This window comes from Halovivax ruber XH-70 (assembly GCF_000328525.1).
GTDB lineage: Archaea > Halobacteriota > Halobacteria > Halobacteriales > Natrialbaceae > Halovivax > Halovivax ruber.
The window spans coordinates 456,213-684,585 of record NC_019964.1; the positions used below are offsets into that span (position 1 = coordinate 456,213).

General features: G+C 64.5%; 207 protein-coding genes, 3 tRNA genes and 9 pseudogenes (1 of these 219 running past the window's edge). 106 read left to right on the forward strand and 113 right to left on the reverse strand.

Annotated features, from left to right (window positions below; genetic code table 11):
• Positions 1-190: 190 nt before the first annotated feature.
• The 6 genes and pseudogenes from HALRU_RS02035 (at position 191) to HALRU_RS02060 (ending at position 6,843) form a co-directional block, all read left to right on the forward strand.
• Positions 191-1,429, forward strand: coding sequence for an eCIS core domain-containing protein (locus tag HALRU_RS02035; RefSeq protein ID WP_015299757.1), 1,239 nt, complete (start codon positions 191-193; stop codon positions 1,427-1,429).
• A 6-nt stretch (positions 1,430-1,435) separates the two neighbouring features.
• Positions 1,436-2,380, forward strand: coding sequence for a hypothetical protein (locus HALRU_RS02040; RefSeq protein WP_015299758.1), 945 nt, complete (start codon positions 1,436-1,438; stop codon positions 2,378-2,380).
• A gap of 161 nt (positions 2,381-2,541) precedes the next feature.
• Positions 2,542-3,744 carry an eCIS core domain-containing protein gene (locus HALRU_RS02045; RefSeq protein ID WP_015299759.1) on the forward strand — a complete coding sequence of 401 codons (1,203 nt, stop codon included), beginning with the start codon at positions 2,542-2,544 and terminating at the stop codon, positions 3,742-3,744.
• A gap of 167 nt (positions 3,745-3,911) precedes the next feature.
• The gene (locus HALRU_RS02050; RefSeq protein ID WP_148680397.1) at positions 3,912-4,586 is read left to right on the forward strand and encodes a hypothetical protein; all 675 of its coding nucleotides are present in this window, start codon (positions 3,912-3,914) and stop codon (positions 4,584-4,586) included.
• 291 nt (positions 4,587-4,877) lie between these two features.
• Positions 4,878-5,884: pseudogene (locus tag HALRU_RS02055) on the forward strand (eCIS core domain-containing protein).
• A 5-nt stretch (positions 5,885-5,889) separates the two neighbouring features.
• Complete coding sequence (locus HALRU_RS02060; protein WP_015299763.1) at positions 5,890-6,843, forward strand: hypothetical protein; 954 nt, start codon at positions 5,890-5,892, stop codon at positions 6,841-6,843.
• A gap of 211 nt (positions 6,844-7,054) precedes the next feature.
• Here the strand turns inward: HALRU_RS02060 and HALRU_RS02065 are convergent, their stop codons facing one another.
• Positions 7,055-7,840: an SDR family oxidoreductase gene (locus HALRU_RS02065; protein WP_015299764.1), complete on the reverse strand. Its 786-nt coding sequence runs from the start codon at positions 7,838-7,840 to the stop codon at positions 7,055-7,057.
• 189 nt (positions 7,841-8,029) lie between these two features.
• On the opposite strand from HALRU_RS02065, the gene HALRU_RS02070 reads away from it, so the two are divergent.
• Entirely contained in the window at positions 8,030-8,425 is a 396-nt protein-coding gene (locus HALRU_RS02070) for a ribbon-helix-helix protein, CopG family (RefSeq protein ID WP_015299765.1), read from the forward strand.
• A gap of 50 nt (positions 8,426-8,475) precedes the next feature.
• Here HALRU_RS02070 and HALRU_RS02075 read toward each other — a convergent pair whose 3' ends face one another.
• The gene (locus HALRU_RS02075; RefSeq protein ID WP_015299766.1) at positions 8,476-8,931 is read right to left on the reverse strand and encodes a DUF5814 domain-containing protein; all 456 of its coding nucleotides are present in this window, start codon (positions 8,929-8,931) and stop codon (positions 8,476-8,478) included.
• Positions 8,932-9,601: 670 nt separating this feature from the next.
• Between HALRU_RS02075 and HALRU_RS02080 the strand changes: the two genes are divergently transcribed.
• On the forward strand, positions 9,602-10,126 hold the full coding sequence (locus HALRU_RS02080) for an HNH endonuclease (protein ID WP_245547767.1): 525 nt from the start codon (positions 9,602-9,604) through the stop codon (positions 10,124-10,126).
• 17 nt (positions 10,127-10,143) lie between these two features.
• Here HALRU_RS02080 and HALRU_RS02085 read toward each other — a convergent pair whose 3' ends face one another.
• From HALRU_RS02085 to HALRU_RS16220, 3 genes and pseudogenes are all read right to left on the reverse strand, one after another.
• On the reverse strand, positions 10,144-11,328 hold the full coding sequence (locus HALRU_RS02085) for a CBS domain-containing protein (RefSeq protein ID WP_148680398.1): 1,185 nt from the start codon (positions 11,326-11,328) through the stop codon (positions 10,144-10,146).
• Positions 11,329-12,455: 1,127 nt separating this feature from the next.
• On the reverse strand, positions 12,456-12,551 hold the full coding sequence (locus HALRU_RS16215; RefSeq protein ID WP_216086554.1) for a winged helix-turn-helix domain-containing protein: 96 nt from the start codon (positions 12,549-12,551) through the stop codon (positions 12,456-12,458).
• 77 nt (positions 12,552-12,628) lie between these two features.
• Positions 12,629-12,802, reverse strand: a pseudogene (locus tag HALRU_RS16220) (helix-turn-helix domain-containing protein); the annotation flags it as partial.
• 959 nt (positions 12,803-13,761) lie between these two features.
• On the opposite strand from HALRU_RS16220, the pseudogene HALRU_RS02095 reads away from it, so the two are divergent.
• The 9 genes and pseudogenes from HALRU_RS02095 to HALRU_RS02135 all read left to right on the forward strand — a co-directional run.
• Positions 13,762-14,001, forward strand: a pseudogene (locus tag HALRU_RS02095) (zinc ribbon domain-containing protein); the annotation flags it as partial.
• Positions 14,002-14,630: 629 nt separating this feature from the next.
• A complete protein-coding gene (locus HALRU_RS02100) occupies positions 14,631-15,050 on the forward strand; it encodes a hypothetical protein (RefSeq protein ID WP_148680399.1) in 420 nt (139 codons plus the stop codon).
• A gap of 76 nt (positions 15,051-15,126) precedes the next feature.
• A complete protein-coding gene (locus HALRU_RS02105; RefSeq protein WP_015299770.1) occupies positions 15,127-16,188 on the forward strand; it encodes a radical SAM protein in 1,062 nt (353 codons plus the stop codon).
• A gap of 172 nt (positions 16,189-16,360) precedes the next feature.
• On the forward strand, positions 16,361-17,797 hold the full coding sequence (locus HALRU_RS02110; protein WP_148680401.1) for a sulfatase: 1,437 nt from the start codon (positions 16,361-16,363) through the stop codon (positions 17,795-17,797).
• Between the two features lie 7 nt (positions 17,798-17,804).
• Positions 17,805-18,602 (forward strand): aldo/keto reductase, encoded by a 798-nt coding sequence (locus HALRU_RS02115; RefSeq protein WP_015299772.1) that lies wholly within the window; start codon positions 17,805-17,807, stop codon positions 18,600-18,602.
• Positions 18,603-18,907: 305 nt separating this feature from the next.
• Positions 18,908-19,210 (forward strand): hypothetical protein, encoded by a 303-nt coding sequence (locus HALRU_RS02120; RefSeq protein WP_148680403.1) that lies wholly within the window; start codon positions 18,908-18,910, stop codon positions 19,208-19,210.
• 127 nt (positions 19,211-19,337) lie between these two features.
• Positions 19,338-19,868, forward strand: a complete 531-nt coding sequence (locus tag HALRU_RS02125; protein ID WP_015299774.1) for a 50S ribosomal protein L16 — start codon at positions 19,338-19,340, stop codon at positions 19,866-19,868.
• A gap of 328 nt (positions 19,869-20,196) precedes the next feature.
• Positions 20,197-20,733 carry an NUDIX hydrolase gene (locus HALRU_RS02130; protein WP_015299775.1) on the forward strand — a complete coding sequence of 179 codons (537 nt, stop codon included), beginning with the start codon at positions 20,197-20,199 and terminating at the stop codon, positions 20,731-20,733.
• A gap of 69 nt (positions 20,734-20,802) precedes the next feature.
• Positions 20,803-21,678, forward strand: coding sequence for an ATP-grasp domain-containing protein (locus HALRU_RS02135; RefSeq protein WP_015299776.1), 876 nt, complete (start codon positions 20,803-20,805; stop codon positions 21,676-21,678).
• A 119-nt stretch (positions 21,679-21,797) separates the two neighbouring features.
• Here HALRU_RS02135 and HALRU_RS02140 read toward each other — a convergent pair whose 3' ends face one another.
• Together HALRU_RS02140 and HALRU_RS02145 are read right to left on the reverse strand one after the other, a co-directional pair.
• Positions 21,798-22,196, reverse strand: coding sequence for an Hsp20/alpha crystallin family protein (locus HALRU_RS02140; RefSeq protein WP_007699187.1), 399 nt, complete (start codon positions 22,194-22,196; stop codon positions 21,798-21,800).
• 113 nt (positions 22,197-22,309) lie between these two features.
• Positions 22,310-23,323, reverse strand: a complete 1,014-nt coding sequence (locus HALRU_RS02145; RefSeq protein ID WP_015299777.1) for a type II glyceraldehyde-3-phosphate dehydrogenase — start codon at positions 23,321-23,323, stop codon at positions 22,310-22,312.
• 177 nt (positions 23,324-23,500) lie between these two features.
• On the opposite strand from HALRU_RS02145, the gene HALRU_RS02150 reads away from it, so the two are divergent.
• The 3 genes from HALRU_RS02150 (at position 23,501) to HALRU_RS02160 (ending at position 26,201) form a co-directional block, all read left to right on the forward strand.
• On the forward strand, positions 23,501-24,469 hold the full coding sequence (locus HALRU_RS02150; RefSeq protein ID WP_015299778.1) for an aminopeptidase: 969 nt from the start codon (positions 23,501-23,503) through the stop codon (positions 24,467-24,469).
• A 122-nt stretch (positions 24,470-24,591) separates the two neighbouring features.
• Positions 24,592-25,245 (forward strand): HVO_0476 family zinc finger protein, encoded by a 654-nt coding sequence (locus HALRU_RS02155; protein WP_015299779.1) that lies wholly within the window; start codon positions 24,592-24,594, stop codon positions 25,243-25,245.
• A 227-nt stretch (positions 25,246-25,472) separates the two neighbouring features.
• Positions 25,473-26,201 carry a protein-L-isoaspartate O-methyltransferase family protein gene (locus HALRU_RS02160; protein WP_015299780.1) on the forward strand — a complete coding sequence of 243 codons (729 nt, stop codon included), beginning with the start codon at positions 25,473-25,475 and terminating at the stop codon, positions 26,199-26,201.
• A 352-nt stretch (positions 26,202-26,553) separates the two neighbouring features.
• Here HALRU_RS02160 and HALRU_RS02165 read toward each other — a convergent pair whose 3' ends face one another.
• On the reverse strand, positions 26,554-28,692 hold the full coding sequence (locus tag HALRU_RS02165) for a bacterio-opsin activator domain-containing protein (protein ID WP_015299781.1): 2,139 nt from the start codon (positions 28,690-28,692) through the stop codon (positions 26,554-26,556).
• A gap of 278 nt (positions 28,693-28,970) precedes the next feature.
• Between HALRU_RS02165 and HALRU_RS02170 the strand changes: the two genes are divergently transcribed.
• Together HALRU_RS02170 and HALRU_RS02175 are read left to right on the forward strand one after the other, a co-directional pair.
• Entirely contained in the window at positions 28,971-30,098 is a 1,128-nt protein-coding gene (locus tag HALRU_RS02170) for a gluconate 2-dehydrogenase subunit 3 family protein (protein ID WP_015299782.1), read from the forward strand.
• Positions 30,098-31,861 carry a GMC family oxidoreductase gene (locus HALRU_RS02175; protein ID WP_015299783.1) on the forward strand — a complete coding sequence of 588 codons (1,764 nt, stop codon included), beginning with the start codon at positions 30,098-30,100 and terminating at the stop codon, positions 31,859-31,861. Before HALRU_RS02170 ends, HALRU_RS02175 begins: the two co-directional genes overlap by 1 nt.
• Before the next feature lie 71 nt (positions 31,862-31,932).
• Here HALRU_RS02175 and HALRU_RS02180 read toward each other — a convergent pair whose 3' ends face one another.
• Positions 31,933-32,352: a DUF4126 domain-containing protein gene (locus HALRU_RS02180; RefSeq protein WP_015299784.1), complete on the reverse strand. Its 420-nt coding sequence runs from the start codon at positions 32,350-32,352 to the stop codon at positions 31,933-31,935.
• An 84-nt stretch (positions 32,353-32,436) separates the two neighbouring features.
• Between HALRU_RS02180 and HALRU_RS02185 the strand changes: the two are divergent.
• From HALRU_RS02185 to HALRU_RS02190, 3 genes and pseudogenes are all read left to right on the forward strand, one after another.
• Positions 32,437-32,622: pseudogene (locus HALRU_RS02185) on the forward strand (formate/nitrite transporter family protein); the annotation flags it as partial.
• A 92-nt stretch (positions 32,623-32,714) separates the two neighbouring features.
• Complete coding sequence (locus HALRU_RS16160; protein WP_342661885.1) at positions 32,715-33,068, forward strand: AI-2E family transporter; 354 nt, start codon at positions 32,715-32,717, stop codon at positions 33,066-33,068.
• A complete protein-coding gene (locus HALRU_RS02190) occupies positions 32,966-33,802 on the forward strand; it encodes an AI-2E family transporter (protein ID WP_342661886.1) in 837 nt (278 codons plus the stop codon). Before HALRU_RS16160 ends, HALRU_RS02190 begins: the two co-directional genes overlap by 103 nt.
• A 118-nt stretch (positions 33,803-33,920) precedes the next feature.
• On the opposite strand, the pseudogene HALRU_RS16225 reads toward HALRU_RS02190, so the two are convergent.
• From HALRU_RS16225 to HALRU_RS02205, 3 genes and pseudogenes are all read right to left on the reverse strand, one after another.
• Positions 33,921-34,944: pseudogene (locus tag HALRU_RS16225) on the reverse strand (PrsW family intramembrane metalloprotease).
• Positions 34,945-35,100: 156 nt separating this feature from the next.
• Positions 35,101-35,526, reverse strand: a complete 426-nt coding sequence (locus HALRU_RS02200) for a group I intron-associated PD-(D/E)XK endonuclease (RefSeq protein WP_015299786.1) — start codon at positions 35,524-35,526, stop codon at positions 35,101-35,103.
• Between the two features lie 270 nt (positions 35,527-35,796).
• A tRNA-Asp gene (locus tag HALRU_RS02205) sits at positions 35,797-35,869 on the reverse strand.
• Positions 35,870-36,233: 364 nt separating this feature from the next.
• Here HALRU_RS02205 and HALRU_RS02210 point away from each other — a divergent pair.
• The 11 genes from HALRU_RS02210 to HALRU_RS02260 all read left to right on the forward strand — a co-directional run bounded on the left by HALRU_RS02210 (position 36,234) and on the right by HALRU_RS02260 (position 49,489).
• Positions 36,234-36,461, forward strand: coding sequence for a DNA-directed RNA polymerase subunit H (locus tag HALRU_RS02210; RefSeq protein WP_007699147.1), 228 nt, complete (start codon positions 36,234-36,236; stop codon positions 36,459-36,461).
• Entirely contained in the window at positions 36,461-38,029 is a 1,569-nt protein-coding gene (locus HALRU_RS02215) for a DNA-directed RNA polymerase subunit B'' (RefSeq protein WP_015299787.1), read from the forward strand. Before HALRU_RS02210 ends, HALRU_RS02215 begins: the two co-directional genes overlap by 1 nt.
• A 1-nt stretch (position 38,030) precedes the next feature.
• Entirely contained in the window at positions 38,031-39,863 is a 1,833-nt protein-coding gene (gene rpoB / locus HALRU_RS02220) for a DNA-directed RNA polymerase subunit B (RefSeq protein WP_015299788.1), read from the forward strand.
• A gap of 2 nt (positions 39,864-39,865) precedes the next feature.
• Entirely contained in the window at positions 39,866-42,826 is a 2,961-nt protein-coding gene (locus tag HALRU_RS02225) for a DNA-directed RNA polymerase subunit A' (RefSeq protein ID WP_015299789.1), read from the forward strand.
• Entirely contained in the window at positions 42,819-44,027 is a 1,209-nt protein-coding gene (rpoA2, locus tag HALRU_RS02230; protein WP_015299790.1) for a DNA-directed RNA polymerase subunit A'', read from the forward strand. Before HALRU_RS02225 ends, rpoA2 begins: the two co-directional genes overlap by 8 nt.
• Complete coding sequence (locus HALRU_RS02235) at positions 44,027-44,446, forward strand: NusA-like transcription termination signal-binding factor (protein ID WP_015299791.1); 420 nt, start codon at positions 44,027-44,029, stop codon at positions 44,444-44,446. The genes rpoA2 and HALRU_RS02235 overlap by 1 nt, the downstream gene beginning before the upstream one ends.
• Before the next feature lie 181 nt (positions 44,447-44,627).
• Entirely contained in the window at positions 44,628-45,488 is an 861-nt protein-coding gene (locus HALRU_RS02240; protein ID WP_015299792.1) for a phosphatase PAP2 family protein, read from the forward strand.
• A gap of 172 nt (positions 45,489-45,660) precedes the next feature.
• The gene (locus tag HALRU_RS02245) at positions 45,661-46,089 is read left to right on the forward strand and encodes a 30S ribosomal protein S12 (protein ID WP_007699135.1); all 429 of its coding nucleotides are present in this window, start codon (positions 45,661-45,663) and stop codon (positions 46,087-46,089) included.
• Between the two features lies 1 nt (position 46,090).
• Entirely contained in the window at positions 46,091-46,708 is a 618-nt protein-coding gene (locus HALRU_RS02250) for a 30S ribosomal protein S7 (RefSeq protein WP_015299793.1), read from the forward strand.
• Between the two features lie 145 nt (positions 46,709-46,853).
• Complete coding sequence (locus HALRU_RS02255) at positions 46,854-48,185, forward strand: MFS transporter (protein ID WP_015299794.1); 1,332 nt, start codon at positions 46,854-46,856, stop codon at positions 48,183-48,185.
• Positions 48,186-48,274: 89 nt separating this feature from the next.
• Entirely contained in the window at positions 48,275-49,489 is a 1,215-nt protein-coding gene (locus HALRU_RS02260; RefSeq protein WP_015299795.1) for an alpha-hydroxy-acid oxidizing protein, read from the forward strand.
• Here HALRU_RS02260 and HALRU_RS02265 read toward each other — a convergent pair.
• Positions 49,486-50,241: a DUF5781 family protein gene (locus HALRU_RS02265; protein WP_015299796.1), complete on the reverse strand. Its 756-nt coding sequence runs from the start codon at positions 50,239-50,241 to the stop codon at positions 49,486-49,488. The genes HALRU_RS02260 and HALRU_RS02265 overlap by 4 nt on opposite strands.
• Before the next feature lie 206 nt (positions 50,242-50,447).
• On the opposite strand from HALRU_RS02265, the gene HALRU_RS02270 reads away from it, so the two are divergent.
• Positions 50,448-52,634 (forward strand): elongation factor EF-2, encoded by a 2,187-nt coding sequence (locus HALRU_RS02270; protein WP_015299797.1) that lies wholly within the window; start codon positions 50,448-50,450, stop codon positions 52,632-52,634.
• Between the two features lie 300 nt (positions 52,635-52,934).
• Here the strand turns inward: HALRU_RS02270 and HALRU_RS02275 are convergent, their stop codons facing one another.
• The 4 genes from HALRU_RS02275 to HALRU_RS02290 form a co-directional block, all read right to left on the reverse strand.
• Positions 52,935-53,684, reverse strand: a complete 750-nt coding sequence (locus tag HALRU_RS02275; RefSeq protein ID WP_148680404.1) for a class I SAM-dependent methyltransferase — start codon at positions 53,682-53,684, stop codon at positions 52,935-52,937.
• 172 nt (positions 53,685-53,856) lie between these two features.
• A complete protein-coding gene (locus HALRU_RS02280) occupies positions 53,857-54,390 on the reverse strand; it encodes a GrpB family protein (protein ID WP_015299799.1) in 534 nt (177 codons plus the stop codon).
• Positions 54,391-54,602: 212 nt separating this feature from the next.
• Positions 54,603-55,745 carry a Fic family protein gene (locus HALRU_RS02285; protein WP_015299800.1) on the reverse strand — a complete coding sequence of 381 codons (1,143 nt, stop codon included), beginning with the start codon at positions 55,743-55,745 and terminating at the stop codon, positions 54,603-54,605.
• A 133-nt stretch (positions 55,746-55,878) separates the two neighbouring features.
• Entirely contained in the window at positions 55,879-56,211 is a 333-nt protein-coding gene (locus tag HALRU_RS02290; protein ID WP_148680405.1) for a DMT family transporter, read from the reverse strand.
• Between the two features lie 123 nt (positions 56,212-56,334).
• On the opposite strand from HALRU_RS02290, the gene HALRU_RS02295 reads away from it, so the two are divergent.
• The 3 genes from HALRU_RS02295 (at position 56,335) to HALRU_RS02305 (ending at position 61,299) form a co-directional block, all read left to right on the forward strand.
• The gene (locus HALRU_RS02295; RefSeq protein WP_015299802.1) at positions 56,335-57,132 is read left to right on the forward strand and encodes a TrmB family transcriptional regulator; all 798 of its coding nucleotides are present in this window, start codon (positions 56,335-56,337) and stop codon (positions 57,130-57,132) included.
• Between the two features lie 190 nt (positions 57,133-57,322).
• Positions 57,323-59,152 (forward strand): S8 family peptidase, encoded by a 1,830-nt coding sequence (locus tag HALRU_RS02300; RefSeq protein ID WP_015299803.1) that lies wholly within the window; start codon positions 57,323-57,325, stop codon positions 59,150-59,152.
• Positions 59,153-59,760: 608 nt separating this feature from the next.
• Positions 59,761-61,299, forward strand: a complete 1,539-nt coding sequence (locus tag HALRU_RS02305; protein WP_015299804.1) for a S8 family peptidase — start codon at positions 59,761-59,763, stop codon at positions 61,297-61,299.
• Between the two features lie 7 nt (positions 61,300-61,306).
• Here the strand turns inward: HALRU_RS02305 and HALRU_RS02310 are convergent, their stop codons facing one another.
• Positions 61,307-61,663 carry a cell division protein SepF gene (locus tag HALRU_RS02310; protein ID WP_007699084.1) on the reverse strand — a complete coding sequence of 119 codons (357 nt, stop codon included), beginning with the start codon at positions 61,661-61,663 and terminating at the stop codon, positions 61,307-61,309.
• A 315-nt stretch (positions 61,664-61,978) separates the two neighbouring features.
• On the opposite strand from HALRU_RS02310, the gene HALRU_RS02315 reads away from it, so the two are divergent.
• The 3 genes from HALRU_RS02315 (at position 61,979) to HALRU_RS02330 (ending at position 65,862) form a co-directional block, all read left to right on the forward strand.
• On the forward strand, positions 61,979-62,569 hold the full coding sequence (locus HALRU_RS02315) for an AsnC family transcriptional regulator (protein WP_015299805.1): 591 nt from the start codon (positions 61,979-61,981) through the stop codon (positions 62,567-62,569).
• A gap of 85 nt (positions 62,570-62,654) precedes the next feature.
• Positions 62,655-65,315, forward strand: a complete 2,661-nt coding sequence (locus HALRU_RS02320) for a heavy metal translocating P-type ATPase (RefSeq protein WP_015299806.1) — start codon at positions 62,655-62,657, stop codon at positions 65,313-65,315.
• A gap of 349 nt (positions 65,316-65,664) precedes the next feature.
• Positions 65,665-65,862: a heavy-metal-associated domain-containing protein gene (locus HALRU_RS02330; RefSeq protein WP_007699075.1), complete on the forward strand. Its 198-nt coding sequence runs from the start codon at positions 65,665-65,667 to the stop codon at positions 65,860-65,862.
• A gap of 99 nt (positions 65,863-65,961) precedes the next feature.
• Here HALRU_RS02330 and HALRU_RS02335 read toward each other — a convergent pair whose 3' ends face one another.
• Complete coding sequence (locus tag HALRU_RS02335) at positions 65,962-66,375, reverse strand: DUF302 domain-containing protein (protein WP_015299807.1); 414 nt, start codon at positions 66,373-66,375, stop codon at positions 65,962-65,964.
• 257 nt (positions 66,376-66,632) lie between these two features.
• Between HALRU_RS02335 and HALRU_RS02340 the strand changes: the two genes are divergently transcribed.
• Complete coding sequence (locus HALRU_RS02340) at positions 66,633-67,352, forward strand: DUF1028 domain-containing protein (protein ID WP_015299808.1); 720 nt, start codon at positions 66,633-66,635, stop codon at positions 67,350-67,352.
• 68 nt (positions 67,353-67,420) lie between these two features.
• On the opposite strand, the gene HALRU_RS02345 is transcribed toward HALRU_RS02340, so the two are convergent.
• Entirely contained in the window at positions 67,421-67,900 is a 480-nt protein-coding gene (locus tag HALRU_RS02345; protein WP_007699066.1) for an RNA-binding protein, read from the reverse strand.
• Positions 67,901-68,013: 113 nt separating this feature from the next.
• Between HALRU_RS02345 and HALRU_RS02350 the strand changes: the two genes are divergently transcribed.
• Both HALRU_RS02350 and HALRU_RS02355 read left to right on the forward strand, forming a co-directional pair.
• Positions 68,014-68,631 (forward strand): TMEM175 family protein, encoded by a 618-nt coding sequence (locus HALRU_RS02350; protein ID WP_015299809.1) that lies wholly within the window; start codon positions 68,014-68,016, stop codon positions 68,629-68,631.
• A gap of 125 nt (positions 68,632-68,756) precedes the next feature.
• Positions 68,757-70,097 carry a metallophosphoesterase gene (locus tag HALRU_RS02355; protein ID WP_015299810.1) on the forward strand — a complete coding sequence of 447 codons (1,341 nt, stop codon included), beginning with the start codon at positions 68,757-68,759 and terminating at the stop codon, positions 70,095-70,097.
• A 190-nt stretch (positions 70,098-70,287) separates the two neighbouring features.
• Here the strand turns inward: HALRU_RS02355 and HALRU_RS02360 are convergent, their stop codons facing one another.
• Both HALRU_RS02360 and HALRU_RS02365 read right to left on the reverse strand, forming a co-directional pair.
• Positions 70,288-71,103, reverse strand: coding sequence for an ABC transporter permease (locus tag HALRU_RS02360; RefSeq protein ID WP_015299811.1), 816 nt, complete (start codon positions 71,101-71,103; stop codon positions 70,288-70,290).
• A complete protein-coding gene (locus HALRU_RS02365; RefSeq protein ID WP_015299812.1) occupies positions 71,100-72,146 on the reverse strand; it encodes an ABC transporter ATP-binding protein in 1,047 nt (348 codons plus the stop codon). Before HALRU_RS02365 ends, HALRU_RS02360 begins: the two co-directional genes overlap by 4 nt.
• Positions 72,147-72,263: 117 nt before the next feature.
• On the opposite strand from HALRU_RS02365, the gene HALRU_RS02370 reads away from it, so the two are divergent.
• On the forward strand, positions 72,264-73,634 hold the full coding sequence (locus HALRU_RS02370; RefSeq protein WP_015299813.1) for an RNB domain-containing ribonuclease: 1,371 nt from the start codon (positions 72,264-72,266) through the stop codon (positions 73,632-73,634).
• Positions 73,635-73,739: 105 nt separating this feature from the next.
• Here the strand turns inward: HALRU_RS02370 and HALRU_RS02375 are convergent, their stop codons facing one another.
• From HALRU_RS02375 to mutL, 10 genes are all read right to left on the reverse strand, one after another.
• The gene (locus HALRU_RS02375) at positions 73,740-74,084 is read right to left on the reverse strand and encodes a HalOD1 output domain-containing protein (protein ID WP_245547770.1); all 345 of its coding nucleotides are present in this window, start codon (positions 74,082-74,084) and stop codon (positions 73,740-73,742) included.
• A 73-nt stretch (positions 74,085-74,157) separates the two neighbouring features.
• Positions 74,158-74,808, reverse strand: a complete 651-nt coding sequence (locus tag HALRU_RS02380) for a helix-turn-helix domain-containing protein (RefSeq protein ID WP_015299815.1) — start codon at positions 74,806-74,808, stop codon at positions 74,158-74,160.
• 160 nt (positions 74,809-74,968) lie between these two features.
• Positions 74,969-75,256 carry a hypothetical protein gene (locus HALRU_RS02385; RefSeq protein ID WP_015299816.1) on the reverse strand — a complete coding sequence of 96 codons (288 nt, stop codon included), beginning with the start codon at positions 75,254-75,256 and terminating at the stop codon, positions 74,969-74,971.
• Positions 75,257-75,429: 173 nt separating this feature from the next.
• Positions 75,430-75,834 carry a type II toxin-antitoxin system VapC family toxin gene (locus tag HALRU_RS02390; protein WP_015299817.1) on the reverse strand — a complete coding sequence of 135 codons (405 nt, stop codon included), beginning with the start codon at positions 75,832-75,834 and terminating at the stop codon, positions 75,430-75,432.
• Positions 75,831-76,088 (reverse strand): AbrB/MazE/SpoVT family DNA-binding domain-containing protein, encoded by a 258-nt coding sequence (locus HALRU_RS02395; RefSeq protein ID WP_015299818.1) that lies wholly within the window; start codon positions 76,086-76,088, stop codon positions 75,831-75,833. Before HALRU_RS02395 ends, HALRU_RS02390 begins: the two co-directional genes overlap by 4 nt.
• 57 nt (positions 76,089-76,145) lie before the next feature.
• Positions 76,146-76,730, reverse strand: a complete 585-nt coding sequence (locus tag HALRU_RS02400) for a GNAT family N-acetyltransferase (protein ID WP_015299819.1) — start codon at positions 76,728-76,730, stop codon at positions 76,146-76,148.
• A 160-nt stretch (positions 76,731-76,890) separates the two neighbouring features.
• Positions 76,891-78,021, reverse strand: coding sequence for a hypothetical protein (locus HALRU_RS02405; RefSeq protein WP_015299820.1), 1,131 nt, complete (start codon positions 78,019-78,021; stop codon positions 76,891-76,893).
• A gap of 113 nt (positions 78,022-78,134) precedes the next feature.
• Complete coding sequence (gene kdgK1 / locus HALRU_RS02410; protein WP_015299821.1) at positions 78,135-79,088, reverse strand: bifunctional 2-dehydro-3-deoxygluconokinase/2-dehydro-3-deoxygalactonokinase; 954 nt, start codon at positions 79,086-79,088, stop codon at positions 78,135-78,137.
• Positions 79,089-79,320: 232 nt separating this feature from the next.
• On the reverse strand, positions 79,321-80,487 hold the full coding sequence (gene rtcA / locus HALRU_RS02415; protein WP_015299822.1) for an RNA 3'-terminal phosphate cyclase: 1,167 nt from the start codon (positions 80,485-80,487) through the stop codon (positions 79,321-79,323).
• A 67-nt stretch (positions 80,488-80,554) separates the two neighbouring features.
• Positions 80,555-82,867: a DNA mismatch repair endonuclease MutL gene (gene mutL, locus HALRU_RS02420; protein ID WP_015299823.1), complete on the reverse strand. Its 2,313-nt coding sequence runs from the start codon at positions 82,865-82,867 to the stop codon at positions 80,555-80,557.
• 177 nt (positions 82,868-83,044) lie between these two features.
• Here mutL and HALRU_RS02425 point away from each other — a divergent pair, with 177 nt between their 5' ends.
• Positions 83,045-83,944 (forward strand): polysaccharide deacetylase family protein, encoded by a 900-nt coding sequence (locus tag HALRU_RS02425; protein ID WP_015299824.1) that lies wholly within the window; start codon positions 83,045-83,047, stop codon positions 83,942-83,944.
• Between the two features lie 13 nt (positions 83,945-83,957).
• Here HALRU_RS02425 and HALRU_RS02430 read toward each other — a convergent pair whose 3' ends face one another.
• The 9 genes and pseudogenes from HALRU_RS02430 to HALRU_RS02470 all read right to left on the reverse strand — a co-directional run bounded on the left by HALRU_RS02430 (position 83,958) and on the right by HALRU_RS02470 (position 96,855).
• On the reverse strand, positions 83,958-85,019 hold the full coding sequence (locus HALRU_RS02430) for an asparaginase (protein ID WP_015299825.1): 1,062 nt from the start codon (positions 85,017-85,019) through the stop codon (positions 83,958-83,960).
• Positions 85,020-85,108: 89 nt separating this feature from the next.
• The gene (locus HALRU_RS02435) at positions 85,109-85,912 is read right to left on the reverse strand and encodes an SDR family NAD(P)-dependent oxidoreductase (RefSeq protein WP_015299826.1); all 804 of its coding nucleotides are present in this window, start codon (positions 85,910-85,912) and stop codon (positions 85,109-85,111) included.
• A gap of 136 nt (positions 85,913-86,048) precedes the next feature.
• Positions 86,049-88,958: a DNA mismatch repair protein MutS gene (gene mutS / locus HALRU_RS02440; protein WP_015299827.1), complete on the reverse strand. Its 2,910-nt coding sequence runs from the start codon at positions 88,956-88,958 to the stop codon at positions 86,049-86,051.
• Positions 88,959-89,049: 91 nt separating this feature from the next.
• On the reverse strand, positions 89,050-91,020 hold the full coding sequence (locus HALRU_RS02445; protein WP_015299828.1) for a histidine kinase N-terminal 7TM domain-containing protein: 1,971 nt from the start codon (positions 91,018-91,020) through the stop codon (positions 89,050-89,052).
• Positions 91,021-91,197: 177 nt separating this feature from the next.
• Positions 91,198-93,009, reverse strand: a complete 1,812-nt coding sequence (locus HALRU_RS02450; protein ID WP_015299829.1) for a histidine kinase N-terminal 7TM domain-containing protein — start codon at positions 93,007-93,009, stop codon at positions 91,198-91,200.
• Positions 93,010-93,194: 185 nt separating this feature from the next.
• Positions 93,195-93,524 carry an EMAP domain-containing protein gene (locus tag HALRU_RS02455; protein ID WP_015299830.1) on the reverse strand — a complete coding sequence of 110 codons (330 nt, stop codon included), beginning with the start codon at positions 93,522-93,524 and terminating at the stop codon, positions 93,195-93,197.
• A 114-nt stretch (positions 93,525-93,638) separates the two neighbouring features.
• Positions 93,639-94,508, reverse strand: a pseudogene (thiD, locus tag HALRU_RS02460) (bifunctional hydroxymethylpyrimidine kinase/phosphomethylpyrimidine kinase); the annotation flags it as partial.
• Between the two features lie 171 nt (positions 94,509-94,679).
• Positions 94,680-95,753, reverse strand: a complete 1,074-nt coding sequence (locus tag HALRU_RS02465) for a pyridoxal-phosphate-dependent aminotransferase family protein (RefSeq protein WP_015299832.1) — start codon at positions 95,751-95,753, stop codon at positions 94,680-94,682.
• A gap of 157 nt (positions 95,754-95,910) precedes the next feature.
• Entirely contained in the window at positions 95,911-96,855 is a 945-nt protein-coding gene (locus tag HALRU_RS02470; RefSeq protein ID WP_245547771.1) for a hypothetical protein, read from the reverse strand.
• Positions 96,856-97,421: 566 nt separating this feature from the next.
• Here HALRU_RS02470 and HALRU_RS02475 point away from each other — a divergent pair.
• Positions 97,422-98,489 carry a hypothetical protein gene (locus HALRU_RS02475; protein WP_245547772.1) on the forward strand — a complete coding sequence of 356 codons (1,068 nt, stop codon included), beginning with the start codon at positions 97,422-97,424 and terminating at the stop codon, positions 98,487-98,489.
• 94 nt (positions 98,490-98,583) lie between these two features.
• Here HALRU_RS02475 and HALRU_RS02480 read toward each other — a convergent pair whose 3' ends face one another.
• On the reverse strand, positions 98,584-99,924 hold the full coding sequence (locus HALRU_RS02480) for a bifunctional metallophosphatase/5'-nucleotidase (RefSeq protein ID WP_015299835.1): 1,341 nt from the start codon (positions 99,922-99,924) through the stop codon (positions 98,584-98,586).
• Positions 99,925-100,043: 119 nt separating this feature from the next.
• Between HALRU_RS02480 and HALRU_RS02485 the strand changes: the two genes are divergently transcribed.
• Positions 100,044-101,354 carry a M28 family peptidase gene (locus HALRU_RS02485; protein WP_015299836.1) on the forward strand — a complete coding sequence of 437 codons (1,311 nt, stop codon included), beginning with the start codon at positions 100,044-100,046 and terminating at the stop codon, positions 101,352-101,354.
• 218 nt (positions 101,355-101,572) lie between these two features.
• Here the strand turns inward: HALRU_RS02485 and HALRU_RS02490 are convergent.
• Positions 101,573-101,644 (reverse strand) — tRNA-Thr (locus tag HALRU_RS02490).
• Positions 101,645-101,757: 113 nt separating this feature from the next.
• Positions 101,758-102,489 carry a DUF7114 family protein gene (locus tag HALRU_RS02495; RefSeq protein WP_015299837.1) on the reverse strand — a complete coding sequence of 244 codons (732 nt, stop codon included), beginning with the start codon at positions 102,487-102,489 and terminating at the stop codon, positions 101,758-101,760.
• A gap of 60 nt (positions 102,490-102,549) precedes the next feature.
• Between HALRU_RS02495 and HALRU_RS02500 the strand changes: the two genes are divergently transcribed.
• Positions 102,550-103,263, forward strand: coding sequence for an enoyl-CoA hydratase/isomerase family protein (locus tag HALRU_RS02500; protein WP_015299838.1), 714 nt, complete (start codon positions 102,550-102,552; stop codon positions 103,261-103,263).
• A 54-nt stretch (positions 103,264-103,317) separates the two neighbouring features.
• Here the strand turns inward: HALRU_RS02500 and HALRU_RS02505 are convergent, their stop codons facing one another.
• Together HALRU_RS02505 and HALRU_RS02510 are read right to left on the reverse strand one after the other, a co-directional pair.
• Entirely contained in the window at positions 103,318-104,112 is a 795-nt protein-coding gene (locus HALRU_RS02505) for an NAD+ synthase (protein WP_015299839.1), read from the reverse strand.
• Positions 104,113-104,425: 313 nt separating this feature from the next.
• Positions 104,426-105,421, reverse strand: coding sequence for a hypothetical protein (locus tag HALRU_RS02510; RefSeq protein ID WP_015299840.1), 996 nt, complete (start codon positions 105,419-105,421; stop codon positions 104,426-104,428).
• Positions 105,422-105,617: 196 nt separating this feature from the next.
• Between HALRU_RS02510 and HALRU_RS02515 the strand changes: the two genes are divergently transcribed.
• Positions 105,618-105,688 (forward strand) — tRNA-Gly (locus HALRU_RS02515).
• Between the two features lie 397 nt (positions 105,689-106,085).
• Here HALRU_RS02515 and HALRU_RS02520 read toward each other — a convergent pair.
• The gene (locus HALRU_RS02520) at positions 106,086-106,646 is read right to left on the reverse strand and encodes a TATA-box-binding protein (RefSeq protein ID WP_007699688.1); all 561 of its coding nucleotides are present in this window, start codon (positions 106,644-106,646) and stop codon (positions 106,086-106,088) included.
• Positions 106,647-106,860: 214 nt separating this feature from the next.
• On the opposite strand from HALRU_RS02520, the gene HALRU_RS02525 reads away from it, so the two are divergent.
• Both HALRU_RS02525 and HALRU_RS02530 read left to right on the forward strand, forming a co-directional pair.
• Positions 106,861-107,982 carry a methyltransferase domain-containing protein gene (locus tag HALRU_RS02525; protein WP_015299841.1) on the forward strand — a complete coding sequence of 374 codons (1,122 nt, stop codon included), beginning with the start codon at positions 106,861-106,863 and terminating at the stop codon, positions 107,980-107,982.
• Between the two features lie 74 nt (positions 107,983-108,056).
• A complete protein-coding gene (locus HALRU_RS02530; protein ID WP_015299842.1) occupies positions 108,057-108,278 on the forward strand; it encodes a hypothetical protein in 222 nt (73 codons plus the stop codon).
• Positions 108,279-108,380: 102 nt separating this feature from the next.
• Here HALRU_RS02530 and HALRU_RS02535 read toward each other — a convergent pair whose 3' ends face one another.
• The 3 genes from HALRU_RS02535 to HALRU_RS02545 form a co-directional block, all read right to left on the reverse strand.
• A complete protein-coding gene (locus HALRU_RS02535; RefSeq protein WP_015299843.1) occupies positions 108,381-108,812 on the reverse strand; it encodes an acyl-CoA thioesterase in 432 nt (143 codons plus the stop codon).
• Between the two features lie 164 nt (positions 108,813-108,976).
• Positions 108,977-109,981 (reverse strand): AAA family ATPase, encoded by a 1,005-nt coding sequence (locus HALRU_RS02540; RefSeq protein WP_015299844.1) that lies wholly within the window; start codon positions 109,979-109,981, stop codon positions 108,977-108,979.
• Positions 109,982-110,080: 99 nt separating this feature from the next.
• Positions 110,081-111,166, reverse strand: coding sequence for a DUF7282 domain-containing protein (locus tag HALRU_RS02545; protein WP_015299845.1), 1,086 nt, complete (start codon positions 111,164-111,166; stop codon positions 110,081-110,083).
• A gap of 169 nt (positions 111,167-111,335) precedes the next feature.
• Between HALRU_RS02545 and rnz the strand changes: the two genes are divergently transcribed.
• Together rnz and HALRU_RS02555 are read left to right on the forward strand one after the other, a co-directional pair.
• Positions 111,336-112,271, forward strand: coding sequence for a ribonuclease Z (rnz, locus tag HALRU_RS02550; protein WP_015299846.1), 936 nt, complete (start codon positions 111,336-111,338; stop codon positions 112,269-112,271).
• A gap of 90 nt (positions 112,272-112,361) precedes the next feature.
• Positions 112,362-114,335: a DUF460 domain-containing protein gene (locus HALRU_RS02555; protein ID WP_015299847.1), complete on the forward strand. Its 1,974-nt coding sequence runs from the start codon at positions 112,362-112,364 to the stop codon at positions 114,333-114,335.
• Positions 114,336-114,381: 46 nt separating this feature from the next.
• On the opposite strand, the gene HALRU_RS02560 is transcribed toward HALRU_RS02555, so the two are convergent.
• Complete coding sequence (locus tag HALRU_RS02560; protein WP_015299848.1) at positions 114,382-114,561, reverse strand: DUF7470 family protein; 180 nt, start codon at positions 114,559-114,561, stop codon at positions 114,382-114,384.
• A 134-nt stretch (positions 114,562-114,695) separates the two neighbouring features.
• On the opposite strand from HALRU_RS02560, the gene eif1A reads away from it, so the two are divergent.
• The 3 genes from eif1A (at position 114,696) to HALRU_RS02575 (ending at position 117,400) form a co-directional block, all read left to right on the forward strand.
• Positions 114,696-114,983, forward strand: coding sequence for a translation initiation factor eIF-1A (eif1A, locus tag HALRU_RS02565; protein ID WP_007699716.1), 288 nt, complete (start codon positions 114,696-114,698; stop codon positions 114,981-114,983).
• A gap of 501 nt (positions 114,984-115,484) precedes the next feature.
• Entirely contained in the window at positions 115,485-117,044 is a 1,560-nt protein-coding gene (locus HALRU_RS02570; protein ID WP_015299849.1) for a Na+/H+ antiporter NhaC family protein, read from the forward strand.
• Positions 117,041-117,400 (forward strand): DUF7513 family protein, encoded by a 360-nt coding sequence (locus HALRU_RS02575; protein ID WP_015299850.1) that lies wholly within the window; start codon positions 117,041-117,043, stop codon positions 117,398-117,400. Before HALRU_RS02570 ends, HALRU_RS02575 begins: the two co-directional genes overlap by 4 nt.
• Positions 117,401-117,422: 22 nt before the next feature.
• Here HALRU_RS02575 and HALRU_RS02580 read toward each other — a convergent pair whose 3' ends face one another.
• The 8 genes from HALRU_RS02580 to HALRU_RS02615 all read right to left on the reverse strand — a co-directional run bounded on the left by HALRU_RS02580 (position 117,423) and on the right by HALRU_RS02615 (position 124,893).
• Complete coding sequence (locus HALRU_RS02580) at positions 117,423-118,535, reverse strand: pyridoxal-phosphate-dependent aminotransferase family protein (protein WP_015299851.1); 1,113 nt, start codon at positions 118,533-118,535, stop codon at positions 117,423-117,425.
• A 228-nt stretch (positions 118,536-118,763) separates the two neighbouring features.
• A complete protein-coding gene (locus tag HALRU_RS02585; RefSeq protein ID WP_015299852.1) occupies positions 118,764-119,237 on the reverse strand; it encodes a plastocyanin/azurin family copper-binding protein in 474 nt (157 codons plus the stop codon).
• 138 nt (positions 119,238-119,375) lie between these two features.
• Entirely contained in the window at positions 119,376-121,148 is a 1,773-nt protein-coding gene (locus HALRU_RS02590) for an MATE family efflux transporter (protein WP_015299853.1), read from the reverse strand.
• A gap of 330 nt (positions 121,149-121,478) precedes the next feature.
• Positions 121,479-122,387: a phosphogluconate dehydrogenase (NAD(+)-dependent, decarboxylating) gene (gene gnd / locus HALRU_RS02595; RefSeq protein WP_015299854.1), complete on the reverse strand. Its 909-nt coding sequence runs from the start codon at positions 122,385-122,387 to the stop codon at positions 121,479-121,481.
• 59 nt (positions 122,388-122,446) lie between these two features.
• Entirely contained in the window at positions 122,447-122,875 is a 429-nt protein-coding gene (locus tag HALRU_RS02600; RefSeq protein WP_015299855.1) for a hypothetical protein, read from the reverse strand.
• A 242-nt stretch (positions 122,876-123,117) separates the two neighbouring features.
• Positions 123,118-123,582: a hypothetical protein gene (locus HALRU_RS02605; RefSeq protein ID WP_015299856.1), complete on the reverse strand. Its 465-nt coding sequence runs from the start codon at positions 123,580-123,582 to the stop codon at positions 123,118-123,120.
• Positions 123,583-123,687: 105 nt separating this feature from the next.
• Positions 123,688-124,233 (reverse strand): hypothetical protein, encoded by a 546-nt coding sequence (locus HALRU_RS02610; protein WP_015299857.1) that lies wholly within the window; start codon positions 124,231-124,233, stop codon positions 123,688-123,690.
• Between the two features lie 180 nt (positions 124,234-124,413).
• Entirely contained in the window at positions 124,414-124,893 is a 480-nt protein-coding gene (locus HALRU_RS02615) for a deoxyuridine 5'-triphosphate nucleotidohydrolase (RefSeq protein ID WP_015299858.1), read from the reverse strand.
• A 308-nt stretch (positions 124,894-125,201) separates the two neighbouring features.
• Between HALRU_RS02615 and HALRU_RS02620 the strand changes: the two genes are divergently transcribed.
• Positions 125,202-127,172 carry an aconitate hydratase gene (locus HALRU_RS02620; RefSeq protein ID WP_015299859.1) on the forward strand — a complete coding sequence of 657 codons (1,971 nt, stop codon included), beginning with the start codon at positions 125,202-125,204 and terminating at the stop codon, positions 127,170-127,172.
• 96 nt (positions 127,173-127,268) lie between these two features.
• Here HALRU_RS02620 and HALRU_RS02625 read toward each other — a convergent pair whose 3' ends face one another.
• Both HALRU_RS02625 and HALRU_RS02630 read right to left on the reverse strand, forming a co-directional pair.
• Complete coding sequence (locus tag HALRU_RS02625; protein ID WP_015299860.1) at positions 127,269-128,207, reverse strand: hypothetical protein; 939 nt, start codon at positions 128,205-128,207, stop codon at positions 127,269-127,271.
• Positions 128,204-128,815 carry a DUF7344 domain-containing protein gene (locus tag HALRU_RS02630; protein WP_015299861.1) on the reverse strand — a complete coding sequence of 204 codons (612 nt, stop codon included), beginning with the start codon at positions 128,813-128,815 and terminating at the stop codon, positions 128,204-128,206. Before HALRU_RS02630 ends, HALRU_RS02625 begins: the two co-directional genes overlap by 4 nt.
• Positions 128,816-129,250: 435 nt before the next feature.
• On the opposite strand from HALRU_RS02630, the gene HALRU_RS02635 reads away from it, so the two are divergent.
• From HALRU_RS02635 to HALRU_RS02650, 5 genes are all read left to right on the forward strand, one after another.
• A complete protein-coding gene (locus HALRU_RS02635; protein WP_245547773.1) occupies positions 129,251-129,766 on the forward strand; it encodes a DUF1102 domain-containing protein in 516 nt (171 codons plus the stop codon).
• A gap of 4 nt (positions 129,767-129,770) precedes the next feature.
• Positions 129,771-130,343 carry a hypothetical protein gene (locus HALRU_RS02640; RefSeq protein ID WP_015299863.1) on the forward strand — a complete coding sequence of 191 codons (573 nt, stop codon included), beginning with the start codon at positions 129,771-129,773 and terminating at the stop codon, positions 130,341-130,343.
• A gap of 2 nt (positions 130,344-130,345) precedes the next feature.
• Positions 130,346-130,468: a hypothetical protein gene (locus tag HALRU_RS16080; protein WP_015299864.1), complete on the forward strand. Its 123-nt coding sequence runs from the start codon at positions 130,346-130,348 to the stop codon at positions 130,466-130,468.
• Between the two features lie 268 nt (positions 130,469-130,736).
• Complete coding sequence (locus HALRU_RS02645; RefSeq protein WP_015299865.1) at positions 130,737-131,888, forward strand: S26 family signal peptidase; 1,152 nt, start codon at positions 130,737-130,739, stop codon at positions 131,886-131,888.
• A gap of 5 nt (positions 131,889-131,893) precedes the next feature.
• Positions 131,894-133,168: a DUF5305 domain-containing protein gene (locus tag HALRU_RS02650; protein ID WP_015299866.1), complete on the forward strand. Its 1,275-nt coding sequence runs from the start codon at positions 131,894-131,896 to the stop codon at positions 133,166-133,168.
• A gap of 107 nt (positions 133,169-133,275) precedes the next feature.
• Here HALRU_RS02650 and HALRU_RS02655 read toward each other — a convergent pair whose 3' ends face one another.
• Together HALRU_RS02655 and HALRU_RS02660 are read right to left on the reverse strand one after the other, a co-directional pair.
• Positions 133,276-134,100: a VOC family protein gene (locus HALRU_RS02655; protein WP_015299867.1), complete on the reverse strand. Its 825-nt coding sequence runs from the start codon at positions 134,098-134,100 to the stop codon at positions 133,276-133,278.
• A 242-nt stretch (positions 134,101-134,342) separates the two neighbouring features.
• A complete protein-coding gene (locus tag HALRU_RS02660; RefSeq protein WP_015299868.1) occupies positions 134,343-135,599 on the reverse strand; it encodes an MBL fold metallo-hydrolase in 1,257 nt (418 codons plus the stop codon).
• A gap of 149 nt (positions 135,600-135,748) precedes the next feature.
• Between HALRU_RS02660 and HALRU_RS02665 the strand changes: the two genes are divergently transcribed.
• Complete coding sequence (locus tag HALRU_RS02665) at positions 135,749-136,840, forward strand: M48 family metalloprotease (protein WP_015299869.1); 1,092 nt, start codon at positions 135,749-135,751, stop codon at positions 136,838-136,840.
• 1 nt (position 136,841) lies between these two features.
• Here the strand turns inward: HALRU_RS02665 and HALRU_RS02670 are convergent, their stop codons facing one another.
• The 12 genes from HALRU_RS02670 to HALRU_RS02725 form a co-directional block, all read right to left on the reverse strand.
• Positions 136,842-137,123: a hypothetical protein gene (locus HALRU_RS02670; protein ID WP_015299870.1), complete on the reverse strand. Its 282-nt coding sequence runs from the start codon at positions 137,121-137,123 to the stop codon at positions 136,842-136,844.
• A gap of 88 nt (positions 137,124-137,211) precedes the next feature.
• Positions 137,212-137,646: a DUF7112 family protein gene (locus HALRU_RS02675; RefSeq protein ID WP_015299871.1), complete on the reverse strand. Its 435-nt coding sequence runs from the start codon at positions 137,644-137,646 to the stop codon at positions 137,212-137,214.
• A 17-nt stretch (positions 137,647-137,663) separates the two neighbouring features.
• Positions 137,664-138,068, reverse strand: a complete 405-nt coding sequence (locus HALRU_RS02680) for a 30S ribosomal protein S6e (protein WP_015299872.1) — start codon at positions 138,066-138,068, stop codon at positions 137,664-137,666.
• A 162-nt stretch (positions 138,069-138,230) separates the two neighbouring features.
• On the reverse strand, positions 138,231-138,734 hold the full coding sequence (locus HALRU_RS02685) for a PadR family transcriptional regulator (protein ID WP_015299873.1): 504 nt from the start codon (positions 138,732-138,734) through the stop codon (positions 138,231-138,233).
• 458 nt (positions 138,735-139,192) lie between these two features.
• Entirely contained in the window at positions 139,193-139,660 is a 468-nt protein-coding gene (locus HALRU_RS02690; RefSeq protein WP_015299874.1) for a FlaD/FlaE family flagellar protein, read from the reverse strand.
• Between the two features lie 117 nt (positions 139,661-139,777).
• Complete coding sequence (gene flaJ, locus HALRU_RS02695; protein ID WP_015299875.1) at positions 139,778-141,499, reverse strand: archaellar assembly protein FlaJ; 1,722 nt, start codon at positions 141,497-141,499, stop codon at positions 139,778-139,780.
• A 2-nt stretch (positions 141,500-141,501) separates the two neighbouring features.
• The gene (locus HALRU_RS02700) at positions 141,502-143,181 is read right to left on the reverse strand and encodes a type II/IV secretion system ATPase subunit (RefSeq protein WP_015299876.1); all 1,680 of its coding nucleotides are present in this window, start codon (positions 143,179-143,181) and stop codon (positions 141,502-141,504) included.
• A 1-nt stretch (position 143,182) separates the two neighbouring features.
• Positions 143,183-143,911 carry an ATPase domain-containing protein gene (locus tag HALRU_RS02705; RefSeq protein WP_015299877.1) on the reverse strand — a complete coding sequence of 243 codons (729 nt, stop codon included), beginning with the start codon at positions 143,909-143,911 and terminating at the stop codon, positions 143,183-143,185.
• Between the two features lie 2 nt (positions 143,912-143,913).
• Positions 143,914-144,381 carry a flagellar protein G gene (locus HALRU_RS02710; protein ID WP_015299878.1) on the reverse strand — a complete coding sequence of 156 codons (468 nt, stop codon included), beginning with the start codon at positions 144,379-144,381 and terminating at the stop codon, positions 143,914-143,916.
• On the reverse strand, positions 144,381-144,821 hold the full coding sequence (locus tag HALRU_RS02715) for a flagellar protein F (protein WP_015299879.1): 441 nt from the start codon (positions 144,819-144,821) through the stop codon (positions 144,381-144,383). Before HALRU_RS02715 ends, HALRU_RS02710 begins: the two co-directional genes overlap by 1 nt.
• A gap of 105 nt (positions 144,822-144,926) precedes the next feature.
• Positions 144,927-146,111, reverse strand: coding sequence for a FlaD/FlaE family flagellar protein (locus tag HALRU_RS02720; RefSeq protein ID WP_015299880.1), 1,185 nt, complete (start codon positions 146,109-146,111; stop codon positions 144,927-144,929).
• Between the two features lie 191 nt (positions 146,112-146,302).
• Positions 146,303-146,527 carry a hypothetical protein gene (locus tag HALRU_RS02725; protein WP_148680408.1) on the reverse strand — a complete coding sequence of 75 codons (225 nt, stop codon included), beginning with the start codon at positions 146,525-146,527 and terminating at the stop codon, positions 146,303-146,305.
• Between the two features lie 16 nt (positions 146,528-146,543).
• Here HALRU_RS02725 and HALRU_RS02730 point away from each other — a divergent pair, with 16 nt between their 5' ends.
• The 6 genes from HALRU_RS02730 (at position 146,544) to HALRU_RS02755 (ending at position 151,711) form a co-directional block, all read left to right on the forward strand.
• A complete protein-coding gene (locus tag HALRU_RS02730) occupies positions 146,544-147,137 on the forward strand; it encodes an archaellin/type IV pilin N-terminal domain-containing protein (protein ID WP_015299881.1) in 594 nt (197 codons plus the stop codon).
• Between the two features lie 180 nt (positions 147,138-147,317).
• A complete protein-coding gene (locus HALRU_RS02735; protein ID WP_015299882.1) occupies positions 147,318-147,743 on the forward strand; it encodes a DUF7500 family protein in 426 nt (141 codons plus the stop codon).
• 86 nt (positions 147,744-147,829) lie between these two features.
• Positions 147,830-148,405, forward strand: a complete 576-nt coding sequence (locus tag HALRU_RS02740; protein ID WP_015299883.1) for a hypothetical protein — start codon at positions 147,830-147,832, stop codon at positions 148,403-148,405.
• 114 nt (positions 148,406-148,519) lie between these two features.
• Positions 148,520-148,960 carry a DUF5807 family protein gene (locus HALRU_RS02745; RefSeq protein ID WP_015299884.1) on the forward strand — a complete coding sequence of 147 codons (441 nt, stop codon included), beginning with the start codon at positions 148,520-148,522 and terminating at the stop codon, positions 148,958-148,960.
• A 164-nt stretch (positions 148,961-149,124) separates the two neighbouring features.
• A complete protein-coding gene (locus HALRU_RS02750; RefSeq protein WP_015299885.1) occupies positions 149,125-149,823 on the forward strand; it encodes a hypothetical protein in 699 nt (232 codons plus the stop codon).
• 49 nt (positions 149,824-149,872) lie between these two features.
• Entirely contained in the window at positions 149,873-151,711 is a 1,839-nt protein-coding gene (locus HALRU_RS02755; RefSeq protein WP_015299886.1) for a S9 family peptidase, read from the forward strand.
• Positions 151,712-151,803: 92 nt separating this feature from the next.
• Here the strand turns inward: HALRU_RS02755 and HALRU_RS02760 are convergent, their stop codons facing one another.
• Together HALRU_RS02760 and HALRU_RS02765 are read right to left on the reverse strand one after the other, a co-directional pair.
• Entirely contained in the window at positions 151,804-153,099 is a 1,296-nt protein-coding gene (locus HALRU_RS02760; protein WP_015299887.1) for a DHH family phosphoesterase, read from the reverse strand.
• Positions 153,100-153,162: 63 nt separating this feature from the next.
• Positions 153,163-153,609: a universal stress protein gene (locus HALRU_RS02765; protein ID WP_015299888.1), complete on the reverse strand. Its 447-nt coding sequence runs from the start codon at positions 153,607-153,609 to the stop codon at positions 153,163-153,165.
• Between the two features lie 167 nt (positions 153,610-153,776).
• Between HALRU_RS02765 and HALRU_RS02770 the strand changes: the two genes are divergently transcribed.
• Entirely contained in the window at positions 153,777-154,232 is a 456-nt protein-coding gene (locus tag HALRU_RS02770; protein ID WP_007699416.1) for a universal stress protein, read from the forward strand.
• A gap of 67 nt (positions 154,233-154,299) precedes the next feature.
• Here HALRU_RS02770 and HALRU_RS02775 read toward each other — a convergent pair whose 3' ends face one another.
• The 4 genes from HALRU_RS02775 to HALRU_RS02785 all read right to left on the reverse strand — a co-directional run bounded on the left by HALRU_RS02775 (position 154,300) and on the right by HALRU_RS02785 (position 156,400).
• Positions 154,300-154,998, reverse strand: coding sequence for a GNAT family N-acetyltransferase (locus HALRU_RS02775; RefSeq protein ID WP_015299889.1), 699 nt, complete (start codon positions 154,996-154,998; stop codon positions 154,300-154,302).
• Positions 154,995-155,363: a universal stress protein gene (locus HALRU_RS02780; protein WP_015299890.1), complete on the reverse strand. Its 369-nt coding sequence runs from the start codon at positions 155,361-155,363 to the stop codon at positions 154,995-154,997. The genes HALRU_RS02775 and HALRU_RS02780 overlap by 4 nt, the downstream gene beginning before the upstream one ends.
• A 151-nt stretch (positions 155,364-155,514) precedes the next feature.
• Entirely contained in the window at positions 155,515-155,679 is a 165-nt protein-coding gene (locus HALRU_RS15550) for a hypothetical protein (protein WP_015299891.1), read from the reverse strand.
• A gap of 67 nt (positions 155,680-155,746) precedes the next feature.
• Positions 155,747-156,400: a hypothetical protein gene (locus HALRU_RS02785; protein WP_245547774.1), complete on the reverse strand. Its 654-nt coding sequence runs from the start codon at positions 156,398-156,400 to the stop codon at positions 155,747-155,749.
• A 168-nt stretch (positions 156,401-156,568) separates the two neighbouring features.
• Between HALRU_RS02785 and HALRU_RS02790 the strand changes: the two genes are divergently transcribed.
• Positions 156,569-157,066 (forward strand): hypothetical protein, encoded by a 498-nt coding sequence (locus HALRU_RS02790; protein WP_015299893.1) that lies wholly within the window; start codon positions 156,569-156,571, stop codon positions 157,064-157,066.
• Between the two features lie 27 nt (positions 157,067-157,093).
• Here the strand turns inward: HALRU_RS02790 and HALRU_RS02795 are convergent, their stop codons facing one another.
• The 4 genes from HALRU_RS02795 to HALRU_RS02810 form a co-directional block, all read right to left on the reverse strand.
• On the reverse strand, positions 157,094-157,594 hold the full coding sequence (locus HALRU_RS02795) for a hypothetical protein (protein WP_015299894.1): 501 nt from the start codon (positions 157,592-157,594) through the stop codon (positions 157,094-157,096).
• Between the two features lie 166 nt (positions 157,595-157,760).
• Positions 157,761-158,075, reverse strand: coding sequence for a YbjQ family protein (locus HALRU_RS02800; protein WP_015299895.1), 315 nt, complete (start codon positions 158,073-158,075; stop codon positions 157,761-157,763).
• Positions 158,076-158,207: 132 nt separating this feature from the next.
• Positions 158,208-158,891 (reverse strand): DJ-1/PfpI family protein, encoded by a 684-nt coding sequence (locus HALRU_RS02805; RefSeq protein WP_148680409.1) that lies wholly within the window; start codon positions 158,889-158,891, stop codon positions 158,208-158,210.
• Positions 158,892-159,009: 118 nt separating this feature from the next.
• Positions 159,010-161,331 (reverse strand): PAS domain S-box protein, encoded by a 2,322-nt coding sequence (locus tag HALRU_RS02810; RefSeq protein ID WP_015299897.1) that lies wholly within the window; start codon positions 161,329-161,331, stop codon positions 159,010-159,012.
• Positions 161,332-161,863: 532 nt separating this feature from the next.
• Between HALRU_RS02810 and HALRU_RS02815 the strand changes: the two genes are divergently transcribed.
• Positions 161,864-162,067: a hypothetical protein gene (locus HALRU_RS02815; protein ID WP_148680410.1), complete on the forward strand. Its 204-nt coding sequence runs from the start codon at positions 161,864-161,866 to the stop codon at positions 162,065-162,067.
• A gap of 63 nt (positions 162,068-162,130) precedes the next feature.
• On the opposite strand, the gene HALRU_RS02820 is transcribed toward HALRU_RS02815, so the two are convergent.
• On the reverse strand, positions 162,131-162,478 hold the full coding sequence (locus HALRU_RS02820) for a hypothetical protein (RefSeq protein ID WP_015299899.1): 348 nt from the start codon (positions 162,476-162,478) through the stop codon (positions 162,131-162,133).
• Between the two features lie 39 nt (positions 162,479-162,517).
• Here HALRU_RS02820 and HALRU_RS02825 point away from each other — a divergent pair, with 39 nt between their 5' ends.
• Positions 162,518-164,152 (forward strand): BCCT family transporter, encoded by a 1,635-nt coding sequence (locus HALRU_RS02825; protein WP_015299900.1) that lies wholly within the window; start codon positions 162,518-162,520, stop codon positions 164,150-164,152.
• Positions 164,153-164,229: 77 nt separating this feature from the next.
• Here the strand turns inward: HALRU_RS02825 and HALRU_RS02830 are convergent, their stop codons facing one another.
• From HALRU_RS02830 to HALRU_RS02840, 3 genes and pseudogenes are all read right to left on the reverse strand, one after another.
• Entirely contained in the window at positions 164,230-164,748 is a 519-nt protein-coding gene (locus HALRU_RS02830; protein ID WP_015299901.1) for a GNAT family N-acetyltransferase, read from the reverse strand.
• 231 nt (positions 164,749-164,979) lie between these two features.
• Positions 164,980-165,783 (reverse strand): annotated as a pseudogene (locus HALRU_RS02835) (DUF6036 family nucleotidyltransferase).
• Positions 165,780-166,706, reverse strand: a complete 927-nt coding sequence (locus HALRU_RS02840) for a MarR family transcriptional regulator (protein WP_015299902.1) — start codon at positions 166,704-166,706, stop codon at positions 165,780-165,782. The pseudogene HALRU_RS02835 and the gene HALRU_RS02840 overlap by 4 nt, the downstream one beginning before the upstream one ends.
• A gap of 384 nt (positions 166,707-167,090) precedes the next feature.
• On the opposite strand from HALRU_RS02840, the gene HALRU_RS02845 reads away from it, so the two are divergent.
• Complete coding sequence (locus HALRU_RS02845) at positions 167,091-168,395, forward strand: eCIS core domain-containing protein (RefSeq protein ID WP_015299903.1); 1,305 nt, start codon at positions 167,091-167,093, stop codon at positions 168,393-168,395.
• On the opposite strand, the gene HALRU_RS15915 is transcribed toward HALRU_RS02845, so the two are convergent.
• On the reverse strand, positions 168,392-168,709 hold the full coding sequence (locus HALRU_RS15915; RefSeq protein ID WP_245547777.1) for a hypothetical protein: 318 nt from the start codon (positions 168,707-168,709) through the stop codon (positions 168,392-168,394). The two genes, HALRU_RS02845 and HALRU_RS15915, sit on opposite strands and share 4 nt — an antisense overlap.
• On the opposite strand from HALRU_RS15915, the gene HALRU_RS02850 reads away from it, so the two are divergent.
• Positions 168,686-169,303, forward strand: coding sequence for a hypothetical protein (locus HALRU_RS02850; protein WP_245547778.1), 618 nt, complete (start codon positions 168,686-168,688; stop codon positions 169,301-169,303). The genes HALRU_RS15915 and HALRU_RS02850 overlap by 24 nt on opposite strands.
• 433 nt (positions 169,304-169,736) lie before the next feature.
• The gene (locus tag HALRU_RS15920; protein ID WP_015299905.1) at positions 169,737-169,985 is read left to right on the forward strand and encodes a hypothetical protein; all 249 of its coding nucleotides are present in this window, start codon (positions 169,737-169,739) and stop codon (positions 169,983-169,985) included.
• A 310-nt stretch (positions 169,986-170,295) separates the two neighbouring features.
• Here the strand turns inward: HALRU_RS15920 and HALRU_RS02860 are convergent, their stop codons facing one another.
• Entirely contained in the window at positions 170,296-171,543 is a 1,248-nt protein-coding gene (locus HALRU_RS02860; protein WP_015299906.1) for a hypothetical protein, read from the reverse strand.
• Positions 171,544-171,710: 167 nt separating this feature from the next.
• On the opposite strand from HALRU_RS02860, the gene HALRU_RS02865 reads away from it, so the two are divergent.
• The 8 genes and pseudogenes from HALRU_RS02865 to HALRU_RS02905 all read left to right on the forward strand — a co-directional run bounded on the left by HALRU_RS02865 (position 171,711) and on the right by HALRU_RS02905 (position 177,499).
• Complete coding sequence (locus HALRU_RS02865) at positions 171,711-172,424, forward strand: hypothetical protein (protein WP_015299907.1); 714 nt, start codon at positions 171,711-171,713, stop codon at positions 172,422-172,424.
• Positions 172,425-172,793: 369 nt separating this feature from the next.
• Positions 172,794-172,880: pseudogene (locus HALRU_RS16230) on the forward strand (7-carboxy-7-deazaguanine synthase QueE); the annotation flags it as partial.
• A gap of 2 nt (positions 172,881-172,882) precedes the next feature.
• Positions 172,883-173,632 carry a 7-cyano-7-deazaguanine synthase QueC gene (gene queC, locus HALRU_RS02875; RefSeq protein WP_015299908.1) on the forward strand — a complete coding sequence of 250 codons (750 nt, stop codon included), beginning with the start codon at positions 172,883-172,885 and terminating at the stop codon, positions 173,630-173,632.
• Between the two features lie 60 nt (positions 173,633-173,692).
• Positions 173,693-174,166, forward strand: coding sequence for a helix-turn-helix domain-containing protein (locus tag HALRU_RS02880; protein ID WP_015299909.1), 474 nt, complete (start codon positions 173,693-173,695; stop codon positions 174,164-174,166).
• A complete protein-coding gene (locus HALRU_RS02885; protein WP_148680412.1) occupies positions 174,163-174,642 on the forward strand; it encodes a PIN domain-containing protein in 480 nt (159 codons plus the stop codon). The genes HALRU_RS02880 and HALRU_RS02885 overlap by 4 nt, the downstream gene beginning before the upstream one ends.
• Before the next feature lie 315 nt (positions 174,643-174,957).
• A complete protein-coding gene (locus HALRU_RS02890) occupies positions 174,958-175,503 on the forward strand; it encodes a DUF7342 family protein (protein WP_015299910.1) in 546 nt (181 codons plus the stop codon).
• Between the two features lie 491 nt (positions 175,504-175,994).
• Positions 175,995-176,081 (forward strand): annotated as a pseudogene (locus tag HALRU_RS02900) (7-cyano-7-deazaguanine synthase); the annotation flags it as partial.
• Between the two features lie 482 nt (positions 176,082-176,563).
• Positions 176,564-177,499 carry a hypothetical protein gene (locus HALRU_RS02905; RefSeq protein WP_148680604.1) on the forward strand — a complete coding sequence of 312 codons (936 nt, stop codon included), beginning with the start codon at positions 176,564-176,566 and terminating at the stop codon, positions 177,497-177,499.
• Between the two features lie 126 nt (positions 177,500-177,625).
• Here HALRU_RS02905 and HALRU_RS02910 read toward each other — a convergent pair whose 3' ends face one another.
• The gene (locus HALRU_RS02910) at positions 177,626-179,473 is read right to left on the reverse strand and encodes a S8 family serine peptidase (RefSeq protein WP_015299912.1); all 1,848 of its coding nucleotides are present in this window, start codon (positions 179,471-179,473) and stop codon (positions 177,626-177,628) included.
• A 546-nt stretch (positions 179,474-180,019) separates the two neighbouring features.
• Positions 180,020-181,867, reverse strand: coding sequence for a S8 family serine peptidase (locus HALRU_RS02915; RefSeq protein WP_015299913.1), 1,848 nt, complete (start codon positions 181,865-181,867; stop codon positions 180,020-180,022).
• A 518-nt stretch (positions 181,868-182,385) separates the two neighbouring features.
• Between HALRU_RS02915 and HALRU_RS02920 the strand changes: the two genes are divergently transcribed.
• Both HALRU_RS02920 and HALRU_RS02925 read left to right on the forward strand, forming a co-directional pair.
• Positions 182,386-183,789, forward strand: a complete 1,404-nt coding sequence (locus tag HALRU_RS02920; protein ID WP_015299914.1) for a metallophosphoesterase family protein — start codon at positions 182,386-182,388, stop codon at positions 183,787-183,789.
• A gap of 29 nt (positions 183,790-183,818) precedes the next feature.
• On the forward strand, positions 183,819-184,712 hold the full coding sequence (locus tag HALRU_RS02925; protein ID WP_015299915.1) for a mechanosensitive ion channel family protein: 894 nt from the start codon (positions 183,819-183,821) through the stop codon (positions 184,710-184,712).
• 48 nt (positions 184,713-184,760) lie between these two features.
• On the opposite strand, the gene HALRU_RS02930 is transcribed toward HALRU_RS02925, so the two are convergent.
• Entirely contained in the window at positions 184,761-185,177 is a 417-nt protein-coding gene (locus tag HALRU_RS02930) for a universal stress protein (protein ID WP_015299916.1), read from the reverse strand.
• A 119-nt stretch (positions 185,178-185,296) separates the two neighbouring features.
• On the opposite strand from HALRU_RS02930, the gene HALRU_RS02935 reads away from it, so the two are divergent.
• Positions 185,297-185,512 (forward strand): hypothetical protein, encoded by a 216-nt coding sequence (locus tag HALRU_RS02935; RefSeq protein ID WP_015299917.1) that lies wholly within the window; start codon positions 185,297-185,299, stop codon positions 185,510-185,512.
• Between the two features lie 36 nt (positions 185,513-185,548).
• Here the strand turns inward: HALRU_RS02935 and HALRU_RS02940 are convergent, their stop codons facing one another.
• From HALRU_RS02940 to HALRU_RS02960, 5 genes are all read right to left on the reverse strand, one after another.
• Entirely contained in the window at positions 185,549-186,322 is a 774-nt protein-coding gene (locus tag HALRU_RS02940; protein ID WP_015299918.1) for a hypothetical protein, read from the reverse strand.
• A 94-nt stretch (positions 186,323-186,416) separates the two neighbouring features.
• Complete coding sequence (locus HALRU_RS02945; RefSeq protein WP_015299919.1) at positions 186,417-186,722, reverse strand: Hsp20/alpha crystallin family protein; 306 nt, start codon at positions 186,720-186,722, stop codon at positions 186,417-186,419.
• A 71-nt stretch (positions 186,723-186,793) separates the two neighbouring features.
• Positions 186,794-187,573: an ATP-binding cassette domain-containing protein gene (locus HALRU_RS02950; RefSeq protein ID WP_148680413.1), complete on the reverse strand. Its 780-nt coding sequence runs from the start codon at positions 187,571-187,573 to the stop codon at positions 186,794-186,796.
• A 1-nt stretch (position 187,574) separates the two neighbouring features.
• Entirely contained in the window at positions 187,575-188,642 is a 1,068-nt protein-coding gene (locus HALRU_RS02955; RefSeq protein ID WP_015299921.1) for an ABC transporter permease, read from the reverse strand.
• A 6-nt stretch (positions 188,643-188,648) separates the two neighbouring features.
• A complete protein-coding gene (locus HALRU_RS02960; RefSeq protein WP_015299922.1) occupies positions 188,649-189,650 on the reverse strand; it encodes a hypothetical protein in 1,002 nt (333 codons plus the stop codon).
• 157 nt (positions 189,651-189,807) lie between these two features.
• On the opposite strand from HALRU_RS02960, the gene HALRU_RS02965 reads away from it, so the two are divergent.
• The 4 genes from HALRU_RS02965 to HALRU_RS02980 all read left to right on the forward strand — a co-directional run bounded on the left by HALRU_RS02965 (position 189,808) and on the right by HALRU_RS02980 (position 194,477).
• Positions 189,808-190,674: a sulfite exporter TauE/SafE family protein gene (locus HALRU_RS02965; RefSeq protein ID WP_015299923.1), complete on the forward strand. Its 867-nt coding sequence runs from the start codon at positions 189,808-189,810 to the stop codon at positions 190,672-190,674.
• Positions 190,675-190,865: 191 nt separating this feature from the next.
• The gene (locus HALRU_RS02970) at positions 190,866-192,047 is read left to right on the forward strand and encodes a glycosyltransferase family 2 protein (protein WP_245547779.1); all 1,182 of its coding nucleotides are present in this window, start codon (positions 190,866-190,868) and stop codon (positions 192,045-192,047) included.
• A gap of 2 nt (positions 192,048-192,049) precedes the next feature.
• Positions 192,050-193,246 carry a non-hydrolyzing UDP-N-acetylglucosamine 2-epimerase gene (gene wecB / locus HALRU_RS02975; RefSeq protein WP_015299925.1) on the forward strand — a complete coding sequence of 399 codons (1,197 nt, stop codon included), beginning with the start codon at positions 192,050-192,052 and terminating at the stop codon, positions 193,244-193,246.
• Positions 193,247-193,388: 142 nt separating this feature from the next.
• Positions 193,389-194,477, forward strand: a complete 1,089-nt coding sequence (locus HALRU_RS02980; RefSeq protein WP_015299926.1) for a polysaccharide deacetylase family protein — start codon at positions 193,389-193,391, stop codon at positions 194,475-194,477.
• An 88-nt stretch (positions 194,478-194,565) separates the two neighbouring features.
• On the opposite strand, the gene HALRU_RS02985 is transcribed toward HALRU_RS02980, so the two are convergent.
• From HALRU_RS02985 to HALRU_RS02995, 3 genes are all read right to left on the reverse strand, one after another.
• Positions 194,566-195,720, reverse strand: coding sequence for a hypothetical protein (locus tag HALRU_RS02985; protein ID WP_015299927.1), 1,155 nt, complete (start codon positions 195,718-195,720; stop codon positions 194,566-194,568).
• Positions 195,721-195,907: 187 nt separating this feature from the next.
• Positions 195,908-197,125, reverse strand: a complete 1,218-nt coding sequence (locus HALRU_RS02990; protein WP_015299928.1) for a polysaccharide deacetylase family protein — start codon at positions 197,123-197,125, stop codon at positions 195,908-195,910.
• Between the two features lie 150 nt (positions 197,126-197,275).
• Positions 197,276-198,748 carry a flippase gene (locus HALRU_RS02995; RefSeq protein ID WP_015299929.1) on the reverse strand — a complete coding sequence of 491 codons (1,473 nt, stop codon included), beginning with the start codon at positions 198,746-198,748 and terminating at the stop codon, positions 197,276-197,278.
• 479 nt (positions 198,749-199,227) lie between these two features.
• Here HALRU_RS02995 and HALRU_RS03000 point away from each other — a divergent pair, with 479 nt between their 5' ends.
• On the forward strand, positions 199,228-201,090 hold the full coding sequence (locus tag HALRU_RS03000; protein WP_015299930.1) for a hypothetical protein: 1,863 nt from the start codon (positions 199,228-199,230) through the stop codon (positions 201,088-201,090).
• A gap of 58 nt (positions 201,091-201,148) precedes the next feature.
• Here the strand turns inward: HALRU_RS03000 and HALRU_RS03005 are convergent, their stop codons facing one another.
• Positions 201,149-202,939 carry a hypothetical protein gene (locus HALRU_RS03005; RefSeq protein ID WP_015299931.1) on the reverse strand — a complete coding sequence of 597 codons (1,791 nt, stop codon included), beginning with the start codon at positions 202,937-202,939 and terminating at the stop codon, positions 201,149-201,151.
• Between the two features lie 371 nt (positions 202,940-203,310).
• Between HALRU_RS03005 and HALRU_RS03010 the strand changes: the two genes are divergently transcribed.
• Both HALRU_RS03010 and HALRU_RS03015 read left to right on the forward strand, forming a co-directional pair.
• Complete coding sequence (locus HALRU_RS03010) at positions 203,311-205,227, forward strand: right-handed parallel beta-helix repeat-containing protein (RefSeq protein WP_015299932.1); 1,917 nt, start codon at positions 203,311-203,313, stop codon at positions 205,225-205,227.
• A gap of 209 nt (positions 205,228-205,436) precedes the next feature.
• Positions 205,437-207,350: a glycosyltransferase family 39 protein gene (locus HALRU_RS03015; RefSeq protein ID WP_015299933.1), complete on the forward strand. Its 1,914-nt coding sequence runs from the start codon at positions 205,437-205,439 to the stop codon at positions 207,348-207,350.
• Between the two features lie 152 nt (positions 207,351-207,502).
• Here HALRU_RS03015 and HALRU_RS03020 read toward each other — a convergent pair whose 3' ends face one another.
• The 4 genes from HALRU_RS03020 to HALRU_RS03035 form a co-directional block, all read right to left on the reverse strand.
• Positions 207,503-208,450 carry a DUF1616 domain-containing protein gene (locus tag HALRU_RS03020; RefSeq protein ID WP_015299934.1) on the reverse strand — a complete coding sequence of 316 codons (948 nt, stop codon included), beginning with the start codon at positions 208,448-208,450 and terminating at the stop codon, positions 207,503-207,505.
• 186 nt (positions 208,451-208,636) lie between these two features.
• Positions 208,637-209,455: a formyltransferase family protein gene (locus tag HALRU_RS03025; protein WP_148680414.1), complete on the reverse strand. Its 819-nt coding sequence runs from the start codon at positions 209,453-209,455 to the stop codon at positions 208,637-208,639.
• 6 nt (positions 209,456-209,461) lie between these two features.
• Entirely contained in the window at positions 209,462-210,454 is a 993-nt protein-coding gene (locus HALRU_RS03030) for a polysaccharide deacetylase family protein (protein ID WP_015299936.1), read from the reverse strand.
• 214 nt (positions 210,455-210,668) lie between these two features.
• Positions 210,669-210,875, reverse strand: coding sequence for a cold-shock protein (locus tag HALRU_RS03035; protein WP_007699538.1), 207 nt, complete (start codon positions 210,873-210,875; stop codon positions 210,669-210,671).
• Positions 210,876-211,099: 224 nt separating this feature from the next.
• On the opposite strand from HALRU_RS03035, the gene HALRU_RS03040 reads away from it, so the two are divergent.
• On the forward strand, positions 211,100-211,369 hold the full coding sequence (locus tag HALRU_RS03040; RefSeq protein WP_015299937.1) for a DUF7571 family protein: 270 nt from the start codon (positions 211,100-211,102) through the stop codon (positions 211,367-211,369).
• A gap of 175 nt (positions 211,370-211,544) precedes the next feature.
• On the opposite strand, the gene HALRU_RS03045 is transcribed toward HALRU_RS03040, so the two are convergent.
• The 4 genes from HALRU_RS03045 to HALRU_RS03060 all read right to left on the reverse strand — a co-directional run bounded on the left by HALRU_RS03045 (position 211,545) and on the right by HALRU_RS03060 (position 214,796).
• Entirely contained in the window at positions 211,545-211,901 is a 357-nt protein-coding gene (locus HALRU_RS03045) for a hypothetical protein (protein ID WP_245547780.1), read from the reverse strand.
• A 179-nt stretch (positions 211,902-212,080) separates the two neighbouring features.
• Complete coding sequence (locus HALRU_RS03050) at positions 212,081-212,620, reverse strand: metalloprotease family protein (RefSeq protein WP_015299939.1); 540 nt, start codon at positions 212,618-212,620, stop codon at positions 212,081-212,083.
• Positions 212,621-212,773: 153 nt separating this feature from the next.
• Positions 212,774-213,571: an alpha/beta fold hydrolase gene (locus tag HALRU_RS03055; RefSeq protein ID WP_015299940.1), complete on the reverse strand. Its 798-nt coding sequence runs from the start codon at positions 213,569-213,571 to the stop codon at positions 212,774-212,776.
• 118 nt (positions 213,572-213,689) lie between these two features.
• On the reverse strand, positions 213,690-214,796 hold the full coding sequence (locus tag HALRU_RS03060) for a CARDB domain-containing protein (protein WP_015299941.1): 1,107 nt from the start codon (positions 214,794-214,796) through the stop codon (positions 213,690-213,692).
• 119 nt (positions 214,797-214,915) lie between these two features.
• Between HALRU_RS03060 and HALRU_RS03065 the strand changes: the two genes are divergently transcribed.
• Positions 214,916-216,007 (forward strand): GNAT family N-acetyltransferase, encoded by a 1,092-nt coding sequence (locus tag HALRU_RS03065; RefSeq protein WP_015299942.1) that lies wholly within the window; start codon positions 214,916-214,918, stop codon positions 216,005-216,007.
• Positions 216,008-216,047: 40 nt separating this feature from the next.
• Positions 216,048-216,962 (forward strand): glycosyltransferase, encoded by a 915-nt coding sequence (locus HALRU_RS03070; RefSeq protein ID WP_015299943.1) that lies wholly within the window; start codon positions 216,048-216,050, stop codon positions 216,960-216,962.
• 134 nt (positions 216,963-217,096) lie between these two features.
• Here HALRU_RS03070 and HALRU_RS03075 read toward each other — a convergent pair whose 3' ends face one another.
• Complete coding sequence (locus HALRU_RS03075; protein WP_015299944.1) at positions 217,097-218,230, reverse strand: hypothetical protein; 1,134 nt, start codon at positions 218,228-218,230, stop codon at positions 217,097-217,099.
• Between the two features lie 228 nt (positions 218,231-218,458).
• Complete coding sequence (locus HALRU_RS03080) at positions 218,459-219,838, reverse strand: DUF1616 domain-containing protein (protein WP_015299945.1); 1,380 nt, start codon at positions 219,836-219,838, stop codon at positions 218,459-218,461.
• A 374-nt stretch (positions 219,839-220,212) separates the two neighbouring features.
• On the opposite strand from HALRU_RS03080, the gene HALRU_RS03085 reads away from it, so the two are divergent.
• The 6 genes from HALRU_RS03085 to HALRU_RS15840 all read left to right on the forward strand — a co-directional run.
• Entirely contained in the window at positions 220,213-221,244 is a 1,032-nt protein-coding gene (locus tag HALRU_RS03085; protein ID WP_015299947.1) for a GNAT family N-acetyltransferase, read from the forward strand.
• A gap of 139 nt (positions 221,245-221,383) precedes the next feature.
• Entirely contained in the window at positions 221,384-223,015 is a 1,632-nt protein-coding gene (locus HALRU_RS03090; protein WP_015299948.1) for an alkaline phosphatase family protein, read from the forward strand.
• 281 nt (positions 223,016-223,296) lie between these two features.
• Entirely contained in the window at positions 223,297-224,160 is an 864-nt protein-coding gene (locus HALRU_RS03095) for a hypothetical protein (RefSeq protein ID WP_015299949.1), read from the forward strand.
• A gap of 42 nt (positions 224,161-224,202) precedes the next feature.
• Positions 224,203-226,935, forward strand: a complete 2,733-nt coding sequence (locus HALRU_RS03100) for a heavy metal translocating P-type ATPase (RefSeq protein ID WP_015299950.1) — start codon at positions 224,203-224,205, stop codon at positions 226,933-226,935.
• 186 nt (positions 226,936-227,121) lie between these two features.
• Positions 227,122-227,895, forward strand: a complete 774-nt coding sequence (locus HALRU_RS03105; RefSeq protein ID WP_015299951.1) for an enoyl-CoA hydratase/isomerase family protein — start codon at positions 227,122-227,124, stop codon at positions 227,893-227,895.
• Positions 227,896-228,062: 167 nt separating this feature from the next.
• Positions 228,063-228,373: the 5' portion of a hypothetical protein gene (locus HALRU_RS15840; protein WP_015299952.1), read on the forward strand. 289 nt of this gene lie beyond the right edge of the window; only the first 311 of its 600 coding nucleotides appear in the window; its start codon is at positions 228,063-228,065; the stop codon falls past the right edge of the window.

The following is a 228,373-nucleotide window of genomic DNA, read 5'->3' on the forward strand; positions in this document are numbered from 1 at the left end:
TTTTCTAATGATTGGGTCCGGATTGGCATCGGCTCTCCCCAGGCACCGTCTCCGATGGGTGAGGCGATAGATGCCGCGAAAACGGAAGCGACGCGGAACGAACGAATCAGGCCGCTCGTCGGAGTCGGTCAAGAAGCGCTCTCGTTCACATGGTCGGGAGGCCGATGTCGACCGGAAGGCGTCGGCCGCGATGGCGAACCCGGTCAGGGCCGGCCACACCACGTATCCGGAGTTCGCCGACGGCGGTGCGCCGTTGGGTTCACCGGGGTGTCCTGTCGAGTCGCCGATTCCGCGGTCGAAACACCGACCGTTCGTCAGTCGCGGCTACGACCGGGAGGACCAGCGCAATATCATGCGGGCGATCGACGGTACCGGCACGCGCACGGACGAGGTACCAGACACCGTCTACGACGTGCTCGCGACCGGCGGCCGGGCGCTCGACACCTCCATCCAGCGCGCGCTGGAGGATCGGATGGACGCCGACTTCTCGGATGTCCGGATACACACGGGTCCGAAGGCGGCGAAGGCTGCGGACGCGATCAACGCGCGGGCGTTCACCTGCGGGAACGCGATCGTGTTCAACGACGGTGAATACGATCCAGAGAGCCCGGAGGGACAGTACCTGCTGGCGCACGAACTCGCACACGTCCGCCAGCAGACGGGCGCGGCGATCTCGATGATGCCCCAGCCGGATGCGGATTTAGAGATCGACCCGGATCCGCAACTGGAACGGGAGGCTGACCAGGCGGCGGAGGAAGCGCTGTCTGGCGAGGAGCCGCTGATCGTGAACCGGCTGGGAACGGACGTCCACATTCAGCGGTCGGCCAAGGGTGAATCGGAGTACGTCACCCGAGACGAAGTCCTCGAAATCGTCGACAACTACTACCGCGGGGCGATCGAGCAAGAGGCGAATCAGGATCCGCTCGCTGCCGGGCCCGAACGGACGACTGCGCAGGGAAGCGTCTCGCAACCAGCCAAAGAAGAATCTGGCGGCTTCCTCGCAACGGTGCAGAACGCGTGGACACAAACCAAAACGGCCGCGAGTAACCTGTCGCAAGTTGCGACGAAGGGTGCGGTTGGATCACTCGCAGCAGCGGGTGGGAAGCTTCTCGGCGGCCTCGGTGGCCGGAGCCTCGGAGGCTGGCTAGGCGGTGCGATCGGCTCACTGGGAGGTCCGATGGGTACAGTCGCCGGCGTTGCCGTCGGGCAGACGATCGGTACGACTGTTGGTGCTGAAGTCGTCGGTGGTGCGGTTGGAGACGTTGCGAAGGAGGTGACCGGTTACGCGTTGTCTCAGGAACACGCAGCGGCGATTGAATCGCTGCAGGAGAAATATCGTGAACTGGAGGAGGAAGTGAACGAACTAAGGAACAGTGCTAGTGTGACTGGCAGTGGAGCCTCACAGGGCGTCGGAACAAGCCGGAGGTAAAATTCTATGGATGGACTCATCACAGGCGAAAATAGCGAGCGTATAGGACTGAGTGTAATCGACAATAACCACGTTGAGCACATTATCGAAATGGAGTTTGATGGTGAGATCAAACACCACGATCAGGATGGTTATCCTGATGATCCCGCTGATCGAACTGAAGAAGGTAACGAGCGGGTAAACCAGGCTCGTCGGTACGCGCGGTACGTCGTGTTCGTAGAGGGGGGCTACGACACCATGCCGGCAGCCGAGAACCCAGTCCGGATCGATGGTGTTCGTCAAGTAATTGATGGTATGGACTCGACCGAGTTCGAGCAACACTTCAGTGATCTCTATCAGCAACTGGCGTACGAGGAGGGAGACGGAACAGAACCGGTTCTCACCGCCCCGGAGGGGGCGACGGACCCGTGTATTTACTGTACGAACCTCTACCTCGGTATCGATCCGCTGGAGACCGATTTCGGACAGCAACTTGCCGTCGAGCACGATCTCGACGTGACGGACTCGGCTGCCGATATCGACTTAACGGATGTCTCTCCCGGGGAACTCGACACGTGGGCCGAGTATGCTGGTGAATTCGCCGCGTATGCTGAGACTTCAATGGTGAATCTCAACGACGCCGCATATCTCGACGCCGTGTCTGCGTTGTACGTGAAGTATCCCGACGGACCGAGTCTGACGGCTGTGGACGATCATCTCGAACCGGCGGCTCGCGAACCGGATACGGTCATCGAATTGCTCCCGATCGATCCGCAGAACATCGAGTACTTTCAGTCGTTCATGGATCACTACCTGCGCTGTCAGATCCGAGACTCGTACGTCGAAATGGGTGTCCATCCGCCTGAAAAGTTCCGCGTGATTGGGATGGGGCGATTCATGTCGTCTTGGAGGTATGACAACATTGATTTCTACCCCGAATTCCACGACCCAAACGCGACGGTCTTCAATTGAGAATGTGTGTGCCTCCATTGCCGGATGTTTGCCGACCCGTCGGAACGGAAGGACGTAATGTCGAAGATGCAACGACGAACCTCGACCCTTGATTGGGCCCGTGGCCTGCTCACGCGCATCGGGCGCGTGTTTCAGAAACGTAGAATTGCGGGGTGTGGTCGATGAGAAACCGGATCGCCCAGCGAACATCCGATCGGTCGTTGTCGGACGAGTCAGAATCGTCCGAGCGGCGAGACGATCGACGGTCACGCCGAGAGACGCAGGCTGCAGCACCGATCGCCGAAGTGGGGATGCCCGTCATGCGTGCGTCGCAGCCGGCGACGACGGAGCCAGTTCCGCTGGGGCCGAAAGCGAGTGAGCGAGCGGGCGAACTCATCGCCGAGTTCCAGAATCGCCCCGAGGAAGTCCCGGACGACATCGAGCGCCAGAACCTGGCATCGCTCCAGCGGAACAAGGATGCCGATCAGGCGATTGGCTCAGCGGGCGACGCCGGCGTGCCCGAGTCCGTCCGCGAGGTGATCTCCTCGTCGGGCCAGTCGCTCGACGCGTCGATTCAGCATGCAGTCGAGGATCGAATGGGCGACTCGTTCGGCGACGTGCGTATTCACACCGGGCCGACGGCCGCGAAGGCTTGCGAGGACATCAACGCCCGCGCGTTCACGGTCGGGAATCACATCGCGTTCAACGCCGGCGAGTACGATCCCGAGAGTCCGCAAGGTCAGCACCTCCTTGCACACGAGCTAGCGCACGTCCGCCAGCAAACCGGCGGTACGATCTCGATGATGCCGCAGGCGAACGTCGACCTGGAGATCGACCCCGATCCACAGCTCGAACGCGAAGCCGAGGAGACCGCCCAGCGCGTGATGGAGGGCGGAGAATTAGGGATTCAGCGGATGGGCAAGACCGAGGTACACGTTCAGCGCTCCGTTCGAGGGACGCTATCGTCGATCACGGGCTCGCTGTTCGGCGGCGAAAACGACGATGACGACGGACTGTCGCTCGAATCGGTCGGCGACAAATCGGGCGTCGAAGAGCGACTCTACGCGCTGACGGAGAATCAGGAGCAGCTAGCGGCCAAAGTGGATGAGTTAACTCAAAAAGTGGAGGGTGGACTCTTTCAGGCAATCGCAGACGCTGGCGCCGGTGAAGCCATCAAGATGGGCGCAACCGAAATCGGGAAGCAGGCAAACGTTCCCTTCGGTGAAACGATCGGCTCACTGACTGGCGCAGCCCTCCAGGCAATCTACAACAATCGCGACAGAGTCCTTGAGATTCTCGGACTCAAGTCGGAGAATATGGATAAACTGGAAGAAAAGACTGGTGAAGGTAGCTCAACTGGTGACGCGAAAAGTAGGAGGTCATGATGATGGACGCAATAATCACCGGAGAGTCTGAACGAGTCGGGCTAAGTATAATTGACGCTAACGACGTTGAGCATCTTATTGAAGTGGAGTTCGATGGTGAGGTCGAATATCATGAACAGGACGGTTACCCAGATGACCCAGCCGAACGAACGGAGAAGGCCAACGAGATGGTGTTACAGGCCCGCGACTACGCCAAGTGGTACGTCACCCAGGAAACGAACTACAACACGGTTCCCTGGTACCTCAACACGGATCAATTGAAGGCAGTTCGAGAAGCCGTCGAAACCTGTTCCGAAGAAGAACTCGACCACCACTTCGGCCAGTTCTACCGACAGATAGCCGGCGAGTACAAAACTCACGTCGAGCCGCCGCTCCAGAATCCAGTTCCGGATGGCGAAGCGATCGACAGATATCGCGAGTACAAGTACGACATCTACCTCACGGCCGACGAGAGCGAAGTAGAGACGACCTCGGGCATCCACGTCATGTACTACGCCGGGAAAGGTGACCCGCGAACCATCGACGGTCACGACCCGTATCCGGATCGGAAACCCGACGGTCGACTCGAACACGTGGCGATCGATCTGGAGCGAGACCAGTTCGATGCGTTCATCGATTACCACCTTCGGTGTCAGATCCGCGATTCGTACCTCTCCCGTGGCGAGGAACCGCCAGAAGAGTATCGCGTTCTCGGCCCTGGCACTGACCACATGATGCGCCGGAGCATGTCGAGAGACTACGTTCCCGATTACCACGACTACAATGCCGATATCGACGGCTATCGGGCGGAAGATACATTCAACGCGGGAATCTTCGCACCGGTACTGGACCTGATTCGCTGAGTGGGGATGCATACGACCATCGCTGATCCGTCCCGGAAGCCGTCGATGGCTAAGCGCGCCCGACGGCGGCGCCCGGACGAAACGTCTTCGAAACGAGCGTCAGCGGAGGCGCGACGCCGCGAGCGGTCCGACTCGAAGCGATCCCAGGCGCGACAGAATCGAGCGCAGCAGGCTTCGGCGCAATTGCAGAATCCGGCGGTGGCCCACAGCACGTATCCGGAGCTAGGGCCGTCGGTGACGAACGCGGATCTGCCGGTCGACTCGGTGGTCCCCCAACCGAAACACGAACCGATGGCGAGTCGGGGCTATGGCGTCGAGGCCCAACACCATATCATGCGATCGGTCGAGGGGACGGGAACGGGCCCACACGACGTGCCCGATCCCGTGCTCGACGTCCTGGGAAGTGGCGGCGGCACCTCACTCGACGGGTCGATTCAGCGCGCGCTGGAGAATCGGATGGACGCCGACTTCTCGAACGTCCGTATTCACACGGGCCCGAAGGCGGCGAAAGCCGCGGACGCCATCGACGCGAAGGCGTTCACCTGCGGCAACGCCATCGTGTTCAATTCCGGCGAGTACGACCCAATACGCCGGAAGGACAGTATCTCTTAGCGCACGAGTTGGCGCACGTCAAACAGCAAACTGGTGCGGCAATCTCGATGATGCCGAAAGCGGATGCAGATCTGGAGATCGATCCGGATCCGCGGCTCGAGCGTGAGGCTGACCAGGCGGCGGAGGAAGCGCTGTTGGGCGAGGAGTCACTGATCGTCAATCGACTCGGCACCGATGTTCACATTCAGCGGATGCCCGAAGGGGAGCAGATCGACCAGGCTCGTCAGGAAGCCGACGAGCGCTTCGGTTCGAGCGTGCCGGCCGACCCGGAGGTTCTGGCGAAGGAAGTCGAACAACTCAAAGCGAACCAGCAGCAGGTGCTCGAAGTCCTGAGCCAGGCGCAACCGGGTGCACCATCCGAGGGCGAGTGGGGAGAGACGGCGACGAAGGGACTCATTGGCTCATTGGCGAGCATGGGAACGGGCGCTGCCGTCGGTGCAGCGGTTGGCTCGATCTTCCCCGGTCTTGGGACCGCAGCCGGCGCGGCTGTCGGAACAGCCGCATCCGGCGTCGTCGGCGATCTCGTGAAACAGGGCATCGGCTGGGCGTCGGACAATCTTGTCGACGAGAAGGCTGCGAGCCTCGAACAGATGTACGAGGAAATCTCGCGGATGTATGAGGAGTTGAAGGACGAACGTTCCACGACTGGATCCGCTCTTGAAGGTCTTGCAGAGAGCCAAAGGTAATTGATATGAATCCAAGAATTACAGGAGAAAATGAAAGCTTGGTCGGTATTAGTGTGATCGACAATAACGACGTTGAGCACCTTATTGAGATGAAGAAGGATGGTGATATATCTGGACATCAACAAGATGGCTACGACGACGATCCGGACAGACGAACCGAAGACGAAAACGAACACGTCAACCAGGCCCGCCGCTTCGCGAGGTACCACATCTACCGCGAACGCGGGTACGACACAGTCGAGCGCGCCGAGAACCCTGCGTACGTGAATGCGGTTAGACTGGCCATCCAACGCCTCTCCGACGCCGAGTTCGAGCGCTACTTCGGCCCGTTGCGCCAGCAGCTTCGCAGTCACCACGAAGACATCGACCGACCTATCGACCTTCCGTCGGGCGTCCGGGCACCCGACGCGGTGGTCTACGAACTCGACGTCTGGCTCGGCGTCGACGTTCCGGAAAGCGGCCTCGAAGGCCGGGCTCGCGACCTTGCAGAGGCCCACGGCCTCGACTACGACGACGGCACAGGAGTCACCAACCCGTCCGACGTGACGGAATCCGACCTGGCGAACTGGGAAGCCTTCGGCGACCATCTCGTCGACCTCGCCGATCCAGACGATCTCGAACTCGACGTCGCAGCGGTCTCGGGCATCCACGTCGGCTACCCGAACGCGCAGGGGAAACACGAGGTGCAGCGGGCCGACCGACCGCCCCTGGACCGCGAACCCAACGCCACACTCGAACTCATGCCTGCCGAACCCGGGCCGCTGGAGGAGTTCCGCGCGTATCTGGACCACCACCTCCGGTGTCAGGTGCGCGATTGCTTCGTCGGCATGGGACTCCTCCCGCCGGAGGCGTTCCGTGTGATCGGCTTTGGAAAATTCATCTACGCCCGCCGGTACGACCACTACGATCTCTACCCGCAACTGCATCTGCGGGACGGCGACCATACCGCCGCCATTTGATTCGCTTCGGCACGTCACACCCCTTCTTGGCTGATTGGCGGCACCATCCCAGACTGCCGCAAGCGAGCACGAAGCTAACCATTGGACTGGATCCTAACTGGACTTGACGGCCGGTCAGGCAGACCAGAAGCGCTGGCCGACGGACGTAACTGCGATACGGCGGTGAATTCCCACGCAGGAGAGTCGGCGTCTCTCGTCCGATCGCTCGCAGTCACCCGCGAATCGTTCCGCCGTCGATCGGGAGCTCGGCACCGTTGACGTAGCTCGCGCGTTCGCTCGAGAGAAACGCCACGACGTCGCCGAGTTCGTCGGGTTCGCCGATCCGTCCGAGTGGGACGTCTGCGGCCATCTCGGCGAGGCCGTCGTCGTAGTCCGCGTACTCGCCGCGTTCGACGCCGGAATCGATCAGGTCGACGACCCGGTCGGTTTCGATCAAGCCCGGCATGACGGCGTTGACGCGGACGGCGGGAGCGAACTCGCGCGAGAGTGTCTGGACGAGTCCGCTGACACCCCGGCGGACCGCGTTCGAGAGCAGGAGGCCATCCACCGCTTCGGTGACCGTTCGCGACGTGATACAGACGATCGAGCCAGTCTCGGCGTCCACCAGGTGCGGGTGGGCGCACTCGATGGTCCAGACGGCGCTCATCACGAGCTGGTCGTAGGCCTGGTACCACTGGCGCTCGGTCGTCTCCAGAAACGTCGTGGCTGGCGGCCCGCCGGCGGAGGTGACGAGGTGATCCAGCCCGCCGAAGGCGTCGACGGTCGCGTCGACGAGTCGCTCGACATCGTCCGGGTCGGTGATGTCGGCAGTGATGGCCAGCACGTCACCGTCGCCGACGGTTTCCAGTTCGGTCGCGGCGTCGTCGAGTCGTGACTCGTCCCGCCCGCAGATCGTGACGTCCGCTCCCTCTCTCGCCAGCGCACGTGCACTCGCGCGACCGAGGCCGGCCGAGCTTGCCGTCACCAGCGCAGCGTCTCCGTCGAGTCCGAAGTCCATACGAACACCGCTATTGCCGAGATGTAAAGTGTTCGGGAGCGATATACTCATGGGCGGGCTTCCAATCGACGTTCTCGTCGACGCGTGTGGCGAGACGCTGGTGACTCCATCTATCCGTCCGCCGCGGGCGCTCGCTCGAGACCTGTCTGACGAAGCGTTAAGTATCGTCACCGCACACTAGGACGCAGGATGGGCAACAAGAACAAGACGATCTCGTTCCGGGTCAACGAGGAGGCGTTCGCGGCGCTTCAGGAGATCGCCGAAGAGCGCGATATCTCGTTGTCCGCCGTCTTCCGGGACTACGTCGATACGCTCATCGAACACGACGGACAGGTCGCGGTCGTGCCGGAGGACGAACTCGAGGGTGACGAGTCGGACGAGAACGCATTCCCTCCGACCGTGGAGGTACCAAAGAGCTTCCTACGGGAACACGAACGACTCGAACTCGAGACCGAGCACCTCCGCGAACAGCTAGAAGAGCACAAGGCCTACGTCACCGACCTTCGCGACCGCGTCGACGACGAGGAAGAGGAAGTGCTCCTGCTCGACGATCTCGACGAAGACGAACCCTACCAGCTCGGCTGACGGCCGGCTCCACCCGTCCCGCCCGAAGTCTATTCCAGTCGCCGACCGCCTTACCGCGCCAGTTCGTCTTTGGCCTCGCGAATTTTGGCCTGTTTCTCCGGATAGCCGTCGACCCCGGCCAGCCCTTCGGCTGCCTCGAGGGTTCGGACGCCGCTGTCGAGAAACGAGAGGACGTCGCCCGCGTAGGCGTAGACCATGTAGTCGTCGCTCATCACGTCGACGATCGCGTCGGGTCCGAGTCCCTGTGCGCGCAACTCCAGCAGATACTGGATGAACTTTCGCTCCGGACAGCCACAGTAGGGGTTGTCCTGGCAGTCACAGTCGAGAAAGTCACTCGCGAAGTCGAGTACCCGTTCGCGCGTCGCATCGTCCAGTTTCTCGAGGCCCTCGCCCTGAAAGAGCAAGTCGAGTGTCGCCCCTTTGAACGCCCCCTTCGGGACGTTCGTCTCGAGCTGCGAGGCGAGCTGGCGGTGGTTCTTGACGTAGATCTTGTCGGTGATGGCCACGCGTTAGTGACCCTAGTGGATGCCCGGCGAAAAATCGTTCGGGTCGAGGCCGATGCACGTACGCTATGACGACTGTTTCCGATACTGTGCGGGGAAATCACACACCTGTGATGAGGCGAAATGTATATCAGGCCCTCAGCGGATAGATATGAACGCAACCGTGTCCGGGTTGGGGTAATGGTTATCCTTCAGCCTTGTGGAGGCTGAGAAGCGGATTCGATTTTCGCACCCGGACTCATAACTTTTCAAACATATGCTCGAGTAGCCTGGGCAGTACGGTAGGCAATTCCGGAAATCGGAAACCACTCCACCACAATTTTCCATGAGGTGGTCGGATAATAAGTCGATGTATCCGTGCCCAACGTGTGAACGATCATTCGCAACCAAGCGGGGGCGGGCTGTTCACCACACAAGTACTCATGACGAGCGCCTTCCGAATCGAACGTGCAATTACTGCGGAACCGAGTTCCACTCTCCCTACGAGAAGGCGTACTGCTCTGACGAATGCCTCTCGAAGGCGAGCCCGTACGCTGGCCAGAACAATCCAAACTTCCGCGGCGGTAAGGAGGAGACCGAATGTGTTCTCTGTGGAAAGTCTTTTTCCTATTACCCATCAGAGAAAGTAGGTCTCTATTGTGCTGAGTGCGTAGATACTGCTGAATGGCGCGAAATGCCTCCGATTACGGGTGAGAATAATCCTCGCTGGTCCGGTGGCAAGCGCGAGTTCGAGTGCGCCGTCTGTGCCGAGCCCGTTGAGCGCTATCCTAGCAATGCGACCGGTGACGCGATTCTCTGTAGCGAAGACTGTCGCCGAGCGTGGCTCTCCGAATCGTTCACCGGAGACGGTCACCCCAACTGGAAGGGTGGCGGTAACGAACCCTACGGCGAGGGCTGGGCCGCGACGCGACGGGCGGCGCTCGAACGCGACGGCTACGCCTGCGTCCGCTGCGGAACCGACGCCGACGCGCTCGGCCGCAACCCAGACGTCCACCACATCGTCCCCGTTCGTCACTACATCGAAGCCGCTGCGTTCGAGAAAACCGACGCTCACACGCTCGAAAACGTCGTCACCCTCTGTCCGCCGTGCCATCGGAAGGCGGACTTCGGCCACATCGCTGCCGAGACCCAGCGCGAACTGATCGACGTCACGCGGCCGACAACCGTCCCTGCCGAACCGGGACCGACTACTGGCTGAACCACGTATTCGACGTCTCAGTCGGCGAGGCGTTTGTCCATCGGGGTTACGGAGCCGCTTTGCTGGACGACGTCGAGGGCGGTCATGACGTCCGAACGGGAGATGATGCCGACGAGCTCGCTGCCGTCTGTATTCCAGCCCGCGTCGGGCGTGACGACGAGCAACTGGCCGACGTTCTCCTCACGCATCTGCTCGATCGCACCCATCACGTCCGCTGCTGGCTCGACCGTCGGCGGCTCGTTCCGCATGATCTCCTCGACCGTGTAAGCTTCGCGCTCGACTGGTTTGACGTTCCGTGCGTCCGAGAGCGTGGCGATCCCGACGAGGCGGCCACCGTCCAGGACGGGGTAGGCAGTGTGGCGTTCCTGGAACATGCGCTGGACGAGTTCCTCGACGGTGGTGTCGATGCCGACGGTTTGCAGTCGGTCCGCCGGTGTCATGATGTCGGCGACGGTGACGTCCTGGAAGGCGGCCTTCATCGTCACCTGCTGGGACTCGCCCGAGGCGGCAATGTAGACGAACAGCGCGATTGCAATGAGCAGAGGATTCCAGGCGAACAGCCCGAACAGCCCCATCAGGACGGCCAAGAGTTTGCCGACCGTCGCGGCCTGACGGGTGGCCTTTGCGTACGGTTGATTGCGCGCAAGGAGGGCTCGCAGTACTCGCCCGCCGTCCATCGGGAACGCCGGAAGCAGGTTGAACGCCGCCATGCCAATGTTCAACACCGCGAGGAAGAGGAAGATGAACCGAAATCCGTCGAGACCCGCGGGCGTGGCGAGAAAGAGCCCGTAGGAGACGAACCCCACGAGCACGGAGACGATGGGGCCGGCGATCGCGATGCCGAACTCCTGGCGCCAGTTCTCGGGCATCTCCGAGAGCGCGGCGATGCCGCCCAGCAGCCAGAGCGTGATCGAGTCGATGGGATAGCCGTAGTGACGAGCGGTCAGCGAATGTCCGAGCTCGTGTAAGACGACGCCGACGAAGAGCCCGATCGCGGCCAGCAGCCCCCAGAGGTACGGCGAGTAACCGCCGGTGAGTACCGCGACGTCGATTCCCGCCCCCATCGCCTCGTTGAAGATCTCGGCCGCCAGACCGATCTGCACCGCGATGAGGTACGCGAAGATCGGCAGGACGAGCAGGAAGGTGACGTCGAGCTTGATCGGGGTCCCGAACAGCGACCCGATCCGGAAACTCTTCCACATGGCTTGCCCTACCCTCGGGAGAGTCTTAAGCCACCCGAAGTGGGTCGTGAACCGGATGTTCGGAGCCGACAACGCGACCGTCAGGAACGACTCCCCTCGACGATGAACCTTCCCTCCGGACAGACTGACGAATCCCTGCGTGCCCATTTTTACGGAAGGGACCAATCAATTATTTTTTTATATTGGGTGTGAGGGATAGATAATGGCACGACTCAAAGAGGTCCCGGTCGAGGATCTCGAAACCGCTCTCCAAGACGTCGATGGAAAACGACAGACGCTGCACTTGCTGTTGCGATCATGTACAAACGTGGTACGTTTGTGTCGATGATTACGGGGTGGCTCGATTTGCGCGAGGGCACGATCTACAACTGTTCGACCGGTTCGAAGACCGTCCGTTCCAGGACGGAATCACCGACGACAACCGCTCGAATCGACCGCCGAAACTGGACCAGGATTAACGGACTTCGCTCGAACGAGAGCAGTGCAGCAACCACCGACCGAGAACGGCTACGACCAGCCCGTGTAGTCGGGTGCGCTCCCGCAACGATTACATTCAAGAGGGGTCGACATCGAGTACAGTCGCCGGGCCGTCCGACGATTGCTCAAGACCGCTGGACTGATAGGTATTAGCAGAGATGCTCATAGATTCTCGGTGAGTTCAGCGTAGAAAGTTTGCTCGTGAGATACGCCTTCAGTTCGGGCAGTGTTCGATAGAGTTTTTTTTTGGACGTCCCTCGTTCACTTGACGCCAGCACGTTCGAGTGGGTTCATTTCCGGTGCATACGGGGGAGGCATTCAAGAAGCAGACCAGCCTTCGTTGCCTGCTTCATGAGGCGGTTCGCGATGAAATACGGCGCGTTTTATAAGACGAGAACCGGTTCCTCTCCGAACTCTTCTTTGAGCGCTCGCAGAAAGTGGGCTGCAACCTTCTTGGTAAACAATCGCTCAACTAACGAGAAAAAGCGGTCACCGTCGTCGGTGGCCGCGCCCGACATGATTGACCGAGGCCCGCTCGCCCGAGACCGGCAGCCTCGGGCGGGAGTTCACCGGAAACCACCCGCGTTTTTGCTTGGTCTTGATCACTTGCGTGTGCTGGTCGATCACGACGATCCGGTGGCCTGCCGCCTTCAGCGTCGGCCACTTTTTTTGAATTCACCACGCCAGCGCCGTTGTTCGGCGGGATCTGCCTTGTAGTGACGCGGGCGGGCTGTCTGATACGACAGACCCGCCTGCTTCGTCCCCGATACATCTCCGCCAGCGAGTACTCAACGTCGAACGCCTCGGCGATGTAGTCGTGAACGAAAGCTGGTGTCCACGTCGGCTCATCGTGGCCGGCCTCCGACGGCGACGCCGCCAGCGTCGCCGACAGCTCTGTCCACTGGTCCTCGGTGAGACGAGTCGGTTGACCGGGGCGAGGGGGGTCGCCGAGCGCGGTGAGATCGCGCTCGGCGCCGGTGTCGAGCCAATCGTACACTGTTTGTTCGGGAAACCCGAGCAACTTCTCGAGCTCTGTCGGTGATTTCCCTGCCGATACAGCAGAGCGCTCGTGAGGCGTTTGACCGCCTTCGCATCCGTTTCCGTACGCAGTTATTGGCGCAACTGCTCCTCATCGACACAATCTAACTTGCCGCTCCACGTCGTCATGAGACTCTCTACGCGCCCTGAGGATACGTTAAGCCGGTAGCGACAACGATCGAGCGCGGGCGACGCGACGACCGTCTGACCGACGGCCGGGAACTCCGGTTTCCGTCGTGATCCGCCGTCACCCGTCGGGATTACGGTGACACCAAGAATGGCCGCATTCGTTCGCTCTATCACGCTGGTCGAGTCACGGTGATACGAGCGCATCGCCGATTCGCATGCCTTGGACGGACCGACGAACCGATCTTCGACGACGGCTGTGCCACTGGCTGGGACGTACGGTGGTTTCGGAACCGGTGGAAAAGCGGTGGACGTCGGCGTCAGCTCATAGATTGGCCGTTGTGTCAACCGGAGGCGCAACTCGGCGACGCGGCACGCACCGCCCACCGGTAGAGAGGAGATCGTCGGAAGCTACGCAGTGCAATGTGGTTTCCACCTGGCCTCGAACATCTGCTGCTTATCCGGTGAACTGCGGGCGTCCATCGGGAGAACGTGGGATGGACTGGCCGCCGCGTGTCCTGGGCGGCTGGCAGCGATCCTCGCTACGCCATACCTAGTCTGAGTGGGCAACCCGTGAAACCCTCGTGGGGAACGGCCCTTGATGAGTGAGCGACGGTGCCACGAGGGAGATAGTCGGGGTGGTTCACATTGAGTGCCGAACGAAGTGGGCCTTCGCGCCGCTTGCTTCACCGACGGGTGTGGGAGCTCTCCGGCGTTCGCGGATCTTCGAGCCACCCACCGTCGCCTCATCGCAGGAGCGACGGGACGCGTTCCGCCCCGATCATCGCGCTCGGGCGTCACTCGTGGCATTTCCACCAACCCCCACAGTTCATCACGTACAAGTCCGAACGTTCTGGTATCCGCGTCGAGAGGTTAGATGCGTCCCATACCAGCCAACGGTGTTCGGAGTGTGGTTGGATGGGGACCCGTGATGGAGACCACCATTCGTGTTCGGAGTTCTGTCGTGGCGTCACGCCGACCTGAACGCTTCAGAGAATATCGCCCAACGGAAGAGAACCATGCCCGGGCTAACGCTTCGGGTGAGTGGGACCGTGTTCCCTCGTTGATTGAATAACCAACTGTCGTTGTCGCTCTCTGTATCCGGGGAGTGGCCCTATTGACAGGGCGATACGCGCTGAAAAGCACACTGTTGGTCACAGTTCGGTGGAGACCTTCGACGTTTCACGCGAACGCGTACCTGAAAACAGCGTGAATATTTTCTTCGGGGGAATTCTCGACCTGTTGGCGAAGAGAGTGTCAATACACACGGCTTTCCGACTGCGTCTGGATCAGTCTCTACGATTCCACCGGAGTAGAGTGGGGGAAGACTCCCTACAGGACCGGGTACGAGGTCGTCTGACGACGTTCTATATCAGGACTGCTTAGGCAACGGGTGGGGTCGTATCGTCCCGTTAGAAAACAACCTTCTATTTAATTTATTTTGTTGATTTATAACCAAATCTCATTCACAAAAGTAGTGTTTGTCCGATGTCGAATTATTTCTAGTCTGTCTCATGAATTTGCTTAACTAATTCGAACACTGAACTACTAATTTATATGGAAAATATTATATTGGTGAGCCTTCCAATAGCATATGATCGCTCATGGATGCAGTGAAAGCAGCCACGAACGTGGACCATTCGCAAAGTGTCGCCCACGAGATGGACGAGTTTGGAGTGGACTTCACCCCGAAGGACGTCCGCACCATGAACACGGCGTTGCATCTCGAGGATACGATCACGCCGGAGTTGATCGATGAGGTCGGGTTCGATGATGTTCTCGACGATTTCCGGGCACAACGACTGAAAGAGAAAATCGACGAGGGTATACTCAACCAGCTCGACGAATACGAATTCGACGGGTTCGACCTCGACGACGAAGACCTCAAGGAGTTCGCCGAGGAGTGTAAAATGTCGGAAGAGGAGCTCGAGATTCTCCTGCGAATCCAGGCCGCGTATATGGCCGCTGATGATATGGAGGAGGTCGAGGAAATCCTGGAAGAAGAGATGGAACACCTCGCCGTCCTCCCGCTCCCAGTCGTCGCCGCCGTCGCTGTCCATGTCGAGGTCACGATATATTGAACGGATCTTGACGGAGATATCATCTATAGGAATACTAACCAATTAATTACATTATGAAAAACCAACCTTGATCTCGTTGTTCCTGGATTACAAGTGTAACTTCGCCTGCGGTCACTGCAGCGTCGGCAGTAGTCCGGAAACGGAGTTCGAGATGCCCGAAACGACGCTGGACCAGGCATTTGACGAGATCGAACGGGTGAATCCCAAAACCCTCGTGTTCACCGGCGGAGAAGTGACGCTGCACAAGGAGCGGCTGCTGGAATCGCTCCGACGTGCAGACGAGATGGGGTTGAAAACCCGAATCGTGACGAACGGCTGGTGGGCCCACGACATGGAGAGTGCTCGTCAGATGATCGACGAACTCGTCGACGCCGGTCTCGACGAGTTGAGCACGAGTTACGACGACTTCCATACCGACTTCATCAGCCCCGAACCGATCATCAATCTGGTCGATGCGGGCTTGGAGAGTGACCTCGACAACATTGCGTTGGCGTGTGTCGTCGGCCCCGAAGATCCGGAGTACGATAAGGAGCGAATCACGGAACTGTTGAACGAACGGCTCGACGAGCCGGTGTCCGAACAGTCCGGATTGCTGCTTATCGAGGACTCGGCCGTTCCGTTGGGATCCGGGGCGCAGTTGGACGTCTCGAGCATCAAGGCCAAGAGCAAACACGATGACGGCTGTATGGAAGTCTCCTCGACGCTCTCGATCCATCCGGACGGCTCTGTGAAAGCCTGTTGTGGACACGCACAGTGGTACGTCCCGGATCTGACCCTCGGGAATATCAAGGAGGAACCACTCCTCGAGATCCTCGACCGCGGCAAACGAAACCTGATCTACTGGCTCATTCACGAAGTCGGCCCGAAACGGCTGATCGATCGGTTAGACGTGGACGACGACACCAACTACAGCGGTATCTGTCACGCGTGTCATGCTCTGTTGGGCGAGTACCGCGAGGAGTTCCTCGCCTACGCCGAGGAGAACCGGGAGGAACTCATCAAAAATGACATTATCCTCTCGGATAGTCTCCGGAGAAGAGCCAACACCCTCCTCGAGAACGAAGATGTAATCCTTGAGCAGATCGGCAGCGTACGGTCGGGGGACGAGGATGGGCAGCCGGGTCACGTGAGGACCTAACCACTCGGTGGGGCAGGCAACGAAAACGGAGTCGGATCTCGTATCCGGGGCCGGAAGACGCGGGCACCTTGTGAAACCCGCACGGACCGGCCCAGGCCCTACCGACCGTGGCGTTCCAGCGCAGTCACGAACTGGAACCCGAGGTCCGGGGCCCGAGAAAAACAACACCAGAATGACAACAGTTGTCCTTATTACGATCGATTCATTGCGCCACGATCATGTTTCGTGGATGGAAGAGTCACCAGTCGAGACCCCGTATCTCGAAGCGCTGGCGGAGCGCGGAACGGTCTTCGATACGGCGATCGCGACTGCCCCGATGACTACCCCGGCGTTTCCGGGCCTTCTCGCCGGTGCGTACCCGATGGATCACGGCTACAACCAGTTCAAACCGGCTCACGAACCAGTCCAAGATCGGTTGACCGACGCTGGAGTGACGACTGTCGGCATCACCGGAAACGTCGCCACGTCGGCAGTCTTCGACTACGACCGGGGGTTCGATCGGTTTTACGACACGATACCGATCGAACACCGGGACCGCCTCAAGGAGTTGGCTGACCAGCACGCCGACCCGCCACTGGGGATGGGGCCGTCCGAGTGGAAACGAAAGCGAGCGTTACAACTGCGAGACAACTCGGATCGTACGGTTCCGTACGGGCGAGCGGACGAACTTACGGACGAAGCTGTGTCCTCACTCGAGAGCCTTTCCCAGGGCGAAGACGCCTTCATGTGGATCCACTACATGGATCCCCACTACCCGTACGCCCCGCCACGGGAATTTCTGGAGACGGACACGGTGTGGGACCGCACTGAGGTTAACCGCGCGGTCTACCGCTGGTTGAGCGACCAGCCGGATCGATGTGGGCCTCGGCCCGAGGGAGGGAGACCGTATCCGGATCCGCCCGAGGCCATCGACGCGTTTCGTCGGTACTATCGGGCGGAAATCCGGTTCGTCGAGGACCAGATTCGTCGGCTGATCTCGGCGTTGGAACGGATCCGTCGCATGGAGGAGACGGTCCTGATCATCACAGCTGACCACGGCGAGGAGTTCATGGAACACGACGATTACGGGCATCGTGCCAAGCTGTACGACGAACTCATTCGGGTGCCGCTGCTCGTAGTCGACGATTCGAACTATGGGTTGCCCGCCGGCACGACGGTGTCGGAGCCGACGTCACACGTCGACATACCAGCGACTGTGACGGATTTCTTCCGCATCGATCCACATCCAGAGTGGCGGGGTCGGTCGCTCCGGGAGGTCGCAAACTCGGACGAGGAGACCGGTTCGCGCGAATACGTCCTCAGTGAGATCTGTCACCACAACAGCTTCACTGCGTCCCTCGATCCCGAGGACGCGATCGTTGCTGTGCGGGGGGCGGGCTGGAAGTACATCAAGAACCGTCAGTATGGCCGCAAAGAGGCCTACGATCTTGACGACGATCCCCGGGAGCAGTCTAACCTCGCCGAGGACGTACCGGTTCGGGTCGAAATGCTCGCGAGTCTGTGTGACCGGCGTCTGGCGGCAGTCGAAGAGGCGTCACCTCGACCGGGCGGAACCCTTCCTGACGTCGCCAAAGAACGGTTACGACAGCTGGGATATCGAACGGATTGAGGCAACCATGAGCGAACGAACAATTCCTTTGATTGGATTCGGCACGTACAGACTCGAAGATCACGACCAGTGTGCAGCCCTCGTTTCGGAGGCACTTGAAGCGGGCTACCGTCATGTCGACACGGCGAGTGCATACAACAACGAGGCTGCAGTGGGTGAGGGGGTCCGTACCGCTTCAGTCCCGCGCGAGGACGTAGTCGTCGCGACGAAAGTCTGGTACGACCGTCTCGACTACGGAGACCTGAAACGAAGCGTCGAAGTGAGTCTCGATCGGATGGGCCTCTCGACGCTCGATCTGGTGTATGTCCACTGGCCAGTGTCGACTTACGATCCGCCGCGTACATTCGCAGCTCTCGATATGTTGTTTGAAGATGGATTGATCGACGGAATCGGCGTCGCGAACTTCACGATCGAACAGCTGGAATCTGCCCGCGAGTATTGTGAGGCCGGTATCGACGTTCTTCAGATCGAATGTCACCCTCTATTACCCCAATGGGAATTGTGCGAGTACGCATACAGTCGCGATATCGATATCGTCGCACATACGCCCCTCTTGCAGGGTGAACTCGAGGACGTTCCGGAACTCCGTGAGCTCTCGGCCGACCGCAACTGTTCACCGGTCCAGGTCGGGCTCGCGTGGCTCCAGTCGCGTGGTATCAGCGCCATTCCCGGAACGAGCGACTTGACTCACCTCGTCGAGAACTTTGAGAGTCCGTCAATCGAATTGACCGAAGACGAGCAAGCCACGATCGACGGGATCGAGCGTCGACGACGGATCGCCGACCCATATTTCGCCCCCTGGTAATCAATCATATGGATTCGACGATACTCAAGATTGTCCGTGAACGGACGCGATCACATCGCGATCTGTTCCACTCGCGGTCACTTCTCGAATACCTCGTTGGGCCGGAACCCGACGAGCAGCAACTCGTTGCCGTAGCTGGCAACAGTGCATATTCCGCGCGTGGAACGTTCACCCGGTGGACCTACTCCGAATCAGATAAGATCGCTCGCCTAGCGTTTGCAACCGCAGCGGACCGTCGCCAGGCCCACTTGGAACGAGTCGGATCCCGTTTACCGTCGTCGATGACTTATCGGGACGGTGGCCGAATGCATGATTTCGTCCGGGCCCAGGAAGAGACGACCGCAAGGCTTGCCACGGGCTTTGTGGGTCGCGGACTGATTGCTTCCCATGCGTACGAACGGATCAAGGCCTTCTTCGCGGAATCGAACCGATCTGACCTTGAATCGCTCTTCACGGAGTTGGCCGCCGACGAGCGCGAGACCGTGGAAACTGGCATCGATCTCCTCGAGGAACGGGACTTTGAAGAGGGCCGACGCGAGGAGGTCGTGTCTCTGGCCGTTCGAACGGTCGATATCGCTGCGTCTGAGCTGACCGAATCGATCGAATAAAATGAGTGAACCAGAAAGAACGCTCGCCGGCCCGTCGTCTCGCCCGGTTGCGGTCCGGCCGGGCACGGCCAGGGTTCGAAGCCTTTATCCGCGTTCTGGGCTTCGGTTCCGGTAAGTAACCACAACCATGTCCGACAAACCAGCCTCAATGTACCGGGACATCAGCAAGCCGGCGTACACGCGACGCGAGTACATCACCGGCATCCCGGGTTCGAAGATCGCACAGCACAAGATGGGCGACATCAAAGCCGAGCCCGACGACTACCCCGTCCAGATCAGCCTCATCACCGAGGAGGAGGTCCAGATCCGACACGGGAGCCTCGAGGCCTCTCGCCTCTCGGGTAACCGGTACATGATCAAGCACGCCGGCGAGGGCAACTACAAGATGATCCTGCGCAAGTTCCCCCACCACGTCATCAGGGAGAACAAGCAGGCAACCGGCGCCGGCGCCGACCGTGTCTCCGACGGTATGCGCCAGTCCTTCGGGAAGATCGTCGGCACCGCGGCCCGCATCGACGCCGGCGAGCGCATCTTCACCATCTGGTGTGACGTCGAGGACGCCGACTTCGCCAAGGAAGCCATGCGTCGCGCCTACAACAAGATCACGCCGCCGTGCAAGATCGACGTCGAGAAAGGCGAGCAGAAGCTCATCTCGTAAAACAACCTTTTGCGCTGCGTGCGGTCGCTTCGCGACCGCACTCGGCAAAACGTTGATGAAAAGCACTCCTCCTTCCCCTACAGCGCCGCACAGCGGCGCTTCCGGGTCAGTCGTCGGCCCGCTCACTCGGCTAGCGCCTCGTTCGCGGAACACGGAGCTAAGGTAATCCAGCCCTCCCCCGTTGAGCGAAAGCGAAGCTTTCGCGATGCTCGGAAGAGCTTGCTCTTCCGTAGGCTCTCGCGGGTCGCTGGCACGACCACGCGCTCGCGGCCACCGTTTTCAATAATTCCGACAAGTGTATGGGACGCTCGTTCGAACTCTCACCTGAATGTCTGATCTCGGTTTCGGCGGCTACGCGGACGTCACGGACCCGCGGACGCGGTACGACGATCTGATCGAGGACAGAAGCGAGGAGCAACTCGATCGCGAATCGTTCGTCGAAGCCTGTGAGATGGAAGCGTTCCGGTCCGGCTGGGTCGGAGCCGGCGTCGTGGTTGACGACGCGGATCGCGTCCTCCTGGTCCACGAACCGGGCGCCGACCACTGGCTGCTGCCGGGTGGGACGATCCAGCGCGGCGAAACGCTCGCGGGCGGGTTGCGACGGGAGATCGACGAGGAGGCTGGCGTCGACGTCACTCCTGTTCGTCCGCACGCCGTCGCCGAACACGTCGTCAGACACGACGGCGAGTGGACCGGTTTCGCCGTCGGACTGATCGAAGCACGTCCCGAGTCGACCGAACTCGGAACCGATCTGGGCGTCGATGACGAGGAGATCGACGATGCGGGCTGGTTCGAGTCACTTCCGACGCGGACCTTCCAGCGCGATCTCGCGACCCGCGCGCTGGAACGCGTCCGTGCCGAATGAGCTCCACTTCGGCTGCCGTGTCCGCGCCACCTCGGATACCTTTTTGCGCTCGCGCTCGCTCGTTCGGGTATGCTGGAGCTCGCGGTGGCGAATCGGGAGGAGACGTTCGAGCGGATGCGAGAACCGCTGGCCGAGCGCGGGATTCGGGCCCGGCACGTGCCGGTGAGAGAGCGGGTGATCCCGCTGGATGGCGATGCGCCGATCGACGCGACCGAGTTCGACGTCGGGTTCGTCTATCCGGGCCGATTGATGGAGGGCGGCGTTGCCGACGCGATGCTCGACGTCCCGTGGGTGAACGGGCTCGAGGCGGTCGCCACGTCGCGGAACAAGGCCGGGGTGCTGGCGAGGCTCGATCGGGCGGGCCTGCCGGTTCCCGACTCCGTCTACGTCTCGAATCCGGTCGACGAGAGCGAGCTCGTCGACGTCTACGATCGTTTCGAGTCGCCGGTGGTGGTCAAGCCCAACTCGACGACCCGCGGTGTGGGCGTCGCGAAGGCCCACGACCTCGATTCGTTCCTCGGCGTCTGTGACTATCTCGGCCTGGTCCAGGACTACAAAGCGACCGGTGACAAGTCCTTCCTCGTCCAGGAGTACCTCCCCGACGCCACGGACTACCGGGTGATGGTGCTCGACGGTGAGTACGTGGGGGCCGTCGAACGGCGCCTGCCAGACGGTGCTCGCGAGGCCGGTCAGTGGAAACACAACGTCCACCGCGGTGCCGAGGCGCAGGGTGTCGAACTCTCGGGAGAGCGACGGAAACTCGCCGAATCGGCTGCACGGGCGCTGGATATCGACTTGCTCGGGGTCGACCTCCTCGCGACCGACGATCGGGTCGTCGTCACCGAGACCAACGCCAGACCGACGATCGACGCGGCGACGAAGTACGAACCCGACTTCTACGATCGGCTGGCCGCGACGATCGAGGCCCGCGCGGACCTCGGGTAGTGCCACGGCTGGGAGCTGGAGCGTGGATCGGGAGGAGGCCAGCAGTTTCGGTCGTGTCGGTGAGCCGAGGGAGCGGCTGTGTTGTACCTGGAGAAATACTGTGCGTGTCGCCGGGGCGATTACTCGAGGCTGATGCCCGAACTCTGCTCGGCGGGTTCGAAGACGACCTCGAGCACACCGTTGTTGTACGTCGCGCTCGCGGTGTGTTCGTTGACCCGCCGGGGGAGCGAGACACGCTCGTCGTACTCGCGGTGGTCACTTCGGGCGGAGATAGTCAGGGTCTTGCCGTCGCACTCGAGTTCGATGTTGTCCTTCTCGACGCCCGGAAGGTCGGCGACGACGCGGATCTCCGTGTCCGTGTCGTGGACGTCGACGTGGGTGTCGGTGCCGAAGCCGGTATCGACCGTCCCCGCCGAGGACTCGAACTCGACGTTCGCACCCTTCATCATATCGTTCATCATGCGTTCGATCTCACGGAAGAGATCGTCGAAGGGTTCGTCGCGGTCGTCTCGTCTCATAGCGGAAGGTTGCGCCCGACCGTCCAAAAGCTTTCTGTCGGCGAACGGGTTTGCGGTCAGGTGTCGGCGACGGCGGCGCAGCGAGTCGAGACTCGGCGAGTGTCGTCGGTCGGCTACCGGCCGATGTCCATCGCGTCGTTCGTGGTCTCGATACTCTCGGCGGCGTCGGCAGCGCCGGTGACGGCGCGGATGGCGTCGACGTTCTCGGGGACCACGTCCGACTCCTGGTGGATCGCCTGGAAGAGATAGAGATCCCGCCCCTCGGTCGAGATGGACTCCTCCCAGATGCAGTTCTCCCAGAGGTCGCCACGCGGTCGCCCGACGTCGTGGGCGTACTCTTTGAGCTTGCCGGCGCCGTCGATGTCGAGGCTCTCTGGCACGAGGAAGAGGCGGTCTTCGTCGGCGAACAGGTCACGAACGTCGGCGGCATCGGCGGCCGACTCTAGCGTGACGTTCAGGCTGTGGACGTGCATGAGCGTCGCCGGGACCTTCATCCCGAGCGTGTCGATGTCGACGTCGGGGAAGATGGTGTTGACGTCGGGGCCGTGATGCGAGGGGATCGTCACCGGATTCGGGAGGATGTCGTTGATCGGGCCGCGGGACGTCTGGCCGGGGTCACCGCCGCGGCGGACGAGCGTCGCACGGACCTTCTCGATTCCGTAGGCTTCCTGCAGTGGTGCGATCACGCGCGAGAGTCCCGTCGTGTTGCAGGAGACGACGCGAACGTGGTCGGCGTCGACGGCGTCTTCGAAGTTCGACCGGGCGTTGAAACTCACGTCGGCCACGTCGGCGTCTTCGCCACCCTGGTAGAGCGCCGGCGTGTCGTACTCGTCGTACATGGCCTTGTTCTCGGCACCGATCCCGCTTGGGGTGGCGTCGACGACGACGTCCGCGGCCTCGACGAGGTCGGTGACGGGGCCCGCGATCTCCATTCCCGCGTCCGCGAACTGGTCGGCCCGATCTTCGATCGCCGCGTACAGCGAGTAGCCCCGATCGAGTGCCGACTGGGCCTCGAAGTTGGGCCGCGTCTTCGCGACGCCAAGGACTTCCATGTCCGGCTGGGCCCGGACGGCGTCCGCGACCCGTTTGCCGATCGTTCCGTAGCCGTTTACCGCGACCTGTATCATATGCGCGAGTCTCCACTACCGAGGGGGTTAATCGTTTCGAGGTCTCCGCGCGGTGGTCAGCTTCGCTGCGCTGTTTTCTGCCGGGTGCGGTCGGTTCCGCGTGGGCAATCCGACGGACACTGGCTCCCGTCGCCACGAGTGAGAAGGTCTTTCCGCTGGCCACGCGCATGGCGTCGTATGGAAGACGATGCGTCTCTACTGGCCCCCGCACGCACCGCGGTCGAGCAGTGTCTGGCCCTCGATGCGTCGGAGTCGTGTGTGATCGTCACGGACGACAAACGCCAGCCGATCGGGCAGGCGCTCTACGAGGTCGCGAGCGACATCACCGACGATGCGGTCGTCGTTCGCTATCCCGTTGGGGAGACTCACGGGAGCGAACCGCCGTCCCCGGTGGCCACGGCGATGGCCGATGCGGACGTCGTACTCGCACCGACGACGAAGAGTTTGAGTCACACGCGTGCACGCGGGGACGCGAACGAGGCCGGTGCTCGCGTCGCGACGCTTCCGGGTATCACGCCGGACGTGTTCACGACCGGTCTCGACGCTGATTACGAGGAGATCGAAGCCCGCTGTGAGGACGTTCTCGCACAGGTCGAGGCGGCCGACGAGATTCGTGTGACGGGTGACGGCGGGACCGACATCACGTTCGACGTGGCCGATCGACGCTGGAACGCCGACACCGGCATCGTCCACGACGCCGGCGCGATGTCGAACCTCCCGGCGGGTGAGGTATTCGTCAGCCCCGAGTCGGCGACCGGCACCTACGTCGTCGACGGAACGATGATGCCTCACGGACTGCTCGACGACGACCAGACCCTCTCCTTCGAGGTCGAGGACGGCCTCGTCACCGACATCTCGGACGACGACATCCGGGAGACGGTCGAGACGGCCGCGGACGAGGTCGGCGACGCCGCCTACAACCTCGCGGAACTCGGCATCGGGACGAACGTGGCCGTCACCGATCTGGTCGGTTCCGTCCTCCTGGACGAGAAGGCGGCCGGGACGATCCATATCGCCATCGGCGACGACGCCGGGATCGGTGGCGACGTCGAGGCGCCGATCCATCTGGACGGCATCGTCCGCGACGTCGACGTGTTCGCCGACGGCACCGAGGTCACCCTCCCCGAACCGGCCGAATCCACGTAACGACACCGACGTCACGATTTAGCTGACGTGGGGTGTGATCACGACTGACGGTAGTTAGCCGTCGAACGTGCACCAAAACGCGCTCCAATCCCCTTTTACGCGCGTGGCCTGTAGCCGACTGCATGAGTGAAGTCGAGGATCGACAGGCCGTTCCGTGCCCGTCGTGTTCGCCGGCCGTCGAAACCGTCCACGAGGTGCTCTCGCCGGGCGGCGGGTCGCTGACGGTTCGCTGTGGCGATTGCGGTCACGTCCACAAGATCCAGCCGACGAGCGAGGCGGAGGTAACGCTCGACGTCGTCGTCTCGCAGGGCGGCGAGTCGACGGCGGCCAACGTGACGACGCCGGCGGACGAGACGATCGCCGTCGGCGACGAGTTTCTCCTAGAGACCGAGGCGATGCTCGCGACCGTTCGGGTGACGAGTGTCGAGCTAGACGGGCATCGACGACGGGAATCGGCGCCCGCCGAGAAAGTCGAGACCGTCTGGACGCGCGAGGTCGACAACGTCGCGGTCAACGTGACGATCCACCCTGGGGACGGCACACACGACGAGAGCCGTGCGACGACGATTCACGTCCCCGGCGATTACGAACTGACCGTCGGTGAGGTCGAGACGTTCGGCGAGGACGAGTTCGAGATCGACGCCGTCGTCGTTCGGGGCGACGCAGACGGCTACAATCGCGACCGATACGAACAGGAGGGCGATACGGTCTTCGCGAAGGATACGAAGCGCGTCTACGGCTGGGACGAGACGTCCACAGCCTGGTCGGCCTGGTGACTGTCGGTTCGCCCGGAATACACCGGTCGACCTGACAGGCGGCTACGTAACCACAGCGGTCTATTCTGCCGAATGTGGTGAGCTGAGCCCCACGCACCGTCGCAAATACACGGGTGAAAGCACGGTTCGGTTGTGGGGAACGCTGGAATCGCTATCGGGAAATCTGTCGGCAATCGTGTGGTTCCTGCAAGCGCGTCTTTGATAACGGTCGCTCGGATAGCCGACGTATGGATCGTGCCGTCCTCCGGGAGGACATGATCGACAGCCTCCAGCACGAGCCGAAGGACGTCCTCGCTGACGAGGCGGTCGCCGTCGCGATGAGCGACGTCCCTCGCCACGAGTTCCTCCCAGCGTCGGCCGACGCGTACGCTGACCGATCGTACGAGTGTGAGGGAACGCGAGCCCTCTCTCCGAGTGAGGCGGCACGCCTCGTCCAGGGGCTCGACCCGGCGCCGGGCGACTCCGTGCTGGTCGTGGGTGTCGGCGTCGGTTACACCGCTGCGCTCCTGGCGGAACTGGTCGGCGAGGAGCACGTTCACGCGGTCGACATCTCTCGACCGATCGTTTCCCTGGCCCGATCGAACCTCGCGAGCGCCGGGTACGGGGGCGTCCTCGTCGATCGTCGTGACGGATCGTACGGGCTCCCGGAGTACGCACCGTTCGACCGCATTCTCCTCGAAGCGGCGGCCGTCGATGCACCGATGGCGTTGACCGAACAGCTGGCCGACGGCGGCCGGTTGGTCTATCCGCGTGGTGCGACGAGTCAGCGCCTCGTCGCCGTCACCGACGACGGTCGCACCGATCTGGGACCCGTGTCGTTCGCGCCGATCCTCGTCGAGGGCGAACAGTCCGGTGCGTTAGAACGGAATCGAACCGCCCGGGAGGACTTAGAACACGCCGTTCGGCGCACAGAACGCCGTCGTGGCTGGGAACTCGACTGGATCGACTGGGAGTGATTCCGCTCACTGGCTGTACTCGTGGTTACGTGTGGCTCACGTCGTGTTACGCCCGACGGTGGAACTGCCGTCACCGGTCACTATCGCTCGATGAGTGGAAAACGGTGAGACCGTGGGGGTCCACCGAAGTAGGGATTGGGGGGTGGGGTGGGTGGCGACTAGTACCGTCGTAGCGCCACTTACGGGTATGATAGCGGCGGGGTTAAGAATAACCGCTAACTGTTTATGGCCATTGGAAAAGCAACACTAATTGATTAAAAACCGCTGGGCGGCCGGCACCGTTCCCGCACATTGGTCGAACCAAACACTACTGCCGATACCGTTCGTGCCGTCCGTTCCGATCGCTCCGGTGCTATCGACGGGGCCGGTCGTCCAGCACACGGTCGACGATCTTCCGCTGCGCGGCCCGGAGATGATAGTGGAAGGTCGGGGGCGAGATATCGAGCGTCTCGGCCAGATTCTCGCCCGTGCTCTCTCGGGGCCACTCGAAGAAGCCGCTGTAGTGTGCGGAGTGCAGCGCTTCGAGCTGTTTTTCCGTAAGGTGCTCCGTCACCTGCTGTGGCCGGTGGTCGGGCGCGGTCTCGGTACGGTGTTCTCGCCGGGCAACGAGTTCGGTGTCCGGATAGCCCGCTTGAATAGCCTCGACGAGCGATCGGGTGTCGATTTGGGAGGGAAGGACGAGCGTGACAGTCGTTCGACTGTCCGTCGTCGCGGCGTTGACCACCTGCGTATCGTACTCGACGAGCGTCTCGAGAAACGGTGTCGCAGCCACTGTCACGTCGAGTAACGTCGAGTCTTCGCCCGCCGAGACGATCGAGACGTCGTCGATAGCCGTGAATTCGTCGGCCAGACGGTCGCTCTCGTCCGGCGGTAGATCGGCTGGCACGCGCACGAAGCACGTCCGGAGGCCGCTCGTCCGCTGGAAGATCCCCTCCAGCTGAATCGGTCGATCGAGGGCCGAGCGGAGTCGGTTGAAGAGGAGGTGATCGTCCCCACAGTCGAGTTCGATCTCGATTCGTTCGTCGGTCACCATCGCCCGGGTTCGTTCAGCGCTCCTGATCGCGTGCCCGATCACTTCGCCGAGTTCTCCCAGGACGTCGCGTTCGCGTTCGGTGACCGCGTCCGCCGCCGTCGCGTGCACGACGACGGCACCGTATCGCCGTTCTCGGCCGGTCAACGGGACGGCGAGGACGGTCTGGAAACCGTGTGTCAGTGTCGTCGTCCGACGGGGGTCCCAGGTTGGTTCGTCGAGCACGTTCGCGACGACGCGGACGTGCTCCTGATCGAGTGCGGCGGTTACCAGGTCGACTTCCGGGGCGTCCGCTCCATCAGCCCGAATCTGGTCGGCGTAGGTCTCGTCGATTCCGGCCCAGGCCGAGGGACTCCACGGCTCTCGACGAGGCGCCAGCCAGGCAGCCAGGTAGCGATCGCTCGCCGCGAGTCGTTCACAGACGGTCGTTTCGATCTCGGCCCGCGTCGTCGCCTGGGCGATTCCCTGCGTGATGTCTCTGACGAGTTCGTTCGTGTGATCGAGGCGCGTCAGTTCCTCGTTCTTCCGTGTGAGCCGTCGATCGTGCTCGCGAAGCAGTTGTTCGCGTTCGGCTCGATCGAGTGCGGCTTCGGTGTTCGCCGCGAGAATCTGGATGAGTTCGATCATCGTCTCGTCGAAGCCGTCTCGCACCTCGCTGCCCGTGACGAGCAGGCCGTGCGACCCGAGGGGCACGAGGACCTCGCTCTGTCGGCGCCGGTCGTCTGCGGGTGCTGGGCCGGTGCTGACGTCAGGAACGTACGACAGCTCCCCGCCGGAGAACGTCTCCCAGACGTGGCCGTCACCCTGCTCGTACGTCCGATCGGGATCGAGCGTGTCGGCCGTGCCCGGCGTCGACGCGACGTGTTCGAGTGCTGCGGCCGTGGGTTCGAACCGGTAGGTCGCGACGATCGGCACGTCGAGGATATCGCCCGCTGTCTCGACCAGCGCACGATAGATCTCGTGTTTCGTCCCGGCTCGCATGAGATCGCGGGTCGTCTCGTGTAAGCCGGTGAGCGTCCGCTCGTAGCGCTGTTCGCTCTGTCGTAACTCCGTCTCGGCCCGGTACTGGCCGACGGCGTTTCGAATCTGGTTCGCCAGCAGCGTGTACTGTTCGCGCCCGGACTTCTTCTGTAAGTAGCCGGTGACGCCGGCCGCGATCGCCTCGCTCGCGATCTCCTCGGAGCCCTTCCCGGTAAAGAGGACGAACGGCAGGTTCTCGTCGCGTTCTCTGACGGCCTCTAACAACTCGAGGCCTGTCATTCCGGGCATATCGTAGTCGCTCACCACGCAGTCGACGTCGCGCTCTTCGACCGTCGAGAGCGCTGCAGCCGCCGTCGTGACGGTCGTCACGTCGAGCGTCTCGTCGACCCGGCCGAGCATCTCGGCCGCCAACTCGGCGAAGCTGGGTTCGTTGTCGGCGAGCAGGACGGAGACCGACTCGATCGACGTTGCCCCTGGCACAGGTACGTCGTGAGATTGCTGCCCAGGTACTAATATATTAGCACCACCTCTCGCACCGTCGACCGCCTGCTATACAGTTCGTGTTGGTACTCGTGCCGGCACGGGTCGTCGGTCTACAACTGTCTGGCCGTCTGGTTGACTGGCTGCGTCATCGCCTGACCGATTGACCGTCGAACGCTGTCACTACCCCCACGGCCGGCCGCGCCCGCAACTGGGCCGTTACGGGCCTGCTTTCGCAGGTATCGCCACTATTCGGGTATCCGGGGTCGTAGGCGTGTATGGTGGGCGAAGAGCCACGATTCGATTTCACCAGAGACGTATCGAGACGGACGCTCATGCGCGCCGGCGGCGGCCTGGCCGTCTTCGGGATCGCAGCCCCGGCCGAAGGGACCTTCGACCCGGCGGACTTCGACGTCACTCCGCTCCAGCAGCTGGACGAAGTCGAGGTCGATCCCCGGGGACTCCAGTACTTCACGATCCAGCAGGCACGTGTCGTCCACGATCTGACCGGCAGGATCTATCCGTCCGACGACCTCGGTCCGGGCGCCCCCGAAGCCGGTGTCGTCTACTTCATCGACCATCAGCTCAATTCGGCGTGGGGACGCGGCGAACAGTGGTACATGGAGGGGCCGTTCGCCGGTCGGGATCCGACCGACCCGTTCCAGAGCGAAGGCGTCTCGGACGAGGAAGAAACCGACGTTCCCTGGGCGGAGACGACGCCGGCCCCGACGCAGGGCTGGCAGTATCCGCTGACACCGAACGAGGCCTACGATCGGGCCATTGCTGCGATCGAAGCGCACGTCCAGTCGACCTACGACGCGTCGACGTACACCGAACTCGATGGCGACCAACAGGACGAGGTCGTCGCGGCGCTCGAAGCCGACGAGGTTGGGACGTTCGAGGGGACCGGCATCGCCGCGGGCGACTTCTTCGCGCTCCTGTATCAGAACACCCTCGAAGGAATGTTCAGCGATCCGATGTACGGCGGCAACAGGGAGATGGTCGGCTGGCGGCTGAAGGGCTTTCCGGGAACGCCGGGCGCTCTCGGTAGCTATCGAGAACTCATCACTGACGACGAGTACATCGAACTTGAAGAGGGCGACTACCGAAAACTCGCCGACGACGTCGCCTCACTCGGCATCGACTCGGACAACGAGGTCCCAGCGAACGAACAGAGCGAACAGGGTCACGCACACGTACACAATGCTGCCGAAGCCGACTATCCCAAGATCGTCGATCCCGCCGCCGCCCGGGGCGATGCGGACCCGGATTCGGCACCGACGGGATCGGTCGACAGTGCAGACGGCAAGGGCGCTCCCGACGTCGAGGACGGACAGATCGACAACTCCGAAGCCGCAGACGGGCCGTCAGCTGAGTCTGCGGGCGACGATGGGGGTGACCGCTGATGGTGCAACAACTGGATCCCGTCGACGTCGTCACGGTCGGTGCCGGCTGGACGGGTGGCATCATCGCGAAAGAACTCGCACAGAACGACTACTCCGTCGTGAGCCTCGAACGCGGCGGCGAGCGCGAGACGGAGAACTTCTTCACCGTTCACGACGAGCTGGGCTACGCGCTCCGGTACAAGTTGATGCAGGATCTCTCGAAGGAGACGATCACGTTCCGGAACGCCCCGGAGGATACCGCCCTGCCGATGCGTCGATACGGCGCCTTCTTGCCCGGAACGGGTGAGGGCGGGGCGGGCGTCCACTGGAACGGCGTCACCTGGCGATTCCTCCCGTACGACTTCCAGATCCGCTCGCAGACGATCGATCGCTACGGGGAAGACAAGATTCCCGACGGGATGCAACTCCAGGACTGGGGACTCACCTACGAGGAACTGGAGCCGTACTATCACACCTTCGAGTACACGGCCGGGATCGCCGGCGAAGCCGGAAACGTCGACGGGGAGGTTCAGGATAGCGGCAATCCGTACGAAGGGGCGCGAGCGGACGAGTATCCGCTTCCGCCGATGGAACAGACGCCGGCACTCGGGCGGTTCGCGGACGCCGCGTCGTCACTCGGCTACGAACCGTTCATGCAGCCGTCGGCCAACCTCACCGAATCGTACACCAATCCCGACGGCGTCCAGCAGGGGCAGTGTCAGTACTGTGGATACTGTGAGCGGTTCGGCTGTGAGTGGGGTGCGAAATCGTCGCCGATCACGACCGTCCTCCCGGCCGCAAAGGAGACGGGCAACTACGAACTGCGAACCCATGCAGACGTGATCGAGCTTCTGTATGACGACAGTGAGGGCCGAGTAAGTGGCGTCCGATACGTCGACCGGGAGACGGGAGACATCTACGAGCAACGGGCGACGGTCGTCGCACTGACGGCCTACGTCCTCAACAACGTGCGTCTCCTGCTCCTCTCCGATATCGGGGAGCCGTACGACCCGGAGACGGGTGAGGGCGTCGTCGGGAAGAACTACTGCTACCAGAACTTCGGCGCCAGCGCGACCGGGTTCTTCGACGAGGAGGCCTGGAACCTCTACATGGGTGCCGGCGCGCTGGGTACGGCTATCGACGACTTCAACGGTGACAACTTCAATCACTCGGATCTCGACTTCATCCACGGCGGGAACGTCTCGATCAGTCAGACGGGTGCCCGCCCCATCGTGAACAATCCGGTTCCGCCGGAGACACCGGCGTGGGGATCCGAGTTCAAACGCCAGAGCATCGAGAATAACCACAGCACACTCGGCGTCTCCTGTCAGGGGTCGGTCCTCCCCTTCCGCGATAATTACCTCGACCTCGATCCGAACTACACCGACCAGTACGGCCGGCCGCTCCTCCGAATGACCTTCGACTGGCACGAGCAGGATCGCAACCTCGTCGAGTACGTCGGCCCCTACCTGGAGGAGATCATGCAGGAGATGGGTGCGGATACGGTCGACGCGACGACCGCACTGGAGGGAAGCTTCGACATCACGCCGTACCAGTCGACGCACAACACCGGCGGGGCGATCATGGGCGACGATCCGGCCGATTCCGTGGTCAACACCTACCTCCAGAACTGGGATGCCGAGAACCTGTTCATCCCCGGCGCGTCGGCGTTCCCCCACAACAGCGGCTACAATCCGACCGGAACCGTCGGGGCACTGGCCTTCCGGGCCGCCGAGGGTATTCAGGAGTACCTGAACGATCCTCGCCAACTCGTCACCCCGTAGCCGGGTTTCAGGAGCGTCTCTCTCTCTCTCTCTCTCTCTCTCTCTCTCTCTCTCTCTCTCTCTCTCTCGATTTACGTTCCCCGCTGGCTGTACGCGAACGCCGCCAGAAGCAACACTCCGAGAGCGACGAAGAGACTCCAGTGAGCGATCGCCGACCCTCGCAACGGTTCGGGGAGGTTGACCAGCCCAGTCGCCTGCATCAGTCCGAACGCGACGAGCAACCCGCTGGCGACCGAGACGAGCCCGACCGCGAGTCCCTGCTGGAGCCCCCACCTGGCTTCGCGGGACGCTTGCGCACTGTCGGTCGTCGGCTCGGCCATCTCTCCGGCCTCGGGCGCAGTTCCGATGACCTTGTCGTCTTCGTCGTGCCTTCGCCGTTCGCCGTCGCTATCGCCCGTGTCCTCGACGTACCCCAGCGTCTCCCTGTCGCCGGATTCGGTGTCCTGCTCCGGTCCTCCCGTCTCGTCTCGAGATCCGTGCTCGTCACTCATCGTCCCTCGTACCCGGCGAACACGGGTTATCGTTTCACCTGCATCAACAGGCTTCGGCGGAGGCGAGGGTTTCGCCCTCGCTGCCCGTTCGACCACGTCATCGTCACCGTCCTCCACGTACTCTTCGGCATGCGGTTCGGGGCGGAGATCGGCCTCGGCGCGCTGGCCGCGGTGACGGTCGTCTCGACGGCCGGCACCCTCGTCGGCGGCCTCGGCCTCGTGACGGGTAGCCACGTCGCGCAGGCGACCGGCGCCCGCGAAGTCGAGTAGCCTCCCGGCGACGGAACGCCGTCGGCGCGCACTGCTCCGTAATCTGCCGGTACCCACCCGGCGTTTTTGACCGGCGACCTGGACCGAGACGTATGTCCGAACGCCGTCGGTGGGACGGTCATCGCCTCGTCTGGATCGCGCTCGGACTGGTTCTCGCAGTCGCTGTCGGCTTCGCCCTCTCTCAGTACATCGGGGCCGTCCTCTTCGCTCTCTTCCTCTACTACGCGACACGACCGGCCTACCGCCGGTTGAATCGCCACCTGGACCATCCGAATATCGTGGCGTCGGTGACGATCCTGCTCGTGGTCCTTCCGATGCTTGTGATCGTCGCGTATGCGGGGTCGTGGCGCCCCGGGAGCTGGATCAGTTCCTCGCCGCGAGCGACCTCGAAGTGGTCCGGTCGGCGCTCGAACCGTACCTGTTACCGGTTCACCAGGGTGACGTGAGTGCACTTTGGGACGCGCTTCCGACCGGCACCGCTTCGGTCGGTTCTCTCGCACAGCAGGGCCTCCCGGGTGCTTTCGGGCGCCTCTCGTCGGCTGCCGGACTCGTCTTCGCGGTTCTCGCCCGCTTTTTCCTCATGATCACGTTCCTCTTCTACCTGCTTCGGGACGACTGGAAGCTTCGTCGCTGGTTCGTCCGGAGCGTCGACCACGACGAGGCAGTCGTCTCGTTCCTCGACACGGTCGACGACGACCTCGAAGTGATCTTCGTCGGCAACCTCGCCGTCGTCGGCATCGCAGCGGTGTTCGCTGCCGTCTCTTACTACGCACTCAACCTCCTCGCGCCGGGCGGCACCGTCGTCGGCGTCCCCGTATTGCTCGCCCTGCTCATCGGTATCGGGACGCTGATACCGGCGGTTGGTATGAAGATCGTCTACGTCCCCTACGGGATCTATCTCCTTGGACTCGCCCTCGGCACGGCCACGCCGCTGTGGCACCCGATCGTCTTCTTCGCCGTCTCGTTCACGATCGTCGATACGATTCCAGATTTCTTCGCCCGGTCGTTCCTCTCGGCGCGAAGCGGCGTCCACATGGGGCTCGTCCTCCTGGGGTACTTCCTCGGCACGCTCGCCTTCGGCTGGTACGGGCTGTTCCTCGGCCCGATCGTCGTGGTCCTGCTGGTCCACTTCGCCGACGATGTCTTTCTTGACCTTGCGGGCGCCCTGTTGGAAGACTGATGAATTTCGGCGACGTTCCTCCGCGAGACCTCCTGCCGGCTCGAGCGGGTGAGGACCCCAGCGACCGAGAGCTTGCTGATCACGCTCTCCCCAGACGTGAGGCCCCTTCGGCGACACGTCAGTCCTCCCCCGAACCGGCGTCTGACCGTTCCTCCGACGGCGCCGCGCCGTCGGTCGTCAGACCGGCGAGATAGGCCGCCCGGTACCGCCGCAGCTTCCGATAGAGCAGGTACCCGAAGAACCCGACGTACCCGAGGACGTAGACGAGAAACGCCGCGAGTTCCGGGAGCCCCGTAGCCGCTCGGATCAGCGCGGTTGCGAGTCCGACGGTGGCGTTGTAGGTCGCGTGGATCAGGGCGGCGATGATGAGCCCTTTTACCACGATCGGCCCCCGATTTCCGGGATTGAACTTTGCCAGTCCCAGATAGTACCCCGCGAAGGACGAGTAAACGACGTGTCCGGGCCCGGCCAGGGCACGTGTCGCCGTGATGTCGCCGCCGATCCCGATCAGGTCCAGCCCGAGCCTGACGCCGCCGACGTCACCGATCGCGCGAGTGATGTAAAGCGCGTTCTCGATCGTCGCGAATCCCAGTCCGGCTATCGCGCCGTACACCGCCCCGTCGATGACCGCGGCGAACCGCTCATCGTTGTAGGCGTATAGCCGGACTGCGAGCAATTTTACCGTCTCCTCGACCGGGCCCACGACGAGGTAGAAAAAACAACACCATGCCGACGAGTTCCAGGGTCGCAAATACCGGCTGGAGGATGCCGTTGAGGACGGCTGCAAATCCGGCCGTTACGACCCCGAGCAGGAAGGTGATGGCGAGCAGGGACAGCGGTTCGCTCGCCGTCGCGTCGCTCAGCCAGACGTACCCCGCGAGCGCCACGGCCGGGAGGGCCGACGCCACCGTCAGCGCGCCGATCGCCGGATCCGTGAACAGGCTGAGGCCGCCGATCGCGATGAACGTCGCCAGCGCGAGCAGGACCACGATGACTTGCCCGGTACGGACGAGCAGCCAGAAGATGCCGACCGAGAGACTGTCGAGCCGAGATCGCTCCTCCCACGTCGTGATTCCGTAGAGATCCCGCTCGTCGTTTGCCGCCTGAACGGGATCCGTGTCGTCGCCGCTCATGAACTCCATTTACGGGACCGATCGTTAAATGACAATACCATACAGCAGATATCCCGAGTTATTCGTACCTGATGAAGCCACAAAGACAGTACCGTCTGACGGCACTAATTGGTACCCTGTCCAGTCGGCTGTGCCCTGGTAGGTGGTTTGAAGGGAGCGTTCGTCTCAATCGGCGTCCATTTCTGGTAATCGATTGGAGAAGGTGAATTTGGACGCGCGATTCACGCGCGGATGATCGATTTCGGGCTCGGTGAGGCGGAGGTACGTACTCTTCGACCCGGCTTCGTCGACAGGCATCCAATAAAACTCCGACTGGCCGTCACAATAGACGGCAAATGCGTCTATGCTGTCATCATAATCGACCATCGTTACGGATCCATCCCTGGTCGTCTTGCTTGCGGTTTTGAATCGGATGACATCATCCTCGACCCATCCGGTCTTGCACTGCACTTTGAGAACCGAGGATCCGGTGTCAACAAGAAGGTCGTACGGGTCGTTGTCTCCGTACGGTATCGATACCGAGTAGCCCGCCGCAACCAGCTGGGCCAGTATCCGTACCTCCGTTATGTCGCCGACTTGTTTCGTGTTCATTGCACGAGGCCCTGGCGCGTCATCGAATATGAACTGTCGGCTGTGCCCTGTTACGGCTCGTCCCACGACCAGCAAGCACACCGGTCGCTCGTTGGAGTAAAAATCGAAGAAGCGCCCGAGGCGGGATTTGAACCGAATTCAGACGTGCTCGCTCCCTTCGTTCGCTGCGCGCGACTGACAGGGCTCAAAATCCCTTTGTAGGGTCTTTTCCGCTCACGGATGTCGAGCACACGCTACGCGGTGCTCGCCGAAATTGTTCGCGGAAGAAGACGCCCGAGGCGGGATTTGAACCCGCGTCACGACCGTGACAGGGTCGTATGATGGGCCACTACACCACCCGGGCCTCTGCACTCATACGTATCCGGGAGATATGTATAAGGCTTTCCAATCGAAGGCGGTGTGGTAGGGGAGAACGCGACACTGCTCGGGGGCGAGCTCGACCGGCGGGCCCTTGGCACAGTGACGTACGGTCTCGCGCACGCGTAACAAAAAAATTCGGTTACTGTGGATCTCCCCCAAAGGGATATATGGGTGAGTGCGGTATCGCCACGTGTGAACGGCTGGTCCGGCTCGGACCGCCGGGTCGGATAGCGACGCTACCCGGGGTAAGTTAGTAATGGTTAAATGCCCTGGGCCGCTAGCCGTCTGTAGTATCTCGTGACAGCCACTTCTCTCCCGGTAGCTGACAGCCAGCCCCTGACCTACACATGGTAGACGTAAGCCAACACGAACTCGTTCCCGAGCACTCCGTCCTCGACAAGGCGGCCATCGAGGACGTGCTCGACGAGTACGACATCGATCGCACAGACTTACCAAAGATCAAGCGTACCGATCCGGCCCTGCCCGACGATGCCGAGGTCGGCGACGTCATCAAAATCGTCCGTGACTCGCGGACGACGGACCAGGCAATCGTATACAGAATGGTGGTCGACTGATGAGCATCGACAGAGCCGCACGACGAGAAATTTCGCGTGAATACTTCTCCGCGGAGCGCCTCGCGGAGCATCACTTCCGATCGTTCAATTCCTTCCTCACTCGCGGCATGCAGCGTGTGGTGGACGAGAAGGAGACGATCGACACGGACATCGGCGACAAGGAGGGTGAAGAGCCCGTCTTCGTCGAACTCGGCGACGTCCGCGTCGTCACCCCACGAGTGCGGGAAGCCGACGGCAGCGAGGAACTGCTCTACCCCCAGGAAGCCCGCCTGCGTAACATCACCTACTCTGCGCCCGTCTTCATGGAGATGGCCATCGTCAAGGGCGAGGAAGGCGACGAGCGCGTCGTCGACTCGACCGAGACGAAGATCGGCCGGATGCCGATCATGGTCGGCTCCGAGAAGTGTAACATCGCCGGCTTCTCCGACGAGGAACTCGTCGAGATCGGCGAGGACCCCGCCGACCCCGGCGGCTACTTCATCGTCAACGGCTCCGAGCGCGTGCTGATGACGAGCGAGGACCTCGCGCCGAACAAGATCCTGGCGGAGTACGACACCAAGTACGGCGACGAGATCCAGGTCGCGAAGACCTTCTCTCAGCGTCGTGGCTACCGCGCGCTCGTCCTCTGTGAGCGCACCCGCGACGGCCTGCTCGAAGTGTCGTTCCCGTCGGTCTCGGGTTCGGTCAACTTCGTCACGCTCGTTCGCGCACTCGGGCTCGAGTCGGACGAGGAGATCGTCCACAAAGTTTCGAACGACCCCGAGATCGTCAAGTACATGCTGGAGAACCTGGAGGAAGCCGACGTCCAGACCGAGGAGGAGGCGATCGAAACCCTCGGGCAGCGCGTCGCTTCCGGCCAGGGTAAGAACTACCAGTTGAAGCGAGCCAACTACGTGATCGACCGCTACCTCCTGCCGCACCTCCACGAGGAGGGCGTCGACGAGGAGGACGTCCGGATCAACAAGGCGCACTACCTCTGTCGGATGGCCGAGGCGTGTTTCGAACTCGCACTCGGGCGCCGCGATTCCGACGACAAGGACCACTACGCGAACAAGCGCCTCAAGGTCAGCGGCGACCTGATGAAGGACCTCTTCCGGACGGCGCTGAACAAGCTGGCTCGCGACGTGAAGTACCAGCTCGAACGCGCCAACATGCGCAACCGGAACCTCTCGGTCAACACGGTCGTCCGCTCGGACGTCCTGACCGAGCGCTTAGAACACCCGATCGCGACCGGCAACTGGGTCGGCGGGCGCTCCGGCGTGAGTCAGCTGGTCGACCGAACGGACTACATGGGCGTTCTCTCCCACCTGCGCCGACTGCGATCGCCGCTGTCGCGTTCGCAGCCACACTTCGAGGCACGGGACTTGCACGCGACCCAGTGGGGTCGTATCTGTCCCTCGGAGACGCCCGAAGGACCGAACTGCGGACTGGTGAAGAACTTCGCGCAGGCGATGGAGCTCTCACAGAACGTCGCGGACGAACAGTCGCTCAAACGAGAACTGGCGTCGATGGGGGTCGAGGGAATTCCGGGCCTCGAACGCGCCGACCGAACACCGGCAGACGACTAATATGGCGAGTCAACAACAACGAGAGGCGAAGGTGTACGTCAACGGGTCGCTGGTGGGCACCCACCCGGACCCGAACGAGCTGGCCGAACAGATCCGCGAGGCGCGTCGCGTCGGCGACGTTTCCGAGATGGTCAACGTCTCGGTGAAAGAACGAACGCGTGAAGTCATCGTCAACGCCGACGCCGGACGGGCCCGCCGTCCGCTGATCGTCGTCGACGACGGCGAACCGCGCATCACCGAGGCCGAGATCGAGGCGCTGAACGATGGTGATCTGGAGTTCGAAGATCTGGTCGCGCACGGCTCGATCGAGTTCATCGACGCCGAGGAGGAAGAGGACATCTTCGTCGCCGTCGACGAGGACGACCTCACCGAGGACCACACGCACCTAGAGATCGATCCACAGCTGATCTTCGGGATCGGTGCAGGGATGATCCCCTACCCGGAACACAACGCGAGTCCGCGCATTACGATGGGGGCGGGGATGGTCAAGCAGTCGCTCGGCCTGCCGAGCGCCAACTACCGCATCCGGCCCGATACGCGCCAGCACTTGCTGCACTACCCGCAGCTCTCGATGGTCAAGACCCAGACCACCGAACAGATCGGTTTCGACGAGCGGCCCGCCGCGCAGAACTTCGTCGTCGCCGTGATGAGCTACGAGGGGTTCAACATCGAGGACGCGCTGGTCATGAACAAGGCGTCGGTCGAGCGCGCGCTCGCTCGGTCACACTTCTTCCGCACCTACGAGGGCGAGGAGCGACGCTACCCCGGCGGCCAGGAAGATCGCTTCGAGATCCCCTCTCAGGACGTGCGCGGCGCCCGCGGTGAGGACGCCTACACGCACCTGGACGAGGACGGCCTCGTCAACCCCGAGACCCGCGTCGACGAGAACTCGGTCCTGCTCGGCAAGACGAGTCCACCGCGATTCTTGGAGGAACCGGACGACATGGGCGGCCTCTCGCCTCAGAAGCGCCGTGAAACGTCAGTGACGATGCGCTCGGGCGAGAGCGGCGTCGTCGACACGGTCACGCTGATGGAGGGTGAGGACGGCTCGAAGCTCTCGAAAGTCTCCGTGCGCGACGAGCGGATCCCCGAACTCGGGGACAAGTTCGCGTCCCGGCACGGCCAGAAGGGCGTCGTGGGCCACCTCGCACCGCAGGAGGACATGCCGTTCACGCAAGAGGGTGTCGTGCCCGACCTCGTCGTCAACCCACACGCGCTGCCGTCGCGGATGACGGTCGGGCACATTCTCGAGATGATCGGTGGCAAGCTCGGCTCGATGGAAGGCCGACGCGTCGACGGGACGCCGTTCCTCGGCGAGGACGAGGACGAACTCCGCGGTGGGCTGGAAGACGCCGGGTTCAACTCCGCCGGCAAGGAGGTCATGTACTCGGGCGTCACCGGCGAGAAGATCGAGGCTGAGATCTTCGTCGGCGTGATCTTCTACCAGAAGCTCTACCACATGGTCTCGAACAAGCTGCACGCCCGTTCACGCGGGCCGGTGCAGGTACTGACCCGTCAACCGACGGAGGGACGAGCCCGCGAAGGTGGGCTTCGTATCGGGACGATGGAGCGGGACGTCTTCATCGGCCACGGTGCGGCCCTGACGCTGAAGGAACGCCTGCTCGACGAGTCCGACCGCGAGTACATCCACGTCTGCGGCAACTGTGGCATGAGTGCCGTCGAGAACGTCGAACAACGGCGCGTCTACTGTCCGAACTGTGACGAGGAGACCGAGATCCACGAGATCGAGATGAGTTACGCGTTCAAACTCCTCTTGGACGAGATGAAAGCCCTCGGGATCGCGCCGCGACTCGAACTGGAGGATGCCGTCTAACCATGCAACACAGTACACCAAAAGAGATCGGATCGATCAGTTTCGGGCTCATGGAGCCCGAGGAGTACCGGGAGATGAGCGCGACGAAGATCATCACCGCCGACACCTACGACGACGACGGCTTCCCCATCGACATGGGGCTGATGGACCCGCGTCTCGGCGTGATCGACCCCGGACTGGAGTGTAAGACCTGCGGGAAACACTCCGGCTCCTGTAACGGCCACTTCGGCCACATCGAACTCGCCGCGCCCGTCATCCACGTCGGCTTCACGAAACTCATCCGGCGACTCCTCCGGGGCACCTGTCGAGAGTGCTCTCGACTGTTGCTCACCGAGGACGAGCGAGGGGAGTTCCGCGACCAGATCGACGAGTCGCGAAAACTCGGCCGTGACTTAAACGACGTGACGAAGGCGGCGATCCGACAGGCACGAAAGAAGGATCGCTGTCCGTTCTGTGGCGAGATTCAGTACGACATCGACCACGAGAAGCCGACCACGTACTACGAGGTCCAGGAAGTTCTCGCGAGCGAGTACTCCCAGCGCATCGCCGGTGCGATGCAGGGCGACGAGGAGGAAGGCATCGAGCGGACGACGCCGGACGAACTCGCAGCGAAAACCGAGATCGACCTCACGCGGGTCAACGAGATCCTCTCGGGTTCGTTCCGCCCGCGCGAAGAACAGCGCGAGGCGATCGAGAAGGCCCTGAGCATCGACCTCACCGAGGAGGACACGAACAAGCTGATGCCCTCCGATATCCGCGATTGGTTCGAGGCGATCCCGGACGAGGATATCGAGGTGCTCGGTATCGATTCCGACCGCTCGCGACCGGAGTGGATGATCCTCACCGTGTTGCCGGTACCGCCGGTCACTGCACGGCCGTCGATCACGCTCGACAACGGGCAGCGCTCGGAGGACGACCTCACGCACAAGCTGGTCGACATCATTCGGATCAACCAGCGCTTCATGGAGAACCGTGAGGCGGGTGCGCCACAGCTGATCATCGAGGACCTCTGGGAACTGCTGCAGTACCACGTCACCACGTTCATGGACAACGAGATCAGTGGCACGCCGCCGGCCCGACACCGCTCGGGGCGCCCGCTGAAGACCCTCAGCCAGCGACTCAAGGGCAAGGAGGGGCGCTTCCGGGGCTCGCTCTCCGGGAAGCGTGTCAACTTCTCCGCCCGAACCGTCATCTCGCCGGACCCGACGCTCAGCTTAAACGAAGTCGGCGTGCCGGATCGCGTCGCGTCGGAGATGACTCAGACGATGCTCGTCACCGAGCGTAACGTCGAGGAGGCGCGTCGCTACGTCGCGAACGGGCCGAACACGCACCCCGGCGCGAACTACGTTCGTCGCCCCGACGGCCGGCGACTGAAGGTGACCGAGAAGAACGCCGAGGCGCTCGCGGGCATGACCGAGCAGGCAGACGAGGAGGGCGTTCAAACGGTCGGCCCCGGCTGGGAGGTCAACCGCCACCTCGTCGACGGCGACATCATCATCTTCAACCGGCAGCCGTCGCTGCACCGGATGTCCATCATGGCCCACGAGGTCGTGGTGATGCCGTACAAGACGTTCCGTCTCAACACCGTCGTCTGTCCGCCGTACAACGCCGACTTCGACGGCGACGAGATGAACATGCACGCCCTCCAGAACGAGGAGGCCCGTGCCGAGGCTCGCGTCCTCATGCGTGTCCAGGAACAGATCCTCTCGCCACGCTTCGGTGAGAACATCATCGGCGCCATCCAGGACCACATCTCGGGAACCTACCTGCTGACTCACGAAAACCCGCACTTCAACGAGACGCAGGCGTTGGACCTCTTGCGAGCGACGCGGATCGACGAACTGCCCGAGCAGAGCGGGACCGAGGAGGACGGCACGCCGTACTGGACCGGTCGGGCCATCTTCTCCGAACTCCTCCCCGACGACCTGAACCTCACGTTCACCGGCACCGTCGGCGAGGACGTCGTCATCGAGGACGGCCAGCTGGTAGAGGGCACCATCGCCGAGGACGAAGTCGGTGGCTTCGGCGGCGAAATCGTCGACACGATCACGAAGGTCTACGGCAACACGCGCGCACGGATCTTCATCAACGAGCTGTCGACGCTCGCGATGCGGACGATCATGCACTTCGGGTTCTCGATCGGGATCGACGACGAGACGATCGAACCCGAGGCTCGCGAACAGATCGACGAGACCATCGACGACGCGTACGATCGCGTCCAGGAACTCATCGAGGCCTACGAGCGCGGTGAACTCGAGAGTCTGCCGGGTCGGACCTTGGACGAGACCCTCGAGATGAAGATCATGCAGACGCTCTCGCGTGCCCGTGACAACGCGGGGACGATCGCCGAAGAGCACTTCGAGGGCGACAACCCGGCCGTCGTCATGGCCGAGTCCGGGGCCCGTGGGTCGATGCTCAACCTCACCCAGATGGCCGGCGCCGTCGGCCAGCAGGCGGTCCGCGGCGAGCGGATCAACCGCGGCTACGAGGATCGAACCCTCAGTCACTACAAACCGGACGACCTCTCGGCCGAGGCCCACGGCTTCGTCGAGAACTCCTACACGGCCGGACTCACGCCGCGGGAGTTCTTCTTCCACGCGATGGGTGGCCGCGAGGGCCTGGTCGACACGGCAGTCCGGACCTCCAAGTCCGGGTACCTGCAGCGTCGACTCATCAACGCCCTCTCGGAACTCGAAGCGCAGTACGACGGCACCGTCCGGGACACCTCGGACACGATCGTCCAGTTCGAGTTCGGCGAGGACGGCACCTCCCCGGTGCAGGTCTCTTACGACGAGGACTTCGACATCGACGTCGAGGGAATCGCCGATCGCGTCATCGACTCGGAGTTCGAAGACGAGCGCGAACGCGCACAGTTCCTCGGCGACAGAGCCCGTCCGACCAACCTCTCCGAGCACGCAGACGATCGCCTCGGCGACGAGACGGGGGTGACCTCCGATGACTAATCCGAGTGCCCTCGGCCTCGACGCTGACGTCGAAGCCGTCGTCGAGGATACGGACCTTCCACCGCGACTCAAAGATCGCGTCTACGAGACGCTCGCCGAGCGCGACGAGTTGACCATCGAACAGGCCGACGACGTCGCGCAAGCGGTCGAGAGTCAGTATCGCGATACTCGCGTCGACCCGCTCGATCCGGTTGGGACGGTCTCGGCACAGTCGATCGGCGAACCGGGAACGCAGCTGACGATGAACACGTTCCACTACGCCGGCGTCGCGGAGATCGACGTCACGCAGGGGCTGCCACGGCTCATCGAGCTGGTCGACGCCCGGAAGACGCCCGACACGCCGACGATGACGGTCCACCTGGACGAGGAGTACGCGACCGAGCGCGAGAAAGCCCACGAGGTCGTCTGGAAGATCGAGGCGACGAAGATTCTCGCGCTGGGGGACGTCTCGACGAACGTCGCCGACATGCGCGTCGTCATCTCGCTCAACGAGGACACGCTGAACGAACGGATGATCACGGCCGAAGAGGTCGCCGAGATCATCGAAGATCAACTCGGCGTGAAGACCGTCCAGAACGGGACCACCGTCGAGTTCGGTCCGGAGGAACCGTCCTATCGCGATCTCCTCCAGCTCGTCGAGGAGTTGCGCGAGATCACGTTCAAGGGTATCGAGGACATCTCCCGGGTCGTCATCCGCCGCGAAGAGATGGATGACTCGCCGTTCGACGCCGACGAGGAGTTCGTCCTCTACACGGAGGGGTCGGCCTTCGGCGATGCACTCGCTATCGAGGGCGTCGACGCGTCGCGGACGACCTGTAACAACATCCACGAGATCTACCGCAACCTCGGCGTCGAGGCCGCCCGCGAGATCATCATCGAGGAGACGAAGAACACGCTGGTCGAACAGGGCCTCGACAACATCAACGTCCGTCACCTGATGCTGGTCGCGGACATCATGACCAACGAGGGGACGATCGAATCGATCGGTCGCCACGGTATCGCCGGCAACAAAGAGAGCGTGCTCGCCCGGGCGGCCTACGAGGTGACGGTCAACCACCTGCTGAACGCCTCGATCCACGGCGAGATCGACTCGATCGACGGTGTGATCGAGAACGTCATCGTCGGTCGGCCGGTGAAACTCGGCACCGGTGACGTCGACCTGCGGATGGGCTCGACGAGCAGCGACACCACGGCCGACTGATGGACCTCACCCTCGACGACGACGCCCGCCGCTTTCTCGCCCTCTTCGAGGACGTCACTGGCGTGCCCGGCCGTGACTGTCTCCAGCTCGACGATCGGCTGGTGATCGTCGTCGCACGCGGTCACATCGCCGAGGCGATCGGCCGCGGCGGCGAGACGGTCGATCGGTTCGAAGAGCGGGTCGACCAGCCGGTCAGGCTCGTCGAGTACGCGGACGACCCGGCCGACTTCGTCGCCAACGCGCTCGCGCCGGCAGCCGTCTACAACGTCACGATGAGCGAGAACGACGATACCGTGGCCTACGTCGAGGTCGCCGACGAAGACCGCGGCGTCGCGATCGGCCGAGACGGACGGACGATCGATGCCGCTCGCCGACTCGCGGCGCGCCACTTCGACGTCGACGACGTCCAGCTAACCTGAGTGCGGTTTTGGCCGTTCATTCGCTCTTTTCGTGTGCCCGAGGGCCGTGACGGCTGTCGGTTTCGATCTCTCTGTAACCGCGATAGATGAGAATGCTTATGCCGTGAACACGCCATTCGTATGATAGAAACGTGCCGGCGTCCGTGCTGGGCGCCCGCGTCACGCGAGGGACCTCCGAATCATGGCACTCAGTTCGATGCTCGTCGTCACCGTCATCGCGGTCGCAGTCGGATTCGTCGGCACCTGCGCGCTGTGTCTGGATCGTGGCCGTGTCCGCCACACCGTGGCAGCTCGGCGTGGTCGGGTCCGTGAACTGGCTCCCTACGTCGGCGCCGCCGGCTTCTTCCTCCTGGCGAAGTTCCTCACGTCCGAGTACAGCGTCCGGCTCTCCCAGCGGATCGGCTGGAACATTACTGACGAGATCTACGCCGTCGAGGGGGAGTTCGTCGCCGTTCTCCAGCGTGTCGTGCCGGACGTGACCGTCGAAGTCTTCTCGGCGCTCTACATGTTCGGCTTTCCGTATCTGCTGGCGACGGCACCGATCCTGTACGTCACGATGTCGTCGTTGCGCCGGTTCAAGGAGCTGCTGGTCGCGTACCTTCTCAACTACGTCGTTGGCGGCGTTGCCCTCTACACCCTCTTTATCGCGTACGGGCCGCGGAACCACCTGGACTCGGTCGAGGGATTGATGTACGACTTCTACCCGCAGACGCAGGACCTGACGGCCGCGATCGCGGACAACACGAACGTCTTTCCCTCGCTTCATACGTCCCTGTCGGTCGTGGTCTTGCTGTTCGCCTGGCGAACCCGCCGGGAGTTCCCGAAGTGGTTCGTCCTCGCCGCAATCCTGGTGTCCGGTGTCGTCTTCTCGACGATGTACCTGGGGATTCACTGGGCGATCGACGTCGTCGCTGGCATCGTCCTGGCACTCTGGAGCGTCGCCGCGGCGGAGTACATCGTCGGCTCCATCGAAGGGGAGCGTGATCGTCGGTCCGTCGAGCGCAGCAGTGAGTTCGCGACCGATCCGGAGACTGGTGATTGACCGGCCGCGTCCCGGCCGGGCCTCGTAACCGACCGACCACGCATCGAGCAGACAGTATCGTCCCCGAAACGCCACGAGATCGCTTCATCGACCCTCGTCGACCGCTCTCGTCGCTTCGTTTCCGATCCAAAAGGGGATGCTTAAGTGTGTTCGTCGGATACCGACGGGTACTATGGCAAACGGCAAATACGCCGCGCGGAAGCTGAAGAAGGACCGCCAGTCACAGCGGTGGTCCGACTCGGACTACGCGCGACGCGCTCGTGGCCTTCGCGAGAAGTCGGACCCGCTCGAGGGTGCCCCGCAGGCCCGTGGTATCGTCCTTGAGAAGATCGGCATCGAGGCAAAACAGCCCAACTCGGCTATCCGAAAGTGTGTCCGGGTCCAGCTCATCAAGAACGGGAAGCAGGTCTCGGCGTTCTGTCCCGGCGACGGCGCGATCAGCTTCATCGACGAGCACGACGAGGTCACCATCGCCGGCATCGGTGGGGCGAAGGGTCGTGCGATGGGTGACATCTCCGGTGTCAACTACAAGGTTGAGAAGGTAAACGGTGTCTCGCTCATCGAACTGGTCCGCGGTAACGCAGAGAAACCGGTGCGATAACATGAGCGCAGAAGAGCAAACCGACGCAGACGCCGAGGCCGAGGCTGAGGATGAGGACTCCGTCGCTGCGAAGCTATTCGGCCGCTGGGACGTCGCCGGCATCGAGTACAACGACCCCTCGACCAAGCGCTACATCACGGTCACGCCAGTCGCGCACACCGCGGGTCGTCACGCCTCGAAGCAGTTCCAGAAGTCCGAAATCTCGATCGTCGAGCGCTTCATCAACCGCTTGATGCAGACCGAAGAGAACACGGGCAAGAAACAGCAGACGCTCTCACTCGTCCGCGATGCCTTCGAACTCGTTCACGAGCGCACTGACGAGAACCCGATCCAGATCCTCGTCACTGCCGTCGAGAACGCCGCTCCGCGTGAGGAGACCGTCCGCCTGAAGTACGGTGGCATCTCCGTGCCGAAAGCTGTCGACGTCGCCCCACAGCGCCGCGTCGACCAGGCACTGAAGTTCCTCGCCGAGGGTGCCCAGAGCGCCTCGTTCAAGTCGCCCACGCCCGCCGAGGAGGCCATCGCGACCCAGCTCGTCGGCGCCGCCGAAGGTGACGTCGGCACCTACGCCGTCGGACAGAAAGAAGAGAAAGAGCGCGTCGCTGCTGCCGCAAGATAATCGGTTCGCGTTTTGAGTTGCGTTTCTCCCGACAGATCGGTGCTGAGTGCCATCTCCGTGAGGCGGAGCCGTTCGCGCGTCGAGCGGTCTGCAACGACGCCTTCTGTCACGAAGCGTACGTAAATTCCGTTCAGGAAGCGATTATGTGGGCGCCGTCGCTAGATCCGTCCGAGCACTCGTGGCATTTGCGTATTCAGATCGGACGATTCTCTCGTACTACGGCTTCATGGCCACCTATTCGGTCGGGTTCATCTGGCCGATCTTCACGTTGTTTTTGCTCTGGAACGACCTCTCGTTCACCGAAATCGGACTGTTGAGCGCGGTTTCGGCGGTCCTCGTCGTCGTCCTCGAGGTGCCCACCGGCTATCTGGCCGACCGGATCGGACGGCGTCGCGTGCTCCTGCTGGGATTGCTCGCGATGGCGGCCTCGCTGCTGGGGTTCGTCGTCGCGGCGGCCTTCTGGCAGTTCGTGGTCCTCTACGCGCTCTGGTCGATCTCGACCGCGTTTCACTCCGGGACGGCGGATGCCTGGCTCTACGACACCTTGCGTGAGTCGGTACGAGAAGACGAGTTTACGCGCATCCGTGGGCGGGGCGGGGCGATATACGAGTGGACGTCGGCGGCGACGATGATCGTCGGGGGGCTGTTGTACGTGCTCCATCCGACGTATCCGTTCGTCGCGTCGGCTGCCTTGCACGGGTTCGGGATGGCAATCGTCGTAAGCATGCCACGAAACGAGCGGTATCGAACGGAGCGACCCGACGGCGGGCAATCGGCTCCAAACATCGACCAGTCGGACGGGGCTGGCGACGACGCCGAACCGGCCGGCAGCTCCGCGGGCGCCACCGCGAGTTTCCACCGTACGCTATCGACCACTCGAAGGGTGTTGTTCTCCCGGAAGCTCCGCCTGTTCGTCGGGTTCGTCGCCTGTTTCTTCGCGGTCGTTCAGGCGACCGATACGTACATCCAGCCGATCACGGAGACGCTGCTCGCCGACGCGCTCGAATCGGTCACCGTCGCCGGTCGACCGCTCCCCGAACCAGCTCTCCTGGGCGTTCTCTACGCCACATTCGCGGCGGTTGGCGCGATCGCTAGCGACCGCGCTGGAGCGGTATACAGCCGGTTCGGGAGTCGGAGCGCGGTCGTCTGGCTCGCCTTTGGCGTCGCAGTCTCACTGCTCGTTCCGTGGTTCGTCGCGTTACTGGCCATCCCTGTCTTCGTTCTCCTGAAGGGCGCCTACGCCCTCTCGAAGCCGCTCGTCACCCAGTACGTCAACGATCACGCCGCCACAGCCAACCGGGCGACGGTCCTGAGTGCGACGTCCATGACGTTTGCACTCGTTCGGGCACCCCTGAAACCGGTTTCTGGAATCGTCGCCGACGCGACCTCGCCGATAGCGACCGTGGCGCTGCTCGGGGTCGGGCTGCTCGGTGCGGTCGGCGTGGTCGCCGTTCGAAGCGACTGGTTGCGCTCGTAGCCGGCGAAACCCTGTGGCGGTCCCGAAGGTGGTTCGCCGCGTGTCGGTTCTCCCCAATTTATAGGTCGGACTCAGCTGAATGTGGTGCCATGTCCGACGATGGTCCGTCCTACGGCCGCGAGCGATTGATCGAAGTGTACACGCAGGGGATGCTGGCCGACGAACGGCCATCGGTCCCGCCGCGGTTCGAGGACCTCGAGGCGGCCGCTCGCGAGGCGCTCGATGCGGAGGCGTACGACTACGTCGCCGGGAGCGCGGGCGGAGAGCGGACCGCGGCCGAGAACCGGTCGGCCTTTTCGCAGTGGCGGCTCGTCCCTCGAATGCTCCGTGATGTGGCCGAGCGAGACCTCTCCACGACGGTGTTCGGAACCGAGTATCCGGCGCCGGTCGGCCTTGCACCCATCGGTGTCCAGTCCATTCTCCACGACGAGGGCGAACTCGCGTCGGCCAGGGCAGCCGCCGACCTCGGCCTCCCGTTCGTCTCGAGCTCGGCGGCATCGGAACCGATGGAGGACGTCGCCGACGCCGTCGGCGATGGCCCGGCGTGGTTTCAGCTCTACTGGAGTTCGAATCGCGAACTGACGGCGAGTTTCGTCGACCGCGCCGAGGCCGCAGGCTACGATGCGCTCGTCGTGACCGTCGACACGCCGATCATCAGCTGGCGAGAGCGAGACGTCGAACGTGGGTATCTTCCCTTCCTCGACGGCGAGGGGGTCGGGAACTACTTCTCCGATCCGGTGTTTCGCGACCTGCTGGGTCAGGACCCCGCGGAGAACGAGGGCGCGGCCGTCATGCAGTTCGTCGACGTCTTCGGTGACGCCTCGCTCACCTGGACGGATCTCGAGTGGCTCCGTGATCGAACCGAGCTCCCGATCATCGTGAAGGGGATCGTCCATCCCGAGGACGCCGAGCTGGCGCTCGACTCGGGCGCCGACGGCATCGTCGTCTCGAACCACGGCGGCCGACAGGTCGACACCGCGCTCCCGGCGATCGAGGCACTGCCCGCCGTGGTCGATCATCTCGACGAAGCCGGGTACGACGAACCCGTCCTCTTCGACAGCGGCCTCAGGCGCGGCGCCGACGCCGTGACCGCGCTTGCACTCGGCGCCGAGATGGTATTTCTGGGCCGTCCGTACGTCTACGGGCTTGCGATCGACGGCGAGGACGGTGTTCGCCAGGTGTGTCGGAACTTCCTGGCGGATCTCGATCTGACGATGGGGCTTTCGGGGTGTTCGCGTGTCTCGGAACTCGACCGGTCGATGCTGGTCCGAGCGGGAGCGGCGCCCGCCGGGAACGGGACCTAATCGGCCGCCGGCCCGTCCCCGTCGACGTATGAGCGGGTCGCCTGCACGAGGTGACGGCGGTAGCCGCTCGGGTCCGGATCGTGCCCGAGTTCGCGAAACCGCGTCCGGAACTCGTCGGCGTCGACGGAGGGGGCGTCCGCCGCGGCTGCGTCGGCCAGGTCGTACAGCCGGTGGTCCTCGTCGATGATGTCGTTTCGTTCGGCCAGTGCGAGGGCGAACGCGGCGTTGACGGCCGTGATCTCCGGATCAGCACCAGTCGTGACCCGCTCGAAGTCGCCCCGTGGCGTGGCCCGTGCTCGATCGGCGATGGCCGCGGCCAGGCCCGATTCCAGATACGAGAGCAGTTTCTCGCCGGGACCCACCGAGAGCGTGATGTCGTCCGCGTAGATGTCCTTCATGTGGTTGGCGATCTGGAAACAGTGAGCCAGTTTGCGTCGCTCCACGTCGCGGCCCGCGAGGGCGAGGTAGAGGACCTCTTCGATGGACTGGACGTGTGATGGGTGGTCCTCCTCGTATCGGGCCATGTGGGCGAACTCGTGGAGGGCGAGTTCGCGAGCCATCGCGGAGGAAGCTGCCCGTCGTGAGATGTTGAGCACGTGTCGATCGTCGTAGTGGCCCGCCCACGTTCGCTCGTCCGGGTCGTCTCGAAGCCGAACCCGAACGGGCAACGAGAGATCGTGCTCGGTTTCGAACAGATCGCGGGCGCTGAGAAAGGGAGCGGCTGGCCCGGTTCCCTGCACGTGCAACTCCATGAGTGTAGGTACCAAGGGAGTGGCGGACATGAGGGTTGCGCCGCGTTTCGTGACAGCCCGGTGACGGAGCAATCGATCACCTGTTCAGTGCGTGTCACCCACTCACGCAAACTGGACGTTCGGGGCGCAGCACCTGAATTCGCCCGGAGCAGTTCGCGACGACGAAACAGCACCCTTTTGACCCCGCTACCGGTACGAGGGAGTATATGGGCCGACGCAAGAAGATCGTACAGGAGTGTGAACGGCTGATGGACGACCCGGAGAACATCCGGAACATCGCCATCGCCGCTCACGTCGACCACGGTAAAACAACACTTTCGGACAACCTGCTCGCGGGGGCCGGCATGATCTCTGACGAGACCGCCGGCGAACAGCTCGCGATGGACACCGAAGAGGACGAACAGGAACGCGGCATCACCATCGACGCGGCGAACGTCTCGATGACCCACGAGTACGAGGATACCAACCACCTCATCAACCTCATCGACACGCCGGGCCACGTCGACTTCGGTGGCGACGTCACCCGTGCGATGCGCGCCGTCGACGGTGCGCTCGTCGTCGTCGACGCCGTCGAAGGGGCGATGCCCCAGACCGAGACCGTCCTGCGACAGGCGCTGCGCGAAGGCGTCAAGCCGACCCTGTTCATCAACAAGGTCGACCGCCTCATCTCGGAGCTCCAGGAGGGGCCAGAGGAGATGCAGGAACGACTCCTCTCCGTCATCCGCGACGTCAACGACCTCATCCGTGGCATGACCGAGGAGATGGACGACATCGAGGACTGGACCGTCTCCGTCGAGGACGGCACCGTCGGCTTCGGTTCCGCCCTCTACAAGTGGGGCGTCTCGATGCCCTCGATGCAGCGCACGGGCATGGACTTCGGCGAAATCATGGAACTCGAGCGCGCAGACAAGCGCCAGGAGCTCCACGAGCGGACGCCGCTGTCGGACGTCGTCCTGGACATGGTCTGTGAGCACTTCCCGAACCCGGTCGACGCCCAGCCCATGCGTATCCCGCGCATCTGGCGCGGTGACGCCGAGTCCGAACTCGCCGAGACGATGCGACTCGTCGACGAGAGCGGCGAGGTCGTCCTGATGGTCACCGACATCGCGATGGACCCACACGCCGGCGAAGTGGCGTCCGGCCGTGTCTTCTCCGGCACGCTGGAGAAGGGCCAGGAGCTGTACGTTTCGGGGACCGCTGGCAAGAATCGCGTCCAGAGCGTCGGCATCTACATGGGTGGCGAGCGCGAGGAGGTCGACCAGGTCCCGGCCGGCAACATCGCCGCCGTCACCGGTCTCCGCGACGCCATCGCTGGCTCGACGGTTTCGTCCACCGAGATGACGCCGTTCGAGTCCATCGAACACATCTCCGAGCCGGTCATCACGAAGTCCGTCGAGGCCCAGACGATGGACGACCTGCCGAAGCTCATCGAGACGCTCCGTCAGGTCTCCAAGGAAGACCCCACCATCCAGATCGAGATCAACGAGGACACCGGCGAGCACCTCATCTCCGGGCAGGGTGAACTCCACCTCGAGGTTCAGACCCAGCGTATCGAGAAGAACCAGGGCATCCCGGTCAACACCGGCGAACCGATCGTCGTCTACCGCGAGGCTATCCAGCGCGACTCCGACACGGTCGAGGGTATCTCGCCGAACCGCCACAACCGCTTCTACATCTCCGTCGAGCCGCTCACGGACGACCTCGTCGACACTCTCCGGATGGGCGAGGCCTCGATGGACATGCCGGAACTCGAACGCCGCGAGGCGCTGCAGGACGCCGGCATGGACAAGGACGACTCACAGGTCGTCGAGCACATCCACGGGACCAACATCCTGCTCGACGAGACGAAGGGGATCCAGCACCTGAACGAGACGATGGAGCTGTTCATCGAGGGGCTCGAGGAAGCCCTCGACAACGGCCCGCTGGCCAACGAGCCCATTCAGGGGACGCTCATCCGGCTGCACGACGCCAAGCTCCACGAGGACACCATCCACCGCGGGCCTGCCCAGGTCATCCCCGCGACCCGCGAAGCCGTCCACAAGTCGCTGATCGACGGCCACATCGCCATGAAAGAACCCATGCAGGACGTCCGCATCGACGTCCCCAACGACCACATGGGCGCCGCCTCCGGCGAGATCCAGGGCCGTCGTGGCCGCGTCGACGACATGTACCAGGAAGGCGACCTCATGGTCGTCGAGGGCATCGCCCCCGTCGACGAGATGATCGGCTTCGCCAGCGACATCCGCTCCGCCACCGAAGGCCGTGCCTCCTGGAACACGGAGAACGCCGGCTTCGAGTTCATGGCCGACTCGCTCCAGCGCGACAAGACCATGGAGATCCGCGAGCGCAAGGGCATGAAGCTCGAACTGCCCCCCAGCGTCGATTACTTCTAACGAACTTTTTGTGCCTCGGGGGTCGCGAAGCGACCCTCTCGGCACAAAAACTTCGATGAAAAAGGCCGCGAGCGCGGATGCGCTCGCGGTGAAACGGCGCGCTTCGCGCGCCGTACGCTTCATCGGTTGCGGCGCCGGTGGTCGGATCGACTCTACTGCCGTAGTTCGTTCCCTTCCGGAGGCCGTCCGGGAGGGGTGTGGGTAGGAAAGACGATATAGCCCTAACTATGGTGGCCCCGCGCTGATCGATAGTGAGCCCGTTCCAAGCGGGAGGATTGCCCTTCTCACGAATCCAGGGTTCTATCGGTCGGTCCCGATCGGTCTCGCCCGTACGCAAAGCGTGTCGGGCGCTTCCATCGCCGTCTCGTACCGTTCAGGATTATGGGCCTCGTAGCGCTCTCGCGGTCGTATCTCTCGAAACTCGTCCAGGCGAAAACCACTCTCACCGAGCGAGTCGACGATCTCCTCGATTGGTCGGTGGTACTGCACGATCTGGGCGTCCGTCTCTCCCCACTCGAGGACGTACGAGTCCGTCTCGTGGTAGCCCGAGAGCTCGTCGCGGTGGCGCCGGTAGCGGCGCATCGGGTGGATCGTCGTGAACACCAACTCCCCGTCAGGAGCGAGGTGTCGCCGGAACGCCGTGAACGCCGGTTTCCAGTCCTCGACGTGGTCCAGCACGAGGTTGCAGAACACCAGGTCGAACGCGTCGTCAGGTACGAATTCGAGCGGTTCGGTGAGGTCCGCTCGATAGAACGTGGCACGGTCGCCGTAGCGCTTTCGCGCGATGGCAGTGGCCTCGGCGCTGGCGTCGAAACCGACGACGTCGGCACCGCGCTCGAGAAACCGACCCACGTATTCACCGATCCCGCAGCCGGCGTCGAGCACTCGCGCCCCGGAGAGTTCGGGGAGAAGTGGTTCGACGCCCGGCCAGACGTAGTGGCGCTGGTAGGCGCTGTCGCCCCACGGACTCGTTTCGACGGCGTCACCTCGTTCGGCGAGCGTGTCGTAGCCTGGGATTGTGATCTCTCCCGACGCTCGGTCTTCGTCCATCTGAGTTCCCTCGGACGCCAATTTGTCGAGGATACTGATGTACTTTCTAGGTGGATGATATACCTTCTGTCGTGCGAACGTGCAATCGGGTTTCCCGACGAGCACCGTCGACGGAGTCCTGGTTAGCAAGCCATCAGCTGGGTAACTAAGCGTCGATGATACTGCCGAGCAGTTAGTCCTCCAGTTCCTCGTCGAGCGCCCGGTCGACGATCGATTCGACGAAGTCCGACTTGCCCCGGGTGTAACTCGCCCGATCGTCCGGATATCGTGCGGCGAGCTCGCGCTTCAGCTCCGCGTATCGACTCGCGACGCTGGGAGTGGCTCGCAGGTAATCCCTGAACGCGACCTGTTCACGATGGGTCGCGCTGCCAGGCGTCGTCAACGAGAGGTAGTGCGTTCGCTCGGTTTCCGGCCCCTTCGCGAGAAAGACCCGGTCCTCGACGTCGTCGTTCGGTCGGTGTTCGTAGCCGTGGTCTTCGAGCACGGAGACGAGTTCGCGGGCCGTCTCGAGTGAGTCGACGAGACCCAGGAGGTCGATAATGGGTTTGGCGGGGAGGCCCTCGACGGCGGTCGAGCCGACGTGTTCGATTTCGCGAAGTCGATCTCCCGCGATGTCTTGCAGCCGGTTGGCCTCGGCCTCGAACGTTCCCCGCCAGCATTCGCGATGTGTAACGAGTTCGACCGTGCCGCGTTCGAGCCCGACCATATGGCGGATTCGTCCTGGCTCAATACCGGTGTTTTCATCGCGGTCGGTTTCGCGGCCCGGTCGTCGCCGAACCACGGTGGCGCTCGACCGCCACGTGATTAGGGATAGGGGGGAGATATCTAACTAAACCCGCCGATCGTCAGCTGCTGGTTACCCCATCTCCATCCAGTGGGGCGTGCCATTCCGGTCGGCCGACGGTCGACCGCGTTCGGTTAGCCCGAGTCCAGCACCGAAAGCACCTCTGGCGCCTCGTAGACCTTGTTGCGCTCCTGGCCGGTCGTTTCAACGACGATACCCTCCGCTTCGAGCGCCTCGATGGCGTCGTAGACGGAGGGTTTCGAGCGGCCGGTCGCCTCGACGGCGCGGGGACCGGTGAGGTAGGGCTGTTCGAAGACGTAGTCGACGAGTTCGCGCGCGGTGGGGAAACTCGGGAATTTCGCGCGGTAGTCCTCGCGGAGGTCGGTCAGGGCGACACCGCAGTCGTAGGCGTCGATGGCCTGTTCGGCGATGGCGTCCAGCACGAAGACGGCCCATTCCTCGTAGGCGCCGTCGGTACTGACTTGCAGCAGCTTCTCGCGGTAGGCGATCCCGTGACGTTTGAAGTAGGCGCTGAGATAGAGGTACGGCCCCGGAAGGAGGCCGGCCTCGTAGAGTTGAAGCATGATGAGCAGGCGGCCGAGGCGGCCGTTGCCGTCGCGGAAGGGATGGATGGCCTCGAACTGGTAGTGGACGAGTGCGGTGTCGATCAGCGGCGGGTACTCTCCGCGCCGCAGGTACGAGAGACACTGTTCTAAGAGGAGGTCGACGTAGTCCGGACTCGCCGGGACGAACGACGCGCCGTCGGGGCCGTCGTCCGGCGCCCCGATGTAGACGGGGACGTCGCGAAGCTCTCCCGGCCGGTCCTCCTCGCCGCGGACGCCGCCCAGGAGTTTTTCGTGGAGGGTTCGGATCAGTTCGACGTCGATCGACGCACCTTCATCGAGTCGTTCGAATCCGTGGGTGACGGCGTCGACGTAGTTGTACGCCTCGCGGACGTCCGCGAGCTCCGCGGCGGCGCGTTTCGGCGATGCGCCGACCTCGTGGGCGTAGATGTCCGAAATCGTGACGTTCGTCCCCTCGACCTGCGAACTCATCGCGGCCTCACGGTGGACGAACGGTGCGATCAGGAGCGTCGGATTTTCGAGGTGGCGTTCGAGCGTCGCCAGCCGACCCAGGGCGTACTGGGCGTCGCCGTAGACCGCGAGCAGGTCCTCCGTGAGGGTGAGATCCGGCGGTAAACTGGCCGGGCGATGGCACGGAAGCCCGTCGTAGTCGTCGATTCGGCCGGGCCCGTCCGCGAAATCGGCTGGGTCCATCTTACTACCAGTGGTGACGCACCCGACTTAAGTTATTCGGAGAGGCAAATCCCTAACTACTGTGCGTGTTTGCGACCGCTCCGTTAGCCCTCGTTCGAACCCTGGGTATCGGCTGTGAGGCCGGCAGCGTCGATCAGTGCGTCGACATCTCGGAGAGCACGTTGACGCAGTAGACGCCAGCGATGATGAGGAGCAAGCCGACGATCCCGGCCGCATCTATCGAGTCGTCGAACGCGACGAACCCGATCGCCGCCACCCCGACGATCCCGAGCGCCGCCCACGTCGCGTAGACGACGCCGATCGGCAATTCATCCAGCGTCAGCGACAGCAGGTAAAACGCCAGCCCGTATCCGACGACGACGCCGACGCTCGGAACGGGCCGCGAGAACCCCTCCGAGAGCTTGAGCGCGGTCGTTCCGACGAGTTCGGAGAGGATCGCCGCGGTGAGCAGTGCGTACGGATTCATGTCGATCCCTTTCACCGGTCCCGATATGTACGCGGTGAAATCCGCCACCACTTGCGCCACGTTGTCCGCTTGGGGACCGATCGATCCAGCAACGCTTATTCCGTTCGCTGTGACGGAGCCGCTATGAGCGGGTTGAGCGAACTCGGGCTTTCGAGCTACGAGGAGCGGGTGTACCGCGCGTTGTTGGCGCTGGGATCGGCGCCGGCGAGGACTACTGCGGAGCGAGCGGACGTCCCGACCGGCCGAATCTACGACGTGTTGGGCAGCCTGGCCGCCCGCGACCTCGTCGCGAGCCGGACCGACCGGGAGCCGACTCGGTACGTGCCCGTCGACCCGGACGAGGCCGTCGACCGACTCCTGGCGGCCCGCCGTCGCGATCTCGACCGCCGTGAGGCGGAGTACCGCGAAACCGCCGCGGCCGTTCGCTCGGAACTCGCGCCGGTGCCGCCGATCGAAACCAGGTTCTGGCCGACCGACCTCGGAAGCGAGGCTGCCGTGACGCTCTGGGAGGAGCAAGCCCGAACGGCGACGGACTGCCTGCGCCTCGTCGTCGGCGCACCGTACGACACGGCCGAGTGGGCAGACTACGCCCCCGAAGTTGCGCCCGCGGCGCGGATCGACGGCGACGTCACCGTTCGACTCCTGCTGGCCGAGTCCGTCCGGTCGACGATGCCGGACCACGCACTCGCCGACCTCCACGACGAATCGATGGCACTTTCGATCCGGGTCGGGCCCGACATTCCGGTCACCTACGACGTGGTCGACGAGGAAGAGGTGAGCGTCGACATTCCAGACCCGTTCGATCCGAGGGATCGACTCGGCGTCGTCATCTCTCGCGAGGAGTCGTTCGTTCGCGAACTGGCCGAGCGATTCGATCGCGCTTGGGAGGCTGCAACCCCGGTACCGGGGTCCCAGAATTGACGCGATCAGTCGACTGTACGGCGTACTGCGGCGCGACACTGGGCTGCACCGCATTGTGAATCTGTTCTCATTTCGCCGTTCTACTTTTGATAATTGGCATAACTGTGTTCTATGGTTACAGGGATTGGGGGTAACCATCCAGTACGCTTATTCTTCAACCATGCCGAGTGTAACCGTGACGTGAATTACCATGTCAAATGATAGAGTATCACGACGAACGGTCCTTCGGGGCGTCGGCGCAGGGGCAGCGACAACAGCACTGGCAGGAAAGGCGACTGCGAGCAGTCACGACGAGTACGTCGTCGGACTCGCGCGCGGTACCGGGCCTGGGGTGGCAAAAGAGGCGGCGGCGTCGGTCCGGCGCGAGTTCGACTTCGGCGGCGTCGGAACGGCTGTCTCCGGCACGTTCTCCGAGCAAGCGAGGAAGGCGCTCGAGAATAACCCGAACGTGCGATACGTCGAGGCGAACGACCAGATGCAAGCGCTGGCCCAGGAGACGCCATGGGGGATCGATCGCGTCGACGCGGACGTCCTCCACGATAACGGCGAGACCGGTGACGGTGCGGACATCGCCATCCTCGACACGGGCATCGACTCGGATCACGCCGACCTGCAGGCGAACGTTGCGGGCGGGAAGTGCTTCGCCGACGAGTGTTGCGGCCAGGCCAGCGGCGGGATCGGCGGCTGTGACGACAACTCGAACGGGTGCTCCGAACCGTGGGATGACGACAACGATCACGGGACCCACTGCGCCGGATCGGCCGACGCCGTGGACAACGCGGAGGGCGTCGTCGGCGTCTCGACCGAAGCGAATCTCTGGGCCGGCAAGGTTCTGAACGGCTGCGGCTCGGGGTCGTACGACAACATCGCGGCCGGCATCGAGTGGGCAGCCGACCAGGGCTTCGACGTCGCCTCGTTGAGTCTCGGCGGCGAGGCCTCCCAGGTCGTCAAGGACGCCTGCCAGTACGCGTACGACAACGGCGTGTTGCTGGTCGCCGCGGCGGGCAACGATGGCGAGTGCACGGACTGCGTCGGCTACCCCGCCGCGTACGAGGAGTGTATCGCCGTCTCCGCGACCAGCGAGGACGACTCGCTGGCGAGCTTCTCCTCGACGGGTCCCGAAGTCGAGATCGCCGCGCCGGGCGAGGGCGTCCTCTCGACGGTGCCGACGGAGTCCTCGTCGAACGGGTTGGACACCTTTTCCGGAACGTCGATGGCGACACCGCACGTGGCCGGCGCGGGCGGTCAGTTGATGGCCAGCGGGTACACGAACACCGAGGCCCGCCAGCAACTGCGCGATACGGCCGAGGACATCGGCCTGGCCGACAACGAGCAGGGATACGGGCTGCTCGACGCCGAAGCGGCCGTGCTTGGCGGGGACGGTGGTGGCGGCAACGGTGCCCCCACCGTCGACAGTCTCTCGGCATCAGAGGTCGAGACCGACGACGGCGACGCCGAGTTCGACGTCGACTGGTCGGTCTCGGACGCCGACGGCAACCTCGATAGCGTCGACCTGACGCTCACCGACGACACCGCCGGCGAGACCGAGGACACCGTCTCGGTGAGTGCCAGCGGCGACACTGCCAGCGGGACGGATCGGCTGGTCGCTACCGGCGACGACGGCTCCGGGAACGACTACACCGTCGAACTGGTCGTCACCGACGCGGACGGGGCGTCCTCGTCGGATACCGCGACGGTTAGTGAGACCGAGGACACCGGCGGAGACACCGCGCCGGCCATCGATCAGTTCGCGGTTGGAAACAGTTCGAACGGCGGCTGGGCTCGCTTCGAGGTCGACTGGGCGGTCTCGGACGCCGACGGCGACCTCTCGACGGTGGATCTCGTCATGGAACAGAACGGCTCGACGGTCGATTCCGCCAGCGAGAGCGCGAGCGGATCGAGCGCGTCCGGCACCACCCGCCTGGAGGACAAGAAGGGGTCGGGCAGTTACGACATCACCCTGACCGTCACCGACGCGGCGGGTAAGACGAGCACGCAGACGAAGACCGTCACCGCGTAGAACATCGTCGACCCCCGTCACTGTTTCTTCGGAATGGTATTGCGGATGGTGAAGAACCGTACCGGTAGCTCTTGCACAGGTGAAGGGGGTCAGTGCAGTATCATCGTCGCTTCCGTCGCGTGATGTATCCCTATTGTCACTGTGAAACCGCCAGCAGGCGTCCGCTCGCCAGCGTACGCGAACCAGTCAATTAGAAAATATAATTAGGAAATAGCTAGTGGTTATGTTGTTATATGGTTACCAAAATCTGCCGCTATCGACTCGCCGTCGTGGGAAATTGAACGTGCGTTTATTTGTGTTTTTGGCTGAGATATTCACGAACGTCTACCGAATCAGGTAATAGTTGAAGAGTGAAAAAATATTAAAATACGATGGTATTGTGCTGGTGGGTAGGCGCATGCTGTGTTCGAACGTACCACGCGGCCGGAACGTCGGACGACCGGCACCGGGAGGGCGGCGGACGTGACGACGCGGTCGGGTCGAAAGGAGCGACGGGCCGAACCCGATAGTCGGTTCGAGTCGGTGGGCGAGCGCGGGTCCTGTGACCTGCGCGAGGTATCGCGGGCGGACGTGTCGGGCGAACGGGCGCCGTGCGCCGGGAGCAATCCATGCCAGCAGAATCACCAACACGACGAACGGTACTCAGAACCGCCGCGGCCGGCGCGGCTGCAACGGGCTTCGCTGGAACAGCACTTGCCGAACCGACCGGACGCACACTCGTCGGGCTCCAGCCCGGCAGCGACGCCTCGGTCGCGACCACCCAGGCAGAGTCGGTCCACCGGGAACTCGACTTCGGCGACATCGGCAGGGTCGTCGCCGGGACCTTCTCGGACAACGCCATCTCGGCGCTACAGAACAACCCGAACGTCAGGTACGTCGAGAAGGAGGGCCGTATGCACGCGCTGGCTCAGGACGTGCCCTACGGCATCGACATCGTCGAGGCCGACGTCGCCCACGACAACGGCGAGACGGGCGCCGGGGCGGACATCGCCATCGTCGACACCGGTATCGACCAAGATCACCCTGATCTGCAGGCGAATCTCGGAAACGGCGCCGACTTCACTGGCACCGGATCGTGGGACGACGACAACGGTCACGGCACCCACTGTGCCGGCATTGCCAACGCGGACGACAACACCGAAGGCGTCGTCGGCGTCTCGACGGAGGCGACTCTTCACGCGGCGAAGGTACTCGACAGCGGCGGGGGCGGCAACTTCTCCGATATCGCGGCTGGCGTCGAGTGGGTCGCCAACCAGGGCTACGACGTGGCCTCGCTCTCCCTCGGTGGGTCGACGGGCAGCTCGGCGCTGGAGGACGCCTGCCAGTACGCGACCAACAACGGCGTGCTGGTCGTCGCCGCCGCCGGCAACGACGGCGAGTGCTCGGATTGTGTGAGCTACCCGGCGGCTTACGACACGGTGATGGCGGTCAGCGCGACGGACTCGAACGACGATATCGCGTCGTTCTCCTCGACCGGCCCGGAGATCGATATCGCCGCACCTGGTGCGGGCGTCTACTCGACGTACAACGACGGGGGATACACCAGCCTCGACGGGACCTCGATGGCGTGTCCGCACGTCGCCGGTGCCGGTGGACAGTTGATGGCCAACGGCTACTCGAACACCGACGCACGCCAGCAGTTGACGAACACGGCCGACGACATCTGTCGGTGTTCGGATGACGCTGGCGCCGGCCGTCTCAACGTCGCCGCGGCGCTCGGGCTCCAGTCACCCTCGAACTGCAGCGGGACGACGGAGTGTCAGAACGATAGTGGCGGCGGTGGCGGTTGTTTCATCACGACCGCCACCGCCGGCGAGGGCCCGACGCTCGACTCGCTGCGTCGGTTCCGCGACGAGTCGATGGCGGCGACACCGGTCGGTCGCGGCATGGTCGGGCTCTACTACCGGATCAGTCCGCCCATCGCCGACACACTGGAGCGCCACCCCGAAAGCCTGACGACGCGGGCGACCCGGAAGATCGTCGACGTGTGCGCGTCGCTGTCAGATCGGCAGGACGAGACCGACTCGCCCGTCGAGAGCGCGTCGCTCGGCGTCACGCTCACGGCGCTGTACATGGTCGGGATCACGGTCGGTGCCAGTGGGCACTTCGGCATCCGGATGCGAGAACAGCTCGATCGCACGGAGTGATCGGCCACTACTGGCCGAGCTTTTCGCGAGAGATAGAGACGCCGGTCGGCGTGACGATGATCTGGTCGTCGCCCTTCTGGACGATGTCGCCGCCGACCTCCTGGACGACCTGCCGGAGCTCGTCTAGAACGTGTTCGACGGTTTTGTCCTGCGTCCGGAGTCTGGTGATGTCTGCGACGACGAGATCGCCGTCGTAGACGGCGTCTTTGATGTCGATCGTGGCCGATTGGCCGTCGATCTCGGCGAAGCGAACGGACATCGTCGCCTCGCCAGGGTCGGCCGCGACGTCGTCGATATTGAGTTCCACGTAGTCCTCGGTCGTTCGCCCGCCGCCGCCACCGAGGATTTTGCTCATGAGGCCCATGGAACACACGTCCGCCGCCGCGAGTATAATACTTACGTCAGACGTACTTTCACCCGCCCATGGCGACGAGCTGGCCGCTGACGCTGGCGGTGTGTTCCACGTAGGCTGGCACATCTCACCACCGACCGTTCGTCGCACAGGTGTCTGCATCGAGGAGTGGGCTGTGGCAGGGGGAGTCGACCGTTGGATACCCACCACGCGCTGGGACGGCGCGTTGCCCCCCGAGTAGATTCTGTTCGAAGGTAGTACTCAGCTTCAACTTTCGATTCAAAACCGATCCGGGAGATATACTTGTCTCCGCTACCTAGCCAGACCATGCACACGCTGGACGAGACCGATCTCGAGATCCTTCGGATGCTTGGCGAAGACGCGCGTCGTCCCTTCAGCGAGATTGCCGACGAAGTCGACCTCTCGGGGCCGGCCGTCTCCGACCGGGTGAGCCGACTCGAGGAGACGGGCGTCATCAACGGGTTCACCGTCGACGTCGATCGATCGCAGCTACAGGCTGGTGTTCCGGTGTTCGTCCAGCTCACGACGGAGTCGGCTCAGCTCGCGACGATCCGAGAGCGTGTCGAGTCGGACGAGGCTGTCGAGCACGTGTTCGTGACGGCCGACGGTGGGCTCTGGTTCTACGCCCGCGCGCAGGTACAAAACGTCCGCCAGTGGCTCGACGGGGTGATCGGTGACACCGAGTCCGTCGAGTACACGGTCACGTTGATCGACGACGTCGCCTGGCAGCCATCGCTCGGCGGCACGGCCTTCGCGCTCACGTGCGCGGAGTGTGGAAACACGGTCGACAGCGAGGGCGAGTCCGAGCGGATCGACGACCGGGTCTATCACTTCTGTTGTTCTTCGTGTCAGAGCCGGTTCGTCGAGCGCTACGACCGATTCGAAGCTGGCGCATGAGGCTTTGTATTCGAAAGACTAGCCCACACCTACCTTTGCCTTCTAATCGGAAAACGGGGTAAGTGAGTGGCGCGTAGGATTGATAATGAGTACCCGAACCGCACGGCTCGAAATCCAGGGGATGAGCTGTGCCAACTGCTCGCAGTCGGTCACCGACGCGGTGGAAGCGCTCGACGGCGTCACCGGGGCCAGCGTGAACTTTGCAACGGACGAAGGATCAGTCACGTACGACCCCGCGAAGACCTCGTTGACCGAGATCTACGACGCGATCGACGGGGCCGGCTACCACGCTCGTCGCGAGACGGTCTCGATCGGCATCTCCGACATGACGTGTGCGAACTGTGCCTCGACCAACGAAGAAGCGCTCGAACTGGTCCCGGGTGTCGTCGAGGCGACTGCGAACTACGCGACGGACGAAGCGCAGGTCGCGTACAACCCGGCCGAGGTCGACCGCGCAACCCTGTACGACACCGTCGAGGAGGCCGGTTACACGCCGATCCGCGACGACGGAGACGACGAGACCGAGCAGGATCGGCGCGACGCCGCCCGCAACGAGGAGATCCGGAAACACCTTCGACTGACGCTGTTCGGGGCCGTCCTCTCCCTTCCAATGTTGCTCTTCATGGCCGACATGATCTTGCTCGGGGGGACGATATTCCCCCACTCGATATTTGGCGTCGAACTCAGCTGGGTCGAGTTCCTCCTCGCGACGCCGGTTCAGGCGGCACTCGGCTGGCCGTTCTACAAGAATTCCTACAAGGCCATCGTGACGAACGGCCGGGCGAACATGGACGTCCTGATCGCGCTCGGCTCCTCGACGGCCTACCTCTACAGCGTCGCGGTCTTGCTGGGGCTGGTCGCCGGCGATACCTACTTCGATACGGCTGCGTTCATCCTCGTGTTCATCACGCTGGGGAACTACCTCGAGGCCCGCTCGAAGGGACAGGCGGGCGATGCGCTTCGAAAGCTCCTCGAGATGGAGGCCGAGACGGCCACAGTCGTCCGCGACGACGGCACCGAGGAGGAAGTGCCGCTGGAGGACGTGACCGAGGGCGACCGGATGAAGGTTCGCCCCGGCGAGAAAATTCCGACCGACGGTGTCGTCGTCGACGGTCAGTCCGCCGTCGACGAATCGATGGTCACCGGCGAGTCGGTCCCCGTCGAGAAACGTGACGGCGACGACGTCGTCGGTTCGACGATCAACGAGAACGGCGTGCTGACCGTCGAGGCGACGAAGGTCGGCGAGGATACCGCCCTCCAGCAGATCGTCCGCACGGTGAAGGACGCCCAGTCACGCCAGCCGGAGATCCAGAACCTCGCCGACCGGATCTCGGCGTACTTCGTTCCGGCCGTGATCGTGAACGCCCTCTTCTGGGGGATCGTCTGGTTCCTCTTCCCCGAGGCGCTCGCAGGCTTCGTCGACTGGCTCCCGCTGTGGGAGCAGGTCGCCGGCGGCCCCTCCGAAGCCGGCGGCACCATCTCCGTCTTCGAGTTCGCCATCGTCGTCTTCGCCTCCTCGGTGCTCATCGCCTGTCCCTGCGCGCTCGGATTAGCGACGCCTGCCGCGACGATGGTCGGGACCACGATCGGCGCGCAAAATGGCGTCCTCTTCAAGGGCGGTGACATCTTGGAGCGTGCGAAGGACGTCGACACCGTCGTCTTCGACAAGACGGGAACCCTCACCGAAGGCGAGATGGAGCTAACCGACGTCGTCGTGTTCGACGGTGACGGCACGCCCGCGGCTGACGGGGGCGAGCCGGCGACCGACGGCGGACAGGTCGAAGGCCGTAAGCGCCTCGACGAGGACCGCGTGCTCGAACTCGCCGCGACGGCTGAGCACGGCTCGGAACACCCGCTCGCGCAGGCGATCGTCGACGGTGCCGAGGAACGCGGTATCGACGTCGATGCACCCGACGACTTCGAAAACGTCCCGGGGCACGGCATCCGCGCGACGGTAGAGGGCTGGGAGCCGCGTCGCGGCTCCGGCAGGGCGAGCGGAGAGCGGAGCGAACCGAGAGCGACCGAGGTTCTCGTCGGCAATCGCAAACTCCTCAGGGACGCGGGGGTCGACCCCGAACCCGCCGCGGAAACGATGGAACGGCTGGAGAACGAGGGCAAGACGGCGATGCTGGTGGCTGCCGACGGCGAACTCATCGGCGTCGTCGCCGACGCCGATACCGTCAAGGAGCGCGCGAAAGCCGCCGTCGCCGATCTCCACGATCGCGGCGTCGACGTCATGATGCTCACCGGCGACAACGAGCGGACGGCCCGCGCGGTCGCCGAACAGGTCGGGATCGAGCCCGACAACGTCCGCGCAGAGGTCCTGCCCGAGGACAAATCCGACGCGGTCGAGGCGATTCAAGCGGAGGGCCGCAAGGCGATGATGGTCGGTGACGGCGTCAACGACGCGCCCGCGCTGGCGGTCGCCCACGTCGGGACGGCGATCGGTAGCGGCACCGACGTCGCCATCGAGGCCGCGGACGTCACGCTGATGCGCGACGACCCGGTCGACGTCGTGAAGGCGATCCGCATCTCCGACGCGACACTCCAGAAGATCAAGCAGAACCTCGTCTGGGCGCTCGGTTACAACACGACGCTGATCCCGTTGGCCTCGCTGGGCCTGCTCCAGCCCGTGCTGGCCGCGGCCGCGATGGCGTTCTCGAGCGTGTCGGTGCTGTCGAACAGCCTGTTGTTCCGCCGGTACAAGCCGGACGAGGACTATCGCCTCCTCGGCTGGCTCCGCTGACGGGGCGAACACCGTCCAGAACCGATTCTCACTGCGGACCTGCCGTTTCTGGATCTAGCCTCGTCGATCGGTGACGACGCCATCCGAAGTCCGTCTCTCTCTCTCTCTCTCTCTCTCTCTCTCTCTCTCTCTCTCTCTCTCTCTCTCTTTTTAACTCACTCCCGTCACGGACGCTCCGTCGGTTCCAACACTTCGATCGGCACGAACACTTCGATCGGCACGACCACTCCCGCACACGCAAAGCACACCGCACAGAAAGTTTTGGCGTGCGGGTTTTGCTGGCGGTATCGCTTTGCATTCGAAGCAGCAAGTGGGAAAGTCGTCCAACCCCTACTATCGGACGACCGATATGCCAGAAACGATCACTGTCGAAGGAATGACGTGCGGACACTGTGAACAGACGGTCGAATCGGCGCTCGAAGACGTCGACGGCGTCACGACGGCGACCGCAGACCGTGAGGCGGAGTCGGCCACCGTCGAGGGAGATGTCGATCCGACCGCGCTCGTCACTGCAGTCGACGACGCGGGCTACGACGCGTCCGAGTAGGGCCGTTCACTATCCACTCTCTGTCTACCGACGGGTGACGAGGTTGTCCCGGTACGCTCCCGGGCGACAGTCGACCCGCTTCGACTGTGTCGATGGGACTCAGGCGTCCGAGTCACCGAGCGACTCGTCGATCGTCTCGACGACGCGCTCGTATCGCTCGTGTACTTCCTTCCCGATCGCGTCCAGTTCGGACGACTCGGCGAGGTCGAGGAGTGGTATCGCGTCGACCGCGTTCACCGCGATCGCTCCTTCGTCGGTCTCGTAGACCACGACGTTGCATGGCAACAGTGCGCCGAGTTCGATCTCCTCGCCGAGTGCTTCGTGTGCGAGTCCGGGGTTGCAGGCGCCGAGAATGCGGTACTGTCGGAACTCCTCGTCGAGTTTTTCCGCAAACGTCGCCTGGACGTCGACGTCGGTGAGGACGCCGAACCCCTCGTCTTCGAGCGCGTCGATCGTCTCGTCGACGACCTCGTCGAACGATCCTCGAACAGTCGTCTGTATTGTATATACCATACAAGATAGTGCGTGCGGACGGCCTTAACGATGTGTGGTCCGGATTGCCTGCCGAGCCATCCGACAGCAGACGGGCCTGGATGGTTCCTCGGGGATTGGACACGGTTAATTCGTCGAGCGGTGGGTCGGCTAACACGCCCAGAAGTGGACCGGGTTATACGCCGAGAGCGGCGAATCGATTCCGACTCGCGTTCGTGTTTCATGCACGATTCTCCTCGAAACCCGCATTTATCCCCTCCTGGTCAGTGTACTCGGCTATGACGTTCAGTCTCTGCGTTGGCGAGCACTACGAGGACGACGAGGGCAACGAGCAGCATCGCTTCGGCGTGGCGGTGACGACACGGCTTCCCGCAGTGGGAACCCTTTGCCCGTTCGTGAGCGAGAACGGCGCCATCGCCACTCAGAGTCTGGTGAACGTCGACCTCGGGCAGGACGGCATCGCCTACGTCGACGACGGACTGGCCGTCGACGACGCACTCTCGGCGTTGCTCGCCGCGGATGACGGCGCACCCCAGCGTCAGCTCCACGGCGTGGACGCCGATTCGACGTTCGTCTTCTCCGGCGACGAGTGCAAACCCTGGTACGGCCACCGCGAGGGCGACCGCTACACCGTCGCCGGCAACCTCCTCACGGGTGAATCGGTGATCGAGTCCGTCGCCGAGACGTACGAGGCCCAGCGCGACGAGGACCGTCCGCTCGCCGAACGCCTGATCGACGCCCTCGAAGCCGGGCAGGCCGAGGGCGGCGACAAGCGGGCGGACCTCGAGGTGCAAAGTGCGGCCCTGCTCGTCGCGGATACCCAGGAGTACGCAGTCGAACCGTCGTACAACGACCTCCGGGAGGACGCCTCGCGCGAGCCGATCGCGGACCTGCGAGAAACGTACGAACTCGCCGTCGAAGGCCACGAAGCGCTGCTGGAACGGTACGAGGACGCCTACGAGGAGGACTCGATGGACGACGTGTCGTCGGCGGAGTAACACGCCCGCTCGAGCGCAGCCACTGATTGTTCACCTGTTGACTGATTGCTCATCTGCTGACTGGCCGCTCACCCGCTGAACGTGTACAGGTCGTCGCCGACGAAGTGAAGCGAGTCGATCACCTTGCCGGAGTCGCCGAGCAGGTCGTCACTATCGACGCGCGAGCGACCGACGGCAAGCACCTTCTCGTGGGACTCCTCGGCGATCAGAACGAGATCTCCCTCGGCGACGTCGCCGCGGACGTCGGCGATACCGGGCCGCATCACGTCGGCGCCGTCGCTGACGAACGAGACGGCCCCGGCGTCGACGATCACGAGCCGATCGGACGGCTCGGTGGCGTTGGCCCCGCGGACGGTCAGGAACGGTTCCTCGTCGAAGTACGCGACCAGCGGTTCGCCATCGACGAGGACGACCTCCCAGTCTGAATCTTCGAACTCGACCAGTTCGTAGGCGTCCCCGTCCAGATCGACGCCGAGGCGGTCACCGACGGCCGTCTCGACCGCCGAGACGTCGTCGCTTCGGAGGTGGTGGCGCGATTTCACCTGCATACTCGCCCCTTCCGTGCGCGCCCATTTAACGGGTGAGGTTCGCCCCGAATCGGGCGGTCTCGCCGAGTGTGTCTCCGGACGAGCTTTTCGTCGCTCGGGGTCGAGAGAGGCGTATGGTCGCTCTCCTCGGTGGCGACGGCACCGACCGCATCGAGGCGCTGACCGACGGGGTACTCGCCATCGTGCTCACGCTGCTCGTCTTGCAGTTCGAGGTGCCGGACGTGGCGCCGTCAGCGCTGCCCGCGGCGCTGGCCGACCAGGAGACGCTGGTCGTCAGTTACGTGCTGAGTTTCGCCATCGTTGGCCTCTACTGGACGATCCACCACAGTCTCTTTCGGGATATCGTCGAACACGATCGCCTCCTCCTGTGGCTCAACCTCTGCTTCTTGCTCTCGATCTCGTTTCTCCCGTACCCGACGGAGGTGCTGGGTACGTACGGGACGACGTTCGCCTGGATCTTGTACGCCGTGAACCTCTCGCTGGTCGGCATCACGCTGACCGCCGTCTGGGCGTACGCCGCCCACGCCGGGTTCACGTCCGACCGGATCGACGCCCGTCTCGCTCGCCTGATCACGATTCGCGGGCTCATCTCGCCGGCGACGTTCACCCTCTCGATCGCCGTCGCAACGGTGAACCTCTCGATCGCGTACGTCGTTCCCCTCCTCATCGCGCCGCTTCAACTGCTCTGGGTCCGGTACTACGGGCGCGCGACCGAAGCGCTGGAACGGTGAGGATCGAGCCGCCACTGTCTCCAGCTGGTCTGTCCTGGATCGCCGCGGAGAGGGAGTTGGTGGGTCGCCCGCGTCGGGCAAACTACTATTCCGGCACCCGTGGTAGCCCGGCATCCGACACCCGAATGGCCACCGAGTACGTCTTTATCAGCGACCTTCACATGGGTGGCGAGGAGCAACTCACCACGCTCGACTGCGAGGCGGAACTCGTCTCGTTTCTGGCTGACCTCGAGGAATGCGGTGGCGACGTCGAACTGATCATCAACGGCGACGCGTTCGGCCTCTGGGAGTACGATGACGTGTCGGACCGGCCCGATACCGCGTCGGGTCCCACGAAACTCGATCGAGTGATCGAAGACCATCCGCGTGTGTTCGAACAGTTTCGCGCGACCGGCGAGGCGATCGATATCACGCTCATTCCGGGCAACCACGATTACGATCTCGCGTGCTCTCAGTCCCACGTCGATCGGCTCGCTGCGTACAACATCTCGCTGGAGCCGGCGATCGCCATCACACGGGAGGTGGGTGATGCCAGAATCTGGATCGAACACGGCCAGCAACACGACTCGAACAATCGAATGCCGGACTGGGGCAATCCGGACGCGCTGCCGGTTGGGTACTTCGTCGTCCAGCGGATCGTCGACGCTGCGGGCCGCTACTCGGATCGTGCCAGGGGCAACTGGCTCCGGGACATCCAGTCGGTCACCCCGATGGAGGAGATCCCGCGCTGGCTCTTCTCGAACTACTTCTACCGGGAGATGAGTCCGGTCCTGCGGGCGATCGTCGTCCCGCTGTTGGTGTTTTTCAACATCACGATGGTGTACCTGGTCGGGACCGTCTTGGAGAGCGCCGGTCTCGTCCCGCGGTGGCTGTTCACCGACAACCCCGTCGTTAACGCCCTCGGCGTCGCCGACATCGTCCTCGAACTCATCATCGCTATCAACGTCGTGATCGTCGCGATCTTGCTGTTGCTCGCGGTCCCGTTGTGGTTTTTCAGACGCGATCTCAAACACACGCTCGGGCGATTCGGCGTCATGCTGTCCGGTGTTCGCGTCGGCCAGGGGGACGAACCGTTCCTGAACGCCGCGCGAGATGTCTTCGAATCTCACCCGGACGTCGCCGTTTTCGTCTACGGGCACACCCACCGCGCGTCGCTCACCCGGTGGGGCGATCGCGTCGTCGTCAACACCGGTACCTGGTTGAAGAAACTCCAACACGTGGAGACGTGGTTTGCTCGCCTTCCCGGCATCTACTACCCGACGTTTCGGCTAACCGCGGTTCACATTGCCGCGGAGGACGACCGGATCGTCGTCGAGTTCGACGAGATCGAACGGGACGATTCGGCGGATCTCACACGATTTCAGCGACTCGTTGCCCGCCACCCACCGGCCACGAATCCGATTCCCGCCCGAACGGTGATCGACCCCGACGGTCCCCTCGACGTACCGACTGAGGAGGACGAGTGAGCGCGATCCCGACGACCCCCTCGACGTGCCGCCCGAGGAGGACGAGTGAGCGCGATCCCGACGCGACGTGCTGAACGGCCGCAGCCGAGAGAACCGGGACGATGCGGCGTTCCGACCGTGACTGGCCGGGTGACCACACGCCGGCTCCCGAGAAGATGGGCCCCTCGCAATCAGTGGGCTGCCCGATGGTCTAGAGGTCGGTTCGGTCGAAGCGCAGGTAGCCAGCGAGGGGAAGCAGGACGATCCAGGCGAGCAGGACGACTGCAGCGAATTCGACGCCGGAACCGCTCCCTGCTAGCGCGATCGACTCGGCGGTCGATTCGGGAAGCATCCACACGAAAATCTCTTCGACGGCCAGGTTCGGCGACAGCGTCAGGACGTACTCCGTCCACCACGGCGAGGTGGCTGGCCGCTCGAATCCATTTAGCAGGTACGCGAGGCCCGAGGGAACGATTCGCCAGGCGAGGACGAACATGAGGTAGACGCTGAAGGTGGCGACCGAGGCCCACGATGGCGAGCGAACGCTCGCCGAGATGGTGATCCCGGCGGCCGTGTAGGCCAGTGCGAGCACGAGCGAGACGAACAGGAACGCCATGTAGGCCGCTCCAAGAACCGTCGCTCCCATGAGGACGACGACCATTCCACAGGCCCAGAGGCCGGCGACGATCACGGTCGCGACGACCAGAAATCGGCCGACGTACCCGCCGAGGACGAGGTCTCGACGGTGGTGGGGAAATCCAAGCAGGAGTTCCAGCTGGCCGTTGTGCCGGCGCTTGACGATGGTCTCGTAGGAGAGCATGAGCGCGACGGCTGGGATGATGTACGTGCCGAGCATTCCGATCAGCATGACCAACTCGTTCGGTGAGCCGAATCCATCGTTCACCGAGTTCGCGTGGATGTAGCCGAGCAGGCCGAACATCGCGGCGAACAGGACGGCCATTCCGTAGAGCTGGCGATTCCGCCGGAGGTCGCCGATCTCCTTCTGGGCGATCAGCGTCCAGCTCATCGATCTCCCTCCGTGTAGGAGACGAAGAGGTCCTCGAGCGACGTCTCCTCGGTGGTGAAGTCGCGGATCACCAGGCCGGCGTCACGCAGTTCGTCGAGGACGCCCAGCTTCGCCTCGCGGCGGCAGGTGACGACCAGTTCGTCGCTGCGCCGGCTGACGGCGTCGACTCCATCGATCGACTCGACGACGGCGACGGGATCGGCGACGGATCCCTGGCTCGGATTCGCAGGAGTCCGTTGGCCCGATCCCCTGGTCGACGACCCGGCAGTCTCACTGTGGCTTCCAGTCGCCTCCGCCGTAGCGGTCCCACCGGGGCTCCCGGTTGACTCGGCCAGACTACCCGCATCGGGTTCGAGCGTCACGGTCAGTTCACCGGTCGCGCCGACGCCGTCGCGGAGGCCGTCGATCGTGTCCACGGTGAGAAGTTGTCCGTCGCTCAAGATGCCGACGCGGTCGGCGACCGCCTCGACCTGTTCTAAGATGTGACTCGAGAAGAACACCGTCGCGCCCCGGTCGCACTCCTCGCGCACGATCTCGCGCATCGTCCGGACGCCGTGGGGGTCGAGCCCCGTCGACGGTTCGTCGAGGATGAGCAGGTCCGGTTCGCCGACGAGCGCCGTCGCGAGGGTGAGGCGCTGGGCCATTCCCTTCGAGTACCCCGTCGCCAGGCGATCGGCGGCGTGGGCCACGTCGACGCGTTCGAGCAACTCGTCGGGATCGTCGTCGGCCGCGTTCGCCTCGATGGCGTACTCGACGTGCTGGCGCCCGGTCATCGTCTCGAAGGGGGCGAATCCCTCGGGGAGGACGCCGGTCTCGCGCCGGACGGCGACGGGATCGGTCGCCACGTCGTGGCCGAGGACTTCGACGCGACCGTCGGTCGGGTGCGTATAGCGCAGGAGGATATCGATCGTCGTCGACTTACCGGCCCCGTTTGGACCGAGGAAGCCGAAGACCTCGCCGCGCTCGACAGTGAGGTCGATGCCGCGGAGGGCGGCGACGTCACCGTAGCGCTTCGTGACGCCGCTGAGTTGGATGGCGGCCATGGCTGGCGGTTTCCAGGCCCAACGTGTAAACGTTGCCATCAGTCTCTGTCGCCATCGTGAGTCGGCGAGGGTCCGGGTCCCGACACGACTTTCACCCGGTCGCTCCAAGGAGGGGCTATGAGCGACGACGCACCGGTCGGCGAGGAGACGCCGGCCACAGACGATGCCGAGGAAGCGCCCGCCGATCAGGCGGCGGACGACGCCCAGGCCGAAGCCGGCACGGCCGAGGGGCAGGGTCCCGTCCTGATCGACGAGGAGTTGGCGCGCCACCTGGCAAACAAGCGCGACGACCTCTTCGAGAAGTTCGAGATCCGCGACGAGTTCCCCGAAGCGGTCCATCGAGAGGCCGAAGAGCTGACTGGCGACGTCCAGAACGACATCGACGAGGCGATCGACGACCGTCGGGACTTACGCGACCTGACGACGTGGACGACGGACCCGATCGACGCCCAGGACTTCGACGACGCCATCTCCGTCGAGGAGCGCGAGGACGAGTACATCCTCTGGGTGCACATCGCGGACGTCACCCACTACGTCCACCCCGAGTCGGCAATGTGGGCCGAGGCCGTCGAGCGCGGGAACACGGTCTACCTGCCGGGGTACACCATCCACATGCTGCCGCCGATCCTCGCGGAGTCGGTCTGCTCGCTCGTTCCCAACGAGGAGCGCTTCGCCCACACGGTCGAGATGCACTTGGACAAGGAGCACCTCGGCTACGAGTCGATCGACATCTACAAGTCCGTCATCGAGTCCGACGAGCGGCTCACCTACAGTCAGGCCGAGAACCGACTCGACGACCCGGACGCGCCGCTGCACGAGGAGAACGCGCTCGTCTACGAACTCGCCGACCAGATGCACGAACAGCGCAAGGAGGACGGCTCACTCGTCCTCAACCCCTCGCGCGATCGCGCCCACACCATCATCGAGGAGTGCATGTTGAAGGCCAACAAGGCCGTCACGCACACGCTCATGTGGGACCGCGGCGTGGAAGCGATGTACCGCGTTCACCCACAGCCGAGCCCCGACGAGTGGTCGAAGGCGCTCCAGGAGATCCAGGAACTCGACGGCGTCTCGATCCCCGGCGACAAGTGGGACGACCCGCGAAAGGCCGTCAACGCCACCTTAGAGGAGGCGCCCGGCCGCCAGCTCGACAAGATCCAGTGGGCCGTGATGAAGGTGATGCCCCGCGCGAAGTACATGAACGACCCCTTCGGCGGTCACCACGCGCTCAACTTCGAGATCTACGGCCACTTCACCAGTCCCATCCGCCGGCTTAGTGACCTGATCAATCACTGGATCGTCTACCAGAACGACGTCCCGGAGAACCTCGTCGCGCTCTGTGACCGCGCCAGCGACAAACAGAAGGACGCCGAACAGTGCGAGCGCGAGTACAAACAGTTCCTCCAGGAGGTCGGCCTGGACCCGATGGCGGTCAACAACCGCGGAATCGAGGTCGTGGACGCAGAAGACGCGGAGACGACGATCTAATTACAGTTCAGCTGGTCGATATGATAGCAGTAGCAGGCGTTCTTTGTCACCATTCGCGAGTTTCTCCACCCAGCGTCGAATCTCAATATAGACGGCTCCTGCCGATTATGCCCCTTCGATCGGGTTCGCCTCGATGACGTCTTCGCTCGTGACTGTGATGGTAAACCCTTCATATTCGAACGAAATGTTGTCGCAGGTTCCGAAACCGGTCGCTGATTCGGTCGCCAGTTTATCGAGTGCGTCCGTCTCGATGACGGACTGCAGCGGTGTCAAACTTCGTGGCGCTCTGTCGAGTGCGGTCGCAACGACCGAGACGATCGCCAAACTCGTCGAGTCACGGGTGTTGTCGTACGTCGCCTGGAACGAGTCAGTTTCTCCATCGAATTCGATCGGACTCAGTGATTCGGTGATCTCCGGATTTGCAGGTATCGAGCAAAATTGGTCCATCATCAACTAGAGTCCGTCGACGGGGTAGAGGGTGGCTTTTGCTCACGCAATACGTTTTTATATGGGGTGGCGACAGCTACTCGTCGGGAGTGATGAGGCTGCTCGCGACGAGGCGTCGCATGCCGCGTTGCAACCGTGATGAGACCGCCTGGCGGGTGATGCCGAGCTCTGCTGCGAGATCGGCCTGCGTCGCGTCTCGTGGCGAGTCGAAGTAGCCACTCGAATACGCCAATTCCAGCGCGTTTCGTTGCCCGTCGGTCAGATCGTACTCCCGGTCGGACTTGAGCGATGAGATGGCATGGAGTTCGGTCAGCTCGATCGGGATATCGTGGTCCTGGCAGTACGTCTGAAAAGCGGAGAGATCCTGTTGTTCGCTCGCACGGAGTTCGAAGGTCCACCGCTCTTCGGTGCCGATGCCGGAAAGGAGCGTCATATCGGTGTTGACGATCGCCGTGAGAATACTCTCGTGGGCGAGGTTCCAGTCGATACGGACGAACATCTGTTTCTCCACTTTGTCGATCACTTTGATCTGATCGATCCCGATATCCTCGCTCAAATCGGTCGTGAGCTTGTCGGTGTCGTCTGCGGAAATCCAGAAGTACGGGATGACAGCCTCACCTGTCGGCACCACACGGTCTAACTCGATCGTGACGTCCGTCAATTGCTCAAAGACAGCATTCAACGGGAAGTCTGCTCGCTGGAGGGTGAATGCGGCTTCGATAGCCATACTAGCTGGCTAGGGAGCCATCCCTTTGGGTTAGTCGCCCGTCTGTCCCTCCGAACCCTTCTAACGGTCGGTCAGTCTCGGTTCGGTACTTGTCACGAGGCGCTATCGGGGACTTGTCGACGTGATACGTGCGTCGACGAAGTATCGGCCGGTTTAGTCCTCACCGAAAGCGACTCGACAGCGAAGTGACGCCCGTCGCTTCCGCAGCGATGACGACTCCGACCATACTCACCCAACTTCCCCAGACGATACTTCCTGTTCCCGAGTTAGAAATGGCGAGGTCCACACCACCGAAGACGAAGAATGCTGCAAGTACCAGGTACACAACCGTTGCCACCGTCCCGAGCATCGCCTCTCTCGTTGCGGCATAGACGGTGGCGTAGAGTACTTCCTGGTCGATACCAGGGGCCGCACCACCATCGGTGGCCGTTTCCTCTGTCGCGTCCATAGCCGTGTCTTTCCTGACTATGAGTATATACTTTGGCCGCCGAAATCGATCGGCAACGTATCGTTTCGGTTCCCACCCTTCGCTCGTCCAAACCGGCACCGCTCCGCTCTATTCCGAGCGACGACAGGCGAAGGCGACGACTTCTGGAGTACTATCCCATCAGCCGCCTGTCTTCACTCCCACCGGACGGTGGCGTGGTCGGCGATGGTTGAGTCACTCGAAAGAATCGCGTCCGTGTCGAGCCGGTCGTGGCTGGCAACGATCATTGCGTCGTGGATAGACAGGTGTGGAACGTGCGGAGCCAGTACTGAGAGCTCGTCACTATCGTGATCGACGACGGTGAGTGGGAGATCGGTTTCGAGTCGATCGACGATTGCCGTCGCATCGGCTTCGACAGGAACGCCCGCGATTTCCTCGCGCTTGTGAATTCGATACATAGACTCGATCGCAGCGATCGTCGGCAGGTAGAGCGTTGCGTCGCCGGACTCCGCTTGGCGGAATATCTCGTCAACGGTCGGCGGAAGGCTGTCGACGAGGTAGCGGATGAACGCGACGGCGTCGACGGTGTACCGACTCATTCCGTCCACTCGCTATCGCGTCGGTCTCGTATTTCCTCGGCCAGGGTCGCAGCGACGGCTTCGCGTTCCTCCTCGGTCGTGTCGTCCGGAACGAGCATGCCGCGACCGCTCGACGGTTCTCGTTTTTTCAGGACGATCCCGTCGTCGGATTCCCACCAGACGACCTGATCACCCGGCTCGATATCGAACTTCTCGCGGAGCGACTGCGGGATCGTCGCCTGTCCCTTCTGACTGACGCGAGTCGTTTCGGCCATGCGTAGTATTACTGGCTGTAAAACTTAACGCTTACTCCGTTCCACGGCGATGGAACGCTACGACAACTCCTTCTCGTAGATGTACTCACGAACCCCGCCGTCGCCGAGGACGCTCTCCTGTTCACCTACCCGCGCGAATCCGGTAGCCTCGTAGAAGGAGACGCCGACGTCGTTGTCGGCGAGTACTTCGAGCCACAGCGTCTCGAAGTGCGGACCGAGTTCGCGTTCGACCCGTTCGAGGAGGCGACTTCCCACACCCTCGCCCCAGACATCCGGCCGTGCGTAGATCCGCGAGAGCTTCGCCGTGCCTGCGAGGTCCGGGTGCGGGCCGGCGTGGGCGAAGCCGACGATTTCTGACTCGGTTTTCGCCGACTCGTCGTTGTCTGTACCGGATCGAGCGCTGTCGGCGTGGGCGGCGTCGGGTGAATCCACTCGCTCGAAGACGAGGAACGTCGCGTCGTCCCGGCCGGCGGCGTCCGTGATCTGGTCGGCGAGCGAATCGAGTGCGTACCACCGGTCGATCGTTCGGTCGACCGTCTCGGCGCCGATTACCTCGTCGTAGGCGGCGTGCCAGCTCTCGCGGGCGACGGCCTGCACGACCGCCCCGTCGTCCGGGCGGGCCGCACGGACAGGTTCAGTCACACACTTCGATCCGCACGGCGGGGGAAAAAGCGTTCGCTCGGAAGTAGTGGGGTGTCGTCTCGTCTGTAAGGAGGGCTGTTCGAGTTGCGATCGACCGGATCGATTCCGATCGCGACGATCGATTCGTGCCGGCCGTTGGGGTCAACCGACGCGAATCGTGTTATCGAAGCCGTGCACCGACGGCGGTGAGCAGGCCGAACAGTGCGGCGATCGGCCCGAAGCCGGGCAGCGAGTCGGCGCCGGGGATCGAACTGTCGCCCTCGGAGTCGTCTGCGTTCTCACCGGACATGGTCATCGTCCGCTCGGAGAAGTGGTCGATGGCGACGGCGACCGTCGCTTCCCCCTGGGCCTCGTTCGTCGAGGTGACCATGTAGCGCGGCTCTTCGCCGGCCGCACCGGCTTCGAGCTCGGACATCGAACTGGCCTCGGCGGCCGCCTCGCCGTCGACGGCGACGGAGAGGTTCTCGACGGAGCCGACGGCTTCCTCGGAGACGGTCGTCAGGACGACCGTTCCTTCGCTAACCGATCGGTCGATCGTGACCTCGACCTGGTTTGCCGTCTCGGTGCTGACTTCCGTCGTCGTCTCTTCGCTGTACGTGACCGTCTCGCTCACGAGCTCGCCATCTCGCTGCTCGACGGCGAGTTCGGCCGCGGCCGAACCGTTCGCGATGAGGGCCTCTTCGGCTTTCGCCTGTTCGTCTCGGTCGCCCTCCGCGTACGAGCGGAAGACGAGTTTCGCGTCGCTCGAGAGGTCGGCGGCGACGTTGCCGTCTTCGTTGACGGCGACGTCACCGTCACCGACGACGATGAACGCGCCATCGCGTTCACCCGAATCGACGACGACGACGGTGTCGCCCTCGACCGACGCCGACGCGTCGTTAGCGAGGTCGGCCTCGACGACCTGCGAACTGTCGCCAGCAGCAACGACGAGGTGGCCCTGTTGCGTGTCGTGCGCGGACACTTCGGCGCCGCTCTGGGCGCTGATCGTCGCACGGGTCTGGGTCTGGGCGGCCAGCGAGAGGCCAGTCCCATCGATATCCATCATCGTGCGGAGATCGATGTCTCCACCGAGTCCGGCGTCGGACTGGGACTGGACGCGGACGTCGCTGAACGTCTGTTCACCGTCGACGCTGAAGTCGGTGATCGCGTTCCCGTCGACGGCGAAGTCGACGTGCGCGCCCGCATAGCTCTCGTTGCCCGATTCCTGTGCTGTTACGGTTCCCGGGACGGCCATTACGAGGAGGCTCGTCACCAGGAGGAGACTCATCACGGCGGCGCGTATTCGAGTCATTGCACTCGCCACTGCACACGTGACGGAAAAACCCCTTCTGGCAAACCCGTCCAAACGTCACGAATCGAGGCGGCATCCGGCAGGTGAAACGATCTGACCGGTGCCGTCGTCCGTCACCGCGAGACGGCCGAGGCTCCGTCGGAGACGACGGATTCGACCTCCGACAGCGAGAGACGAGCGACGTCACCCGGGATCGTCCGCTTGATCGCGGCGGTCGCGGCGGCGTACTCGAGCGAGCGCTGCACGTCGTTGCCGGCGAGCCGGCGGGCGAGGAAGGCGCCGGTGAACGCGTCGCCCGCGCCGATCGGCTCGATCGTGTCGGTCTCGAACGCGTCCTGATCGTGGACGACGCTGTCGTGCCAGGCGAGCGCGCCCTGACTCCCGCGCGTCACGACGACCGTCGTGAAGTCGAACTGCGAGGCGAGCTTGTGGGCGAGCTGGCGATGGTCGCCCTCGAACCCCAGGACGGTCTTGGCGTCGCGTGCGGCGATGATCAGCACGTCGATACCCGGGAACAGCGCGGTCAACGCCTCCTGTGCCTGTTGTGGGGACCAGAGCTTCCGCCGGTAGTTGACGTCGAGGGCGGTCGTCGTCCCGGCCTTCCGGGCCGTCTGCAGGAGGTGTTTCGTCGTTTCTCGCAGCTCCGGCGAGAGCGCCGGCGTGATACCCGACGTGAAGAAGACGCGGGCGTCGCGGATCTGGTCGAGATTGAGTTCGTCGGGCGTCGCGGTGGTGACCGCGCTCCCTTCGCGGTCGTAGACGACGTTCGAGCCGCGGGGGTCGCCGCCCGTCTCGAGGTAGTAGGTGCCGACCCGGCCAGACCGACTCCAGGCGACGTCGGTCCGGATGCCGTACTGGCGCAGTTCGCCGACGACGCGCTTGCCGAGCGGCGTCTCCGGGAGTTTCGACAACCAGGTCGAGACGGCGCCGAGGCGCTCCGCCGCGACGGCGACGTTGCTCTCGGAGCCTGCCGCCTGCACCTCGAAGGAGGTCGCCGCCTCGAGCCGGTTGTCCCCCGGCGGCGAGAGCCGGAGTAACGACTCGCCGAAGGTGACGAGATCGCTCATCGCGCCCTCCGTGCCCCGCCGCGGGGCACCGTCGTTCGCGTGTGGTGGTCGCTCATAGGCGGTGACACGCGAGGACGTGTCATAAGTGGTGGCCTTCCTGTACCGTCGGCACGGTCGGATAGCCGCCCTTGTGCCGGTTCAACGACCCCTATCTCCCGGTGACTGTCTGGTGGTAGCACGTGTCTACTCCGCCCTCGCGGTCGATATGGCACGCCGGCTGCCGATTCGCGTCTCACGTCGCAGTTACGAGGTGGTCAGTGCTGTCGGAGTCGACGGGTTCGGAGCCGTCGTCGGTAGCCGGGACCGGCTCGCACACCAGATTGTGCCCGAACGCGTCGAGCAGCGACAGGCTCGCCTCGACGTGGTCGGTGACGGCCGGGACCCGAACACGTCCGCCGGCGAGTGCGAGCGGGACGAGCAGCTGATCGGCGAGGTGTCGATCTACCGGGGCCGTCCCCGCAACGAGCCGAACCGCGGCGGTCGCCGCCTCCTCGCCGACTCGCTCCGCTGGCTTCCCCCGCTCGCCGAGGACGTCGGTTCCCGCGATCCCGGTCTCGAAGTCGAGCCGACAGACGATGGCCGACCCGGGCGAGTCGCTCCGGGCGGTCGTCACCACGCGCTCGGTGACGAGATCGTCGTCCTGCTCGGAATTGACCACAACACCTTCCAGCCGCTCCATCGCCGCCCGCAACTGGCGCTCGGCAACGTTCTGGTCAGCGAGCGAGGCGGATTCGGTCGAATAGAGCCGCACCCCGTGGAGTGTTCCGCGTTCGTCGAGTCGGATCGGGTCCAGACTCGAGGGCGCGAGGTACAGGGTCACGTCCCCGCCGCCCGCGGGATAGAAGCCGCGCCGGTCGACCGACAGGGCGGCTTGCAGCCCAAATCGCCGCAGCAGCGGCAGTTTGACGCGGCGGTAGTAGTCGAGCGTCGGCGACCACTTCACGTCCGTTCCCCCGGTGGCAGTGAGGGTGAGCGGAGCCTCGAGTCGTGTCGCGAGCGGGAGGACGGCGTCGAACAGCAGTGTGAGGCTCCCCGCGGTCCCCAGGTCGACGTCGTACGCGCCGCCGGGAATGGCTGCCTCGGTGGTCGTACTGGCCTCCCGTTCGGTGCTATCGTCGGAAGAACGAGAACTGCCCGAACGCTCGACGGCGCCGAGTCCGGGTTCGAACGTCACTGTCTCGCTCCCGACGTCGGGGCTCGAACCGTCCGCTCCGGCGATGTCCGCGTCGCAGATGTCAGCCAGCGTCTCGACGACGGCGAGGTGTTGCGGGCGCAGTCCGGGCGTCGATCGGTCGCCGCGGACGTTCTCGATCCTGACGGGATCGCCCCGGATCGCGGCGAGTGACAGGGCCGATCGCAGGAACTGCCCGCCGGCGTCGGAGCCGTCGAGTTCGCGCATGGCCGATCGTTCGGGGGCGGGCGGCTTCGGTGTGTGGGTTCGTTCGGGCCGGTCGATGTCGGGCGTTCTACCCGCCGTGGCCCGGATAATCCCGCTCGAACCGGTCTTCGATCTCCGTCTCGTCGATGTGGACGATCACGGGCCGACCGTGCGGGCAGGCGTAGGGATTCCGACAGTCGTCGAGGGCGTCGAGCAGGTCACGGACCGACCCCTCGTGCAGCGACGTGTTGCCGGTGATCGAGGGATAGCAGGCGAGGTCGCCGAGGAATTCGTCGGCCATCGCGTCGACCGTTTCGGCGCCGCTCGCGCCGTCGCCGGTCACGATCGCGGCGAGTACGTCCCGGAGCTGAGCGGGGTCGAGCGTCTCGTCGAAGACGGCCGGGACCGCGGTCACGGCGACCGTGCGTTCCTCGACGCGGTCGGCCCGGAAGCCGAGTTGGGAGAGGGCGTCGGCCACGTCGGCGAACGCGGCCGATTCGGCCGCCGTCAACTCGAGCTCGACGGGGTCGGCCAGCGCCTGTGCAGCCGGGTTCTCGGCGACGGCCTGCTGCAGTCGCTCGTAGTTCACCCGCTCGTCGGCCGCGTGCTGGTCGATCAGCGCGAGGCCGTCCGGCGTTTCGCAGACGAGGTAGGTGTCGTGGAGCTGCCCGAGGACGCGCAGCCGCGGGAGCGTCTCGTACTCGCCCTCGATCTCGGCGACGTCGCCGGTGAGCGTCCGCTGGTCGGTCGCGACGTCGAACTTGCGAGCCGGCTCGGCGAGTGATCGTGAGTCGCCCTCGGTGGTGTCAGTCGGCGGCGTCGGACCGGCGTCGATCGCCGACACGTCCGCCGATTCGTCGCTCGACCCGGCCCGCTCAGGGTCGACCGGTGCGGCGCTCTCGGTCGATGCGGCACTGTCGGGTGATTCTGTGTCGTCGGTCGCTGTCGCGTTGTCGGCCGATTCCCCGGCGTCTACTGCGCCATCGTCAGTTGTGGGTTTGACCCGCCCGCCTGTCGCCCCGTTCGCCGATTCCGGCTGTCGGCCGTCTGCCGTCGGATTCCCACTTGCCTCGTCACGTTCGTCGCCGCGGCCTCCCGCTGCAGTGACCGAATCGGGCGGGGACGCGGGGTCCTCGTGCCCTGTGGCCCGGTCTCCGTGATCGGGTACCGCATCGTCGCGTTCGCTCGCTTCCGCGGCGGGGGCTCCCCGCTCGTCCGTCCGACTCACACTGGCGTCCGTCCGGCGGGTGGGTGATTCGGGTTCCACCTGCGCTTCGTCCGGCTTCGACCGGCCGCGTGGTGCGCCCGATCGGAGGAGGCCGTGTTCGAGCAGCGCGGATTCGATGGCCGAATCGACCTGTCGACGGACGGCGTCGGCGTCGTCGAAGCGGACCTCGCGCTTGCGCGGGTGGACGTTGACGTCGACGGCCTCGCCCGGGACGGAGAGGAAGCAGACGACGAAGGGATAGCGATCGGTGCCCAGTTGCGTGCCGTAGGCGCCCACGATTCCCTCGCGGATAGCGTCGGCGGTGATCGCGCGGCCGTTGACGTACGTGGCGAGGTACTCCCGCGTCGAGCGATTGGTCTCGGGGTGGGAGACGAGGCCCGAGACGGACTCGACGGGCCCCGGCGGGAGGTCGTCACCGCTCGCCTCGACGGCGATCATCGAGGCGGCGACCTCGCGACCGTAGACGGCAAGCACTGCGGCCTGAAGGTCGCCTTGCCCAGTCGTCGCGAAGACCTCGCGGCCGTCGTGGGTCAGCGAGATCGCGACGGCCGGATTCGCGAGGGCGTAGCGCGTCACCACGCGGTTGACGTGGGCGAACTCCGTGGCCGTCGTCTTGAGGAACTTCCGACGGGCGGGCGTGTTGTAGAAGAGGTCGGTCACTTCGACCGTGGTCCCCTCGGGACAGCCGGCGGGTTCGACGTTCGTCACCGTGCCACCCTCGTAGACGAGTTCGGTACCGCCAGTACCGGGACCACCGCCTGCGGCTTCGGCCCGTCCATTCGCGCCCTCGCCGTCGGCCCCGCTCGCTCGCGGCCGACTCCGGATCCGGAGGCGTGAGACGGAGCCGATGGTGTGCAGTGCCTCGCCCCGGAAGCCGAGTGTGGTGACGCCGCCCTCCAGATCGTCCAGATCGGCGATCTTGCTGGTCGTGTGCTGGCGAACCGCGGCCCGGAGGTCGGCCTCGGACATCCCCTGCCCGTCGTCGGCGACGCGGATCAGTTCCGTCCCGCCCGACTCGACGGTGACGTCGATCCGGCTCGCGTCCGCGTCGAGACTGTTCTCGACGAGTTCCTTCACCGCGCTCGCGGGCCGCTCGACGACCTCGCCGGCGGCGATCCTGGCGACCGTGTCCTCGTCGAGCTGGTGGATGTCGGTGTCGCCGGCGTCGCTCACACCGACACCTCCACCCGGGTGTCCTTCGGCGCGCGTGCGTCGTCCATGTCGCCCGTCACTGGGTGCCCCGGCGGCAAAACACCTGCGGGCCAGCGACCGACCAGCCGGATCCCACGACTGTCATGGAAGCCGGTCCCGTGCCTCTTTAGCCATCGTCGTGGGAGGGTGTCCCGACCTATGGGTGACATCGACGTCGCGATCGGAGTGGACGCGGACTGCGTCGCCGGCTGGCTCGGTTCGTACGGCGGCGCGGATTCGCCCGCCGACCTCTCGCGTGGCCTGGCAGCCGGAAACGAGGGCATCCCGCGGATGCGGACGCTCTTTGCCGAGGAAGGAATCGACACGTCGTGGTACGTCCCCGGCCACACGCTGGAGACGTTCCGCGACGAGATCGAGGCGGTCGCCGCGGACGGCCATGAACTCGGGGTACACGGCTACTCCCACGAGAACCCCACCGACCTCTCGCGCCAACAGGAAGACGAGATCCTCGAAGTCTCGATCGAGCTGATCGAGGAGGTCACCGGTGAGGCACCCGTCGGCCACCGGGCATCGTGGTGGGAGTTCAGCGAGAACACGCCCGAACTCGTCCAGAAGCACGGATTCGACTACGATAGCAGCCTGATGGAGCGGATGTTCGAACCGGGCTGGATGCGCGAGGGAGACAGCTGGGAAAAGATCCGCTACGAAGAAGCGCCCGGGACCTGGATGACGCCCTACGAGTACGGCGAGGAGACCGACGTCGTCGAGATCCCGATCAGCTGGTACCGCGACGACATCCCGCCGATGCTGTTCATCAAGCAGCCGATCTACCACGCCGGCTACAAGGATCCCGAGATGATGTACGAACAGTACTACAAGCCTCAGTTCGACTTCCTCGCCGACCGCCGCGGTGCCGGCGTCTACACCTTCACCATCCACCCCGACATCCACGGACTCCCGCACATGATCTCGCTCCTCCAGGACTTCATTCGGTACGTGAAGGGCCACGACGATGCCACGTTCGTCACGCTGGAGACGATCGCCGAGAAGTTCCGCGACGACCCGTCGGTCTACGAGAGCGAGACCGACTACGTCTGAGGCGGTCGTTCGACTACGTTTCTCCCGTTTCTGCTGAAAGGCTGTTGTCGTCCGGAGACGGCTCTTCACGAGGACCGACGAACGCCTCGCGGAGCCATTCGCGGGTGGCCGTCGGCTCGTCGATTCCACGGTCGGCCGCTGCGGCGATCGCCAGCGAGAGTCTGAGTCTGGCCTTCCCCGCGGAGAGGTCGCCGGCGAGGATCGCCCCGTGATCGCGGAGGGTCTGTCCGCCGCCGTCACCGCCGTAGACGGGCGACGTTCGACCGGCGAGACAGCGGGACGTGACGACGACAGGAATCCCAGCTTCGATCGCCGTCGCGACCGCGTCGCCGATCGGGGCGGTCACGTTACCGAGGCCCGTCCCCTCCACGACGATGCCGTCGACGCCGCGGTCGATCGCGGCCCGGACGAGCGTGTCGTCCGCACAACTGGTGCTCGTGATCGCGACGACAGTGGCCGAGAGCGAGGTCGCGGAAATCGGGTGCGTCTCGCTCTGGGGCTGTCGACGGATCGCGACCCCGTTGCGGTCGACGACGGCGACCGGTCCACGGCCGGGAGAGCGAAACGCGCCCATTCGCGAGGTGTGGACCTTCCGAACCGCACGGGCCGAGTGGACGGTTTCGTCGAACGCGACGACGGTACCGCCGGCAGGGCGGTCGCGGAACGCCCGTGCAGTCCGGACCGCTGTCAGGAGGTTCGACGGGCCGTCCGCGCTCACCTCGTCCGGCCGCCGCTGGGCGCCCGTGAACAGGACCGGCGTCTCGGGCTGGACGGTGACGTCCGTGTAGTAGGCCGTCTCTTCCATCGTGTCCGTCCCGTGGGTGACGACGACGGCGTCGACCGACGGGTCCGCGTCGAGCTCTCGGACGCGCTCACCGATCGCTTCGAGCGATTCGGCGTCCAGCTCGTAACTCGGGACCTGGACGACGTCCTCGACGGTGAGGTCGGCCAGATCCGAAAGCGGCGGGACGGCGTCGACTAACTCCCGACCGCGTTTCGTCGGGTTCGCCCCTGTCTCACCCGCGCCGGCGGTACTCGCGATCGTGCCACCCGTCGCGAGAATGGTCACGTCCATGGGGTCAGTTGGACGACGAGCGGGGAAAAGGTAGTGCGGTGGTCTGTGTGGAGTGGTGGTCCACCTGCGGAAATTCTGGCTCGACGCGCTCAACTGTCGAGACCCAGCTCGTCGGGCGAGAAGGTATTGCCGACCGGGGGAACGCCCTTCGCGGTGATCGTCTCGCCGGTGACGAACGAGGCGGCGGGACTGACGAGGAACTGGACGATGTCGGCGATCTCCTCGGCGTGGCCGATGCGTCGGTCCGTCTCCTCGCGCGGGGGCATGTCCTCGCTCTGGACGCCGAGGGTCTCGGCGACGCCGGGCGTCTGGACCAGCCCCGGGGCGATACAGTTGACGCGGACGCCGTCGCCGGCCCACTCCGCGGCGAGCGTCTCCGTCAGTCGGATGATCGCCGCCTTCGCCGCGCCGTAGTGGCTCTCGCCGGGCGCGGCGTGCTGGCCGTTCACGCTCGAGAGGGTGACGATAACGCCGCCGTCGCCCTCGCGCATGACCTCGCCGGCGAGTTGCGAGCAGTGGACGACGCTCGTCAGGTTGAGGTCCATGATCGTCTCCCAGCCGTTCTGCGAGATGTCCTCGAACGGGGCGACGAACTCCCCGCCGGCGTTGTTCACGAGGATGTCGATATCGCCGAAGGCGTCGACGGTCTCGTCGACGAAGGCCTCGACCGACTCCCGATCGCGGACGTCACACTCGACGGCGAGCGCCTCGCCCGGCGCGTCGCTCTCCTCGATCGCGTCGGCGACCGGCCCGATCCGATCCATCGATCGCGAGCAGATCGCGACGTTCGCGCCGCCGGCCGCGAACGTCTCCGCGATCGATCGCCCGATTCCCCGACTCGCACCGGTGACGATGGCGGTTTCGCCCGCCACGCCGAAGTCAGGTTCGTGCATCGTCGGTACGTCGACGGCCCGGGCGAAAGGTGTGGCGCTTCCGGCGGGGCTGGCTGGCTCACGTGGCTCGGCGAGACGTCTCACGAGGTCGGTTCCGTCTGGGGAGACTACAGCGAGAAACCGCCGACGTCGCCGATTATTGCTCCGCGCCGTCGAGCCGGTCCTGCAGCTCCTGAATCCGCGAGGCCAGTTCGATCGGTGCCGTCCCGTTCACGTCGAGCGACGCGAGTTCGTCGAGGACGGCCTCGGTGTCGGGATCCAGCGCGGGCGGGTCCGCCGGCTGCGCGTCGGCCTGCTCGGCGCTCGCCGCGCCGCCGTCGGTGGTCGCCGCGTCGCGACTCCCGGTTTTCGCCTCCGGCCCGCCGGACGGTGGCGCACCCGACGCCGACGCGGTCTGCATGGTCCCACTCTCCAGGTCGAAGACGGCCTGGACGGGTTCCGCGGAACCGCCGCCGCGGGCCTCGATGGCCTTCTCCTCGCGCAGGCGGTCGAGGACGTCGCGGGCGCGGTCGACGACGGGGTCCGGGACGCCAGCCAGGTCGGCGACGTGGATGCCGTAGGAGCGGTCGGTCGGCCCCTCACGGATGGTTCGCAGGAAGGTCACGTCGCCGTCTCGCTCGTCCGCCGCGACGTGAACGTTCGCCACGCGCGGGAGGTGCTCGCCCAGGCTCGTCAGTTCGTGGTAGTGGGTCGCAAAGAGCGTCTTCGCGCCGACCTCGTTGTGGAGGTACTCCGTGGCCGCCCAGGCGATGGAGATCCCGTCGTACGTCGCCGTTCCCCGACCCACTTCGTCCAGGATGACCAGCGAGTCCGCCGTGGCGGCGTGGAGGATGTTCGAGAGCTCGTTCATCTCGACCATAAACGTCGAGCGCCCCTGTGCGAGTTCGTCGAGCGCGCCGACGCGGGTGAAGATGCCGTCGACGAGGCCGATCTCGGCCTCGCGGGCGGGGACGAAGCTGCCGACCTGTGCGAGCAGGACGATACAGGCCACCTGGCGCATGTAGGTGGACTTCCCGGACATGTTGGGGCCCGTCACCACGACGAAGCGGGGCTCTTCGCCGGCGTCGGCTCCCGACGAGTCCACATCCGCTCGCGATTCCGCCGCTCCGTCCGCCCGCGACTCCGCCGCTCTGTCTGTCACCGATCCGACCCGTCCCAACCTGGCGTCGTTCGGCACGAACTCGGTGGTCTGCTCGACGACGGGGTGGCGCCCCGCCTCGATATCGATCCCGTCGCCGTCGTGGAGGTCGGGACGGATCCAGCCGTTCGCGGCGGCGTGGCTCGCCAGGCTGGCGAGCGCGTCGACGGTCGCCAGCGTCCGGCCGACGTCCTGGAGGAGTTCGGCACGGTCGGCCACCCGCTCGCGCAACTCGCAGAACAGGTCGTACTCCAGGTCGTGGCGGCGTTCCTCGAGTCGGAGGATCTCGCGCTCTTTCTCGTCGAGTTCCGGCGTCGTGAATCGCTTCGAGTTCTTCAGCTGCTTGATCTCCTCGTAGTGATCTGGGACGCCGTCGGCGGCCGAGCGGCCGACCTGGATGTAGTAGCCGTCGGTCTTGTTCCGCCCGACGCTGACGTGTGAGAGGCCGTGCTGGTTCGACTCGCGATCGGCGAGCGAATCGAGCCACGCCCGCAGCGCCTCGTGGCGCTCGATCAGTTCGTCGAGTTCGTCGTCGTAGCCGTGCTGGATCACCTCGCCCTGGGTGATCGTCGAGGGCGGTTCCGCGGCGAGGGCGGCGGCGAGCGAGTCGCGCAGGGCGGCCGCCGCCTCGCGGTCGGGTTCGTCGACGATCTCGGAGAGCGGCGAGTCGGCGAGTTCGGGCGCCGACTCGATCGCCTCGGCGAGCCGGGGCAACACCGCGAAGGTGTCGCGTACCGAACACAGCGCGCGGGCGTCGGCACTGCCGTAGGTGGCGCGGCTGGCCAGGCGCGCTAAGTCGGCCGTCTCGCCGAGCGCCTCGCGGATCTCGTCTCTGGCCAGCGCGGCAGAGGCGAGGGCGGCGACGCTCTTCTGGCGGCGCTCGAGCGTGTCGAGCGAGCGACTGGGGCGTTTGAGCCACTCGGCGAGCAGCCGGGCGCCGGCGCTCGAGTCGGTGTGATCGATGGTGTCGAACAGCGACCCCTCGCGCTCGCCCTGCATCGTCTCGGTGAGTTCGAGGTTGCGCTGGGTCGTCGCGTCGAGCGTCACGTGGTCGTCGCCGTGGTGGGTCCGCAGGCGCGTCATCGAGGCGAGCACGCCCGCGGCCGTCTCCGCGACGTACGAGAGCACGGCGCCGGCCGCCGCCACCGTCGGCTCCGGCAGCGCGAGGCGATCGACGGGCTCCGCGCCGAACTGCTCGCGCACGGTGTGTGCGGCTCGTTTGGGCGCGAAGGCCTCCGCGTCGTGAAGGCTCAGTGCCGCGTCGGTGCGTTCGCGTAACGCGCCCAGAAGCTCGTCGTCGTTTCGCACCGTCGGTCCCGGCAGCACCTCGACGGGCCCGAAGCGGTAACACTCGGTCAGCACCTCGTCGACATCCGCAGCACTCGCGACGAGGAACTGGCCCGTCGTCACGTCGGCGAACGCGAGGCCGTAGGCGACGTCCGCGTCGTCTGTCGCCGAGCGGCTACTCGTGTCACCACTCGACCACTCGGCGTGCGCGCCGCTCGCACTCGAATCCAGATCGACGCTCCGGTCGGCCGCGACGATGGCGGCGAGGTACTGCGCGTCGGCGTCGCGCGTCTCGAGCAGGGTCCCTGGCGTCACCACGCGTTCGATCTCGCGGGCGTGGCCGCTCTCGGTCTCGTACTGTTCGGCGACGGCGACGCGATAGCCGCGCTCGACCAGTCCGGTGAGGTACGGCGTCAGATCGTCGTACGGCACGCCGGCCATCGGGTAGGACTGGCCCTGCGAGGACTTCGAGGTGACTTTGAGATCGAGCTCCTCGCCGACGACCTCGGCGTCGTCGCCGAAGAACTCGTAGAAGTCGCCACACTGCATCGCGAGTAGCTCCGCGTCGGTCTCGTCCTTCAGCGAGAGAAACTCTCCAACGATCCCCGTCGCCCCGGTCATACCCGATGGGTGGATGTCGACCGGGAAAACGCTGCGGGTTCGGCCCGCCTGCGTCTCACAGTCTCTCCGAATACCGCTGCGATCAAACCGATTACGACGGTGACGGGTCGCATGTGGTGTCGGTCGTCGTTCCACTCGCACCGTCAGCATCGTCCGTCCCCGAGCGATCGTGTCCGTCGCCAGCGGGTTCACCGTGTTCGGTGTCGCCGTGGTCGACGGGCGGGCTGTCTTCGAGTCCGTCGTAATAGATCTCGAAGCGTGCGCCGCCGTCGGCGGACTCGGTGACGCCGAGCGACCAGCCGTGGGCCTCGACGATCTGTCCGACGATGTCGAGACCGAGGCCCGTCCCGTCCTGGTTCGTCGTGTAGCCTGACTCCAGAACCGCGTCTCGGTCGTCCTTGGGGATTCCGACACCGTCGTCGGCGACGTAGAAGCCGGCACTCTCACCGGTTTCGGGAGCGACTGATCGCTCGGTAGCCGAAGCCGGTGGGTCGTCGATATCGATCGTCCCGACGGTGACGGTGACGTCCGGACCACCGTGTTCGACCGCGTTGCGAAACAGGTTCTCGAACACCTGGCTGAGCCGGGACTCGTCGGCGGCGACGCGGTGGTCGCCGGTCTCGACTGCGAGCGTGGCGTCGGCGGTGTCGACGCCGTTCCAGGCCCTGTTTGCGAGCACGGAGAGGTCGACGAGGCTGCGGTCAGAGACGATATCGCCGTGTCTGGCGAGGGTGAGGACGTCCTCGATGATGTGCTCCATGCGATCGAGCGAGGTCTCGATCTCGTCGAGCTCGGGATCGTCGTAGCGTTCGGCCAGGATGGAGAGATAGCCGTCGGCGACGTTGAGCGGATTTCGGAGGTCGTGACTGACGACGCTGGCGAAGCGATCGAGGCGCTCGTTCTGGCGTTCGAGTTCGCGCTCGTAGCGCTGGCGATCGGTCACGTCGCGGATGATGAGAAACTGGCCGATCCGGGTGTCGCCGTCTCGTAACGCGGTCGTCTCGACTGCGAGGTACGCCGGGGTGCCATCGGCCGTGAGACGAACCGCGGTCGAAGCGCTCCGGCTCCCGGTGTCGTCCGCGCTTGCGTCGGACGACGGCTCCAGAGGTGCTGCCCCGGTGTCGGTCTCGTCGTCCTGATTCGACGGCGTGGCTGTCGACTCGTTGGTCGTCAGCGAGAGCGGATCCGTCGCGAGCCAGTCACCGATCTCCTCGGGTAGCACGGTGGTGACATCGCGACCGAGCGCAGCGGCGACATCTCCCTGTAGGTAGGGGGCGGCCTGCGGGTTGGCGTCCACGACGCGTCCGCGTCGATCGAGGACGACGACGCCGTCGGTGATCTGCTCGACGATCGCGTCCCGGGCGATCGGCAGGAGGTCGGTCAGGCGGTACCGGAATACGGCGACGGCGAGCGCGACCGCCGCGACGGTGAACCCCATCGAACTCGGTTCGAATTCGCTGTCACTGAGGACGTAGACGATGTTACTCAGCCACGGGGCAATCGCGGCGATCATGAGCAGCGTCGACTGGCCACGGTAGAGATCGTTCGACTGCCGGATGAACCTGGCGAGGAGGGCCGTCCCGATGGCGAGCAGGCTGTAGGAGTACAGCACGTAGGCGTAGAACCCGAGGCCGTTTTCGAACACGTAGCCGACGGGCGTCGCGTCCGAGGGGACGATCTCCGTCCACAGTAGCGAGTGTGAGGTTCCGGTAAGGGCGAGTAGGTACAGGACGGCTGGGGCGGCGTAGAGTGCAGCGAGCCGGCGGCGCGTCAGTCGGTCGTCGTGGTTGGTGTAGACGATGATGAAGAGAAAGACGGTCGTCGGAACGATCGCGACGCCCAGATAGTGAACCGTCTGGGTGACGAGTATCGTCGCCTCGCGGCTATCGACGAGCATACTCGCGAAATCGCCGCCCGTCCACAGGGCGATTCCGCCGGTGAGTAACGCGAGCGCCTTCGTCTCGGCGTGGTCCGGGTTTCGAAGAGCGAGTATCGTGATGACCACGCTCGTGGCAGCCCCGAGTGCAACGGCCACCATGTACGCGGTGGCGAGAGTTGCCATCATCACGTAATTGGGTTCCGCCGATATAACACCAGTGGCCATCGATAGTCGCCCGTGTCACGTCTCTCACGCCCGTGGGCCCGTCGGAACGCCGCCATCGGTGGACCGATTCGCGGCGGCGTTTCCGGCTGGCAGTGTCATCGGTCCATCAACCGTCTCGTCGGGCCGTGCTACGAGTTACGCCGTCTGTGAGTGACGTTCGGTCGGTTCGTCATCGGCAGGTCCGTGATCGGGCTCGTAGTCGATTTCGATGCGTGCGCCGCCGTCGGCGGACTCGGTGACGGCGAGCGACCAGCCGTGGGCTTGCACGATCTGCGAAACGATGTCGAGTCCGAGGCCAGTGCCGTCCTGATTCGTCGTGTAGCCCGCTTCGAGAATTGCGTCCCGGTCACTTTCTGGAATCCCGACGCCGTCGTCGGCGACGTAGAAACCGTCGGCTTGCGTGGATGCTGCCTCGGTCGGTTCGACGGTCGCACTCGACCCCGACCTTCCGACCGTTTCCCCCTCGACCGTTCCGACCGTGACGGTGACGTCCCGTCCACCGTGTTCGACGGCGTCCTGCCGAGTGGACGAGGCAGGGCTCGTCGAGCCGTGCTCGACGGCGTTGCGAAACAGGTTCTCGAGCGCCTGGGTAAGCCTGGATTCGTCGGCAGAGATGCGGTGGTCGTTCGTCTCGATTCGAAGCGTCGCCTCCCCCGTGTCGACGCCGTTCCAGGCCACAGTGGCCAGCGTCCCCAGATCGATGTACGTCCGGTCGTCGACGACGTCGCCGTGTCTGGCGAGGGTGAGGACGTCCTCGATGATGTGCTCCATACGAGCGAGCGAGGTTTCGATCTCGTCGAGCTCGGGATCGTCGTAGCGTTCTGCGAGGATGGAGCGGTAGCCATCGGCGACGTTGAGGGGATTCCGGAGATCGTGGCTGACGACGCTCGCGAACCGGTCGAGGCGTTCGTTCTGGCGTTCGAGTTCGCGTTCGTAACGCCGTTGTTCGGTGACATCGCGGACGATCAGGAGGCTGCCAAGGGGCCGACCGTCACTGTCCGTGATCGCTGTCTCGTCGATGGCAAGATATCGGTTGCGTTCGGTGTCCTGAACAGTGACTTCGTCGCACCCATCGGCTCGACCCCGATCCGTAACCGGGTCGGGTAACGCGTTGCTGGCGTCGCGACCGACGATGGAATCGTCGACACCGAGCAGGGAAACGGCCTGTGGATTGGCGTCGATAATTCGTCCCTGATTATCCAGGACGACGACGCCGTCCTCGATGGCGTCGACGATCGTCTCGCGGGCGATCGGCATTACATCGACGAATCGATAGCGGAGGATCGCGACGGCGAACGCGGCGGCGGTGACGGTGAACGCCAGCGAACTTGGATCGAAGTCAGTCATGCCGATTACGAAAACCGTGCTGGCGGTCCAGGGTGCGAGGATGGCCACGGCCAGGGCGGCGGCCTGGCCCCGATAGATCGTCTTCGAACGGGCGTAGAACTGGCCGACCAAGAGTGCCGCCGCGGCAGTGAGCGAGTAGGCGTACACCGTATACGCGTAGAACGCCGGCCCGTGGTCGAACGCGATGCCGATCGGGGTCTCTGGGGCCGCGTAGACCTCACGCCAGAGGAGCGTGTGTGAGCCGTGTGTGAACACGACGGCGATCATGAGGCCGGTTGCGAGTACGAGTCCCGTTCGGACCCAGTCGGTCAGAAACCGCGTTCGGCCGGTGTACCGAACGACGAGAACGAACATTGCCGTCGGCGTGAGCGCGGCGCCAATCCAGAGGAACTGGACCCAGCGGGTACTCCCCGACACCGTCGTCGCCAGCGTCGCCCCCAGATCGCCGAGCAACCAGATCGTAATCGAGCTCGCAGTAACCGCGAGGGCCGTTGCACCATCGGTCTCTCGATTCCTGAGTGCCAGAATCGCCACCGAGAGCGTGACCACGACGCCGGCCACGAGCAGGACGAACCAGACCCGATGGAACAACGGGGTCATCTGAGATACTTGAGACGCCAGCCCTAAATTGCCACCGGCCGGGTTCGATTGCTTCCAGTGCTCTCCGCTTCGTATGGCGAGGGCAGTAGTCGTGCTACCCGCCCTCGGGTCAATTGATTCTTGAGCGGTTCGGTGTCAACAGCTGTTCCGGCCTGACGATTGCCGGTCCGTATCCGCCGTCGCGGTCAGTACAGCGCCGCCCCCGGCGAAACACCGAACCCGTCGTCCGGGCTCACGAGGATGGGGTAGCCCTCGTTACTTGGGACGCCGACGGTCAGTGCTTCGGACTCGAACCCGGCGATCCGAACCGACCCCAGGTTCGTCGCACAGAGCACCCGCCGGCCGACGAGGTCGTCCGGGTCGTAGTGATAGTCGAGCTGGGCCGCAGACTGGATCTCCTCGTCGCCGAGGTCGATCCACAGTTTCGTCATCGCGTCCTTGTTCGTCTCGGGGAACGACTCGGCGTCGGCGACCTCGCCGACGCGGAACTCGGTGTCGAACGGACTCTCGACCATGCAACCGGATTCGCCGGCGACAATAAAAAGTTCTCGCGCGACCGAAGCCCGGCAGCCGACGTGCCGGTGAAGGAGCGAACTCGGAACAGCCGGTCGAACCGCTCACTCCACGGTTCGTCGATCCGCCTGCGGATTGACCGCGCCGGGCCCCGTTCCGACCTCGTAGTGACTCTCGATGGCGCGGGCGACGAAGTCCGTGGCGCCGCCGACGGCGTCGACGAGGTCGTCTCCGCGAGCCAGTCGGGCGGCGATCGCGGCCGAGAGGGTGCAGCCGGAGCCATGCGTCGCCTCGGTGTCGACGCGTTCGTGCTCGAACGTGGCGACGAACGCGCCGTCGACGAACTCGCCGGCCCTTTCCGTGGTGGCGTCCGTCGCGTCACGGTCCGCCACCGCGTTCGGCTCGGCGACGAGGACGTCCCGTATCGTCTCGCCCGGGACGTGTCCGCCCTTCACCAGCGCGGCGTCGACCCCCGTCTCCAGGAGCCGACGGCCGGCGTCCTCCGCGCGGTCGACACCGGTAATCTCGACGTCGGTGAGAACCGCTGCTTCGTCCACGTTCGGTGTGACGACGGTCGCCTCGGCAAGCAGTGATTCGTACGCGGCCTCTGCGTCGCGGTCGAGCAGTCGATCACCCGACGTGGCAACCATGACCGGGTCGACCACGACCGGGAACGAAGCGTCCCTGACCCGATCGGCGACGAGCGAGACGAGATCGGCGCTGGCGAGCATCCCCGTCTTCGCGGCCCCGACGTCGAAGTCGCCGACGACGGCGTCGATCTGGGCGGCGACCTCGGAACGGGGAAGGGTGTACGAGGAGTCCACGCCGCGCGTGTGCTGGGCCGTCACGGCCGTAATCGCCGACGTGCCGAAGACGTCGTGGGCCGCGAACGTCGACAGATCCGCCTGGATTCCCGCTCCGCCGCCGGAGTCGCTACCGGCGATGGTGAGGGCGACTGGCCGAGCGTCGGGTTGTGGCGGTCGCATACGGATGTCTACCGGCCGGTGGTACAAATCCGTGGTGGATCGGAGTCAGAAGCTGTGGCTCGAACAGAGGGCTCTCTCTCTCTCTCTCTCTCTCTCTCGAAGTACGAGCGGAGCAGTCTGATCACCGCCGATCGACCGGCGGCGTGACGGCGCCGGACGGCACCCGGACTACTAGTGAGAGCCGTCGAGAACGGCTTCGACGGCGTCCATCGCGCGATCGACCTTCTCGACGTCGGCGTTGTACCCCATGTGGCCGACGCGAAGGATGTCGTCCGCCATCTCGCCGAGTCCGGTCGCCAGTACGACGTCCTCGTCCGCTGCGACCCGTCGCTGCACGCGAGCAGCATCGCCTGGGAGCGAGAACGCGGTGACCGTGGGAGACGCCCGTTCGGCGTCGGGATAGAGATCGAGACCGAGTTCGGCGCCCCGTTCCCGGCAGCGTTCGGCGGCCGCCTCGTGGCGTGCGTAGACGCCCTCGACACCCTCGTCGAGCACGAGGTCCACCGCCGCGTCGAGAGCGGCTACGTTTGCGTCGAGGTGCGTGTAGGGAAAGCCGTCGGAGACGTCGCGCCACGGGAGGAAGTTCGTGTACAGCGAGGTGGGTTCACGCGACTCCATGTGCTCCCACGCACGATCGCTGATCGCGGCGGTCGTCAGCCCCGGCGGCGCGGAGAAACACTTCTGGGACCCGCCGAGACAGACGTCGATCCGCTCGGTCGGAACGGACGTCCCGCCGAGTGAGGAGACGGCGTCGACCACCGAGAGTACGTCGTACTCGTCGAGGAGGTCGAGCACCGGCTCGAGGTCGTTGAGTGTCCCGGTCGGCGTCTCACAGTGGACCATCGTCGCTAGCCCGAACGGCTCGCCGGCCGCCGCGGCGTCTTCTAGCGCCGTTTCGACCGCGTCGAGGTCGTAGCCGTCGTCGAACGGTCCACTGACGAGTTCGGGGTCGCCGTCGTAGGACTCGACGAAGTCGGCAAACCCGTCGCCGTAGAGCCCATTCGAGACGCAGAGGACGCGGTCGCCCGGGTCGACCAGCGACGCGATCGCTGCTTCGAGCCCAAGGATCCCCTCGCCGCCGAGGACCACCACGTCGTGGTCAGTGTCGTACACGCGGGCCAGCTTGGCGCAGAGGTCGCGGTACCGGTCGCGAAACGCCGGATCGAGGTCCGGATTCGGCTGCGGCTCGGCCATCGCTTCCCTGACGGACGGCGGCACGGCGGTCGGCCCTGGCGTGAACAGCATACCTCGTTCTGGATCGTGCTCCCAGTAGCCGGTTTCGGTCCGCTTGCAGGCCTCTCGATCGATTGCCAGCAGGAATCGGCGTACCGCGATCGTGAGGGAGGCCGCCTGGCCCCGTCGTCCACTGACCGAGAGTCCGTGGCGACCGACCCCCGTGACGTCACATCGCGCCGATCTTCGGCACGTCACCGGTGTCGATCGCGGATTCGATCACCAGCAACTGTCCATCGACCGTGATTGCGACCGACTCGTGATCGGGGGCCGGTCTGTGCCGATGGGCGTCGAGGTAGTCCTCGCCGGCCTCCGTCGTCGCGTCCGCCGCTGTCTCGAACAAGATTGCCTCGGTCGCGGTCGTCTCGGCACCGTCGACTGCGTAGCCCTCGCTCTTTGCAATCGCGCCCTCGATATCCATGAGCCCCAGGCCGGGCGCTCCATCGGTGATCTTGATGACGTCGCCGTCAGGGAGTGCGTCGACGAGGCGGCCAAACGGTTCGTGCTCGTCCGCGTACCGGGACGCGTCGCCGGCCGCCGCGTCGATGGTGCGCTCTAGCGTCTCGACCGGCCGGTCCGCCGAGGTCTGTACCCAGGTCGTCTGGTCGAAGGCGACGGCATCGTTGTCGCCCTCGTACACGTCCAGTCCGCCGTACTCGCTGCGGTGGGTCAACTCGTCGCTCGTGACGAGCCGCCCCAGGTGGCTCGTCTCGAACGACCCTCGTGCGACGATCGTCGTGCCGCCGTCCCACCCGTAATCCGCGGTCGCGATCATCGAGATGGGGTCCCACGTGGTACCTTCCGGCAACGAGCCAGTGAGGTAATAGTGCATCTGGTCGGCCAACTCCGTCAGCGTGGGTGGTAATTCGTCCCGATACGGACCGAGCCGACTCGGTGTGAACGCTTCGACGTCGTACGCATCGACGCCGACGGCGCCCGGTGGGAGAAGCCAGTCACTCACCACCTGTCCGCTCTGCCGGGTGAGTTCGTAGCGCTCTCCGTTCGCGTCCGCAGCGGTGTCTGATTCGGCAGGCTCGGCATCGTTGGCTCCGTCATCGCCTTCGGTTCCCTCCCCACTGTCCCCCAGTATGTCCAGGCACCCAGCGAGGCCCACACACCCCACAGCGATCCCTGTCTGTAACAGCGTTCGACGATCCATTTACCCGATTCTGTATTTCAAATTACAGCAGATAACGATTTCGACCACGTCGGAACTCGGCAGTTCCTCCGAGTGGCGCTTTCTCGTCCTGAACCGCCTGATTCACCCTTCGACGCCAAGTCTACTGGGTCCGATTCCAGTCCTCAGGCGACTCTCGGCCACGAATGGGAGCAGCTGATGCAACTGTGCCGTTCGTCGTATCGGTCTTGGTGTGGGCCGTTGCGTGTCGTGTTCCCCCGCGAGTCGTGTTCCACCCCGTTTTCCCGCATCGAACGCGGGGTAGCCGTTAATTGCTACCTCTGGCCGCCAGTGACGGGGCTATCGATAAGAAATTATATAACGTATCAGCAGCGACGACTTGTATGGAAATTCACAATTTGCGGCGTGACGTCCTGACTGGTGGAGCGATCGGATTGTCGGCGATATTCGCGGGGTCTGTGAGTGCGAACGGTAGCGGAAAAGACGGTCGGTCGCACGGGGCGACCGTTCAGCTCGACGATCAACGTTCGAGTGGTGGCTCGGTGACGATCGAGACGTTGCGCACGAAGAAGGCGAGTACCCTGTACCTCCTGACGGACGCGTTCGACGTTCTCGCAGAGCGGAAACTGTCCGCGAACGTACGGCGTGGGTCGCACTCGATCGAACTGCGTCGGTCGCTCACCGAGAGTCAGGAGATCACCGCACTCCTGATCGAGCGGCCTGGGACATTGGCTGCAGGAGACGCGGCAACCATCTCGCTCGGCGATGCTGACTCCACACTCACGGTTCGCGACCAGTCGGGAACCGGCGCGTCGGTCGACATCTCACAGCTTCGAACGGACGTCGACGCGTCGCTGTTCGTTTTCGACGCCACCGGTCGGCAGATCGGTGGGAGTGGCGTCAGGTTCGTCGGCGGCACGGAAATCGACTCGCTGACCGTTCCGCTCGAATCGCCACTCGAGGGGAGCCAGTCCGTTCGTGTGGTTCTCTACGAGTCGAACGGCGGCCCGATCGCCGAGACGACGGCGTTCCTGCGGGTCGAGGACGCCGGCCCTGCGACACTGACGGTCGAAGAACAGACGTCCGATGGCTCGTCGATCGACGTCTCGCACCTGTGGACGGCGGTCGACTCGTCCCTGTTCGTCTTCGACGAGTCTGGCGATGTCGTCGGCGGAAGCGGCGTAACGTTCGAGGCGGGCGAGGAGGTAACGGACCGTTCCGTCGACCTCGACGAGCCACTCGAGTCGACGCAAGAGGTGACCGTGACGCTGTACGAGTCGAATGGCGGACCGATCGTGAGTGAAACGGTGACCGTCGAGGTCTCGGACATCGGGTCAGCATCGATCACGTTCGACGATCAAACGTCGGACGGTACGACCGTCGAGATCGCTTCGCTGCGTACGCCGGTCGATTCGTCGCTGTTCGTCTTCGACGAGGCACATAACGTGATCGGTGGGAGCGGCGTGACGTTCGACGCCGGTGACGAGGTAACGAATCAGTCCGTGGCTCTCGACGAACCGCTCGAATCGACGCAGGCGGTGACCGTGACGCTCTACGAATCCAACGGTGGCCCAATCGCGACAGAGACGGCCTCCGTGACCGTCGAGTAAGGAGCTGTGGAAACGCGACTACAGGGTCTCGTCCGTCGGTCGCGTCACGTCGATCTCGCCGACGTCGCCATCGAGTCAGCGCTCTCGCCGGCCCTCACCGGATCGCGTTCCCGCCGGCCGGTTCGTCGATGCGGTTCGCGACGCGTGTCAGTACGTGTTCGTGCTGGGGGCCTCGCGACTCGACGCGTGTATCCGCCTCGAGTTCGGGAACGGCGTCGACGACGGTGAGGTAGCTCATACAGCCGAGGCGGTAGTCACTCTCTGGGTCGATTCGCGCCCCGTCGATACACACCGTGCCGTCTGCTCTCAATTCGAGGCCGGCGGCGATCAGGCCACCGTGGGTCGCATCCAGCGGGTCCGCACATCGCTCTGCCACGGCCCGAAGCGTCTCGCCCGGGAGGCGGTGCACGTCGAGTTTCGATCCGAAGGGAACGATCCCGACGACGTCACCCCGGGTGACCCGACCCGGGAGCCCGTCACGGACGGACGCGGCCGCGACGAGGCCGACGTCGGCGTCGCCGCCGACGCGATACGCAGTCGCGACGAGTTCGGCCGCCTCGATGTGGTCGAGTGGGTCCGGCAACCGACCCAGCCGGCTGGTTAGCCCCAGGTCGGTAGCAAGCTCTCGATAGGTCGATTCGACGGACTCGGAGCGCGGCGCCTCGTCGATCGAGCGCGTGACGGCCTCGATCGAGCCGGCGTGGTCGGTGGGTGACCCGCCGAGTTCGACGAGCTGATAGACGCCGGCCTGGGCACCCTCCGTTCGCGAGACGAGCGTGTCGCCGATCCGCTCGCGGACCGCGTCGTGATCGTGTCCACCGAGGACGGCGTCCACGTCGGTTTCGGCGGCGATCCGTTCGTCGATCGGCCCCGCGTGCGAGAGGACGACCACCCAGTCGGCACCCCGGTCGCGGAGCCGTTTTGCCTCGATTCGAACGGCATCTACGGGGTCCGTGATCGTCACGTCCAGCTCCAGCCCGCTCAGTTCGACGGTCTCCGGGTGGACGACGCCGATCAGCCCGATTCGGTGTCCGCCGGCGGAGACGACGGTGCTCGATTCGAGGCCGTCCCATCGATCGGTCTCGTCGGACTGTGTGGTGTCCTCGAGCGACGTCGGTCCCTCGACGTTCGCGGCGAGGTGCGTCGCTGCCGTCGATCGAGCCCACTCGGCGGCCTCGCTGGCCCCGTGGTCGAACTCGTGGTTGCCGAGCGTGTCCGCGTCGAGGGCAATGCGATCGTAAAACGGACGGGCGATTGCGCGACCGTCGTCGCTCTCGAACGCGAGCGCCCCGAGTGCGCTCGTGTCGCCGGATCCCACGACGAAGGTTCGGTCGTCCCGGACCCGGTCGATCGCGCCGGCGAGCCGGCCGAGCCGTTCGGGATCGTCGTAGATGGTCTCGAGATCCGCGAGGTGGAGGAGTCTCGGTGCCGTCATCGTCGTCACGGTTTCGACGGCGTTGGCAAGTGGCTACCGATCAGGCGAGACTGTGGTGGCGGTCGCCCGCGTGCCGGAACCCGAACCCTTAGGCCCACACCCGCGTCACGAACTCACACATGACAGCGTGGATCGCGGAGACCTACACGAGTGACGCCGGCTGGTCGTTGCTGGAAGACTTGGTCGACATCGGCAATCGGATGGCGGGGAGCGAGGGTGAGCGCGAGGGCGCCGAACTGACCCGGGACGCACTCGAGGCGGTGGGAGCGCGAAACGCCCGAATCGAGGCGTTCGACATCCAGGGCTGGACGCGTGGATCGAGCACGGTGGAAGCGGATGGAATCGAACAGGACTGTATCGCCCTCCCCCGGAGTCCGTCCGGCACGGTGACCGCGGAACTCGTCGACGTCGGCTACGGCCGTCCCGAGGACTTCGCGAACGCCGACCTCGACGGGAAGGTGGCGATGGCGCGGAGCGACGTCCCCGACTCGTTCGACCGGTACATCCACCGTCGGGAGAAGTACTATCACGCCGTCGAGGCGGGCGCCGCCGCCTTCCTCTACCGGAATCACGTCGAGGGTTGCTTGCCGCCGACCGGAAGCGTCGGGACACCAGCGGACCCCATCGGCGACGTTCCGGCGCTCGGGATCAGTTCGGAAGTCGGTTCGCGGCTCGCTCGTCGATTCGACGGGACAGCGGTGACCGTCGCCGTCGAGGCCGACATCCACGACGCGACGAGTCAGAACGTCCACGCCGAACTCGGGCCCGACACCGACGAGCGCGTCCTCGTGACGAGTCACGTCGACGCCCACGACATCGCCGAGGGGGCGATGGACAACGCCGCCGGCACGGCGATGGTCGTCGAGATCGCCAGGGCGCTCGCCACGCGCGACGACGAACTCGACACCCGGGTGGAGTTCGTCGCGTTCGGCTCCGAGGAGATCGGCCTCGTCGGGTCGTCGGTCGACGCCGAGCGGCGTGACCACGACACGGTGAAGGCGATCCTCAACAGCGACGGCGTCACCAGAGGCCGGAATCTCGCGGTCTATCCGAACGGGTTCGACGAACTGGCCGACCTGGCCGAGGACGTCTGCGAGCAATTTTCCCACCCGGCCTCGGTCGATCCCACGCCCCAGCCCCACAGCGACCACTGGCCGTACGTCCAGTGGGGCGTCCCCGGCTACATGATGATGAGCGAGACGGGCGACAGCGGCCGCGGCTGGGGCCACACCTTCGCCGACACGTTCGAGAAACTCGACCGGCGAAACCACCGCGAACAGGCGATCATCCTCACGGAACTCGCCGTCTCGCTCGCCGACGACGGGTTCGCGGTCGGACACCGCGAGTCGAGTTCCATCGCCGACGACCTGGAAGACGCGAACCTCGCCGAAGGGATGAAGATCATCGGCGACTGGCCGTACGACGCCTGATCGGTCGTTCCGCCGCCTTTTCGTTCGCGCTCACCGCCACCGTCGCCATCACCGTGGCGGCTCGCGGCGAGGGGATCGAATCGCCGCAAACACCCTCACAAATTTACCATTCTCGGCCCGTCTTTCGGGTATGGACTCCATGGAGTCGGTCCCCTGGGAGGACAATTTTTCTAGAAAGGATGTTATTGTAAGAAGAACGTGGCCGGCTCGTCGTCCCAAGCCTGAGGCGGGATTTGAACCCGCGCTCTCGTCCTTACCAAGGACGCGCTTTACCGCTAAGCTACCCAGGCGCGCAAGTCAGTGTTGCTTGGAGGTAGGTAAATCCGTTTCGATCCCGAGCGCCGCGGCGTCGTGTGGTTTGGTCACACTCGTGAGCGACTAATCCAGCGAGTACGTCCCCGGACTACTCGATGCCTTCGGTGACGTGATCCGCGGCGCCGCCGTCGCTGGCGAGGCCGTCGACCGTCGTGGCGTCGCTCGCGTGCAGCCAGCGCTCTGCGGGCGGGAACGTGGTGTCGGCTCGATCGGCGAGGGTGGCCGCGAGGTCGGAAAGCGCCGGTGACGGGGGTTTGGCGACGGCCGCGGCGCCTGTCTCGACGGCCAGCTCGAGGACGTCGCGTTCGAGGCGGGCGTCGATCGCGTCGGGGTCGGCGGCGTCGCGACGAGTCGTCTGGTCGCGACCGAACGCCTGGATCGTCTCGACGGCGCGATCGGCGGCGTCGGTACGTGACAGGAGCGAGAAGCCGCGAGCGACGAGAACGTCGGCGGCGACGATCGCGAGGTCCGCGTCGGCATCCGCTTCGGCAGTGACATCGGTGTCCGCGTGGGTATCGGCATCGTCGCCTGCGTGGGTATCGACGCCAGCGTCGACCTCGGCGTCGGACCACGGCGTCTCGTGGGCCAGCTCACGGGTGAGCGCCAGTCCGTCGTAGATCAGTTGGGTGCCCGCGGCGAGTTCACGGACGGCTGCGGGGTCGGTGCTCGGATCGGCCGCGAGCGCACTCTCGACCGTGAGAACGGCAGGCGTGAGCGCGTTCGCGTCGATCTCGTCGTAAAGCCGACGTCGCAGGGGCGGTGGCGACACGTCGGCCACCGCCTCGCGGACAGTTCGTCGGCACCGGGCGACCCGATCCATCATCCAGCCGTTGCGCCGGCGGACGCAAAGACCTTTGGAAAGTGCCCACAGGATCGACGTATGATCGAAACTGCCGAAGCCGATACGGGGGTGGTGCGGGTCGTCCTGAACCGACCGACGGCGCGCAACGCGCTCACACCCGCGGGGCTTGAGGACCTCGCGAGCACCATCGAAGCGGCCGACGAACGCGAGGCCGTCGCCGTCGTCGCCCTCCAGGGAGCCGGCGAGGCGTTCTGCGCCGGTGCGGATCTCGACGCGGTCGCCGAACTCGACCGCGAGACGGGCGCGGACTTCGCCCGGTTGGGCCAGCGCGTCGCGCGGACGATCGAAGACTGCGAGACGCCCGTCGTCGCCGCGATCGACGGCCCGGCGATGGGCGGCGGCCTCGAGCTCGCGCTGGCCTGTGACCTCCGAGTGGCGACACCGCGCTCGACGTTCGGCGAACCCGGCGTCACCTTCGGTCTCTTCGGCGCCTGGGGCGGAACCGTCCGACTCCCACGCATCGTCGGCGACGGAAACGCCATGGATCTCGCGCTGTCCGGGCGAACGATCGACGCCGAGACGGCCCGCCGGATGGGGTTGGTCAGCCGCATCGTCGACGATCCGATGGCGGTCGCGACGACGCTGGCCGAGAATCCGCTGGAGACGATGGCGATCCTCGCCGACCGCATTCGAGATCGTGACACTCTCTCCACGCAAGAACAGCGAGAAGCAGTTGCGTTCGGCGAGTCCGTCGAGCGCCACCGGGACGACGTTCGAGCGCTTCGCGAGTGACGGCGAAGACGTGAGCCTGCTTCTCCCTGGCGTTCCAGGTATCCGACAATCGTCTCACTCGATCGGCCTGGGTGCCGGCGGCGCCGATCGCTTGTGTTCGTTCGCTTCGTACAGCGCGCGAACGTGTTCGACCGTCTCTTCGTCGACGTCGAGCTCGCGCGCCGTCGCCGCGATCGAGAGGGGGCCGTCGACGTGGGTCGCCAGGATGGCGTCGAGCGTGTCGTAGGTGAGTCCTAGTTCTTCCTCGTCTGTCTGGCCGGCCCAGAGTTCGGCGGTCGGGGTCTTCTCGACGAGATCGTCCGGGACGCCGACGTGACTGGCGAGCTGGCGCACCTGGGCCTTGTAGAGGTTCCCGATCGGGTGGCAGTCGACGGCGCCGTCGCCGTACTTGGTGAAGTAGCCGACGGCGGCCTCACTGCGATTGCCGGTACCCAACACCAGCCGATTCTCGTGGTTTGCGACGAGGTAGTTGAACACCGCTCGCACGCGAGCGCGAGCGTTGCCGACCGCCCGATGGTCGCCCTCGGCTTCGGGATAGGCCGAGAGAAGGTCGTCCACGACGGGTTCGACTTCGAAGACGTCGTAGGGCAGCTCCAGGTCCTGGGCGACGCGTTCGGCGTCGCTCATGTGCTCGTCGGCGCTGACGCGGGCGGGCAAGACGAGCCCGTGGACGTTCTCGGATCCCAGTGCCTCCGTCGCCAGGTACGCGGTCAGTGTGCTGTCGATCCCACCGGAGAGGCCGAGGACGGCGCCGTCGACGCCCGCGGCGTCGACCTGATCGCGAACGAAATCGACGATGTGTTCGCGCCACGTCTCGAGTTCGTCCGCGGCGAATCGAAGATCGATCATGGCCGCTCATTACCCGGCAGCGACCAAATAGCCTCGGTCAGTGCGAAATCCGTGGACGAATGACCGATAAGGAACCGGATCTCGGTAATTCGACAGTGAACGTTCAAGTTACGGTGGGTTCAGCCACATTCGTCAAGCAACGGCTCAGGACGTCACGTGATCCGAGGTGGACCGGAGCCGCCGTCCACTCACCTCGGTACAGCAGTGAAGGGTACCCACCGCCGAATTTGGTACTCTTGTTTCGCTCCGAACACCGGGACTAAGGTGGAACGCAACGCTGGTGGCCCGGACACACGAGCGAAATGATGAGCGATCAATCGTCGGCGCCATCGTTGGCCGTCACGTGAATCTCCCGGGTCACCGCATCGTCCGCACACGCCACACGGATCGGGAACGTGACGTCCCGCTCGACGGGGTAGGTCGCGTAGCCGAGTTCGATCGTCGTCGACTCGTTCCAGTCCAGCGTTACTGACTGGCTGTCGACCACCTCGTCGCCGACGACGAGGCGGATGTCCTGCGTGTTCGGTCCGACCATCATCATGTCGCCGACGTTCGCGACCGAGACCGTCGCCGTGAATCGGTCGCCGGCGGCCACAGGGGCGTTGGTCTCGACGAGTTCGAGCGCGAACGGCTGGCGGACGGATGGCCCGTCGCTGGTGGCCCCCTCGCCGAGTCGACCATCCGCACAGATGGGGTACGCCACGGTCGGATACCCGTACTGGATCCAGTGGGGTGCCTCGTCAATCGAGAGCGTCGTCGTGTCCGATTCGCCCTCGATCTCGTGGATGTCGACGACGGTGTAGTTTCGTCCCTCGACCCAGACGAGGCGCTCCAGGTCGCCCGCGTCGTCGAGCGCGTCCGCGACGATCTCCACGGAATCGGCGACGCCGATCGTCTCGTCGGGGCCGGGCCTCGTCGACAGCGAGTCGATCCGCGGGGGGTCGCGGCCGTCTTCGGCCGCCGTCACTGCCCATTCGACGGTTGTCCCGTCGTGACTGGCGCGTATCGTGTACGAGCCTGGTTCCTCGAACCGGGCAGACCTGGTGGCGTTTCCGGTCGCGTACGACAGGTCGAGGAGGGGACCGCCGGACAGGTCACCGAGTTCCCAATCGACGTCGGCCGGGTCGATATCGTCCGAGACGGCGACCTCGAACAACATCGCCGAGTCCGGTGTCACGGTGACCTCCTCCGACGAACCCACCCGTTCGATCGACTGCAACGGAGGTGCCCCGGCGCGGTCCGAGCCGACCGCGCCGGCGCCGCCGATCCCCACAGCACCGATACAGGAGAGATAGTCTCTACGACGCATGACCCCGTCTCCAACGCGCAGCATCAATGGTGTTCGCAGTCGACAGGTAGCCTGACGGTCACGCCGCCGGACCGATCGTCGCGGAAGCGGTTCGTTCAAGAGGGATGACCGCCATACGTCGACGTGGGAGCGCGCCGGTGGTGAGCGAATCCGTCGGATTTGCAAACCTCGGGGCACGAGGAACGAAGTGACGTGTGCGCCGGTGGTCCAGTGGTAGGACATTAGCTTCCCAAGCTAATAGCCCGGGTTCAATTCCCGGCCGGCGCATCCTGCGACGAACGAATGTGAGGAGCGGATGCGCTATCGAGGGAATTGAAGTACGGGAGACGCAGCGCGAACAGCGTGAGCGACCGTCTTCAGGTGGTTCAATTCCCGGCCGGCGCACTTTTGCGAGGAACGACGGTGACGAGCAAATGCGTTACAATGGGAATTGAATGAGACCAGTCGCAGCCCGCACAGCGAAGCGAGCAGGAACGTCTGGGCGTGGTTCAATTCCCGGCCGGCCCACGTTTGCAAGTCTCTGACTCGGTTCACCCGCGAAGGCTCGTGAGAACGGTGTTCTCACGGTAACCGGACGAGGGGTGAGGCCAGCCGAGACCCAGCGGCCAGCAGTGTCGAGCGGAAGAGAAGGATCTCGGGCGCACTGTGCCGACCGTCGAGGGGCCTACTCGAGCAGGCCGAGGTCCTCGAGCCGGGAGACGATCTTGTCGACGGCGTGTTCGGCGTCGACGGGTCGCTTCCCGCCGGTGATGACGAGCTTGCCGGAGCCGAACAGCAGCGCGACGACTTCTGGCTCGTCGAGGCGGTAGACGAGGCCGGGGAACTGCTCGGGTTCGTACTCGATGTTCTCGAGGCCCAGCCCGATCGCGATCGCGTTCAGGTTGAGGTTGCGCCCGAGGTCGGCCGAGGTGACGATGTTCTGGACGACGATTTCGGGGTCCTCGTTGACCTGAATCTGGAGTTCGCGCAGCTTGTCGAAGACGATGCGCAGACTCTCGTGGACGTCGTCGGTGCTCTTGGCGCCGGTGCAGACGATCTTCCCGGAGCGGAAGATGAGTGCAGCGGACTTGGGATTCTGGGTGCGGTAGACGAGACCGGGGAACTGCTCGGGGTCGTAGTCGGCCCCCTCGAGGTCCATCGCGACGCTCTGGAGGTCGAGTTCCTGCCCGATACCGGTCGACGCCACCACGTTCTCGATGTTGATGGTGTCCTTCGGATCCGTCATTGGTCGCTTAAAAAGACGTATTTAACCTTTATAAAGGTTGGTACCGCCCACTGATTAGTCAGCGTTGGCGACCGAATTCGAAAAGCGAGGATCGGACCGACAGCCGCTATCGCGGCGGTTTCGGCGGGTTCCGAAGCGGCGTCGAAACTGGTGAATCGAGGGTGTGCTCGGGGAAAGCGGTACGCTCATAGCGCGCGCACCGTCACGCTCGTGTGTGTACCTGCTCGAACTCGGCGGCGAAGACGACGCGTTCGCGGCCCAGGAAGCCCGAAGCGCCGCCGTCGACGTCGAGCCACTCGCACCGGGGCTCGCGGTGGCGTCCACCATCGTCCCCGAACGAATTCGTGGGCTCGCCTACACGCACCGGGCGAGCGAACTCGTCGGACACACCGACGCCGACCCGGCGAGCGCTCGCGCGTTGCTTGAGGCGGCACCTCTCGACCGCGAGGGAAGCGTCGCCGTCCGCGCGACGGACGTGAAGGGGACGACGGGCGTCGACACCGCCGCGGCCGAGCGGGCGCTCGGACAGGTACTGGTCGATCGCGGCTTCGACGTCGATCTCGAGACGCCGGACCACGAGCTTCGCGTGGCGTTCTCGACGGGAGCGATCGCAGCCGACGCGGCGGACGCGCGAGAAAACGGACCGGGCGCAGCGGGCGAAACAGCGACACGGGAAGACGACACGGACGCGCCAACTGAATCCGAATCCGTCTGCGCGCTCGGCTGGCTCGCCGCCGAGAGCGTTCGCGACTTCGGCGAGCGTCGACCGACGGACAAGCCGTTCTTCCAGCCGGGGAGCATGGATTCGTTGCTCGCACGCGCGATCTCGAATCTCGCCGGCGCGCGACCGGGGACGACGATCCTCGATCCGATGTGTGGCACCGGCGGCGTCCTCGTGGAAGGGGGCCTGCTCGGCGCCGACGTGATCGGGACCGACGCCCAGTCGAAGATGGTTCGGGGCGCGCGCGAGAACTTGACGCATTTCCTCGACCGCGAGGCGCCGTCACCGGTCGGCGTCGAGCGCGGCGACTGGTTCGTCGCGCGCGGCGACGGGACCCAACTCCCGCTTCCCGACGACGCTGTCGACGCCGTCGTCTTCGACGCGCCCTACGGCCGCCAGTCGAAGATCGAGACCCATCGGCTCTCGGATCTGGTGTCGGGTGCGCTCTCGGAGTCGCGTCGCGTCGCCGATCGGGCGGTCCTCGTCGCGGATCGGTCGTGGGCCACGGAGGCGCGCGCGGCCGGCTGGACGATCGAGGCGGCCTTCGAACGCCGCGTCCACCGCTCGCTGACGCGGTACGTGCTGGTACTCGGCCCCGCAGACGCTCCCTCGTGAGAGTAAATGCCCGTTCTCGCGTTCCGGGGACCCGGTGTGGCTTTTTTTGGTTCGTTCGCCAATATGCGGACGCAATGGAAGCAGAAACACTACGCGAGCGACTCCAGGAGAACGGCGAGCTGATGGTCAACGTCTCGGACTTCGACGCCCAGATCGAACTGCACCTCCACGACACGGAGATCGAAGAAGACACGGTGACCCTCGAGCTCGTCGACGGCACGCTCGAGTTTGACACCGACGAGGTCATCGGCGCGTGGAAACACTACCACTCGCTCGAGGACTACAGCCTCGACTGACGAGGATCAGCGAACGCGACGAATTGGGCCCGGAGACCGAGATTCTGAGCGGAATCGATCCAAGAAAAGCGCGCGGTTCGAGACGACATTCGAGAACGACTGTTATCTCGAGCGCGCCCGCTCGCGTAGCGTTGCTCCCTCGTCGGTTTCGACGTCGAGATCGGGGACGGAGACGGTCTTCCCCGACTCGTCGATCGCGACGAACGTGAACGATGAGGCCGTCGTTCGTTCGGTGTCGCCCGTCCGCGGGTTCTCGCGCCAGGCCCGGAGTGCGACCTCGGCGCTCGTCTCGCCGGCGTCGAAGACGTAGGCCTCGATCAGGGCCGTGTCACCGACGTGAAGCGGGCGCTCGAAGGCGAGCTCGGTCACGCCAGCCGTGACGCAGGGCTCGCCGGCGAAGCGCGTCGCCGCCATCGTCCCCACCTCGTCGAGCCACCGCATCAAATTGCCGCCGTGGAGCGTCCCCAGGCTGTTCGCGTGGTGCGGTTCGACCCGAAATCGATTCCGAATGCGGGTCTCGAGAAGCGTCGGCATACCGGACCCACGTCCGGTCGGGGTAATAGAATGGCGCCGAACATGGCCAACCAGGACGATGCTGGCGCCGCACATGCCAGCGAGTGGCTGGTGTCCCGTCCGTACCGGTCGACGGTGGCACCGCTGTTCGCGATGTAAAACTCTACAACCCGCCTCCAGGATCGTCAGGCTTTCCGACCGAGTTCCGCCAGCAGGTGCGAGACGTGAATCCGATCGCTGGTTCCTTCCTGCATGTCGAACTCGATGTCTGCTACCAGGCGATGAAGTTCGGCGAGGCGCTCGCCCTGGTAGCGCTTGCGACCCTGTTCGAGGATCGCGTCGAGCACTTCCTGGCCGTCCAGCCCTTCGTCGACGAGGAGGTCGTCGAGCGTCTTCCGGGCGTCCGTGAACGCGCCGGCCTCGGCGTCGTCTAACATCCCGTCGATCTCGTCGTCGAGCCCGACCTCTCCGAGGACCTCGTAGGCCGCGCTCATCGTGATCTCGCCGGCGTCGACGGCGGTCGTCTGGGCCGCGAGGATCGCCTCGCGGAGGTTCCCGCCGGCGTAGCCGGCGACGAACTCCAGCCCGTCGGCGTCGTACTCGACGCCCTCGGCCTCGACGATCGGTTCGAGCACCGAGACGATCTCCTCGCTCGTCGGCGCCCGCATCGTCACGGGGAAACACCGCGAGCGGATCGGCGGGATCAGCTTCGTCGGCTGGCGTGTCGTGACGATGAAGCGAGTCGTCCGGTGATGTTGCTCCATGATCCGGCGCAGCGCCTGCTGGAAGTCCTCGCGGACGGCTTCGGCGTTGTCGAGCAAGAGCGTCTTGTGGTCGCCGGCGACGGGCGCGTAGCTCGCCGACTCCTTCAAGACGTGGTTGATCATATCCCGTTTGGACATGTCCGAGCGGCCGACGAGGAAACCCTCGAAGCGGGGATCGTTTTTGATCTCCGTCTTCGTCCGGCCGAAGAAGTCGGCGACGTTGATCTCGATCAGGTCCGAATCCGGGTTGTCGTGCGTTTCGCGGGCCAGCGCCCGGGCGGATGCGGTCTTGCCGCTTCCCGGCGGCCCCTGTAGAATCAGGTTCAGGGGTTCTTCGACGGTCTGACCCAGCGTTTCGCGAGCGTCGTCCTGCGGGAGCTCCGCGAGCGTGGGGGCGTACGCCTCGGTCCACAGCGGCGCGTCCATCGATGCGGGCTAGGGGAAGCCACCGTAAGAATCGGTCGGTTGGCGTCGCGTTCGGACCGCGATCGAGTGCTACCTCGGCGGTGAGCCAGGTCGACGAACTCAGTCCGTCTCGGCCTCCGGGACCTGTACCGTTGCCCGAACCGGATTGTCGCCGAGTTCGTACGGGGCCGGTTCCGCACCCGCGGCGGGGTCGTCGCGGTAGACGATCGCCGTCAGGTTCGAACCGGGTGTGACGTTGCCGACGTCGAGCTCGACGTCCGCGTGGACGCCTGGCGAGAGACGATCGCTGGTCGCCAGCCGCGTGCCGTTGTCGTCCTCGACGGCGACGTAGCCGCCCTCGGGGACGCCCGCCTCGACGACCAGTTCCGACGTCGAGACGTTCTCGACGGTGACGTGGGCCGGTCCGTCGTACTCGACGTCGATTTCGTCTAGCGTCCCGTTTCGTTCGGTGTAGACGCCGTAGGTGTGCGAGCCATTGCCGATGTCGGCCAGACCGACCTCGTAGGTGACCTCGCGCGTCTCGTCCGCAGCGAGTGAGAACACCTTTCGCTCGTAGAGATCGCCGTCGACGCGGAACTCGGCGTGCTGGCGGAGTTCGTTCGCCGTCGGATTACGGATCTCCGCGACGAACTCGACCGGTTCGCTGGTCCGGCCCTCCGACGGACCCGACAGTGACGTGACGACGAACGAGCGTTCGACGTCGTCGGGGCGCTCGACGGCCGTCACCGACGCCGTCTCGGAGACGGGATAGCCGTCGACGACGTAGGGGCGGTCACTCTCACCGTCCTCGTCTCGCGGGTCGAACTCGCCGTCGTCGCTACTGTCTATGTGCGCGGTTGCCGTCAGGCTCCCATAGAGAGAGCCGTCTGCCTCCGCAGTCGCCTCGACGGAGACGTTGTCGTGACTCCCCTCTGAGAGGTGCTCCGACACGCCCACGACGGTTCCCGATTCGTCGGTCACGACGACGAACCCACCCTCAGAGAGTGAGACGGACGAGACGACGACCGACTGGCCGTCGGATTCTTGCGAGTCGAACGTGAGTGAGGCTTCGGGCTCCTGCGCGACCTCGGCGCCGAAGAGTTCGGGAGCCTGTCCGACCACCAGCCCGGCCCCCACCACGATGGCGATGGCGATCAACACGGCGACAACCAGTTTGAGACGACCGAGCGAGGTGGACGGAGACATGTAGTGGTGTCGTACGGATTCCTACGTGCTGGACGTACTTTACTCATGCTTCGTCCCGAATTTCGATAGCTGTTTCCATCGTGGACGAATGGGGCGAAATCGACGGGCTGTGCCAAACGACGGGGCGGTTTCGAAGGGGGTTTAGGCGCCTGTATCCGACCACGTACTGATGTCGTTACGCGTGACGTTCCTCGGGACCAGCGGGGCGATACCGACGGTCGCCCGCAATCCGTGTTCGATCTTCGTCGCCCGGGAAGGGGATTCGCTGCTCTTCGACGCCGGCGAGGGAACCCAGCGCCAACTCATGCGCTATGGGACCGGCTTCGACATTTCCGAGCTGTTCGTCACGCACGTTCACGGCGATCACGTCCTCGGGATCCCGGGTCTCTTGCAGACGATGGACTTCAACGACCGCGAGCGGAAACTCCGGATTCACGTGCCACGAGGGACGCGCCGCCAGGTACGCGAACTGGCGTTTTCACTCGATGCGCACATCTCGTTTCCCGTCGAGATCGCGGACGTCGACGACGGCGACGTCGTCTCCCGCGGCGACGAGTACGAGGTCCGTGCCTTTCGGACGGATCACGACACCCGGTCGGTCGGCTACGCACTGGTCGAAGACGAGCGCAAGGGCCGATTCGACCGCGAGCGCGCGGAGGAACTCGGCGTGCCGGTCGGCCCGAAGTTCTCGCAGCTCCACGAGGGCGAGCCGGTCGAGCTCGACGACGGGACCGTGGTCAGACCGGAACAGGTCGTCGGCGAGCCGCGACCAGGGCGCAGTCTCGTCTACACCGGTGACACCCGCCCGACGGCGCGGACGGTCGAGATCGCCGACGAGCCGGACCTGCTGATCCACGACGCGACCTTCGCCGACGACCGCGCCGAGCGGGCCGCCGACACCGCCCACTCGACGGCCCGGCAGGCCGCCGAGATCGCCAACCGGGCCAGTGCGAAACGGCTGGCGCTGGTCCACCTCTCCTCGCGATACGCCGGCGATCCCGCCGCCCACCTCGCGGAGGCCCGCGAGACGTTCTCGGGCGACGCCGACGACGTCTCCCTGCCCGACGACGGGACCGAGATCGAGATTCCGTACCCGGACGCCTGAACGGGTCACCCAGACACGGACTGTCAGTTGCTCCCGGCAGATTTCCGCACCCGCGTCGGATTTATACGCGGTCCGGCCCTACCATCGGATGTGCACACGCGAACGAGTGCGCTCGATTCGGTCGTCTTCGGCGTCGACGTCCACCAGGGGGACGTCCGGGGTGACGCCTCCTACGCGCTCGTGGTGCTGACCGACGACGGCGTCGAGCGAGACGTGGTCTCACATCGGAAGCTACGGCGACTCATCGCCGGTCGGGAACCGGCGATCGTGGCTACCGACAACATGTACGAACTCGCCGCGGACAAGGACGCCCTCATCCACTTTCTGGGCTCGCTCCCGGCGGAGACCAGGCTCGTCCAGGTGACCGGCGACGAGCGCCCGGAGCCCCTCTCCCGGGTCGCCAGCCGCCACGGGATTCCGTACGGGTCCGATCCAATGCAGGAAGCCGAGGCCGCGGCCAGGCTCGCCGCGCACAACGTCGGCCAGGAGGTCTCCGCCTTTACGGACACGACCGAGGTGAAGGTCTCACGCGGGCGTTCGACCGGCAGCGGCGGCTGGAGCGAGGACCGCTATACGCGACGGATTCACGGCTCCGTCAAGAAGCGCGCTCGCGAGGTCGAATCCGAACTCGACGAGGCGAACATCGACTACGAGCGCGAGGTCCGCGAGGCCTACGGCGGCTTCGCCAACGCCGTCTTCACCGTCCAGGCCCGACCCGAGGACATTCCCGTCTCGGCGGCGCGTTCGGGCGACGTTCGCGTCGAGATCGAGCGTGAGCGCCGCGACGGCATCGAGTTCCGCCCGCTCGCCAAACGCCTAGAGTACGTCGTGGTGGGGATCGATCCCGGGACGACGACCGCGGTCGCCGTCGTCTCGCTCGACGGGCAGGTCCACGACGTCTGGAGTTCGCGAACGAGCGACACCGCCGACGTGATCGAGTGGATCGTCGAGCGCGGCCGGCCGGTCGTCGTCGCCGCAGACGTGACGCCGATCCCCGAGACGGTCGAGTCGTTCCGGCGGAGCTTCGACGCCGCCGCCTGGACGCCCGAACGCGATCTGGCGATCGACGAGAAGCAACACCGCACTCGCGAGCACCCCTACGACGACGATCACCAGCGCGACGCCCTGGCAGCCGCCCTCTTCGCCGCCGACGCCCACGAAGATCAGTTCGAGCGGATCGCCGCGAAGGTGCCACCGGGCGTCGATCGAGGCGTCGTCATCGACCGTGTCGTCGCCGGCGAGGAGTCCGTCGAGGCGGTCCTGGCGGACCTTCAGGACGACGCCGAACCCGAAGAGCCTGACGAGACCCACGAGCCGCGAGAACTCACGCCCGAGGAAAAACGGATCCGCCAGCTCGAAAACCAGGTCGATCGCCTCCAGGACCACGTCGCGGAGCTCGAAGGACAGGTAGCCGAGCGCGACGAACGCATCGACTCGCTCGAAGCCGACCTCGAGACGGCACGGAGCGAAGCCCGCAGAGAGGTCCGGACCGATCGCGAGGTCACCCGGCTGAAGCGGCGGGCGAATCAGCTCGAACGTGAGCGTGACGACGCCCGCGAAGAGGCCGCGGCGCTCGAAGACAAGGTCGATCGGATGAAGGCGCTCTGGAAACTCGATCACTCGAACTTCGCCGACGTCTCGGCGAAGAAGGCGGGGCTGGTCCCCGTCAAAGTGATCGAGAAATTCACTCGGGACGCGATCCGCGAGGCCGACGAAGCCTACGGACTGGCCCCCGACGACGTCGTCTTCCTCCGAGACGCGAGTGGCGCCGGTCGATCCACAGCGACCGCACTCGCCGAGTACGACCCGCGCGTCGTCTTGCGAGCCAAGGGCGGCCTCTCCGAGGTCGCCGATCGCATCCTCTTCGACGCCGAGATTCCGGTCGCCCCCGCGGACGACGTCGCCATGCAGGAAGTCGACGAACTCGCCGTCGCCCGCGAAGACGACGTCGAAGCGGCTATCGATGACTGGCGCACCAGAGCGCGTGAACGAAAGCGCGAACGCAAGGCGTCTATGGTCGATCGCGTCATCAGCGAGCATCGCGCGGGCGACAACGAGGCGTGAGCGACGCGAGCTCGCCGACCGAACGGCCGCGGTTCGCAAAACCGGTTTAGAACATTCCGAACGACTGCATCACGGAGGTGATGAGTCCCTTCGCGATCAGCGCGATGCCGACGAGTACCAGTGCGAGGCCCACCGCCACTTGCCAGTAGTACAGGCCGATGAAACCGAGACCAGCGAGTAGCAGCACGATTCCGGCCAGTCCGCTCATTCCGAGCTTATCGATCATACGCCGAGTGGCCGGGCCTGACGAATAAAGACGCTGATTCGATTCCGATCGGCAACGGCCCGGGCACAGAAAGGCGCCCACCACGCTCGGAACAACCGTTAACAGTTAAACGCCTCCGACACGAACCGCTGCCCATGAGTGACGAGGAGGGCGGTCGGAAGAACCTCCGAATGCCTGACGACGACGAGGTGTTCGCGACCGTCACGGACATGCTGGGGGCGAACCGGGTCAAAGTGCGCTGTGCCGACGGAACGGAACGAACGGCCCGCATTCCGGGCAAGATGCAAAAGCGCATCTGGATCCGCGAGGACGACGTCGTCCTCGTCTCGCCGTGGGACTGGCAGGACGAGAAGGCCGACATCACCTGGCGCTACGAGAAGGCCGACGCCGATCAACTCCGGCGCGAGGGCCATATTCAGTAACCCGAACTTTTTCTCTGTCGTTCGAGAGAGCGGAGCTCTCTCGTGATGACGAAAGGCGCAAAGCGCCTTTCGAACCACGGGCGCGGCGTAGCCGCGCTCTCGGAAAAATCCTCAAAAGAGCCGGAGGCTCTTTTGGACCTCGCGGAAGCGAAGCTTCCGCTTAGCTTCGATGAAAAGCACTCCTCCCTCCCCGCCAGCCGCGCTTCGCGCGGCTTCTCGGTCGGTCGTCGGCCCGCTCGCTCGGCTCACGGCCCTGCCGTTCGCCGTCCGTGGTTCTCGGCCTTCGACCTCCGAACCACGCTTCGCTCGCGGTGAGGATCACATGGCGCGTCAACCGGGCGCATCCGAATTCGCCGGTCCCATCAGTCATCGCTGGTTACCCGGGATTCGCCGCACTGGCGTCGGAGCGGCCTAAAACATCGATTCTGACAGAAAACCAGCACAGAATATATGTAGAACATGATCAATAGTCACGGTTGTGAGTCACGCGTGAGTGGTAATATGAGCGACAACGGGGGTGAATCGTTTCCGGACGAACTCTCCGACTCGGTCGGAGGTGAAGAGATCGAGTTCTACGGCGGTCGTGGGATGAGCGCGGTGCCGATCCTCTTCTTCATCGTGTGGGCGATCTTCCAGACCGCATTCTTACGGATCTCGAGCGAGCGTGGGCTCGTCCTCGGGATTCTCATCGGGCTGATCGCCGGGATGTTCTTCGTGAAAGGCTCCTGGCGCGGCTACGCGAGCACGATCTTCGAAGGGATGACCCAGCCGGTCGCGGTGACGGCGATCGTCGCCTGGGTCTGGGCGGGCATGTTCGCGGAGACGCTACAGGCAGGTCAGTTCGTGGGCGGCCTGCTCTGGTTCGCCGAGGCGGCCGGTGTGACGGGCACGCTCGTGCCCGCGATCACGTTCGTCCTTGCGGCGCTGCTCGCGACCGGTATCGGCACCGGCTACGGGACGACGATCGCGTTCGTCTCGCTGTTCTTCCCGGCGGGCCTCGTCCTCGGGGCGAACCCCGTCCTGCTGTTCGGCGCCATCCTCTCGGGGGCCATCTTCGGCGACAATCTGGCACCGGTCAGCGACACGACCATCGTCAGCGCCGTCACGCAGGATTCGGACATCGGCGGCGTCGTCGCCTCGCGGTTCAAGTACGCGATCGTCGCTGCGATCGTCGCGTTCATCGGGTACGTGGTCGCGGGGTCGATGATGAGCGGTGCGGACATCGCCGGAAACGCGGAGACGATTCTGGGAGATGCGACGAACGCGGTCGGGCTGGTCCACCTGCTCTCGATGGGGGTGGTGATCGTCACCGCGGTCGTGGGTCGCCACATCGTCGAGGCGATCTCCTGGGGGATCGTCGTCGCCGTCGTCGCGAACCTGACCCTCGGACTCGCGTCCGCAGGTACGATGCTCACCTTCGAGGCGCCCGACAATGCGCCCGGAGCCGAGCTCCTGGAACCACTCCCGATCGTCGAGACATTCGACCCCCAGCTGGACAGGAGCGCCGAGGTGACCGGCAGCCTCGTCGAGGGCGCGGCCGGCTTCTTCACGCTCTCGATCCTCGTCCTGTTCATCATCGCGGCGGCCCAGATCATGATCCGCGGCGGGGCGTTCCAGGCGGTCCTCGACTGGTCGCTCGACAGTCTGGCGACGAACGTGCGCAACGCGGAGCTGACGATGGTCGGCTCGGCGGCGCTCATCAACGCGACGATCACGATCAACACCGCCGCCGAGGTCGCCATCGGGCCGTACATCTCCAAAGTCGGCGAGCGGTTCAACATCAACGGCTACCGCCGGGCGAATATCTTGGACGCACAAACGTCCGCGCTCGGCTACATCTTCCCGTGGTCCGGCGGCGTCCTCGTCGGCTTCACGACGATGCAGGAGTTACCCGCCGACTTCGATTTCTTCACCGACGCGATGGTCATCAATCCGATCGACGTCGTCCCCTACGTCTTCCACGGCTGGCTGCTCGTGGCGGTGTTCGTCCTCGCGGCGATCACCGGCTTCGGTCGTGAGTACACTATCGACCGCGAGTCCACGGAGGTGTCGCGCGTATGAGCTTCCTCGAAAAGTACCTCGCCGGATGGACGTTCCGGACGTCGACGCCGTCGCTCACGGTGGGCTCGGAGGTAAACGTCTTCGTCCATCGCTACGACGAGCACGCCGGCGATGGCGATGGCTCGACCGCGGATACAGCCACGGCGACGGGAGCCGAGAACGACACGGAGACGCCCACCGAATCCACGGGCATGGGCGTCGCGGACATCGGCGACACCCGTCTCTACGTCGAGGGCGTCGGGCCGGAGCACGTCGACGTGCAGATTCGGGTGCGAATCACCGAATTCGACGAGTCGACCGCGACCGGCCGCGGCGAATTCGTCCAGGTCGTCGGCGAGAGTTCCTACGCCGGGTGATCTGACGACGGATTCAGTTCGACTATAGTTCAGCCACGTCCTCGATCGCATCGGTCAGCGCCCGGATGCTCTCGACATCGTGTTCGCCCATGTGGCCGATTCGAAACGTCTGCTCGCCGAGTTGCGACCCGTAGCCGTTGGAGAAGACCATGTCGTACTCCTCGGAGACGGTTTCGATCGTCTCGGCGACGTCGATTCCCCGGGTGTTCTCGATACAGGCCACCGTCTGGGATTCGTAGCCTTCCTCGGGGAACAGTGCGAAGTGCTCGCGGGCCCACTCGCGGGTGTACTCGGCCATCTCGCGGTGGCGCTGGTCGCGGGCGTCGTGGCCCTCGTCCAGCATGTGCTTCATCTGTGTGTGGTAGGCGAGCATGATCGGGATGGCCGGCGTCGAGTGGGTCTGGCCCTTGCGGTCGTAGTAGTCGATCGTGCGCTGGAAGCCACCGTACCACGCGGCCGAGTCGGATGCGACCTCGCGTTCGTAGGCGTCGTCGCTGACGACACAGACCGCGAGGCCGGGCGGCATGGCGAAAGCCTTCTGGACGGAGGTGAAGATGACGTCGATCCCGTGGGCGTCGATGTCGACGGCGTCGCCGCCCAGCGAGGAGACGGCGTCGACGACGAAGTACGTGTCCGGGTACTCGGACACGACGTCGCCGATCGCCTCCACCGGGTTCCGGACCCCGGTCGAACTCTCGTTCATCACGCAGGTGACGACGTCGTAGTCGGTGTCACTCACCTCGAGTCGGTCGCGAACGTCCTCGGGCTTGACCGCCTTGCCCCACTCGTATTCGAGGGTGTCGACCGATTTGCCGAGACGCTCGGCGACGTTCGCCTGTCGCTCCGAGAAACTCCCGCAGGTCGTACAGAGGACGTGTTCGTCGACGAGGTTCTGGATCGCACTCTCCATGAACGCCGTCCCGGACCCGGAGAGGACGATCACGTCGTTGTCGGTGTCGAGGAAGTCCTTCGTGTCCTCGACGATCGTCGTATAGAGGTCCGTCATGCGATCCATGCGGTGGCCGAACATGGGTTCGCACATCGACTCGGCGACGTCCTCGCGGACCTCGGTCGGGCCGGGAATGTACAGCGTCTTCTCGGGATAGTCGGCTCTGTATTCGCGTGTTTCGGTCACGGTATCACTGCCGTGGCCGAAACTGTGTGGGGAACAGGTATGATCCTTGTGATGAACGCGATTCTTGGTCCGAATCCGCGATCGCTGACGATGCGCTCTCGTTCGAGCCACGGCTCGGTACCTGTATCGATCGGCCTCGTCACGGACGGCTGGTCGGACTCACCGCCTTCGGAGCGTACGTGCTACCGCAGTGACGGAACGGAACAAAAGACGATCTATCGCAGTCGCTTACTCGACGACGATGGAGCCTTCCATGCCCGAGTGGGGCTGACAGCGGTAGGTCGTGATCTCGCTGGTCGCCTCGAACTCGAGGATCTGGTCGTCGCCCGGTTCCATCGCGAGATCCGTCTCCAGGCCGTCGACGACCGAGCCGCTGTCGTCGCGCAGTTCGATGTTGTGGCCCGCGCCGTTGCCCTCGTCCCACCCGATCGTGTACGTCTCGCCCTCGGTCAACACCAGCGTCGGGTTCTGCGTGCCCTCGATCTCCGGCGGCGCGTTACCCTCCCAGTGGCTCGTCAGCCCGGCGAACATGATCTCCGTCCCGGGCTCGATCTCGTACTCGTCGCCACCGCCGGTATTGTCGTCGCCACCCGAGCCGTCTCCGTTCCCGTTGTCGCTACTGCCACAGCCTGCCAGGGTCACAGCCGCGAGCGACGCACCAGTCGCCTTCAGCACCGTCCGTCGGTTTGTAGCATCGTGCATAGGTTCTCCAGTCACAGGTTGGTATCGAAACCCGTTCAAAAGCGGGGGCGATTCCCGGTCAGTGGGAGTGGGGCGAATATGTTCGATTTCGGGACCGTGTCGCCAGTTGGGTTGTGGATCACCCGGGACAGCTTATTGCTATTCGTCACCGGCCGAGACGGCTGCGGGCTGTCCGGACCCACTGTCCGGCTCTCCCGGGTCGTCGATGTACTTCTCTCGCCACGTGCCACGGCTGAACCAGGCGACCCCGACGAGTGCGCCGACGACGTTCCCGAGGGCCATCCCGATCCAGATGCCAGTCGCGCCGAGGCCGAACGCACTGATCGTGATCCCGACGACGGGAACCGTCACCGACCAGTTGAACGCGAGGACGAAGACGCTGACGACCCGACCAACCCAGAGGGTGAGCATCGAGATGACCATCGCGGTCCTCGTGTTCCCTGCCCCGCGGAACCCGCCGAGAACTACCTGTGAGACGCCGATAAACGCGAACTCGACGGTTCGGGTACGGACGTACTCGACACCCAGGGCCTCCACGATCGCGGCGTCTTGCACGTCGGGGCCGATGAACACCGAGACGATCGGTTCCGTAAACGCCAGCGCGACGACCGCGACGAGGAGCATCACGCCGGCACCGGTCGAGGCGGCGAGTGTGACGGCGCGTGCCGCTCGGTCGGCCCGATCTGCCCCCAGGTTCTGCCCGACCATCGTGTCGATGGCCCGGCCGAGCCCCATCGCCGGGAGGAAGACGAGTGAGATGAGCCGGTTCCCGAGCCCGAAGGCCGTCACGACCGGTGGGGCAAACGTCACGATCATCGCCGTCAGCGTGATCATCGCCATCGCCGACATGGCCTGCTCGACCATGCTGGGCGTCCCCAGTCGGACGATGTCACGAATCACGTCGAGATCGGGGACGAGGTGGCTCGTCTCGATATCGGGCCCGCGCGAGGTGGCAAAGAGGACGTAGACGCCGACCGCCGTCGCGACGGCACGCGCACCGATGGTCGCGAGCGCCGCCCCTTCGATCCCCCAGCCGGTGAAACCGGTCAGCTCGTACAGTGTCGCTTCCAGTGCGAGGAAGTCGATCGTCCCGAGCACCGGGACACCGGCGAGCATCCCGAACAGCGGGTTGTCGGCGAACCCGAAGATCAAGAACGGGTCGGCGACGACGTTGACGACGACCGAGACGACCATCACGAGCATCGGCGTCCGGGTGTCGCCGTACCCTCGCATGAGCGCGGAGAAGACGAAGAACCCACCGACGAGCGGAAGCCCGAGGAAGAAGACCTCCATGTAATCGGCGGCCAGTGGGATCACCGTCGCCTTGGTGTCCGGGTCGCTCGGCAGGATCGAAAGCGCCGGGCGCGTGTAGAAGTACCCGACGATCGCGATCACGACCGAGAGGAGCATGACGAACGACAGCGTCTGACCCGCGACGAGTCCCGACGATCGCTCCCCGCGGGCACCCGTGTACTGGGCGACCAGAATCGCCCCGGCCGTCGTGAAGCCGCCGGCGATCGCGATCATGAGGAAGATCAGCGGAAACGCCAGGCTGATCGCGCCGACGGACTCCGTCGAGAGCCGACCGAGCCACAGCGTGTCGGCGACGTTGTAGGTGACCTGCAACAGCTGGATGACGACGATCGGCCACGCGAGGTGAAAGAGCGGCTTGACGAGACTCCCCTCGGTGATCGACGACGAGGCCGGATCCGAACCCCCGGCTCCAGCGTCGGCGTCCGGGCCGGCAGTCTCACCGGCGGCCCCGTTTGCCGCGTCCGCCGGCGCTTCGCCGGACGGGCCAGTCTGTCGGCTGTCGGCTGGTGCCGGGCGACCGTCGTCCGAACTCGAGTCCGGAGACTCGGGACGGTCGGATGGAGCGTCAGTCGGGTCGGAGTCGTCTGAGTCGGTCATCGTCTCACGTGAGGGCAGTCGTCGATCGGCTCACAGGGGGTACCCACAGCGAGGCGGCGGTGGTGGTCGAGCCGGGTCCGGTGGCCGGCAGGCGATGCGATCGTCTCGACCAGGCGCAGTTGAGCGCAGACCGGGCGGCAGGAGACGGACTGGCTGTCGAGAGACCACCTGAAGGCGGGTACCGAACCCCCGATAGCGGGGGCGGGTCGTACGTACCGGACACTGCCGTCGCCCGCCCATCAATTTTGTGAAATACGAGCGTCCGCGAGTGACCGACCGGACGTAGCGTTCCGAACCGGTCGTTCGCGATTCAGGACAGTCTGCCGCAATTCAGGACCGACGCTGGACCTCGTGACGGCCGAACCCGTAGCGGAGCCGGTTCGCGAGTCTGCGGGAGAACCGACCGTCGTCCGCACGGGAACCGAACCGCTCGGCGAGCGCCGTGTAGATCAGCGGGACCGGAACCTCCTGCTCGAGGCCCTCCTGCACGGTCCACGTCCCCGTCGAACCACCCTCGATCCGATCGGCGACGTCACCGAGCGCGGCTCCCTCCTCGCGGAACGCCTCCTCACAGAGTTCGAGCAGCCACGAGCGGATGACCGCCCCGTTGTTCCAGACGCCGGCGACCGCTTCGAGGTCCAGGTCGTATCGCCCCTCGTGGAGCAGTTCGAATCCTTCGCCGTAGGCCTGCATGAGTGCGTACTCGACGCCGTTGTGGACCATCTTGACGTAGTGGCCCGCTCCCGACGGCCCCATCCGCGCGTGGCCGTCGGGTCCCGTCGCGACGGCGTCGAAGACGGGTTCGAGCGCCTCGTACGCCCACGCCGGCCCACCGACCATCAGCGAAAAGCCGAGTTCGGCGCCGGCAGGGCCACCGGACGTGCCACAGTCGAGGTAGGCCGCGGGGCAGGCCTCGGCTCGCCGGACGGAGTCTTCGTAGTACGAATTGCCACCGTCGACGACCACGTCGTCGCCGTCGAGGTGCGACTCCAGGTCGTCGAGCGCGGCGTCGACGGCTGGCCCTGCAGGCACCATCAACCAGACGCACGAGGGTCCGTCCGTCGCCGCGAGCTGCGTCGCCAGATCGGCCACCGAGTCGGCCGGCTCCGCACCGGCGTCGGCCGCCGCGGCGACGGCGTCTTCGTCCAGATCGAACGCGACCACGTCGTGACCGGCGTCGAGACAACGGTCCGCGACAATCTGGCCCATCCGTCCGAGCCCAATCAGTCCCAGTTGCATGGCGCTCACTCGATGCGCCGCTGTCGTGAGCGTTGCGGTTTCCCCAGTCGACGAGCGCCTCAGTAAGCGGCCTCTTCGAGGCGGGCCCAGCCGACCGCATCCAGCACGACGATTCGGTCACCCCACCGAACGTACACCCCATTGTACTCGCCGTCGTCACCGTCGTAGTACGGAACCGTCTCGCGAAGGGTGTCGACGACGCTCCAGGCGCTCTCGTCGGTGAACGTCACTTCCGCCCACGATGCGTCGTCGTCGCTGGCGACGGCACGCTCGATCGCATGGGTAGCGCCCGGAATCTCCTGGAGGCGACGGGACGTACTGTCGACGACCGTCGCTGCCTGCGGGACCTCCTCGACGATGCGTGCTCCGATACTGGCCTGGACGTGTGCTCGCTGGCGTCTTCGCCCAACTTGAAGCGCGAATCCGACGAGGGCTGCCGCGCCGACGACCAGCGCCGACAACCCGAGTGTCCTGCCACGGCCCATCATGCACCTACCTGAAATCGAACGGGTAAGTATCTTTCGCGGGAGATTTCAGAAGTGAGAACGGGTGCGTTGCGCCTCGAAAACGGGCGGGGCCGGCGGTATCTCGAATCAGGCCGGGAGAAAATATATTCCTATCATCAGGTTAAATTCCACCGGCTCACGATAGATCGACACTGGACTGGTGAGAGGATCAGTGGGAGGAAGGACACCGGCTCGACGGCAGTATTGGCGACACAACCGCGCACCTAGAGCAGCGTGGCAGCGTTCGCCGAGATCGCGCCGGCGACGAGTAACAGCGCAAGCGAGACGAGCGCTGCGGCGCGGAACAGGAAGAGGCTGTCACGCGCCGGTTCGCGAAGTTGCTTCGCGTCGAGGCCGGTCTCGAAGCGACTCGCGGCGATCTCGACGAGTGCGGTCAGGACGAGCCAGAGGAGCGTCATGAGCACCACGAGTTGACCGTTCGTCGTCGAGACCAGACTTTCACTCGTGTAGATCCGGCCGGCAAGGTGACCACCGGTCAGCAACAGAACGAGCGAACTTACCCGGGAGATGCGTTTGAGCGTGCGCAAGAGTGTGTAGAGCGGATCGGTCGTCGTGAACACGCCGTCGCGGGCGGCCGGGACGACCGACAGCGCGACGTAACAGACGCTGCCGGCCCAGATCGCCGCGACGAGAAGATGCGTCATCCGCGCGAGAACGAGGTCGATCATACTCGAACGACGTGACGACACGCAGTTGAACGTTCCGATGCATCCGACCGGTCGGGACAACTGGACGGCCCTCCCGAAACGCCCAACCCGCGATCCACCGGTCCGCTACTCGTCGATCCAGGACGGGAGTCGGCGTCTGACGAGCGCGTAGCCGACCGAGAAAAGCAGGCCGAGGGCGACCAGTGGACGAACGGGGCCGTCGAAGACGACGAGGGCAGGAATCGCGAGGAGGGCCCCGAGTGCGGCGTCTTCGGGCGCGCCATCGTAGCGAATCCACCGTCTGGGGCGGATCCACTGGCCGTGCCAGTGGTCGAAGACGGCGCGATCGATCGGGTTCGTCCAGGGGTCGAACCCGGCCCCGCCGCCGACGACGTCCGTCACCGCGTGGACCCAGGCGACGGTCAAAAACGCCGCGAGACCGACGGCTGCCGGAGTCGAGACGATCGTCGCCCCGATCATCGCCGCGGCGGCCGGGCCGGCTCCCAGGACAGGGAAGTGGAACGTTCGACGGTGTGTGAAGAGTAGATCGAGATCCGGCGCGATACCGCCGACGATCGCGCCTGCCGCCAGTGGCGCCGCGACGTCGGGGGCGACGACGGCGATCGGCGCCACGAGCGCGAGTCCGACGAGCGCGTGCGTCGTCGCCATCATGCGATGTACCCCATCATGCGACGGTTCGTGCGGTGTGCACCATCATGCAGCGTTTCCCTCGCGAGTCGTATTGTCGTGCAATGGTTCAGCCGTGAGTGGCGTCCGATCGATCCAGTTTCGAGGAACGGCTACTCGGGAGCGTGGCAATCGAGTGGGTAGTCAGGTCGCCGCGCGGGCGGGTTACAGATTTTCGCCCTGATACGTGCCGTCGTAGACGTCCTCGTGCTCGGCCTCGGCGAGGACGAACTGGGCGATTCGGGCGCCGCGTTCGAGTTCGATGTCGTGGTGGACCTGCAACAGTCCCTCGCCACGACCCTCGTACCCGGCGTCCCAGACGGCCGTGTTGAGCATGCAGGAATTGCGCATGAGCGACGAGCGCGGGTAGACGAAGCCGACGTGCCCTTCGGGGACGCTGATCTGCTCGGCGTAGCGCGCGACGTAGGTTCCCTCGGGGAGGTAAAACGTTGCGGGCGCCTTCTCGTCGAGTTCCTCGAGGGGGCGGGCGACCCGGTCACCGATTTCTTTGCCGTCGCGCGTGATGCGACCCGGTTCGAGCTGTTCGAAGACGACGTCGAGCGTGAGGTCGACCCCGTTCGGCTGTTCCTGTTCGTCCGTCGTCGGCGTGACGTGATCGGCCACGAACGCGCCCGAGCGGTACATGACAGGACCAGGCGCCGGTATCGCCAAAAGCGTATCGCGTTCGACCGAGGCTGTCGACGGTGTACACGCCCCACGAACACGACTCACAGGGACCAGCTTGTCGCATTGCTCACTGGTGAACACAGGCCACAGCGACAACTGGCGGCGGTCACGACCGACGGACCAGCCCAGCCATCACGGACCCACCTCGACTGTCGAACCAGCAGGAATCTAGTGACCGGTGGCTGCATCCGAGACAGGTGTTTGGCCGGCCTAAAACGGGAGAACACGCTGGTTTTATCAGTGCCGATAGCGGATTTGGAGACGCTATGGGACAAACACTTACCGAGAAGATTCTCGAGGATCACCTCGTCGAGGGCGACCTCGAAACCGGCGAGGAGATCGGCATCGAGATCGATCAGGTCCTCACCCAGGACACGACGGGAACGATGGTCTGGCTGCAGTTCGAGGCGATGGGGCTGGACGAAGTCCAGACCGAGATCGCCGCCCAGTACTGTGACCACCAGACCTACCAGTTCGACTTCAAGAATACGGACGACCACCGATTCCTGCGCTCTGCTGCCGGCACCTACGGCGCTCACTTCTCTCGCCCCGGCAACGGTATCTGTCACAACGTCCACCGCGAGAACTTTGCCGCCCCCGGCAAGACGCTGCTGGGTTCTGACTCGCACACGCCGACCCCTGGCGGTCTCGGCGAACTCGCCATCGGCGCCGGCGGGATCGACGTCACCGTCGCGATGGGCGGCGCGCCGTACTACATCGAGATGCCCGAAGTCGTCAACGTCCGCCTCGAGGGCGAACTGCCCGACTGGGCGACCGCGAAGGACGTCATCCTCGAACTCCTGCGACGCCTGACCGTCAAGGGTGGCGTCGGCAAGATTCTGGAGTACACGGGGCCGGGCGTCGAGACGCTCACCGCCCCCGAGCGGATGACGATCACGAACATGGGCACCGAACTCGGTGCGACCTCCTCGATCTTCCCGACCGACGAACAGACCGAGGACTACCTAGAACGCGTCGGCCGCGGCGGCGAGTACGTCCCGCTCCAGCCCGACGACGACGCCGAGTACGACGACGAGATCGTCGTCGACCTCTCGGATCTCGAACCGCTGATCGCACAGCCATCGATGCCGGACAAGGTCGTCCCCGTCAGCGAAGTCGCTGGCACCGACGTCGACCAGGTCATCGTCGGCTCCTGTACGAACGGCGCCTACGAGGACGTCCTTCCGGCCGCGAAGATGCTCGAGGGCCGCGAGGTCAACAAGAAGACCGAGATGATCGTCGCCCCCGGCTCGAAGCAGGCCTCCGAACTGCTCGCCCGACAGGGCTGGGTCGCCGAGATGATGGCCGCCGGCGTCAACTTCTCCGAGGCGACCTGTGGCGCTTGCATCGGCATCGGCCACGTCCCGGCTTCCAACTCCGTCTCGCTGCGTACCTTCAACCGCAACTTCGAGGGGCGCTCCGGCATCGAGGACGACAACGTCTATCTCTGCTCGCCGGAAGTCGCCGCCGCTGCCGCGCTCAAAGGCGAGATCGTCGATCCACGCGACCTGTCCGACGAACTCGGCGACCTCGAGGCGCCCGGCTTCGAACTCGCCGAGGAGTACAACGCCTCGAAAGCCGACCTTATCACCCCCGACGAGGCCGTCGACGACGAGCTCGTCAAGGGCCCGAACATCGGCGAGGTGCCCCTGCGTGAAGGGATCGACGAGGACATCGCGGGTGAGGTCCTGCTCAAGATGGACGACAACATCACGACGGACCACATCATCCCCGCGACGCAGGACATCCTGATGTACCGCTCGAACATCGACAAGCTCTCCGAGTTCACGCTCAGCCGCGTCGACGAGACCTTCGCCGACCGCGCGGCCGAAGCTGACGGCGGCGTCCTGCTCGCCGGCGAGAACTACGGTCAGGGCTCCTCGCGCGAACACGCCGCGATGTGTCCGATGCACCTGGGCGTCGAGGCCGTCCTCGCCCAGAGCTTCGCCCGGATCCACCGCGCGAACCTCTTTAACTTCGGCATCGTCCCGCTCGTCATCGACGAGGACGCCTACGACGGCATCGACCAGGGCGACGAGGTCGAGATCGTCGAGGACGTCGAGACCGGCGTCTCCGAAGGGCGCTCCGAGTTCACCGTGACGGTCAACGGCGACGAGGAGTACACCGCGACGCTCGACGCCTCCCAGCGCGAACGCGACATCCTCGCTGCTGGCGGCAAACTCTCCTGGACCAAGGCACAGGCGCAGTCGGGATCCGACGCACCGGCAGACGACTGACGCGATCGAACCGTCGATCCGCTCCTGTCGGATTTTGCCTCTCTCCGTTCTTCGGCCGTCCGTCGGTTCACAACCGCTCGGTTCGGCGTTCGAGACTCACTTCGAGCCCGTCGGGACCCGGATCGTGACGAGCGGCGGTGAGCCATCGCTGGTAGCCCCGGAATCTGTGAGGAGAACGTCGAATGCGGCGGTCAGCGAGGGTGAGCGGCTGGAAGTGTCGCGCTCGATGACGGTCACGGACACGCCTGCGCCCGTTCGAACGGTGGGTGGGCCGACCGAACGACCACGATCGGCTGATTTGGCCGGAATGGGAGCCTGATCGTTATCGGCAGCGACCGACACGGACGGCTGATCGATGGCTGACGACCGCTCGAACCGAACGAGAAGGCCCCCAGTCTGCCGAAATCCGGGAACGGCAACCTGCCTGCAGCGAACCCGCGCTCCCGATCGATCGTCGATCACCACGAGACCGATCGATCCCGGTCGTACCCGCCGAAGGAGGACGATTTCGTAGTCCGCAGCCGAGATCTCAGCGATCCCCGCAGCGTCGAGCGAGACCGATCGCCGGACGGTCGCCGTCGTCTCCCCCGTTTCCGATCGGGCCTGGAACGTCACGGCGTCGGTGGCGGATTCGAACGGGTCTGCTGGCGAGATGGCGACAGTGTGAGCAGTGCCTGGGTCGAGCGCTGGGAGCGTGAGTGGCCGGGTGCTACACTGGGTCGTTCCCCCTCCGAGACGACGAAATTGCAGCCCGTCGGCCGCAGACCGGAGGGTAACGGTCACCGACTCGGTCAGTCGGTTCGCGATCGAAACCGTCGCTGGTGCCGACTGCGAACCATCGGCATCGAAGAGGGTGCCAGCCGTCTCGACGCCGGCGTCTCCCTCCACGAGGCCGATATACGCGTCCGCGTCGTCGGCGGTGGCGACCGACACCCGCCTGTCGACCTCGGTGGTGGACGAACCGAGGGTTCCGGCCGCCAGTAGTGTCCCGGAACCCAGGATGGCGATCGCCGCTGCACGTCGCGTGTAGGTCATCGGTGCTCCCGATAGTCGAATTCGACGTCGAGTCGGTCTTCGTCGATTCCGAGGCGAGAGCGACGGGCGACGTACCGGTGTGCGAGTGCGAACACGCTGAACGAGACGACGACGAACACCGTGACGGCACGGGCTGGCAGGACGGTGAACGGAACCACCGAGACCGACGAGGCGACGAGGACGAGCACGGAGAGTGCCGCGAGTCCCAGATAGTAGTCGCTCCAGGGGAGTTCGCGGCCGCGAACGACGTCCATGTAGATCTCGACGTTCTCGAGCGCCGCTGTCGGCTCGACCGTGCCACGATCCCGATCGAAGTCGACGACACCCGACCGATCCAGCTTCGGCAAGTGTGATTGCTGCAGTGCCGTGTAGACCCGTTTCCGATCCTTGCTCGAGACCTCCTCGAAGGCGAGTCCGTCTTCCTGCGCAGCGATCTCCTGAGAGATGGTCCCGATATCCAGTGTCGTCCCTTCTCGCAAGAGTGCGTTGAGAATGTGTCGTCGCCGACCGTTCGCCAGCAACTCGAACAGTTCGTCTTCCGTCAGCCGGCGACTCTCCGACGGTGACGAACCGCTCCTGTCGACCGTCTCGTGTATGGTGCCCCCCATTCGGACAAAAACAACTATTGGGCGTAAAATAAAAGTAACTATTACTCTCATTCGAGTTTTTAAATCTCGGTATTATAGTAACAGTTGCACGAGCTGGTCGCCGACGACTCGAGGGCGACGGATGACGTCAGCAGCGTTCGGGAGAGACACGACCCGGGGTGTGGGAATGGCGTCGCCGAGAGACGGCAGCAAACCCGCTCAACGGCTCGTTGACCCCAGTCAATGTATCGTCTCGACTGACACTGACAGGAGAATCACCAGTTGACCGGCAGTCAACGACCTCCGTACCCGGGAGCACATCTCGTAGTCGAGGGGTTGAGAATTCTTTCGAGGAGTTGACCGTCGGTCAATGCCGTCCGGAGTCGAGTCCACGACCGTATTACAATACCCATCTCCCGACTGGGTCGATTCGTCCCGGAAGGGGCGAGACCAACTATGCAACGACGAAAATTCGTAATTGGGATGGGAGCGCTGGCATCGGGCGCCGCTGCGATGGTCGGAACCGGCGCCTTCACCTCTGTGACGGCCGCTCGAGATATCGACGTCGCGGTTGCTGACGACGCATCCGCCTATCTGCGACTGAAGGGCACTGATTCGCACTACGTCACCGACGACGGCGATGGTGGCACGCTCGCGCTCGACCTCAGCGGGGATAATGCAACGCCATCGGGCGGCTCGGGTGTGAACCCGAACGCCGTAACCGAGTTCGGATCCCTGTTCGAGGTTGCGAACCAGGGGACCCAGCCGGTCACCGTCGAGGTGACGAAATCCGGACAGCACCCGGGAGCGGTCGCGTTCGAGGACGGAAACGGCGACGAACTCGCCGACGGCATCGAACTCGACGTCGGTGAGAGCGCCGACATCAGCCTCGTCGTCGACACGACGGACGACGCGATCGACGTCGACGAACAACTGGTCGACTCGGTCGTCTTCCACGCGGTCGATACCTAGGACGATGGAACGCAGAACATTCGTCCTGAGTGCCGGTGCGATCGTCGCTGGTGGCGGCCTCGCACTCGGCACCGGGGCGTTCGACAGCGTCGAGGCCGAACGGGACGTCACCGTTGCGGTCGCGGACGACGCCGACGGCTACCTGAGCATCCGGCCGCACGACGGACCAAACGGCGCGTACGCGACGATGGACGGCGGCGAGCTGGCAGTGGAACTGACCGACGCCAACGGCGCTGTCGCCGGCGACGGCGTCAACGCGAACGCCCTGACGGGGGTCGCGAACCTGTTCACGATCCAGAATCAGGGAACGAACGAGGTCGAACTCGCCGTCTCGCCGCTCACGTTCCTCGACGTATCCGGGAGCATCTTCCCGCCGAGCATCGACGGCGTCCTGGGCGTCTTGCTCGTCCCACAGAGCGGCAACTGGAGCGTCGATCCCGAGCGCGGGGTGCTCTCGATCACCGACCTCACCCCGGGTGAGGAGACCGACTTCAGCCTCGCGGCCGTCGCGTTCCCGGAGAGCGCGATCGACGAAGTGGAGATCGACGACGAACTCCTGATCACTGCGGAGGCCTGACGATGGATACTGCACCGACACTCGCCGATTACGAGGAACTGGCCGACGTCGAGATCGACCTGAGCGACACCGATCTCGACAGGGAAACGATCGATGTGGAACTGGAGCGGCTCTTCGACGCCTAATCGAGGATAGTCGTCCACGGGCGGCTACCACCCCTTCGTCGATCCAACGGGCGTCTCAACCGGCCGCGATATTTCGTAAAAACGCCAACTCGACCGATCAGAGCCGGTTGGTGGAAAAACCGATCGCCGACGTGACCGTCCGGAACCGATCCCGCCGATTCCGGTCACGTTCGCTAGTCCGCCACCAGTGTTGGGATGGCAGGTCCCCAAGCACCATAAGTACAATATAGTTAAAATTAAATATTTTCAAAATAGAATGCGGTAATAGATGGGGCTAGCCCGAGCGGGACGGGGACTTGCGGTGGGAGCCGGAGTCGTCGTATGCCTCCTGGTAGTCGGCCAGATACTCGGGTACCCGATCCTGCTCGGGTTCGTCGAGACGGGGAGTATGGAGCCGGAGATTCCCGCTGGAGATGGGTTCGTCGCCATACCGACGCCCGTCAGTGACGACCCGGATCCGGGCGACGTCGTGGTCTTCGACGCACGCGATATCCAGGGCGGCGGACTGACCACCCACCGGATCGTCGACGAGACCGAGGCGGGTTACGTCACGCGCGGGGACGCGAATCCGTTTACCGATCAGGATGGTGGCGAACCACCGGTAACCGACGAGCAGATTCATGCGACGGCCTGGCAGGTCGACGGGCAGGTCGTGACGATTCCACACCTGGGTACGGTCAGCACGACGATCGGCCGGTGGGTCGACGGGGTGAACGGTGCCATCACGGGCGCGCTGGGTGTCCGAACCGGCGTGGGGTCGAGCGGCGCGGCGGCGGTACTGTTCGTCCTCTCGGTGCTGTGGTACGGCGTCGAGACCGTTCGTGACCGACGACACACGACCACACAGTCACGCTTCGCGTCCGACGTATCCGTCCCGATCGATCCGCGATATCTCTGTGCCGGGTTCGCGTTTCTCGTGGTCGTCGCGGGCGCGGGAGCCATGATCCTGCCCGGCGGGACACAGCACTACGACCTCGTCAGTGCCGAGTTCGATTCCGACGACCCGACGGTCGTCAGACAGGGAACGACCGCGGAGACGACCTACCGGGTCGAAAACGACGGGTTCGTCCCTGTCGTCGCGTACGTCGACGGCGGCGATCACGTACAGGTCGAATCGGATCGGGTGACGGTCGGCCCACGCTCTGGAACCGATGTGCTGCTCGCGATCAGCGCCCCCGACGAGACGGGGTACTACCCGACCGCGGTGACCGAACACCGGTATCTGCGCTTCCTCCCGAAGCCAGCCCTGGACGCCCTCAACGGGGTGCATCCTGCGGTCGCACAGCTTGCGATTCTCGCCGTGATCGGCGGTGGAACGTACGGAATCGCCCGCGTTCTCTGGCGACGGGTGGACGACGACCCACGTGCGAGACGACAGGCCCGAACCGCGCAATCGCGACGGCGACTGGACCGACGGTGACCACCATGGAACACGACCCGATCCCACACGAGAGCGATTCGAGCGACGACCGACGGCTTCGACTCCGTGCGGTCCTCGCCGAGTACCGACCGATACTGATCGTGGCGCTGCTCGCCACCGCTGCGATGGGTGGCTGGCTCTGCTACGGTGCCTACGCGGCCCAGCCGGAGACGACCGAGGTGCGAACGGACGAAGCCTGGTCACTCTCCGGCGAGCTCCACCACAGCGCCGAGGTTGTAGACTCCACGACGCTCTACGCGGCGGGAACGGTCCTGGAGGATCGACCGCGGTACTTCACCGCTGTGACGCCGACGGCCGACGGCGAGTACGCCGTCACGTACGAGGCACACGACGGGACGGCCGACGTCGACGTCTCGATCGATCGATACGTCCAGGCGGTCGAGGGGAATACGGTGTACTGGGAGTCGGCCGAACCGGTCGCGTCGACGACGCAGACCGACGTCGAACCGGGTGAGACGGTCACCGTCGACCTGGACGTGCCCGTCGCCGATGTCGTCGATCGCATCGAAACGATCCAGGCGGAACTCGGTGCGCGACCCGGCGAGACCAGCGTATTCCTGCAGGCCACCGTCTCGGTCGAAGGATCGATCGCGGGCGCCGAGCGCTCGACCAGTGAGACCCATCGGATCCCCGTCACCATCGACGGCGGAACGTACGGGTTCGACGACGAGACCATAACGGAACCGTATCGGGACGCCGAAACCGTCACGGTGAGCGATTCAGCCGGCCCAATCGAGTCGGTCGGTGGACCCCTCCTCCTGCTCGCCGGGCTGGGCGGACTCGGCGGGGTTGCCGTCGCGACCCGCCGGTATCACGCTCCCACGACCGCCGAACGCGAGTGGCTCGACTACTGCGCCGACGTCGACGAACACGGCGAGCTGGTCACTCCCGCGAGCCTTCCCGCCGCCGTCACCGATCGACCACGCGCGTCGGTCGAGTCACTCGCACACCTGGCCCAGCTGGCGATCGACCTCCGGACCGGGCTCCACTACGACCCACTCGAACGGACCTACCTCGTCGTCGACGACGAGATTCTCTACAGCTACGACCCACCGAGGCCGCCGCAGCGCCACTCGTCGCGGACTGTCGACGGGAGTCCCGCCGTTAGCCCCGATCGAGGGAGCAAGACAGGCGGGATCGTCCTCACGAGCGACGAATCGAGCGCCGGCGAATCAGCTCCTGACGAACCGGACGATGGCGTTCTCACGGCAAACAGCGATGGGGCCGGCTCGAACGATGACGGACCGGACGAGTCGTGAGGAGAGGCGGAGACGACGGGAGAGTGAACAAGGGTCGACACGGATCACCACTCCAGTCGAATGTGGCCACCCTCGCCGCCGACGGGCAGACCACCTGAAGCCACTCGTCAGGCCACCCGCAGGTGGATTCCGATTTCGTCAGGATCGGTCAACTCGATCCCGTCGTCGATTTCGGTCGCCGAAAGGACCTCTCTCAGGTCCACGATCGTCGACTCGTCCGGTACGACGAACTCGAACCACTCGAGGCCCTGGCCACCGGCAGGTTCGGACCGACCGTTCCACGCGTTCACCCCGACGTGGTGGTGATAGCCGCCGATCGAGGTGAAGAGGGCGCCCTGTCCGGCCATCTGGACGCGCAGGCCGAGAGTGTCGGCGTAGAACGAGCGCGCGGCGTCGAGGTCGGTCGTCTCGAGGTGGACGTGACCGACCGTCGTGTCCGCCGGTGCGTCGGCCGCCCCATCGAACGCCGCCGCGATGGTGTCGAGGTCGAGTGGGAGCGTTCGCATGCGGATCGAGCCGTCGTCGGCTCGCGGCCAGACGTCAGCCGGTTTGTCCCTGTAGATCTCCACACCGTTTCCCTCCGGATCGGTGAGGTAGAGTGCCTCGCTCACGTCGTGATCGGAGGCACCCTCGAGTGCCCCGGCCGCTCGCACGCGTTCGAGCGCTGCGCCGAGTGCGGCCCGGGAAGGAACGAGGAACGCGGTGTGGAACAGGCCCGCCTGCGCAGGATCTCTCGGCGTCGCATCGGTATCCGCCTGCAGAACGAGCAGGGGCGTTCCATCGACACCGAGCGTCGCCTCGGTCTCCGAACGCGACAGGACGGAGAGGCCGACGACGGTCCGGTAGAAGTCGGTGAGTTCGTCGAGGTCGGCGATGCGGAGTGCGACGCGTCCGATGCGTGCGGCAGCCGGAAGGGATGGCGTCTGTGTCATCTGGATTCGGAGGTGGGTCGAGTGCGGTTTGCTGCCCGGGGTGCTGACGCATCAACATCAGCGGGCTGCGTGGGTCGGGACGACCGCAGACGTGTGAGGGTGTCCGCGACGGCGTCCAACGAGCCTCTAGAAGGGCGCGACTGTGTAATATCTTCCCGGCCGCTGCCGTCACCAGGTCACACCGGTGTCACCGGCGGTCCGTCAGTGGCTGGCCGCAGCCGGGAGCCCTGCGAAACGGCCGCTCAGACCGTCGTGACGCTGCCGAGTTCCGGCGCCTGGGCCGCGTAGCCATCCTCGCGTAGGGCCGCGGCGAAGTGTTCACACCGGTCGCCGTGGTTGACGAGAATCTCGGCGTCGTCGTACGGGTCGAGAAAGGTACGGAGGCCGTCGCGGTCGGCGTGAGCCGAGAAGTCGTAGTGTTCGGCCTGTGCGCTGATCGGCATGAGTTGCCCGTCGATCTCGGCGCGACCGGTGTCGAGCAGTTCGCGGCCGGGCGTGCCCTCGACCTGATAGCCCGTGAATGCGATCGTGTTGACCGGGTGGTCCCGGATCTCGGGAACGTAGGTCATGGCCGGACCGCCGTGAAGCATCCCGCTCGTCGTGACGATCACGGTATTCTGGGCGGCGATCCGCGTTCGTTGGCCGTCCCGGCCGTCGACGAACCGGGCGTTCGCGGTCGCTCGACGGAGGACGTCCGGGTCGCGCAGGAAGTCCCGGTTTCGCTCGCGGCCGAGCAGGTCGGCGACGCGCGTGCCCATCCCGTCTGCGTAACAATCGATGTCGTGGTCGGCGCAGATGGCCAGTACCTCCTGTGTTCGCCCGATGGCGAAGGCCGGAACGACCACGGTGCCACCTTCCCACAGCGTCGTCCGGAGGCTCTCGACGAACGCGGCCTCGATGTCGGCCCGGGGCGGGCGGGTGGTGTCGGCGTAGGTGCTCTCGACGATCACCGCGTCGGCGTCCGGGCGGGCCGTCGAACCGGCGAGTAACTGCTGATCCTCGGTGTTGAAATCCCCGGAGTAGAGCAATCGGGTCTCGCCGTCGTCGACGAGCACGTGGGCGCTCCCGGGGACGTGCCCGGCGTCGTAGAACGTGACGTCGTACCCGCCGGCGTCGGCGCCACCGAGAACGGGGAACGGCTCGCGATAGCCGTGGGGTTCCGATACCTGCGTGAGACGAGCGACCTCGGCCGCCGTAAACGGACAGTCGTAGGTCCCGCCGTGGAGATTCAGGGTATCCCTCGCCAGCAAGAGCGCGAGATCGCGTGTCGGGGGCGTCCAGTGGACCGGTGGACGAGCGTCCCCCGAGAGCAGCGAGGGGAGCGACCCGACGTGGTCCAGATGGCCGTGGCTGACGACGACGGCCTCAGGATCGGGTTCACGGATCGGGAACTGTGGCGGGTCGCCGGAGTCCATCCCGTAGTCGAGCAACAGACGATCGTCGACGAGGATGGCGCTCCGTCCGATCTCGTGCGCCCCGCCGAGAAACTCGACGTCCATCTGGCCGGGGTAGGGGCGAGCGCCGTTTGGATCCGTCGGTTCGCGTATCGACACGGTGTGCGGAGTCGTCGATATGTTCGGATCACGCAAAATCGGATCCATCACCACGAAAGGAAGTTTTTTGACGGCTGTCACGAAGGTGATCGGTAATGGCGACACGGCGGAGCGGACGCGAGTGGTCAACCGACCGTGGACTACAGCTCCGAATGGCGCTCTCGCTGGGGCTCATCGTCGTCTTTCCGTTCGCGTTCGTCCTGATCCTGGAGTGGGCGCTCTCGACGATCGTTCCAGCAGTGACGGTTGCACTCACCGGCGTCGAGCTCGAAACCGAGGTGGTCGTCGACAGGCGGCTTCTCGTCGGAGCGGTTGTGGCCGGCTTCGTCGGGCAGTACCTCTTCGGCGACAGACTCGCACTGTGGTCACTCAGGGCGCGGCAGATTTCGGAAGAGGTGGGCCCCGAGTTGCACGGAGCCGTCCGTAGACTGGCCCAGCAGGCAGACCTGTCGCCGCCGGACATCGCGGTGATCGATTCGTCAGCGCCGAACGCGTTCGCGACCGGCCGGTCCCCCGATACGGCGACGATCGTCGTGACGACGGGGTTACTCGACCGTCTCGACGACGACGAATGCGAGGCCGTCCTCGCCCACGAGGTGGCACACGTCCTGAATCGCGACGCTGCCGTGATGACCGTCGCGTACCTCCTGCCGACGGTGACGTATTTCATCGCGACAGGTGCGTACACCGTCCTTCGGGTAGTTTCTGATCTGTTCACACCCGCTGACAGTTATCAATCGGTCAGGTTTCTCGATACCAGTCACGACGGGGACGATCCACGGGGCTTCGCGGCCGTGATCGTCGTGATCATCACTACGACGGTGGTCACTTTGGCCGTCTCGACGCTTTTCTGGATCGCGAGTTTCCTCCTCTATCGGCTCCTCAGTCGGTACCGAGAACACGCCGCCGACCGCGGTGCGGCCCAACTCACCGGCGATCCACTGGCCCTCGCGAGTGCGCTCCAGAAACTCGATTACGAACTTGCGCGGGCGCCAGACGACGACCTTCGAACGCTAGACGGTGGCGTCGAAGCATGCTACATCGCACCGCTGGACTTCGCCAAATACACCGAAGACGGCGACGACGGACTACTGAGTCAGGACCTCTTTCCGGACACCCATCCCGACACTGCAGAACGAATCGAGCGACTGCAAGCCCTTGCCACCGAATACGAGGTGGCAACCTGACTTACTCCGACCGATAGCGCCGAACCCCGAACTGGCCGTAGCCACCGTAGGCCACCTCCAGCGATCCGATCCACCAGTTCCAGCGGTCTGCGGGCGTCCCGTCGGGCGCGTCGGCAAGTTCGTCGAGCACCACCTCGTTCGAGAGCGGGGCGCCGACGTCGGCAGCGTACTGCCCGCTTGCGGCGAGGTCGACGGCCTGGCGAACGACGACTCTGGATTCGCCGACCGTGCCACCGTAGGCTGCGCGGAGCCGGACTTCGAGGCGGCCGGGATCGAGACTCACAGGGACAGTACGACCGCACGACACTTGGGTGGACCGGCGCGGCCGTGGCGACGCCGCGGCGGCGACAAACCCGTCGACGCCGGTCGACTCAGTCCTCTAAGTCCTCGGCGATCGAGGCGAGCGAGTCCGAAGGCGGTTCCTTGGCCGCGTACACCGTCGATTCACCGGGTGTTCGGAGCCCGTAGTAAAAGTCCGATTCGACGACGTCGAGCAACACGGACGAGCCGTCGTCGATACCGTTCTCGTCGAGCCACGCTTCGAGCAGGTCGGTTCCCTCGCCGGGCGTTCGAGCGAGGCTCGGCGACTCGTAGACGCCCGTGATCGACCGACTCTCACCGGTGAGTGCCGGCTCGATGCGAGCCGACCGTTCGTCACCGTCGACGACCAGCCGAACGACGTCGTCCGCCGGCACCAGGTCGACTGCGTCGGCCGGAATTTCGAGTCGGTGGCCGGTCGCCGTGGCCACGCACGACGTCCGAACCGTCTCGACCGACGGGTGGTCGCTGGCGATACGATCTGTCACGAAAACTCGCCTCCGAGTTACTCCGCTGCCTCGTCGTCGCCCTCGCCGAGCAGTTCGTCGATGGCGGTCGAACCGGACTCGGTGACGGTGGCGTTGATCTGGCTCACATCGTCTGCGATCTCGCGACCACGAACCGTCACACGGCGTCGCTCGCCGCCGCGACGCTGGTGGTAGCCGGTCCCGGATTCGCGCATCATGACCTCGGTGAGCGACGTGCCAGTCACGCCGGCGTGAAGCGGCCGGCCGGTCTCGTCGGACCCGCCCGTGATCTCGAGCGTGTAGCCGTCGAGGCCGAGTGCACCGCCGTCGACCTCGTCACCGATCGACTTGCCCATGAATCGATTCGCGTCCTGTCCGTCGGCTTCGAGCTGGTAGGCCAGCCCCGAATCCGGGTCGCCGACGACGACATTGAAGGTTGCCATGCGTGGGACAAGTCGGCGGTCGCTCAAAAGGACATCGAACCGAGCCGACGGCTCGGGGCATCGGTGACCCCAGTCTCTTGTGCAGGGCCCTCACATTTCGCCCGGCTACAGGCGTCGAACGCGGTCGCTATCGAACGTTCGAGCCGGAATCGAACCGGAAAACTACAGTCGGGGCAAGAATGCGTACAGCAACAGGCCGAACGCGAGGTGCTGGACCATCGTGCGCTCGACACGACCTCTGACGGCGTCTTCGTCGTCGATCGCGTACTCCTTGGTGCGAACTTTCGCGTGCATCGAGAGTACTTCCTCGTCCTCGAGTGCGTGCAGGCTCGGGTAGACGGTGCCAGGGCTGAGCTGCGTCCCGAAGAACTGGGAGAGGTCCGAGAGGAGCTCCTTGCCGTGGGTCTCGCCGTGGAGCGAGATGAGCATGAGCAGGACCTCCTCTAAGTTCTCCTTGACGATGGCCTCGTCGAACTGGACGTCGTCCGTCGGCAGCGCGCCGCGAACCTGCTTCATCAGTTCGTCGATGTCAGCTTCGATATCGTGCGTCGCATCCTCGACGGTGCCGATCGTGATATCGTACGATTCAGTCGAATCTGCGCCCTGAGTCGCCGTAGCGAGCTCCTCGAGCACTGAGTGCGTGTCGTTGGGGGTCGTATCGCGCATAGTCCGATCACCTGTCGGGGAACCATCGTTCGACGGAGTCGAAGCGACGGTTCGCTCCCGAAGTATCACAGCAGATGAACCCACGGGTTATAAAAAATATGGCCATTCCTAACCCCAGATGTCCAGCGAAATCCACGATCTAAGCACATTCATCACTTATCCGGACAGATCCAACAGAAGCGTGGGAAAGTTGGGCCGAAAATGCGTGGATCGGTCACGATTCAAGTGTGTTCAGGGAACATATAATATTTCGTTGACCGGCAGTCCGATTCCGGCAGTTGACGACGGAATGGGTGGAAGGAAGGCCGAAACATCGGTTTTAGTCACGCACCGGGAGTGCAACTCAGCCACTCGACCGACTGGTTCTAGCAGAGATACAGTCGGATCGAATACATGATGTGAACGTATACTGTCTCGGTTGGCTGGAGCGATCCGCCGATCGGATCCCGATCGAGTGCTCAGTCCGAAAGCGTCGAATCGTCACGAATGACGCTGACGAGCTGGCCGCCGCCGTCCTCGTTGTCGTCGGACTCGTCGTCGATGCGCCGGTCGACACGGCGTTCGGCCATTCGGGCCACCATGACGTGTTCTTCCAGATCGTCGCCGTTGATTCGAGAGATGTACTCGAGCGACTGGGCGTGCGCGCCAAAGAGCGTCCCGGAGAGCGATTCGAGCGGATACTCGAGCGTCGTCGGTTCGTCGTAGCGCTTGTTGTGGATCTCCCCCATCGACAGGCCTCGCAGGTACGAGATCATCTGCTCGCGCACGAGCGGGCTGATCCAGCCCAGATCCTCGTAGTACCGGAGACAGTTGAGCGCACCCGTCGTCCCGAACGTTTCTCCCAGAAAGCGCGCCCACTTGATCGTCGCATCGGTGCGACCGACCGACTGCTCTAAACTTTCGAGGAGTGGTGTCGATTCCGTCATAGTGGCGACCAGACTATCCAACTAGAGGACAAGGCGGTCAAAGTAAGTTCCCTCCGTATCGAGCCCTGAGTCGAGTCTCGACACTGGATCCCGTGACTGGCCACTGTGGGCGGACGATCAGACGCTGATAACCCCACTGACGACGTGGCCGGTGATAACCGCGATGATGGCTCCGAGCCAGGTGAGAAAGACGAAGTTCACGAGTCCGGAGATGAGGTGACCACGGTCGGTCAACCGGATCATGACCGCCGACAACGCCGCGTTGATCAGGATCGTCGCGATCAGCAGATACTCGATCATCATCAGGTTGTACTGGCCCGTCTGGAGGAGGTCACCGACCATTTGCTGGTCGAGGTCCATCTCGTTGGTGATGTCCATCATGACTTCGACGACTTCGAGTCCGATGAAGAAGGAGAACACGGACGAGGCCGTAATCCCATAGAGAACCCCAGTCAACGTCGTCGTCGCTTGCTGGCGCTTCTCTCTGACCTTGAGGACGTGGCTCTGGTTTGTGCTGATGAGCTGGCCCAGCAGTTGCGGATTGCCACCCATCTGTCGGCCCATCACGTACATGTCGCCGAACTTCTGGATCAGGTACGAACCAGTTTCGGCCGCGAAAAGCCGCCACGAACGGACGTTGTCGACGCGCATGTGGAGACGCTTGTACAGGGCGTCGACGTTCTTGGTGAGTGCCCCGAAGTCTTTTTTTCGCAGCGAGGAGAGAACACTCGACGTAGACGTCTGTTTGACGCTCTCGACCGACCCGAGCGCGCGGATGAACGAGGGGAACTCCTGATCGCGCTCTTTGACCTTCTTCTCCTCCTGGCGCATTCGCCAGCCGGGGAGCAACAGCGGCGTGACTGGAATCGCCGCCATGACCGGCGTCGGAATGCGATCCGGTGCGATCGGGGTGATCCCGAGGAGGACCGCGAGAACGACGACGCCAAGGAGGAGACAGGCGCCGAACCCGACGACGAGCGCCTGCGGGATACGCTCAGTCGGCCCGCCGCCCGCCGTCTTCTCGATGTACCAGACGGGGTCGTACGGCGAGACGACGTGGATCGCGTAGACGAACGCCGCCTGAACGATGGAGAACATCAGGATGGTCGCCCCGATCAGGAGTGTCGGACTCATTCCGATCAGGATCGGCAGCACGATGGCGAACACGAGGATGAACGCCATCGAGAGCATCATCGACATGTACAGCTCTTTCATCACGTCGAGTTTCGCCAGGTCCGACTCGTATCGGGTGGTAAACTGCTGAATCATCGAATCTTGCTCCTCGACGAGGAACTCGCTGATCTCCTGGCCGGCACCGACGGTGTAGGCGAGTCGTTCGAGGAAGTCCGAGAGGAGCGGACTCGACACCTGCTTCGCGCGCATTCGGCAGGCGTCGTCCAAGCTCTGATTCCAGGTGTCGACCAGCGCGACGAGGTAGCCCATCTCCTCGGCCAGCGCCTGGTACTCGTCCTCCTCGGCGAGGATCCGGAAGATTTCCACCCGGTTGATGTTCGCCATCGAGAGGACTGTGATGTGCGTCAGGAACAGGTGAAATCGCTGTCGAACCTGCTTCTTTCGGCGGTCCTGGGAGAGCTTCGGATAGATGATGGCAGTGGTCAGCGCGAGGAAGCCGAACGCCACGAGCGGTCCGGCGACGAACAGGGGGAGCCCGATCACGAACGGCGCGACGAGCGCGCCCACGAACAGTCCAACCGCGGGCGTGATGACGAGGAGAATGTACCGCTCGATCGACATCCCCATCGTCTCGTACGCGCGGTAGAGCGAGAACAGCAGCGACCGCGCACTCAGATCCGGCTGTGACTGGGTCTCCGTGGACATGGTCAGGCGAACTGGTGCATCCCGGTGGGCTGTATGGGCAGCCCTTCGATCCCGTCACGCTGGAAATCGGCGATCGCCTTGTTGACCTCGTGATAGCCGAGCACGTCCGCGTCGATGAGCTGGCGGATGATCTCCGCTCGCTTGTCGAGTTCGTCGTAGATCTCTCGCGTGTCCGCGTAGCCCAGCAGCGTCGCGATCTGTTCTTCCAGAACGAACGAGTTGTTCCGCCCGGTGAAGACGATCTCGTCGTCGCGGGGATCCCAGCGGAACGCCTGTCGGGTGACGACACCACCCTCGTAGTCGGAGTAGCCCTCGATCTCCTGGACGGAGGTGACCCGGCGTAGGACGTCGTCGCCCTGCTTGACGCGGTTCTGGAAGAGCGCGACGTCGCAGTTGTCCATGAACGTCTCGGGGACGTTGATCGGCGCCCCCGTAAAGCGCTGGATCATCGAGACGATGTCACTCGCGTGGAAGGTGAGCATCACTGGGTGGCCCGTCTGGGCAGCCTGGAACGCCATCTGCCCCTCCGCTCCCCGGACCTCACCCACGACGATGTAGTCGGGGCGCGATCGCAGTGCAGCGGCGACCAGATCGAACATGTCGACGTCGGCGCTTTCGTCGCCCGACCCTTCCCTGGTGAGCAGTTGCTGCCAGGTGTCGTGCGGCGGGACGACCTCCGCGGTGTCCTCCGCGGTGTAGATCTTCGAATCCCGCGGGATGAACGACAACGAGGCGTTGAGCGTCGTCGTCTTGCCCGACGCCGTCTCGCCGACGACGAAGACCGTCTGTTCGTTCTCCAGGCAGAGCCAGAGGTACGCAGCCAGCTCGGGGCTCAGGGTACCCCAGTTGGTGATCTGGAAGACCGACAGCGGGATCTCCTCGCCCTGTCGGATGGTCAGCGACGGCCCTTGCACCGAGACATCGTCGGAGTAGATGATGTTGATACGCGAGCCATCGGGCAGCGTGGAGTCGATGATCGGATCCGAGTCGCTGACCGGGTGGCTCATCCGTTCGCCCATGTTTCGTAGCCACTGTTCGAATTCTTCGGGCGACCCGAAGTCGACCGTGGCGCTGATCATCCCGTACGTGCCGTGATCGAGGTAGCACTGCTTCGGCCCGATCACGTGAATGTCCTCGTTGGCCGTGTCGGCCATGACCGGTTCGAGAGGGCCAAGTCCGACGATGTCGCGCTGGAGCTGGTAGCGCAATCGGTCGAACCGCTGCGGTGAGATCGATATCTTGGTCGTTCCGAGGGATTTGAGGCGGCCGATCGACTGACCGGTGATCCCGCTCGTTATCTCGACAACTTCGTCGAGAAGCGCATCCAGGTGTTCCTCGAACTCCTCGTCGTTCGTCGGTGCCGGCCGGGTGACGCTCTTGTCGAGGATTCGCTGGCGGATCCGGTCGTACAGCTCCTTGTCGGCCTCGTCGAGCGTCGGTTCGACGCAGTAGTAGGTCGTGTCGATGCCGAGGTCACCGTAGACGTGACAGAAGATGGGGGCCTCGGCCTCGTAGATGACGTTCGGCCGGTGTGACTCCCACTCCCCGCTCGGTTCGTCGATCAGCGCGGGATACTCGGTGTACTCCTCGTAAAACCACTCGAGGTGCTCCCTGAGGTGCGGGTATTCGGTCGCCAGGTCGTCGAGTTCGTTCGAGAGTCGTGTCGAGCCAAAGTCAGCCATATTAAGCCACCGTCCTGCTCACGATCGAGAGTCCACGGCCCTGTTGGACCGAGTAGCCGATCGAGTCGTCGACCGGATTTTTCATGTTCTGGAAGCGACGCACCCTGACGTTTCGCCTGATCTCCTGCCCGACCGAGTTCGTCTCGAGCTGGAAGTAGACGTCGACCACGTTCCGAAGCGGCCTGAGGGCGTCGTCGCCGACACTCGTCGGGTCGACGGTGAAGATCACCGTCTTGTCCTGCTCGGTCACCGACCGAAGGAAGGAGACCAGCCGTTGCAGGACGTGGTCCTCGTCGCCAGTGCCGGCGACGGACTCGTAGCGAGGATCGTTGCGAAGCAACGCCGAGAGGCTGTCGACGAAGACGACGTCGGCTTGCCACAGCGTCGTCGCCTCCGTAAAGCGCGTGAGGAGTTCCCGCTGCTGGCCATCGTTGTGAGTGTCGATGTCCGCGTGCAGGAACAGGAGCTGCTCGCCGAGCAGGTGGTCGACCACGTCGTACGACAGCGAGTGCATCTGCTGGACGAACTCCCAGGAGGCCAGTTCGGTCGAGATGTACGTCACGTAGACGTCCTCTTCGGCCATGCCGTAGGAGAAGCGCTGCGAGATGGCGCTCTTGCCCGCGCCGTCTTCTCCCTCGACGAGCACGATCGATCCCTGCGGGATTCCGCCGCCGAACGCACTCTCGACGCGATCACTCCCCGTCAATCCGAGCGGGTAGTGGTCCACCACGCTCAGGCACCCCCGTAGTAGAACTGGAACGTACTCTCGGCGCCCCTGACCGACAACTGGACCCGGTGCTCACCGGCGTCGAGTGGTGTTTCGAGCGTGATATCGACGGCTGCGACGACGCCGTCACGCCAGACTGGCTCCTCCTGTGGGGTGATAGAGATGTTGTGGGTCGGGATGTACTCTCCATCGACGAGCACGTCCAGTTCCGTTCCGTCTTGGGGAATCGTCCGGTCACCAGTGTTCTTGACGAGAAGTCTGAGTGTCTCGTTCGAGTCACCCACGATCGCACCGCTGCCGGGATCGCTGATGATCTCGAGATCGGTGTCGATGTCCGTACTGACGTCGTCGCTCGCGGAATCGACCGAGTTGGTGAGCCCGCCGACAGTCGTGACGAGGGTACCGGCGACGCTCGCGGCGACTAACATCGCCGCGATGAACAAAATAAGCGTCGAAATCGACTCGCCCGCCATCAGATCCCCTCCGTGACGGTCTCGGCGACACCGTTTCCGGTGATCACCTTGAGTCGATTCGGTTCCGTGTCCCGGTCGATGGTCAGCTCGAGCAACTCGCCGGGCTGGACGAGCGTTCGCGCCGAGTCACCCTCGACCGCGCGATCTGATTCGTTCCAGTCGGTGACGAGTCGCCCGTCGACGAGGAGATCGACGTGTTCGACCGAGAGCGTGGTCGAGCCGGTGTTCGTGACGTTCACGGTGAGCGTCTCGGTACCGGAGTCGTACAGTCCCTCGACCTGAATCGCCGTGTTTCTGACCTCGAGCGCGCGGTCGTCGCGCTGTTCCATCGCGGCCGACTGACGCTCGTAGGCCGTCTCCATCACCGGAAACACCATCCCGATCGCGACCAGTACCCCCAGAAAGAGGATGACGACGGCCGCACTGGAACTAAATCCCATTGGCTTCCCCCCAAACTGAACGGCGCCAGTCGGCCGAGGCGGACCGACACCGCTGGCGACGATCTCGACGCCGGCTCGAACGATATCCGACAGTGCCGACCGACATCAGAGTTCCACCTCCGCGCTGGCCTCGTGGACTTCCTGGAGCTTCATGATGTACTCGTAACTGTCGGCGTGGTCCTCCGCGGTCAGTTCCTCCGGCGTCCGTTCGGGATCGACGTGAATGTCGAGGTCCGGCCCGCTGAGGACGGCCTCGAGATGCTGGCGCACGTCGTCGTCGATCCAGCCGATCTCGTGGTAGTACGAAATCGCACGCAGTGTCGCAGACGGTCCACCGGTTCGGACCAGCTCGGTGAGCCACTCGAAGACGAGGAGATCTGCCGCATACGTGTCCGCGAGCGATGAGAGCGTGACGTCCGAGTCGTCGGCATCCGCATCGTCGTCCTCGGTTACGTCGGTAGCTTCTTCCCCAGCTACCTCGTCGGTCGCCTGCACTTCGACGGACGCGTCCGTCGACGTCTCGTCGGATTCGCGGTCTGCATCGGCCGGTTTCCCCGGCTCGTCGTCGAGTTCGTCTTCGAAGGGGATTCGCTGTGGCTCCCCGGCACCGTCCGCCTCCTCGACTGCCGATCGAAGGTCGTCGAAGGAAATCGAGGCTCCACCGGTTTCGGTGGTCTGCTGGTTCAATCCGAACCCTTCCTCGTGATTTTCGCCGAAGACGCCGAAGCCCTCGGCCTCCTCGCCCGCTCCGGTGAACGGGTTGACCTGTTCCGTCAGTCGATCGTAGACGCCGAGCAGGCGCCGGACGGTGTCGTTTACCTCCTCGATGTCGTCGCTGACGCTCTCCTGGGCGTCGCGAATCGAACCGAGTCGGGTGCCGTTTCGCTCGAGTTCCTCTTCGAGCGTCTCGATACGGTGGTAGAGATCGTCGACCACTTCGTCGTCGTCGAGTTCGTCCGAATCCGGCCGGTCCTGGTCGAACGAGGAAGTGGACTGATCGGTGCTCGATGTGTCGGTCGCGTCCGCTCCACCTCCCTGTGCGGCCTGGGCGTTCGCCGGATCACCGGTCTGGCCCGCTGGCTGCTGTTGGCCGGCCGCGGCGCCCGGCTGTTGGCTCGCCTCGGCGCTCGGTTCGCCGGGAAATCCCTGGCCCGCCGGATCCTCCGTGACGGCCCCCTGTGTGCCGTCCTGCTGCTGTCGCACCTGCTCTCGTTCGCGACCACGGCGGCCACCCGTGTTCCCGAGCAGGTTCTGAAAGAGCTCCCTGAGATTGGCTAACGTTAGATCCATAGGCGTGTGCGCAGCGAGCGAGCGTGAGCGTCGAAGTGGGGCGACGCCATCCCTGTCGCGCGAGACGAGTTCATCTACCCATCCCTACCGATACCATCCCTAAAGCCCTACGTGAAGAGTCGGCCGCCGATTCGGCCCGTGTTTCGAGCCGTGAGTCGAGGTTCGATTCGCCGAGTGAAGTGATACGGAGGTTAATAGAAGAACGAGAGAACGTCTTCGTCGGGGTACATCCCCAGATACTGTGATGCCATACGACGCAACCGCTCCCGGCGATCGACGGACCGACCGACGGCCCGTCGCCACTTCCGCGGGGTCGAACGCCGCGGACGCGACGGGGACTCCCCGTCGACGCGGGCTGCCCGCACGGGCGGCAGCGAGGCCGGCCCGACCGGCACTCGATCGGTCGCGTCACGCATGCAGGGTGTACATACAATGTTCGAAAAACTAACAGACGACGAACAGCGCGGTCAGGTCGGTATCGGTACCCTGATCGTGTTCATCGCGATGGTGCTGGTTGCGGCGATCGCAGCCGGCGTCCTGATCAACACGGCAGGAGTACTGCAGAGTCAAGCATCCGACACCGGGTCCGAGACCCAGGAGGCTGTCGCGAACCAGATCGAAGTTATTCACGCGAGCGGGAACGTGAGCGGTGGCAGTGCAGTCGACATGGTTAACATGACGGTCATGAAGTCCGCCGGATCGAACGCCATCGACCTTACGTCGATGACGCTCCAGTATACCAGTGATACCACTGACACGACGTTGACGCACGATAATACGAACGGACCGGATGCAGAGACGTTCACGACCGAGAATTTGGCCGGTGAGGACGGTGACGAGACGGAACTCATCAGCACCGACGATCGCGTCAAGCTCACGCTCAACGTAAGCGCGATCCAGGGTGACGACGGTCTTGATGGTGGCTCCAGCGCCACGGTCGCCCTCGTCGACCAGTCCGGTGCGCAGTTCACCTACGGCATCAGTGTGCCGTCGACCTTCGGCAACAAGGAAGTCGTGGAAGTCTAACCGAATAGTTTCCCAACCGACGACCGATCACCGATTCATTTTTCGGGAACTCGTGCGACGCGCCAGTGACGACGATGCTCGATTCCCCGACGACAGAGCGGAGCCGTCGAACCGCTCGTTTCCGTCCTCGGCCGATACCCCTACAACGATCGCCGCCCATCGAAGAGGTAGCCGACCCCCATGACCGCCGACCACTCCGACGACGGCGTGCTCGACCCCGACGATCTCCAGTTAGACCCGGACCACGTCGAGCGAATCGAAGACAATCGGTTCATCGTCAAACCCGGTGACTCGGACGATCGACCGGCCGCCGGTGATGCGTCGTCACCACTCGACACGGACAGCGCTGCTCGCGACCCCGATCCGGTTGAATCGCTCGACCCCGATCCGACCGGTGCACTCGCCGCCGATCCGGCACCCCACGGCGTCGATATCAGTCTGAAGACCGACGGCGAGGTGGCCCGCCACCGGAACACGTCGGCCGACATCCGTGAGGTGTTCGCCGACATGATGGCCTGGTACGCCACCCAGCTTGACGAGGACGTGACGCCGATGGAGGCCCTCGAAGTGCTGATTGCGACGACCGATCTCGACGAACGGATCTGAGTCGCTTTCGCAGCCCCGGTTCCGTGCCCGATACGGCGCTCGATATCGAACGGACCTATTTCCGTCCGAGAAACCGATCACTCCGTATGTCAGTAGACGGGTCCGATGCGACCGCCCACACCCGCCGGCACCTCCTCACAGGGATCGGTGGGCTCAGCGCCGCCGGGATCGCCGGCTGTCTCGGCGATTCTGCCTCCGAGACGAATCGCGAAGAAATTCGCCCGGCCGAACCGCCGATCGCCCGCGAAGGGACGCCGGCGGAGTTCTACTACTTCCTCGAAGAGAACGGAATCACCGTCGAGAAACTCACCAGGGGCGACGATATCCTCTACCTCACCTATCAGTCGGGAGCGGATACGATACCGGAATCGAACGACGAAATCGGAATCGTCTATCAGGTGTACAAAGGTGGGCTCGTCGATCGCGGCTCCGACATCAGCTTCCTCAATTGTGAGATAGCCGCTCCGTTCGACGACCAGGCACATGGCTGGGGCGTCAGAACCGAGTGGATACACGAGCACGACGGTGAGAGTGATAGCGGAGACGACGAGACCAACGCTACCAACGAGACCCAGTCATCAGGTGACCGGGATCTGCAAACGCTCTGGAACCTGATCCTTAACTCGAAGGTGTACGGTGACGAGGGGGACGACGGTTCGTAGGAACGTGACGGGGGCAGTCGTCGGCCGATCGGATCCTCGCAGGACCCAGCCTACACGCTGACGTTGCAGTGTCGAATAACGTCCTTTTTCCCCGTTCGGCACTCACGTCGTCGTATGCCGACCGACCGCGAGGCGTTTCTGGCCGGAGACCGGCCGGACGACGTCGCCATCTACATCGAAGACGACGCGATCGACGACGAGACGAAACTCGAAGACTACGGCGACCGGGTCGCCGACGGCACCCTCCTCGTCGTCGAGGGCGAGCAGGGCCGCAATGCCTTCCGTGCCGCGACCGGCCTCGACGCGATGGCCTTCGCGAAGGAGGCAATGGGGACCGAAGGCGAGATCGCCGAGACGTTGACCGACGCGACCTGTCCGGAGCACGGTGACGGGAACGATGACGACGATACACACGACCTCAAGTTCATCTTCGCCTTCAGTGAAGAGCAAAACGAGGACGTCGGCGGGCTCTACGCCGAAGGCGACGTCGTTCACGCCTATGCGCGATGTACGTGCGGCGAGGCGTACTCGGACAAGTGGGTCGTCGAAGAGTGAAATACACAGCTGGGCGAGAACACTTGGCGTGAGTGGGACTCCCGGCGGTCGTTCCCTCCCGTCGGCTGCGAGTTTCGCTACCCGGTCGCCTGTACAAGGTCGACGACGCCGAACGTGACGAATGCGACAAATCTATTTCCCAGTGCTTGCTGTAGCACGCACCCATGAACTCCGTCGGAACCGGCACGTCGACCGAGACCGGATTCGGCCTCTCCGGACGGGACGCCAGGGTTATCGGCGGTGCCACCGGCCTGCTGCTCGTGACGATCGCCGTCATGTACGTCCTCGCGATGACGCCGCTGGCCGCCCTCAATCGACAGCTGTTCGCGGCCCCGATCGTCGGCGTCCTCGTCTACGGGGTCGCGATCGGCGGCGGCGAGTACGTCGCCGAACGGGGCGTCGAACGCGGCAACCTCGGGATCGCCGCGCTCGGAACGGCGATACTGATCCTCGCGTTCGGTACCTTCGGCGCGGGCGTCCTGGCGATCGCCCCGCTCGACCTGCGCGTCGAGATCCTCGCCATCACGGCCCTCGTCACGGCAGTGCTCACCGCCCTCATCGCCGCGTACGTCTACGGACGGGCCAAGTCGTTCGCCGCCTGGGGCACCTACGCCACCTACGCGTTCCTCGGCGGTATCGGCGCCATCGCGATCGGTACCTTCGTCCTCTCGCAGCTCCTGCTCGTCGGCTTCGTCCTGCTCTTCCTCGGATTCTTGCTGCGACTCGGCTGGGAGATCTGGCGCGTCCGCGAGAACGCGGTCGCCTCGGCGACGATCCAGGCGATCGGCGTCTACGTGGCCATCGCTGGCGTCTTCGTCCACGTCCTGCAGCTGGTCCTGCGGTACGTGCTCTCGCGGGAGTGAGGAAGACCGGTAACCCAACTGTTATTTCGACCCGTGTGTACATCGGTGTATGCACACACCCGACACACAGTCCGTCGACCCCGAGACGCTCGCCCGCCTCCCCGAGTTCTACCACCCCGTCGTCTCACCGGACGGCAGTCAGGTGGCGTTCTACTACGACGAACACGGTCGGAACGACCTCTACCTGTTCGATCGAGAGCGTGGGAGCTACGAGCAGGTCACCGACGGGGAAGCACCGAGGAGCGCGCGCTGGCACGTCCAGTGGAGTCGGGACGGAAGCGGCGTCTACTTCCACCAGGACGACGCCGGCGACGAGCAGAACGACCTCGTTCGGGTGACGGCAGACGGAACCGTCGAGCCCATCGTGTCGGTGGACGGCCAGGCCATCTTCATGGACACGACGATGGACGGCCAGACGGTGCTGTACGGCAGCGACGAGGGAGAGCAGATGAACCTCTACCGGTACGACACGGCGCGTGACGAGCGCCAGCAACTCACCGCCTACGAGCATCCGGTCATGTACGGGGCGTTCAGTCCTGACGACGATCGGATCGCGTACGCCACCAACGAATCGGACGCCCTCGAGAACCGAGACGCGTACGTGATGGCCGCCGACGGGAGCGAGAAACGCCGCCTCGACATCGGCGAGGACGGTTCGGAATCGACGGTCAGTGGCTGGTTCCCCGACGGTGAACGGGTACTCGTCTCGGACAACGCCGCCGATCTCCGTCGCGTCGGGATCTACGCGCTCGCGACCGACGAGATCGAGTGGCTTGGCCTGCACGAGGCCGAAGAGGCCCCAGCGGCGATCTCGCCAGACGGCCGGTACGTCCTCGTCTCGCGACAGCGCCGCGGGGCGACGATGCCCGTCGTGTACGATCTCGAGACGGACGAGGCGACCGAACTGGCCGTCGCGGAGGGAGTCGCCTCGATCCCCGGCGGCCGGACGAGTGCGTTCGTCGACGACTCGACGCTCGTCTTCTCTCACTCCCGCCCGGACGCGCGCAAGGAGCTGTACGAGTACGACCTCGAAACGCACGAGTACGAGGTCCTGCTCGAAGCGACCTACGGCGACGTCGACCCCGACGCCTTCGTCGACGCCGAGTACGTCACCTACGAGAGCGAGGACGGCCTCGAGATCGGCGGGCTGCTGTACGATCCCCGAGACGGACCGGTCAGAGCAGGCGACGAGACGGCCGTTCCGGGCGTGGTCCACGTCCACGGCGGCCCGCACGCGCGGTCGTCGAAGGCGTTCGGCCTGATGGCCCAGTTCCTCGTCTCCCGCGGCTACGCGGTCTTCCAGCCCAACTACCGGGGGTCGACGGGGCGTGGTCGGGCGTTCAAGCAGGCGATCCTCGGCGACTGGGGCGGGATGGAGCAGGCCGATGTCGCCGCGGGCGGCCGGTGGCTGATGGACCAAGACTGGATCGACGCGGACCGGGTCGCCGTCTACGGCGGCAGTTACGGCGGCTACTCCGTCTACTCACAGCTGACGCGCTACCCGACGCTGTGGACGACCGGCATCGCCTCGGTCGGCATCACCGATCTCCACCGCCTCTACGAGGAGGACATGCCCCACTTCCAGTACATGCTCCGCCAGCAGATGGGCGATCCCGAGGAGAATCACGAACTGTGGCGCGACCGGAGCCCGATCGAACACGTCGACGAGATCGAACGGCCCATCTACATGATCCACGGCGTCAACGATCCCCGCTGTCCGATCGAACAGGCCCGAATCTTCCGTGACGCGCTCGAGGAACGCGGCTGGACCGAGGGTACGGACTACGAGTACACAGAACTCGGCGAGGAGGGCCACGGCTCGACGGACATCGAACAGAAGGTCCGCAAGTTCGACCTGCTCGGCGACTATCTGCATCGGCAGCTCTGACCTACGTCGCCACTATTGCTCCGCGACTCTGACCCACGTCGCTACTACTGTTCCGCGACTACCTGGAACGGTGGCTCTAGCCGGCGTCGACGCTACTCCTCATCAGGCCGATCGGTTTCTACCACGGCTTCGAACGCTCGAAGGATGACGCGTTTGGTGACCGCACCGCGGGTCGTCCAGTGGTTCGCGTAGTCGAGCATGTCGTCGTAGATGTCGGGTTTGCAGCCCGCGGCCTTCGGATGACCGCCGCCGTTGACGCGGTCGGCGACCTCGTGGCAGCGGTCGAACGTGTCCGTCCCGCGGATCGAGGCACTCCCTGCGGGTTTGACGACGACGGCGGCGTCGGCACCCTGTTCGCGAAGCGCCTCCGCGACCTCGTTCTGCGAGCAGCGGCCGTAGGTGACGCCGACGGTGTAGGGACCGACCGCGTGGAACTCCGCGCGGTCGACCGCGTACTCGATCAGGCGCTCTTTCTCGACGCGACGCTCGGCGAGGAACTCGCGCACCCACTCGGGCAGGTCGGCGCCGTGTTTGCGGACGACCTCGACGTACTCCTCGGGATCGGTCCAGTACGCGTAGTCCGCGAGATCGTCACTGCGGGAATCCTCGCGGATCCAGAGGTCGTGATCGCGCGTGACGGCGACGAGATCGGTGAGGCGATCGTCGAACGTGGTCTCGAGCGAACGTGCGACGACGTCGGCGCTGCACTCCTCGTCGGAGTCGCCGACGACGAGGTCCGCCCCCGCGTCCCGGACGGCGGCCGCCACGTCGTCGTCCCACTGGTGGTGGTCGTACCAGCGAACCGAGTCGGCGACGTTCACCGCTGCCTCGAGCTCGTCGGCGACGTACTCGTACCGGTCGGGTGCGAGATCACAGACGAAGAGGTCGACGCCGGATCTGGCGGCACCGGCGACGCGACCGAGGGCGTCCTCGACGTCGTGGGGACTCGCCGGCACCAGCACCACGTCGTGTGGACCCGGCTCGGGGGCGTCGATCGCCTCGCTCGGAGCGTCAGAATCGATCGCCTCGGCCGGGGTGTCGTGATCGGATGTCTCTGCCGAGGCGTCGGAAGCGGACGTCTCGACCGCCCCGGCGCTGCCGTCAGCGTCGTCGGTCTCGCCGTCGCTTTCGGCGTCGCTCTCGTCGTCTCTGGCATCCAGCTCCGGCAGTTTCAGCACGTCGTCGTAGGCCTCGCGGATCAGCGCGACGCAGGCCAGCCCATCGGCGTCGGGATCGGCGACGACGACACACTCGGCGTCGGCGACGGCGGCTTCGATGCGGTCGCTCTCGAGGTCGGCCTCGAGATCGTCGGGGAGGAAGAAGCCGGCTCCGGGGAGCAGACTCCGGCGCGCCGGGTCGAGATCTGTCGTGTCGAACAGGTCGTCCATGCGCTCCGTTCGCGGAGCGGGGAGAAGAACTCGGCGGTCTCCGGTCGGTCGGTAGTGTGATACTCAGAGTTCGGCTTCCTCGTCCGTGGCGAGCTGGCGCACCGTGAGGACCGGGACCGACGACGTCCTGACGAGGTGTTCGGCGACGCTCCCCAGGAGCTGGCGGTGCTCGCCGTGGCGACCGCGCGTGCCGGCGACGATCAGGTCGGCGTCGATCTCGTCGGCGTGGGCCCGGATTTCGGCTTCGGGTCGCCCGTCGCGGATGGCCGTCGAGACGGACTCGGTCGCCACCTGCTGCTCCAAGGAATCGAGCGCCGTCTCCGCCTGCGACTCCAGCGCGGCTCGATACTCCTCGCGGAGCGCCTCGGGAGTGGACGCGAGTTCACCCGTATCCAGCACCGTCACCGCGTGAAGGTCGGCGTCGAAGCGCGCTGCGACGTCGAGGCCGACGTCGATGGCGCGCCTGACGCTTTCGGACCCGTCCGTCGCGACGAGCACTCGCTCGAACATAGCCGTGGGTTCGGATCGCCCGCCCATAATTCCTCCCGTCCGCCTCGGCACTGCTCCCTGGCCGACAGTCCTCCGTCCCGGTATCTCCCACGCTGCTCGACTCGATCGCCGCCGAATCCCTCGGCCGAAGAGGGACCTTTTTGATCCCGGTCGACGCACCCTCCGGCATGGACGACACCGCTGCGCTTTCGGTCGAGACGGTGCTCGCTCCCGTCGACGGCAGCGACGCCTCGACGGCCGCGGTCGACGACGCCGTCGAACTCGCCGACCGCTACGACGCCACCGTCCACGTCCTCTTCGTCCTCGGTCGCGAGGTCGTCCTCGGGATGGACGCCGACGCCGTCGAGGAAGCCGACGTCGCCGAGAGCGTCAGGACCTACCTCGCGGACGTGCGGTCCCACGCCGACGACCGGGGCGTCCCGATCACCACGTCGACGGTCCACGGCTTCTCGCGCGAACGAAAGACGACCCACCCGGGAAGCGTCGTGCTGGACACGGCCGACGACGTCGACGCCGACCTCGTCGTCGTCCCGCGGCCCTCGACCGACGGCCCCGCCACCGTCCTGGAAACCGTCGCCGAGTACGTGCTGGGCTACGCGACCCAGCCGGTGCTCTCGGTTTGAGGAGCGGTGGAATCACCAGCACGCACACGGGTCACCGTCGCGAGGTGAGAATCGATACCGCCGCCGATCAGGCCGGATCGAGCTGGATCGACATCTCGATGTCGAATCGTTCCGTGCCAACGGATTCGAACCCGGTCGATTCGTACAGCGAGATCGCCGGGCTGTTCCAGCGTTCGACGGTGAGCCAGACGTGTTCGATCCCGACTGCGGTCGCTTCACCGAGGAGGTGTTCGAGCAGCGCGGTCCCGACGCCCGCTCCCTGATACTCCTGTAAGACGAAGATCGCGAGTTCCCACTCGTAGCGACCCGGGTCGTCGAGTGCGCCCGACTCGTCGGTGTCGGGGACGAGGACGGCGTGACCGACGTACTCGATCGACCCGGTGTCGGCGCTGGTGGCGTCTGCGTCCGCGTCGTCGTTCCGGTCGGCGTCGGTAGCAGCGTCGGGCGTGGACGCGTCCGGTGTCGTTTGGCCGGCTGTGGCCGAGGCGGTCGGCTCCAGCGGCCGAACCGCGACGTTGACACCGGTGTCGATCAGTGGGTCGAGCCAGTCGCGGATCTGTGCCTCGCCGGTCGGCGGGATGCCCTGGGCCCGATCGGCCGGGTTGAAGCGATCGTACATTCGCGTGAGCGAGTCGTGGACCGCCCCATCGGTGGCCACCCGTTCGATCGCGAGGTCGCGGCCCTCGGCGTCGGTGTGCGTCGCGGGCGGGGTCGGAAACGGCCCGGCGGGTTCGTCCGGGTACCGTCGCGAGCGTTCTACGTTCATCGGATGAGGGTGACCGGCATCGAGGCGTTCAACAGGACGAACTCCGTGATCGGGCCGAGGCGGATCTTGCCCATCGGCGTCTCGGTGCCGCCGCCGATGACGACGTGGTCGAACCCCTCCCGTTCGGCGAGCTCGACCAGCGCCGGGCCGGGATCGCCCTCGAGTTCGCGGATATCCGCGTCGAACCCGGCCGCTTCGAGGGTCGCTGCCGTCTCCGACCGCATCTCCGCCGGCGACCGCGGGGCGTCGGCTTTGTCCAGGATAGCCACGACCAGCTCGTCACCGACCGCGCTGGCGCGGTCGATGGTGGCCTCCAGGGCCTGGATCGATTCGTCGGTCCCGCCGAGGCCCAGCAACACGTTCATACTCCGCGTTTGCGGGGCCGGGGGAAAATAATTGCGGGGCTGCGAATGGAGCGTCGTTCACCGCGAGTGTGCGGTGGGCGGCGGACGGGCTGCCATCGGGCACAACGGGGTGCGCTCGGCTGGAAACGAGTACTCGGCGTCCGGCCGTCGCTCACCCAGACAGGAACGCGGCGGCGACGATCCCGATCGCCAGTCCGATCGAGAGGCCGAGCGCCGGGTCGTCCATCACGACGCCGAGGAGGAGGCCGATCCCCGCGCCGACGGCGATTCCCGCGCCGACCGTCTCGCCGTCGGGCCGATCGTCGGAGCGTGGCATGGCAAACTGGACACCGCAGCGGCGGAAAACCCCTCCGCTGCGTCTCAGCGCTCGTAGCAACTGAACGCTATCGAATCGCCTGAAGCTCGAGTTCGGTGGGCTGGTCACCGCGCCCGGAAACGGTCACCGACAGGGTGTTGGGGACAGTCCGCGCGAACGCGAGTCGGACGAGCACGGAGACGGGCGTGATCGCCTCGCCGCAGAGGTCCTCGGGTGGGGCGGTTCGCGTCACGGCGAGCGAGACCTGGGGACGCCCCGCCTCGTCGACGGTCGGCTCGTCGTCGAGTTCGAGGGCGTAACAGGTCTGGGGCGCCAGCGCCCGGACGAAGAGCAGTGTCTCGCCGTCGTCGAACGCCGTCTCCGAGACGAATGCGCGAACGGCGTCGGCGTCCGAGCCGGTGGCAGCCGTGAACGCCGCATCCGCGGCCGATCGTGAGGCCAAGTAGACTCCCCAGACGTCCGTCTCGTCCCCACTATCGACGGTCGGTTCGACGACGTAGTCGCTCACCGCGTAATCGGACAGTTCGATCGACGAGTCGTCGCCAGACGAGTCAGTTCCCGAAGAGCCGTCGTCGGACTCGTCGCCATCGGATTCGTTCGATTCGGTCGGGCTATCGCTGGAGTCGTTGCCACGTGGGTCGTCGGGCCCGGCCGGCCCACCGCCGGAACCGATGCGGTCCCGAAGACAGCCCCCGACCGTCGCCGCGAGGAGCGTTGCCACGCTGGCGAGTGTTCGACGGCGGTGCATACTCGGTCAGTGACCGCTATACTCGACAGCGATAAACCGCTTTGTGCGGGTCATCGAGTCTGTTCAGTTTGCGAGAGCGAGAGTCACGAGAGGCGTCGCCAGACTCGCTGGACTAATATAGCCACTCCGACAAGACAGCGTATGGAGTCGATCGGCAGCGACCTCGCTCCCGTGCGCGGCGCGGTTTCTCGACGCCGCGTGCTCGCGATGGGTACGGGCGCACTCGCCGTCGCGACCGCGGGCTGTACACGACTGAGCGAACTGGTCGTCGATCGTATCGTCGGCGACGTCAACGTGTTCAACACGACTGACGAACCCGTGACCGGCTCGCTCACGCTGACCGATCCGAGCGGCGAGACACTGCTCGATACGGAGCTTGACCTGACCCCGGACGGGGACGACGGGATCTACGAGGACACGCTGACGACCGCCGGCACGTACGCGATCTCCGTTCTGTTCGAGACGGATGACGGATCGGCGTCCGGTGGCGACTCCCGGACGATCGAGGTCAGTGACCCCGACGAAGAACACGTCGTCGTCTTTCTCGGCCAGACCTACACCGACCAGCCGGTCACGATCGAGGTCGTCGAGGACTTCGCCGAACTGGAGGGGACGATCGAGGGCGACGGTCGGTCCTGATCGGCGTCCACAGCCACCCGGCGCGACCTACCCCCCGCGCCGGTGACGCTCGGGACGCGTTTTCGCGTCCGGATCGTACAACCAGTAGAAGGCCGGCACGTAGGCGAGCCAGGCGAGAACGTACGCACCACCGAGCAGGAGGCTCCGGGTGTCGAACGCCTGGACGGCACCGTCGACCAGCCCGATGGCGAGGAGCATCGCGACGAGCGTCGGCGCCGAGGGATTCTCGAGCCAGTCGTAGACGACGCCGACGAGCGATCCAACCACGTACGCCAGTGCGTACCGGCCGACGGCCGCGCCCGCGGTGTAGAGCCAGAAGTAGACCGTCGCCGTCGCGCCGGGATCCAGCCCGACGAGACTCGGGCCGAGGCCGACGAGTTCGACCGACGTGAGCAGGCGCCCGACGAATACCTCGCGGACCGACAGCAGACTCACGACGGCCAGGATCCCCGTCAGGAGGCCGACGACGCGGCCCGCCTTGACGCCGGTCCGTGCCGGATCGACGCGATCGATCGAGACGTCGCTCATGCGTGGGGCGAACAGTGCCGGAGTGGCAAACGGGGTTGCAGCCGGGGTGGGTGCCTGCGCGATAGCGGCCGCGGCGGGTCGCGGCGCAGTACCGGCCACGGCGGGTGATGACGCGGTAGCGGACGCCGCAGGTGACAGCGCAACACCCGCCGAGGTTCGACGATGGTCACTGCAGCGTCACTGCGGTCCCGTAGGCGATGACCTCCGAACTGCCGCCGGCGATTTCCGAACTCTCCATACGGACGTTGACGACCGCGTCGGCGCCCATCGCCGCCGCGTCGTCGGTCATCCGGGCGATGGCCTCGTCGCGTGCATCGGTGAGCAGTTCGGAGTACGCCTTGAGCTCGCCGCCGGTGATGTTGCGGATGCTCTGGGTGATGTCGCGGCCGACGTTTCTCGCCTTGACGGTGTTCCCGCGGGCGATGCCGAGTGCTTCCTCGATCTCTTCGTCCGGGATCGTCTCGGTCGTGACTATCTCCATGTGAGAATAGTAGGAGAACCAAACAGTTTATCTTTGCTATGCCGTGCTAATCCGTTCGCCAACACGTTCGACGATCGCCCCTTCGGCCGACCCATCCGTCGAGGGGCAACGTGGCTGCCTGTGGCCGGTCGATTACGCGACACCGAGTTCGTCCAGCAGCGTCCGGGCCGCCGCGTGCGAGGATTCGGGACCGCGGCCAGTGACGAGGTCGCCGTCGACTTGCACCGAGGTGTCGGCGTCGAGTTCGGCGTCCCAGTTCGCGCCGACGGCGCGGACCTCGTCTTCGACCCAGTAGGGAAGTTTTCGCCCGTCCGGCAGCAGGTCTCGGTCGTCGACGATCCCCTCCTCCCAGGCGTTCGGAAAGCCGGTGACGGTTCTGTCCGCTGCGAGGAAGTCGCCGTCGGCGTCGCGCGTAAACGCCAGGAGCCCCACGGCGTGACAGACGACGAGCGCTTTGCCATCCTCGCCCGCGACGGTCTCACTGAGGAGCTCACGGGCGTGGTGATCCTGCGTCACGTCCCACTCGACTCCGTGGCCGCCGGGGAAGAAGACGGCGTCGTAGTCGTCGGCTACGGCGTCGGCCAGCGCGATGGGATCGGCGAGGCGCTCGTCGGAGTCGATCACGGTCCGGACGTGCTCGGCCGTCTCCTCGCCCACCTCGTCCGGGTCGAGCGACATGTCGTCGACGACCGGCGGCTCACCCGTGGGGGTGGCGACGGTGATCTCGACGCCCGCGTCGGATAGCGTCGTGAGCGGGTCGACGCACTCTTCTGCCCAATAGCCGTGCTCGCTGACGACGAACAGAATTGCAGTCACGCGAGTGACCACGTCGCGGAGCAACATAATACGTAGACAGCGTGACGACGAGAGCACTGGTATGGTGCCGGCAGCCGACGAGTTCGCGTTCCACGGCGGCGAGGGATCGAGCGGGCACTCACTCGAGGATCTCCACCCCGGTCACGTCGAATCGGGCGCCGCCGCCGGCGCTCTCGGTTACCTCGATGGACCACCCGTGGGCGTCGACGACCTGTCGAACGATTCCCATGCCGAAGCCGGTCCCGTCGCTCGAGGTGGTGTAGCCGGTCTCGAAGATTCGATCGCGATCGTCCGGCGGAATCCCCCGCCCGTCGTCTGCCACGAAGAATCCGTCCTCGGTGGCGCCAACCGTCACCGTGAGGGAGGCGTCTCCCTCGGAAGTCATCCAGCGAGTGTCCGACGGCTCGATCGGACGGCCGTGTTCGACGGCGTTGTGCAACAGATTTTCGAGCAACTGTCGAAGGCGGCTCCGGTCGGCGCGAACGACCAGGTCCGAATCACAGCGGATCGTCGCCGCCGGCGTATCGACGGTCCCCCAGCACTGTCGGGCGAGGTGGTCGAGGACCACCGGTTCCAGCGACCCGATCGTCTCACCCTGTCGTGAGAGGGTCAACAGGTCGTCGATGAGCGCGTCCATCCGGTCGAGGGCCGCGATCGCTTCGCCGAGGGCGTCACTGTCGGCCCCCGTCTCCCGTGCGAGTTCGACCTGTCCGCTGGCCACCTGCAACGGGTTGCGGAGATCGTGACTGACGACCGATGCGAACTCCTCGAGACGATCGTTCTGTGCCGTCAGTTGCCGCTGCCGGGCGGCGAGTTGCTCGGTCCGTTCGACCGCCTCGAGCGCCGCCTCGATCGAACCGGCGAGAATCTCGCCGAGGACGACGTCTTCGTCGTCGAACGCGTGTGGCGTTTCGGACGCTGCGATGAGGACGCCGTACTCGCCGAGGGGCAGAAAGACCTCGCTCTCGATCGAGGTCGCCGGGTTCAACACGTCCGGGTCGGCCCGGACGTCGTCGGAGGCGTAGGAGTCGCCCGATTCGAAGACACGCCCCGCGATACTCGAACCGGGTTCGAGCGTCGGCGGATCGGGGAGGAGTTCCCCGCCGCTCTCGGTCTGGGCAACCGGGACGAGACCGCCCGTCTCCTCGTCGTAGAGGTGGATAGCGTTTGCCCCCAGGCCGAGCACGTCGCGGGCGGCCTCGACGCCGATTTCGGCGACCGCCGCCTGCGTCTCCCCGCCCATCAGCTCCTGGCCCGTCTCGTTGAGCGCACGCAGTTTTCGTTCACGAGCACGGCGCGCCGAGATATCGCGGCCGACGCCGATCACGCCCACGAGGGTACCGTCGCCGTCGCGGAGTTGATCGCCCGTGAACTCGAACGGGACGCGTTCGTCGGCAGCGGTCTCGATGGCGGTTTCGACGACCACGCTGTCGCCAGCCAAGACGGCGTCGAGTGCCGCTTCGATCCGCCCTCGCTCGGTGTGTGGAAAGAACTCCTGGACGCTCATCTCGTCGATCGCCGACGGTTCGTATCCCGAGACCGCCGGGAGCCGCTCGTTGTACCACGCCAGGCGTCCCTCTTCGTCGACGACGTAGAGGACGTCGCTCAGGAGATCCGTGGCGCGATCGACGAAGAGGCGCTCTTCGATCTCGGCCGCCCGTGCGTCGCGGGCGTCGACGTCGTGGACCGTACAGACGAGTGTCCCGTCCGCGGTCAACGCGAGATTGTGATCTTCGACGAACGTCGACCCGTCGGCGCGGCGCCCGGTCGTGTATCCGCTCCAGCTCCCCGTTTCGTACACCTCTGGCAAAATCTCCTCGCGTACTTCCTCGACGTCAGCTGGGCGGTAGAGCCGCTCCCACGACTCGCCGAGGAGGTCGGCCCGGTCGTAGCCGTAGAGAGTGGCGTACGCCTCGTTGACGTAGAGAAACCGCCCATCTTCGTCCAGGTGACTGATCCCCTCCGTCGCCGTTTCGATCGCGGTGAGGTGGCGTTCTCGGTCGCGGTGTGCGCGACGACGGTCGACCGCGTCCCGAATGCGCTTTACCACCGTCCGAGGTTGGCGGGCCGTCTCCTGTTTCGACAGGTAATCGGTGACGCCAGCCGAGATCGCCTCACTCGCTATCGCCTCGGACCCGGCATCCGTCACCAGGATAACGGGCAATTCCGCGTCGATCGCCCGAACGTGCGATACCAGTTCGACCCCGGTCGTCCCGGGTAGGTCGTACCCGGTGACGACGCAATCGACGGCAGTCGAATCGGTTTCAAGCGCGTCGAGAACGTCGTTCGGATCGGTTTCGACCGACACGTGCAAGTCGGCCTCGCTCCGTAACGCGGTTTCGACTTCGGACGCGACTGCGGTATCGTCGACGATAGAGAGGGAAATCGGCTCATCGAGACCTACCCAGGCTCCAGCCTCGACGACCGAATCATCACGCATACTGGTTACAACGCACACCCGCGGTATTGTCCTTGCGATACGATCGCACCCACAACTGTCGAAAATAACCGAAAGAGAACGGCGTCACGAACCACGAATTCGCTTCACACAGGCGGCAGTGGCGAGCCGGGTAATCGACGATCAAAGCGGGTCGACAGACAGGACCCGGGCTGGACGGCCAGCGAATCAAACGAATAGACAGCGGACCCAGGGTACCTGGAGCGAACAGAGGCACAGACACACGGCAGCGGGTCAAACGGTTTCCGAATCGGTGTCGCTACCCCCAGTTAGACGACGGTTGCCGTGGCCGCGTTGTCTGCAACGTTTCCGATCGACACGAACGCGAGCGCCGGCTTCGGACTCGCCTCTACCCTCCGCGGAACGGCTAGCGCTGTGAGGACGAACCGTCGTGGGCCGATCATCGATGTCGGGGATGACGCCGAACGGGGTCTCGGCGACACAGTCGCCGAACTCACAGGTGACGCAATCGACTGGACCGACGAGATCGCCATTCCGACGACCGAGACCGCGCTTGGAGCCGGTCCAGCCAGCGCTCGAGACGGACGAGACGTTCGGACCGACCGCCAGGTACGGACGAAGCAAGGCGACAATCGCCACGTGCGCGAACGCGGACACGGGTGCTTCCGATGTGGGTTCGGCCGCTGCGCTCGAAGGCTCGATCGTCGACATCACGGACGGTGACGTCGCGGGCACCAACACGAGCGCCGAACGGTGAGGATGTCCGGATCGCCTGCGACGCCAACCAGAGTTGTCGGTGATGGACTTCCAGGGTGCTGTTTCAGCGCTGGTGGTGCGGAATTTCGCCCTGGCGCGGTGAAAGCGATTTCTCCTTCAACAGATTCTTGCATCCCACGCCGCTGGTCGCCGGGCACATGCAGGTACTCGGCGTACCGGCACGCGACGCGACGAGACGCGACAGTGGCAGACAATCGACGATGACGACGGCCCCCGCTTCGTCGACGGATATCGATTCGGCCCCGACGGGGGACGACCCGGCGCCGACGATGGATAACCCGGCGCCGACGAGGGACGAACCGGTGTCGGCGAGGGACGAGTCGCCGTTGGCGAGACACGAACCGGCGTCGACGGCGACGACACGAGCGGGCGAGGGTGCGGCGGCGGTCACACCGGCGGTCGGTGGACACAGTCGCAATACTGCCAACCCATGAGTGCGATCGAGTCGTTCAAACGGGAGACCGACCTGCCCGTGTTCGCGCTCGCAGTGGCTGCGCTGCTGGGACTCATCGTGGCCATCGTCGGCTGGCCGGACGCCGCGGCGGCGAAGCTGGCGACCGCGAACGAACTCATCGTCGCCAACCTGGGCTGGCTCTACCTCTGGGTCGTCTTCCTCTCGTTCGTCTTCGTGGTCTACATCATGATCGGCCCGTGGGGGAAGATCAAACTCGGCGATCCCGACGACGAACCCGAGTTCTCCTTCTGGCAGTACATCGTGTTGACGTTCACCGCCGGACTCTCCTCGGGCGGCCTCGAGTTCTGGGGACCGGCGGAACCGCTCGTCCACTACGACACGCGGCCGCCCTTCTTCAGCGGCGAGGCGGGGACGTGGGCCGGGATGGCCGACGCGCTCCAGTACGCCATCTTCCACTACGGCCTGTCGGCGTGGGCGACGTACCTCGTGTTCGCCGTGGCGATCTCGTACTACGTCTACCGGAAAGGAGCCGACTTCCGACCCGCCGTCGTCCTCGCGCCGTTCGTCGGCGTCGACAACCTGGACGGCTGGCTGGCGAAGGTAGTCGACGCGCTGATGATTATCGTGATCGTCAGCGGGATCACCGTCTCCTTCGGCCTCGGGATCAGCCAGTTCGCCTCGGGACTCGGATTCAAGTGGGGCGTCGCGCTCGGTGACGGCGGGAAAATCGGCCTCGCGCTGCTGGTCGGCGTCCTCTTCTTGCTCTCGGTCCTCGCCGGCATCCAGAAGGGGATCCAGCGCTTCGCCGACCTCAACGTCGTCCTGCTCATCGGGCTGATGGTCGCGACGTTCGCCTTCGGCCCGCTCTCGTCGCTGGTCGACCTCGGGACGCAGGCGGTCACCGGCTACGCGACCGACTTCGTCGGCATGAGTCTCTTCTTCGCGCCCGGTGCCGAGGGGGCCGACTGGCTGAGCAGCTGGACGCTGTTCTTCTGGCCCTGGTGGCTCACCTTCGCGCCGATGGTCGGCATCTTCATGGCCCGGATTTCGAAGGGGCGGACACTCCGCCAGCTCGTCGCCGCGGGGCTGTTCGGCTCCTTCGGCCTGACCGTCCCCTGGTACGTGGCGACCGGCGGCTCGGCACTCTTGCTCCAGACGTCCGGCACGGCCGACCTGCTGGGCGTCTACAACTCGGCTGGCCTGGAGGCCGTCGGCTTCGCCCTCTTCGAGGAGCTCCTGCCGTTCGCCGGCCTGTTCTCGGGGGTGCTGTTGTTGCTCGTCGTGAGTTTCCTCATCACCACCATGGACTCCTCGACGCTCAGCCTCGCCATGATCGTCGCCGACGGCGAGTCGCCCTCCTGGATCACGCGCGTCGTCTGGGGTGTCCTCATGGTGTTGTTGACCATCGCGCTGATGCTCGCCGGCGGCATGAGCGTCATGCAGTCGTTCACCATCCTCGTCGGGCTCCCAACGGCGATCCTCTGTGCCGTCGCGATGGTCGGGATGGTGCTGGAGTTCGAGCGAGAGGTGCCCGTCCTGGGTGCCGCGCTGGGTGGTGACGATGGCGGGGAACGGACGGATGACACACCGGAGTCGACATCGTCGGTGACCGTCCAGGGATCGACCGGACAGCCCGCCGACTCGGACTAGGTGGCCTGTGTTCGGCGCGATTGTGAAAATCGATTCACGGGATCATACGAACCGACTCGGTCACAGGCCGAGGGCACCTACAGATCGCGGCGATATTGCACGGTCGGGTACGGCTTCCCGTCGATCGGCGTCTCGTCCGTCCCGACTCGCTCGAACCCACGGGCCTCGAAGAACCCGGCGCCGATTTCGTTCCCGTCGAGCATTTCGAGCGTGATCGCGTCGAGGTCGTCCGGGAGTTCGTCGAGTCCGCGCTCTATCAGCGCTGTCCCTACACCCTCGCCCCAGACCTCCGGGTCGACGTAGAGCTCTTTCAGGCCTGCCTCGGTCTCGCCGACGAACGGCTGGGTGTCCTCGCCCCAGCGGAGGTGGGCGTAGCCCAGCACCTCGCCCTCGTCGTCTTCGGCGACGAGGAAGCCCGCCGGGTCGTCCAAGAGCTGGTCGAATCGGCGGTCCACGTGCTCGTCGACGGGATCGCTCGCGACCTGTTTGAGGACGTCCGCCGGGAGGACGTCGGCGTAGGCCGCCTCCCACGCCCGGCCGTTTATCTCGATCGCCGCGCGCACGTCCTCGCGACCGCGGAGCTGTCGAACGTTCATGGATGGTGGGTTGGGGTCGGGTCGACAAAAAACGGAGCGGTCGCGATAGACGGGTGAACCGTAGATTACAAGCGAATTTGGCGCAGCAGGACACGTCCCGATGCGGTGAAGCATCGGGTGCAGGTGCGTATTCGAGTTTAGCGTCGGTCGACCAATCCGACGGCACGCGGTCTGCAACGCCGATCGGAGGCTGATGCCTGTCGAGACGGAATGCACCGTTCTGGAGTTCGATTACGTATCCGGGCGCACTACCTCGTCACCTCGGTTCACCCGGTCGAATGCTGCGAGATACGTGACCCTGTCACGGACTACGTCTACGTCAATTCCGAGATCAGCGGCCAGTTCGTCGATGGTCATCGATTCGTCGAGTACCTGAAGCACTTCGAGGCCACGGTAGTACCGGTTCGTCAGTTCTTGGACGCGATCCTCGATCGGCGTGATCACGCCGTATCGCTCCTCGAGGTCGATCAGCGCCTCGTTCGCGAATGTGACGAACTGATCGTCGCCGAGACGGTCGATCTGAACCGCGAGTTCGTCGTCGACGGCATCGTAGTCGAGGCCGGCCTGTACCAGTGCGTTCATGTCCTCGATATCATCGTCGCGGCCGGCGATCGCCTTGAACAGGAAGATGTCTCCGTTGCTGACCAGTCGAACCGTCAGCGGGTCCGCCGCGAGAAACGACTCGCTGCGGTCCCGCATCCCATCGGTTAGCACGAGCTTGTTCGCCACCTGTCGGTTGAAGATGTCGAGACGGCATCCGTCGTCGTTCTCGACACAACAGGTCGCGCCCAGCGCTCGATAGTCCGCGTCCAGCGACTGTACTTCGGCATAGCCGAGATCCATCAAGACGGTCTACAGCTGGCCGTAGGCGTCGCCGTCGGCGACGACGAGGTCGATATCCTTCGTCGCGCCCTTGAGGTCTCGCAGCGACATCGCGCCGCCACCGATCAGGTAAACCGTGAGTGGTTCGGATAGCCCATCGGCGATCCGGCGGAACTCGCTCTCTATGTACTCCCGTCCGAACGTCGGTCTCATTCTGGTAGTTGCACCTCGTAATCGGCCGCAAGTTCCTGAAACTCGTCCCACTCGGGGAAGTGATCGTCGTCGATTTCGCCACGGGTGTCTAGATATCGGCGCAGGGCGTTGATTTCGGCTTCCAGTCCGTACTTGCTCGCGCACTCACAAAGTGCATCCTCGTCGACGTCGACGTGGCTGAGCAGGAGGAGGCAGTACGACCGATGGCGCGTGTCGTCGTCGATCAGCAGGGTGTGACAGCACAGCTCCGCCGGCGTGATCGAATCGAGCGTCTCGGAGTAGACGTAGTAGCGGTGGCTGGTCAGCAGGAACAGCAGGTCGAAGACTGCGAACCGAGCTAGCCCTGTCTCGTGGAACTCATCTGCGTCGATCTCGGTATCGGTTTGTGCGAGAAATGTGTCGGCGTCCTCCCAGAGGATCGTGCCGTTCGGGGCGACGGATTCGAGCCGCCGTCGATGGAGGTGGTGTACGAGTTCGCGGGCGAACACGTGAAGTCGGTCGAAGTCCCCGTTGAACCGATAGTGACCGTCGTCCGTGCCGACGAGACCGCGGTCGCGAAGCCGGACGAGCACCCGATTGACCGTGTTGCGGTAGTTATCGGATTGCGCGGCGAGGTCCGCGACGGTTCGCGGCTGGTCGAGATAATAGAGGACGTCGAGAGTTTTGCCCGTCAACAACTCCGGGAAATCGATGTGAGAGTGTTGCCGAACGAGATCTTGGTAGATTTCGACGGGCCGAGCGTACGAGGGAGTGACGTGCTTCTTTCGTCCATCTCGGTCCGCGTCGAGCAAGCCCTTCTCGACGAGGTCAGTGACGGCTCGCGAAAGGTAACTCTCGCTGTGGTCGAGTTTCGTCGCGAGTTCGGAGATCGTGTCGCCGCGTTCGACGGTCGCGAGGACCTCCAGTTCGATGCGTCGCAGCACGGTGTAACACAGTACGAAACAAATATATAAATCAGTTTCGAGTAGTGTTACAGTGAGCGGGTCGAGAATCGTCGCTTTCGTCCCTGCGAATTCACCGCCTTCTCATTCGTGGGGTGACCGAGTCGCATTCAGCGACGTGGCCGAACGATCTCCCACTAGAGAAAGAATTATATCTAATTATAATAAAATTATTGTCGATGGTCCGCTTTCCCTTCCGCGAATCTCGTTGTCGACAGTTGCCGGAGGGAGCCTTCGATGACTAGGCGCGCGAGACGTCGGTCACGACGTGCTTCGACGGACAAACGTGAGTCGACGGAACCGTCCCGATCCCAACGGGACACTCGGTCAGAGACCGCCGAACCACATTCTCTCGTACCTACGGGGATGTCCGAGATGGATGCGGCGATACCGACGGCCGGCGCGTCGGTCTCCCTCGGATCGACGGCGATAGCCCGCGCCGAAGAAGTCCGTGCTCGGTTCGAGAACAGACCCGACGAGATCCCGGACGACAACAACCGGCGAAATCTGGCGTCGCTCAAGCGGAACTGGGACGTCCACGAGGAGGCAGGGACTGCGGGTGACGCCGGTGTTCCCGAGAGCGTCCGTGAGGTCATCTCTTCGTCAGGGCGGTCGCTCGACGCATCGATCCAGCGCGCCGTCGAAGACCGTCTGGGTGATTCGTTCGGCGACGTGCGGATTCACACGGGTCCTGCGGCCGCAAATGCCTGCGAGGACATCAGTGCGCGGGCGTTTACCGTCGGGAACCACATCGCGTTCAATTCGGGTGAGTACGATCCCGAGAGTCAGGAGGGCCAACACCTGCTCGCACACGAATTAGCCCACGTTCGCCAGCAAACCGACGGTGCCCTCTCGATGATGCCCCAGGAGGGCGTCGAACTGGAAATCGATCCCGACCCACAGCTCGAGCGCGAAGCCGAGGAGACCGCCCAGCGCGTAATGGAAGGTGGCGAACTCGGGATACAACGGTTGGGACAGACGGAGGTCCACGTCCAGCGCGTCCCCAAAGACCAGATGTTCAGCGCGCTGGCGGTGTTCGGACTCGAAAACGAGGGCGGCGAGATTGGCGCCTTCCAGCGCGAGCAGAACGCGGACCGAATCGAACACGTTCGGAGTGCGATCGAACGCTTCAATGCGCAGACGAACGAGGTGGCGGAGCGGCGAAACGATCGCGCGTTACAGAAGCTGATCGAGAGCGAAGTGGCCGCGACGGATGCCAAGTTGACGACCGATGGGCGGATCGAGGGCCCCAAATCCGTGACCGAGGGTCACTTCGACCACCGGACGGCCAAGGCGATTCTGGCAAAGGATTTGCCGACGAAGTCGGAATTGCAACAGCGAAAGCAGGACATCGAAGACGAACTGTCCTCCGAGCTGGAGCAGGTAGCACTGACCGAACAGCAACGCGAGAAACTGGACGTGGGTGTCGAACACGGACTCGTCGGGAACCTCGCGGAGAAGACCGCGTTCGGGATTCTCAAACGGCTCGACACGGTGTTCGGAGCGTTCGGTTCGATGGCCTACAGGGTAGTCAAGGAGAACTGGGGAACTATCGACGGCGACATCGTCGAACGAGCGATCGAGCTTCGGGAAGAGTTGATCGACGAAGCAGTGCAAGATGTCAGGTTTGGCGGTGACTCACAGGGAGTCGGCGAAGGAGGTCATGTCTAACGATGAAGGCTATTATCACTGGAGAAAATGATGAGCGGGCTGGGGTCAACCTGCGGGACAATAATGGGATAGAGCACGTCATCGAACTGGAATTCGATGGTGAAATAAAATACCACGAAACAGACGGCTACACGCACGAATTTTCCAAACGTTCTAAAGAAGAAACCGAACATTGCCACCAGGCCCGTCGCCTCGCCAAGTGGCACGTTTATCGCGAGCAGGGCTACGATACGGTGATACCCTCCGCCAATCCTGACCGGATCGTCGCGGCGATCCTGGCAATTCTCGATATGCCGAGTGTCGAGGTCGAGCACTACTTCGGTAACCTGGAAGCCGAACTGCTCCGCTACCAGAATGGGTCCTACGAGCATCTGCCGTTCGAGGACGTCGATCCGTCGGAGCTCTACGTCTATCGCCAGGATATCTGGGTCACACCGGATCCAACCGAGGCAAATCCGCCGCTACTCGAGCAGTTCTGCGAGTACGTGGATTCGCCGCTGCAGACGCTCGGCGAAATTCTCGGGGACGGTCCCGATCCCCGGGATTCACTACCAGCGTACGAGATCGAAGCCGTCTCCGACGTTCACTATCTCTACAGCGACGGACGATCGCGGGAAGAACAGTGGACCGACCAGCCACTGGATCGAGAGCCCGACGCCCGGATCGAGTTGCTGGCGATCGATCCGGACGCGTTCGATTCGTTCGCACAACTACTCGCCTCACACCTCGGCAACCAGATTCGGGATCGATTCCTCGACATGGGGCTAGAGCCACCGAAACCGTTCCAGACGCCGGGGCTTGGCACGCACGACGCGATGATCAAACAGCAATTGATGCCGATGTACGACCGCCATTTCCTGGCCAGCGAGCACGACAACCCGTGGGACCAGACCGCTGGCTTCCTGTGAGGACGGGTGGCTTGCGGACGAATTGCGCGTGAATCTGAACTCGCCACGTGCCAACACTTCAGGGAGTTTGCTGATCGAGTCGGTTCTCGTTTGGGATCGTCACGAGGAGACCGATTCATTTGAGAGTGGTGGATTCTGCGTTGGATACAGCCAATTAGGGGTAGATATAAGTCGCTGTACAACGCACTGACGGGTGGAAGCGATCGTCTTCAGAAGGCCAGGGGACTGCCAATTGAATGTCCCGGGTGGTGGAGCACCCGAGACGATTGCTTCCACACCTATGGAGGGGTATGCAAGCATGACTGGATACAATTCAGACCGACATAAGCGTCCCGGGAGCGAATCGCGCGAAAACGACCGCCAGAGAACTACAGACGGCGGAAGTAGTGATGAGTCTGTAGAAACTGGTCAGGAATCAGAGGCAGACGGCTCGATGCCCGACACGGACGATTCTGACGACGACTGTGATCCCGATCCGCCAGCGACTGGTGGGGAGGCAGGCGGGGGCGAAGAGGATGTGCCGGCGTGGAAGGAGTACGGCTATCCGCGCAAGCCAAAGTGGGCGCCCGACTGTCCGCGCTGCGGTGGGCCAATTCTCGGGGTCACGATCGCCGGACCAGGAGTGAGTCAGGTCACGCCCTGTGGATGTAACGTGGCGCCATCGGACGTGGAAATTCTCTGATCGAAGGGACGAGTCGTGGATGCTGGATGGTAATTTTTGAAAGTGACTCTCCTGTCTGGAACTGCTAAGTAGTCAAAAGCCCCTGACGTTCTCGGGTCGGTGCGGTCGCTCACGGGTCGCTTCGCTCCCCCTTCGCGGATCCGAGGCCTCACTGCGGTCGGCCTCGCTCTCGCTGCGCGCTTCGCTCACTTCGTTCGCTGTAGTGCTTACGTCCCGCGCCTTCCCCGAGACCGCCAGCCCCTTTTATTCCCACCCAGGTAGTTGATCGGGAGCTGGAGCGGACGAATGGACGGGCGGGCAGCTACAGACCTCAAACCAACTCCCGAAGCGCCCAGATGTCCTCTGTCGGATCCAGTTTGTTCGGCTCCTTCCCACGCTCCGTCACGATTCCGGCGTGGTAGAGCATCGCCTTCAGTTGAAACACCGTCGGCGAGTGGTAGACGGTCCCGTCCGCTAATTCGGACGTCTGCAGTTCCCCCTCCTCGTCGAGCACCCGACTCCGTACGTCCTCGTCGCCTTTGATGAACAGTTCCACCGCGAAAGTCGAGTGCGTCCCGTGGAGGTACGTGACGAGATCCACCAGCGTTGGACGGGAGTTTCCGATCTCGTGCAGTTCCTGCAGCATCGAGACAAGTAACGTCGTGGCTTTGTAGTCGTAGACGATCCGACGAGCGAGCTGGCCCCACAGCGGTTCGTCGTCGATGAAGCGTTTCCGGCTGCGTTTCCAGTTTTCGAACTCACGAAGGGCAGCCTCGACGGTGCCGTAGTTGGACTTCGCGAAACGGACGACCTCCTGGCCCAGCGTGGTGAGTTCGGTGCGGCCGTTTCGTTCGTGGATCAGTCCGAGGAAGGCGGCTCCCTGTCGCGATCCGTCGACCTCGCCGACGACGTGTTCCGCTTGCAGTTCCGCCGTCTCCCTGTCGGCGTAGCACGACAGCGCGTACCCGAGGTAGTTCTTCGGGTGATTCAGCGAGAAGGACTTGTCGGCCACACCCTGCGCACTCGCCTGGAAGCGGATCGCCGTGGCGTCCGAAGTGGTCCGGTTGCCCACGACTCTGGGGCGCTCGATCGGCGTCACGGTCCCAGCCTCGGAGACGCCCAGGACGCCGACGTTCAATTCGCGGGCCAGCGTCCGATCTGTCTGCGTGATCGTCTTCGCCGGGGCCGCGAGGTAGGCCACGTTGGCCTCCGCGAGCCGATCGTACGCCTGCGTGATGCCCTTCTCAGTCGGCACGCCATCTTCCTTGCTGTCATAGCCCTTCGCCTCGATCACGATCAGCGGTGGCTCGTCGCCGAATCGCTCCACTGCGAGGAAGTCATTGTCCAAGTTTCGGACCCCGACGAGGTCGGGATAGCCACCACCGAGGCGAACGTGGTTGAACGGCGAGAGGCGATCGCGAATACGTTGATCGAGCGGCTGGCCGGACAGCCACTCGTTTTTCGCAAACTGCGTGTCCACGACCGCGTAGGTGTCCGAGGCCCCGTCCTCGGGAAAGAGCGCCTCTTTCGTCCGCGCGAGGACGTGGGGCTCGGAAAGTGAAACCGCCGAGCTGCTCATGCCCGGAAATCGAAGGCCGGCGACAAGAACGTTCGCACTCGATAAATGCCGAAACGGCAACGGACGGGTCTTGGAAATCGCAGACTCGCGATAAATCACTCTAATTTTCTCCCCCTAATCGGCCAGCTAGCTTTAGATAATAGAAGCGGTTGGTCCGCTGACCGAAGATGGGACGACGCGACGATCTCGATCGACTGTACGACCTGCTGGATCGACTCGACGACCGCGTCGGCGGCGCGAAGACGCTCACCGACTGCACCGGCTACATGGACTGGCCGGAGCGCGGCCTCTACGTGTTCTTCGCCGACGGCGAGACCCGAGACGGAACCGAGCAGCCGCGGCTCACCCGCGTTGGAACGCATGCCGTGTCGTCGGGAAGTGGAGCCTCACTTTGGGAGCGACTGAGGGCTCACCGAGGAGTGAACAGTGGGACATTTGGGGGAGGAGGCAACCATCGGATGTCAGTTTTCCGCAAACGGGTTGGTGAGGCAATGATTCACCATGATGGCATCCAGGAGGAGCTATCTAACTGGGGAGAGGGGAATAGCGCCAATCGCGACACACGTCACGACGAGCACGATCACGAAGTCCGTGTCAGCGAGTACATTCGCGACCTTCCGTTCCTCTGGATCGACGTCGACGACGAACCGGGACCGGACAGCGAACGCGCGTACCTCGAATCGAACCTGATCGCGCTCGTCAGCAACTACAAAACCGAACCGATCGACCCGAGAGCGAGTGATTGGCTCGGCGGCCACTGTCCCTCCGAACCGATTCGAAATTCGGGACTCTGGAACGTCAACCACGTTGACGAGGCGTACGATTCGAACTTCCTCACCCTGCTCGAAACCCGAATCGACGAGACGGAGCCGATCGACTGAGGGAGGCCGAACAACCGGTTTCTACAGCTCGCCGACCAGCAGCCCGGGTGGGACTGAAAGGGGCTGGCGGTCTCGGGGAAGGCGGGGGAAGCAAGCACTGCAGTGAACGGAGTGAGCGAAGCGCGCAGCGACCGCACCGACCCGAGAGCACCAGGGGCTTTCAAAATCTTCGACGCACCGTCACCTGGTTTCCATAATATTCAAGTATTCCTGTGATAATATCCAAACGCCGTCCCAGATGGCCTCTCCCCAATCCCCAATCCATGCCCTCAGACAACAGCCTCAGCCCTCCACTCTCCCGTGACACCCCGTTCCGCTGAGCGTGTTCCTCGCCCCCTCTCCCACCGCGCCATTTTTCGCACAACAAAGCTACCCGCCGAACTCGCCCTAACCCACGGGTTCCGATACACGCCGAGACTCCACGTCGACCTCTGGGACGACGCAGCGGGGCGATAACGATGACAGACACAGACCAGCCCTCCGGTCCCGGATCAGCCGTCGTGCTCGCCTCGGGCGGGATTGACAGCGCCACCACCGCGTACGAAGCCCGCGCCCGGGGCTACGACCTCCATTTCTTCCACACGTCCTACGGCCAGCACACCGAGTCGAAAGAGTACGAGTGTGCTCGCGCGCAGGCCGACGAACTCGACGCCGCGTTCCACCACGTCGAGACGGACCACCTCGCGCGGATCGACGGGTCGAGTCTCACCGGCGAGAGCGAAGCCGTCCCCGATGCTGCCGACGCGGACGAGCCCGTCCCGGACGCGGCAGACACTGACGAAACAGATCCCAACGAGACCCCCTCCACCTACGTCCCCTTCCGGAACGCGAACCTCCTCTCGATGGCCGTCGCCTACGCCGAAGCCAACGACTGCGATGCGGTCTTCGTCGGCGCCCACTCGGAAGATCACGGCGGCTATCCGGATTGCCGACCACGATTCTTCGAGGCGTTCCAGCGCGTCGTCGACACCGGCACGGCGGACGATACCCACATCCAAATCCAGGCGCCGTTCGTCGAGGCCAGCAAAACCGACATCGCGGTTCGCGGCCGCGAACTCGCGGTTCCCTACGAACTGACCTGGAGTTGCTACCGTGACGACGAACCCGCCTGTGGAACCTGCGATTCCTGCGCTCGTCGACTGAACGCCTTCCAGAATATCGGCGAGCGGGATCCGATCGAGTACACAGACCGGCCGTCCCACCCGTAACGATCCCGCCGCGTTCGTCGACACCTATATCCGAGTGGTTCGTATATACTGCAATATCGTATGAGTGCAACGATCGATCAACCACTCTCCCGAAAGCGGGTACAGAATATCGGTGAACAGCTGGCGAACGACCGAAAGCTGGAACTCATTTCCTTCGGCGCGAAGCGCGACCAATTCACCGTGAGTGAGTTGACCGACGCGCTCGAGTTGCCCCACACGACCGCCCACGAGTACTGTCGAGATCTCCATCAGGTGGGCCTCCTGGAACGGCTTCAGGAAAAGCCCGCCACCTACCGGGTGGTTCCGTTCGACATTCATCTCTCGCTCAACGCGGTCGTCGAGGCCGTCGAATCCGAGAATCAGACGCTCTCGTTCGCAACCGATCGGTACGGGGACGAGATCGTCGACGCCGTCATCGAGATCTGGGAGCGAGTCGAGTCGGGCGAGTACACGTATCGAGAGGCGAGCGCCACCCTCGAAATGCGACACGCCGACTTCCTCCGCGTCGCATCGGAGCTCGAACTACTTGAATGAGCGACGTGGTCCTCGACTCGAACGCGGTCATCATGCACGGGCGAGCGTTTGGCGAGCGCGTCCGGAATGCACCAGAAACGATGACCCTCGTCCTTCCACACGCCGTCAAACGGGAATTGGTGGACGACGTGCTGGCGAAAGAATCCGCACCGAACCATCGAGAGTCCGCGCGAACGATACAACGATGTATCGACGAAGGATACCTAGCCGTTCGCGAACCCGACTACGAGCGCTACAGCGCACTCATCGACGAAGCGAGTCGGCGCATCGCGGACGAATCGCTCCCGGAACACGAGGTCAAAGCTGATCGATACATCCCCGCACTCTGTTGTGATCTCGCAACGAAGAACACCGTCAGACTCGTCACAGCCGACCGGAAGCTACGACGAATCGTCCGCGATATGTTCGATCGCTACGATCCTCCGCACTCGCTCGAAATCGAGCAGCCCAGAACGGTGCTCACTGACACAGGATGAAATCGGCAAACAGTTCTCCAAACTCGACGTTCCCGACGAACCGACCGCAGCTACTACCGTGACGAGGAATCGGCCTGCGGGATCTGTGACACCTGTGCCTGCCAACTAAGCGCCTTCCGGGAGATCGAGGAACGAGATCCGATTGGGTATCGAGAGCGGCCGGATTGAACGAAGGTGATTGGTTCCACCCAGTATTGAGAGGACGACTACTGTGAGACGAGGACGGTATTCGCATACAGCACTGAGAGGCCCGATAAACAAACTATATCGCATTGGTACCAAACTATTAGTATAGACGCACCCAAGACGTGAGTGATGACCGAGACCGACCGCGAGTGGCCCGACTGGATGGACGCGTCGGAGCGAGTTCGCCACGTGGCGCTCACGAGGACGGAACCGCGGAACGCAGGATGGATCGCAGACGAGGCGAACGTCTCCCGGGATACGGCAGTGAAGTACCTGACGCGGCTGGTCGACCGCGGCGATCTCGAGGTCGAGGAGACCGGCCACGGTGACGCCTACAGACCGGATCGCGTCACGCAATTCCTCGACGAAGTCCGTCAGTTCGCAGAGACGTACTCGCGAGGCGAGCTCACCCAGGAACTGGACGAAATCGCCGACGAGATCGACGGCTGGAAAGTCGACTACGAGGTCGACTCGCTCGTCGAGCTCAGACAGAGTATCGGCCGTGACGACCTCGACGGCGACGAGCGACGGGACCGACTGGCGGTGATCGGGGAGTGGGAGTACGATATCGAGATGCGAGAAGCGATTCAACTCGCGATCAGCCTCAAACGGTCGCTGTCGAGAGTCGACGCCGACCCGATCGCCGAAACTGGAACGATCGCACAGGAAGGGTAGGAGATCGATGGTGCTATTTCTGGCAGGCGGTCGAGGATTCACGCGACGAGAAGGGCTGCGTCGGCTCAAAGAACGAATGGAAAACGTGCCCGGCTTCACTGCTGTCCGGTACGAACCATCCAGATTGCGTCCGCGTTCGGTCATCGCGGCTGTCGAGATCGAACTGTTCCTCGGAGCGGCCTTTCCCCGGGACGAAGGAAAAGTCGAAGTGCAGTGGCGGCCGAGAGATGGAATCGATGTCCAACGCGTCCACTGGGCGGACGAGGCAGTGAGTCTCGGCTGGCACAAAGACGATGATCACGCCGAGCTGGGGACGACACACTTTTCAACTCGAATCCGACGGTACCATCGTCCACGAACCGGCGTATATCGAAGCCGAGGCTCCGCTGAGCTTTCTCGAAATCTGTCTTTCACGTCTCCCGGAGAAACTCAGGGAGACGAACGCCGACTGAAACGTGTTCAGGCACGGACAGCAGAAATAGTTCGACCGCAGCTACTACCGTGACGACGAGCCGGCCTGTGGAACCTGTGACTCCTGCGTTCGCCGACTGAACGCCTTCCAAAATACGGGTGAGTGAGATCCGATCGCGTTCGAAGCGGACCCGTACGAGCGAAAACGAGAGACTCCCAAGGCGCTGTTGAAACCCGTTCTCCAGATATAACATGGGCTGAAACAGCCGATCGCTGAAGAGTGCGTGGTGACCACCGAGAATTCTACCAATTCGATGAGGGGATCCGATAGCCGTTCGAGAGATAGGGCGCGTCTTCATCAGTGAGGTTTCGCTCCACTCCACCGGATGGCGAAGAAAAGCAGACCCGAATTCAGGTATCGCTCGCTCCTTCTGACTCATTCCCATCGAGTCCGGGGCGATACCGATGCCGTGGATTAAATGGCTAGGCAGCGACCATATCGGTGTATGGGTGCTTCGAATCGATCTCCATCGGTCAAACCAGCACGTGGTTCCACCCTCACCCAGGTGATGAAATGAGCCGATCTGGAGGCTGGCGAGGGTGGATCCCGGATCCAACGGGGAGACGTGGCGTCCGCCTGGTGCAATGGATGCTCTTGGAGGGGAATCGGCATGCCGTCACCGGGGCGCTTCTCACGATAACGTTCGTCGCGCTCCTCGCAATTGGGACGGTTTGGCCGTTCGAAATGCAACTACTCCTCACCGAGACCGCTGCCGTCGAGACGGTCCTCAACACGTTCTTGGGAGGGATTATCCTGCTGGTCTCGATCGTCGTATCGATCAATTCGATCGTCCTCTCATACGATATTATTTCTATCGGTGCACAGGAGGATCGGCTTCGAGGCACGCTAGCGTTTCGCAGCGAAATAGGCCGTCTGACAGAGACCGAGGACACCACCGTGGACATGGACCCGGCTACGTTCCTCTCGCTGATGGTCGGAGTCATCGACCAGCGAACACACGAGTTAGAGACGGTTACAGAGGAGCTTGACGGGAGGGATGGTGAGGAAATCAGAGAACACATCGAGAGCATTCTCCAGACCATCGAACACATCGAGAGGACTGTTGAGTCGACGAACGGGGGCGAATTCAGCGCCCTATGGCTTGGACTTGATCTGAATCTTGGAGTGTTGATGGAACAGTCGCGTGCGATGCATCGGGGGTATGCCGATGTACTCTCTGAGGGTGGTGAAGAACGGTTCGAGAGGCTCATCCGTGCGTTCGAACTGATCACGACCGGCCGCCATTTTTTCAAGACGTTGTATTATAAACGGGAGTTCTCGATGTTGTCACGAACGCTCTTGATCGTCTCGCTTCCAGCCATCCTGGGAACTGCAACCACGATTCTGGCAATAAACGCGAGTATCCTCCCACAACTACGGATACTTGGCCTCTCACCGCTCCTGATTTTTGTGGCCGGCGCGTTCACGCTCGCCCTGGCACCATTTATTATCCTCACCGCCTATATGCTCAGAGTGGCGACCGTCACTCTGCGGGCCACCGATACCGAGCCGTTTGTTCTTTAGGCCTGACCAGTACCAGTCAGCTTTGCTAGACAGGGAGGGTCAAACACAGGGTTACGCCGCCCTTCCCAGATAGCAGACGCCTTCAAAAAAACGGATTGTGGCTGTCGTGTTGCGCGGCGATGCGTCCTACTGACCGAGTTCGTCGACGGTCAGCGTGTAGGAACCGCTGCCGGAGTAGGCGTCGACGAGCAGGCCGAGTTCCTCATCACCCGAGAGGTCGACCGTAATCTCCTCCTGGCTGTCCGGCGAGTACGACACCTCGTCGTAGTCGTAGGTCGTCGGCGTCCGACCGTCGTACGTGAGGTAGAGGTCGAAGTCGGCGCTGTACGGGCCCGACAGCGTCACCGTCGCCTGGCACGGGTTCGCCGTGTCCAGCGAGTAGGTGTAATTGTCGCTGCCGTTACCCCACCAGCCGCCGCTCAGGTAGCCCGAAACCGAATCGGAGCTCGTCTCGGCGCCACACTGACCGCCACCGCCGTCGCCACCGATGGCGACCGTCTGGGTCGACGTGTCCGTTTCGCCGTTGCCCGCGGTCACCGTTAACTGCACCGAGTAGTCACCCTCGGCACCGAAGCGGTGATCGATCGTCTCGCCGTTCTTCGTCGCACCGTCGCCGAGGTCCCACTCGTAGGACGTGATCGAGCCACCGTCCGGCGGCGTGGAGCCGCTGGCGTCGAACGCGACGGTCTCGTCGACCTCGGGGTCGGACGGGCTGAAGCCGAAGCTCGCGGTCGGGCTGCCCGGATCGCCGCCACCGCCGCCCTCGACGATGTTGGCCGCGTCGACACGACCCGAACCCTGCTGATCGGTCGGGAGCCCGATGTCGACGGCCGTGCTCTCGAGTCGGTCCCAGAGGTCCTGGACCGAGTCGTCCGGATGAGCCGATTTGCCGAGTGCGGCTACGCCGGAGGCGACCGGACACGCCATCGAAGTGCCCGAGAGGCCCTCGTAGCCGCCGCCTGGGACGGGTGCGAGCACGTCGACGCCGGGCGCGGCAACGTTGACGTTCGGCCCGTAGTTCGAGAAGTTCGCGATCTGCTCGTTCTGGTCGACGGCCGAGACCGCGACACAGTTGTCGTAGGCCGCGGGATAGCTCACGGGCGAGCCGTAGTCGTTGCCGGCCGCCGCGATCGGCAGCGTGCCGTTGTTGTACGCGTAGTCGATGGCGTTGCGACCGGTGTCGCTGGCGCCACCGCCACCGAGCGAGAGGTTGACGATGTCGGCGCCCTGGTCGGCCGCCCACTGGATCGCGTCGGCGATGTCGGCCATCGACCCACTGCCGCCCGAACCGAGCGCGCGCCCGGAGATGAGTCGACAGTTCGAGATCCCTGCAGTTCCCTCGTTGTTGTCCGTCGTCGCCGCCGCACAGCCGCCGACGTGCGTGCCGTGGTTCTCCGAGTTGACAACGGGCGCCGGATCGTCGTCGTTGTCGACGAAGTCGTAACCCTCGTCGCCCTGGAAGCGATCGGCGAGGTCGGGGTGCGTGTAGTCGACCCCCTGGTCGACGACCGCGATGGTGACGTCCATCGACCCCATCGTCGTGTCCCAGGCCTGGTCGGCGCGAACCTGCTGTGGCGCGTACTGCGACCCGAACTGCGGATCGTTCGGTTCGAGGAACGCCTCGACCGTGTAGTTCGGCTCGGCGTACTCGATGCCCGGCTGGCGTTCGAGGCGCTCGATCACCGAATCCTGTGTGCTCGGGCCGTCCTCGGGAACCTTGACCGCCATGTAGCCGAGCGCGTCGTTCTCGTGAACGACCGAGGCCTCGGCGGGAATCGCGGATTCGACTGTGGTACGCGCGCTCGCGATACCGACGGTGTCGCTCTTGCCCACCAGGATCTCGTCTTCCTTCGGGCCGGGCTCGCGACCGGGCGTCGCCGAAACGACGCCGCCCAGCCCCAGGAACGCTCCGGTTGCCCCGGCTGCTTTCAGTACTGATCGTCGACCGATGTCGTGGTTGCCATCACCTGACATAGGTACTGAATACCATCCTCCAGAGTAAGTAAAATCTTCGTGAACGTTGGTGAATTTATTATTAATCTCTAAGCAATAAGGAACCAACACATTATAATTGAAAATGGCAAACGGTGACTCCGTCAGAAATCGTGACGGCAGCTAGTGTTTTGTTCCTAATTTAAATTGTGGAGTTTATTATTAACTGCCTAGATAGTAACATTCGGAAATTGGCTGTGGTCAGACGGCCCGGTTCGGGACAGCGACAGAGCGAGTGGAAGTACCACGATAGGTGGTAGTGCCCGCTGCCCAGCTGGCCCCGTTACCACGGGACTGTGATTCGATTGTCCGCAATTCGATTCCCGTGTGCGAAACGAGACGATGAACGCGGGTGAACGAGACAGGTTCCGATCGGCCGCTGTGACCCCTGAGCACGGCAACAGCGACGATAGACAAACCGTTCGTACAAGTCGTCGATCCGTGCGAAGGGCCCAAAACGTGAATATGGCGTCTGTGTGGTCGAAACGAAGATCGACTGCGGGAACAGCCTCGGAGATCGGTGCTCCGTTACTCTCCGAGTTCCTCGACGGTCATCGTGTAGTCGCCGCTGCCGGAGTAGGCGTCGACGAGCAGGCCGAGCTCTTCGTCGCCCGAGAGATCGACGGTGATCTCTTCCTGGCTGTCCGGCGAGTACGACACCTCGTCGTAGTCCGAGGTCGTCGGCGTGCGGCCGTCGAGCGTGAGGTAGAGGTCGAAGTCGGCCGACGAGGGGCCCGACAGCGTCACCGTCGCCTGGCACGGGTTCGCCGTGTCCAGCGTGTAGGTGTAGCTGTCACTGCCGTTGCCCCACCAGCCGCCGCTGAGCGAGCCCGACACCGTGTCGGAGCTCGTCTCGGCGCCACACTGGCCGCCACCGCCGTCGCCGCCGACGGCGACCGTCTGCGTGGACGTGTCGGTCTCGCCGCTGTCGGCGGTCACCGTCAGTTCGACCGCGTAGTCGCCCTCGGAGGCGAAGCTGTGGTCCGCGGTCACACCGGAGGCGGTCGAGCCGTCGCCGAAGTCCCACTCGTAGCCGCTGATGCTCCCGCCATCGGGTGCCGTGGAACCGCTGGCGTCGAAGGAGACGGTCTCGCCCGACTCGGGATCTGACGGACTGAAGCCGAAGCTCGCGGTCGGACTGCCCGGATCGCCGCCACCGCCGCCATCGACGATGTTCGCCGCGTCGACGCGACCGGCGCCCTGTTCGTCGGACGAGAGCCCGACGTCGACGGCCGTGCTCTCGAGGCGGTCCCAGAGGTCCTGAACCGTGTCGTCAGGGTGAGCCGATTTGCCGAGTGCGGCCACGCCGGAGGCGACCGGACACGCCATCGAGGTGCCCGAGAGGCTCTCGTAACTGCCGCCCGGGACGGGAGCGAGGACGTTCGCTCCCGGTGCGGCGACGTTGATCTTCGGCCCGACGTTCGAGAAGTTCGCGATCTGCTCGTTCTCGTCAAGCGCGGAGACGGCCATACAGTTGTCGTAGGCCGCGGGGTAGCTCACGGGCGAACCGTAGTCGTTGCCGGCCGCCGCGATCGGGAGCGTGCCGTTGTCGTACGCGTAGTCGATCGCGTTGCGACCGGTGTCGCTGGCGCCGCCGCCACCGAGGGACATGTTGACGATGTCGGCGCCCTGGTCGGCCGCCCACTGGATCGCGTCGGCGATGTCCGACATCGAGCCACTGCCGTCGGCGCCGAGTGCGCGCCCGGAGATGAGCCGACAGTTCGAGACCCCGGCGGTCCCCTCGCCGTTGTCGGTCGTCGCGGCCGCACAGCCACCGACGTGCGTGCCGTGGTTTTCGTCGTTGTTCACCGGTGCCGGATCATCGTCGTCGTCGACGAAGTCGTAGCCCTCGTCGCCCTCGAATCGGTCGGCGAGGTCGGGGTGCGTGTAGTCGACGCCCTGGTCGACCACGGCGATGGTGACGTCCATCGATCCCATCGTCGTGTCCCAGGCCTGGTCGGCGCGCACCTGCTGGGGCGCGTACTGGTCGCCGAACTGCGGGTCGTTCGGTTCGAGGAACGCTTCGACCGTGTAGTTCGGCTCGGCGTACTCGATGCCCGGCTGGCGTTCGAGCTGCTCGATCACCGAATCCTGCGTGCTCGGGCCGTCGTCGGGAACCTTGACGGCCATGTAGCCGATCGAATCGTTCTCGTGGACGACCGATGCTTCGGCTGGAAGCGCCGACTCGACCGTCGACCGCGCGTTCGCGATGCCGACGGTGTCGCTCTTCCCGACCAAAATTTCGTCTTCCTTCGGGCCGGGCTCGCGACCGGGCGTCGCGGAGACGACGCCACCGAGACCGAGGAACGCCCCAGTCGCCGCGGCTGTCTGAAGGACGGTACGTCGATCGATATCATGAGTGCCATCACCTGACATGGCTACCGAATACCAGCTATCGAAGTAAGTAAAATATTCGTGAACAGCGCTGAATTCATTATCACTACCAATATTATAATCAAAATACAGTATTAGGAGAGAAACGCCAGACGGCAGTGGTACCTATGGTAATCTCATACGGTGGTGTCCATTACTTAATAAATTGGCCCTCAGTTTTTCATTTGATTGAAATGGTTGTCACCGTCGGTATCGACCAATGATCACCAGACACGCCGTGATTCACCGACAGCCAACGCTAGCATTGCAGTGAATCGCGAGACAGGAGTGTTGACACCCAGACGGTGCGATAGCGACGACTAGCGGGAAACGACCAACGGCAGTTGCGATGGCTATCGATGCACGAATTCTGCCGTCTATCTGACGCGCGCCTCGGCGTGCCACGCCCGGCTGGCGAGCCCGATCCAGGGTGGGTCGCCACCTACGTGTCGAAGTTCGCTCCCCGGTCCGCTTCACCCAAGCAAAAACAGCTTTGAGGCTCCCGCCAGTCACCGGTGACAATGACGACCCAGGCCGACGGGGAAGCCCACCCCGGCGCCGACGATCGGGTCTACTACGTCATCAGTGACCTCCACATCGGTGGGGACGAACAGCTAGAGGATATCGAGTTCCGCGAGGAACTGCTCACGTTCCTCGAATCACTCGAGGAGACGGACGAGGACACCGAGTTGGTGATAAACGGGGACGCGTTCGGTCTCTGGGAGCTGACCGAACTCGACGGGCCGGCGAAGTTCGACGCGCTGGTCGAGACGTATCCGACCGTGTTCGAGCAACTGCGCGCGACTGGCGAGACCGTCACGATCACACTGGTCCCCGGCAACCACGACCACGAACTGGCGGCCTACGACACCTACGTCGACCGATTCGCCGCGTACAACGTCGACCTCGTCCAGACGGAGTCGATCACCCGTCCACTCGCCGGTCGAGAAATTCACTTCGAGCACGGTCACCAGCGCGATCCGAACAACCGCATCGACGACTGGGGAAACCCCTACGACCGGCCACTCGGATACTACTACAACACGCACGTGACGAGCACGGCCGGGCAGCTGTCGGACCGCGGCCGGTTCAACTGGCTGAAGGACATCCAGGCGGTCACGCCGACCGAGTGGATGCCGCTGTGGGTCCTCTCGAAGTACGTCTATCGCGAGATGCACCCGCTCCTCCGATACGCGCTCGTGCCGTTCCTGTTGCTCTTCAACGTCACCGCCCTGCTGGCGATCCTCGTCGGGCTCGACGTCGCCGGCGTCTACGCGATGCCAACGGACGCCGTCCAGGGATTTCTCGGGCAGTTCGGTCGACCCGGAACGGTGGCCTACCTCGTCCTCGCGGTCAACGTGACGTTAGCTGGCATCCTGTTGCTGGTCGCCGTTCCGCTGTACTTCATCCAGCAGGATATCAAGCGGACGATCGACCGATTCGGGCTCTTCGACGGTGACGTGACCGTCGACGCGGCGAAACCGTACGAGACGGCCGCCCGCGAGCTCGCCGCCGAACGTCCGGAGACGGCCGTCTTCTGTTACGGACACACGCATCGCCCGGACGTCACCGAGGTCGACGGCGTCTGCCTCGTCAACAGCGGGACCTGGCTGAAGCGCCTGCACCGACGAGACGGTGTCACGGGGCTCCTCCCACCGGTCTTCTACCCGTCGTACCAGCTCGCCGCCGTCAGAATCGACGCCGACACCGACGGGATCGCCGTCGAGTTCCAGCCCATCGAGAAGCCGAACCCCGCACCCGAGGAGCTCACCCTCACCGAACGTCTCCTGACGCTCGGTCGGAAACCGGACCCCGATCTGCCGGACAGACACGTCGTCGACCTGGACCGTAGCGAGCCCAAATCGTCCGTTCCCGGGGAGACAACGGGGACAGGTCCGGAACCCGTGAGCGAACAGCAGGAATAACTACCGCCGGCAGAGAGTGGGTGACGAACATGAACACCCCACTACAGACGATAGCGGCGCTCGATACGTCGGCGATCGTCCCGGCCGTCGTCGACGCGACGGTCACGGCGCTCCTGTTCGTCGTCTCCTTCGTCGTGCTCTACGGCCTCGGAAAGCTGGTCGTACTCCGGATCGTCCGCGAGAGTCTCCAGCGACGGGGCGTCGAACGGGCGATCGTCAGAACCGCCGTTCGCGTAACCGGTCTCGTGATCGCGGTCGTGGCCGTCGCCCTCGCCGCGACGATCGCCGGGTTCGGCGTCGTTCTCTCGGCGTTCGCGATCCTCGGCGGCGCACTGGCGCTGGCGATCGGCTTCGCCACGCAGGACCTGATCGCCAACTTCGTCGCGGGCATCTTCATCCTGCAGGACAAGCCGTTCACCATCGGCGACTGGATCAAGTGGGACGACGAGGGCGGTATCGTCCGCGATATCGACCTCCGGGTGACCAAAGTCGAGACCTTCGACAACGAACTCGTCACCGTTCCCAACTCGGACCTGGCTAACGCCGCGGTGACCAACCCGACGGCGAACGACCGGGTCCGCATCGGCTACGACTTCGGCATCGGCTACGGCGACGACATCGACCGTGCCCGTGAGGCCATCATCGATGCCGCACACGAAATCGACGGCGTCCTCGACGAACCGGCCCCCGCCGCCCCGGTGACCGACCTTGGCGGTTCGGCGGTCGTCCTCACGGGCCGTATCTGGATCGATCCCAGCGATCAGGTTCCGAATGCGACGAAGGCCGCGTTCGTCGAGGCGGTGAAGAAACGACTCGACGAAGAAGACGACATCGACTTCCCCTACCCGACGACGGAACTCACCGGGTCCGTCACCGTCGACGAGCGAGGAGAGAAAGCGACACTCGATAGTTCTCCTCCCTGAAAGCCGACGTCCTCTCTTCGACCTGTCTCTCACTGTGCCCCGCCGACGTTACGCCGGATTCGGCACCGTCAGCACCGGAATCGTCGCGTGTTCTTGCACGTCCTCGGCGACGCTCGGCTTCAGTACCCGGTCCAATCCGCTTCGATTGTCCGTCCCCATCACGATCAGGTCGGCGTCCGCGGCGGCGACCTGGTCGCGAATCGCGTCCGCCGGCGCTCCCTCGCGAAGCGTCGTCGTCACGGAGACGCCCTCGGCCGTCGCCCCGCGTTCGACGGCCTCGACGGCATCCCGGGCCTCGCTCTCCGGATCGGTTCGTAACTGATCGCGCTGGCTCTGTCCGGTCCCCTTGATCACCGACAGCGCGTGGACGGTCGAGTCGAGCGCCGCCGCGAGCGAGATCGCGTGCTCGGCCGCGCGCGTCGAGGATTCGCTCCCGTCCGTCGGAACCAGCACGTGGTCGTACATACGGCCTCCTCGACGGCCCGTCGGATACGGGCGAAGCCTGCACTCGCAACCTCGTCGTCCCAGTCGACGCTCGCCGACGACCAGTGAGATTTTGTCACTCCGCGTCCGTCGTGTCAGTAATGCCCGACGACGAGCCCACGGTACCCATCGTCTGCCCGTCCTGTGAGACGTCCTCCCGCGTCTCGCTCGACGACGTCGCCGACGCGGTCGACGCCCACAACGACCGCCACCACGATGGCGACGCGGTCGCCGACGTGGATCCCGCGCTCAAAGACCAACTGGCGGACCTCGTCGTCGACGACCTCGGATTGCTCGACGAAGAAGGCGGCAACTAACAGCTCGTTCGGTTTGCACCGACCGGATTCGACGAGTTACCCCGACAGTCCACCGTCGTCGACCGAGCGGATCGTCAGGTCGTAGGACTGCGGAACTCCCGAGAGGTCGACGCGAACGAGGAGGACGTCGAGTTTGGTGTCGCGTTCGGCCAGCCGCACCATCCCGTCGCGCTGGTTGCGCTCGAAACTGGTCGAGCCGTGTTTCACCTCGGCGACGTAGCGTTTGAGGACGCGACCAGCGTCGTCGCCCTCGTCTCGATCGCGGACAGTGAAGGCCACGTCCGGATGCCACGCACCGTCCAGATCGGGGTCGAGTCCGCCGACCCGGTCGGGATCGTCGTCGACGCGCACGCGAAACGTATCGGGGTCGCGTTCGAGGTCGCGCGCGGCGTAGGCGACGATCGGCGGCGGATCGTAGCGATACGCGTCGAACAGTGCCTCCGCGAGCGCGCCGACCTGCTGGGCGCGCGTGTCGAACGTCCAGCCGGTCGCGGGGTCACCGCGTGCCGCGGCCGACGGACGGGGATCTCTGACCTTGACCAGATAGGCGTCGACGTCGGCGGGATCGTTCGGCGCCGGTTCCTGGAACCGAAGGCCCGGACAGTCGACCGCGTGGATCAGCTTCGCGACGGCGTCGGCTCGGCTGTCGTAGCTGAGCACCTCGCCGGCGCTCTGTCGAAGCGTCTCGATCTCCGCGGCCGCCGCACACGCCGACCGCTTCAACGCCACCCGGAACGGCGAGGCGTCCGGCACTCGCCCGGCCTCGGCGACCTGGTACGGCTCACCCGGCCACTGCTCCTCCCAGCTCATTGGTAAGTCCAGTGTCCGCCACTACTAAGAGTGTCCCGCCTCCGCGACCGCGCGGACCACGGGAGACGGCCAGCAATCGAGCGAGCCAATCGCCTCAGTCGATAATCTCCGCGTCGTCGGCGTCGGGTTCCGTCTCGACGGAGATCGTGAGGACGCCGTTGTTGTAGATCGCGTCGTGATCGTCGCCGAAGGCCCAGTCGGCCGACGGCGTCCGGAACGCTCGCTCGTCGGGTCCGTCGGGGCCATCGATCGTGAGTTCGAGACGATCGTCACCGACGAGGACGGTCAGGTCGTCGCGTTCGGCCGGCGAGACATCGACGACGACGTCGATCCGGTCGGTCGCTGAGTCGTAGTAGTACTGCGTCGGCCGATTTGCAACGCGGGGCGAAACGGTGGACACGAGAATCGCTCACGCCTGCGTGACCATCACTCCTCGCCTGAACGTGTGCAGGTGCGGGTAGAGCACCCGACTTAGCTATAGTACTCCCGATATGCGGCGACCTGCTCGTCGTCGGGCGCGCCGTCGGCCCTGACGGTGCCGTCGACGAGGACCGTGAGTCGGTCGTAGGCATCGGCGAACTCGTCGCCGTTGTGTGAGGAGATGAGAATCGTCCGATCGTCGGTCGCGTACGACGTGAGGAACGACCGGATCTTTCGGCGAGAGAACCGATCGACGTCGGCGAGGGGTTCGTCGAGCAACAGGAGCTGTGGCCGGTCGAGCAGCGCCAGGGCGAGGTCGAGCTTCTTGCGAAAACCGCCGGAGAGGTCACGAGCGCGCCTGGTCTCGACGGGTTCGAGCCGGAGGGCGGACAGCAGGGTTTCGACCCAGGAGACGGGTTCGGGGTCGTCCGCGAGCGAGCGGAAGACCGAGAGGTTCTCGCGGACCGTCAAATCGGGGAAGAAGCGCGGCTCCTGAAAGCTGTAGCCGGTGACCCCGGCGGGCCGCGAGATGCGACCCGTCGTCGGATTCGCGAGTCCCGCGATGAGGCGGAGCATCGTCGTCTTTCCCGAGCCGTTCGGCCCGACGAGCCCGTGAATCGTCCCGGGTTCGGTCGTGAAGATCACGTCCTCGAGTGCCGTCGTCGAACCGTAGCGTTTGGTCACACCGACGAGGAAGACGCGGGCCGCGGCGTCGTCGACCATCGGTTCGTGTGCCATCGGGATCGGTTCGTCGCGTGCAGTCGAGGGCGAATCGTGTACTCGCGAGGGCGAATCGTCACCTGTCGAGCGTGCGTTGTCGTGATCGCCCATCTCATTGCCTCCGTCGATAGTAGCTGAGCGCCAGTACCAGCCCACCCAGCGCGAGGACGGCCGCCCCGGCCACCCAGAGCAGGTAATCCGCGTACAGCGCCATCGGTGCGTCTCGTAACATCGCACTCCGGGTCGCCACCGTCGCGTAGTGGGTCGGGAGTGTTCGAGCGATCGCCTTGCGAGTGGGTGAGAAGAAGCCGACCGGATAGACGACACTCGAGAGCGAGAGGAGCGCGAAGAGTAGCCCGACGTTGGCGAACAACGCCAGCCGGCGCAATCGCATGGCGAACAGGATCGTCAGACCGACTGCGGCGACGAGAACGAACGTGAGTATGAGACTCACGGACGAGAAGACCGAGAGGGTCGCGATGTCGAACCCCATCCACGACGCCACCAGCGCGGCGACGGCGATCGGAACGATCGTCAGCGCGCCGTAGAACGCAATCTTCGTCGCGAGAACGGTCTCTAACCGGGACGTCGTCTGTAGCCGGTCGAGCACCAGTCGTTCCGAGCGAACCTGGTACGGGACGAACACCAGGCCGTAGACGAGGACGAACGCCACCAGACAGACCGGAATCAGGTACGCCGTGAGGACGCGCTGGTCGCCGAGCCGGTCGTGCGTGACGGTGACATCGGAGACGAGTGCGTCGTCGAGTCGACGATCGAGGGCGGCCACCGAGAGGTTGGCGGGTTCCTCGAACGGGACCATCGTCCGGTCGGTGACGACGGTGAATTCCACGTCGGCCCCCTCGGTGCCGAGGTCGGGCGGCACCGCCACGACGAGGTAGACCTCCTCACGGGCCAGCCCGTCTCTGGCAGCTGCGCGCGTGTCGTAGGTGACCGGCGTCGCGAAGGAGTCGACGCCCGTTCGCGTGACCGCGAGTTCGGTCTCGCTGGTGTTGTCGTCGGCCGGGACGACGCCCACGGGGACGTCTTCCGGAATCGATCGTTCGTAGACGCCGGTCACGCCGGTGAGCATCGCCGGCAGGAGAACGAGGACGACGACGAACAGGCCGGCGTTGCGTCGAACGGTGAGCGCTTCCTTCCGAAGGAGGGCACGGACGTCCACGACGCGTTACTGCTCGTTCGCCAGTTCGATCAGCGTGTCGACGCTCGCATCCCAGGTGACGACGAGCGTAGACCCGTCGGTTTCGGTGTCGAGGTTGGCGACAAGCTGTTGTTCCGTTTCAGTCATGTCGGACGTCGACTGCGAGAGCATGAAGTTAATAGTGCCTTCCAGGTTCTCGGCCTGCTCGGCGTCTCCGAACGCCATCCTGATCTCGATGGAGGCGTTTCCGTCGCTCGTCGTGTAGGCGCCCGTAATCGTCTCGACGCTCTCGGTCGGAGCGGCCCCGCCGAAGTCGTCGCCCTGGTCTGCGGTCTCAGGGACGTCCATCGCGAAGGTGACGAGTCCCTCGGTGGTGTCTTCGAACGTCTCGAGGAGCGTGCCGGAGACCGGTTCCGCACCCTCGTAGCTGACGTCGAGCGACGCCGTCACGGCGGCCTTCGTGCCGATCACGTACTGGCCGTCGTCGTGTTCGCCGACGTACACGGGATCGCTCGTTGCATCCGGATTCGCCGGCTTCCAGAGGACGTCTTCACCGGCGTATTCGGTCTGTTCGAGGGTCGTCTCGGCGTCCTCGTTCAGGGCGTCGATCAGCGTCTCGGTGTCCCAGTCGGCATCGATGAGGACGGCGAACTCGCTCTCGGAAGCAGCTTCGGTGTCCGTCATCCCGAACATCGTCGTCTGCTCGAGATCCGCGAGATCGAGTCCGGTTTCGTTCCTGAACTCGGTGTAGAGTTCTTCCATCTCTGCGGCGCTACTGTCGGTCTCCTCGCCGAGGCCGTCTAGCAACGCCGTCGTTTCCTCGTCCCCGAAGATGGCCATGTCGACGTTGACGAGCATGTCCGCCTCGGCCGGCACCTTCGCGGTCTGTTTCGACGAATCCGCACCCTCCTCGTCGGAGAGCATACTCAGACAGCCCGCGCTCGCGACGACCATCGCCACGACGGCAAGCACGAGGAGCACGCGGCGGCCCGCACCGTCCGCCCACGGCAAGCGTTTGGATAGGTTCATCTATCGGTTTGTTTGTCTGAATTCTAAATAAACATTCGGATCTTCGTGCCGGTTCTCCGCTCCCACTCAGTCGCCTCCGCCCCACCATCGTCAGCACGTCTCGGTCGCGGCCAATCCGAACGCAAGACGCATAGGGTGGCCGTCCCAAGATCCGATAATGACGGCGTTTGCAGCAGTCCTGGCAGCGATCGGGACGGGGCGTTCGACGGCGGCACTCGACGGGGTCGTCGCCATGGCCGGTCACGGGTCGGCGAGCGTCGGAGCCAACGTCGATCTCGCGGTCTTTCTCGTCGTCGGCGTTCTCGCCGGGGCGCACTGCCTCGGAATGTGTGGCCCGCTGGTGACGACGTACGGCGATCGGATGTCCGCGGGGTCGTCGACGCGACGAGACGACGACCTGTCGGTCTTCGAGGTGCGCCAGCACCTGCTTTTCAACCTGGGTCGGACGGCGAGTTACGCGCTGATCGGCGGACTCTTCGGCCTCCTGGGGGCGCTGGCCTTTGCCTCCCTCGACGCGACGATGGCCGTGGGTAACGGCGTTCGTGCCGCGACCGGCGTCCTCGTCGGCATCGCGATCATCGCGAGCGGACTCTACTACCTCCGCGGGCGTGCTGGCGTGCCCGGTCACGGCCTCCCAGTCGTCGGCCCGCTCTTCGCGACGGTGTCGGGCGCGCTCACGAGCCACGTCGATCGGCTGGCGAACGGCCCCGGGATCGTCCTCCTCGGGGGCCTACACGGCCTGTTGCCCTGTCCGATCATCTATCCCGCCTACCTCTACGCGTTCGCCCAGGGCACCCCGCTTCGGGGCGCGCTCTCGCTGGCCGTCCTCGGGCTGGGGACGATCCCGACGCTGTTCGTCTACGGCACGCTCGTGAGCGCGATCAGCCCCAGTACCAGAGTACACCTTCACCGCGTTCTGGGCGTCGCGTTCGTGGCGCTGGGGTACTTCCCGCTCAAGATGGGGCTGATGGCCTTCGGCGTCGACCTTCCCGGTCCGTCACTGCCGTTCTACAGCGGACTCTGACTCGATCGTCGATTCGATTCGTGTGAGCCTTCTACCCAAACCGGGCACCAGGTAGCGACCGCGTTCTCACGGCCGGGGGAACAGTATCGACCGCGTACCGACCCGCGCAGACGCGTCGTACCCGGCAACTGTCCGGAATGCCGTTCGTTACTATGGCCGTGGTTCTCCGATTCTCGGAACGGTTCACCAGCATGTACGAAGGGCAAACAGTCGGTGTCGTGATTCCCGCGTACAACGAGGCGGGATTCGTCGGTGAGGTGATCGAGACGCTCCCGGCGATCGTCGACCGGGCCTACGTGGTCGACGACTGCTCGACCGACGACACCTGGTCGGAGATCGAGGCGGCAGCCACGCGCGTCACCGCCGCGACGGAGCTGTCCGGCACGGCCGAGTCGGCTGCTGCACCCGAGTCGGTCGGTGCGGCGGAACCAGCCGGCACAGCGGAATCGGTCGGCACAGCGGAATCGGCCGGAGCAGCGGGGATGGTCGAGACGGCTGCCGAGAGAGGGGTGAGTGGACAGGCGGCTGTCTCGACAGCCGAGACGGCGACGTTGCACCCCGACGGCGGCCTCGACGGGCCACCGATCGTGACGGTCCGCCACGAACGGAATCGTGGCGTCGGCGGGGCGATCAAGACTGGTTACCGGCTGGCCCGCGAGGACGAACTGGACGTGGTCGCCGTGATGAACGGCGACGGGCAGATGGACCCGACGCTTCTCGAACGAATCGTCGACCCCGTGGTCCAGGGCCACGCCGCGTACGCGAAGGGTAACCGACTCGACAACCCCGACGATCGGGCGGGGATGCCATCCTGGCGGCTGTTCGGTAACGGCGTCCTGACCTACCTCACGAAACTGGTCAGCGGCTACTGGGGGATGAGTGACCCGCAGAACGGGTACACCGCCATCTCCCGGGAGGCGCTCGACGCGATCGACGTCGATCGGCTCTACGAGGGGTACGGCTTCTGTAACGACGTCCTCGTCCACCTGAACGTCAACGGTTTTCGCGTCGAGGACGTCCCGATGCCGGCCCGCTACGGCGACGAGCAGAGCCACATCCGCTACTCGCGGTTCGTCCCGTCGCTATCGTGGCTTCTCCTCCGGCGCGGCCTCTGGCGCTACCGGATGCAGTACGCCGAGGCAGGACCGCGCCGGCCGTACGTCCTGTTGCTCGCCGGCGGACTCGGTGGCGCCGTCGGCCTGGCGACGCTCGGGCTCGCCGCGCTGACGGTCGGAATCGGCTCGGCCCAGGCGGCCCTGTCGATTCTCACCGCCCTGCTCGGCGGGCTTTTCGTCACCCTCGCAGTGACGCTCGATCGCCTGCACAGCCGGACGGTCGACACCGACCGGTACGAGCCGGTCGGAGGTGACTGACCATGGGCGAATCCGACGAGAGCGTGCCAGCAGACGACAGCGTACCAGCCAACGAGCGCGCACCAGCCGACGAGCGACCGCACGTGCTCACCGTCGTCGGCGCCCGGCCACAGTTCGTCAAAGCGGCCGCCGTCTCGCGGGCCCTCCAGGGCCGGATCGACGAGACGGTCGTCCACACCGGTCAGCACTACGACGCCGAACTCTCGGCCGTCTTCTTCGACGAACTCTCGCTCGACGAACCCGACTACCGCCTCGACGTCGGTTCCGACACGCACGCGGCCCAGACCGCCGCGGTGATGGTCGAGATCGAACGCCTCGTCGACGCCGAGGAGCCGGACGCCGTCCTCGTCTACGGCGACACCAACTCCACGCTCGCCGGCGCGCTCGCCGCGGCCAAGCGCGAGCCGACGCTGGTCCACGTCGAGGCCGGCCTCCGCTCCGGCGATCGATCGATGCCCGAAGAGATCAACCGGATCTCCACCGACCACTGTGCGGACGTCCACTACGCACCCAGCGACCACGCAGTCGCCACACTCGAACGCGAGGGGATCACCGACGGCGTGGTCGACGTCGGCGACGTGATGTACGACACCCTCCTCCAGGTCCGTGACCGCCTCACAGACGGCGACGTCGCCGACGCACTCGTCCCTGCCGGGGAGACGCCGAACGACGGCCACCCCGCCGATCAACTCACCCCCGGAGACGACGCGTTCGTCCTCGCGACCGTCCACCGCGCGGCCAACACCGACGATCCCGACCGACTGGAATCGATCGTCGAGGGACTGTCGGCGCTCGCGCGCCCTGTCGTCCTGCCCGCCCACCCGCGGACCGTCGATGCGCTGCGCCGCGAGGGACTCTGGGCGCGAGCGAGCGACGGAATCGACCTCGTCGAACCGGTCGGCTACCTCGACTTCCTGCGGCTGCTCGTCGCGGCCGACTGCGTCGCCACGGACTCCGGCGGCGTCCAGAAGGAGGCGTTCTACCTCGACACCCCATGCGTGACGTTGCGCGAGACGACCGAGTGGGTCGAGACCGTCGAGGCGGGCTGGAATCACCTGGTCGGGGCGGACGCCGACCGCATCGTCGAGGCGGTCGAGTCGGCCGAGCGACCGGCCACGAAACCCGACCGCTACGGGAGCGGAACCGCTGCTGCACGCATCGCCGCCGATCTGCAGCGGCGTCTCGATCCCACCACCTGACCGCGGACCTGCTGCCCCCGACCACGAGCCTGCCGCACCCGGCCGCGGACCCGCGCCCCCGACACGGACCTGTCACCCCCGACCGCGGGCCCGTCGCTCTCGGCCGCGGGCCCACCGCTCACCAACCGCCCGACCATCCACCATGCCAGACGAAGCCGCCACCACAGACGCGCTCCGGCGGATCGAACGTCCGACCGAGACGCACGACCGCGAGGCACCGAAACTCCCGCCGACGGCGTGCTGGGACGAGTCATCGCTGCCCGCGGACGCGTCGTTCGCCCTCTGTCTCACCCACGACGTCGACCGCCCGTACAAGGGCCTCCGTTCGCTGTTCTACGCTGTCCAGGAACGGCCCGGCTACCACCTAAAGACGGCCGTCGCCGACGACAATCCGTACTGGCAGTTCGACGAGATCCGCGACCTCGAGGCCGACCTGGGCGTTCGCTCCGCGTTCTACTTCCTGAACGAGCAGCACCTGCTGACCGAGCGCCCCGGCCGCGACTGGCTCTCGCCGACGAACTGGATCCAGCACCTCGGGCGCTACGACGTTCGCTCGCCCGAGATCAGCGAGGAGATCGGCGAACTGGCCGCCGGCGGCTGGGAGGTCGGCCTCCACGGCTCCTTCCACTCCGCCGAGGATCGGGAGCGGCTTCGCGAGGAAAAGAACGTTCTCGAGGACGTCCTGATCGAAGAACGCGACGCGAATCGAACGGAATTCGGAGAAGGGGCGCCGACCACCGTCACCGGCGGGCGCCAGCACTATCTCCGGTGTTCGATCCCGGAGACCTGGCGTCACCACCGCACAATCGGCCTCGAGTACGACGCCAGTCTCGGTTCCGGTACTCGCGTCGGATTCCACCACGGCTACCGACCCATTCGCCCCTTCGGCGACGACTTCCGCGTCTTTCCGCTGACGGCCATGGAGCAGGCGTTACCCGATCCCGGGGCAGATCCGGAGGCCGCCCGGCTGACCTGTGAGGAACTGCTGCTCGAAGCCGCGGCGAACGAGGCCGTGATGACCGTCCTTTGGCACCCGCGGTACTTCAGCGAGCGCGAGTTCCCCGGCTACCGGTGGCTGTACCGTTGGCTCGTCGAGCGTGCGCAGGAACTGGGCGCCTGGATCGGGACGCCGCGAGCGCTGCTCGAGGCGTTCGATGGGAAGGATGACGGTACCGACCGCCAGCCGATGACAGTTGCGGAGCGACGCGCCGACCCCGATCAGATCGGGTAGCGTCCGCCCCCGAATATCGTTGCCACCTCGTTGCCACCTCGTGACCGCCGCTTCGTTCGTCACCGTTCGTTCCGGGCCGCTCTCTCCCTCACTCGTTCTGCGGAAGCGGCTCCGCCGGCACCGGCTCGGGGGTCGGCTCCGGTGCGTCGACGCCGTCGAACGGAACGAGCGCGTCGACCGATTCGGGATCGCCACGCGCCCTCGCGACGTCGACGATGACCCGCGTGAGGTTACAGCGATCGGCGAGGAACGCGTCCCGACGGCGCCGCCACGTCTCGTCGGTCCCCTCGGCGGCCAGAAGCGCCGGTGCGCGTTCGAGGACCGCGTCGAACTCCGCCTCGTTGAAGATCAGCCCCTGACGCTCTAATTCCCGGAAGTTACCCATGTCGTCTTCGCCGACGAAGGAGTTCGACCGGATCGCGGGCGTGCCGAGCAGGGCGGCCTCGGTGACCATCGTCTGCGTGTCGGCGACGAGGAGGGCGGCCTCGTCCAGCGCGTCGTGCAATCGCGCCGGGTGGAGCGAGAACGGGCGGGCCGGAAGGTCCGTGAACGCCAGGTCGCCGCCCTCGTCCGAGACGAGGACGGTCGCGTACTCGGCGAGCGTCTCGATCAACTGACGGCGGCGATCCGGTGTGAATCCCCCTTTCCCGACGTCGTGATGGGACCCGAACGCGTTCAGCCGGACGATGACGTAGGGTTCGTCGCGATCGAGGTCGAGTCGGGTGCGGACGGGCGGTCCCGTTCCGGTCTGTGCTCGGTGGTCGGTCCACTCCTCGGGGTGCAAGTACGCACACTCCTTCAGCCCCGGGAAGACGTAGTGCTCGTCGCAGAGCTGGGTCTGGAACGTATCCGGCGTGAGGACAGTCCGGGCGAAGGGCGTCGAAATGGTGTGGTCCAACCCGGTCACCTCGGAGTCGATGAGCAAGACTACCGGCGTCCGCGTGAGTGCGCCGGTATGAGCCGCGTACCCGCCCATGCCGAAGATCAGGTCCGGATCGAATCGGCGAGCCGCCCGGAGGGCGCGTGCGTACTGGGCCGGCAGGTTGGCCAGTAAGGACCACTTCGACGTCTCGCAGGCGCCGTATACCTCGTGGGGAAGGTCGTACCACTCAACGAGGTCGACCGTACAGCCGTAGTCCCTGGCGAGAACGAGCACGTCGTGACCCCGGGCTTCGAGTTCCGACACGGCGTTTCGATAGCAGTGGACGTGCGCCGGCGTATTGGTGAATATGAGATACCGCATTCGATGAGAGAGATGGAACCGGATCGCTTTGTTACGGTTGACGTAGTTGGGGAGTGGTGAAACGTACCGTCAGACTACAGCTCCGACTGGGGACGTGGCGCAAAACAGGCCCAGCAAAACCCAGACCCGCGCAACACGACATATCCCAGACGCGGCATCAGGCGGTGATTTACGGGCGAACTGACAGCTACACACGGACACGCTCAGCGAGGTCTGGCGGTGTCACGACTTCGAGACGGCCCGCCGACTCAAGCTGATGAAGATGCTCGATTGTCTGCCGAAAATCAGCGCGTTGCTGCCCGGCGAGTTCGTGGTAGAGAAGCCCGACGTGACCGCCCCACCGAGCGGCGTTGTCGAGCAGGCCGATAGCCGTTTCGGCAGTGGGTTCTCCGACGCGGGTGCACAGTAACGGGTTCGCCGGCACACCGTTGATTCCCATTCCGGACCAGAACGCCAGCTCGTGATGCTCGCCGACGATTTCGAGCGTGTGTTCGTCCCACTGCCCGAACGGGTACGCGAAGTACCGGGCACCGTCCTCGAAGCCGTGGTCGACGAGCCACTCGCGGGCGCCGACAATCTCCGCCGTCTGTTCGTCGGCGCTCAGATCCTCCAGCCGCCGGTGGGCGTGCGTATGGTTGCCAATCGTCCAGCCGGTGTCGGCCAACTGCGAGCACTGATCGAGGGTGAGCCGATCATCACTGCCGATGGTTATGGGGTTGACGAACGACGTAGCTTCGTATCCGTACTGATCGAGAAGGGGAAAGGCCTCGGTGTAATCGGTCGCATACCCATCGTCGAACTGGATCATGACGGTGCCGGGGGAGGATCTCGGGGTGAAGAATAGCTCGCCGATACGCATCGTCCGGGATCGATCACCGACCCAGAGGGCGATGCGGAGTTCGGTGATAGTGGACAGGTCGACAGGGCCCGAAACCGACACGAGACCGAACGAATAGCGAACTGGTCCCCGGTTGCTCTTGATCCCGCGACGGAAATCGGCCCGATTACCGACGTCGTCAATCAGCTGGATCCGCGGGACTATCGAGTCCGCCGCCGAGAGGGTAAGTCCGGGAACGACGCTCGAACAGTCGAGCGGGTCAGACAGTGAGCGACCGATCAAGACGCGCTCGTCTGTGGGTCGGGCCGCGAGGCGAACGCCGCTCTCAGACTGCTCCAGTGTACCGGCCAGCACCGACCACGACGATAGGTCGTCGAAATCGTCGAACGGATCTCCGTGGACGAAGGGGTGATTCTCATCGACGGGCTCGGCGTCGGTCCACGCGTCGATGGCTGACGATTCCGTCGTCGTGTTTCGATTCTGGTCACCCGATCGATCCGCTTCGTCACGTTGGAGGCAACCGACCAGACCGACCGTCGCTACTGAGAGGAACACCCGGCGTCTCATGTACGGCAGTGAAACTATCACGCATCTATATTGGTAAGCAGCCGATTATGCGGTAGACAGGAACGCGCTACTGAGAGGCGAACGGGCGTCCGAACGAGGGGGCCAGTTATTGAGGGGCGGGAACGGAAGTAATCGCCCACGTGTGCGGACCTACGTCACCACAGCGGAAACCCGTTCAATATCGAGAAGACCAGTGACGGTCGCGAGGAACGCCCACACGGCGACTCCAACCGAGACGACGGCCGCGAGCGAGAGGATGCTTGTGACGTGTGGAGAGAGGGTCAGTACCAGACCGCCCATGACGAGCGCGATCGCCGTCGCGATGGCACCGACGTGGGCAAGTCGCGTCCATCGGACGGTAAGCTCATGGTGCATGATGTATACGTTGGCGAGCGAGTAGACGCCGAACGTGAGGACCGTCGCGAGCGCCGCACCGGTGACGCCCATCACCGGAATCAATACGACGTTCAGCCCGAAGTTCCCCGCGGACGTAACGCCCTTGACGATCGCGCGGTGTCTGGCCCGCCCGAGATAGTCGAGCGCCTGCGTAGTCACGCTGTTTATCGCTTTGAACAGGACGAAGAGGCTCAGTACCTGGAGTACTGGTACCGCCGGCTCGTAAGCGTCGCCGAAGACGAGCCGGATTCCCGGTTCGGCGACGACGATCACGCCGGCGACCGCCGGAACGTACAGGAGGAGCACGTACCGCATCGACGACTCGTACAGGCGCGACGCACGGTCGATCCCACCGGCAGCTTTCTCCTCGCCGTAGACGGGAGAGAGCGCGAAACCGACGGCACCCGCCGGCGCCTCTACGAACTCCGAAATTTGTTTACCGAGCGTGTAGAATCCAACGGCCGCCGGATTCAGGAAGAATCCGACGAGGATGATGTCGACTCGCCTGTCTATCACGTTCGCACTCCGTGACGCGGTCAGTGGGACGCTGTATTCGAGGATGCGACGCCGAAGTCCGTGCTCGGGTCGATCGGCCCGGTCGTACGAACGGTAGACGCGCGCGAACAGGATGAAGAGGCCGACCGCCGTCGCGAGTATTGATCCGAGGACGTACCCGGCCAGTGCGCCGAGAACGCCACCACCGAGGAAGACGAACGCGACGACGAGCACGAACCGGCCGACGTTGTCGACGATCGAGACGAGCGCGCTGTCCTCGAGCCGGTTGAATCCCTGGAACAGGGTCACGTGATAGACCTTGATCGACTGGAACGCGAGAAACGCCGCGCCGACGACGAGCGTATCGATCAGTGCCGGTTCGTCGAGGACTGCCGCGAGGCGCTGGCGACCGAGAAGGATGGCGATGCAGACGACCGCAATGAGGACCAGCCGGTATCGAAGCGACGACGCGACGATGTACGGGACTTGACCGTCGTCCGTCTCCTTGTACTCCGAAACATACCGCGCCGCTGCACGGGCGATCCCGAGATCAGCGAAAAGCTGGGCGACGCCGACGACCGAGAGCACGAGGAACAGGAGACCATACTCGTCGGGCCCGAGCAACGTCCCCGCGAGGAGGACCACCAAGAGTCCGTTCGTGAGGATATGGACGGCTCGCGAGTAGAATGACACTTTGACGCCCCGAAGGATGTCTGCAGAGAGCGCAGTCATTCGTATCGGGCCACGAGGAACTCAGCCGGCTGGGCCACGGGGCACCTCGGCGTCGACGGATCGAGCGTGCCCGGCCGCCGGCAGCTGTAATTGATACCACCGTCCGGTTCGTGGATCGGGATCCGAGTGAAGAGAGTGAGAGGGAGCAGCATTCGTCTCGTGATTGTTCGTTCAAGGGTAGTATTGTTAGGTAGCCAGTGACCCCTCCGACACGGGTGTCGCATCGACAGTATGTCAGAACCTACCCTCCATCGACTACGACCCGGGAAAAGTGCGACGCCAATCACCTCGGAAGTTGGGTTTTCTGTAGTTGAAACTCTTGTAATCACTAGTTCCTGAAAGTACAACCCTCACGGATACACCACCCAGATAGTACGGATCCGATAGCAATCACCGAATCCAGACCAACAGGGTCCCTAATATATCGTGAACGCCTGAAGGTGAAGCGATTAGATTGATCTGTTTTACTTGACTAACGAATGAGTGCAGACGATACGAACGCTGACGAATCAATCGAAACGAGTCGTCGACAGTACCTGTTCGGCGCCGGTGCGGCGCTCGGGGCTCTCGGGCTCCTCGGAACGGCCGGCCGATCGGCCGCCGCGGAGGACTACGAGACGATCACCGTGGGGGCGGGCGAGACGTTCACGAAGAACGTCGGGAGCGGTGAGATCTGGGAGAACAAACTGATCGATATCTCCGCGTCCGGAGCGACATACCAAATTCAGGCTGACGGGAGCGACTGGACGATTCGAAACATCGGCATCATCGGTCACTACGAGGGCGGGCACACCGAACCGTTCCGCGCTCGCGTCACAGATCCAAACGGCACAGGAATCATCGAGAACGTCTACGTTGCACCCACTGTCGGCGACGGCAACGCGACGGGGCTGTACGTTTACTGGAACCACGCGGGCCACATAGAGATCGAACGGTTCAACGTTCAGAACTGGACGGACAATGGCATCTACGCCTCTGGGCCAGGTAACTCCGGTTCACACTCGGTTCCCGGTGCGGGCGGTACCGTCACGATCAGAAACTCCTACTCGAAAAACAACGACACGTCGAACTTCCGGCTCGGCACGCACGGGTCGAAACTCGTCAATTGCTGTGCGGCCGGTGGATCCTCTCGCGGCCACTGGCAGTTCTACGAGTCGGCGGAGATCGTCGACTGTGATCTCGGCGGCCACACGTCTGACCTCGCGCTCGGCGACGCAGTCTGGGAGAAGTCGAACCACGCGTCGCTGACGATGTCGAACTCGCGGTGGGAGACAGCTCACGCCCACGGCGGGGCGAGTACCGCGAACATCGACGGAACTCCGCAAGGATCGCCGGTCGACCGCGTTCCAGACGGCTGCCCGACCAGCGCCGAAGAGGCAGCCAGCGGCTCGGGTTCCGTTCAGGAGCCAGCACCGAAGCCGCCAACGGATAAGAATCTCGTCGCATTCGTAACCAAGCCCGACGCCCGGTTCGCCGCCTACGAATTCCGCGCGAACGGAGCCGTCGAATTCACCGAGGCACCGTACGAGAGCCCGTCGGGAGGGCAGATCGAGGGTGGAACCTACAAAGCCGAGGACTTCGTCGAGCAGATCGACGGCGCCTGGCACGCCGGCGGAGTCACTGGTGGCGGTGCAGGCGACGCATTCCTGGTCGACGGCCCGGTCACCTCCGTCTCGGTCGACCAGCCCGATGCCATGTGGATCGAACTCGACGGCGAGCGGGTGAGCGCGGACGAACTCGTTGAACGGACGGGCGGCTCCGACGAGGACGGCACCGTTACCGACGAGTTCCGGACGCTCGAAATCGCCGGCCAGTGCGAGTACCGCGTCGAAGTCTCCGGCGAAATCCGGCCCGCCGAGGCCCATGCGAAGTGGCTTACCGAGGGCGAGGCCTATGGTGACGACTGGGCAGAATGGTGGCTCTCTGGTTCAGACAGCGCTCGCACCGTCTGGGAGTTCACCGGCGAGATCATGAGTTTGGAGATCGACGACCGCGACGGCGACACCGAACTTCGTACACTCGCCGTCGACGGCGAGGAACTGGACCACAGCGAGTACGTCGACATCGGCCCCCACCGTCTCGAGGTCGCTGGCCAGTACGAGTACCGCATCGAAGTATCCGGCGAGATCCGGCCCGCCGAGGCCCATGCGAAGTGGCTTACCGAGGGCGAGGCCTATGGTGACGACTGGGCCGAGTGGTGGCTCTCGGGCTCCGACGAAGCCCGTACCGTGTGGATATACACGGGCGAAATCACGAACCTCGACGTGACCGACTACGGCGGCGTCACGGATGTCCGGACGCTCACCGTCGACGGAAAATCGGTCGAACCCTCGCAATTATAGCGCCGGATCGGGTACGGCGTCGAGCGATTCGGTCGGTATCGTACTCGTTTAGCTCCGTTTACGTCGCGTCGACGTAGTATAGAGAGAATTCGTTGCTTGAGTGAACCCGATTCACGCCCGACAGTGCGGAGACCGACGCCAGTTGTGCGTCGGTGTATCGGAGTTCGCGGTACGTAGTCGTCTCGCGCTCGCGATCCATCTCCGTAACGACCAGGTATCGATCCGATTCGAACGTCGTCAATCCGTCGTCCAACTCGTCGCTGGTGACGCCATCGTACGAACTAGTTCGATCAAGCGGGGAGTAGTAAGCGTCGGCGTACCGGTTCGGACCGCTTCGAATGCCGACGAAGCCGAGATCATCGTCCGCCGCCTCGAACGCATCCGCGTGCTCGATCATCGACTGCTCGGTGACGTGCGGGGCGGGTTTGTATACGTACGGGGAGGCGAACACGCCGACCAGCGACGCGACAAGGAGTACCCCGATCGCGACCGCGGCGCCAGCCTGGGCTAGCTGTCGGGTCTGCGCTCGCGTGATCGATTCCATCCCGTATGCAAGCGCCACGGCGCCGGCGATGGTGAAAAACAGCATCATGAAGCCGAAGACGCGGAAGTACATCATCCCGGACGAACCGAAGAAGTACAGGAAGAAGAGGACGGTCAACCCGGTGAGACCGACAGCAAGGTACGCGACGACGGCACGCAACTGCTCACGCGTCCGACGGCCCGCGCCGAGGAACACGGCCAGAACGAGAAGGGCTGTCAGGAGCCCGAAGACGAGGTTCGGACCCAGGAGCTTGAGGACGACGATCGCGAGGCTTCCGCCCACGGCCGCGAGCGAGTCGGCCTGCGAGTCTACCGATGCCCCGGCGGTATCGTTGGCCCCGAGGAGAAACTCGACAGTGCTGACGAGATGGAACCTGATCACGCGCTGGATGAGTTCGTGGTTCGCACTCCAGACGAGGAAGACAACGACGAGCACGGCCGTCAGCCGATATATCGGCGCGTGTCGAGCGATCGAATCGAACCCGTGGGATCGACGAGCGACCACCTGAATCGCACAGATGCAGAGCAGCACTACCAGTAGATGCGCAGCGAGCTGGGGGTGATAGAGAACAATGGCGACGAGCAGTAATGTCGCGAGTAAGCCGTAACTGCGTCGGGAGAGGCCGTCCGATCCCTGCCTGACGTACGCGACGAGTACGAAGACGAACGCCGCGGAGAAGAGGATCGCCTGCGACATCGCGTGTGGGGTGATGAACGTGCTGAGCGACGTGATCGGTAACAGTAGGAACGCGGAGAACGCGCCGAAGACGGGGCTATATCGACTGTCGAACGTACGAGCCGCCGTCATCGCAATGAACCCAAAAAAGAGCCCACACAACACGACGATGATCAACATCATCGCGTGCGCGAGTTCGACGCCGAGCACGTTGCCAGTCACCGTCGTCACCGTGTGCAAGCCGGGGTACCGGAGATCGATCGGCTCGTACGCCCCGGAGGCTAGTCCGCGCGCCCAGCCCAGGTGGGTAAGTGCGTCACCGCCGGAGATGAACCAGTACCCGCGAAGGACGGGCATCCCGACGACGGCGAGCGCTGCACCGCCACCGAGACAGAGCGCTAATCTCCGAACCCACGTAGACGCCGTTCCCAGCGCGAGCGAGAGCGACAGGGCGAACACGATACCGAGCAGTCCCCAGATCGCGACTGGCGTCGCCGCGTAGATCGAGAGTTCGTAGCCGGTCGCCGGCGAGTCGTGTGCCAGTGCTACCGCACCAGCGAGGGCGAAAAAGCCGATCGCGAGGAGGCTTCGCTCTCCCGGCGTCGCCAGTTGCGAACGCTGCGTCTTCATTCTCTCGATTCGTCGACCGTCTCGGCCCTTGTAATGGAGCGTGTGGATGAACGTAGCTGGGAGCTACCTGTCTGTGAAAATTACGATAAAATATCAATAAATAAAATTTGGTCTGACGTACATAGCTCCCAATAGATCACGAAGCCTGAGATTGTTTAACCGAAATGGTCTACTCGTAGGCCGAAGACGGGCGGAAATCGAAAAATACGTATCATCCTCCAATTCTTTAGGCGTGCTTTGAGTGAGGGATTTCACCGAAGGGTGTGATAGGTATCCTGTAAAACAGAATCGAGAGAGATTCATGCAGCAACTTATATTCTGTCTGTTTGAACGTCAACCGCTATTGATAATCAGTTGCTCCTACCCGAAAGATGAGTGATCAGCATACGAAGTCACAGGAGAGCGAAAAAGAGCAGATCTCCAGGCGAAAATATCTGATGGGAACTGGTGCAGCCATCGGGTCAACAAGCTTTCTTGCGCTTGGAAGTCGCAGTGTCGTAGCCGCCGAGTACGATCTGATCGAGGTAAATAGCGGAGAAACGTTCGAGTACAGACTCGACAACGGAGAAACGTTTGAAAACGTCCTCTTCGACGTCTCTGCCACCGGTGCGTCGGTCGATCTTCGCGCAACCGGAAGCGACTGGACAATACGAAACGTCGGCATTAGGGGCGAAGATGGGACCGGAAATCAGGACGCAACTATAATCTGCGCAGTGGACGGCACCTCAACTGGGATCATCGAGAACGTGTACCTCGGTGATGGCGACGAAGGAAGGGCTCACACGGAGGGACGCTCTGCGATATTCGTAGTGCCGAGTCACAGCGGGACGCTTGAGTTGCGGAACGTCTACATCGAAGGACACACTGATAACGGCCTCTACGCCTCAGACCCCGGCCATACGGCCGTTCCGTCGAACGGAGGGGAAGTCCATGTCATCGATAGCTACTCCGGGAACAATACCGCCAGCAACATTCGGCTAGGGACGGACGGTTCGTACGCCGAGAATTGTTGCATCTGGGGCGGCCCTCACCGCGGGTTCTGGGGATATTTTGAACACACCGAAGTGCGCAACTGTCACGTCGGCGGAATGGACAACCCCGATCGGGCTATCGAGGTCGGAGAACCTGCCTACAGCAAGTCAGGGCAGGCGGTGGTGAAGGCGACGGAGTCGTCCTTCAGCGGTGCGAGGGTACGCGAGAGCACGAACGAGTTTATCGGCGACTCGAACGGGACTCCCGAACGATACGTTCCTGACGGGTGCCCGACGAGCGCCGAAGCGGCGGCGCGCGCGGACGGAACCGGCGATGACGAACCCAGCCTCCCCGACGGGTCTTCCCTGCTGGCGTTCGTCACCGAACCCGACGCGAGCCTGGCTGGCTACGAATTCTACGCTGACGGCCCCGTCGAGTTTACGGAAGCGCCCTACGACAGCCCGTCGGGCGACTCCATCGAGGGCGGGACCTTCGTGGCTGAAGACTTCATCGAGGAGGTGGACGGTGCCTGGCACGCCGGGGGCGTTACCGGCGGTGGTTTTGGCGACGCCTTCCTCGTCGACGGAGCGATCACCGACATACAAATAGACCAGCCGGACATGATGTGGGTAGAGCTAGACGGCCAAGCGCGGTCCCCCGAGGAGATCATCCGCGAGACCGGCGACGAAGACGACGATCCCAACCCGGTCGAAGGAAGTCACCAAGTTTCCATCGCAGAGGTGACTGAACCCCGCGGTGGTGAACGACTCGACGTAACGGTACGCATCGAAAATCCCGGGGACGAAACCGCCGAGGGCGACGTTAGTCTGCTTGTGGGGGAGGACTCACAAGAAGTCGGTGGTGACGTGGTGGCCGTTGAACCCGGCACCGCGAAGACACTCACACTAGGATACGAAACGTATCCGGTCAAACAGGACGTCGAGTTTCCCGTCCGCGTCGAATCGGCTGACGACGCTGATGAGCGAACGGTGGCCGTCGCTGCCGCCGGCGAGGAGCGTCTCGAACCCGCTATCGTCGACTCGAACGCTCCCGTCGATGCCGGCGCGGCGCTCGAGGTGGCCGTCCGAGCCGAAAACACGGGCACCGTCGAAACCACCGATACGGTTCGCTTACTCGTCGGAAGCGACGCACAGGAAGTCGATTCGGCGACGGTTACCGTCGCGCCCGACGACGCAGCGACGCTCACCCTCGGGTACGCCACGTACCCGGTCCGCCAGGACGTCGAGTTCCCCGTCAGCGTCGAGACGAGCGATGGCGCCGCTTCGATCGACGTGACGGTGTACGGACGCAACTGAGGCGGCGTCGCAAGTCGGGACTGACTTGTGGCTTCCCGTCCGAGCGGGAATGGTGGCTCAAGTGCGGCTACCAGGCACCGGGCGGATGCGGCGTATCGCGGTACTGGTGGTTGCTGAATTCGGACGCCGGCGGAAAGCAAATCATACCGGCCAAGAGAGTCGAGAAGTCGATCAGTAACTATACAGCGAACGCACATTCAGGCGGATGAATGTATTGGAGAACGCGGAATTTCATCGATTCTCCAGATTTCGTCATCGCGGTGTCGTTCGCCGCAGGTATCGCCGGATACGCCATTTCCTACGTCGTTTCGAACCCGGTCACGAGAGTGCTACCGCCCCTGATACTCCTCGGAACGGGACTTGGCTACGTCGTGCGCGGTGAGCGAATCGATCTCGTGGAATCGCTCTTCGATACGCGACTCGTGGCGACGGTGTACGGCATCGTGACTGCGGTTACACTTTACCTGTACGCAGCGAACCACTTCACCAGAACGTCGTCGATCTTCGTCCTCACAGTTTGTCTGTTTTTACTCTCGCTCATCCTGATATTCACGCGCCAGTCCTTCGAGTTCAGGTTTGCCGGAATCGTTCTAACCGGGCTGTTCCACCGGTGGATGGTCTATTACGCAAGTGCGGTTCAGATGGGGAACGACGGGCTCTTCCATAATCGCGCGGCCGAATCGATCGCCGCAAGCGGGTCGTTGGCACCGCTGGCGGCGGATAAGTACTGGTACGCCCCCGTGTACCACCTGCTGACGGCGAGCGGCGTGTCCGTCTTCGGCGTCTCCGGGAGGCACGCGGCGTTTTTGCTGATAACCGCCGCATCCACGTTTCTCGTCGTCGGCGCCGTCAGCCTCTTCCTCAAGCGGTGCTGGGACGAAACCATCGCGCTCGTCGGTGCGTGGTTACTCGTCGTCGCGGATCAGGTCGTCGTCAACGCGATTCACACCACGACGACCGCGCTCGGCGTCGTGTTCGTTGCATTGGTGCTACTGTACGCAGAGCGGTTTCTCGAAACTGGGCACCGATTGTACGCCGCCCTATTCGGCGTCTTTCTCGTCGCATTGACGTTCACCCATCAACTAAGCCTGTTCGTCGCGCTCGTTTGTATCGGCGGGTACCTCTGTGCGACCCTATTCTGGCTGGGTAACTGCGATCGACGAGTGGTGTCGATCCTCTCCGCTCTCGTCACCGCCTTCGTCTTCCAGACGACTATCACTGACTACAACGGCCCCCAAGGAGAGTCGGACAGTTTCCTGTCCGTGGTCGGGCAGGTCGTGGGCGAGAACATCGCGTCGATGATAACAGGCTCGGGCGGTCGCGCCGATTCGTATCTTCCGCCGGGGGATTACGTGGCGGTCGCGGGCGCCGATGCGATGTCACTATTTCAGGTCATCAGTGCCGGCGTCCTGTTCGCACTCGCGTTGATTGGCGCAATCAACTGGATGAACCGCGAAAACGTCCCGCCGACACGCATTTCACTCGGAGCGGGTGTCGGGGTCGCTCTTGCGAGTATGTTCATCTACGTGCTCCCGACGCTCGGAGTGAGTACGTTCCTTCCAAAGCGCTGGCTCGTATTCCTTTACATCTTCCTCGTGCTGCTGGCGGCACCAGGACTCGCAGCCATCTTCTCGGCGGTGCAATCGCGCACAGGGAGCATCTTTGCAATCATACTAGTCGTTGAGCTCGTCTGCGCGCCATACGCCATCGTGGCGCTCGGAAACGGGGTCGGCGCGATTGACGGCCCCGTGGTCGGCGACTCGCCGGCGTCCGACCGGCTTTCAACAACGCCAGAGGAGCGAGCGGCGTACGAGTTCGCGGAACGCACCACCGGAGACGAGGTAATCATCGTCTCTGACCACGTGGCTACTCAGCTCCTCTCTCGCCACTACGATCAGGACGCGGTAGTCTACCGAACGGACCACGACGGATCCGGTACCGTCTTCGCCGATGAACGGCTCATCTTGTATCGCGATTACGGCGAGACGCATCACGTTTCCTACCAGATCGAATACGAGAATTCCCGGTATCACGTATTCGGGCCACTACCCGAGTCCCGCGAGCGACGGGGAGTGGTCTATACGAACGGGAAGGACGAGTTCGTGTGGCGTAGTGGATCCTAATTGCAGTCGGAACGAAGGGAACCTTCGGACGGCGCAAATCTGACCGCGTGTAGACAGCCGACCGACAATCCGGACGATCCTTGCGAGTACGCCGCTGTCGGGTAGCCCGTTCGACCCTGCGATGGAGACGGTTCGAGGGCGCGTTGCACGACTCAGGAAACGGTGGGACGAACCTCTAGACCGACGAACGCTCGTCGGTACGCATCCGCTTCAGTCGGGGTGGCCGGAATGTCGTCTGCATCGGTTCTGAAAAGAAGATACACGATTTCGACCGACCCGTCTTCAGTTGACGGTTCGACGGTGTGGGCCGTGACATCCGTTTCGCCGTCCTGTAACCGGAAACTGAACCGATCGAGTTCGCTTCGTTCGGCGACATCCCCGCCGTCTAGGCGCTGTTCCTGGGCGATGACGGTATACTCCTGCGCGGCGCCTTCGTGGTTTTCGACGCCGACCGAGAGGGTGAGTTCTTCGCCCGACTCGATCTCCGTCGGGTACCCGCCGACCACGTATTCAGCTGTATCATTCTCGGCGAGAACGTACAGTTCGGTGTAGTCGCTCTGATGGGGCTCGACGCTCAGTGCGTAGAATCCACTCGCCGCTAACAGAAGCAACGAGGCGAAGAGGGCGACGCTCAACACGACGTCTACGCGGGAGTTCGTTCGAAACGCGCCTCGAATCGGAGCAACGAGCGAAGAATCAGATTCGTGGCGGTCCCCCACGTGAACCCGTTTGCGACGTCTCGCCGCGACGACCATGGCAACCCCTGAGACGATACCCAGGAGCGAAGCCACGGCAACGGGGCCGAATTCTAGCGGGGCCAGCACGACCAAGATGGCTACGATCGAAACGACGACCAAACTGAGTGAAACCGACAGGAGCCACCACTCAAGCCGGAAGATCCGGGTCATCAAGGGTGAAACGGTACGCTCCGACGAGGGTAGCAGAGCAGCGAGCACAGCGTACCCGGGGACGAAGAGCAGAAGCGGTATCGCGATGAGAACGGAGACCGGCGTGCCGGAACCTACCCCCGATACGATGACAACGACTGCAACAACTGTGAGTGCAGCTAGCAACTTCAGATCCGCGATCTGATCGCTCATACCTGCCCCTCCCTACTGACGCCGCTTCTTCCGGTCGAGCGTTCCCATCGGCGCACTCGACAGAGTTGTATCGGCCCGATCATGGGACACCACTACCCACACCAGGACCGTTGTTATGGAACGGATACTCTGAATGTCTCCGTGTCGTTAATGTCGAATAGCGTATCAACGGGCAGAGACTGCGGCTCACCGGTGGAACTGCGCTCCCACGCGGCCCCTGACGTTCTTCAGTTCGATACGGGCCGTCTCTATCGGGCCCGGGCACGTGTACAGCGGGCCCAGCTCATCGACGGTCGTCGCCGCGAATGCGGGATCGGTGAGTCGGTCGCAGGCCGTCGCCAGCATGTCCGTCGAGCACTCGAAGAGGCGCCGCTCGACCGCCTGCCAGGTCCCCAGGTCGTCGATGGAGACGGACTTCTCGACGACGATCTCGCCGCCGTCCAGCGTCGAGGTGAGCCGCTGGAGCGTGATCCCGGCGGTCCGCTCGCCATTCGCGAACTCCCAGACGCCGGGCGGGCGGCCGCGATACTCCCTGACGTCGCCATGGTGGTAACTCAGCACGCCGTGGGTCGGCGTCGTGAGGACGTCGCCCTGCAAGATGCCGAAGCCCCGCCGGAACAGTAGGTCAAGGTCCGCCGCCTCGATGCGGTCGATGGCCGCCCCGGGAAGTCGTTGGCCCAGTTCGTCGGCGGGTTCGGGCTGCACCTGAAGGGATTCGGCGTCGTTGAGCCAGTCGAGTTCGTCGAGCGGGACCGTCTCGAGGTGCGCGGGCGGGTTCACAACCTGGTGCAGGCCAAGCACCGGCGCCCACGCGCCCGTGTCGAGGGCCGAGGACGCGTACCGTCGGACCAGCCTGGTCGAATCGGGTTTCTCGTCCGCCGCCAGGATCACCTGTTCGACGCGCACGTTCGACCGGTCTATCGCCCGTTCGACGGCCTCTACCGCCCAGCGTCGCATCAACGGTCCATCGAGCAAAAGGCCGACAGAGAGTCCGTCCGTAGTCATCGGTGGTCACTCGATCACGATTCCCGGTTGCTCCGCCGGGTCGGCTTCGTTCAGAGTCGGCTGCCCACAGATCGCTGGGAGGTCACGCATCGGGCGAATCTCCACGTCACCTCGATCGCGTCGTTTCGCCAGGTAACCGAGAAAGTCGTCGATCTGGGGCCACTGCTGCTCGTTCGCGAGGTCGTAGAGATGACACCAGTAGTGGACGTCACCGCCCTGGACGGCCGCATCGACGCCACGGCGAAGGTTCCAGGCGTGCAACCGCTGGCGGAAGGTGTGGGGAATCGGCCGATAAACCGGATGAGGCGAGTACTGCCCGGTCTGGAGGTATGGCACGGCGAGCGTCGTGTACTCAGGGCTGTACGTTTCGATGATACCGTCCATTTCGCGGGGAGATACAGTCGGATGCCGCTCTAACAGGATCTCGTAGAGTTTTCGAACGTCCGACGACGGTCGGCGCTCCCCCGGCGCCCGGTAATGCGGTGATCGCTTGACGCGAATCCCGCCCTCTGCGAGTGTCTCTGACGGCGGGGTGCCATGACGCGGTGGGACGATCGACGTCGCAGCTGGTACCCCGTTTCGCTCGTGAACGCGTCGGGAACGATCCACCTCCCACTCGACGACAGTGGGATCCACCGCGTCACACTCGATGTGTGAGTACGTGTGCGTACAGATCTCGTGAGTCGTACGGCGAGAACGAATGTCCTCGACCAAGTCCGGCGCGTAAAACGCTGGATCCTCATCGACCGACGTCCCCGGATCGATGTCCCACCAGTCGTCCGGGTGCGGGCCACCGTGGTGCCCGGCACAATTTTCGTGAAACAGGTGGCCAACGACGTCGAAGGTGATTGGAACGTCGTGGTCGTCGCAGCGTTCAAGCAACCGAGAGAGGTATTGCGTCTCCGCCATCCGGCCGTCGCTCAGTTTGTCCAACTTTCCGTATTTTGCGACGCCCCACCCAAGTTCGAGTTCGATGCTGATTGTGACAGTCCCCGGCATGAATGTGACCCACATGAAAGGTGGTAAAGTCCTTTTGCGTGAGTGTCACGAACTGCAAGCGGTCGAGCGTTGCGATCAGGTGGACGATACCAACTCACTCCAGCCGGTCGCTCAGACCATAACTACGCCCCGAACCACAGCAGTCACTATCGGAGTGTAGTGGGTGAAAGAATCGAAGTGGTGCTATCGCCGGTCGCGATAGTTCTCGGGCGGCTTACAGCCGTTCGAGGTTCGTCGCACGCGGTCCCTTGGGGGATGATTCGATGTCGAACTCGACGTCCTGCCCCTCTTCGAGGTCTGGACCGCCGACGTCTTCCATGTGGAAGAAAACGTCCTCGTCATCGTCGACTGCGTCGTCGTCTGTCGAAATGAAGCCGTACCCGCCCGTGTCGTTGAAGAAGTCAACCGTACCGTTTGCCATTACACCCAGACAGAGCCCCCACACAGTGATAACACTTTCGAGGGTGCCAGTACCACGATTGGACGGTGTCAAAGGCGGGGAAATCCGGGCTATCGACGGCAGAGAAGCGTTGAAACCGACGAGAGCGCGTGACCCTGCACCGCAGTTGCCATCGAGCGATCGCAAAACGCGACGCGGCCCGGGGGTACTTATAGGACGGTCACATGGTAGCAACTTGCATCGTCATGAAATCGTGCCAACGCTGCCAGGCGGTCATCGACGAGTATACTTTGGACAAACAACTCGAACCCCTGCGCGACCTCACAGTCGACGACTTCAACGTCTGTGCGGACTGTGCGACCATCGTTCCCGATGCGTGCGTGGAGTGTGGCAGCGCGGTATACGTCCCCCGAAGCGAATCCAGCGTCCCCGACTACTGCCCGGCGTGTCGATCCGACGTGCTTGTCCGCACGGGGCAGGATCCAGGCTGGAATCAGGACTCGGTCTCCACCTGAACCGGCCCCGGCACTTCCGTTTTGGCGAACCAATCGGCGAGCGGTGCCACTGGGCGGAGCCCAGCGCCACCGAAGAGTGACTCAGTGCCACCGGACGGGTGTCCAGTGACGCGTGCAGCCGAACGGCAGTCCGCCTCGCGCACGGCGACAGGTGATCGGGCGCGTGCCGCGCAAGTCAACCCGCGAGATACCAGCCGAACAGTAGCGGCGACACGAGTAGCGTGAGCGGCACCAGGATCCAGACCTGGCCCGCCAGCACGTTGTACTGGCCCAGTGTCGTCGAGACCGGCGTGCCCTCGAGATAGCCCACGAGGAACTCGAACCCGGTCGTCAGGAGGACCCACACGACGCCGATCAGCACGAGCTCCGCCCGGGTGAACGAGATCGCAGAGCGAGAAAAGTAGAGGAAGGAGATGAGGGCGATCGCGACGACGAGCACGAGCGTACTCAGAACGTGGGCAGGGTACGAGCCGAGACGGGGAACGAGGACGATTTCCCGGAACCCGCCGTTCACGACCGCAGCGACGGCCATGAGAACCCATGGGACGAGCGAATATGGGAGGACGAATGGGCGAATCGACTGCGCCGTTGTGGTAGCCGCGAGAAGTCCCATCACGTTGTTCGATCTCACAACGGTGCCGGAGAAATAACTAGGGCAAGACGGCGACGTGATGACGGGTTCGAGGCAGTCGGCTGATTAGATGGATCGACTCAGACGGGGACGCTCGGCACCGTAGACGTGACCAGGACGAACAGGGCGATCGCGTACACGAGGTCGAGCCAGAGGGCCCGAAGCAGGTTCACGACGTGGATCAGGGCGATCACCGGGAGGCCGAGCAGGACCGTCGGCGAGGCGCGCCACTTCGACTTCGTCTGCCCCCACAGCGAGGAGGCGTCGCCGGCGCTCGGGAACGCGTGCATCCCGAAACTGAGCCCCAGCCAGAACAGGATGCCCCCGACGATACCCACGTCGGTGACAGCGCCGCCGGCCGGGGTCGACAGCACGGCACCGCTGAAGGCGACGAGTGCGAGGACGGTGTTCAGCAGGAACGGTGCGACCGTGATCATCGTCGCGTGGCGATACCGACGAGGTTCGGCGTGGCGAACGTAGCCGGCGGGATTGCCGAGCCGGAAGTAACACACCTCGAGGACGGGAATCCCGAACAGGTCGCAGACCCGCTTGTGTGCCAGTTCGTGAACGACCACGCCGGGAAACGTCACGAGCGTCAGTAGAAAGCCGAGCGACCCCATGCCCCCGAGTTCGACCGTTCCATCTTGAATGTTCGCGAGCGTGACTGGTGACCCGATGGTTACGATCGAGTCGGACGGCGGTTCGACTCGGCGTTCGCACAGGGGATGCTGTCCCGCCTACTCACAGCCGTGCGAGGGTACGGTCACGGCCGCTCATAGCCGGTCGAGAAACGTTCGAAGTTCGGCGGTCGCCGCGTCTGGTGCGTCGCGAAACACGTAGTGACCGGCGTCAGGAACGTGGACGAGTCGACCGTCAGCCAGGCGCTCCGCCGCGTTCAGATCCGTCACCCGGTCGTCGATGTCGGCGTCGTGGCGCAACACGAGCGTCGGACACTCGATGTCGTCGAACGCCCGCGCGACGGGTTCGTGATCCTGTGCGGTCTTCACGACGTGGGGACTACACTCGTCGGCCGCTGCCGCGAGGCGCCGGTGATGGTCGGCGTCGGCCTCGACGTCGTCGTAGTACTCGTCGATGCGTTCCTCGATGGACAGTTCCTTCGATTCGCGGAGTCGTTCGCGCCCCATCCGCCGTGCCTCTTCGACATCGATGTCCGGGTACCCGTGGAATCGCGACGGGTCCGCGAGAACTAGTCCGGCGGGCAGATCGGGGCGGGCTGCGGCCGCCCACGCAGCCGTCGCGCCACCCATCGAGTGGCCGACGAGAATCGGGTTTCGAAGCTCGAGCCCAGTCACGATCCCGACGAGATCCGCGACCCGGTCGTCGATCTCGTATCCCGTCTCCGGAGCCGACGACCGACCGTGGCCGCGAGCGTCGTACGCGATCACCCGATAGTCCGCGGCGAGGTCGGATCCCAGCGGCACCCAGCGTCGACCGTTGTCGAACAGTCCGTGGGCGAAGACGATCGGCGGCCCGCTCCCGGTTGCGTAGTACTGGAGTTCGATATCGTCGGTGGAGACCGAGCCAGTGTCCCATCCGGCCGGAAGTGTCATACCACCCGTTAGGTCCGGTCGGAGAAAAAGATCGGGACAACGACCTCACAACGGGTGCCGACCACAACCGGCCGATCAACGTGCGGAAAGAACGACGTCATCTCCCGACCGGGAACACCTATCGTCGGTGGACGGCGATCACTGCGACGCCGATCCCAGCGAGCACGAGTACCACGCCAAAACCGGGGAGGAACGAACCGAGGGCCCCGTCAGCGACGTCGATCGTTGCCTCGCTATCCCCCACCGAAACCGTCCGCGTCCCCGGTTCGTTGAGCGTCACCGACGTCGAGAGGGTCCGGGTCTCGCCGGCGGCGAGCGTCACGGTTCGCTCGTCGACGACGGCACCGTCGACGACGAACGGGACGGTCAATGTCTCCGGCCCCTCGCCGTCGTTCGTCACCGTCGCGCCAAGGTCGATCGGTTCCTCCGCGTCCGCCGTCTCGGCAACGTCGAGTCCGGTTACCCTCGAGCACGCGCCCGAGTGCACGGTGATCGGCTCCTCCATCGCGAGCGACGTCCGCGTGGCGGTCCCGTCGTTCGAAACGACCTGCCAGTCGGTGATTTGGCCGTCGTAGCCATCGTCGGTATAGCGGACGTCTGCCGCCTCGTTGAACGCCGGCGTCAGCGTTACAGCGAACGGCTCGTCGAGGCCGGTGAACGCCGCGCCGTCGGACCGGCCCTCGGTCCAGACCCACGAGATACGGCTCGACGTCTCGCGGTGCGTAAAGACGTCGTCTCGCCCCTCGTAGTCGTCGTCTTCGACAGTCCACTCGCCGCCGGCCGGCAGCCCGTCGAACTGCATCGTGGCGGATCCGCCGTCAGTGTCGCCATCCAGGCGATCGTGGAGCACGACGAGGGAGCGCCCGTCGGTGCCGTCGTAGAAGAAGAGGGTGCTCGTGTCGTCTGCCTGGAGGTGCGTCGTTCCGTACGAGCTGTACGTGTACGATGACGGCGTCGTGTTGGGCGTTCGGTAGTCGTAGTAGTCAGAGACGGACTCGGTCCCGTTGCCGAACGGAGCGACGGGGAGACAGCGGTCGCCCTGCTCGACGGTGACGCCCGCAGATTCGATCGAAGTCGGTCTTTCGCTGGCCAATTCCTGGTCGGTGACCTGACCAGCGACGATCGATCCGCCGGTCGCCAGCCCGACCGTTACGGCGACGAGTGCCAGCACCGTTAGCAACCGCAGCGCGTCGGCACCGAACCCGTCCGTTTTCCTGTCAGTCATGGAGGTTCGTACGTTGGGGACCCGAACCCCGCCAGTAGTTATCTCGAACGTTATTCAGCAGTAGCCGGTCGCTACTTTTCGGTGAATCGGTCGTTGGTGAGACGAGCGAACACGCACGAATGATTGACGTTCACCGATTACCTGCCGACGACGAGTGGAACACGTACGTCGATAGATCGACACAGAGTACAGCCTTCCATCGGGCCGAGTTCCTTCATGCCATTGCCGATGAGACAGACACGGAGCTCACGCGTCTCGTCGGGAAGAACGGCGACCATCCGATCGGCGTTCTCCCGTTGTTCGTCGACTCGAAAGGGCCGCTCCGGCTCCTCTTCTCGCCGCCACCGCACGCTGGTATCCCGCACCTCGGCCCGGCGATGATGCTCGATCCGAACATCAAGTACCGGAAGGCGACGCTCCGGACGAAGGAGTTCGTCGAAACCTGCCTGGAGTGGATCGACGACGAGATCGATCCCCACTACGTCCGGATCGTCACGAATCCGACCTACGACGAAGTTCGGCCCTTCAGCTGGCGCGGCTTCGACGTGACGCCCCGGTTCACCTACGAACTGGATATCGGGCGAGACGAGTCCGAGTTGCTCCGATCGTTCTCGCGTGACGCCCGAACCTCCATTCAGGACGCGTACGAGCCACACGCCGTCGCCGACGGCGGCGAGGTGGTCCACGCCGACGAGGGTCGCGGTAGCGACGAAGCCGACGAAGGCGACGGTACTGACCCAGGATACCACCTCGAGCGTGGTGGCGAGGCGACAGTCGAGCGACTAGCGGGCCAGCTCGATCGGCGCTTCGCCGAGCAGGGCGAGACGTTCCCGCTCTCGACGAACTTTCTGACGCGGATCTACCGGGAGCTGCCAGCGGGTGCGATCGAGGTCTACGAACTCTCCGTAGACGGTGAGCCAGTCTCCGGTCGGCTCTCACTCACGTACGGCGACCGACTCACGTTCTGGCAGGGTGTGCCGAAACCGCGAGCGGAGGTCGACCTGCCAATCAACGATCTGCTGAACTGGCACTCGATGCGTCGAGCCCGTGACGACGGCTGTGTGGTCGCCGAACTCTCCGGCGCCAACGTCGAACGGCTCTGGGACTACAAGGCGAAGTTCAATCCAGATCTCGCCACGTACGCCATCCTCGAACGGACTGCGACGGGCGTGCAGCCGCTACTATCGCTGTACAAGTGGTGGAACGCGTGATCGAACTGACCACACGCCACTGTTTCGGAGGCGACTGCCAGTGCGTGTCCTCCAGTTGACCACCAACGCCGAGGCCACCTACCTGACCAATCAGGTCGCGGCGCTGGCCGATCGTGGCGTCGAGAGTGACGTCCTCGAAGTCCCGCGATCCGGTCCGGACGGGCGGCGTGTCACGGATTACCTCCGATTCTGCCCGACAGTCCGTGCACAGGGCCTGAACACGTACGATCTCGTTCACGCCAACTTCGGGTTGACGATCCCGGCGGCCATGGCACAGCGACGCGTCCCCGTCGTGACGAGTCTGGTCGGGTCCGACCTGATGGGGCGGTTCGGTGGCCTGACGAAACAGTTCGCCCGGTTCTGCGACGACGTCATCGTGGTGAGCGCAGAGATGGCCGAACTCCTGTCGCGGGACGCCCACGTCATCCCCTACGGCATCGATCTCGACAAGTTCCGGCCGATCGAGACCGAACGCGCTCGCGACGTCGTCGACTGGCCGACCGACGGCCGGCACGTGCTGTTTCCCTATCACCCGGATCGGCCCGTCAAAAACTATCCACTCGCCGAGCGCGTCGTCGAGCGGGCGGCGGACCGGGCGCCGTTCGACATCGAACTGCACACGGTCTCAGGCGTCGAGTACGACCTGATACCGTACTACATGAACGCCGCCGACACCCTCCTGCTCACCTCTCACCGGGAAGGCTCACCAAGCACGATCAAGGAAGCGCTCGCGTGCAACACCCCGGTCGTCTCGACCCCGGTCGGCGACGTTCCGGAACGCGTCGGCTCCCTCGGTGTCAGTGGCGTGGGATCATCGGTCGACGAACTGGCGATGAGACTCCGGCAAACACTGGACGCCGCGGAAGAACCCGGTGGTCGCGACGCCGTCAAGCCGTTCGGATTGGATCGAATGGGCGAGCGCATTCTCTCCGTCTACAGACAAACGGTCCCCTGACAGCACTGGTCGCGTCCCGGCCGATACGTCACGCATTGCTACTCGAATCGACGCTCGACAGCGAGCGGGCTACGGTCAACCCTGGGCCATCACTGGCCAGTGGAAGCGCCGACTGCAAGTCAAAAAAGACGAGCTCAGCGCCGTCGCCTCGCACCCAGCGCCAGCACGAAGACGAGGGCAGTGAGCGCGACCGGCACCCCGAATCCGGGTAGTCGACTGGCGAATCCACCATCGTCAGGTTCGATGCTCGCCGACGCGCCACCGACGGAGACCGTCTCCGCACCGTCAGTCGCGACGCTCGCGTTGAACGTTACGACGCCGTTCGGTGCGACCGTCAGCTCGTGTTCGTCGACGACCTCGCCGTCGAGTGCGAGCGGGACGGTGACGGTCTCTTCGGCGTCCCCCTGGTTCGTCACGGTCGCGTTGATCGTCACGGAGTCGCTGGTGGCGTCCTCGACGTCGAGTGCAGTGACGGCCGTACAGCCGCCAGACCGAAGTTCGATCGACTCTGTCATATCGAGCGATGCCGTCTGCGGATCGCGATCGTCGCCGGAGACGACCTGCCAGTCAGTTATCTCGCCGTCGTTCAGTTGCAGATCCGCCGCGTCGTTGAACGAGGGCGAGATCTCGATCGAGAAGTCGTCACCGAGGCCGGTGTACATGCCGCCGTCGGTTCGCCCATCGGCCCAGGTCCAGCTGACGCGACTCGCGTCGTTGCGGCTGTCCCAGACGTCGTCGTTGGTTCCGGAGCCGTTCACGAGGTCTAAGTCGTACTGGTCGTCCTTGACGGCCCACTCGCCGTCCGGGAGACCGGTGAACACGAACGTCACTCCCCCGCCGTCGCCGGTGCCTTCGAGTTCGCCGTGAACGATACCGAGGTTGAGGCCGTCACCGCCGTCGTGGAGGAAGAGGCGGCTCGTATCACCCTCCTGGAGGTTCGTCGTTCCGTGGGAACTGTACATATACGAACTCGGGTTCGTCTCGGGATGTCGGTAGTCGTAGTACTCCTCGGCGGTCTGGTAGCCGTCCCCGAGCGGCGTGATCGGGATACAGCGGTCACCCTGTTTCACCGAGTACGTGCCGTCGTTGTACGCGGCCAGTGAGAGATTGTCCGAAACCTGTGGCTGGACCCCGGCCGCGTCGGCCGTCGGTGCCGGCGGCTCTGTCGCTGCGTCGGCGATCGGCGTTCCGACTGCGAAAACGCTCAGTCCGATCGTGACGAGGGCGAGCCCCACCACGGCGAGGGTCGTTCGATTGATGCGGATCATACCTTGCCTTCGGACGGAGACCGAGACGGTGATTTGTTATGGCGCCGTTGCACAGCAGTACGACCGTATTACGTTTTTTCACGAAACGTGCTGCAGCCTACCGAGGTCACGAGTTACGGACATACCGTCGCGAGCGGGAAACCGAGGGAGAACAGGTGAGAAACGAGCGCGTGAGAGTGAGTGAGAAAGGGAGCGGGAGGGAGAGCAAGAGGGAGAGAGGACGAGAGATCATCGCCCGAGTAGTCTGAGCCCGATATCCCCGTCGAACCCGGCTTCGTCGTCCTCGTCGTCAGCACCTGAGTCGAGACCGCTGTCGTCTGTTCCGGACTCGTTCCCGGTATCGCCGTCTCCGTCACCCGATCCGTCGTCTGGTGGAGCGGGGGAACCGTCGTCTGACTCGTTTCCGCCATCGTCGGAGTCGTCGTCACCGTCGTCCGACTCGTCGTCATCGTCACTGAGTCCATCGTCACTGTCGTCCGACTCGTTGTCGCCGTCATCATCGTCCGACTCGTTGTCGTCAGGCGGGTCTTCGTCTCCGTCACCGGGCTCGCCCGCCCCGGGCGGCGAGGTGGTCCCGTCTGAACCGTCACCGGCCGACGTGTCGCCGACGTCGATCCAGAGGTGCGTGTACCGGTATGCATTCTCGGGTGTCGGGTCCGACGGGACGTCGTCCGCGTAGAGGAGGTAGACCAGTCGGAGCTGGCCGGAGTCGGCCGTCGGCGTCACGGCGACGTCGCGATGGACGGTCTCGCCGTCGGACACCGAGAGCGTCGATTCGTGGATCACCTCGCTGTCGCGGTGGTCGCCGTCGACGTAGCGCTCCTGGCGGACGACGAGGTCGTAGGTTACGTCGCGGTGTTCCTGGTTGTCGACGGCGACGGTGAGCGGGACTGACTCCCCAGGTTCGATCTCCGTGGGATAGCCGGCGGCGACCAGCTCGCCGCTCTCGTCCTCGGCGAGCAGTTGCATCCCCGTGTAGCGCTCCCCGTCCTGCGGCGAGAGGAGTGCGTAGCCACCGGTCGTGATCGCGACGACGACGCTGACCGCGAGAACGATGTTCGTCGCGGCGAGCAGTGGCGAACCCGTGGGCAACAGAGCCGATCGCAGCGTCGACCACCGGCGGGCGAGAGCGGGACGATATCGCCGTGCGGGCGCCAGTCGCAATCGACGGAGCCACGCCCCGACGGCCGTCAGGACGGTGACCGCGGCGATACTGCCGACGACCGGGGCCATCTCGAAGGAGGCCACCGACGGGATCACCAGTCCGAGGATCGGCAAGATCGCCAGGCTCGACCCGAACGAAAGGGCGAGCCGCTCGCCGTCGGACGGCGTCCTGGTCCCGAGTGCACCGCGAGCCGTCTCGGCCCCGGCCGTCGACGACCCAGCGGGAAAGCAAAGCGAGACGAACGCGTAGCCGGGTGCCAGAAACAACAGCGGGAGGCCGACGATCGCCCGGATCGGCGGCGAAGCGGGGTTCCAGCCGACGAGGACGACGACGGCGACGAGGGCGAACCCACAGAGCGTCGCGAGGTCGGCCGGGCCGGTGGGCCGGGATCGGTCGGTCGACTGGGCGTGGCTCGACCGCGATCGTTCGAACGGCTCCTTCATCGGTCGAGGAACCGACCCATACGGGGTTTGTTACGACTCGAATACCGGGTAGTCGTCTGGCCGTGGTAGTCAGGTCCGGAAAACAGTCGGCTTGCAACCTCGCGACGGCCGGTCTCCGGACGGAAGCGTGTGACTACTCGGGAGACGACACTCCCCGACACCGTGCGTGGTTCGGGGCAGTGACCCGACGGATCGCAGCGGAACGAGCCGGACACCGCGGGAAGGCGGTCGATTACAAAACCGACTCGTCACGAGCCCTGACGTATGCTCACCAGTGCGAGCGCACAGCCAGAAATCGATGCTGTCGTCGCGGGCGGAAGCGCGGCCGCGCGTCGGCTGACCGACGCCGACAGCGGGAGCGGAGGTGACGACCGGTGGTAGACGTCCGCGTCGCGACCGACGAGGACGTCTCACGGTGGAACGACTACGTCTCGCGGTCGCCGCAGGGGACGCTATTCCACGAGTACGACGCCCTGCGAACGCTGGCCGAGTACGCCGGCGCTCGACTCCACCCGCTCGTCGGCTTCAAGGGGCAGGAACCGGTCGGCGTCTTCCCCGTCTTCGCGCTCCGGAAGGGGCCCGTGATGACGGCGTTCTCGCCGCCCCCGAACCTTCGCGTGCCCGCGCTCGGCCCCGCCACGCTGAACCTCGGCAAGTTGAAACAGCGAAAACGCGAGAAGCGCCGCGAGCGATTCGTCGACGGCTGTCTCGAGTGGATCGACGACGAACTCGGACCGCGCTACACGCACGTCCGGACGGGACCGACCTATTCCGACGTGCGCTCGTTCAAATGGGCCGAGTACGACGTGACCCCCGAGTTCACCTACCACGTCGACCTCTCGGCGGACGAGGAAACCCTGCTGGATCGGTTCAGCAGCGACGCCCGCCGGAACGTGACCAACACGCCGGCGGACGCCTACGAGATCGTCGACTGCGGGAGTGCTGAGGAGGGGTGCGACGCCTCTGCCGCGATCCGGCGAATCGTCACCCAGGTTCGCGAGCGGTATCACTCCCAGGGCGTCGACTTCGACGTCCCTGCCGACTTCGTCGTCGCCCTCCACGAACGTGCCGATCGGGGGACGATCCGGCCCTACATCTGTCGCGTCGACGGCGAATTCGTCGGCGGCATCCTAGCCGTCGAGTACGGCGACACGATCGGCCGGTGGATGGGCGGCGTCCGGACGGACCGCGACGTCGACGTGCCGGTGAACGACCTGCTCGACTGGGCGGTCATGCGCGACGCTCGCGAGCGCGGCCTCGCCACCTACGACCTCGTCGGCGGCGAGACGCGTCGGATCAATCGCTACAAGGCGAAGTTCGCCCCGTCGCTGCGAACCGCCTACAGCATGGAGCGAGGGTCCTGGGGCATGCAGACGCTCGCGCACCTCTACCAGTCGGTGAAGTGATGGTGGTGACCGAACGCTCGACGGTCGATGGTGTGACGGGCCCGACTGAACCCACGACAGCACGATCCGTCGGGTATCGTGACCGTACCCGACCGAAGTACGTCACTACCCAAACGACGTCGAGTGGTCGTCGGGGCCGATGACAGCCGACACCGAGCTCCGGACGCTGCTTGTCGGAATCGACGCGGCCTGCGAGCGGGTCCTGGAGCCGCTGTTCGCCGAGGGGGAGTTGCCGACGCTCGCCTCGATCGTCTCGACGGGCGCGAGCGGGCCGCTGCAGTCGCAGGTCCCGCCGTGGACCGCGAGCGCGTGGCCCTCGCTCTATACCGGGATGAACCCCGGCAAACACGGCGTCTTCAGCTTTCTCACGTTCGAGGGCTACGACTGGGACGTCGTCAACGCGACCGACGTCCGCGAGCGAACCCTCTGGGAACTCCTCGACCGCCACGGCTTCCGCAGCGTCGTGGTGAACGCGCCGGTAACCCACCCGCCCAGATCCTTCGACGGCGCCCTGATACCGGGCTACACCGCCCCCGAGGACCCGACGTGTCACCCCGAGGGGCTGCTGGACGACGTGCGCGACGCGATCGGGAATTACACCGTCTACCCCGACGACGACTCGACCGACGCCTATTGCCGGGCCATCCGCTCGCGTGGCGAGGCGTTTCGCTACCTCGCCGACCGGTTCGACCCGGACTTCGGCTTTCTGCAGTTCCAGGCCACCGACTCGATCTTTCATCGCCGGCCCGACGACGAAGCGGGCATCCGCGCGCTCTATCGCGAGGTCGACCGCCAGCTCGCGGCGACGATAGAAACCTGCCACCCGGAGACGATCGTCGTCGCGAGCGACCACGGGATGGGACCCTACGAGGGCGTCGAGTTCCGCGTCAACGACTTCCTCCGGGAACTGGGCACCGTCGAGACGGTCCGCGGCGGTCGCGGCATGCCGACCTGGTCCCGTGCGCGTGAGCGGAGTCTAAAAGCGGGTGAGGAGACGACGAGAGCGGGCGACGACGCAACGAGCGACGGGACCGGGCCCGGCCCCCTCCAGCGATCGATGGCCGCGCTCGCGTCGGTGGGACTGACGAGCCAGCGGGTCGGCGCCGCCCTCGACCGGGTGGGTCTCGCCGACGCGGTCGCGAGTCGCGTGCCCGACGCCCTCGTCAGTGCCGGCACGGAGCAGGTCGACTTTCGGCACTCGGCTGCCTACATGCGTTCGCGGATCGAGTGCGGGATCCGGCTCAATCTGCAAGGTCGCGATCCGAACGGCGTCGTCCACGAGTCCGCCTACGACGACGTCCGCGCCGACCTGATGAACGAGCTCCGGGCACTCACCACACCGGACGGTGAGCCGGTCTTCGAGGCCGTCGCGCCGCGAGAGGCCTACTTCCACGGGCCGGAGAGCCACCGAGCGGTCGACATCGTGACGATCCCGGTCGGCTACGACCACTTCCTCTCGACGACGCTGCACGGCGAGCGCTTCGGCCAGCCGACCGAACCCTGGAACCACAAACTCGAGGGATTCGTCGCTGTCGCCGGTGAGACGGTCGACCTCCGCGAAGGGATCGGGCACGCCCATCTCTGTGACGTCGCGCCGACCGTCCTCTCGACGTTCGACGTCCCCGCGGACGAGCGCATGGACGGGACCGTCCTCCCATGTGTCTCCTACACTGGCGAGCAATCGTATCCCCGGTTCGAGAACGACGAGTCGGCCGCGACCGACGACGCCGTCGTCGAACAGCGCCTGGCCGATCTGGGATACATCGAGTAGCTCTCTCGATCGGGTTCGTTCGACGCGCCTGACAGCAGTCGAGTTCTAGCCACGCGCGACCCACGTGCACACCGATCGGAAACCCGCCGTTCTGACGTGAGCCGCCGGCATCAGTTGAGGGGGCGAACACGTGACCGACGCAGCATCCGTTCACGACAGTCGAACACTCGTCACCCTGTCGTAGTCAGTCGATTCCGATCGTCATCGATCCCGAAACGATCGGTTTCTCGCCGGTACGGCTGTCATATCAATAGCCGTGATCGATGCCGACTGGGTTACACATGCAACGGAGCGGACTTGCACTCGGCGGACTCGCAGCAGTCGCAGGCATCGTCATCGGCGTCGTCGTCCTCTCGTCGGTGTTCGGCATCGGCTTCGGGGGCGATCTCCTCGCCGACGACGAACCGGGCGACGCACCGACGGACGTCGACGCCACCGACCCGGGCGCGTCCCCGGATGATGACTCCTCGAACGAATCGGACGGCACGACCAACGAATCGGACGGCACCCCCGCGGTCTCCGAAGCCGCGGCGAACATCGCCGCTCCCGAAGAGGGTGACCCCTACTTCGAGGCTCGCGATCCCGACGGCGAGTGGGTGAGCTACGTCAACCCGCGCGACGAGTACCGCGAACCGTACCTGGGTGCCGGCTCCGGGAAGCTCTGCGTGACGCTGCTCAACGCGGACGGCGAACCGATCGTTGGGGAGTCGGTGCCGAACACGACCGTCACGGTTCCGACCGGCGAGAGCCTCTCCTGGCACTCCCTGGCGGATCCGTTCGCGGTCGAGTTCCCGGTCAGTGACGAGCGCCAGCCACTCGACGCCGATCAGTTCGGGACGTCGTCGTCCCTCGCACAGGGTGACGGGGTCATGGACAGCCACTGCATCGAGTTCCACGGCCTCCCCGAGGATGGCACGATCTCCTACGGCGAGGCGGAAGTGACGGGCGACTACGCGGACGCCATCGACGTCGTCGGCTACATCCAGCAGGCCAACGACAACTGGGACACCGACGTCGATCCGATCGAGGACGCCGTCTCCTACGAGGAGGCCGGTGGTGCCTGGACGTACGAACCCGGTGGCTCCCACGGACAGGCCGTCGTCGTCCTCCAGCTTTCGCCCGACGGCGCCGAGGCGAGCGAGTAGACCGATCGCCAGCGTTATTGACGCAAGCACCCAATCACCGCCGTGAACTCCGGCGACGCCGGACCGAGCCGGCGGTGTTCGTTCTGTGGCACGGCCCTCACGGACGATAGCACCGACGACTCACACGGACCGACTCAGCACCACACCGACGAGGGTGTGGCCGAGGAGTCGTTTTGCTCGCCCGGCTGTCGACGCCTCGCCGACGCGCTCGACCCAGCACCTGCGGAACACGCTGGTACCGATTCCGGACAGCCGGCCGCCGGATCTGGACCGGACGCCGGTCCCGTGTCCGAGGCGACGCCTGACAACGCCGCGGCATCGTCGGGCGAACCAGCGGGCGATCTCGTCCGGACGCACTTCCGGATGGACGGTATGCACGCCGCCCACGACGAGCGATACCTCGAATCGGTCGCGACGGGGATCGACGGCGTCGACGACGCCTCGGCCAGTTACGTGACCGAGAGCGTCAGCGTCGATCACGACCCTGCGCAGGTCTCGGCCGAAACGCTCGCAGAGCGACTCACGGGACTCGGATTCACCGCGTTCCGGCGGGATCGCCAGGGCGACCAGCCCGAGCGTAACGACCGGTACGAGCGGAACGACCGGCACGAGGCCGCTGACACAGGCGCGGGCTCGGAGGGCGGATCGATCGGTGCGGACGTCACCGGACGGACCCATCGCGATCGCGAGGTCTCCGGCTTCCGGAAGCGCCGAGCCGACGACTTTCTGGAGATGCGCTACGTCGTCGGCGTCGTCTTCGGCTCCTTCCTGCTGGTTCCGTACGCCGTCCTGTTCTACCCCGCCGCGCTCGCCGATCTCACCGGCTGGGCGGCGCTCTCGATCTTCGGCGGGTCGATGGAACTCGACTGGGGCGTCCTGCCGCTGTTTCTCGGCCTGACCGGCGCCATCCTGTACCTGACCGGGCGGCCGTTGCTGCGCGGCGCCTTTCTCGCCCTCTCGCTCCGCCGAGCGAACGCCCACCTGCTCGCGACGCTGCCGATCGTCGCCGCCTACCTCTACGGCGCGATCGCGGTGCTCACCGGCCGGTTCGACCTCTACTTCGATCTCACGATCGTCGTCGCCGCGACGGTCATGGGCGCGATCTACTGGGAGTCGACCGTCAAACGCGACGCCGTCTCGCGGCTCACCGCACTCACCCGGGCTTCCGTCGCCGAGGCGCGCCGGCTCACCCCGGACGGCTCGTCGCAGGTCGTCCCCACGGGTGACCTGTCGGCGGGCGACCGGATCCTCGTCCGACAGGGCGAACGCATCCCGGTCGACGGCACCCTCGCCGACGGCAGCTGTACCGTCGCGGAGGCGCTTCTTACCGGTGAATCGCTCCCACAGGAGCGCACCGCCGGCGACGAGGTCGTGGGCGGGTCGACCGTCACGACCGGCAGCGCCGTCGTCACCGTCGGGGATCGGTCGACGAGCCGACTCGACGGGCTCACCCGCCGTGTCTGGAACCTCCAGAGTGCCACGCACGCGGCGTCCGATCGGACGGACGACCTCGCCGGCCGCCTCCTCCCGCTCGTCGTCGGCGCCGCCCTCCTCGCCGCCGCAGGAACGCTGCTCGTCGGCGATGGCCCGATCGCAGCCCTCAGACACCTCCTGCTCGCCCTGCTCGTCGGGAGTCCGTGGGCGCTCGCGTTCGCCACCCCCGTCTCCGTCGCCACCAGCCTGCAGGAGGCGGCCAGGAAGGGGGTCGTCGTCTTCGACGAAACTGTCTTCGGCCGACTCAGGGACGTCGACACCGTCGTCTTCGACAAGACGGGCACGCTCACGACCGGCGAGATGACGGTCCGCGACGCGACGGGGCCGGATCGGGTCCTCCGGGCCGCCGCGGCGCTCGAACGCCGTGCCGCACACCCTGCTGCCGACGCCATCGTCGAAGCGTTCCTGCCGGACGCGGCCAGTGGCTCCGGCGGAGGTGCTGGGACGGACGGAGCGGGTGACCATCTCGTCCCGCAGGCCGACGGCGCGACTGACGAGTCGGTGCCCACGGACGGTGCAGTCGCCGGCGGCGTGCCGACGGTCGACGCGTTCGAGACCGCCCCGACCGGTGTCGCCGGCGAGGTCGACGGTGAGCCGACCCTCGTCGGGCATCCGTCGCTGTTCGCCGTCCGGGGCTGGTCCATCGACGAGGCGATCGAAACGCGGGTCGAGGCGATCCGGGAGGCAGGCCACCTGCCGGTCGTCGTGGGTCAGCACGGACGGGCCGAGGGCGTCGTCGCGGTCGGCGACCAGCCACGCGACGCGTGGACCGGGACGGTCGAGTCGCTCGCTGATCGCGACGTCGACGTCGTCGTCCTCACCGGCGACGACGCGGCTGGGGCCGACTTTCTGACCGGGCGTGACGGCATCACGGCGATCTACGCCGACGTGCCGCCGACGGGGAAGGTCGAGGCGGTGCGGCGACTCGCCGCCGAGGGACGCGTCGCGATGGTCGGCGACGGGACGAACGATGCACCGGCGCTCGCGGCGGCCGATCTCGGGATCGCCCTAGGCGGCGGGACTGCGCTGGCGGCCGACGCCGCTGCCCTCGCGATCGCGGACGACGACCTCGCCGGCGTCGAGCGAGCGTTCGCGCTCGCTGCACGCGCACGAAGACGTCGTCGCGGGACGCGCTGGCTGGCGTTCTCGTACAACGCGATCGCCATCCCCGCCGTCCTCGTCGGTCTGGCGAGCCCGCTGGTGACGATGGCCGGTGCCGTCGTCGCCACTGGATCTATTCTCGCGTACGCGACGTATCCGATCAGGTTTGGACGGGACTGAGACGTTCGGCCTCGGTTGCGACTGAGTACCCCGAAGATCGACCGGCGGAGCGGTGCAGTCCGAGGAGTTGGCGAGACGCGACGGGTCGGAGGGCTGTCGGACGAGTCGAGGGTCTGTCGGGCAGGGCGGGGCGGAGCGCCGTCCGAGACGAACAGGATTATGCCTCCCTCGTGAGTGGCGGGTCGTATGAGCACGATCGTCACCGAGCGCCTCGACGACGACCCACTGGCACGCGTCGTTATCTCGAAACCCGAACGCCGAAACGCCGTCTCGCGCGCAGAGACACAGGAACTGGCCGCGACGATCCGCGACCTCGACGCGGACGACGGTATCCGTGCGGTCGTCCTCACCGGCGAGGGTGACGCCTTCTGCGCGGGACTGGACCTGACGACCGTCGGTGAGGAACCCTCGACTGGGCTGGTCAACCGCAGCTTCCACGCGGCGGTGCGCGAAATCGCGACGGCGTCGATGCCCGTGATCGCCCGCGTCGACGGCCCAGCAGTCGGCGCCGGCGCAGCGCTCGCGATCGCCTGCGACCTCGTCTACGCCGCCGAAGACGCCAGCATCGGGTTCTCCTTCGCGAAGATCGGCCTCTCGGCCGACACCGGCGCGACCTGGACGCTCCCCCGACTCGTCGGCGTCCAGACCGCCTTCGAACTGCTCTCGACCGGCCGAATGGTCGACGCCACCGAGGCGGCGTCGCTGGGACTCGTTACCGAAACCGCGAGCGGCGACGCGCTCGACGAACTCGTCACGACGCGCGCGGTCGAACTGGCCAACGGTCCGACGCGTGCGTTCGCTGCCATCCGCAGACTCCTCCTCCGGGCCAACGCGAACACGTTAGAGGAGCATCTAGAACGCGAGGCCACGGCCCAGATCGAAGCCTACCACACCGACGACTCGTCGGAGGGGATCGAGGCGTTCGTCGCCGACCGCGACCCGGACTTTCAGGGGCAGTAGCACGCCTGCACGGCGAGCCCAACCACACGGCACGTTCGGCCACCCCTCCCGAAGCCGGTTCGGCCGCTACATCGGTCGGCTCCCGTCGCGACTGTCATCCGTGCTCGACAATCACGGTTTGAAGGCGGTCCCAAGAGTCATTGCACCGCTCGAAGTAGACCGGTGCCATGCTGGAACGGGCGCTGCACTGGTTCGGCTACGGGTTCGCCCACCTCCTGTTCGTTCGAGCGCACTCGCCCGAAGCGGTCGTCCGCCGATTGCGCCTGGCCTACCGACTGGTTGGTGTACGGATCGTCGAGACGCCGCGGGTTGACGGCACCGAGCGGACGATCTTCCGCTGTCCGTACCGAAACCTGGCCGCGGGCCGGTGGGGGCCGACGTGGCTCTGTCACGAAAAACTCGATCGCGTCGACGACGGCTACGTCACGTTCCTCCGGCGACACCGCGATATCGAGTACGATCGCCCGCGGAGCTGTAC

What these genes read in the sequence shown, in the direction of transcription:
- HALRU_RS02035 (WP_015299757.1), top strand. Translation starts at nt 191, where the DNA reads ATGGCGAACCCGGTCAGGGCCGGCCACACCACGTATCCGGAGTTCGCC.
- HALRU_RS02040 (WP_015299758.1), top strand. Translation starts at nt 1,436, where the DNA reads ATGGATGGACTCATCACAGGCGAAAATAGCGAGCGTATAGGACTGAGT.
- HALRU_RS02045 (WP_015299759.1), top strand. Translation starts at nt 2,542, where the DNA reads ATGAGAAACCGGATCGCCCAGCGAACATCCGATCGGTCGTTGTCGGAC.
- HALRU_RS02050 (WP_148680397.1), top strand. Translation starts at nt 3,912, where the DNA reads ATGGTGTTACAGGCCCGCGACTACGCCAAGTGGTACGTCACCCAGGAA.
- HALRU_RS02060 (WP_015299763.1), top strand. Translation starts at nt 5,890, where the DNA reads ATGAATCCAAGAATTACAGGAGAAAATGAAAGCTTGGTCGGTATTAGT.
- HALRU_RS02065 (WP_015299764.1), bottom strand. Translation starts at nt 7,840, where the DNA reads ATGGACTTCGGACTCGACGGAGACGCTGCGCTGGTGACGGCAAGCTCG.
- HALRU_RS02070 (WP_015299765.1), top strand. Translation starts at nt 8,030, where the DNA reads ATGGGCAACAAGAACAAGACGATCTCGTTCCGGGTCAACGAGGAGGCG.
- HALRU_RS02080 (WP_245547767.1), top strand. Translation starts at nt 9,602, where the DNA reads ATGCCTCCGATTACGGGTGAGAATAATCCTCGCTGGTCCGGTGGCAAG.
- HALRU_RS02085 (WP_148680398.1), bottom strand. Translation starts at nt 11,328, where the DNA reads ATGTGGAAGAGTTTCCGGATCGGGTCGCTGTTCGGGACCCCGATCAAG.
- HALRU_RS02100 (WP_148680399.1), top strand. Translation starts at nt 14,631, where the DNA reads ATGGACGAGTTTGGAGTGGACTTCACCCCGAAGGACGTCCGCACCATG.
- HALRU_RS02110 (WP_148680401.1), top strand. Translation starts at nt 16,361, where the DNA reads ATGACAACAGTTGTCCTTATTACGATCGATTCATTGCGCCACGATCAT.
- HALRU_RS02115 (WP_015299772.1), top strand. Translation starts at nt 17,805, where the DNA reads ATGAGCGAACGAACAATTCCTTTGATTGGATTCGGCACGTACAGACTC.
- HALRU_RS02120 (WP_148680403.1), top strand. Translation starts at nt 18,908, where the DNA reads ATGCATGATTTCGTCCGGGCCCAGGAAGAGACGACCGCAAGGCTTGCC.
- HALRU_RS02125 (WP_015299774.1), top strand. Translation starts at nt 19,338, where the DNA reads ATGTCCGACAAACCAGCCTCAATGTACCGGGACATCAGCAAGCCGGCG.
- HALRU_RS02130 (WP_015299775.1), top strand. Translation starts at nt 20,197, where the DNA reads ATGTCTGATCTCGGTTTCGGCGGCTACGCGGACGTCACGGACCCGCGG.
- HALRU_RS02135 (WP_015299776.1), top strand. Translation starts at nt 20,803, where the DNA reads ATGCTGGAGCTCGCGGTGGCGAATCGGGAGGAGACGTTCGAGCGGATG.
- HALRU_RS02140 (WP_007699187.1), bottom strand. Translation starts at nt 22,196, where the DNA reads ATGAGACGAGACGACCGCGACGAACCCTTCGACGATCTCTTCCGTGAG.
- HALRU_RS02145 (WP_015299777.1), bottom strand. Translation starts at nt 23,323, where the DNA reads ATGATACAGGTCGCGGTAAACGGCTACGGAACGATCGGCAAACGGGTC.
- HALRU_RS02150 (WP_015299778.1), top strand. Translation starts at nt 23,501, where the DNA reads ATGGAAGACGATGCGTCTCTACTGGCCCCCGCACGCACCGCGGTCGAG.
- HALRU_RS02155 (WP_015299779.1), top strand. Translation starts at nt 24,592, where the DNA reads ATGAGTGAAGTCGAGGATCGACAGGCCGTTCCGTGCCCGTCGTGTTCG.
- HALRU_RS02160 (WP_015299780.1), top strand. Translation starts at nt 25,473, where the DNA reads ATGGATCGTGCCGTCCTCCGGGAGGACATGATCGACAGCCTCCAGCAC.
- HALRU_RS02170 (WP_015299782.1), top strand. Translation starts at nt 28,971, where the DNA reads ATGGTGGGCGAAGAGCCACGATTCGATTTCACCAGAGACGTATCGAGA.
- HALRU_RS02175 (WP_015299783.1), top strand. Translation starts at nt 30,098, where the DNA reads ATGGTGCAACAACTGGATCCCGTCGACGTCGTCACGGTCGGTGCCGGC.
- HALRU_RS02180 (WP_015299784.1), bottom strand. Translation starts at nt 32,352, where the DNA reads ATGAGTGACGAGCACGGATCTCGAGACGAGACGGGAGGACCGGAGCAG.
- HALRU_RS16160 (WP_342661885.1), top strand. Translation starts at nt 32,715, where the DNA reads ATGTCCGAACGCCGTCGGTGGGACGGTCATCGCCTCGTCTGGATCGCG.
- HALRU_RS02200 (WP_015299786.1), bottom strand. Translation starts at nt 35,526, where the DNA reads ATGAACACGAAACAAGTCGGCGACATAACGGAGGTACGGATACTGGCC.
- HALRU_RS02210 (WP_007699147.1), top strand. Translation starts at nt 36,234, where the DNA reads ATGGTAGACGTAAGCCAACACGAACTCGTTCCCGAGCACTCCGTCCTC.
- HALRU_RS02215 (WP_015299787.1), top strand. Translation starts at nt 36,461, where the DNA reads ATGAGCATCGACAGAGCCGCACGACGAGAAATTTCGCGTGAATACTTC.
- rpoB (WP_015299788.1), top strand. Translation starts at nt 38,031, where the DNA reads ATGGCGAGTCAACAACAACGAGAGGCGAAGGTGTACGTCAACGGGTCG.
- HALRU_RS02225 (WP_015299789.1), top strand. Translation starts at nt 39,866, where the DNA reads ATGCAACACAGTACACCAAAAGAGATCGGATCGATCAGTTTCGGGCTC.
- rpoA2 (WP_015299790.1), top strand. Translation starts at nt 42,819, where the DNA reads ATGACTAATCCGAGTGCCCTCGGCCTCGACGCTGACGTCGAAGCCGTC.
- HALRU_RS02235 (WP_015299791.1), top strand. Translation starts at nt 44,027, where the DNA reads ATGGACCTCACCCTCGACGACGACGCCCGCCGCTTTCTCGCCCTCTTC.
- HALRU_RS02240 (WP_015299792.1), top strand. Translation starts at nt 44,628, where the DNA reads ATGGCACTCAGTTCGATGCTCGTCGTCACCGTCATCGCGGTCGCAGTC.
- HALRU_RS02245 (WP_007699135.1), top strand. Translation starts at nt 45,661, where the DNA reads ATGGCAAACGGCAAATACGCCGCGCGGAAGCTGAAGAAGGACCGCCAG.
- HALRU_RS02250 (WP_015299793.1), top strand. Translation starts at nt 46,091, where the DNA reads ATGAGCGCAGAAGAGCAAACCGACGCAGACGCCGAGGCCGAGGCTGAG.
- HALRU_RS02260 (WP_015299795.1), top strand. Translation starts at nt 48,275, where the DNA reads ATGTCCGACGATGGTCCGTCCTACGGCCGCGAGCGATTGATCGAAGTG.
- HALRU_RS02265 (WP_015299796.1), bottom strand. Translation starts at nt 50,241, where the DNA reads ATGGAGTTGCACGTGCAGGGAACCGGGCCAGCCGCTCCCTTTCTCAGC.
- HALRU_RS02270 (WP_015299797.1), top strand. Translation starts at nt 50,448, where the DNA reads ATGGGCCGACGCAAGAAGATCGTACAGGAGTGTGAACGGCTGATGGAC.
- HALRU_RS02275 (WP_148680404.1), bottom strand. Translation starts at nt 53,684, where the DNA reads ATGGACGAAGACCGAGCGTCGGGAGAGATCACAATCCCAGGCTACGAC.
- HALRU_RS02280 (WP_015299799.1), bottom strand. Translation starts at nt 54,390, where the DNA reads ATGGTCGGGCTCGAACGCGGCACGGTCGAACTCGTTACACATCGCGAA.
- HALRU_RS02285 (WP_015299800.1), bottom strand. Translation starts at nt 55,745, where the DNA reads ATGGACCCAGCCGATTTCGCGGACGGGCCCGGCCGAATCGACGACTAC.
- HALRU_RS02290 (WP_148680405.1), bottom strand. Translation starts at nt 56,211, where the DNA reads ATGAATCCGTACGCACTGCTCACCGCGGCGATCCTCTCCGAACTCGTC.
- HALRU_RS02295 (WP_015299802.1), top strand. Translation starts at nt 56,335, where the DNA reads ATGAGCGGGTTGAGCGAACTCGGGCTTTCGAGCTACGAGGAGCGGGTG.
- HALRU_RS02300 (WP_015299803.1), top strand. Translation starts at nt 57,323, where the DNA reads ATGTCAAATGATAGAGTATCACGACGAACGGTCCTTCGGGGCGTCGGC.
- HALRU_RS02305 (WP_015299804.1), top strand. Translation starts at nt 59,761, where the DNA reads ATGCCAGCAGAATCACCAACACGACGAACGGTACTCAGAACCGCCGCG.
- HALRU_RS02310 (WP_007699084.1), bottom strand. Translation starts at nt 61,663, where the DNA reads ATGGGCCTCATGAGCAAAATCCTCGGTGGCGGCGGCGGGCGAACGACC.
- HALRU_RS02315 (WP_015299805.1), top strand. Translation starts at nt 61,979, where the DNA reads ATGCACACGCTGGACGAGACCGATCTCGAGATCCTTCGGATGCTTGGC.
- HALRU_RS02320 (WP_015299806.1), top strand. Translation starts at nt 62,655, where the DNA reads ATGAGTACCCGAACCGCACGGCTCGAAATCCAGGGGATGAGCTGTGCC.
- HALRU_RS02330 (WP_007699075.1), top strand. Translation starts at nt 65,665, where the DNA reads ATGCCAGAAACGATCACTGTCGAAGGAATGACGTGCGGACACTGTGAA.
- HALRU_RS02335 (WP_015299807.1), bottom strand. Translation starts at nt 66,375, where the DNA reads ATGGTATATACAATACAGACGACTGTTCGAGGATCGTTCGACGAGGTC.
- HALRU_RS02340 (WP_015299808.1), top strand. Translation starts at nt 66,633, where the DNA reads ATGACGTTCAGTCTCTGCGTTGGCGAGCACTACGAGGACGACGAGGGC.
- HALRU_RS02345 (WP_007699066.1), bottom strand. Translation starts at nt 67,900, where the DNA reads ATGCAGGTGAAATCGCGCCACCACCTCCGAAGCGACGACGTCTCGGCG.
- HALRU_RS02350 (WP_015299809.1), top strand. Translation starts at nt 68,014, where the DNA reads ATGGTCGCTCTCCTCGGTGGCGACGGCACCGACCGCATCGAGGCGCTG.
- HALRU_RS02355 (WP_015299810.1), top strand. Translation starts at nt 68,757, where the DNA reads ATGGCCACCGAGTACGTCTTTATCAGCGACCTTCACATGGGTGGCGAG.
- HALRU_RS02360 (WP_015299811.1), bottom strand. Translation starts at nt 71,103, where the DNA reads ATGAGCTGGACGCTGATCGCCCAGAAGGAGATCGGCGACCTCCGGCGG.
- HALRU_RS02365 (WP_015299812.1), bottom strand. Translation starts at nt 72,146, where the DNA reads ATGGCCGCCATCCAACTCAGCGGCGTCACGAAGCGCTACGGTGACGTC.
- HALRU_RS02370 (WP_015299813.1), top strand. Translation starts at nt 72,264, where the DNA reads ATGAGCGACGACGCACCGGTCGGCGAGGAGACGCCGGCCACAGACGAT.
- HALRU_RS02375 (WP_245547770.1), bottom strand. Translation starts at nt 74,084, where the DNA reads ATGATGGACCAATTTTGCTCGATACCTGCAAATCCGGAGATCACCGAA.
- HALRU_RS02380 (WP_015299815.1), bottom strand. Translation starts at nt 74,808, where the DNA reads ATGGCTATCGAAGCCGCATTCACCCTCCAGCGAGCAGACTTCCCGTTG.
- HALRU_RS02385 (WP_015299816.1), bottom strand. Translation starts at nt 75,256, where the DNA reads ATGGACGCGACAGAGGAAACGGCCACCGATGGTGGTGCGGCCCCTGGT.
- HALRU_RS02390 (WP_015299817.1), bottom strand. Translation starts at nt 75,834, where the DNA reads ATGAGTCGGTACACCGTCGACGCCGTCGCGTTCATCCGCTACCTCGTC.
- HALRU_RS02395 (WP_015299818.1), bottom strand. Translation starts at nt 76,088, where the DNA reads ATGGCCGAAACGACTCGCGTCAGTCAGAAGGGACAGGCGACGATCCCG.
- HALRU_RS02405 (WP_015299820.1), bottom strand. Translation starts at nt 78,021, where the DNA reads ATGACTCGAATACGCGCCGCCGTGATGAGTCTCCTCCTGGTGACGAGC.
- kdgK1 (WP_015299821.1), bottom strand. Translation starts at nt 79,088, where the DNA reads ATGAGCGATCTCGTCACCTTCGGCGAGTCGTTACTCCGGCTCTCGCCG.
- rtcA (WP_015299822.1), bottom strand. Translation starts at nt 80,487, where the DNA reads ATGCGCGAACTCGACGGCTCCGACGCCGGCGGGCAGTTCCTGCGATCG.
- HALRU_RS02425 (WP_015299824.1), top strand. Translation starts at nt 83,045, where the DNA reads ATGGGTGACATCGACGTCGCGATCGGAGTGGACGCGGACTGCGTCGCC.
- HALRU_RS02430 (WP_015299825.1), bottom strand. Translation starts at nt 85,019, where the DNA reads ATGGACGTGACCATTCTCGCGACGGGTGGCACGATCGCGAGTACCGCC.
- HALRU_RS02435 (WP_015299826.1), bottom strand. Translation starts at nt 85,912, where the DNA reads ATGCACGAACCTGACTTCGGCGTGGCGGGCGAAACCGCCATCGTCACC.
- mutS (WP_015299827.1), bottom strand. Translation starts at nt 88,958, where the DNA reads ATGACCGGGGCGACGGGGATCGTTGGAGAGTTTCTCTCGCTGAAGGAC.
- HALRU_RS02445 (WP_015299828.1), bottom strand. Translation starts at nt 91,020, where the DNA reads ATGGCAACTCTCGCCACCGCGTACATGGTGGCCGTTGCACTCGGGGCT.
- HALRU_RS02450 (WP_015299829.1), bottom strand. Translation starts at nt 93,009, where the DNA reads ATGACCCCGTTGTTCCATCGGGTCTGGTTCGTCCTGCTCGTGGCCGGC.
- HALRU_RS02455 (WP_015299830.1), bottom strand. Translation starts at nt 93,524, where the DNA reads ATGGTCGAGAGTCCGTTCGACACCGAGTTCCGCGTCGGCGAGGTCGCC.
- HALRU_RS02465 (WP_015299832.1), bottom strand. Translation starts at nt 95,753, where the DNA reads ATGCTGTTCACGCCAGGGCCGACCGCCGTGCCGCCGTCCGTCAGGGAA.
- HALRU_RS02480 (WP_015299835.1), bottom strand. Translation starts at nt 99,924, where the DNA reads ATGACGGCACCGAGACTCCTCCACCTCGCGGATCTCGAGACCATCTAC.
- HALRU_RS02485 (WP_015299836.1), top strand. Translation starts at nt 100,044, where the DNA reads ATGACAGCGTGGATCGCGGAGACCTACACGAGTGACGCCGGCTGGTCG.
- HALRU_RS02495 (WP_015299837.1), bottom strand. Translation starts at nt 102,489, where the DNA reads ATGGATCGGGTCGCCCGGTGCCGACGAACTGTCCGCGAGGCGGTGGCC.
- HALRU_RS02500 (WP_015299838.1), top strand. Translation starts at nt 102,550, where the DNA reads ATGATCGAAACTGCCGAAGCCGATACGGGGGTGGTGCGGGTCGTCCTG.
- HALRU_RS02505 (WP_015299839.1), bottom strand. Translation starts at nt 104,112, where the DNA reads ATGATCGATCTTCGATTCGCCGCGGACGAACTCGAGACGTGGCGCGAA.
- HALRU_RS02510 (WP_015299840.1), bottom strand. Translation starts at nt 105,421, where the DNA reads ATGCGTCGTAGAGACTATCTCTCCTGTATCGGTGCTGTGGGGATCGGC.
- HALRU_RS02520 (WP_007699688.1), bottom strand. Translation starts at nt 106,646, where the DNA reads ATGACGGATCCGAAGGACACCATCAACATCGAGAACGTGGTGGCGTCG.
- HALRU_RS02530 (WP_015299842.1), top strand. Translation starts at nt 108,057, where the DNA reads ATGGAAGCAGAAACACTACGCGAGCGACTCCAGGAGAACGGCGAGCTG.
- HALRU_RS02535 (WP_015299843.1), bottom strand. Translation starts at nt 108,812, where the DNA reads ATGCCGACGCTTCTCGAGACCCGCATTCGGAATCGATTTCGGGTCGAA.
- HALRU_RS02540 (WP_015299844.1), bottom strand. Translation starts at nt 109,981, where the DNA reads ATGGACGCGCCGCTGTGGACCGAGGCGTACGCCCCCACGCTCGCGGAG.
- HALRU_RS02545 (WP_015299845.1), bottom strand. Translation starts at nt 111,166, where the DNA reads ATGTCTCCGTCCACCTCGCTCGGTCGTCTCAAACTGGTTGTCGCCGTG.
- rnz (WP_015299846.1), top strand. Translation starts at nt 111,336, where the DNA reads ATGTCGTTACGCGTGACGTTCCTCGGGACCAGCGGGGCGATACCGACG.
- HALRU_RS02560 (WP_015299848.1), bottom strand. Translation starts at nt 114,561, where the DNA reads ATGATCGATAAGCTCGGAATGAGCGGACTGGCCGGAATCGTGCTGCTA.
- eif1A (WP_007699716.1), top strand. Translation starts at nt 114,696, where the DNA reads ATGAGTGACGAGGAGGGCGGTCGGAAGAACCTCCGAATGCCTGACGAC.
- HALRU_RS02570 (WP_015299849.1), top strand. Translation starts at nt 115,485, where the DNA reads ATGAGCGACAACGGGGGTGAATCGTTTCCGGACGAACTCTCCGACTCG.
- HALRU_RS02575 (WP_015299850.1), top strand. Translation starts at nt 117,041, where the DNA reads ATGAGCTTCCTCGAAAAGTACCTCGCCGGATGGACGTTCCGGACGTCG.
- HALRU_RS02585 (WP_015299852.1), bottom strand. Translation starts at nt 119,237, where the DNA reads ATGCACGATGCTACAAACCGACGGACGGTGCTGAAGGCGACTGGTGCG.
- HALRU_RS02590 (WP_015299853.1), bottom strand. Translation starts at nt 121,148, where the DNA reads ATGACCGACTCAGACGACTCCGACCCGACTGACGCTCCATCCGACCGT.
- gnd (WP_015299854.1), bottom strand. Translation starts at nt 122,387, where the DNA reads ATGCAACTGGGACTGATTGGGCTCGGACGGATGGGCCAGATTGTCGCG.
- HALRU_RS02600 (WP_015299855.1), bottom strand. Translation starts at nt 122,875, where the DNA reads ATGATGGGCCGTGGCAGGACACTCGGGTTGTCGGCGCTGGTCGTCGGC.
- HALRU_RS02605 (WP_015299856.1), bottom strand. Translation starts at nt 123,582, where the DNA reads ATGATCGACCTCGTTCTCGCGCGGATGACGCATCTTCTCGTCGCGGCG.
- HALRU_RS02610 (WP_015299857.1), bottom strand. Translation starts at nt 124,233, where the DNA reads ATGATGGCGACGACGCACGCGCTCGTCGGACTCGCGCTCGTGGCGCCG.
- HALRU_RS02615 (WP_015299858.1), bottom strand. Translation starts at nt 124,893, where the DNA reads ATGTACCGCTCGGGCGCGTTCGTGGCCGATCACGTCACGCCGACGACG.
- HALRU_RS02620 (WP_015299859.1), top strand. Translation starts at nt 125,202, where the DNA reads ATGGGACAAACACTTACCGAGAAGATTCTCGAGGATCACCTCGTCGAG.
- HALRU_RS02625 (WP_015299860.1), bottom strand. Translation starts at nt 128,207, where the DNA reads ATGACCTACACGCGACGTGCAGCGGCGATCGCCATCCTGGGTTCCGGG.
- HALRU_RS02630 (WP_015299861.1), bottom strand. Translation starts at nt 128,815, where the DNA reads ATGGGGGGCACCATACACGAGACGGTCGACAGGAGCGGTTCGTCACCG.
- HALRU_RS02635 (WP_245547773.1), top strand. Translation starts at nt 129,251, where the DNA reads ATGCAACGACGAAAATTCGTAATTGGGATGGGAGCGCTGGCATCGGGC.
- HALRU_RS02640 (WP_015299863.1), top strand. Translation starts at nt 129,771, where the DNA reads ATGGAACGCAGAACATTCGTCCTGAGTGCCGGTGCGATCGTCGCTGGT.
- HALRU_RS16080 (WP_015299864.1), top strand. Translation starts at nt 130,346, where the DNA reads ATGGATACTGCACCGACACTCGCCGATTACGAGGAACTGGCCGACGTC.
- HALRU_RS02645 (WP_015299865.1), top strand. Translation starts at nt 130,737, where the DNA reads ATGGGGCTAGCCCGAGCGGGACGGGGACTTGCGGTGGGAGCCGGAGTC.
- HALRU_RS02650 (WP_015299866.1), top strand. Translation starts at nt 131,894, where the DNA reads ATGGAACACGACCCGATCCCACACGAGAGCGATTCGAGCGACGACCGA.
- HALRU_RS02655 (WP_015299867.1), bottom strand. Translation starts at nt 134,100, where the DNA reads ATGACACAGACGCCATCCCTTCCGGCTGCCGCACGCATCGGACGCGTC.
- HALRU_RS02660 (WP_015299868.1), bottom strand. Translation starts at nt 135,599, where the DNA reads ATGGACGTCGAGTTTCTCGGCGGGGCGCACGAGATCGGACGGAGCGCC.
- HALRU_RS02665 (WP_015299869.1), top strand. Translation starts at nt 135,749, where the DNA reads ATGGCGACACGGCGGAGCGGACGCGAGTGGTCAACCGACCGTGGACTA.
- HALRU_RS02680 (WP_015299872.1), bottom strand. Translation starts at nt 138,068, where the DNA reads ATGGCAACCTTCAATGTCGTCGTCGGCGACCCGGATTCGGGGCTGGCC.
- HALRU_RS02685 (WP_015299873.1), bottom strand. Translation starts at nt 138,734, where the DNA reads ATGCGCGATACGACCCCCAACGACACGCACTCAGTGCTCGAGGAGCTC.
- HALRU_RS02690 (WP_015299874.1), bottom strand. Translation starts at nt 139,660, where the DNA reads ATGACGGAATCGACACCACTCCTCGAAAGTTTAGAGCAGTCGGTCGGT.
- flaJ (WP_015299875.1), bottom strand. Translation starts at nt 141,499, where the DNA reads ATGTCCACGGAGACCCAGTCACAGCCGGATCTGAGTGCGCGGTCGCTG.
- HALRU_RS02700 (WP_015299876.1), bottom strand. Translation starts at nt 143,181, where the DNA reads ATGGCTGACTTTGGCTCGACACGACTCTCGAACGAACTCGACGACCTG.
- HALRU_RS02710 (WP_015299878.1), bottom strand. Translation starts at nt 144,381, where the DNA reads ATGGCGGGCGAGTCGATTTCGACGCTTATTTTGTTCATCGCGGCGATG.
- HALRU_RS02715 (WP_015299879.1), bottom strand. Translation starts at nt 144,821, where the DNA reads ATGGGATTTAGTTCCAGTGCGGCCGTCGTCATCCTCTTTCTGGGGGTA.
- HALRU_RS02720 (WP_015299880.1), bottom strand. Translation starts at nt 146,111, where the DNA reads ATGGATCTAACGTTAGCCAATCTCAGGGAGCTCTTTCAGAACCTGCTC.
- HALRU_RS02725 (WP_148680408.1), bottom strand. Translation starts at nt 146,527, where the DNA reads ATGCGTGACGCGACCGATCGAGTGCCGGTCGGGCCGGCCTCGCTGCCG.
- HALRU_RS02730 (WP_015299881.1), top strand. Translation starts at nt 146,544, where the DNA reads ATGTTCGAAAAACTAACAGACGACGAACAGCGCGGTCAGGTCGGTATC.
- HALRU_RS02735 (WP_015299882.1), top strand. Translation starts at nt 147,318, where the DNA reads ATGACCGCCGACCACTCCGACGACGGCGTGCTCGACCCCGACGATCTC.
- HALRU_RS02740 (WP_015299883.1), top strand. Translation starts at nt 147,830, where the DNA reads ATGTCAGTAGACGGGTCCGATGCGACCGCCCACACCCGCCGGCACCTC.
- HALRU_RS02745 (WP_015299884.1), top strand. Translation starts at nt 148,520, where the DNA reads ATGCCGACCGACCGCGAGGCGTTTCTGGCCGGAGACCGGCCGGACGAC.
- HALRU_RS02750 (WP_015299885.1), top strand. Translation starts at nt 149,125, where the DNA reads ATGAACTCCGTCGGAACCGGCACGTCGACCGAGACCGGATTCGGCCTC.
- HALRU_RS02755 (WP_015299886.1), top strand. Translation starts at nt 149,873, where the DNA reads ATGCACACACCCGACACACAGTCCGTCGACCCCGAGACGCTCGCCCGC.
- HALRU_RS02760 (WP_015299887.1), bottom strand. Translation starts at nt 153,099, where the DNA reads ATGGACGACCTGTTCGACACGACAGATCTCGACCCGGCGCGCCGGAGT.
- HALRU_RS02765 (WP_015299888.1), bottom strand. Translation starts at nt 153,609, where the DNA reads ATGTTCGAGCGAGTGCTCGTCGCGACGGACGGGTCCGAAAGCGTCAGG.
- HALRU_RS02770 (WP_007699416.1), top strand. Translation starts at nt 153,777, where the DNA reads ATGGACGACACCGCTGCGCTTTCGGTCGAGACGGTGCTCGCTCCCGTC.
- HALRU_RS02775 (WP_015299889.1), bottom strand. Translation starts at nt 154,998, where the DNA reads ATGAACGTAGAACGCTCGCGACGGTACCCGGACGAACCCGCCGGGCCG.
- HALRU_RS02780 (WP_015299890.1), bottom strand. Translation starts at nt 155,363, where the DNA reads ATGAACGTGTTGCTGGGCCTCGGCGGGACCGACGAATCGATCCAGGCC.
- HALRU_RS15550 (WP_015299891.1), bottom strand. Translation starts at nt 155,679, where the DNA reads ATGCCACGCTCCGACGATCGGCCCGACGGCGAGACGGTCGGCGCGGGA.
- HALRU_RS02790 (WP_015299893.1), top strand. Translation starts at nt 156,569, where the DNA reads ATGGAGTCGATCGGCAGCGACCTCGCTCCCGTGCGCGGCGCGGTTTCT.
- HALRU_RS02795 (WP_015299894.1), bottom strand. Translation starts at nt 157,594, where the DNA reads ATGAGCGACGTCTCGATCGATCGCGTCGATCCGGCACGGACCGGCGTC.
- HALRU_RS02800 (WP_015299895.1), bottom strand. Translation starts at nt 158,075, where the DNA reads ATGGAGATAGTCACGACCGAGACGATCCCGGACGAAGAGATCGAGGAA.
- HALRU_RS02810 (WP_015299897.1), bottom strand. Translation starts at nt 161,331, where the DNA reads ATGCGTGATGATTCGGTCGTCGAGGCTGGAGCCTGGGTAGGTCTCGAT.
- HALRU_RS02825 (WP_015299900.1), top strand. Translation starts at nt 162,518, where the DNA reads ATGAGTGCGATCGAGTCGTTCAAACGGGAGACCGACCTGCCCGTGTTC.
- HALRU_RS02830 (WP_015299901.1), bottom strand. Translation starts at nt 164,748, where the DNA reads ATGAACGTTCGACAGCTCCGCGGTCGCGAGGACGTGCGCGCGGCGATC.
- HALRU_RS02845 (WP_015299903.1), top strand. Translation starts at nt 167,091, where the DNA reads ATGTCCGAGATGGATGCGGCGATACCGACGGCCGGCGCGTCGGTCTCC.
- HALRU_RS02850 (WP_245547778.1), top strand. Translation starts at nt 168,686, where the DNA reads ATGCCGAGTGTCGAGGTCGAGCACTACTTCGGTAACCTGGAAGCCGAA.
- HALRU_RS15920 (WP_015299905.1), top strand. Translation starts at nt 169,737, where the DNA reads ATGCCCGACACGGACGATTCTGACGACGACTGTGATCCCGATCCGCCA.
- HALRU_RS02860 (WP_015299906.1), bottom strand. Translation starts at nt 171,543, where the DNA reads ATGAGCAGCTCGGCGGTTTCACTTTCCGAGCCCCACGTCCTCGCGCGG.
- HALRU_RS02865 (WP_015299907.1), top strand. Translation starts at nt 171,711, where the DNA reads ATGGGACGACGCGACGATCTCGATCGACTGTACGACCTGCTGGATCGA.
- queC (WP_015299908.1), top strand. Translation starts at nt 172,883, where the DNA reads ATGACAGACACAGACCAGCCCTCCGGTCCCGGATCAGCCGTCGTGCTC.
- HALRU_RS02880 (WP_015299909.1), top strand. Translation starts at nt 173,693, where the DNA reads ATGAGTGCAACGATCGATCAACCACTCTCCCGAAAGCGGGTACAGAAT.
- HALRU_RS02885 (WP_148680412.1), top strand. Translation starts at nt 174,163, where the DNA reads ATGAGCGACGTGGTCCTCGACTCGAACGCGGTCATCATGCACGGGCGA.
- HALRU_RS02890 (WP_015299910.1), top strand. Translation starts at nt 174,958, where the DNA reads ATGACCGAGACCGACCGCGAGTGGCCCGACTGGATGGACGCGTCGGAG.
- HALRU_RS02905 (WP_148680604.1), top strand. Translation starts at nt 176,564, where the DNA reads ATGCTCTTGGAGGGGAATCGGCATGCCGTCACCGGGGCGCTTCTCACG.
- HALRU_RS02910 (WP_015299912.1), bottom strand. Translation starts at nt 179,473, where the DNA reads ATGTCAGGTGATGGCAACCACGACATCGGTCGACGATCAGTACTGAAA.
- HALRU_RS02915 (WP_015299913.1), bottom strand. Translation starts at nt 181,867, where the DNA reads ATGTCAGGTGATGGCACTCATGATATCGATCGACGTACCGTCCTTCAG.
- HALRU_RS02920 (WP_015299914.1), top strand. Translation starts at nt 182,386, where the DNA reads ATGACGACCCAGGCCGACGGGGAAGCCCACCCCGGCGCCGACGATCGG.
- HALRU_RS02925 (WP_015299915.1), top strand. Translation starts at nt 183,819, where the DNA reads ATGAACACCCCACTACAGACGATAGCGGCGCTCGATACGTCGGCGATC.
- HALRU_RS02930 (WP_015299916.1), bottom strand. Translation starts at nt 185,177, where the DNA reads ATGTACGACCACGTGCTGGTTCCGACGGACGGGAGCGAATCCTCGACG.
- HALRU_RS02935 (WP_015299917.1), top strand. Translation starts at nt 185,297, where the DNA reads ATGCCCGACGACGAGCCCACGGTACCCATCGTCTGCCCGTCCTGTGAG.
- HALRU_RS02940 (WP_015299918.1), bottom strand. Translation starts at nt 186,322, where the DNA reads ATGAGCTGGGAGGAGCAGTGGCCGGGTGAGCCGTACCAGGTCGCCGAG.
- HALRU_RS02950 (WP_148680413.1), bottom strand. Translation starts at nt 187,573, where the DNA reads ATGGGCGATCACGACAACGCACGCTCGACAGGTGACGATTCGCCCTCG.
- HALRU_RS02960 (WP_015299922.1), bottom strand. Translation starts at nt 189,650, where the DNA reads ATGAACCTATCCAAACGCTTGCCGTGGGCGGACGGTGCGGGCCGCCGC.
- HALRU_RS02965 (WP_015299923.1), top strand. Translation starts at nt 189,808, where the DNA reads ATGACGGCGTTTGCAGCAGTCCTGGCAGCGATCGGGACGGGGCGTTCG.
- HALRU_RS02970 (WP_245547779.1), top strand. Translation starts at nt 190,866, where the DNA reads ATGTACGAAGGGCAAACAGTCGGTGTCGTGATTCCCGCGTACAACGAG.
- wecB (WP_015299925.1), top strand. Translation starts at nt 192,050, where the DNA reads ATGGGCGAATCCGACGAGAGCGTGCCAGCAGACGACAGCGTACCAGCC.
- HALRU_RS02980 (WP_015299926.1), top strand. Translation starts at nt 193,389, where the DNA reads ATGCCAGACGAAGCCGCCACCACAGACGCGCTCCGGCGGATCGAACGT.
- HALRU_RS02985 (WP_015299927.1), bottom strand. Translation starts at nt 195,720, where the DNA reads ATGCGGTATCTCATATTCACCAATACGCCGGCGCACGTCCACTGCTAT.
- HALRU_RS02990 (WP_015299928.1), bottom strand. Translation starts at nt 197,125, where the DNA reads ATGAGACGCCGGGTGTTCCTCTCAGTAGCGACGGTCGGTCTGGTCGGT.
- HALRU_RS02995 (WP_015299929.1), bottom strand. Translation starts at nt 198,748, where the DNA reads ATGACTGCGCTCTCTGCAGACATCCTTCGGGGCGTCAAAGTGTCATTC.
- HALRU_RS03000 (WP_015299930.1), top strand. Translation starts at nt 199,228, where the DNA reads ATGAGTGCAGACGATACGAACGCTGACGAATCAATCGAAACGAGTCGT.
- HALRU_RS03005 (WP_015299931.1), bottom strand. Translation starts at nt 202,939, where the DNA reads ATGAAGACGCAGCGTTCGCAACTGGCGACGCCGGGAGAGCGAAGCCTC.
- HALRU_RS03010 (WP_015299932.1), top strand. Translation starts at nt 203,311, where the DNA reads ATGAGTGATCAGCATACGAAGTCACAGGAGAGCGAAAAAGAGCAGATC.
- HALRU_RS03015 (WP_015299933.1), top strand. Translation starts at nt 205,437, where the DNA reads ATGTATTGGAGAACGCGGAATTTCATCGATTCTCCAGATTTCGTCATC.
- HALRU_RS03020 (WP_015299934.1), bottom strand. Translation starts at nt 208,450, where the DNA reads ATGAGCGATCAGATCGCGGATCTGAAGTTGCTAGCTGCACTCACAGTT.
- HALRU_RS03025 (WP_148680414.1), bottom strand. Translation starts at nt 209,455, where the DNA reads ATGACTACGGACGGACTCTCTGTCGGCCTTTTGCTCGATGGACCGTTG.
- HALRU_RS03030 (WP_015299936.1), bottom strand. Translation starts at nt 210,454, where the DNA reads ATGCCGGGGACTGTCACAATCAGCATCGAACTCGAACTTGGGTGGGGC.
- HALRU_RS03035 (WP_007699538.1), bottom strand. Translation starts at nt 210,875, where the DNA reads ATGGCAAACGGTACGGTTGACTTCTTCAACGACACGGGCGGGTACGGC.
- HALRU_RS03040 (WP_015299937.1), top strand. Translation starts at nt 211,100, where the DNA reads ATGAAATCGTGCCAACGCTGCCAGGCGGTCATCGACGAGTATACTTTG.
- HALRU_RS03045 (WP_245547780.1), bottom strand. Translation starts at nt 211,901, where the DNA reads ATGGCCGTCGCTGCGGTCGTGAACGGCGGGTTCCGGGAAATCGTCCTC.
- HALRU_RS03050 (WP_015299939.1), bottom strand. Translation starts at nt 212,620, where the DNA reads ATGGGGTCGCTCGGCTTTCTACTGACGCTCGTGACGTTTCCCGGCGTG.
- HALRU_RS03055 (WP_015299940.1), bottom strand. Translation starts at nt 213,571, where the DNA reads ATGACACTTCCGGCCGGATGGGACACTGGCTCGGTCTCCACCGACGAT.
- HALRU_RS03060 (WP_015299941.1), bottom strand. Translation starts at nt 214,796, where the DNA reads ATGACTGACAGGAAAACGGACGGGTTCGGTGCCGACGCGCTGCGGTTG.
- HALRU_RS03065 (WP_015299942.1), top strand. Translation starts at nt 214,916, where the DNA reads ATGATTGACGTTCACCGATTACCTGCCGACGACGAGTGGAACACGTAC.
- HALRU_RS03075 (WP_015299944.1), bottom strand. Translation starts at nt 218,230, where the DNA reads ATGATCCGCATCAATCGAACGACCCTCGCCGTGGTGGGGCTCGCCCTC.
- HALRU_RS03080 (WP_015299945.1), bottom strand. Translation starts at nt 219,838, where the DNA reads ATGAAGGAGCCGTTCGAACGATCGCGGTCGAGCCACGCCCAGTCGACC.
- HALRU_RS03090 (WP_015299948.1), top strand. Translation starts at nt 221,384, where the DNA reads ATGACAGCCGACACCGAGCTCCGGACGCTGCTTGTCGGAATCGACGCG.
- HALRU_RS03095 (WP_015299949.1), top strand. Translation starts at nt 223,297, where the DNA reads ATGCAACGGAGCGGACTTGCACTCGGCGGACTCGCAGCAGTCGCAGGC.
- HALRU_RS03105 (WP_015299951.1), top strand. Translation starts at nt 227,122, where the DNA reads ATGAGCACGATCGTCACCGAGCGCCTCGACGACGACCCACTGGCACGC.